The sequence below is a fragment of the Niallia sp. M35 genome (genome assembly GCF_050971705.1).
Lineage (GTDB): Bacteria > Bacillota > Bacilli > Bacillales > Cytobacillaceae > Niallia > Niallia circulans_A.
Genome location: NZ_JBPCEP010000011.1, coordinates 1 through 224665, shown reverse-complemented (window position 1 = coordinate 224665; position 224665 = coordinate 1). Strand labels below are relative to the sequence as shown.

Here is a 224665-nt window from a genome sequence, read left to right as displayed (position 1 = left end):
AGAATGGCTGATAAATCTGAAGTTTGGCTGATAAGTACTGAAGAATGGCTGATAAGTTATGAAGTTTGGCTGATAAGTGCTGAAGAATGGCTGACAAAGCCCCAAGAATGGCTGATATCCTAAAATCTCTTCGTTTAATTTTGCTCTTGTCTCAGTGTTTCTAGCCAATAATTCCAAATCTCCGCCAAAATTAGAAGGATTACCACAAAACGGCACTCAAATCGACTCCACATTCAATCACCACTGCAAATTCCCTTCCTTCATTTAACATTCTACTCGCACCACGCCCTCCAAACTAAAAAAAAGCTTTATCACTTGTCCTCAATAACAAGTAATAAAGCTATTTCCAAAAGCAAAGTTTCTAAATTAGTTCACTTCACTCTTCGCTGAAGTCCGACTCTTCTTTTGCCAAAACTCCTTCACTTTGATGATCGCATCCTCTGTGTTTTGCACATATAAATCGATAGTTTGCTCATCTTTATATTGTAAAGCCGTTCTTTCATAGAGCGGATCATAATAGTAGGTTAACAGCAATTCAACAGCTTCAGCATAATTTCTAGTCTGCAGAGCTTCTTCAATTTTAGCAGCCGCGGGTGTGTGGATGCGCCGCTTGATTAATTGGAATGCTTCTACACATTCATCATGATGATCGGCTGGAGAATAGTCAGCCAATATATGCTGAACTCGCTCCTCGATGGGCATATGAATAAATAGCTGAAGGCCAGCCTCCTTTTTTTTCAGAAGAAAGTTAGGCATCAGTACTTTGCCAATCCGCTTGCTTTCACCTTCCATTAAAAAATAGGGAGAAGCAGGCAGCTTTTCGATTTCACCGACAAGCAAGGAGTCGAAAGTCTTCTGATTATGGGGCTTGAGTCCAATTTGTCCGAAGATGGAGCCACGATGATTGGCCATTCCTTCCAAGTCCAATACAGGAAGTCCTTCTTGTTTTAAATGCTGTAAAATAACAGTTTTATTGGAACCGGTGTAGCCGTTTAAGACAATTGCTTCCTGAGCCATTTCCATTGTATCTAATTGGTGGATAACCCATTGACGGTACGTTCGGAAACCGCCTTGCAAGCGGTAGCTATGCACGCCCATTAAATCAATAACGGTTGCCGCTGTTTTACTGCGCATGCCGCCCCGCCAGCAAAAGACCACTACATCCCTTGATAATTCTTGGAAGGACTGGATGAAAGCAGGCAGTTTAGCAGACACGATTTCCAAGCCGCGAGCTTTTGCCGCTTCCACACTTACCTGCTTATAAAGAGTCCCAACTTCTGCTCTTTCCTCATCTGTAAAAAGAGGGATATTGATACTGCCAGGAATTGTATGCTCGTTAAATTCAGAAGGAGAGCGAACATCTACTAAAGAAAATTCCTTTTTCTCCCGTAATTCAAATAATCGTTCGATTGTTATATCTTGAAACAAGGTAGCTCCGCCTTTCTCTTACCCAACAAAAATATGGCCAGGGCTCTCTTCTGTGACTTCTCCAATGATCGCCGCTTCTACACCGGCATCAACTAATTCTTGCAGCAATGCATCTGCTTGTTCACCTTCCACCGAAATAAGCAATCCGCCAGACGTTACAGCATCACATAAAATCAACTGATCAAGCTCATCTAAGTCAGAAGCAAAAGTAACATCGCCTTCTAGGTGGGCAAAGTTATTTTTCGTACCGCCAGGAATTACTCCTTGTTCCGCTAATTCTTTTACGCGTGGAAGAACAGGAACTTGATCGCGCTTAATATGGATGGTTGTATTGCTTCCTTTCGCCATCTCTGAAGCATGTCCAAGTAATCCAAATCCAGTTACATCTGTACAAGCATGCACATTATAAGCCTCCATCACTTCAGCCGCCTTCTTATTCAGTGTAGCCATAACTTTTGTCACACGATCAATTTCTTCTGCTGATAAAAGACCTCTTTTAATAGAAGTGGTTAGAATACCGACACCGATTGGTTTTGTTAAAATTAGTTTGTCAGTAGGCTTAGCACCGGCATTTGTACGTACTTTATCTGGATGAATGGTTCCAGTGACAGCAAGACCAAATTTGGGTTCTTTATCATCAATGGAATGTCCGCCAACAAGGGTAGCTCCAGCCTCTTTCACTTTATCGCCAGCACCTCGCATAATATCAGCCAAAATTTCTTTTTCCAAAACAGAAATAGGGAAAGCCACAATGTTTAGGGCAGTTAACGGTTTTCCACCCATTGCATAAATATCACTTAAGGCATTTGCTGCAGCAATTTGTCCAAACGAGTAAGGATCATCCACAATTGGCGTAAAGAAGTCGACTGTTTGCACGATTGCTAATTCATCTGTCAGCTTGTAAACGCCAGCATCATCGCTTGTATCTAAGCCAACAAGAAGATTTGGATTTTTCTCTGCTGGTGGTAATGTACGAATAACTTCAGATAAGTCAGCAGGACCGATTTTGCAGCCGCAGCCCCCTTTGGAGGATAAAGATGTAAGTTTAACGGAATAAGACTGTGTCATATGACACCAACCTTCTTTCTAGTAAATTAAATATTTTTTATTAAGTATCCTTCTCTATTATAAAGCAATGGGCGGTTCATTGCATGCCTAGTAGATTGGATGGGAAAAAAAGAAGGTTGAATCATTTTTCGGGTACCTAAAATTTAAAATATGATATAATTTATACGCAATTAATCTAATATATCGAAGGTGAAAGTGATGAGTACGTTAGCAGAGGAGCAATCAAGCAAAAAAAGAACGTTTTGGTTCGCTTTTCTATTTGTTTTAGTCGCAGTAATCGGTCTCACATATGTGAAATGGTGGCCATATTATCATAAAGCCATCCTTTCTTTTCAAACAAATTCTATCGGAGATTCGATTTTACAGGATCAAATTTCCGGAACATTCACATGGAGTGCCGCAGTAGATTATACGGTCACTTACTTCCAATCTGTTTGGAAGGCAGCAATTTTAGGTATTCTACTTGGTTCCCTTGTGCAAGTGCTTCTGCCGACTGGCTGGCTATTAAAGGTGCTAGGAAAAACGAGCTTTGGCAGTACTGCAGCAGCAGGACTAGCATCCATACCAGGAATGATGTGTACTTGCTGTGCCGCGCCAGTCGCTGTGGGGCTTCGTAAAAAAAATGCTTCCGTCGGCGCAAGCTTGGCTTTTTGGATTGGGAATCCAACCATCAACCCAGCAACCTTAATTTTTATGACCTTTGTCCTTTCTTGGAAGTTTACATTATTACGTCTTATCGTTGGACTAGTTTTAACATTTGGCATTAGCTATTTTGCCAACCGCTTTGTTAAAAATCCAACTCCTGTCTCTGTGGATAAATTAATAGAAGATGCGGAAGTAGATAAGCGTCCATTTTTAAATAGATGGCTTACTTCTCTTGGAAGCATGGTTCTTTATGTGGTACCGGCCTATGTTCTGTCCGTATTAATTCTAGGGGCAGCGCGTTTTTGGCTCTTCCCGCAGCTAAGTGACAGCATGTCTAATAGTTTGCTTGCTATTCTGCTTTTTGCAGTTGCTGGGATGCTTTTTGTTATTCCAACAGCCGCAGAAATTCCAATTATTCAAACGTTAATGGCGATGGGTCTTGGAGCAGGACCAGCTGCAGCCCTGCTTATTACACTGCCAAGTATAAGCTTGCCATCTTTATTGATGGTAGCAAAATCCTTTCCAAGAAAAGTGCTCGTATTTGTATCCATATCGGTAGTCGTTTTAGGAATTATCAGTGGATTAATAGGAAAATTAATATTCTAGTATGTTAAGATCCGCGTGTGTCAATACACGGCGGATCTGTTCTTTTTTACAATGTTAGTGGAGGAACGGATGACTAGTTCTGGTTCATAAATAATCGGGTCTTTCAAGAAAAGCGTGTATTCTTTTCCTTCAATGGCTGCAATTATTCTTCTAGCTGCATCTCTTCCCATATGACTTTTCGGATGGGCGATAGTAGTTAAGGGAAGATTTGGTGAGTCAGCTAATGCAGTATCATCGAAGCCAACAAGGGAGATATCCTCTGGTACAGATAAATGCAATTTTTGTAAAACTTTTTGAACAATAACGGCAATATTATCATTGTAGCAGACGATAGCAGTAGGTATATTCTTTCTATTTGTAAGCGTATTCAAAATTTTCTCCTCCAAACCAGCATGTAATTCTTCTGTTGTAAAAGTAACGACAAGCTCTGGTGCAATCGGAAGCTTTTCATTTCGCAGCGCCTGCAAAAAGCCTTGCATGCGATGAACGCCTTGTAAATCATCTGATTGAAAGAGACCAAGAAGTTGTTCATGCCCAAGCTGGATTAAATGATTTGTTGCCATATATCCGCCTTTTACATCATCCATGATTAAATAGAAGGGAGAAAGCTGCGAATAATATTGATTGATCATTACATAGGGAATATGGCGTTCCTCCAGCTCCAGGTAATAATCTAGATTAGGATTGAAATGACTACTTTTCGTAGGTTCTAAAATAAGCCCATCCATATTCAAATCAAGGAGCTTGCGGATACATAATCGCTCCTTTGCATGATCATTTTCCGTACAAACTAATGTTAAAGTATAGCCTTTTTCTGTTAAATAAGTTTCCATTCCACGGATAATCGATGGAAAAATATAATCAGAAAGATAAGTGGTCATCACCCCAATGTTTTTCCCATTCGCTATTTTCTTACCTTTTCTACTAGCAAAAGGTTCCCCGCAAAAGGTGCCAACACCCTGCTCCCGATAGAGCCATCCCTCATCGACAAGCTCTCCAATCGCTAATCGAACCGTGTGCCTGCTTACATCAAACAGCTTCGAAAGCTCATACTCCGAATAAATCCGATCCCCCGGTTTCACCCGTCCATTGATTACCCAATCCTTTACCGATTCCATCACCATTACCTTTTTTGAATGTCGCCCCATTGTAAGTCCCCCTTTAAATGCAAATCTGTTACTTCTAACAAATGCAGCCAATTCCGCAGATATACATTTTTTATTGTTTTTGTGAAAAGTTTATTGGATTGGAGAGGATGAGGGGGAGCCCACAAGCAAAGTTGACAGAGTCGCAAGTAAAATGGAGAGAGTCGCAAGCAAAAGTAGCAAAACTGCAAACAAAGTTGAATAAACCGCAACAATACCATAAATGCTGCAACCTCATCCTCCATCAGCTCCAACAAAACACATAATCAGCAAGTATACAAAGAAAGTTACTCAATAAAATAGCCAATAACCGCACTTATAATCGAAAAAATACTTCAATAAAAGTTTTGGTTTTACATTAAAATAAATAAACATAGACATTTACAATTACAAGTATAAACATTATAATGAAAACGATAACAGTTCGGAGGTGTCCTTCATGAAAAAAGAGCAGGTAATCAATGAATATCGAGAATATAAAGGGTCTGGTCGAAAGCCCGCGGATTATGATGCGTATTGGGATAAAGCGATACAAGAGCTAGCAGAACAAAGCTTAGATTACGAGTTAGAAAGAGTAGAGATTCCTTCCAAAACGGCAGAGTTTTTCAACTTATATTTTACAGGTGTAAAAGGTGCAAGGATAAGATGCCAATATATCCGCCCGAAAAAAATAGAAGGAAAAGTGCCTGGGATGCTGATGTTTCATGGTTACCATGGCGATAGTGGGGACTTTGGTGATAAGCTTTCCTGGGTAACAGAGGGGTTCGCTGTTCTTGCGATGGATTGTCGCGGCCAAGGCGGAGAGTCAGAAGATAAGACAACGGCGAAAGGAACGACATTAAAAGGATTAATTATCCGCGGGGTCGAAGAAGGACCAGAGAGCCTTTATTATCGAAGCGTATTTTTAGATACTGCTCATGCAGCTAGAATTTTAATGAGCATGGAGGAAGTTGATGAAGAGGCTATTTCTGTTCAAGGTGCCTCACAAGGGGGAGCTTTATCATTAGTCTGTGCAGCACTGGAACCGAGAGTGAAAAAAGTAGTAGTGCAATATCCCTTCCTTAGTGATTATCGCAAAGTATTTGAGTTAGACATTAATTCATCTGCATATGAGGAATTGGTATATTGGTTTCGATTCCGCGACCCAATGCATGACAGAGAAGAGGAGTTTTTAGATACATTAGAATACATTGATTTACAGCATTTGGCACCGAGAATTAAAGCAGAAGTAAAGTGGGCAATTGCGTTAGAAGATGGAGTTTGTCCGCCAGCAACGCAATTTGCTGTGTATAATCAGATTTCTTCACCAAAAGAGATGATCTTCTTCCCAGAGTATGGGCATGAATATTTGCCGAAGCTCGGAGATAGAGTCAGGGGATTTTTGTTAAATCATGAGTAAAATGATTATACTCAAAGAAGAAACACTAGAATTTTATTTATCAAATGGATTAATAGGTTATTTATTTCGTGTCATTGGAAAAAACACCCCAGCTAGAGCATCTTTATTTTTGGTAAAAGCAAACCGACAGCTTGATAATTCTCAATACATACTAGAAAGAGAGATTCGTCCTTCTATTAATCAAATAGAGGGGAATCATCCTTTTACTTTAGAGCATATAAGAAAACAATAAGGGAGATTAGTATCATGAAAAAATTTCCGGAAAATTTTTGGTGGGGTGCAGCAACATCTGGGCCGCAGAGTGAAGGCCGTTTTAATAAACAGCATGCGAACGTTTTTGACTACTGGTATGAAACAGAGCCGGAAGTATTCCATAATCATGTAGGACCAGATACAGCATCTAATTTTTACAATAGTTATGTAGAAGATATTGCATTAATGAAAGAGATCAACTTAAACTCTGTTCGTACATCGATTCAGTGGACACGTTTAATTGATGATTTCGAAACAGCAAGCCTAAACGAAGATGGCGTACGGTTTTATAACAATGTAATTGATGAATTTATCAAGCAAGGGATTACACCTGTAATGAACCTGCATCATTTCGATTTGCCTGTCGAGCTGTATCATCAGTATGGCGGCTGGGAATCTAAGCATGTCGTTGATCTTTTTGCCAAGTTTGCTCGCCGCTGCTTTGAATTATTCGGCGATCGCGTGAAGCATTGGTTCACGTTTAATGAGCCAATGGTCATTGTCGATGGGCAATATTTATACCAATTCCATTATCCAAAAGTAGTAGATGGAAAAAAGGCAGTACAGGTGGCATATAACTTGAACCTAGCATCTGCAAAAGCCATTAAAGAATTCCGCGACTTAAAAATGAACGAAAAAGGCGCGAAAATAGGCACAATCTTAAACCTAACTCCGTCCTATCCAGCTAGCGATAAGCCAGAAGATGTGGAAGCAGGAAGAATTGCGGACCTCTGGCGCAATGAAATGTTCTTGCATACAGCCGTTTACGGAGAATTCCCGCCTGCATTAGTGGAACTTTTAACAAAGGATAAAGTAATTTGGGAAGCAACAGAAGAAGAGCTAGCGATTTTAAAAGAAAATACCATTGATACACTTGGGGTAAACTTCTATCATCCTTCGCGCGTAAAAGCACCAGATGTAGCACCAAACAGTGTCGGGGACTGGATGCCAGATCGCTATTACGATCATTACGCCATGCCTGGGCGTCGTATGAACTTGGATAAAGGATGGGAAATATTCCCAAAGGCGCTATACGATATTGCCATCAATATTCGTGATAACTATAAAAATATCGAATGGTTTGTATCAGAGAATGGCATGGGCGTTTCCCGTGAGGAACGTTTCTTAAATGAAGAAGGCGTAATCGAGGATGATTACCGCATTGAATTTATTCAAGAACATTTGGAATGGATTCATAAGGGAATCGAGGAGGGCTCTAATTGTTATGGTTATCATTTATGGACTCCAATCGATTGCTGGAGCTGGATGAATGCCTATCGCAACCGCTATGGATTTATTTCAAACAATATTCATACCCAAGTGAAAACTATTAAGAAATCGGGTTATTGGATTAAAGAAGTAAGTGCCAAGAATGGGATTGAATAATTAGGAAGAAGATCATCGCTTAATTTTTGCGGTGATCTTTTCTTAAAGCATATAATAAAAGTGAAAGCGTACACAAATGGAGGGTGTTCAAATGTCCTTATTAGTAATGGATATAGGCGGGTCTTCCGTCAAGTTTGCTGTCTGGGAAAAAGAAAAGCTAGTGGACAAAGGCTCTTTCATCACACCAAAAATGTGGGATGAGATGAAACAAGAAATGATGCAGTTAAAAGAAAAAATGGACGCAAAATACACTATTGAGGGCATTGCAATTAGTGCTCCAGGTGCGGTGAATCAAAGAAAAGGAGTGATTGAAGGGGCAAGTGCTGTTCCTTATATTCACCACTTTCCGGTTATATTCGAGTTAGAGGAACTATTTGGCTGTCCTGTTTCCATGGAAAATGATGCAAACTGTGCAGGTCTGGCGGAAGTATGGAAAGGTGCCGCTCGTGGAATGCAGAATGTTCTGTTCGTAGTTATTGGTTCGGGAATTGGCGGTGCAGTTATTGTGGATGGAAAAATTCGTCATGGGAAGCATCTATTTGGAGGCGAGTTTGGATACATGCTGCTAAAAGAGGATAAAACCTTTAGTGACCTAGGGACGGCTGTCAATATGGCGAAACGCTATTCCAAGAGAATGGGATTAGAAACTCCGTTAAGCGGCAAAGAAGTATTCGAACTCGCCGAACAAGGAGATAAGGCAGCAAAAGAAGAAGTAGAAACGTTCTATCACTATTTGGCAACAGGCATCTACAATCTGCAGTATAGCTTCGATCCGGAAAAAATCATAATTGGCGGCGGTGTCTCTGCTAAGGAAGGCTTACTAGACGAGTTGAACGTTCATCTTGCCAGAGTAGTAGAAAGCACAAAAATCGCTCCATTCATTCCCGACGTAGCTATATGCGATTTTCAAAATGATGCCAATTTAATTGGTGCTGTTTATAATTATGAGCTTGTTTTTGGAAAGTAGGCAATGGAAAGTGCGGAGTCGCAAGTAAGTGTGAGGAAGGCGCAAGCAAAGTGTGCGAAGTCGCAAGTAAGTATGCGGAAGGAGTAAGTAAAGTGTGGAGAGCCGCAAGGAAACTCGCAAGAACTGCAAATAAACGGACAAAACCCACAAGTAATCTAGTGAATCGCGCAAACAAACTTTCGTAGCTCTCAAACTAACTGACATAGTATCGCCGAAGTAGCCGCTGACCATTAAACAACGATTAAGATTCAATATATTGCTAGTCCACAATATTATTTTTTTTCAAAAAATAGTAGTTAAAATAATGAGAGAAGAGGGACGAATTATGTATATGGCAAATGATAATAGGTATGAAAAGATGATCTACAATCGTGTGGGGAAGAGTGGATTGAAATTATCGGCGCTATCACTGGGGCTGTGGCATAATTTTGGGGGTGTCGATTTATTTGAAAATAGTCGTGCTCTTGTAAGAAGAGCGTTTGATTTGGGGATTACGCATTTTGACTTGGCGAATAACTATGGGCCGCCTGCTGGTAGTGCGGAGGAGAATTTTGCAAGAATCTTAGAAAAGGATTTACAGCCGTATCGGGATGAACTAATCATTTCCACAAAAGCAGGATATGGGATGTGGGCTGGGCCGTATGGTGATGGTGGCTCGAAGAAATATTTAGTGGCTAGTCTTGATCAAAGCTTAAAGCGGATGGGGCTTGATTATGTGGATATTTATTATCACCATCGTCCAGATGAGGAAACGCCATTAGAGGAGACGGCCGAGGCTTTGGACTTATTGGTCCGTCAAGGTAAAGCGTTATATGTTGGTGTTTCCAACTATTCATCGGAGCAAACAAGAGAAATCGCGCGGATTTTTGAAGAGAAAAAAACGCCATTCATTATTCATCAGCCTTCTTACAGCATGTTTAATCGCTGGATCGAGGATGGATTGAAGGATGTTTTAGTGGAAAAACAGCTTGGAACGATTGCCTTCAGTCCACTTGCTCAAGGATTATTGACAGACCGCTATTTAAATGGAATTCCTGAGGATTCTCGTGCCAATCGGGAAACGGGACTATGGCTGCATAAAGAAAATGTGGATCAGACGATCGATAAAGTCAGAGCTTTAAACAATATTGCGAAAGAACGAGGGCAAACCCTTGCCGAAATGGCCGTGGCCTGGATTTTGCGTGATGGCATTGTCACAAGTGTACTGATTGGCGCAAGCAAGGTAAGCCAAATTGAAGACAATGTGAAGGCGCTGGATAATATTCGTTTTAGTGCGGAAGAGCTTGCTGCTATTGATAAGGTGCTAAAAGGATAAAGAGAAAACCACTGCTGGAGCAGTGGTTTTCTCTTTAATTAGCTAAGCGTTTGATCATTTCTAAACACATTCTTGCATTATGATAGGGACATTTCCAGGAATCGACGATATTTTCTTGTGTTTGATACTTTTCATCGCGGAGGGAAGAAATAACTTCGCCGTCTGCGTCAATGCGGGAGTACCATTCACCGCCCTCGCGCTTATCCTGGATAGTTGCTTGAATGTATTTCCATACATCCTCACTATACATTAAATAGTTTGGGATATCCGTTATTTCATAGGCGTTGTGGAAGCCAATTACTGCTTCAGCTTGTCCCCACCAGACTCTTGTTGCGTGAATGATGCCATTTGCCTTGTAATCCATAAGCGATCCATCTTCAGCAAGCCCTTCTCTAGCAACCTCCAGTGCCAGAAGTTTATTCATTTCTACTATATCTGGTCGATCGAGCTTCGTTACATTCAATGCTTCTGTTAAAAGCCAGCTCGTTTCCATATCGTGTCCAAACGAGAAAGTATCTTTTATACTATTCCAATTTTGATCAAAGGCAGCTTGGCAATAATGCTTTTGATGATCAAAAATATGTGTATGGAATAGTGTTAATAAATTATCGATTTTGCGTAATAGTCTTTCATCAGGCCAAATTTGGTAAAGATTCGTGTATGCTTCGATAATATGCAAATGGCTATTTGTTGTAAAGGCAGCATCTGCACCCTCATTTAATAGAACATTTTCCTTTTTAGTCCAGTCAGCATTAAATTCTTCCAAATAACCGTTTAATGCTTCAGAGTAGCAAACATCTTCGATAAGATAAAATAATTTTTGCGCTAAAGCTAATACTTCCACATCCTTAGACACCTTATAATACTCACTTAAGCCATAAAGCGCAAAGCTTTGGGCATAGACATGCTTTGATGAGATAACCGGCTTTCCTTTATAATCAACAAGCCAATAGATGCCGCCATTATCATGATCCCAAAGCTTGGTTTTCAAAAAGTCATAAGCATGATGGGCTGCTTCTAAATAAGCAGGGTCTTGTTTATATTGATACGCAGCGGAAAAGGTCCAAAGGTTTCTAGCGCCTAAAACGCCACCTTTATGGGATTCAGGATGAATTTTAAGATGGTAATCAACCACCCCGTAAAATCCGCCGTTCTCCTTATCCATTAGATTCAACCAAAATGGCAAAATACGATTCTCCAACTCTTCCATAAACTCTACTTTCTTCATGGTAACTCCTCCTCTTTTTTTATTCTTTACCCTTCAACAATATTGCGAATCCATTTTTTGTATAAGTTCTTTTTACCTCCAAGAGCTCGAATAAAATCAAGGGAGTTAGCAAGTGCATAAACAGAAAGCAATTATACGTCTATTGAGGCAGGTGGGAGTCCGACTAGACAAACACCGATTGTGTCTAGCCAGATTGTGCCGCCCCAGCCTTTAAATCAAAGCAGGAATTTTTAACAACGGTGAGTCAGCATTGTCGAAGAACTTTCCCTTTAAAAATGCAGCCTTTGTGGATGGAAATGCTGAAAAAATATGATCCTTATCTTTATTGCATTCATCTGTCTAAGATGGAGTATCAGGTTCTGTTAAATAAGAGATATTAAAAGGAATTTTTAAAGAATAAGAACCCCTTTTTTTCTTAGAATATGTCAACTAGTCTCCTTTTTCCTACTCTTAATAAAGAGTTTTTTTCTTTTTAATACCATACCTAGCAGATAATAAAGGGGTATTAACTCGACTATTAACCAAACTAGAACAAGATTAAAGGAGTAAAAATGTTCTTGATAAGTGGTTATATGTTTAACGTAATATAAAGCAATGACGTTCGATAAAGCTACAACAAAAAATGGTATAAAATTATTACCTTTATTTTTACTTAAGTAGAGAATACATTTATAAGCAGCAAATAAAAGGCATGAACTATGAATAAGCATACTACTTGTCCATACACCAATCAATAAAGGGTCAATCTTAGCTAATAAATTATTAGTGTCAATACTTCTAATCATTTCAAGGTAAGGTATTTGAAATGATTTGGCTAATTCAGGACCAAAATTAAGTAGCGTAAGGAGCCAGCCAAAAAAAACCATACAAGAAATTGTAATTTGCCCAATGAATAAATTTTTAAAAATGCCTTTCTTCATTTGAATTTCAGGTAATATAAAAAGAAAAACCACCCATTCTCCAACCCAAGATAAAACAGTTAAGCTATCTGTAAAAATTAACTTTGGATCATGGTAATGATAAAAAGCAGGAATCATGTCCAGGTTAATATCAAAAGTAAACAAATAAAACAAAAGAAACAAAGTAATAAAAATTAAGATGAACATGCCATCTGCTATATATATAATGGTAGATATCCCCAATCTAATTATAAACAGAATAGCAAGGGAAATGATTAATTGTAAAAACCAAAAAGGAGTTTCTCTAAGGTAGTTCACCCCAAAAAATAAAACAAAGCTTTGAATATCGTAGGACGCATAATAAATACACCATAAGAGCAGAAGGGTAATAAAGAAAAAATGAATCCATTTGCCAAAAACATGTTTTCCAAATTGTATCCACGGAGTATGTCTGCTATATTTATCAATAAAAACTAGGCACAAAATAATAATGATGCTAAGCAAAGACCCTAGTACAATACCTAACCAGCCTTGATAATTAGAACTACTTGTCAATGCAGAAATTAAAAAGACAGTGGCTTGTGAATTAAAGAATACAAATGTAAACCTAAATAATTGCCAATTAGTTTTTTTCATTTTTATCTCCTATTATGTTTCCTTTCCAGTGTCTATTATATTGAAGTTTGTTTTAATATTTATTGTTGTCTCAGCATAAACGTCTGACCAATTTTTTTGGAGTTTTTTCCAATTCTCTGGATCGTTCCAAACAATTAAAGAACCAAGGTGGAGAATATCTGCCTTTACTTCTTGTGATTTTCTTAATCCTTCCTTAAGATCTGTATGGATTTCTTTTTCTACTGCTCTAATGATATCTCGATGTAAACTTTTAACTTCTTTATCTTTCACATTTAAATAAATGAGACTAGCACTTCCATTCAAAGTAATTGTGAATTCCGGTCCATTTTCGGTTATTTTGAACGATTTTTCATTAGAAGTTTTATTAAATATAACGGTTGCATGCCCCTGACCTTCTATGTTCACTGTATAAAGGGGAGCAGTCACTTTTTTTTTCGCCCACGCTATTGCTCTGGATTCTTTCACGTTAACTATTCGAGTAAGTTTATTGTCTGTAAAGAGAGCTGAACCGCCAATTCCGCTCCAAGGAATTTTTTTCGAATCTTCTTCAACGGAAGGGACTTCTCCATAGCTTAAGTAAGGGATTACAAAAGCTGAATGATTGGCATTGGCCAAAAGGCACTCTTTGATATTTGTATTAACTAAATGTTCCTTTGTAACAAAAGCAGATAAGACATCTGTTGGAAATTGCTCATAAATTGGTGTTAATTGACTTACCTCCTTTGCAGTATTGGGAGCAACTAATATGCTGGAGCTAATTCTTATGTTGGCATTTCTTTGAATCCATTCTAAAAGTTCGTTTATACCATCTTCAGCATATTCTCTACCTAAAACGATAATTTTTGTTTCTGACAATAATAACTTTCTTGATAAATCCTTTTGAATGGTTTGAAGTGCTTCTGGTATGTTGCTTCCCGTCTTTGAAAGTAATGAGTAAGAGCTTCCTTCTGAGCTGCCAGGCGAATTAACGGTCATTACTCTATTGGGGAGAGGTGTAGAGATTGTTACCTCTACAGTATTAGGGTCTTTTCCATTATCAATAAATATTCCAGTAACAAATACCAGTTCATTTAATTCATGTTTAGACCAGCAACTCGTTAAGAATGGGATAGTAAGTAATAGGAGAAGGATAGTTCTTATTCTTTTCATTTGTCTTTTTCCTTCCATAGTGATCTTTTTCTTGCAAATGCATCTGTTTTCCTTTTGGATGAGCGATGTGGAAAGCGGAATAATCCATCTTTCCAATCAGCGAGTACAAGAGGAGCTATTGGCTGTAAATATGGGGTTCCAAATGATTTAAGGCTTACCATGTAGGCAAATAATAAAAAACCACCAATATAAACTCCGATTAATCCCATTATTCCTCCAAGCAATAGTAGCGGAAAACGAAGCAATCGAAAAATAAGATTTAGTTCTAAATGAGGAATTATATAGCTCGCAACTCCTGTTACAGAAACCACGATTACCATAGGGGCTGAAACAATTCCAGCCTGAACTGCTGCTTGCCCGATAACAATACCCCCGATAATCGATACGGTTTGTCCGATAGGTTTAGGTATCCTCATTCCTGCTTCTCTTAAAGCTTCAAATGTTATTTCCATAATAAAAGCTTCCGTTAAAGAGGTGAAGGGAATATTTTCCCTAGCGGCAGTAATAGTTACCAGTAAGTCAGATGGAATAACTTGTGGATGGAATGTTGTAAGTGCAACATAGATAGCTGGAAGAAAAATTGAAAGAATAGAAAAAAGAAATCGAATGATTCTGATCCAGCTTGCTGTAAAATAGTTTTGATAATAATCTTCAGCAGATTGTAATAAGGAAATGAGTGTAACAGGAGTAATAATGGAAGTTGGACTTCCATCCATCATTATTCCTATTCTACCTTCCAAGAGAGAAGCAGCTAAAATATCTGGTTTCTCTGTGTATTGTAGAATGGGGAAAGGGAAATTTTTAGTATTTAAGAATTCTACTAGATATGTCACACCAAATATACCATCAATTTTGATATGTTTAATTCTTTGCTCGATGTCCTCTAATACCTCTGGTTTATAAAGGCCTTCTACAAAAATGATATAAATCTTACTTTTGGTATATTTGCCCACTTGGTATTCTTTTACTTTTAAATCGGTATGTTTTATTCTGTGCCGAAGCAAGGATAGGTTTATTTGAATATCTTCAATAAAAGCTTCTTGTGGACCAATAATAACCATTTCATTTTGCGATTCAGTTACAGTTCTGGTACTATAGCGAACAATATTAAAAGCATACATAGTAGGATGATCATCGAAAATCAATATAACATTACCGCAAGTAATCAAGGAGGCAGCTTCATTAGCAGATTTTACTTGTTCGTATGGAATGTTAAATGCTTCTCCTTTGTTCAGTGAGATAACAAAATTAGACCAATTGCTAGTCTTTTCATTTACCAAATTCCGTGTAATATAATCTCGTAGCACATCATTGTCCACAATGGAAGGTATATAGGCGATAACACAAGAGTGGTTATAAATGTGGAAAGACTTATAAACGATATCTGAAATATCTTTGAATTGAATTTTGATTAAATTAATATAAGATTGAGTCAATACAATTACTCTCCTTAAATCCTATTTCAGTTTCTTATTATATAAAAGTTTAGAAATACTATTCATCAAACATAAAAAAGATAATATTTTTGACTAAATGTATAATTAGCATGAAATTAATAAATGATTGTAGGGATGAAAGCAAAGCAATTTCATAAAGAAGATGTAGATGAAGAGGATACAGGATGTTAGTTTTTATTTTTGTTAAATTTATATGAGACAGTAGAAGATAGGTTAACATCAAAAAAAGGAGCAAGAAATAATAGTGGGCTTCTTTTTTGATGCAAATTGAAAGTCACTTTAACTGAGGCACAATGTACTTTGTCAAAAAAATCGTCAACGGCAGGGCAAAAGATACCTCTAAAAATAAAACCCTGCAGTCGTGTACTGCGCCGCTCTGTTGATGAAAACAATAATCTTATATTCAATAGGTCTACCCTTTTAATATCTGTATATTAGTTATACAAGTAAATGGCAATATTAATAATAGGGAGAATGCATAAAGAAAGGGGAAGAGGATGCTATCCATGTTCCCCGTTAATTTATAAATGAAAGGTATTTTTTTTCAAACGAGCAATAATATACTCTCCTTGCAGAAGCATAAATAGAAAAAACAATGGGATGGCAAGAAAGACGAGTTTACGGTGCCATTGTAAGTTGCGATGAAGGAGAAATGCCGAAAACAAGTTAGTCAGCAGAAAATTAGTCATAAAAAAATCACCCTTTTTTCTCTTAGTGTGATAAGAAAGAGTGATTTTTATTCAGGAGTCAGCAGCTGCAATAGCTTAAAGTGCAGACCGAGATGTTGGGAACACAGGCATATCTAGCTTTTTCCCATATGTATTGGATTGTATAGCATTCATTCTATCTCATAAATAAGACTTCGTTGAATATTAGAGGAAAAAAATATATATTTGGAATAACATGACAAGAAAACCGCCTTTATTATTATATTTTTATCGTTTAAATCCTATAGTTAGGAATTTTCTTATTCTAATCAAAGACTCACTAGTCCAGTATTAAGAATCAAAGCTCTTTGAAAAATTTATTTGCTGCGTTGTAAAGGTATTTTGACAAAAGAAGTAATTACCACTCCAACCTTTATTCCGAGCTGGTATTATCTGTTCATTTCAACAGACTCGCTATAGCACAGGCTTTTTGTTTAACTTATTTTGTTTTCCCATTTATTCATTTTTTTATCTAGTAAGACATACAGCTCTTCTTCTTGATTAGAAAGCTTATAAAATAATGATAAGGCAACAAGGAGAGTATCAACACATTCTTCCTTAATGTCTTCTTTATTGAGCTGTTTATAGTCGCTTCCACTTGCATTTGAATAAGAAAGCACAGCCTGCGACACTTCCCCAGCTTCTTCTGATAACTTTAATGCCATTTGCTCCAGTGTCTTTGGCTCCAAGTTACTCAGCTTCCTTACTCTCTCTAAGTAGTTGTTCATGGTATTCTCTCCTTACACTTATTTAAATATAGGTTAGTTAAATCCATTGATAGCCTTCAATTTATTAAGATAGGATAGCGCTTTTCAATTAGCTACACTGCTGATTTATATAAAAGAGTGTGTTACATAACATTTAACATTATTGATAAATATCTTTTTGCGTATGGATAATGTCAAATAATTCTTTCAATATATTTTGATAAGATAAATCTGTGGAGGAAGATAGTGTCTGTAATTGACGAATAGCACCTTCACAAACACCCCATCTTGTATAAGAACTTTGAGTTTCTTCTAAAATAAAACTTATTAATTCTTTTTGCTCTTGTGATAATTCATCCCAACTTATACACTTGTCAAGTAATTTTCTTATTTCCCTAATAGCTGATTCTTGATCGTCGGCTGAATTAGCTGATTTATACGGAAATAAAACTTGATTCGTTTGTTTTGTAATCTCAATGTTATTTTCTAAACGTAAAATATTATAATCTAAAATATCAGAACTACTTATATTCAGCTTTATTTGATCGGAATATCTAAACTGATAACCTAAACTTCCAATAAAATGTGTGGATAAATCCATTGCACTTTTTTCGATCTCTTTTCCATAAACGTCTATTAAGCGTTTTGACAGCCAATTTAGTTCTTTATAATGTCTTTCTTGCATGTAACTTTGTAATTCTTCATCATTTTCGCCCAAAGAGATATTATACAATTCCGAGATTTTCTCCGTCCCATAAATGGAGTGCTTTACTCGAAGCTGGGAATGAAATAGCTGTTTATCATATGGACTTCCTTCCAGCAATAACGTATCTTGTTGTTCGTCAACTTTTTCGTCAACTTTTTGAATAATAGAAAGAATCAATTGTGATTTTGTAGAGAAGTAATTATAAAATGTACTTTTGGAAACTTTTGCTTGTTCCAAGATATCTTGGATTGCAGTATCATGATAGCCTTTTGTTCGAAATAATTGTTTAGCTGCTTCAATGATTTTTTCTTTTTTACTCATACAATTTTAACTCCTTAAAATATGATGGTTATCATTATAATACCAATCTACCATAAAAACAGACTCGAGTACAGAAAAATAAACTTTGGTTTATTTTTAAGAGAGGATGAAAAGATAAAAGCCCCTCATGTAATATCAATAAGGGCTTTTATCTTTTTCTATTTATTAAAAAAATTTAAGACGCGATTATTAATTTGTTCTGGCTTCTCCATCGACATCAAATGACCAACTCCTTTTATAATCTCTGTCATAATATGAGAAGAGGAGTTCTTGGCACGATTAAAAGCTTCCACTGGATCATACATTACTTCTTCTTCTCCAAGTAACAGAAGAATTTGAGTCTGAATTTGAGCTAATTCCTCGTCCTCAAATACATAGGGGAATGCTTGTTTCACCTGAGTTGCTTTTGGTGGAGAAGATACAGTGTCCTTCATTCCAGCTATTAATTGTTGTTTTATAAGAGGGTCAACAATATAACGGTTATTAAAAATCCAGTTTAAAAAGTTGTTAACTCCTGCTTCATTACTAACCAATCCGATAGCGTAAGAATAGAATTCAGGCTGAAAAGGAATATAAGTAGCAGCTGGGCTCATAATAACAGCTTTATTCACCTTATCAGGGAAAAAGGTCAAGAAATTAACCGTATGTAAAGCACCATAGGATAAACCTACAATATTTGTTTTAGCAATTTTCAAAGAGTCTAGCACTTCATTTAACCAAGAGGCATAGCTTAATCGATTAGAGAATGGTTTCTCTGCCATGCTTTTATTTGTATCACCTAAAATATCAATACAAATGACTCTATAATGCTTACTCCATTCTGCCACATTTGGATACCACATGGTCGAACTCATTTTAGCACCATGCAAAAGGAGTAGTGGGGGAGACAACTTATCTCCACTCTCAATTATATAGGTCTTTCCATAAGACGTTTCTACAAAATAAGAGGAAAATTGTGTTGGCCATAATGCTTTTAATACGTTATCGTAAGATTGAATGTATGTACTTTTTGGGTCGTCTGACTTTAAATGATTCATTTCAATTCCTCCACATAGTTGTTTTTACCAAAACTCACCAATCGTTTTAGTTAAGTTTTAAGAAATAAATTATGACTGATTTTAGATCACTGTTTGTTAAGAGTTCTTAAGTTACAAATAGATTAATAGATGGAACTTTTGTAAGTCGATTTAAATAATTCCCCAATATCTCTAAATTTCAAAGCCATATCGAATTTCCAGATATCCTTTCTCCTTTTAAAAGAGTACCCATAAGGCAGATGACTTAATAGAAGAGATACTGTTTATTCAGCTTTATTCGATGGAGACTTTATAAAAAAACATAGTATAAATGCGATGACGATTAGAATCAAGCCGGATATAAAGGCATTCTTAAGACCATTCAACAACGGAATAAAGGAAGAGTCTTCGTAATAGCTTGAATATTTGGTCACGGTAGCCGACATAACTCCCACCATGACTGCGGAGCCTAGTGAGGCAAACACTTGTCGAACAGTATTATTTATTGCAGAACCGTGACTTATCAAATCATTAGATAACGCATTTATTCCCGCAGTGGCTAACGGCATCATGACAAATCCCATACCTAGCATTCTAAATGAATAAAGACAAACAATCCACCAAGTAGCTGTATTGTTAGAGAGGTATAAGAATGGAAAAGTTGCTGCCGCTAGAATGAACATGCCCATTATTGATATTTTTTTAACGCCATACTTATCAAATAATTTCCCTGATATTGGAGAAATAATACCCAGTACAATCGCACCAGGAAGCAATATTAGCCCCGATTGAAGTGCTGAGAAGCTCTTTATAGTTTGTGTATAAATAGGTAAAAGAATTTCAAATCCAATCATTGTCATAAAAATAATAGAAACGATCATTGTAGACAATGTAAATGTTCTACTTTTAAAAACTTGTAACTCCAAAAAAGGTTGGGTGAGTTTAAATTGTCGATGGGAAAATAAGATTATGATTAGGAGACCAGCTATGCAAGAGAACCCTGTAATTTTATTTTGCCACCCTATATTACCTGCAACGCTAATCCCATATAGAAGGGAACCTAAACCTAAGCTACTAAGTATAATAGAAAGGATATCAATCTTCGGTTTATTTAAATTAATGACGTTTTTCAAATAGAAGCATGCCAGCAACATGTTAATCACAGCAATTGGGAGAATAATATAAAATAAGTATCGCCAATTAAAATAATCAACAATCCACCCAGATAAAGTAGGAGCAATAGCGGGAGCAAATGCAATAACAATTCCTACTAACCCCATAGCCTCTCCTCGTCGTTCAACCGGATATACTAAAAACATTAATGTCTGCATTAAAGGAATAATCAATCCTGAACCAACCGCCTGGATGATACGTCCTAATAACAGTATGTTATATGTAGGGCTGAGAGCACAAATTACTGTGCCTATTACAAAGCTTACCATTGCTGTCATATATAATGTTCTATTATTTATTGTATTTAACAAAAATGCTGAAGTGGGAATCATGATGCCACTGATCAACATAAATGCAGTAATGAGCCATTGTGCGTTAATAGCACTAATGTCTAAGTCAACCATTATCTTTGGCAAAGCTGTGACCAATAACGTTTGGTTTATGATAGTTAAAAAAGTACCAATCATTAAAACGATGACAAATCCGGCTCTACTAAATGGATTTCCATTAATGTCAATTGGATGTGTTCTAATATTTGTCATTCTTCTTATCCACCTTTTCTATAAAATTGTACTAAGGTATATTTTTTTGAACTCGAGTACAATATCATGATAAAAGTGAATAACAAGGATGTCAATAACTTTTTTGATCCGGCACCACTATTTGATGAGCAAAATTAGGACTGGATATGATTTTCAGTTGTCGTTTATTCATACTCTTTAATGATTCTTAAATAGCAACAAAGAATAACTTTCTTTTCTCGCCAATATAGATAGGATGAAAGAGATAGCTCATTGCAGAATTTTTTCCCGTTTTTCTTTCCAAGATAATAGTTTCACTACATGACGATATGCATTTACAGATGGAAAAGGTGCTGACCATTTATTTGCTTTTTTTCTATATAAAAAGAAAAAGGAGTGGGTCAGAATGACAATAGGCTTTGATTGTGCTACCAAATTAACAGAGAAAATGGCAAAAGACTTGTATGGAGCAGGATTTCGTTATGCCGCACGCTATTTAGGGGATAGCTGGAAGTCCTTTAATAAGAAAGAGGCTGAAGTGATTCAGAAGGCAGGAATAAAGCTAATTAGTATTTTTCAAAAAAGCGCTAATAAGATTTCCTATTTTACAGAAAAGCAAGGAACAGTAGATGGGAAGGACGCAGAAAAGTGGGCAAAGGCAGTTGGACAGCCGGCAGGAACCGCTATTTACTTTGCAGTTGATTGTGAGGTTACAGGAAAGCAAATGGCACAAATCCAAGCTTACTTTGCGGCTGTGAAAAAGGAACTAAAATCCTACAAAATAGGCGTATACGGTTCCTATGGAGTAATGCATGCCATGAAGGGGGAAGTTGATTACTTATGGCAGACCTATGCATGGTCACGGGGAGAAGTCGCTCCCTTTATTCATATGTATCAACATGAAAATAATATCATCCTAGAAGGCGTCAACATTGACCGGAATCAGATTATGCAAAGTCCTGGACACTGGGGAGCAGACAAAATGCAGGCGAATAAGTACACTGTTCAGCATGAAACAGGTGCCTTTCTAACAGCAGCAGATGCTAAAGCTGGCCAAAATAAAAAGGGAATCGTCAAGCCAGGAACATACTCGATTTTTAACAAATCCCAAGGAATGATAAATGTCACGAAAATAGCAGGAAAACCGGGATCATGGATTAACCCGCAGCAAGAAACAGTCCACATCGTCTCCAGTGGTGAAACGTTAACGAAAATTGCCAATATCTATGGAACAAGCCTTTCATCCATCCAAGCAAAAAATCCACAGATTAAAAATGTGGACCTTATTTACCCTGGGCAAGCGATAAAAATCTGAATTGACTAGACATATTTTGTGGAAAATGAAGGGTTTTCAAAGGCGAAGAGCGAATAAAAAGGTGAGGTGAAAAAATAGATGAAAAAGATAGAAAAAGAAGTTCGATGGGGAATTATTGGCTGTGGAGATGTGACAGAAGTAAAAAGTGGACCAGGCTTTCAACTAGCTGAAAACTCAAAGCTAGTGGCAGTTATGCGCCGCAATGGTGAATTGGCTAAGGATTATGCGGAGCGTCATCATGTTTCCAAATGGTATGACGATGGAGAAGCGCTAATAAATGATCCAGATGTCGATGCTATTTATGTCGCTACTCCACCAGCTTTTCATAAAGAATATGCACTTCTTGCCGCAAAAGCAGGGAAACCAGTGTATGTTGAAAAACCAATGGCAAGAAATTATCAAGAGTGCCTAGAGATGATTGAAGCATGTAAACAAGCAGATGTGCCTTTATATGTTGCCTATTATCGACGTGCACTTCCTCGTTTTCTAAAAATAAAAGAAATAGTCGACAGCGGTGTGCTTGGGGATATTCGCTTTGTGCGAACAATCCAATACCAGCCACCTTTAAAAGATGATCAAGCATGGAGAGTGCAGCCAGAACTTGCAGGCGGTGGACTATTCCTTGATTTAGCGAGCCATACATTGGATATTCTGGATTTTCTGCTTGGACCGATTAAGGAGGCAGAAGGATTCGCAACCAACCAAAATGGCAGCTACGAAGCAGAAGACATGGTGACCGGCAATTATCTATTTGAATCAGGTGTGCATGGAACAGGGACATGGTGTTTTGGCGCCTATGACCATATGGACGAAAACGAAATTGTCGGAAGCAAAGGGAAACTGACTTTTGCAACCTTTGGGAATGGTCCCATTACGTTAACAACCTCAGAAGGAACGGAAGAGTGGGTAATCGAAAATCCACGTCATATTCAGCAGCATATGATTCAATTGATGGTGGATGAGTTAACTGGAAAAGGCACTAGTCCAAGCACAGGCGTAAGTGGAGCAAGAACCAACTGGGTAATGGATCAGCTGATTAAAGGGTATTATGGGGAAAAGGCATCTCGTTGAGAGGTGCTTTTTTGTGTGGCAGCGCTGACTTTGTTTTGGCTGATATTTTCCAAGTTTGGCTGATTACCTCTGAGCTTTGGCTGATATTTTCCAAGTTTGGCTGATTCTCTCTGAGCTTTGGCTGATATTTTCCAAGTTTGGCTGATTACCTCTGAGCTTTGGCTGATATTTTCCAAGTTTGGCTGATTCTCTCTGTACTTTGGCTGATATTTTCCAAGTTTGGCTGATTACCTCTGAGCTTTGGCTGATATTTTCCAAGTTTGGCTGATAGCCTCTGTGTTTTGGCTGATATTTTCCAAGTTTGGCTGATTACCTCTGAGCTTTGGCTGATAAATCCCAAGTTTGGCTGATTCTCTCTGTACTTTGGCTGATATTTTCCAAGTTTGGCTGATTCTCTCTGTACTTTGGCTGATATTTTCCAAGTTTGGCTGATACCCTCTGTACTTTGGCTGATAAATCCCCAGTTTGGCTGATACCCTCTGTACTTTGGCTGATTCGCCCCTTACTTTGGCTGAAAAACCGGTTATTTTTGCTGATCATCTCCTTTATTTCAGCATATTAATGACAATATTGCTAAAAAATTAACTTTCTATCTTACGACACTCTTTCATAAACCAGTTTTCTTTTCAAAAAATAAAATCCCGAAGCACCATCTTCTGCTTCGGGATTTTTCCTATTTTTAACTTTATTTCGAACTTGCAGTAGCTCTTCGGATAAAAAACGATAGCACTAATGCAACACTCGCAATAATTGTAGCTACAATAAAAGCGTCATTAATTCCGCTGATTGTAGATGCTTGAGTTGCTTTTCCATAAATCGTAGAAATCGCTAGGGTTTGGCCTGCTCCAGTCGGAAGTCCTGTGAGACCAGCTAAGCCTTGACCAAGCTGAGCTAATTTCTCTGCAATATATGGGTTGGCAGACGAGATAATGTTGTTATAGTTATCTAAATGAAAAGCGGTACGATTAGTCATAACTGTGATTAAGAAGGCAGTACCAATACTTCCCGCAACCGTTCTTGCTGTATTGGAGACAGCAGTCCCATGGCTTGTTAAGCTTAATGGAAGCTGGTTCATTCCCTCTGTCATTACCGTCATCATAATAAACGACATCCCGAACATCCGGAAAATATAAAGCATCATGAGATGAGAATAAGATGTCTGCATCGTTAATTGAGTGAAGCCCCATGTGGTGAGAACCGTAATGACTAAACCGATGATCGCTAGTGGTCTTGCCCCGAAGCGGTCAAAAAGTTTACCGGAAATTGGTGACATGATTCCCATCACAATCGCACCTGGCAACATTAATAATCCTGAATCGAGGGCAGTGAAGCCACGGATATTCTGCAAATAGATTGGTAAAAGCAGCATTGCCGCAAACATTGCCATATTGACAATCATGCTTACTAATGTTGTTAAAGTAAAGATACTATATTTGAATACACGTAAGTCCACCATTGGCGCTTCTGTTGTCAGTTCTCTCCAGACGAAGAGGCATAAGAAGATTACTCCGATAACAAGAGAAAGAACAACTACTCTGCTATCCCAGCCGTTATTTCCTGCTTCACTGAAACCATAAAGTAAGGAGCCTAGGCCGACTGTACAAGTGATAAAGCCAATTGTATCAAAGACTGGATTGGATACTTTCGTTACATCCTTCATCCACAGAATAGCGATAATTAAATCGAGAATGCCAATTGGAATAACAAGCTCGAATAAAACTCTCCAAGAATAATGACCGATTAACCAGCCTGATAAAGTTGGCCCAATGGCTGGGGCGAAAATCATAACGACGCCCATAATTCCCATTGCTGTTCCGCGTTTTTCGGGTGGAAAAATAATTAAAAAGACGGTCATTAAAAGTGGCATTAGTAAACCGGCACCTGCTGCTTGGATGATACGCCCAATTAGGAGCATCGAAAATCCAACAGAGGTTGCACAGACAATGGATCCGATAGTAAACGCGGAGATTGCTGAAATCAGCAGTTTCCGTGTTCCTAGTTTATTGATTAAAAATGGGGTGATTGGGATAAACACTCCATTTGTCAGCATATATCCAGTGGACAGCCATTGGACAGTACTTGTTGATACATTTAAATCGTTCATGATATGTGGAATGGCCACATTTAGTAAAGTTTGGTTCAGAATAGCGACAAATGCACCTAGCATGAGGGCAATAATCACTTTCCCGCGGTGGATTTCTTCGCCCATTTCAAGTGGTTTATAAGGCGCTTTTGCTGTTTTTGATTCTTTGGCCACAGCTGCTGGCTCCTCTTCATCCGCTATTTCGTTAGATTCGACCGCATTAGCAAGGCGTTCCTCTTCATCGGATATTCCTTCATTTGTTTCCATTGCTTCTGCTACGCCATCTTCTTTCTTCGATGGCTCTTCTTGTTTCACCATCTCTGATTTTGTAAGGGATGACGCAGTGTCATTTTCCTTCTTGGCATCTTCCATAACGCGGTTTGGTTCTGCTACTGTCTTCTTTTTTCGTAAAAGAAGATTGATGATCAGCAGGAGGAGGATGCTTCCTATAATATAGCTTGTGATGTAAGTGGTCATATCCATCACCTACTTATGAATTCTTACGGAAACGTTCATACCTGGAATTAGCTTTAGTCCGCCGTAGTTATCGATAGAGATTGTTACCGGAACTACTTGTGTTTCTTTTGTATAGTTTCCTGAGCTGTTGTTGCTTGGCAGAAGGGAGAATGTTCCTGCTGTTGCAAGTCCCAAGCTGTCTACTTTCCCTGTTAAAACAGTCTCTGGGAAGGCATCTACATATAAATCAACTTCTTGGCCAACTTTTACTTTGTTAATATCTGTTTCATCGACATTTGCTGTAACCCATAGATTTTCTAAATCATAGCTTTTAGCAAGGGAAGTTCCTGCAGCAACAAATGTATTTGGAACAGCGCTAGATTGAACAATGGTACTATCTTCTGGAACGGTAATATCCATTTTATTTGTACCTGATTCTGTTACAACTTCTACAGTACCGATTTTTTGGTTTTTGTTAAAAGAAGTACCTGCTTCGCCTTTCCAATCCGTTAATTTCCCTGTTGCTGGTGATGCGATGCTGATTTGTTGTCCAGCAATTTGTGCATTATCTGTTTTGATATAGGAAACAGATTGATCGTAGAAGTAATAGCCGGCAAACCCTCCGCCAACTAACACAATCAATAGGATAATATTTAATAAAATCATGCGTTTACTATTCATGGTTGTTCCTCCTCAATTTCATTTAAAATGGTCAGTATTTTTTCATTTAGCTCAAGTAATTTGTTTATGTCTTCCTCTGGAAGCTGCATAACTTCTCTCACTTTGCCCGCTAGAATGGAAGTTCCGGCGAAATATTGCTGCATGACGTGCTGACCTTCTGCAGTTAGTTGGATGTTGACCGATCGACGATTGTTTTCAGGAATGGTTCGTTCAATTAATTGTCGTTGGGATAGTCGATCGATAACGCCACTAACGGTGCTTTTGGTTAAAGATAGTTTTGTTGCAAGTTCTCCAATGCCGATATTAGGGCAGAAATAAATTCTGTACAGTGTCTTTAGCTGCACGGCTGTTAAATCCAGTTTCTTCGCATCAAGGTGCACTAGGTGGTTATAGGCTTTATTAATGCGAGAATAGGAGCGGATTAATTCATTATTTAACGACCCGTTCATCTGAAATTTTTCTCCCTTTCTAATAGTTTTTATCAGAACTGTTCGTATGCGAACTATTGGATTTTCGCATATTTTTTTAAAGAAGTCAACGGATTTGGTGAGATCTTGTTAAGGAAATCACTAATTTATTAATCAGCTGTAAATGGTTTGTTTCCTTCTTCAAAAAGAGCGAGAAAGGCATCGACTACGTTTGGGTCAAACTGCTTTCCTTTATTCAGCCTAATTTCGTGGAGAATTTCCGCTAAAGGAAGTTCTTTTCGATAGACGCGTCCAGAAGACATCGCGTCGAACGTGTCTGCTACTGCGACGATACGAGCGAGCAAGGGGATTTCTTCTTCTTTTAATTGTCGTGGATATCCTTTTCCGTCAAAACGTTCGTGGTGATATAAGACAATATCTAATATTCCGTTGTTTTTATATTGCTTCACATGTTTAATGATTTCATACCCTTTTGTTGTATGTGTTTTTATTAATTCGTATTCTTCTTCTGTTAACTTTCCAGGCTTTGTTAATAAAGATTCTGGGATGCCAATTTTCCCAATATCGTGCAGAAGTCCGCCGATATGAATAACCTCACATAAATGATGGGGGAGCTTCATTTTTTTGGCGATTTTCATGGCGTATTTTGCGACGTTTTTCGAATGGTGCATCGTATAGGAATCTCGGGAGTCTAGTGCGTTTGAAAGTACTTTTGTTAAAGCTAAATTATCTTCCATCACTCTTTGCACACGGGACATAAAGGCAACGGATATGAATGTGATAAGAAGGTAGGTTAATAAATAGGTAATAAAAGTAAGCATAGACGAAGTATGTGGATCAGGAATGAAAAAAAATCTACAAACAACGACTAGAAACGTCAACATTACAATCTTCCAAAGAGAGCTATTGTAGAAGCCGAGTCCCAGAAAAATAGAGCATAATATATATAAAATAAAGTAATTATCATGGTTTTGCAGAATATAGCGATTTAAAATGACACTAATGATAAAGAGAATAAAGAATAAATAACGAAAATAAGCAGGATTATTCCAAATTCGATGATGCATATCGGACCTCCAGTGCTAATCTTAATCGAACAAACCTCTATTAATGGAAGCATTCCCTATTCTTCTAATTTAATAAGCTTTGCGAGGGAGAAATATTTTCTAAAAAAAAGCTCATACTACAAAAATGAAAATAATTCCTGAGGTGATCAGATGAATGACCAACAACGTTCCTTTTTTGATCGATTAGTTTCCATTCAAGAAAAATATACAAAAGAGGCGCAAGAGTATTGGAGTTTGTATTCAAACATAGATTCATGGCAATTTTGGGTGGTGCTGCTTATGTTAGTTGTTCCCCTGATCGTCTTATATTTTACCATTGACCGCAAGCGGATTTTCATCATTGGTTTCTTTGGATTCGCCGTGCATATGTTATTTTTCTATGCAGATGCAACTGGTATTCGTTTTGGGTTATGGGCCTATCCATATCAAATGCTTCCTTTCTTACCAAGCTTTTCGTTAGATGGGTCGATTATTCCAGTTGCGGTTATGCTAGTATTTCAATGGACATTAAAACACGGAAAGAACTTCTATCTATATGCCGTCATTTTAGCAGCCATTTTTGGTTTTGGCTTTAAACCATTGTTAACAAGCATTGGATTATTTGAACCATATAAATGGGTTAACTTTTTTCATATCTTCTTGATTTATTTGCTCCTATATATTGGTGGATATTTAGTAACAAAACTATTTATGAAATGGCAAGAAGACGAGTAATTTATCTGATTTCGGCAAGGATAAGAAAGAACATTTTAGTATAGATTGGAGTCTATTCCATGCTCGTTCTTATCCTTATTGTGCTTTTATTTAATACGCTAGCCTATAGCATACCAAAACGTTTAACTCCTATTGAAATGTTGACAACAACACTATTTGCGATGTTAATTCAGTTATTAACAGATATCTATCTTAGTTTGAAATATAATATCTATGGTTACTTCGAAAAAGGACCGGATTGGGAAAGCTTTATCTATATTCTGGGAATTTACCCTGCGGTCAATATTATTTTTCTCAATTGCTTTCCGTATAAAAAGAGGCTCAGGAATAAGATAGTTTATGTTTTTGTCTTGGTCGTCCTTGCCATGATCTTTGAAACGATATTTATTTGGAGCGGTACCTTCTATTTAAATGGTTGGAAGCAATCATATTCTATATTTACTTATCCAGTTCTTTATGTCACGCTCCTTCTCTTTCATCAATTTACGGTGAAATTATTGAAAAGAAGCAGGAGAGAAAGCGACCATTAAACTGCCTCCAATTTGGTATAATAAAGGAAATACTAAAATCTTAGGTGGTTTGACATGACAATTCTTCTATTTATCATCGCCGGTATAGCCGAAATTGGTGGAGGCTATCTTATTTGGCAATGGCTTCGCGAAGGAAAACCCTATTATTGGGGGAGTTTTGGCGGGATATCGCTCGTTTTATATGGTGTTATTGCAACCTTCCAATCTTTTATGTCCTTTGGTAGAGTATATGCTGCATATGGAGGAATTTTTATTATTCTCTCCGTATTATGGGGGTGGGGCATAGATAGAAAAACACCAGATATATATGACTGGATAGGGGCAGGAATTTGTTTAATAGGTGTAATGATAATGGTTTTTGCACCGCGTCATTAATTGCTCGTTTTGGGATACTTCCTTTCAAATGTGTAAAGTGATTCCTCTATAAATCCTCTTGAATAAATATCCCCTAGGAATAAGCATCTTTTACAGGGACAAAAGTAGGAATAGTTTCCATGTAACTAGAGTGGATAATCATTCGCAATTCAACAAGAGATAACATGAAAATAGGGTGATTGACATTAAAATAACGTTCCATGCCTTTTTAAATAATATGACATTAATAATTGCTTTTATGTTTTTGGCACTTCAGTTAAAAGAATATCTTGTCTTGCGATATAAAAATATTCTCAAGTATATGTGGGTTACTCCAATCGTTGTTAGTCTATTAAGTATTGCAGCCATGTGGGAACCACTAATTTATGGGGAGGTGCGATTGGATTTACGAGGTGTTCCGATTTTTTATATTTCTTATTTATTGGGATGGAAATGTGGATTAATCTCGACCATCCTACCGGCTTTATATCGTTATCAGCTTGGTGGAACCGTTGTAATGGAAGGAATATTTCAGGCAATCATCCTGCCCTTTATAATAGGCGCTTTTTTTAAAAATAAGAAGTCCCATAATCCACCATATTCCATTGTAAATATGAAGCATATGCTAAGCGCATTTTTCTGCTACCAGATCTTAAGGTTATTCCTTATTCTGCAGACAACTCATGTTTCGTTTATGACAGTAATTGTCCTGATAGTATTCGAGTTCATTGCCGTTCTCAGCATTTTTTTTATGCAAAATGGGGTAAGTAGAAAACAATTATTACGAAAAGAACTAGAATATTATTCAAGACATGATAGTATGACCGATTTATACAATCTTCGTTTTTTTCGGACCAATGTTGAAAAATTAATGCAGCATAATGTTCCCATTGTCATTGCCATGATGGATGTGGATTATTTTAAAAAATATAACGATACCCATGGGCATCCAGCTGGTGATGCTGTACTACGTACGATTGCACAGTTATTAAATGATACGATGAGACAAGAAGACGTGTTTGCTCGATATGGCGGCGAAGAATTTATAATGTGCTTTACCAAAATAACGAATATGCCAACAGCTGCAACTATTGCCGAGCGATTTCGGAAAAATGTGGAAGAGTATCGATTCTTTGGGGAAGAGACACAGCCTAATGGAAAAGTAACCGTTTCTGTTGGAATAGGTGGTCTTTCTGCGGGGAAATCACTAGACGAATTAATAAAAGAGAGTGACCAAATGCTATATAAGGCGAAGAAATTAGGAAGAAATGTAGTAGTCTGCAGTTCCTCCTAGGCGAGAGTCTGCCCTTCTTAATGAATCGATTTCCATAGAAAAAGACAATTCCGCTGTGATTGAAAAAGGTGGAATTGTCCTATTATAAAGTTTACTTCTGTGATTCACTTGCAAAGACAGTTTCCAACTCTTTCATTAATAATGCTGCGCCTTCTTTACTTAACACAAGCTTTCCATTCCCAACCGTGATATTATCGGGGGAGACTTCTCCTGTAATGGCACATTCTTCAAAAGCTTTATATTTTTGGAAGACAATTTTTTCCCCTTCGACAAAAATTTCTAAAGGATCTTTAATTTCAATTCCTAATGTTCTTCGCAATTCTCTTGGAATAACAATACGACCCAATTCATCCACTTTACGAACAATTCCTGTGCTTTTCATACTTTTCCCTCCCTATACAATTTTTAATATATATCCTATATTTTAACATACAGTCTCGGAAAATGAAGAAATATTTTGAAGTAAAGATAACTTGCTGAAAGCATATCACTAGAATTAGCTACTAGGTTTCCACTATACTTTTTTTGAAGAGGAAATCTTTTCTAATTCATAGAAGGAGGATATTAATCATGCATACAACTATTCCACAAATCACGCTTAATGACGGTCTTGTTATTCCAGCAATTGGTTTTGGTACTTATAATTTACGAGGAGCAACTGGGGTTCAGGCCATGACATCAGCAATAGACATGGGCTATCGGTTACTAGATTCTGCATTCAATTACGAAAATGAAGGCGCAGTTGGAGAAGCAGTTCGCCGTAGCACCGTAAGCAGACAACAGTTATTTATTACCTCCAAACTTCCAGGACGCCATCATCAATACGACAAAGCCATCTATACCATCCAAGAATCACTATACCGCACCAAATTAGATTATTACGATTTATTCCTAATTCACTGGCCAAACCCAAAAACAGACTTATATGTAGAGGCATGGCAAGCCTTAATTGATGCCCAAAAATGGGGACTCATCCGCTCCATCGGCGTATGTAACTTCCTGCCAGAGCATCTCGACCGCTTGAAAAAAGAAACCGGCGTACTGCCAAGCATTAATCAAGTAGAGCTCCACCCATTTTTCTCTCAAAAAGAACAACTGGCCTACGATAAAGCAAACGGTATTGTAACCGAATCATGGAGCCCGCTCGGCCGCGCCAATAACGTGTTAGAAAACGAAACAATTAAACAAATAGCAGAAGCCCATGGAAAAACAATATCCCAAGTCATCCTTAGATGGCACACCCAACTAGGAGCATTACCAATCCCAAAATCAAGCTCCCCTCAACGCCAACAAGAAAACTTAGAGATATTCGATTTTAAACTGAACGAAGACGAAATGAATAAAATTTCCAGCCTAACCCGTGCTGACGGGCGAATTGCCGATCAAGATCCAGCTGTTTATGAAGAGTTTTAAGATAGTTTGACTAATTGAGCGGGGTGGTTGGAGAAGTTTGATGTGAATGGACTGAAATATGGGGGAGAATTGGCTTGATTGGGGTGGATTTTGCTGAAGCAGGCGAGGAAATCAGCGGATATCAGTCGAAGTTGGGGTGGAATCAGCCAAAGTGCGGGGGATATCAGCCAAAGTAGAGTAGGAATCAGCCAAAGTGAGGTTGGAATCAGCCAAACTGGGAAAATATCAGCCAAAGTGAGGGTGGAATCAGCCAAACTAGGAAAATATCAGCCAACCCCAATCCCTCTCCCCACCAAAAAAAGGATTTTCAAGCAAACAAATAGAATAAATGAAATAGAGAAAGGAAGTGGTAAATTGTTTATAAACGAAATTGGTAAGAGCAATAGATTAAAAACTACGGAAATTCTAATCAAAAGATTAAAAGAAACGTATAAGCTTAGACCGAATGTAATGGAAGATTTAAGGAAATTGTTAGCAGGCTATCGGGGTGAGAAAGATATGAAGTATTACTTTCAATTTTTGCCAGACAAAGATTGCCTCATCATTCATAATCTTCGCCTCTACGATGGAAAAACATATTTCCAGATGGACTATCTCATCCTCACGCAAAAATTTGCTCTTATTGTCGAATGCAAAAACTATTATGGAGAAGTAGAGATTGACTCCAACTTTAATCAGATGATTCGCAAAGTAGATGAAAAGGTAGAAGGCTATTCGAATCCAATTTCCCAAGCAAAAAGGCACCAACGTCAATTGCAAAAGTACTTTCAACTGCATAATCTCCCGCCAATCCCCATCGAATTCATCATAATATTCAGCAGTTCATCTACTATATTAAAAGGAAGTCCAGCTATCAGAGATAAAGTCATTCACAGTCATAGTTTTTTAGAAAAATGGGACAATCTCTCTCAAAAATATAAAGTGACTGTGGTAGAAGGGAAGCTCCTCCGCAAAGTATCCAAAAATCTCTTGAAAAATAACACTCCTGAAAGTATCGATCTACTAAGAAAATATGGAATCCCACAAAGTGACCTCATCACAGGTGTACAATGCCCAGCATGCGAAAAATTTGCGATGATACGTCAAAAACGCAAATGGTTCTGTCCTCACTGCCACACATATGACAAAAATGCCCATCACCAAACAGTGAACGATTATTTTTTATTAATAAAAGCCACTATTACAAATAAAGAATTCCGGCAATTTGCCAACATATCCTCACGTGAAACAGCTGCTAAAATGCTAGTAAGAATGAATTTGCGAAGTATAGGAGAAAATAGAGGAAGAAAGTATCAAAACCCATAAGCAATCAGGATAAATATTCGAATGGATGATGAGTAGAGAATGAAAATGTACTCATTATCCATTAATTATTGGGCAAGGTGAGGGAGGAATCAGCCAACCTGAGAAAATATCAGGCAAAGTGGGAGAGGAATCAGCCAACCTGGGAAAATATCAGCCAAAGTAAGGGAGAAATCAGCCAAAACTAGAAAAATATCAGCCAAACATTGACACAGCATGGGAGTTAGCTAACTCATATTTTCATATATAAAGTAAAAAAGGCATGTAAAAAGCATGTCTTTTTCTTTTTCCAGTTTATCTGGTAAATATCTAAATGGAACTAATATGGTGCTTATCTATAATGAAGATAGAAGTTAAAACAAAATAAAAGATAAAGGGGGAATAAAAATGTTTGATAAAATGATGGGAAATATAGAGAAGGTTATGGGGCCAGTAGCAGATTGGGCATCGAGCAATCGTTATTTAAAGGCTATTATGACAGGTATTTTGGCTACGCTTACACTGACTATTGTTGGAGCCTTAGGAGTTATTATTGGGAAGCCGCCGATTCCTGAAGTAGTTTTTGATTCAGAGAGTATATTTGCTAAGATGCTTGTAGGTTGGGCGAATTGGGGGGACAATCATTTATGGATAAGAGGAATAAATGATATTTCTACTGGAATAATTGGCATCGCTTTCACAATGGGGTTGACATATAATTTAGCCAAACATTATAAGCTGAATGAGCTGGGTGCCCTAATTACTAGTCTGATGATTTATTTTTTCATTGTAGGAGAGCCAACTTCTATACTGATTAATGATGTTGCCACCTTACAAGTTAATATGAGTGCATTTGGCGCTACGGGTATATTTTCAGGGATTATTATTTCGATAATTGTTGTAGAAATCATTCGGTTATTTCATGTGAAAGATATAGGCATTAAATTTCCTGATTCTGTACCGATTTATGTGAAAACTTCATTTAATGCAATTTTACCAGGTATTGTCACGGTATTGGTTTTCATCCTTATTAACGGTATATTAACTGCTTTATATGGAGTGAAGCTTCCTGAATTAATTACTACTATCTTTAGTCCGCTTGTAAATAATTTTGATAATGTATTTTTAGTTGGTTTGTTCATGCTCATAATAAACTTATTTTGGTTTATGGGAATACATGGCGGAAGTATCATTATGCCCATTATATTACCGATAGAACTTCAAAATATCGTTGAGAATCTTAATAACTATTCAGCTGGGCTTCCTTATGACAAGGTATTTACTACACCGGTACACTTTGGATTTATTTTGATTGGAGGAGCAGGAATCTTTGCTCTAGCTTTCCTTAATCTTTTTAGTAAATCTAAAGGGTTGAAGCAAATAGGAAGAATTGGCTTTATTCCTTCTGTGTTTAATATTAGTGAACCAACGATGTTCGGAACACCAATACCTTTTAATACGAAATTGTTCATACCATTTGTTACTGTGCCGGTTATTAATACAATAATTACTTATGCAGCATTTGATTGGTTCCATTTTATTAATTATCCTATCTTAAATGTACCAGCCCAAACACCAGTTATCTTAATTGCGATGGCAGCTTCTGCATCTGTCAAAGCAGGATTGGTTGCCTTGATAATCATTCTTGTGGACATTGCTATATATTATCCATTTCATAAGAGTTTTGAGAAAGACATGATGAAAGAAGAACAAGAGGAAGAACAAATGACAGCAAGAAGTAATGATCAAGAAAGTGGCATAAGCGTCCAATAAGGAAGGAATGAAAGCGAAGATGGAAGAGACAAAAATGAATTTAGAACAACTGTGTATGGAAATTATCCTATATAGTGGAAATGCAAGAGCATACATTTTAGAATCAATGGATTATATAAAGCCTAAAAAGAAAGATAAAATAAACGAACTTATGTTGTTAGCGAAAGAAGAATTAAATCAAGCTCACAAGAAACAAACTACGTTATTAGCAGCTGAAGCTGGGGGGGATGGAGTTCAAATAAGTGTATTGTTAATCCATGCTCAAGATCATTTAATGACAACCATTACGATGCGAGACTTAATAGAAAAACTTACGGAGGTATTATAATGAATATTTTATTAGTATGTGCAGGCGGAATTTCAACAAGTATCCTAGAAAAAAGTATTAGAGATTCGTTTGGTCCGGAAAAAGCGGATTGGACAGTAGAAGCCCATCCAGTTGATCAACTAGAGAACTTAATTGACCGATTTGATGTCGTTTTATTAGGACCACAAATTCGTCATAAATTAAGAACGGTAAAGAAAGTAGCAGATGCAAATGGGAAGCCATGCGAAGTCATTGACAGCCGAGATTATGCGATGGCAAAAGGAAGCAAGGTGCTTAAAAGAATAGAAGAACTAATACAGTAATGTAAATAGGTGGGAATAATTTAGTTCCCACTTATTTTTATAAAAAACAAAAGTTTGAAATAGGAGGTGGATGACAAGAAAGATAATCTTTCTTGTTGCGGGTATGAAAAGGCCAAATATTGTAATGATAGTAGCAGATCAATGGCGAGCAGATTCCATTAGTTATACAGGTAATACTACAACGGTAACGCCCAATATTGATAGTTTAGTAGAAGATGGTGTAGGTTTTTCGAATGCATATTGTCAACTGCCTGTTTGTGTCCCAAGTCGAAGTTCCTTTCTTTCAGGTTGGTATCCACATACAAAAGGTTTTAGAACGATGCACCATTTAATGGGAGAAGAGGATCCGAATATATTAAAGACATTAAAAAAAGAAGGATATCACGTATATTGGGGCGGACGTAATGATTTTTTACGTGCCGATGTTGATGTTGCAGAATATTGTTCTACAAGGGATAATCAGTATGCAGAATTTTTCCGCAAAATGAGAGAAGCTCAACCAAAAAAGAAGGAGTCCAAAGACTTCGATTATTCTCATTTTAAGGGAGTAAAAGAAAGCCCTGCTAAGTTAGATTGGGAACAAATTAATAATGCCATCGAATTTCTTCAGGAAGAACGATATGAAGAAAATCCTTTCTGTGTTTATCTGGCCTTAAGTCTTCCTCATCCACCTTATCAAGTAGATCAGAAATGGTATGAGCAAATTAAGAAAGAAGATATACCAAATCCAATTCGCCTTACAGAAGAAGAGTGGAAACTAAAACCTAGCATTTTAAGGGGGATAAGAGAAAACCAGAAGCTATATAATTGGTCAGACGAACAATTAAGAGAAATGAAACACGTCTATTATGCGATGGGAACAGAACTTGATCACTATATTGGGGAGCTGATTGCGACATTAAAGGATAAAAAACTATACGATGATACTTTGTTTATTTTCTTTAGTGATCACGGTGATTATACGGGAGATTATGAAATAGCAGAGAAAAACCAGAATACCTTTGAAGATATGTTAACAAATGTGCCCCTCGTTATTAAGCCTGCTAAAGGTATGGAAGTGAAGCAAAGGGTAACTGCAGCTTTGACAGAGTTAATCGACATTCAGGCAACTATCTTAGATATTGCTGGTATTACACCTGATTATACTCATTTTGGAAAGTCTCTTAAACCTGTATTAGAAGGAAAAGAGGAGCATAGAGAGGTAGTTTTTTCTGAAGGTGGAAGATTAGAAGGGGAATCACATTGTATGGATGCAGGTCATGATCCAAGTAATGAATATTGGGCTAGAACGATAGAACAAACAAAAATGCCGCAGCATACGAAGGCTATGATGATTCGGGATCAATCTTATAAATATATCTACCGTTTGTATGAACAAGACGAGTTTTATGTATTAACAGAAGATCCATATGAAACATGCAACAAGATTAATGATGAAAAATATGCCCCTGTTATTCAAAGATTTAAAGAAAAAATGCTGAAACACTTCTTTGAAACGGGAGATGTCGTGCCACAGCGATATGATAAGCGTACGTAATTTTTATTGGATTTAAAAAAGGATGATAAACATGAATTTAATAGAGAAAGATATGAAATTACTGGAAGAATTTCTTAGAGAAGAGCAATATATACCTATTAAAAATTTAATGTTTGCATTTGGCGTAAGCGAAAAAACAATCAGAAATTCAATAGGTAGCATAAACGTCTTTTTAGAGAAATTTAATAGTAAGATAGTGGCCAAAAGAGGAGAAGGATATTATCTTCGTACGAGCAATAGAGAAGAAATATTAAAAAGTATCACCAGGGTTAGTGATACGCCCTTCTTTTCTTCTTCTGATCTATTAGAAAATGTATTCAAAAGACTGATTGAAGAGGTTAAGTATGTAAAACTAGAAGAATTATGTGATGAATATTATGTAAGCAGAAGCAAAATGAGCAGCATAATTTCTAAGTTGAAAAAGGAAATTCAAACATATGGATTAGTGTTAAAGAGTAAGCCACATTACGGATTTAAAATAAGTGGCACGGAGTTAGGGAAAAGGTTAGCTATTGCTAACATGCTTAGACCAAAAATATATTTAGATGGAACGCCAAAGTTATTTTTTATTGAAGATTTCATTGTGAAGGAATGGAAAATTAGAGATATTAATTGTTCAGATATAGTGCTTCAGAATATTATTTATCATATAAAAATTATGATTAGACGTGTTTTAGCAGGGCATCCTATTGATATTCCCACAGAAAATATGACGGAAGGTTCGTTAGAGCATGAAGTTTCTCAATCGATTATAGAAAAGGTAGAGAATGTATTTACAATGAAAATGTCTGATGCTGAAATAGTCTATGTATATTCTCATATTAGTGGTCAAATTTTTCAAAATGATAGCCAGGCTGGAATGCATATATCGGATGCAAGAATAAATATGATTATTGATAGTTTTTTAGAAAAGATAGAATCGATGTATGATATTTCTCTATGGAAGGATCAGAAGCTTCGGTCTGGCCTTCTTATTCATTTGCGTCCTTTGATAGGAAGGATTATGAAAGACATTCATTTGAGGAATCCCATTCTTCATGATATAAAAAAACAATTTGCCTTTGCTTTCAATCTAGCAGTATTGTTAGCGGAAAAGGTGAATTCCATTTTTAAGTGTCAGTTAACTGATGATGACATAGCTTATTTGACAATGCATATTGGTTTGGCTCTAGAAAGAGACTTTAAAAAATTTGATGATAAGAACTTCAATCGAATAGCTATTATATGTACAACTGGGCAAGGTACGGCTCAATTACTTAAATTTAAGATAGAGCAAACATTTCCAAAAGCTCATATGATTAAAAACTTCTCTTTATATCATCAAGAAGATGTTATAGCCTTTAATCCTGATATTATATTCTCCACTGTTCCTGTTGACATAAATAACATACCAATAGAAGTGATTAGTCCTTTTTTCACAGAAGAGGAGAAACGAAAATTGCTAGAAGAAAAGTCTAAGGTGAAAACAGAATATATACTAGATAAGTATTTTTCTAAGGATTTGTTTCAGAGTAATTTGGACTGTAATGACCAAAAAGAGGCAATTACTAAAATGTGTGATTTAATAGGGAAAACAGGAATAACGCCTCCAAATTTTGAAGAACTTTGTTTAATAAGAGAAAGTTTGGCTAGTACAGCTTTTGGAAATCAAATTGCCCTTGTTCACCCCATAGAACTTTGCTCAGAAGTAACGAAAATTGGCATAGGGATTCTAAAGAAACCGATTGATTGGTCAGGCTTACCTGTTAAAATAATTTTTACTATTGCACAAGCTAAAAGCAGTGAGGTTAGAGATTTGTTACTATTCATACAAGAATTAGTGCATAATAAAGAGCTGATGATTCAACTATGTGAAGTAAATTCATTTGATGAATGGAAAGAAACTATCATTTCTTATTCTGAAAACTTGTGAGCTACTAATTTATATAATAGCCTTTTCCTCACAAGTTTATTTATTAATTTGCACACTTTCATCCGTTTTGGATAAAAGTGTGTTATGATGTGAATGGAAGAACAGAAAACTCATTCGTACTATTTAATGTAGATTGAGGGAGATAAAATGAACGTAAAGAAGTCCTAGGGCCTAATGCCAGAAATTGTTGCTACAGAGGGTGCCTGAGGAATTGACTTAATGAGGCGCATAAACAAATGGTGAAGGATTATATTTGTTAAAACTATAAAACGTATTATCCATACACAATCGAGAAAATTGGAAAGTTAATAAATAGATAGTAAGCGAATACAAAAAATGATTGACAACGCTTTTATTCTATTATAAGATAAAGTCAATTAATATATCGAGGATTTGTTACTGTTCAATCAGGCAAGACCTAAGACAATTGGGAGGAATGTTTCTCTAGTTGTTTTAGGTCTTTTTTTGTCAAAATAAAGGAGTGTATGGAAATTGGTACTAGGTAAACTATTTGGAAACAATAAAGCAAAGCAAGAAAGATTAAAAGCACCAATCACAGGAAAGGTCATTCCAATAGAAGAAGTTCCGGATCCTGTTTTCGCTGAAAAAATGATGGGAGATGGGATCGCTTTTGTCCCAGCTGAAGGAAAAGTAGTTGCTCCGATCGAAGCAACAGTAAAACAAGTGTTTCCAACGAAACATGCTATAGGATTGGAAAGTAATAATGGTTTAGAAATTCTGATTCATATTGGGTTGGATACAGTTAATATGAAAGGAGAAGGGTTTATCGTTCATGTAAAAGAAGGCGATCAAGTATCTATTGGAGATATACTTGTTGAATTCGATTTAGAGAAAGTGGAAGAAAATGCGGCTAGCACTATAACCCCAATGGTTATATTGAATAGAGATAATGTGAAGAGTCTGGAAAAGAAATATAAGGAGCAAGGGAATGCTGGAATTGAGGAAGTTCTAATTGCCTCTTTATAATAAAACCCTTCATTTGAAAAAGGGGATGGGATAATGCTTAGGATTAATAAGATATTGAATAATAATGCAGTAGTTATTATAGAAGAGGGCACAGAAAAAATTGTGCTTGGTGCAGGTATTGCCTTTCAAAAAGGGAAGAATGATTTAATTCAAGAGAGTAAAATTGAAAAGATTTTTATCTTGAAAAATGAAACGAAACAATTTCAGGAATTGCTAGAGTCATTGCCAGAATCCTATATAACGATAGCAGAAGAAATTATTTCTTATGCGGAGGAATTTTTAGAAGTTGAGCTGAATAGTCATATTCATATTGCGCTAACAGATCATTTGGCATTTGCCATTGATCGGATGAAAAAAGGGATAGCCATTCGCAATAGATTATTAAGTGAAGTAAAGATTTTATATCCTAAGGAGTATGAAATTGGGGTATGGGCGATTAACCAAGTAGAGAAAAAACTTGGCATTCAACTTCCTATTGATGAGGCTGGATATATAGGCTTACATATCCATACGGGAACAATGAATTCGAATAATGTAGATGTCCCTTTAAAGCGAACGATGATCTTACAAGATTTATTGGATATTGTTGCAAGTCAGCTTAATATGGAAATTGATAAGGATTCCTTAACATACCATCGATTTTTAACGCATTTAGAATTTGTTATCAGTAGAATGGAAAAAAATGAGGCATTTCATGAGATGGATGACGAGATGCTCGATATTGTGAAGAGTAAATATAAGAGAGCATATGAATGCTCAGAAGTGCTAGCGGTGTTTTTAAATCAAGAATATCAATACGAAGTGCCAGAATCAGAAGTTGGGTTTTTAACCTTGCATATTCAAAGACTTTGGGACAAAAGCAATAAGTAGAATACAGGGGATTGTTACTGTTCAATCAGGCAAGACCTAAAAAGATAGAGAAATATTCTCTCTGTCTTTTTAGGTCTTGCCTTTTTCTATTGCTAGCAACAACAAGAGGAAAGATTGCACTAGTTTAACAGGTCTATTTACGGGAGGTTTCAAATGGATTTCCAACAGATATGCGCAAATATTATGAGACACCTTGGAGGCATTGAAAATATTAAGTATGCCGAGGCATGTGCAACTAAATTACGGTTAGGGCTAGTGAGGGAGGATCAGGTAAGGCTAGAGGAATTAAAGTCATTACAGGGAGTGTACGCAGCACTATTTCGGGAGGATGAACTGCATATACTTCTTGGAAAAGATAGCACTTATCAATTGTACCTTGAAATGAATAAACAACTAAAAAATCGAGAGTCACAACAGAACAGGGGCCAGTGTGAGAGGAGAGAAAAAAATATGTTTAACAAGCTTTTTGGTAAGTTTCAAATGTTTGGGAAAGCAATTATGCTTCCAATTGCTGTATTACCTGCCGCAGGACTTTTATTAGGAATTGGGGGTGCTTTTTCTAACCCTAATACAATTGCTCTTTATCCATTTTTAGATCATACGATTTTACAGGCGATTTTTACGATAATGAGTTCCGCGGGAAACATTATATTTGGAAATTTACCTTTAATTTTTGCTATTGGAATTGCGGTTGGCCTAGCAAAATCCGATAAAGGGGTTGCTGGACTTGCATCCGTTCTTTCCTACCTTGTAATGAATGCATCGCTAAATGCAATGTTACAAATTACCAATAAGTTAGCTACTGAAAACTTAGCTGGCGTTGGGCAGGGCATGACATTAGGAATTCAGACATTACAAACAGGTGTATTTGGCGGTATCATAGCTGGTTTAGTTACATACATGCTGCACAGCAGATTCAATAAAGTTCAACTGCCACAGTTTTTAGGATTTTTTAGTGGATCCCGTTTTATTCCTATCATTACTTCTGTTGTATCCATCTTCCTTGGAATAGCCATGTATATAGTATGGCCGCCAATTCAAGAAGGAATCGCTCAATTAGGTGGACTTGTAGATAAAACAGGATATTTTGGAACCTTCTTATTTGGGTTTGTTGTAAAGTTATTAGGGCCTTTGGGATTGCACCATATCTTTTATTTACCTTTTTGGCAAACCGGCCTTGGGGGGACGTTAGAGGTCGCGGGGAATGTTGTGCAAGGAGCGCAGAATATCTTCTTCGCTCAATTAGCAGATCCAAATGTTGAACAGTATTACATTGGAACAGCACGTTTTATGAGTGGGAAATACTTCCCAATGATGTTTGGATTAATTGGGGCAGCCTTAGCGATGTATCATACAGCGAAACCAGAGAATAAAAAGAAGATATTTGGTTTACTGGCAACAGGAGCATTGACTTCCTTTTTAACTGGTATTACAGAACCGTTGGAGTTTGCCTTTTTATTTGTAGCGCCAGTGTTATTTGTAGTACATGCAGCTTTTTGGGGACTATCTTATATGATAGCTCATATCTTCCATATTACAGTGGGAATGACCTTCTCTGCTGGATTAATTGACTTGACTTTGTTTGGAATTCTACAAGGAAACGATAAAACAAATTGGATTCTGATTCCCCTAATAGGGATAGTCTTCTTTGTTGTTTATTATGTAGTATTTAGATTTCTAATTGTGAAATTTAATTATAAAACACCTGGAAGAGAGGACGAGGAGTTGGCAGAAGATGCAGCTGCCGCAACAGATGGAAGTAGCAGAGCTGCAACCATTATTTCTGGATTAGGTGGAAAAGATAATTTATCCGAAGTTGATAATTGTGCAACTAGATTGCGCGTAACCGTCAAAGATTCTTCGAAAGTATCAGAAGCTGTATTAAAAGGTACAGGTGCTAAGGGAGTAATGTTACGTGGAAATGGAGTTCAAGTAATTTATGGACCACATGTATCTATTATCAAAACAGAGATTGAAGAAATAGTAGGAGAATAAAAGGAGTGAATATAAATGAATAAACCTAATATTGTTTTTATGATTTCGCATGATACAGGTAGACATTTAGGCTGTTATGGAAAAGCTGTTGAATCTCCTGAAATTGATCGATTAGCTGCAGAAGGGGTGCGCTTTGATCAATTCTTTTGTCCAGCACCTCAATGTAGTCCGAGTCGTGGTAGTATCTTAACAGGTTTGTATCCACATAATAATGGATTAATTGGTCTAGCGCATTATGAGTTTGGAATAGAGGAAAGCATCGATACAATGCCTACTAAATTTTCCGAGGCTGGCTATGAATCAGCTTTAATTGGATTTAGCCATGAGACAGTAGGACACACAGAAAGAGGCACTTGGACTTCTTCTTATAAGCTAGGATATGACCGCTATGAGAAAATTGAAGGATCAAGAGCGCCGCAAGTTGCAGATAGTGCAGTGAAATACCTGCGAGAAAAAAAGGAGGATGGTAAACCCTTCTTTGCAAATATTGGATTTTGGGAAACACATCGTACTTTTGATGAGTATGAACCATTTGCAGATGAAATTTCAGCAGTAGAAGTACCAGAATATTTACCAGACACGGAAGCCATTCGTAAGGAAATTGCGTTAATGAATGGTTCTGTAAAAGTGCTAGATGCTGCAATAAAAAGAATTATGGACACATTAGAAGAAACAGGTTTAATAGACAATACAATTGTTATTTATACAACAGATCACGGAATAGCGTTCCCAAGGGCAAAAGGAACGTTGAAAGAAGCAGGATTAGAAACAGCTTTAATTTTCTATAATCCAAAACTGTTTGGGAAAAATGTTGTTTCGACGGAATTACTTTGCAATATTGATATTATGCCCACATTATTAGACTTAGCGGGCTTACCGATTCCCGATGATTTAGATGGGAAAAGCTTTGCTCCATTATTATTAAAACAATCTAATGAGAAAATTCGTGAGGACTTCTTTTGTGAATTAACCTGGCATGATAATTACCATCCAATGCGCGGAGTGCGGACAGAGAAATATAAGTATGTGAAAAATTTTGAGGATGGTCCCAAAATTTATATGCCGATGGATATCCACAGCAGCCCATCAGGAGCTGAGGTTCGCAAAGAATATTATGTACCAAATGAGGCAGAAGAGTTGTATGACCTAGAAAAAGATCCATTAGAATATAAAAATCTTATCCATGATCCTGCATACTCTGAAGTAGCAAGGCAATTGCGCGAAAAAGTGGCAAATTGGATGAACGAAACAAAAGATCCTTTATTAAAAGGAGCTGTACCCGGCATTGCCTCAGCAAGATGGTCTGAAGAAGCTAAGATAGGTAGAGCATATACAAAAAGGCAAAAATAAAATAAAAAGAAGCTCCAATTAGTCTAATTATAGACTTTTATTGGAGCTTTTTTTGGAGTGAAGGGAATATTCGATGAAATGGATGAGAGGATATAAGAAAATACACTTTATTAGCGAAAGTTTGGGCGAAGGTCAGCCGAGTTATGGATATATTAGGAGAAGCGGGAAGAGGATCAGCTAAAGTTAGGGTGGAATCAGCGGAAAGCGTGGGTGGAATCAACCAACCTGGGAAAATATCAGTCAAACTGAGGGAGGAATCAGCCAAACCGAGAAAATATCAGCCAAAGTGGAGGAGGAATCAGCCAACCTAGGAAAATATCAGCCAAAGTAAGGGAGAAATCAGCCAACCTAGGAAAATATCAGCCAAAGTAAGGGAGAAATCAGCCAACCTAGGAAAATATCAGCCAAAGTGGAGGAGGAATCAGCCAACCTAGGAAAATATCAGCCAAACTGAGGGTGGAATCAGCCAACCTAGGAAAATATCAGCCAAAGTGGAGGAGGAATCAGCCAACCTGAGAAAATATCAGCCAAAGTAGAGGTAGAATCAGCCAAAACTAGGAAAATATCAGCCAAAGTGGAGGAGGAATCAGCCAACCTAGGAAAATATCAGCCAAAGTAAGGGAGAAATCAGCCAACCTAGGAAAATATCAGCCAAAGTGGAGGAGGAATCAGCCAACCTAGGAAAATATCAGCCAAAGTGGAGGAGGAATCAGCCAACCTGGGAAAATATCAGCCAAACTGAGGGTGGAATCAGCCAACCTGGGAAAATATCAGTCAAACTGAGGGAGGAATCAGCCAAACTGAGAAAATATCAGCCAACCCCCAACCCAAACCAACTCAATCCCACCCCACCAAAACTCATCCTGCCAACAAAGTCTTCATCAATCGCTTCTCTAGCACAATATCCGTCATATTCGGATTATGCTTCTCCAACTGAGCTCCTTCTTCGCAAAGCGCAGTTGCTTTTTGGCGATCGCCATTTACGTGCAACTCATATGCGGCGGCAATTCGTTTATTGCTCATCTGTTTGATTGCTAAGAAGCGTTTTACTTCTTTATTCTTATAAATAGATTGGACTTCTTCTTTGTCACCTTCCAGCACAGTTAACAAAAACAAGCGCTCTTTGGCAACCTCCACTCGGAAAAGGGAGATTAACTCGTCTTTCCTTGCCCACAGTAAGTCATTAATTCTCTTTGCTTCTTCAAAATCGAGGCGGTCCATTGCGCGCACTTGTTGCATGCACAGTCCCCACTGGGAAAAATAATCCTTCCCATCATCGCCATCGGGCAGTGCAAATAGTTCTTCTGGCAGCTCCTGATAAGAAATGCCATTGGAAGTTTGCGCATTAATATAGAATTGACTAAATAGCTGCCATTGCTTTTTTTCGTTGCTCCACGCCATTTTTAATGTCATCCCATCGTTAAAACCATAAGGAATAATATTTGTGACTCCAATAAAGAGGCCAAGGAGTACGAATAGAGTGACAGGGATAGGAAAAGCATTCCCGTATACAATCAAAGCAATGCCGCCAACCACTAAACTACTGAGAAAATTTATGATAACTCCGCCGCATAAATACAACTTAAAGGGATACTTGCCTTTCACATATTCGGGAGGAGCCATTAAACACTGGCCTAATGTGCCTGGCACATGCAGCTTTTTCCACTTTAAACCGTCTTTAGTGGCAACGACCATCCAGGAAAAAACGCGAAAGGAGACAAGGGAATAGCCAGTTAATTTTCCGAAAATAAGATGTCCACCTTCATGTAAAATAATATGTATAATATAAAATGCAAGGAAACAAACGACTCCAAGAAGAATATTCGTGATAGTCCATTCTTGCGATAAAAGAGTGAGCATAAGTGCTCCGCCAAATACTCCTCCAATCAAAGCCATTCCTAGTGTTGAAAAAAATTTCTTCATGCCATAACTCCAATCTTAAGAAATCTTGTTAAGTTAATTGTAACAAAGCCCTATACATTCATCTATCAAAAAAAGCAATTTATCCCAAATCGTCAAAATAGTATGAAACACATAGACATAGTAAAATAATAGAGAAGGTCTACATAGAAAAGGAGCGTGTACCATAATGAAGACAGAGCAACAATATTTTGAAGAAGGCACAACGATTCAAACATATATGGAAAACATGAGTACATTAAAAGAGGAAAGCCATGAAGTATATGAAAACTTCTCTTTGCCGCAAGATGGTTTTACCGAAGAATTAAAAAAGCATAAGTTACATTTCCTAACGATTACGGAAGATTGGTGTGGCGATGCGATGGTGATTAATCCTGTTCTTCGCAAAATAGTAGAAGCGGCGGATTTGCCAATGCATGTGGCATTGCGAGATGCAGATACAGATTTAATTGATCGCCATTTAACAAACGGCGGCAGAGCGATTCCTATGGTGCTTATTTTAAATGAACAAGGCGAGTTAATTGGCAAATGGGGACCGCGTGCACCAGAAGTCCAAGAAATAGTTAATGAAGGGCGTGCCAAGCTTCCTGCAAAAGAGGATCCAACATTTGCGGAAAAACAAAAAGATTTTTACGAAAGCCTACAGAAGAGATATCGCACCGAGCCAGCTATTTGGACATATGTATACAAAAGCTTTAAGAGCAGAGTCCAAGAGATTATTAAATAAACAGACAGCCCTTGAATTTGAGGGCTGTTTTTTAATTGGTAAAAGCTTTTGTTTGACATCGAACTCTAAAATCATTAATATAATCGCATACGATATATCGGATACGATGTATTTGGTGAGATTGATGTATGGCTGCAGGGGGAGGAATGGATTCATGATAAATATTTTTAAAAACTTTCAAAAAAAGGACTGGATGTTCATTTCATGTGCATTAGTCTTTATTATTTTACAAGTATGGCTTGATTTAAAGCTGCCAGATTATATGTCTGAAATTACAAGACTAGTGCAGACAGAGGGAAGTGAGTTAAGCGACGTTTTAGCTCAAGGCGGATTTATGATGCTTTGTGCGATCGGAAGTATGGTTGCTTCGATTATCACGGTTTTCTTTGCTGCGAAAGTGGCCGCAGGCTTTTCGAATCGTCTGCGCAAAAAGGTTTTTGATAAGACATTATCTTTTTCAATGGAAGAGCTGTCTGGTTTTTCAACAGCTAGCTTAATAACTCGTTCGACAAATGATATTATGCAAGTTCAAATGCTGATTATATTAAGCTTACAAATTGTTATTAAAGCACCGATCATTGCCGTGTGGGGAATTTTAAAAATTACCGGGAAAAGCTGGGAATGGACCGCTGCTACAGGCGTGGCAATTGCGGTGTTATTAGTGCTGATTGCTACGATTGTGCTAGTTGCTCTTCCAAAATTCAAAGTTATCCAGAAGTTAACGGATAATCTTAACATGGTAACAAGAGAGCATTTAAACGGAATCCGGGTTGTTCATGCATATAATGCAGCAAACTATCATGAGGAAAAATTTGAGAAAGCAAATAAGGAATTAACGGATACAAATTTATTCACTTCTCGAATCATGGCCCTGATGATGCCGACGATTTCCCTGATAATGTCGGGGATGACGCTTGCCATCTATTGGATTGGAGCAGTGTTAATCAATAATGCGGCAATGGCAGACCGCTTACCGATATTCTCAGACATGGTTGTCTTTTCTTCCTATGCGATGCAAATCATTATGGCGTTTATGATGGTTTCCATTACATTTGTTCTTCTTCCTCGTGCGGCAGTTTCGATTAAGAGAATAAACGAAGTCCTGAATACCGATGTGAAAATTAAGAGTGGTTCAAAAACAAATGGAGACAAAGTAGGAGAGATTGAATTTCGCGATGTGAGCTTTAAATACCCTGGAGCGAGTGATTATATTCTCCGAAATATTAGCTTTACTGCTTCTAAAGGGGAGACTGTTGCGATTATTGGTTCTACTGGGAGCGGAAAAAGTACTCTGTTGAACTTGATACCTCGCTTTATGGAAGCAACCGAGGGCGAAATTTTGGTAGATGGTCTAAATGTGAAGAATTATAAGCTAGAAGCATTACGAGACAAAATTGGATATGTATCGCAAAAAGCAGTTATGTTCAGTGGCTCTGTGTCTTCCAACATTACGTTTGGAGAGGAAGATAAGGATTCAGTGGAACAGATAAAAATCCAACGAGCAGTGGAAATTGCGCAAGGAAAAGACTTTATTGAAAAAATGGATCAGCAATATGAGGCGACGATTTCACAAGGTGGAACCAATCTTTCTGGTGGACAGAAACAAAGATTATCGATTGCACGTGCCATTTATAAAGATCCAGAAGTCTATTTATTTGATGATTCTTTTTCCGCGTTAGACTATAAAACAGATCGTGTCCTCCGTTCTAAACTGAAAGAAGAGATCCAAGATGCCACTAATATTATTGTGGCACAGCGAATTGGAACGATTAAGGATGCTGACCGCATTCTGGTATTAGATAAAGGCGAAGTAGTTGGAATGGGTACACATGACGAATTAATGGTAACTTGCGATGTTTACCAAGAAATTGCTTTATCACAATTATCAAAGGAGGAACTCGAAATTGGCTAAGAAAAACGAAGTAAAAGAAGAGAAAAATCCAACCCAAAATGAGGAGTTGGGGAACCAACCAGCAAAATCGATTCCTCCGCGTGCAAAAGGGATGAATTTTTCCAGTTTAAAGCAGCTGGTAATTTACTGTAAAGCTTACTTTCCGATTATCATCTTTGCTTTAATTCTGGCGATGACAGCGGCAATTTTTAGCATTATCGGTCCTGATCAGCTAAGCAAAATGACGGATTATATTACAGCAGGACTGATGGGAGACATTGATCTAGATGCTGTATATGATGTAGCGATTCTGTTGGTGTTCCTATACGGTTTAGGCTTTATTTTTAACTATGTGCAAGGCTATATTATGGCAACTGTCACCCAGAGAATTTCAAAACAATTAAGAAGAGACATTTCGGTAAAAATTAACCGTCTGCCTTTAAAGTATTTTGATAATACAACAACAGGTGATGTCCTTAGCCGGGTTACAAATGATGTCGATATGGTGGGACAGACGATGAACCAAAGTATTAGCAGCTTAATTACGGCTATTACTATGTTCGTCGGTTCCTTAATCATGATGTTCTACACCAACTGGATTATGGCAATTGCAGCTATTCTTTCCACCTTTATTGGTTTTGCGTTTATGTTCTTTATTATTTCGAAATCACAGAAATACTTCGCTCAACAGCAGCAAGAGCTTGGAAAATTAAATGGTCATATTGAAGAAATCTATTCTGGCCATAATGTCGTGAAAGCTTATAATGCAGAGCAGCAGGCGAAGGATGACTTTTTTGCTATCAATACACGATTATATGAAAGTGCGTGGAAATCGCAATTTATGTCAGGGCTGATGATGCCATTAATGATGTTTATTGGAAACTTTGGTTATGTGGTTGTATGTATTGTCGGGGCTGCTCTTGCTGTAAATGGCCATATTTCATTTGGTGTTATTGTTGCCTTTATGCTGTACATTCGCTTATTTACACAGCCGCTGCAACAAATTGCGCAAGCAGCGACAAATCTGCAATCCACAGCAGCAGCAAGTGGGCGTGTGTTTGAGTTCTTGTCCGAAGAAGAACTAGCAGTAGAAGAGGAGAAAACAGCAAAATTGGCAAATATCAAAGGTGATGTGGAATTTAAGCATGTCCGCTTTGGCTACAGTGAAGATAAAACAATCATTGAAGACTTTTCCGTACAAGTAGCCGCTGGCCAGAAGGTCGCAATCGTAGGACCGACTGGCGCTGGAAAAACAACATTAATTAATTTGCTGATGCGCTTTTATGAAATAAATGGCGGCGAGATCACAATTGACGGGATTCCAACCAACGAAATGACAAGAGAGGCCCTGCATGAGCTTTTCTGTATGGTGCTGCAAGATACTTGGATATTTGAAGGGTCTATTCGCGACAATATCGTCTATTCAAGAGAAGGAGTATCAGATGAAGAGGTAGAAGCTGCCTGCAAAGCAGTTGGCTTGCATCATTTTATCAAAACATTGCCAAACGGCTATGATACTATCTTGGATGACAAAACAAGTTTATCAGCAGGTCAAAAACAGCTTATCACCATCGCACGTGCCATGGTAAAAATGGCGCCATTACTTATCCTAGATGAAGCGACTAGCTCCGTGGATACCCGTACGGAATTACTGATTCAAACAGCAATGGATAAGCTGACAGAAGGAAAAACTTCCTTTGTGATCGCCCATAGACTTTCAACAATTAAAAATGCCGATTTAATACTTGTCATGAAAGACGGCGATATTATCGAAGCCGGAACACATAAAGAATTAATCGAGAAAAATGGATTTTATGCTGAGCTTTATAATAGCCAGTTTGAAGAAGCATCGTAATAAAAAGATTCTCATCGAAAAACTCGCTAGAATGTTGCGAGTTTTTCTTCCAGCTTCTTATAGAAAGGAGTTAAGAAATGTTAGATAGGCCGACATACATTTGGGAATCGATTGATTTTTTGAATCGATTTATTATGAAGAGCCGCCAAAGGTACGCAGAAGAGCATGGACTAACTGCTCCTCAAGCGCGTCTCATCCTAGAAGTTTTCCTTCATAAAAAAATAAGTGTGAAGGAGCTTACCCAAAATCTGCGTATCACACAAAGTACTGTTTCGGATATTGTAGAACGACTGACAGAAAAGGGCATTCTGATAAAGAAACCGAATCCGAATGACAAACGCTCCGTTCAGATTATGTTAACAGAAAGAATGGTAAAGAGAATTGAAGAAAAATCCCCAAAGCCCAATCAACAAATAATGGGATCCGTCTTAGATCATTTGCAGCCAAGCGAGCAAGCAAAAGTCGAAGAAGGAATGAGATTATTGGTAGCCGCTGTCGGTAAGAAACTAGAAGCAGACGGTATTGATGATTTAGAAGATTTCGAAGTATTATTTTTGCCAAAGGAAAAGAAATGCAAATAAAAAAGTCGGGTCTAGGACCTGACTTTTTTGCATGGAATGTATTTTTGCGACTTAAAAGCTTGTATCTATTGAAAAAGGAGGATGCTTCCTGTAACAGAGAGAAGTTCTCTGAGCTATTGGACGAAAGTTCTCCTAGCTAACAGAGAAAGGTTTTCAGCGCCCTTTATCGCCAGCATCCAATGTTTCCAGTAACAGAGAACAGCTCTCTAATCCCATTTCCCCAGGTATCCTTAGCAAAAGGTAACATAGGAAGTCTCTCCGTTCCCTTTTGTTACTGCTACTCATATATTCGGTAACAGAGCAGGCTAAGTGCCATAATCCCTTAAGCTAACAGCCCCAAAAAAGTTATCCAACATTATTTTTCCTGCTCTCATCCTCCGCAACCCGCACGCTAAATTCACTAATATATTCTTCTTTCTTATGGTAAAGCCCCACCGAGAATGTTTCGTAAATGTCGCTGGTCACGGTTAAGTTTTGTTCCTGGACATAGTGAAGGAGCTTTTGCAAGGTTTGAAAATACTCTGTAAATATGGAGGATTTTAATTTGATACATACATATGTCCCCTTCGGAATAACTGCTCGCTCTGCTTCATTGGAAAGGCTGGATAGCTGTTTTCGTAAAGGGACTGGTGTGTAAAGATAGCTATAAGTGATCTCTTCCACTTTTTCATATTGTTTGAATGGAATAATGGAGCCATAGCCATTGTTGCGAAACTCTTCCTTTGTTGCTTTCTTTAGGTTGCTATAGGAAGGATTAAGAATGTTCTGTGGTCCAATATTTTTAACGCTTGTTTGGATAATGGCCTGTTCTTCCTTTTCCATTAGGATGATTTCTCCAAACGGATATTCTTGTCTTTGCAATTCTTCGCGGAGCTCTCGAATGGACTGTTGCGTCTCCAGTAAAGAAGCAATTTTTTCAGATATTAGCTCTTCTTGTTTTTCCAAAAAAGCGACGAAATCCAAGTTATCTGTTTCTTGGATTTCTTTAATCTGCCCAAGAGGTGTGCCGATTGAAATAAGCAATTTAATAATATCAAGACGGTATAATTGAGTATCCCGATAATAACGATAATTCGTTTGGGGATCGACATAAGCAGGCTTAAATAAGCCGATTTTATCATAATGGCGAAGTGCTTTAATGGTAATATTCGCTACTTTTGCGACTTCTCCAATGGAGTAAAGTTTCTCTTCCATCTTAATCAACTCCATCCATTCTAAGATTTAGCTAATGATTTTTGTCTCCAAATAAGAGTCAAGGCGATACCGATCGCTAAAAAGACAGCTGCGAAATAGAAAGGATAATTTAAATCAATATCGAATAATATTCCTCCAATAATCGGGCCAAATACATTACCAATGCTTGTGAACATGGAATTCATCCCGCCAACAAAGCCTTGTTCGTCTCCCGCGATTCTAGAAAGATAGGTCGTCACGGCTGGTCGCATTAAATCAAAGCCAACAAAAACGATAATCGTAACAAGGAGAATGAGAGAGTACGAATGTACGATCGTTAAAAGCAAGACTAGTATAGTGGAAAAAAGCAGGCTGTATCGAATTAACAGAATTTCGCCCATCCACTTTGTCAATTTTTCAAATAAGGCTACTTGTGCAATAACCCCAACCGTTGCCCCACCTGTTATGATAATTGCAATATCCTTTGGCGTAAATCCAAATTTATGATCGACGAAAAGCGAGAATAGTGATTCAAAGGAAGATAATCCAAAGGATGAAATAAAGATAATGAGAAAAGAAATAAAATAGATAGGCACGAAAATTCGCTGCCAGCCCACCTTTTCTGCATTTGCTTGATTTTCCTCTGTACGTCGCTCAGGTTCCCTTAAGGCGAAAAAGGAGAGAATCGCAGCTGTAAAGCCTAAGATTCCGGCAAAATAAAAAGGCATACGCGTCCCAATTTCTGCTAAAAATCCGCCAATTCCTGGGCCAATGATAAATCCAGTGGAAATAGCAGCAGACATATAGCCAAGTGCTTTCGGTCTAGCTTCCATTGTAGTAATATCGGCAATAAAAGCCGTAACAGCAGGCATAATAAACGCCGCACTAATCCCGCCAAGCACACGTGAAAGAAAAAGAATACTGACCGTTTTCCCAAGTCCGAATAATAATTCAGACGCTCCGAAGATAAGTAGTCCAATGACAATCATGCGCTTTCTACCAAATTGATCGGCCCAGCGACCAGCTATAGGAGAAACAACAAGCTGGGCAATCGCAAAAGCTGCCACCATGTAACCAACAATCGCTCCAGAAAGATGAAGCTCATTCATAATCGTAGGAGTTACAGGAATAACCAGACCAATACCGAGAAAGGCAATGAATAAATTTATAAGTAAAATAGAAAGAGTAATATTCTGTCTAAGCATAATGTTCGTCTCCTTAAGAAGTATCTACAAACATTAAGTGTAAACTCTCCTCTAAGGGTAGAGTCAATGGGTTTGCTATTTTCTGTCAGATTAATAATAATTTTTACACTATTTACAAGGAATATCCAAATGCTTAATCTAAGATTAGGAGTATGAAAAATGGGGAGGGGAAAATATGAGACCAAATCTTACGAAAGATATCAGTATAGATAGTTTTAAAGATTTTTATTGGTTAAAAGAGGAATTACAATCTTTTTGCAGGGAAATTGGAATAAGTGTTTCAGGTTCAAAAATAGAGATTTCCGATAGAATTGAAACATTTCTTCGAACAGGAGAGATAAAGAAGCCGATTAGAAAGGTAAAGATAAATAGTAAGTCAGAGATACAGGCCGATTTAAGTCTTGATACAATCATTTCGGAAAATCATCGTTGTAGTCAAAATGTAAGAGCCTTCTTCAAGACAGTTATTCCTAATTTTCATTTTTCTACGTATATCCAAAATTATTTTAAAAACAACATTGGAAAAACATATCGGGATGCAGTAGACGCTTGGTATAAAGAAGAAGAACGAAAGAAGGACCCATCATACAAGAAAATAATCGCTCCTCAATTTGAATACAATCAATTTATTCGTGATTTTTTTGCCGACATTAATAATCAAGAGAAGAGTCGTGAGGAAGCAATTGAAGCTTGGAATAATATTAAAAAACTTCCTGGAAGCAATAAATATACGTCAAATAATTAGCCATGCACATCTTAACATTTATACAGTGGTGTGGTTTGATTTTAGACAGGCAGAAGACTATTTCCACGCCCTATTTCTGTTTTTCGATCGATCCAACCAGCATTTCAGTACTATGCCGCGATAACTACTATTTTAAGAGAAGAAATCTTTCTTTTCTCCACGTTTCTTAGCTTTCTATGGGCATTATCATACTTTTCATAGACCCACTACAAGGCATCGTTATTTTAAACGATGCCTTGTAGTGGAATAAAATCATAACTTTCTAATTATCCCCCATGGATAATATCGACAACATGCTAAGGTAGAATAGGTTTGTTCAGCATAGAATCTTAGTCCCCTCCTTATAAGCAAAAAGAGAACTCGGTCCAATAACCTCATCAAAGGGCACGAAATTCTCGCTGTTTCGATACTTTCCAGGAGACACGCCGATGATGGAGCGGAACACTTTGGTGAAATAGTTTCCATTGGAGTAACCGACTCGTAAGGCAATTTCTTCAATGGTTAAGTCCTGTTGTTTCATTAATTCAATGGCTTTATTTAACCGGATTCTTGTTAGGAAATTCATAGGGGTGATTTGCATAATGGACTGAAAAAGTCTGGAAAAATGATATTTGCTAAGTCCGGAGGCTTCGACAATATCATCTAAAATGATTGGATTTGCATAATTATGTTGAATGTAACGCACGGCATTGGATATCGATTCTGGTATGGTTTTATTGGAATGGCTTGTATGCATAAGATAGCGTTTAAGCTCCATGATGAATGTATAGGCAAGGGAAGAAGATTCAAAGGCATCTTTAATTTCTTCATGAACCGCTTTATCAAAAAGCTTAAAAATAAGCTGATTTGGATAGGCGTTATCGTCCAAACGAAGAATATTTCCATGCTCTTTCACTATTTCATGATAGCTTCTCCACACTTCTTCCCCATATAAAGTGATATGAATAAACTCCCACTCTTGACTATCCTTTGGAAGATAATAGGTATGATCACTAGGGATATTGACGAAAAAAGCGTATCCGGGCTTTAAGCGAACTTTCTGATCTTGGATGATGATTTCTCCTTCTCCTTGCAATGTATATTGAAAAATAATCTTCCCCTTCTCTGATCGTTTAAGCCCATCCCAATAATAGGAAGCACTATTCCTTTTCTCCCATCCTAACGTATAAATACCTGCTATTCGTTGTTGTTGCTTTTCAGGAAAACGAAAAAAGTAAGTGCGATAAGTAGTTAATGGATTATTTGACAGCAACATTTTACCACCCTTTCAAAATATCTTACCATTGTAAGTCTTTCTGTCGCATTTTAAGATGAGTATAACAAGGGAATGTTGTCTGAAAAGTGGATAATTTGTAAATTTTTTGTATAGCAAGATTTGTACTATTTCCCTTTAGCACTAACGAAATAAGGAGGAAGATATGTCGAAAATCACTTTTTTAGGAGCAGGGAGTACGATATTCGCCAAAAATCTACTAGGAGATTGTATGCAGGTAGAGGCATTGCAGGGATTTGAGTTTGCACTCTTTGATATTGATTTAGAGAGATTGAATGATTCATTTATGATGTTGCATCAATTAAAGGAAAATTTAGATGCAAATATAGCGATACATTTATACACAGATAGAAAAGAAGCTTTAAGAGGAGCTAAGTATGTTATTAATGCCATTCAAGTAGGGGGATATCGGCCAAGCACAGTTATTGATTTTGATATTCCGAAGAAATATGGACTGCGGCAAACGATTGGAGATACGGTTGGAATAGGAGGCATCTTTCGCAGCTTAAGAACCATACCAGTTATGTTTGATTTTGCAAAAGATATGGAGGAGGTGTGCCCTGACGCTTGGCTGTTGAACTATACGAATCCTATGGCTGTGTTAACAGGGGCGATGTTAAGGAACACCGCTATTAAAACCGTTGGATTGTGTCATAGTGTGCAGGTATGTGCCGATCGTTTATTAGATGCATTGGGAATGGCTAAGGAGAATGTCCAATGGAAGATTGCGGGGATAAATCATATGGCTTGGTTGCTTGAAATAACACAGCACGGCAAAGATTTATATCCAGAAATTAAAGAAAGGGCAAGGGAGAAGCAGAAGGTCCTTCATTCGGATAAGGTGCGTTTTGAATTGATGGAGAGATTTGGCTATTACGTTACGGAGTCATCGGAACATAACGCCGAATATCATCCATACTTTATAAAGAAGAATTATCCTGAACTAATAGACTATTACCATATCCCGCTAGATGAGTATTTACGCCGCTGTGAAAAACAAATAGAAGGATGGGAAAAACGAAAAGCGGAGTTAGTTGGAAATAAACATGTCACTCATAAACGCACCCATGAATATGGTTCCTATATCATCGAAGCAATGGAAACAGACAACTCTATTAAAATAGGCGGAAATGTGCTGAATACAGGTAGATTGATTAGTAACTTGCCAGAAAAGGCATGTGTAGAGGTTCCTTGTTTGGTGGATGCAAGCGGGATTATCCCGACCTATGTAGGAGATCTGCCAGAGCAATTAGCTGCACTAAATCGCACAAATATTAATACACAACTACTAACAATTGAAGCTGCCATCACGAAAAAGAAAGAGTATATCTACCAGGCAGCATTGTTAGATCCCCATACAGCTTCTGAACTGTCCATTGATGAAATCGTGCAATTATGTGATGAATTAATCGAAGCACATGGTGATTGGCTGCCTGCTTATTCTTAAAATAGCTATTTACATAATGCGCTTAATCAAGCTGAAAGATGGAAGGTAGGTGAGGGGTGTGGATAGCTCGTCCGCTATAGAAAAAGCAGCACAGATGAAGATAGAAAGGAAAAGTGAGAAAAAGAAAATAGTAAGGAAAATAAGAAAAAATTGGGATCTTTATTTATTGATAATCCCGATAATTGCATACTTTATTATTTTTAAATACATCCCAATGTATGGTTTGCAAATTGCGTTTAAGGATTTTATTGCAGTCGATGGTATTTTCAATAGTCCATGGGTTGGATTGGAACACTTTGAGCGTTTTTTTCAGAGTTTTTATTTTGAACGATTACTCTCGAACACGCTATTAATTGGTTTATATGAATTAGCGGTAGGATTTCCAATTCCGATTATTCTTGCCCTCATGATTAATGAAGTAAAGAATAAGTACTTTAAATCTTTTATCCAGACAATTACATACGCGCCCCATTTTTTGTCTGTCGTGGTAGTAGTAGGAATTCTTTATTTATTCTTATCTCCACAAACAGGCATTATCAACCAGCTAATCGTCATTTTAGGTGGAGAGCCGATTTACTTTATGGCAGAACCTGCATGGTTTAAAACAATCTTTGTATTTTCTGGAGTTTGGCAGAATATGGGGTGGAGTTCGATCATTTATTTGGCAGCTCTGTCAGCGATTGATCCACAATTACAAGAGGCAGCCAAAATAGATGGCGCAAGCAGATTGCAGCGGATATGGCATATCAATCTTCCGAGCATCAAGCCAACTATCATCATTATGTTGATTTTACAATGCGGGAGCATTCTTGGTGTAGGATTTGAAAAGGTCTTTTTAATGCAGAACTCTTTAAATATGAGTGCATCAGACGTAATCTCGACCCATATTTATCGGACAGGTATATTGGGAGCTGATTATAGCTACTCTACGGCAATTGGTTTATTTGAATCCTTTGTTAATTTGATTATTTTATTACTGGTGAATTATACGGCTCGGAAGGTAAACAAGGTCAGCTTATGGTAAGTACAGTGTTTGGGAGGGAAAATCCTTCATGTTAAAAAGAGAAAGTGTTCGAGACAAAGTGTTTGTGGTGGTAAATTATACCCTTTTAGCAATAATTGCCTGTCTAATGATTTATCCATTAATTTACGTGTTAAGTGCATCATTTAGTAATCCAGCACGTACGGTTTTAGGGGATATTTGGCTATTCCCGAAAGAGCTGACAGTAGATTTGTATGTGAAGGTATTTCAAAATGAAAAAATCTTAATCGGCTATCGAAATACTATTATCTACACAGTGTTTGGAACATTTATTAATTTATTGTTTTCCGTTATGATTGCTTACCCTTTATCACGGAAAGATTTTTACGGACGAAATATGATTACTGTTTTTATTATGATTACAATGTTTTTCAGCGGGGGCATGATTCCTACCTACTTATTAGTGAAGGATTTAGGAATGCTGGATACAATTTGGGCAATTGTTTTACCTGGCGCCGTTTCGGTTTATAACGTGATTATTATGAGGACATTTTTTCAAAGTATCCCAAATGAACTGCATGAGGCAGCATCCATTGATGGATGTGGAAATATATCCTTTCTGCTGAAGATTGTCATGCCGTTATCAATGCCCATTATCGCCGTAATGACATTGTTTTATGGAGTGGGGCACTGGAATGCCTACTTTGATTCCCTTATTTATTTAAATGATGAAAGCAAATTTCCATTGCAGCTTTATTTAAGACAAATGCTGATTCAAGAGGATATGTCTGGCATGTCGAGTGCAAGTGACAATGCCATTTCAGAGCATTTAATGCAAATTGAAGGACTTAAATACGCAGTAGTTATTGTAGCAAGTTTGCCTATGTTAGTGCTTTATCCATTTCTGCAAAAATATTTTGTAAAAGGTGTCATGATTGGTTCAATAAAGGGATAAATGAGGAGGAGAAAAAATGGTTAAGTTCAAAAGAAGGAAATTTATTACGGTGACAACAGCTTTAGTAATGAGTGCTTCCTTGCTAGCAGGGTGTCAAAAGAGCGCATCTTCTGATAAAAAGGAGAATAAAGTGACGACAGAGTCTGTTGACAATGTGAATAAAGAAGGATTTCCAATTGTCAAAGAACCGATCGATTTAACATTTTTCACAGGAAAATATGAACCGAATCTTGATGACTATGAAGAAACATTGGTGTTTAAAAAATATCAGGAAAAGTCTGGCGTGAATGTGACCTTTAATGAGGTGCCTTTTGCAACGCTAACAGAGAAGCGAAACCTTGCTCTTGCAAGTGGTGAGTATCCAGATGTCTTCTATTCTTCGCGGATTCCATCAGCAGATCTCTATAAATACGGCAAGCAAGGAATTTTTATGCCGCTAAATGACTTGATTGAAGAATATGCACCAAATATTAAGGCTGCCATGGACAAGCATCCAGATATAAAGAAAGGTTTAACGATGCCGGACGGAAATATTTATTCACTCCCTTCTTACTATAGCCCGGAATTTTTGCCGATGCTTATTGGTAAACCAATTTGGATAAAAGGAGAATGGTTAGAAAAATTAGGGATGGATGAGCCGAAAACGATTGATGAATTTTATCAGTATTTAAAGGCTGTAAAGGAAACAGATTTTAATGGAAATGGCAAAAAGGATGAGATTCCATTAAGTGCGACAAGTATTGCCCAAATTATGGACTCGATTAAAGGCTCTTGGGGTGTTGGCACAAGAGGATTAGGTCATAAATTTGTCGATGTGGATCCAGAAACAAATGAATTAAGATTTTTCCGCACAGACGACCGTTTTAAAGAAGTGCTCGAATTTATTCATAAATTGAATAAAGAAGGACTGATTGACGGAGAGATTTATACGATGGATGACAATAAATTGAATGCGAAAGGCTCGCAAGGAATTTTAGGAACAGCGATCGTTCCGAATCCAGAGACAGTCTTCACTAATCAGAAAGACTACATTGGTTTAGGCGGATTAAAGGGACCTCATGGTGATACATTATACAGTCATGTGAAATCACCTCTTGTACATGTTGGAGCATTTGCGATAACAGATAAAAATAAGAATCCGCAAGCGACTATTCGTTGGATTGATTATTTCTTCGGGGAAGAAGGGGCAACATTGCAATTTATGGGAGTAGAAGGAGAAACGTATGAAAAAAATGGCGATGGGAAACCTCAATTCACTGAAAAAATTACCAATAACCCAGATGGATTAACTTTTGACCAAGCTCTAACACCGTATGTTACCTGGATGGGAGGAAGTTATCCTGGGTATGTACAAGAAAAGTATTTTGGTGGATCAGAAGCTTTACCAAGCTCTGTAGCTGTTGGAGATAAAGTACAGCCAGATGCTCCAAAAGAAATCTGGAATGGTTTTAACTACACGGATGATGAGTTGAAATTCAAGCTAGCTACAGGAACTGATTTAGAAACATTTATCAATGAAACAGAAGCTGCATTCATTGCAGGAGATAAAGACTTTAGCGAATGGGATCAATATGTAGAGCAAGTAAAACAAATGGGGCAAGATCAATATTTAGAAGTAGAAAAAGCAGCTCATGACCGTTACCAAGCTAATTAAAATAGTTAAGCGCTGAAATAAGCTAGCCTAATAGGAATAGTTAGCTCAAGGATTTATCTTTAGCGACTATTCCTTAAGCTGTGGCATTTTCTGTAGATGTTAAGAGGAAAAGAAATCGGAATATGTGCTCAAAAAGGGAGAGGAAAAGATGGATGGACTTTTTGCTCGAGTGTACCATGGGAGTCAGATAGTCGCAAAATTAATGTATGTAAATGCGCTTTGGGTTGGCGGAATCATACTTGGAGGGGGGATATTCGGCTTATTCCCAGCCACTATCGCTTTGTTTTCGGTTGTGAGAAAATGGATTATGGGAGATAAAGACCTTCCAATTATAGCGACATTTTGGCGTTACTATAAATCGGATTTTAAAAGAGCCAATATATTAGGCTATGCCTTATCCCTAATAGGGTTTTTTCTCTATTTTGATTTGAGGTTTTTTCAGACAGAAATGAATCCAGGTTATGGAATTATTAGTCTGATATTTTTATCCTTACTGTTTTGGTTTTGTGTGGTCTTATTATATATTTTCCCTGTATATGTCCATTATGATTTTTCGCTAGTTCAATATGTCAAACACGCCATTATTCTTTCCTTTGCACGCCCTCTCCAAACGATGGCCATGCTAGTTGGAATTATCGCTGTCTATTTGTTGTTTCAATATATACCGGGGCTAGTGTTTTTTATAGGTGGAAGTTTACTAGCGTATATTTTAATGTTTTTAGCGTCTTTTTCGTTTGCGAGAGGCTGAATAACGAAAAAACGTCTGAAAAGGTAGCTTTTCTAGACGCTTTTTTTGGTGTGTCTATAAAAAGTAAAAGCAATTTAAGTTCTATGGCTGTCGATACTTTTGAAATCTAATTCCATTGTCACCTGTGTTGCTTAATTTTCTTCTTAAACTTATTACATCCTTATAAATTTTCATGCTTATGATGATCAAGGACGTACTCAATATACTTGATAAAATCGTGCTCGCAAATAACAGCCAGATGATTTTCTTGGCACTATTCCATAACATTGTGACACCCCCTAGTTAGAAGGTATTGTTTGTAAAATTAAGAGTGATTATGCTGTTTTTGGGCTTGATAAGTTCTTCCATTTATAAACCGAATAGAAAAACAGCTTTAAGTGCAAAATACACTTAAAGCTGTCCTCTAATACTTACTCCCCAGTCATCAATTTCTTCCCATCCTCTTTCTCCGGCAAGTAAATCTGCTGACTAGGCAAGGCAATTTCAATTCCATGTTTCTCTAGAATGCTAAGTATCTGTAAATTTGTATCTTCTTTCACCGCTAAGTATTCAGCCCAAATAGTTGTCTTCGTAAAAAAGTAGACAAAGACTCCTAATGAATAATCGCGGAAATCGGTAAATCGAACCATTATCGTATCAGGATGTACACCTGGATGTGCATGAAGCATAGCTTCAATTTCCTTTAATGCTGTTTTGAGCTTTTCATTTGGTGTACGATAGGAAATGGCTAGTTCATAATCAATTCGTCGTTTTGACATCTTCGACCAGTTTGTAATAGCTTCATTGGAAAGCTTCGAGTTTGGAACTGTCACGATTGTATCCGCAAATGTCCGAATTTGCGTACTTCGGAAGGAAATATCCTCAACAGTTCCTTCTACTGAAGGTGTCTGAATCCAATCTCCCTTTGCAAACGGCTTTTCGGTAATAATGACAACCCCGCCAAAGAAGTTAGCAACCGTGTCCTGTGCAGCTAAGGAGAAGGCAAGACCTGCAACTCCGAGACCAGCGACAAAGGCGCCAATTTGAATATGCCATGTATCTAGAATACTCACAGCCGTAAAGATAACGACAAGCATGCGGAAAACTCTTCCTAAGAATGGAATAAGCATACTATCAGCATCTAATTTTGTTCGCGAAATCATTCGTTCAAACGGATTCGATTGATCGGAAAAGTAATTAAAAATTCCCCAGCCAATTAAAGCGATTATAAACGATCTAAAAACTTGTTGAACAAAGTTAAAGGTTGTAATCGGGAATGGTAAGTAAGTTAAAGCCAAATAAGTTCCAAGTATGACCCAGAACCAGCGTAGGGGCCTTTCATATGCTAAGAAAATTTTTGAAACAATATCTACAGGTAATTTTTTTACCAATGCTAAGATTAATTTATAAATGTACTTAGTAAATAGCTTTCTAAAACCTAAGAAAACTAAAAAGATTAACAAAGCGATACCTAAATCAATCCAGTTAAACCGCTGAAAAGCAGTTATAAATCGCTCTGATTGTGACCACACTTGCAAATTACCCATTAAAAAATTCACCTCGCCCATCATTATAGCATAGGAATACCCGGACTCTTATCAATTCAATCAATGGTAAATAAACTGTAATATGAGAAAAGTATTTTTAACTCTTTTTCATGAAGAAATTGACTTAAAAAAATCTCTTTTATTATCTAGTTTTTTAACAAATATATATAACAGAATAATGTATGTACTTACATTAAAGTAAAAAAATTATAAATCACTAAAAATTACTATGGCAAATAGAAAGAAAAGATGTATAATGGACATAGGTTCTCTATAAAGAACGAATATTCAATGAGTGTAATTTTATAAAGCACGAATAATCTGGGAGGTATTCTATTTGGAAGGAATAAAGTCGGTTAAAGAGATTTTAGCTATTTTGAAAAAAAGAATGTTACTTATTATGATGGTATCCATTGGAGCTGGCATTGTAAGCGGCTTATATACTAATTATAAAATAACGCCACTCTATCAAAGCAGCTCACAGCTTTTGGTTAATAAGAATATTGAAAAAGTCGTTGATGTCAGTGAACTGGATGTAAGATCCAATATGGATTTAATCGATACATATATTGTTATTATCAGAAATCCAGTCATCTTAAATGATGTGGTTGAAAAGCTCCAATTACCAATAACGGCAGAGCAATTAAGTAGTCAAATCCAAGTTGCTAAACAAGATTCTACACAAGTTTTAAATGTAACAACTACAGACACTAATCCAGAACGAGCTGCAAAAATTACCAATACTACTATTACTACTTTTTTAGAAAAATTGCCATCCCTAATGAAGGTTAATAATGTGCAAATAATGAATGAAGCAATAGTAAATGAAAAGCCAATCAGCCCTAGTATAACTGTTAATATAGCAATTGCGGTTGCTTTAGGGGGGATTATGGGAGTGGGATTAGTCTTATTATTTGCCTTTTTGGATACGACCGTAAGATCAAAATCAGATTTAGAAAAATTAAATATAAAGGTAGTTGGAACGCTATCTGCTATTTCTGAAAAAGACAGAATCCCTCAATCACTTATGGAATCCTTAAAAGCAGAAAGGAGATCGTTAAATGTCACCACTACCGAAACGGAAATCTAAATTAGAAAGGGTAAGTAATCTATTATCCCACCTAAAACCCAAATCGCCAATCAGAGAACAATACCATGCAATACGTGCTAGCATTCAGTTAGCTATTAATGAAAATCAGATTAAAACCTTAGCAATTGTATCAGGAGAAGAATCAGAAGGAAAATCTACCTTTTCTGCTAATCTAGCAATTGCCTTTGCAGAGGTAGGAAAAAGAGTTCTTCTTGTAGACTCCAATTTTCGTCATCCAACATTACACACATCATTTGAAGAAAATAATGAAATTGGTTTAAGCACTATACTAGTAAACAGGGATAGGCTAGAAGAATGTGTAATAGAAACACCTATTGACCATCTTGACCTGTTAACGAGTGGACCTGTGCCTCCTAACCCATCAGAATTACTCGGTTCACCTGCAATGGAGGTGTTAGTAAGTAACGTATCCCACCAGTACGATATGGTTATATTTGATACGCCATCACTAGTATCTGTCGCTGATTCTTTATTACTATCGAATATATCAGACGGGGTATTAATGGTTGTGCGCAGCAATAAAAACAATATAGAAACCGTTGAATTTACACGGGATATGCTTTCGAATTCTAAAGCGATTTTTTTAGGTGCAGTGCTTAATGATGAGCGTGTGAGTAAAAGGCAGCGTAAAAAAGTGAGAATAAACTAGAGCTGAAAAGAAAACTGCTTAACTTAAGCGTTTTTTATAAATAAACTCCATTCGACAAAAAGTGCTATTTCCTTCTATTAGATACATTGTTATAATGACGATTAGTCAATCGTTCTTCAAAAAGAACGATTTGATTTTAATGTAAATAAAGTATTTTAAATTAAATCTTTTATGATCTTACAATATAGACCTTTATAAGGCTATATATTTTTGAAGATTCGTTCTTTATTAAGAATGTTATGGTTTTTTGGTGATGTCTCTTAACCAATATCAATAGAGGCACTCGGTCACGCTGTGGGTAGAATAAAGGCTCTACCTTAGCGCTAGTCTGCAAAAGTGTGATGTGAGGGGAGGTTAAATGCCTTATTTAAGAAATTTTAACGAAGGAAACAAGTTCGTTTTCTTCGTTAAGTTTTTTTAAAGAGAAATAAATATTATTATCATTGTTACTAGATAAATAATATTTATTGTAACTAGAACATATTAATTAGCAGTTAACAAGAAAGCTGGTGAAAGTAGTTGTCGTTAGGAGAAAAATCATTAGTAAGAGAATTAAATGTAAGGACAGAAGTAGTGCTGATCAAAGAGCAGAAAGCTTATCTTCTTTTCAAAAGGGTCTTCGACATTCTCTGTGCCATCATAGGGCTGCTTATACTTTCGGTATTATTTTTCATTATTGGATTATTAATAAAGCTCGAGGACAAACAGGGATCAGTCTTTTTTAAACAGACGAGAATTGGAAAAGACGGAAAACCCTTTGAGATGTATAAGTTCCGTTCTATGGTATCCAATGCAGAAGACCTTAAAGCCTCGTTAATGGATAAAAATGAGGCTACTGGTCCTGTATTTAAAATAAAGGACGATCCAAGAGTAACAAGAATCGGCAAATTTATCCGCAAGACTAGTATCGATGAACTTCCACAGTTAATAAATGTTTTAAAAGGAGAAATGAGTTTAGTAGGACCAAGGCCTTCCCTTCCCCAAGAAGTTGCTGCCTATTCATCATATGAAAGACAAAGATTAAAGGTAGTTCCAGGCATCACCTGCTATTGGCAAGTTGGTGGAAGAAGCAGTCTTAGTTTTAGTGAATGGGTAGAGCTTGATCTTAAATATATAAGAGAAAGAAACCTATTTATTGATTTTAAGTTAATCATTAAAACCTTTTTTGTCCTATTTGGATCAAAGGATGCGTTTTGAGTGGAGGGATGAAGAAATGGAAACGTCGGTAATTATCCCGACCTATAAGCGGACAAATGATTTAAAAAGATGTTTAGAGGGATTATGCAGACAACTTCATAAACCTGATGAAGTAATAGTGGTAGTTCGTGATACAGATAACCAAACTGCAAGCTTTCTAAAAGACTATCAATCTATTATTTCTATTAAACAAGCAATCGTAACTCGACCAGGTCAAGTTGCCGCATTAAACGAAGGGCTGCAGCAGGCTGCAGGAGAATTCATTTGTATATTAGATGATGATACAGTGCCGCATACTCACTGGCTTCAAAAGATAATCGATATATTTAAAAGTTCTGAGCAAATTGGCGGGGTCGGTGGGCGTGACTGGGTAGTTCACGGCAACCACAAAGAAGTGGAAAGGAAAGATCCTGTTGGAAAAGTACAATGGTTTGGTCGTGTCATTGGAAATCACCATCTAGGGTATGGAGAAGCTCGTGATGTAGATGTTTTAAAAGGAGCAAACATGAGCTTTCGCCGTAAGGCAATTGCTGGATTATCTTTTGATGAAAGATTATTAGGGCAGGGAGCACAAATACATAATGATATGGCATTTAGTTTAAGTGTAAGAAAGCGGGGATGGAGGCTGGTATATGACCCGGAAGCAGCAGTGGATCATTATCCAGCTCCGCGATTTGATCTCGATCAGAGAGGGGAATTTAATAAGGAAGCGTATTTACAAGGGGTATTTAATGAAACTTTGATCTTATCTGAATATATGTCAAATCCGATCCGAAAATTATTATACATAGGATGGTCTATAATGATTGGTACATCTGACAGACCGGGAATATTACAACTTATTCGACTTTTAAAGAAAAATCCAAAATCCAACTTCCAAAAATTCTCCGTAAATATTCATACTCGATTAGGAGTTCAAAAAAAATTAAAAACCATAGTAAGGAGTTAAGCTAGATGAAAAAGAAACTAGCGATTGTTGCCCATAACATAAACAATAGAGGTGGAATGGAAATTCATCTCTCAGAGATGATTAGGCGACTAAGTAATGAATATGAGATCACTGTTATTGCTTCTGAATTAAGTGGGGAATTTAGCGAAGTTAAATTCATAAAAATTCCAGTTCCACAGAGACCTGTTTTTCTAAAAAGTGTACTTTTTGCGGTTATAGCAAGTCTTGTTTTGTTTATTAAAAAATATGATTTAGTTCATACAACAGGTGCAATAGTTTTTAACCGAGTAGATATGTCTACTATTCATTTTTGCCATCGGGCATATAGAACTCTTGGACTAAATGATCGTCTCAAACATACAAAATCATTTGCTCATAAAATAAATTCTTGGCTACAAGGCAATTTTGCTTTATGGATGGAAGGGGTTTGTTATCAGCCAGACCGTATTCCGCATCTAGTAGTCGTTTCTGAACATGTTAAAAAAGAAGTTTTAAAGCATTTTCTTTATAAAGAAGATGATATAAGTATTATTTATAACGGGGTTGATGTTTCAGCTTTTAGACCAGCATCTATTGAAGAGAAAAAGCATTATAAGAAAAAATTAGGAATTCCTACAGAGGCTTTAGTATTCGTTTTTGTTGGTGGGGATTGGTCAAGGAAAGGTCTAAGAATTCTATTAGAGGCTTTTCAAGAATTATTATCGAGGAATGCAGAACTAAAGGCAAAAGTATTAGTAGTAGGAAAAGGGGACAAATCAGCAATATTGAAAGATTTTTCTAAGGAGGTAACCGATCATATTATTTTTCACGGCTTCAAAGAGAATCCAGCCGATTTATATAGATTGTCAGATATATATGTTCTCCCTAGCTTATATGAAACGTTTAGCATTGCATCATTGGAAGCAGGGGCATGTGGTTTACCAGTCATTATGACTTCTGTTGGTATTGCTAATATAATTGCCGAAGATAACATTACAGGGTATACCGTTGACAGAAATAAGGAATCGGTTTTAGAAGCAATGGAAAAATTAGCATTAAATCCAGAATTAAGAGACAAGATGTCATTCCAAGTTAGACAACGATCGCTAAATATCACTTGGGATGATACGTATAAGTTATTTCAAAAGCAATATGAGAATTTAATTGATGTGTCTTAAAAGTGAGGGCTGAATATTGACTACTTTTCTTTATAGAAGAAGATTAATGGAGTTAGGGATTCTATTCTTAGCTCTTCTTGTTGTTGGCAGACTTTCAATAAGTCCTGGAAATATAAGAGTACTTATATTTGCTAGTCTCTTTATCATTACATTAGCCATGTTAGCAATCGTTAGAGAACGTATCATTTTCTTTTTAATTGTCTACTTAGCTTTCATGGGCTTAATTCGAAGGGCGCTAATTCCTATTGCAAGCTGGAGCTCATTTGATCCTTTACTAATACTTGGACCAAGCATAACGATTATTTTAGCTCTTTCTTTATTTTGGGAATTGAAAAGTCAACAGAACCTAGGAGAAGAGAAGCCGGATAAATTAATGGTTGCTCTTTTTATTTTTGGTTGTGTACAAATGTTTAATCCATACTCTGGGAGTCCGATATCAGGTTTCGTAGCCGCGATATATATAATTGTTCCTTGGTTATGGTATTTCATTGCATTCTACAAAATTAAGCAAAAGGATATAGTCAGGATTTTAAATATTGTAGAAGTAATCGGTACACTGATTGCACTTTATGGCATCTACCAGACATTCTTTGGAATTCTTCCATTTGAACAAATGTGGGTGGATCTGACGGGGTATGCTGCTTTGTATCTAGCAGAAGATACAGTAAGAGCAATTGGCACATTTCCGAGTGCACAGGAATTTGTTTATTTTACAATGATTACTTTTATGATTGGATTTACAAAGTTGATATTAAAGAAAAACTGCCTGATTCATCTACCAGTAGTTCTTATAACTCTGCTATCCATCTTTTTTGCCAGTTCTAGAACAGTTATTTTTTTTATGGCTATAGCTTTAATAATGATTTTGATTGTATCTAAGAAAACGCTGCTTCAAAAAATAGTAACAGGATTAATATCAATTATGGTCCTATTCTCTATTTGGTCCCATTTACCTCGTTTAAATCCATCATGGTTTGGCGTTGCTGAACCAGCAGTACAACATATGATAGAAGGTTTGGTTGACCCGTTATCAGAAGAACAAACTGGTTTAGGTCACATTGAAAGGATTGTTGAAGGAATGAAAACAATCGCCACTAATCCCATTGGGCACGGCATTGCATCTGTAACAAAAGCTGCTGATAAATCAGGGGGAAAGGATGCTATGTCAACAGAAATGGACCTTTCTAATATGATAGTAGCATTAGGTATTGGAGGAGTTATATACATTTTAGTAGTTATTATGACAATGTATAAACTTATCAAACTAATAAGTAGGCAAAGGAAAATAGAATACATCATGGTATTAGGAATTTTGGCAGGGGGAATTGGAAATTGGGTAAATGGAGGATTCTATACAACCTCAATACTAACATGGCTGTTAGTAGGGTGGATTCATAAACAATATAGTAGTTATCGAGGTGAAGTTCATGCATATAGTAGTCATTAGTCATGCTTGTGTTACAGATATCAACCAGCAAATATATGCGGAAATGGAGAAAATGGGACATAAAGTTGATTTAATAGTACCTAGTAATTTTATTGCTCCAGGGCTTACTGATAAGCCAATTTCAGTTAAAAGATGGCCGGCATTTAGTGGAAGAATTCTACAAATCCCAATATATTTTAATAAAAGTATTCCACTCCATTTCTATAAAAAAAGTTTAAAACAATTTTTTCAAAGTAATAAGCCAGATGTTGTCTATGTTGCGGAAGAACCCTATTCAATTAGTTGTTTTCAAATTTTAAAAAGTGCTTTAAAATACACCAAAGCAATTGGATTTTATTCGGCACAAAATATAAAAAAAGACTATCCCTTCTTATTTCGAAAGATGGAAAGGTATGTTTATAAAAACTCCTCTCTTGCAGTAAGCATTAGTGAAGATGTTACATCAGTATTAAAAGAAAAAGGATTTAAAAATCAGATTTGCCAAGTTCCTCTAGGAGTAGATGAAGACCACTTTCATATTTCTGCAGATTTAAGAGAAGAGGCAAGAATGGAAGCGAATATACCATCTAATGCCTATGTAATAGGATTTGCTGGCCGTCTTGTAAAGGAAAAAGGTATTGATCTATTAATTAGAGCATATAGTTCCATTTATAAAAAAATAAGTAATATGTACTTGTTAATTGTAGGAAGAGGACCTTTAATAGATGAGTTGAAAAAATTAGCAATAGAAATGGGTGTGAAAGAAAGAGTCATTTTTATAAATAAGGCTGTTCATTCCGAAATGCCTAAATGGTTTAATGGGATGGATATTCATGTTCTGCCTTCTATTACAATGCCTAACTGGCGAGAGCAGTTTGGCAGGGTTTTAATTGAGGCCGCTGCATGCGGGGTACCTTCTATTGGAAGTTCTAGTGGAGAGATTCCTATTGTACTAGATAGCTTAGGGATGGAAAACGTATTTGAAGAAGGAAATATAGCACAACTTACTAAGGAGATATTAAAAGTAGCTCAGAAAACAAGTAATTCATTAGATATTAGAGAATTCTCTATAGCCAAATATGGAAATAAGGGGATTGCTGCTCGATTAGTGAGCGCTTTTGAAAAGGTTATGTAAAAATAAACTTAAAATCTAGTATAAAGGTAGTGTTAGTGATGACCAATAGATTATTTATATCTATAGACTTTCCACCAGAAAAGGGGGGAATTCAAAACTATGTATATGGGCTTGTTTCTCATCTTGATCCTATGAAAACAGTGGTTTTAACTTCTAATAGATTAGGAGAGGACGTCTATAAAGAATTCGATGGCAAACAGTCCTTTCCAACGTATCGAATCGGATTTTCTAACAAGGTGTCCATAGTCAAACAAGTAGTGCAGCTATTTGTTTTATTTTTCTCTATTTGGTCCATTAAAAGAAACCATCATATAAAGGAACTCCATTTCGGAAATATAATGCCGATTGGATTAGTTGGTCCGTTCGCTAGTAAATGGTTAAAGGTAAAATTTTATCCTTATATTCATGGACTTGATTTTCTTGAGTCTAAGACCAATCCATTAAAGTATAAGTTACTAAATTATAGTTTAAAACATGCCACGAAAATAATATGTAATAGCAATTATACGAAAAATGTGCTGATACAATCAGGTATCGATGAAAGTAAGTTAATGGTCATTCATCCAGGAATCCATGCCAATCTTCAATCTAAAAAGTTACATAAAGAAGCAGTAGTAACTAAGTACCAACTCCAGGATAAATTTGTTTTGTTAACAGTTGGTCGACTAGTAGAGCGTAAAGGCCATGATAAAGTACTAGAAGCATTAAAGGAGCTTGTGCAAGATAATCCGAATATTAGATATATTATTTGTGGCAAGGGGCCAGAACGTGAAAAGTTAGAAGCACAGATAAAGAAATTACAATTAGAGAAGTTTGTAATTTTTACAGGGGCCATAGATCAGAACGAATTGGAAGCATTATATGAGGCAGCGGATTTATTTATTATGTTGAATAGGGAATTGAAAGAGCAAGGAGATGTAGAAGGCTACGGGATCGTCTTTTTAGAAGCGGGCATGCATAAATTGCCAGTTATAGGAGGAAACAACGGAGGAGTGCCAGATGCAGTAGTGAATGGAACGACTGGCTACCTAGTAAATGCTACAGATATTCAAGAGGTAGTAAACACGATTCAGAGGTTACAGCAAGATAAGCGGCTAATAAAGGAAATAGGGATAAATGGATATAAGTGGGTTAATAGCAATTGTTTATGGTCGAGTAGAGTGAAGCTCTTAGACAACCTAGAGGGATAAAGGAAGGATGGCGAGATCATTGAAATCTGCACTGATTACTGGGATAACTGGTCAAGATGGAGCTTATTTAGCACAATTGCTATTAAATAAAGGATATAAAGTGTTTGGGTTACTGGCCAGAAGGAGTACAGATACATTATGGAGACTAGAGTATCTGCAAATTAAGGAAGAAGTGGTATTAGTTGACGGAGATATGACAGACCTGTCTTCTTTGATAAGAGCATTACAGTTAGCCAAACCTGATGAAGTATATAATTTAGCAGCGCAAAGCTTTGTTGGGACCTCTTGGGAACAGCCAGTATTAACAGGCAATATCACAGGTATAGGAACAGTGAATATTCTGGAGGCTATAAGGTTAACGAATCCAGGGATAAAATTCTATCAAGCATCAACAAGTGAAATGTTTGGATTAGTACAGGAGGAGATTCAAACAGAAAAAACACCATTTCACCCTAGGAGCCCTTATGGAGCGGCTAAGTTATACGCACACTGGATGACAATTAATTATCGAGAAAGCTATAAAATGCATACTTCTTGTGGCATTCTTTTCAATCATGAGTCGCCATTGAGGGGAATTGAATTTGTCAGCAGAAAAATCACAGATGCTGCGGCAAGAATAAAGATGGGGATACAAAAGGAATTGAGGCTGGGCAATATAGAAGCCAAAAGAGATTGGGGCTATGCAGCAGATTATGTAGAAGCAATGTGGCTAATGCTGCAACAAGAATCAGGAGATGATTACGTTATATCTTCTGGAAGAACAACAACTGTACGCAGACTTTGTGAAATCGCCTTTAGCTATCTTGATTTAAATTATCAAGACTATGTAGTGATAGATCCTCAATACTACCGTCCAGCAGAAGTAGATGTTCTCTTGGGAGATTCATCGAAAGCGAGAAGAAAGTTAAATTGGAGAGCGAAGACAGAGTTAGAGCAGATGGTAAAAGTAATGGTGGATGCGGATGTACAGAGAATAAGGAAAGAACTAAACAGCTATCCTTCTCTTTTTCCTAAATTAGCAAATTTATAGAAAATTAACTTTGAAGTAGTCAAGAACTGCTTCTTTTTTATGTATAAAAATGGCGAAAAGGAGGGGAGCCAGTGAAGCAAGTTGGAAAGATTAAAGTACTGTTCCTAGTACACACGGCAATAATTGGAGGGGGAGAAAGAAGTTTAATTGATATATTGACCTATATCAACAAAGAAAGATTCCAGCCCACATTAGTATGCTTTGAAGACGGTCCACTTGTGGAAAGAGTATCGGAAATTTCTGGTGTGGAGGTTGCTGTCATTCCATTTTCCGAGAAAGTATTGAAGTATAACAGAGATGAAAAAAGTACATTAAGGTTCTTGTCCATATTCTCTTTATTTGTCCCAATGGTTAGACTTTTTTCTTTCATGTATAAGAATGAGGCAAAGATTGTCTATTCTAACTCAATGAAAGCCCATTTTATTGGACTTGTTGTTGGGAAGCTGGCATTTAAAAAAGTTATTTGGCATGTAAGGGATATTATTGATGGTGGAATAAATAAGAAATTATTTGTTTTGCTGTCAAAGTTTGCGGACGAAATTATATGTATTTCAAAGTCTGTATCCAGTCAATTTGGAAAAACAGAGAAGACAAAAATTGTCTATAACGGAATCCTTCCATTAGAGGAGGTTAGAAGTCGTGAGGGAATTTAAAGTTGCTATTGTGGGTCAGATAGCTAGATGGAAAGGGCAAGACGTGTTCATTAAGGCAGCAAAGCTTTTGCACCCAAAGTACCCCGAGATCAAATTTTTGATAATTGGAGATGTATTGTTTGCGAAAGAAGAAGAACTTCAGTACAAGAATCATTTAATAGAATTAGCAAAGGATTGTAATTATATTCAGTTTCTAGGTCATAGAGAAAACGTTTTGGCATTACTGAAAGATATCGATATCCTAGTGCATGCTTCTACTAGAGCAGAGCCTTTTGGCAGGGTGATTATTGAAGGAATGGCTTCTAGAAAGCCAGTAATCGCAGCTGGGATAGGAGGACCGTTGGAGTTAATTGAGGATGATTTCACAGGTATCTTATATTCACCAGGAGATTACAATCAATTAGCCGAAAAAATAGCGTTGCTTTACAAAAATGAAGAAAAATATAATTATGTTGCGAGAAATGGCTATCACAAGTTCAAAGATAATTTTGATATTAGAAAAACAGTGTCATTAGTAGAAAAGTATATTAATTCTCACATTAGGCAGTAAACAATTATATAAATACATTTGAGGTGTGAAAATGAAAGTAGCTCTAATATCAAGTGCTGATTATGATCCAAATACCGGAGTTTCTGGTACTCGAATAGCTTTTAGAGATGCTCTTAGAGAGTTAGGCGTGCAGGCCGATACGTATTTCATGGATGATTTAAAAAGTTTTTCTGGGGGGCTAACGGATAAGGTTTTATTCCCGTGGAAAGTAGCTTGGAATAAGATGAAATGGAATGATTATGATGTGATAGACGTCGCTTCAGGGGATGGCTGGGTATTATCTTCTATGCGAAATCGTCCTACTACCGTTTTTAGTAGTCACGGATTAGAGCATTTAGCCCATCATGAGCTATTAAAAGAATCAAAGAATGGCCATGTGAATTTAAGTTGGAAATATCCTATATATTGGGGTGGGTTCAGACTTTGGGAAGTAGCTAAGTCTATAAAGATGTCTGATGTGTCTATATTCTTAAATGAAAATGATAAGAAATATGCAATCAACCATTTCAAAGTCAATCCTAAAAGCGTCTATATTGTTCCCAATGGTATACCAGATTACTTTATAGGGAGAGAATTTACTCGGAAAAGGGGTGACAGTAAGTCAATTAAAATAGTACAGATCGGGAGTTACATTCAAAGAAAAGGGATAAAATATACATCAGAAGTAATGAATGAACTACTTCAGAAGTATCCAAATATAGAACTAACTTTTCTGGGAACAGGGTGTAATAGGGAAACGGTCTATCAAGATTACATTCCTGAGGTAAGAAGTAGAGTAAAGGTAATGGAAAAATATAAACATAGCGAATTGCCGGAACTACTAGAACATTACCAAATTAATCTTTTTCCTTCTTTATCTGAAGGATTTGGAAAAACATTGATAGAGGCTATGGCTTGTGGTCTGGCGCCAATCACCTTTGAAACACCAGGTCCGTTAGATATTTTGACGAATATGCATGATGGACTTGTGGTGCCGAGGAGGAATAAAGAGTTATTGCGGAATGCTCTTGAAAAGTTAATTAACCAACCGGCATTATTATATGATTTACAAGTGAATGCTTATCATACTGCTCAAAAATATAGTTGGAATCAAGCGGCAAAGCAGAGATTAACAGTATATGAAAATGCAATTGAGGTTAGATGAATATAGGAATAAATGTGGAAAACTATCGTAATAATAGGAGCTATTAGATGAAAAAATTATTTTTATCTAGTTTATCTGTCAATCTATTTATAATGATTATCAATTTAATTACTGGTATATTAAGTGCACGTTATTTAGGAGCATATGGGAGAGGGGAATTGGCAATAGCAACTAGATGGCCGAATTTATTCATCTTGCTTTTTACGTTTGGGTTGCCTGGTGCACTTACTTTCTTAGGAAAGAAAAATAATAAGGAACAAAGCAGCTATTTAAGTGCGTATTTTATACTTAATGCTATTATAGGTCCTGTTGGTTTAATTATCGGCTTTATAGTTTTTCCAATGATAATCTCCAATCAACCAGCTTCTATTATAAATATGGCAAAAATATCATTACTAGCATTACCTTTCGCAATAATGTCACATGGTCTAATAGGAAGTCTACAAGGTATAAATAAGTTTAAGCATGTGATGGCGATTAAATTAATGACGCCATTTGGGATTGTTACAATAATTTTAGTTCTTATTTTTGCTGGTAAATACAATGTCTATAATTTCATTGTTATAACTACTTTATTAAATGTTCTTATTTGTATCATTTCCTTGTTAATGGTTTTAAAGTTTATCAAACCAACATTAAATAACACTTTAAATAAAACGAAAGAATTAACAAAGAGAGGTATTCAAATTTATGGCTATTCCATAACATCTAGTTTTGGTAATCAAATGGATCAGTTGGTGATTTCCTTAGTTCTAAGTCCGTTTATTTTAGGTTTATATACAGTAGCTGTAAGTATTAGAAATATGTTGATATCCCTAATTCATGGAGCAATAAGTGTCTATTTGATGCCTAAATTAATGGATTTAAAGGGTACCGAGAGATATATGAAGGTGGAAAGAATACATGGGACGCTATTTTACGGGACATTCTTTGTATCAATATTCTTAAGTAGTGTGTTGCCTTTAGTGATTCCTTTAATTTATGGGAAAGAGTTTGTAGATTCCATCATTATGGGGGTAATACTCTTAAGCAGTGTCCCTTTTTCGATAGGAAATGCGATATTAGTCAACTTTTTAACAGCTGAAGGTAAGTTTCATAGAATTACCTGCTCGGAGATTTTAGGTATTATAGTGGGGTTAATTGTTACAGTACTTTTATATAGATTTATGGGTGGAGAAGCGGCAGCGTTGGGAGTAGTGAGTAGTTCGATTGCAAAATGGATTGTAAATTTACATGCAAGCTGTAAGATAGGGGTAAACTATAGGTCATTATTCACCCTTTATATAGATTCATATAAATCACTTTTGCAAGTACTATTAAGTGTAATCTATATAAATAAAGTTCAGAAATATAAATCGACAATTAACAAAAATGTATGAGTAAAACTAATAAATTTCTAATAGTTTTTTAGTAGCAAGCATACTGAAGGAGGTCGAATCTTATGAAAACAGCCATCATCCACGACTGGTTAGTAGTCTACAGCGGGGCGGAAAAAGTGCTGGAGGAATTACTTAAACTCTTCCCAGATGCAGATCTATACAGTACGGTCGAACATCTAGAAGCCAAAGATCGACATTTTATTCAAAATAAACAGGTGAAAACAACCTTTATACAAAAGCTTCCTTTTTCGAAGAAGAAGTATCGAAATTATCTTCCTCTTATGCCGTTAGCAATCGAGCAATTGGATCTTTCTAAATACGATTTAATCATCTCCAGTTCTCATGCAGTTGCAAAGGGAGTGATAACAGGTCCGGATCAGCTCCATATTTCTTACGTATATTCACCAATACGCTATGCCTGGGATTTGCAGCATCAATATTTAAGGGAATCGGGTCTTGAAAAGGGAATAAAAAGCTGGATAACAAGGTTCATTCTGCACTATGTTCGAAACTGGGATTATCGAACAGCAAATGGTGTGGATTTTTTTATGTGCGTATCTGACTTTATTGGGCGGAGAATTTGGAAGACGTATCGGAGGGAAGCCAAGACAGTATATCCTCCAGTAGATGTATCTGCGTTCACGTTAAGAGATGAGAAAGAAGATTTTTATTTAACTGCCTCACGGATGGTACCGTACAAAAAGATAGATACCATTGTAGAATCTTTTTCTTTATTGCCAGACAAGAAACTAGTTGTCATAGGAGATGGTCCAGACTTTAAGAAAATTAAAGCAAAAGCTGGACCAAATGTTATGTTGATGGGGTACCAGCCTTTTGAAGTATTAAAGGACTTTATGCAGCGTGCGAAAGGCTTTATTTTTGCTGCGGAAGAGGATTTTGGCATTGCTCCATTAGAAGCACAAGCATGTGGAACACCTGTTATTGCATACGGGAAAGGCGGGTCTCGGGAGACAGTTAGAGGATACAATGAATCTACCAGTCCAACAGGGCTCTTTTTTTATGAACAAAATGTGGAAGCAATTGCGGCAGCTGTCCAAAAGTTTGAGCATATCCAGATAGATTCAATTAATTGCCGAAATCACTCCTTATATTTTTCGAATGAACGTTTTCAAAAAGAATTTAAAGCGTTTATTGATACCAAAATCAATGAATGGAGAATAGAAAAAGCTTTAGCAAGTGAAAAGGAGGGAACTTCTGAACACTGGCTGCATAAGAGAAAGAAGGCATGATAAAAAGGAGGCATTCCTATGAAAACAGCAATTATCCATGATTGGCTGGTAGTTTATAATGGGGCAGAAAAAGTACTAGAGGAGATACTCAAGATTTATCCAGATGCAGACCTTTACAGTACAGTCGATTACTTAGATGAGAAAGATCGGCATTTTATTCAACATAAGAAAGTGAACACGACTTTTATTCAAAAGCTTCCTTTTTCGAAAAGGAAGTACCGTGCGTATCTTCCCTTAATGCCATTAGCCATTGAACAATTAGATTTATCTAAATATGATCTCATTATCTCTAGCTCCTATGCTGTAGCAAAAGGGGTCATAACTGGACCAGATCAGCTGCATATTTCTTATGTTCATTCTCCTATTCGCTATGCTTGGGATCTTCAGCACCAATATTTAAAAGAAGCAGGGATGGATAAAGGAATAAAAGGATATTTAACTAGATTTCTACTGCACCAAATTCGTAATTGGGATTATCGAACAGCAAATGGTGTAGATTTTTTTATGTCTAATTCTGATTTTATCGGAAGAAGAATCTGGAAGGTTTATAAAAGAGAATCCCAAACAGTATATCCGCCCGTGGATATCTCTAAATTTAGCTTTTATCCAGACAAAGAGGATTTCTACCTTACTGCTTCCAGGATGGTTCCTTACAAGAAAATAGATACAATAGTTGAAGCATTTTCTCTGATGCCAGATAAGAAATTAATCGTAATTGGAGACGGTCCGGATTTTAAAAAAATTAAGGCGAAAGCAGGTTCAAATGTTCACTTGATGGGCTATCAATCCTTTCAAGTGTTAAAAGACCATATGCAGCGAGCAAAAGGTTTTATCTTTGCAGCGGAAGAAGACTTTGGCATAACCCCTCTAGAAGCACAGGCTTGTGGTACGCCAGTCATTGCTTATGGAAAAGGGGGGTCCTTAGAAACGGTCAAAGGATACAATGAATCGCTTCATCCAACGGGGTATTTCTTCTATGACCAAACTCCAGAAGCGATAAGAAGGGCTGTGGAGCAATTCGAACGATTACCATTCAATCCAGTCCATTGTCGAGAGCATGCTTTGAATTTCTCTCCGGAACGGTTTCGTACAGAATTCAAACAGTTTATAGAGGAAAAAATAGCGCACAAACAGCAAATTTGGGAAAAGGCAACGAAAATCAATGTAGTAAAATCTTATATCATTTCAGACGTTCACTGGACAAAGAAACAATCAATCAGTTAGGAGCGATGATGATGTTATTAAATGAGGAGTTAGTGAGAGATTGTTTTTATCAAGTTAATAAAGAAAATACATGTAAAGAATTAAATAGCCAAATGTATATATGGAATGAGCAAAATAATACGTATTACAAGATTGGAGAAATAGGGACTGTGATATGGGAATATTGCAAGTATCCGATAAGTGAGCAGCAAATCGTAGCAATGTTAATGGAGGACTATGAAGTTTCAAAAGAAGAATGTGAGCAGCAAGTAGAATATTTTTTAGCAGAATTATTAGCAGATAATTTACTAATAAAGGTAGATTTAAAAGCATGTTTAGAGTGATACGGAAAGTCAAGAAATTTATAGAAATGGATTTTAAACTAAAATGCCTAATGATGGAGGCATTTATTTTTTTGGCAAGAGGTAGGTTTTTGAAACTATTGCCATTCGCGAAAGTTGCTCCTAGTCTGGGCGAAGAATCGATGGAAACGGAAGTTCAGGTAAATGGCAATGAAAAGATGATAAAAGATGTATCTTTGGCGATTGAGATGATGAGCAAATATACATTTTGGGAAAGTGCTTGCCTTGTCCAAGCAATTGCAGCAACGAGAATGTTAAATAGAAGAAAGATTCCAACCACTTTATATCTAGGTATTGCTAGGGACCAAGCAGGCAAAATGGAGGCACATGCATGGGTTAGAAGTGGTTCTCATTATGTGACAGGTGCACGCGGTAAACAACGGTTCACCGTTGTGAATACATTTGCCGGTGGTATGAGTAAAAGAGGTGAAAAGAATGAAGGGATCAGAAGAAATTGATCTGCATAGCTGTGCTAATGAACTGCAGTTGTTATTAAGGCTATTGAATGAGGAAGAAGACTCCGTAAAACTGATAGAAGAATTTCATAAAAAGGTAGATTGGAAGGAGTTTCTTCAGTTAGTTTATTTTCATAAAGTGTATCCATCCATCTATTTAAGACTGTCTGGTACAGACTCTCCCTATTTGCCTAACAACGTAGTCAAACTAGTAGAGGGTTTATATAAAGACAATACAATCAAAATGCTCCAATTGATCAAAGAACTAGATAATATTTCAACTGCATTAACGAAGAATGAGATCCGCATGCTGACTTTAAAAGGACCAATTCTTTCCTATTATTTGTACGGAGACTTATCTTCTAGAACTTCCAACGATCTTGACATTCTGATTTCCTTTCAAGATTTAAAGTCGACGATAGAAATACTTCGAGCAAAAGGATATGAAATGGAGTATGAACCACCACGAAAATTAAAAGACTGGCAAAAAAGAAACCATCATCTTGAATTCCTTCATAAAGAGAAAAATTGCAAAGTGGAGGTGCATTGGAGACTTCATCCTGGTCCTAGTAAAGAGCCGAGCTTTGAAGACTTATGGAATAATCGCAAAACGGTGTCTATAGGGACAACAACATTCTACACATTAGAAGAGGAAACATTATTCTACTATCTTGTAACACATGGAGCGCGTCATGGCTGGTTTCGAATTCGGTGGCTAGAAGATATTGTGCAACTGTTGAGGAGAGAAGAAGATATTAATAGTTTTCCAATGGTCTTTATGGAAAATCAAGCCTGCCACCTCTATCAACAAGCGCTCTATTTAGTAGAAAACCTACAATTAAGCCCAAAAAGGTATCAGAGAAAGATAAAGAAGCAATCGAAGGGACTTGCACAAAAAGCTTTTCTATTCATGAGAGAAAGAATCAACTTTTTTCATCCTCCAGACAAGACATGGGATAAGGAAGGAAAAAAGTATCTATTTATGATGAAACCATTTAAGCAGAAGGCAGCTTACATTATTCGGAAATTCTATGCCAATTCATGGGATGCAGAAGTGCTTCCTTTACCAAAATCATTGCACTTTCTTTATCTTCCATTAAGACCGATTTTATGGCTGTGGCGAGTAATTTTAAAGCAAAAAGTTTCACTTAGGAGACTTTAGAAAATGAGAAATCTTATTGTTTTTTTTAAGAAACTGCAGGCAGTTACTGGAACGAAGATGTATCTTAATATTTTTCTTAGCATTCTAATAAGTGCCCTTGAAGGAATTAGCATTTATCTTTTAATACCAATGCTTTCTGTTATTGGATTGTTGAATATGCAGATAAACGATCTGTTTCCTATTACTTTAATAGTAGCAGCAATGGAAAAGCTGCCATTTCAACTAAATTTGACTACTGTCTTAATGATTTATCTTCTATTGATAGGTGGCCAGGCTCTGCTGCAACGGAGTCAAACGATTTTAAATACAGATATCCAGCAGAACTTTATTAAACAGCTGCGAATAGAGACATATGAATCACTTATCAAAGTGAAGTGGGAATATATGCTGAGAAAAAGAAAGTCGGATTTTAACTATATTCTCACAACAGAAATATCACGAGTCGGCGTGGGAACACATAGTATTATCCAATTAATCAGCATTGTATTTTTTACAATTGTTCAAATAATGCTGGCTTTTCTCTTATCACCATCCTTAACAAGCATTGTCTTAATTAGTGGTGGGCTACTTAGTGTTTTTATGAGGAAATTCGTGAGGAATTCTAAAACAATCGGCAAAGAAACAACAGAGTTAATGAACGATTACTTTGGAGGAATTACAGAACAGTTTAGTGGAATGAAAGATATGAAAAGCAATATGCTTGAGCCATCTTTCTTTGATTGGTTTCAGTCTAAGTCTCATTTAATACACCATAATGTGATGAATTTGGTTCGCTTAAATGCTAAGTCTGTATTCATTTATCGACTGATGGCTGGTTTCTTGATTGTCCTTTTTGTTTCTATTTCTTTTTCCTTTCTTAAACTGCCGCCAGAGAAGCTTATGGTAATTATTTTGATTTTTTCAAGATTATGGCCGCGATTTTCCTCCTTGCAAAGCAATGTAGAACAAATTGTTTCCATGTTTCCGGCATTAGATCATGTTCTGCGTGTTCAAGCGGAAAGTAACAAAAGCCAAGAATGGAGCACCTTTCGCACAAGGGAATGGGAGCCGTTTATTCTCGAACAAGCAATAGAATGTGACCATGTCTATTTCCGCTATCAAGCATCTCAGGAAGACTGGATACTAACAAACGTAAATATTCATTTTCCGCTTAAGAAAACAACCGCAATAGTTGGGCCGTCAGGAGCGGGAAAGACGACATTAGTCGATTTAGTAATGGGTTTGCTGCAGCCTGAAAAAGGCAGATTGCTTGTAAACGGAAAATCGTTGACAGAGGATGAGTTACTGTTATATCGGAATTCCATTAGTTATGTTGCTCAGGAGCCTTTTTTATTTCATAGCAGCATTCGAGAAAATTTATTAATGGTTGCACCAAAGGCGACAGAACTGGAATTATGGCAAGCTTTGTCATTTGCTGCTGCGGAGCACTTTGTTAAACAGATGCCGGAAGGATTGGATACGGTTATTGGAGATAGAGGAATAAGGCTTTCAGGCGGAGAGCGCCAGCGTCTTGTTTTGGCGAGGGCCATCTTGAGAAAACCAGCTATTCTCATACTAGATGAAGCAACAAGTGCATTAGATAGTGAAAATGAACAGAAGATTCAGCAGGCTATTGATCAATTAAAAGGGAAAATGACGATAATCGTAATCGCGCATCGTTTATCAACGATTCGAAATGCAGATAAGGTATTAGTCTTGGAATCTGGAAAGGTAATACAAGAAGGAGAATATAAGCAATTGGCGCAAACAAAGGGAGCGTTAAGAAAAATGCTTGTTTCCCAAGAATTAGCTGGAAATCAAACGTTGGCTTAATTTCAAAAAGGAGAGGATGAAATTGAAACTTGTTTTATTGTCTGGCGGCTCTGGCAAACGTCTATGGCCGTTGTCCAATGATGCCCGTTCAAAGCAGTTTCTGAAAGTGTTAACCGATGAAGAGGGCAATAAGGAATCGATGGTTCAAAGAGTATGGGGACAGCTAGAAAAAAATGATCTTGCTAAGGATTCGCTGATTGCAACAAGTAAATCACAAGTGGAAATGATTCAAATACAAGTGGGAACACAAGTGCCGATTGTGGTGGAACCAACAAGAAGGGATACATTTCCAGCAATTGCTCTAGCTGCTGTCTATTTATATTCTGTTAAAGGCTGCAGTCCTCAAGAAGTAATAGCAATACTTCCTGTTGACCCTTTTGTAGAAAATCACTTTTTTTCTAAGGTAAAGGAGCTTGAGAAAACGCTGAAAGAAAGTAATGCAGAGCTCGCTTTAATAGGAGTGCAGCCAACCTATCCTTCTGAAAAATATGGATATATCGTTCCTTATGAAGAAGAAAAGAGGAACTATATGCGAGTATCCGCCTTCAAGGAAAAGCCGAGACGAGAAGAGGCAGAAAGACTAATAGAAAGTGGCGGATTATGGAACAGTGGGGTGTTTGCTTTCCGAATCGAATATCTGCTTAATATCTTGTTGGAAAGAGGCTACCCTATTCAATATGAACAACTAGTAAGTCAATATCACCTATTACCCCAGAATAGCTTTGACTACGAGGTGGCAGAGAAGGCAGAGCAAGTAATTGCTTTATCTTATACGGGCTATTGGAAAGACCTTGGAACCTGGAATACGTTAACAGAGGAAATGCAAAATCCGATTAGTGGAAAGGGCTTTGTTAGTAAAGGGATCACCAATTCTCATATTGTAAATGAGTTGGATATTCCTATTACATTAATTGGTTTAGATGATGTGGTGGTGGCGGCAAGTCCGGATGGTATTTTAGTAACAAATAAAGAGGATAGTCTGCAAGTGAAGGAAATATTAAAAGACCTAATAGAAAGACCTATGTTTGAAGAGAGAAGATGGGGATGGTATAAAGTGCTGGAACATACGAAATATCTCGAAGGAAATGAAGTTTTAACTAAAAGAATATGTGTAGAAACAGGGAAGAATCTGAGCTATCAAGTTCATTACAAACGAAGTGAGGTATGGACAGTTGTTAAAGGAGAAGGTGTGCTAGTATTGGATGATCAACTTCAGCATATTCGGTCAGGAGATGTTATTCATATTCCTCTAGGAACAAAGCATGCTTTAAGAGCAACAAGTACAATGGAAATTATTGAAGTGCAGACTGGCAGTGAGCTAGTTGAAGAGGATATTTATCGATTCTCTTTAGAATGGAAACAAATAATGAATGGAATAACCTTTAAAAATATAGCAATAAATTTATAAACAGGTATTGCTAGGAAGTCTTTAGTATGATATGTTCTTAATAAAGAATAAGTTAGGGGAACAATACTTAATATTCGTATTTTTTTAACTGTTTCGTTCTTTATTAAGAATAAATGAGGGTGAAGTACAATAAATGAGTGGTATAGCTGGAATCTTATATGAAAATCAAGCGAACATAGCAACGGATCATGCTGGGAAAATAATGAATGGGTTTCAAGGATTCCCTTCCGATGATATTCAAGTATATAGCAGGATGAATATTTTTCTTGGCTGTCATGCACGGTGGATTACACCAGAATCAATGGGAGAGAGAAATCCTTATTACGATAAAACGAGCGGGGTGGTAATTACCTCTGATTCTATTATCGATAACCGAATGGAATTATTTCAATCCCTGCAGGTTGATCGTTCCTTGCAGCAAACTATTTCTGATACGCAGTTAATCCTTCTTGCTTATCTTAAATGGGGGGAAGAAACCCCGAAATATCTGATTGGAGATTTTGCCTTTTTTCTTTGGGATGAAAGGCAGCAAAAGCTATTTGGTGCAAGAGACTTTTCGGGAAGCAGAACTTTATATTATGTGTATAAGGATAGGCAGTTTTACTTTTCAACGATAATAGAATCGTTATTGAAATTACCAAATGTCAAGCAGCGGTTAAATGAGGAATGGCTAGCTGAATATTTAGCTATTGCTGGGGTAGTAGATACGGTTGATTCTTCCATTACACCTTTTGTTGGGATTGAGCAAGTGCCGCCATCACATAGCATCACAATTGAAAAAGGGCGGAAAAAAGTAAAGAGATATAGTCAGATAAGCTCGGAAGTAAAACCAATACATTTACCTAGTGATAATGACTATGTAGAAGCATTTCAGGAGATTTATCAATCAGCTGTCCAAGCAAGGCTTAGAACCCATAAAAAGGTGGGGTCTCAGTTAAGTGGTGGATTGGATTCAGGGTCGGTTGTCAGCTTAGCAGCCAAACATCTTCCAGAGGATGCTGGCTTACATACTTTTAGCTATATACCACCTAAAGATTTTATTCCATTTGGTCCGAAGAATTTAGTAGCCAATGAATCATCCTTTGTACATAAAACAGTTAATTATATTGGCCGTTTGCAGGATCATTATCTGGATTTCGAAGGGAAGGATTCCTACAAACAGATAGACGAATTTTTAGAAATAATGGAAATGCCCTATAAGTTTTTTGAAAATTCCTTTTGGATTAAGGGGATTTTTGAAGAGGCGCAAAAACGGGACATTGGCATTCTTCTGAATGGAAATCGCGGAAACCTGTCTATATCTTGGGGAGGGGTGCAGGATTATTTTCCTCTTCTGCTAAAACAATGTAGATTGCTTAAGCTCTATAAAGAAGTGGAAGCATATAGCAAAAACATTGCAAGACCGCGGAAAAGGATTGCTGCGATGGTGCTTAGAGAAACTTTTCCTTTTTTAAATCAGCAAAGGAAGAAATATACAACGGGAGGGCCGCCGCCGCTGATTAATCCAGAGTTTGCAGCGAAAACAAGAATATATACGAAATTAGCAGAAGCAGGAATGGATGCAACAGGATGGTTTTCTGAATTAAACGCATTTGAGCAAAGGAGAAGACATTTTGATGACTTATTTCACTGGAATGCTTCCAATACATTTATGACCAAACTTTCGCTGAAATATGGATTAATCAGTCGAGACCCGACAAATGATATACGAGTTATTCGTTTTTGTTTGTCTATTCCAGAAGATCAGTATGTACAGAAGGGAATGGATCGTGCCCTGATAAGAAGAAGTATGGAGGGGTATTTGCCTGATGAAATACGACTGAATCAGCAAATAAGAGGGGCTCAAGGGACGGATTGGCTTTATCGAGTGATTCCCCATTGGAAGAGTCTATTGCAGGAGGCTGGGAAGGTTTCAAAAGATCCAGTGATTCTTTCTTATATCAATTATAATTGCTTGAAAAGGGGACTGGATAAGTTAGGAAAAGGAGCAATTTCTGAATACGCAGTGGATCCTGATGTCCGAGCATTGTTCAGAAGCATTATCGTGTATCGGTTTCTAAAGAAGCTAAAATTGGCAGGATGAGTAGGAAGATACTAGATCTTTCAACTTGAAGGGAGGTGATAAGATGAATAAGCTTGAATGGAAAGAGCCGAACTTAGAAGTTTTAGATGTTAAAGAAACGATGGCAGGACCATTTAATAACAATAAGTTAGATGCAACGTATGAAACGGGAACGCCATTCCCTGATCTTGGCTGGAGCTAATGCTCAATTCCACTTTTAGGACATAATAGTTATATTTTTTCAATCTGCCTCCATCCTTCGCTGCTAAGAAGGTTGAGGCTTTTCTTTTTGATAGGATAAGGAAGAAGGTGTAGGAGGGACATATGATAACAAAAAGTGCATTTCGTTATTATGCTTTTGGATGCCATGTGTACAGCGAATTCATGCTGCCGGAGTTATGTAAAGAAGAAAAGGTAGAAGCCATTCCAGAACTAGTGATTAAAGAAAAAGACCTGCGGGAATATTGGAATGCTAAAGCAAAAGCAAATAACTATTTTGTCATAGAGAGGGATATGGTTCTCTTCCATGTTCCAAATATCGCGATATTCTTAATCGAAAAAGGAGAAAGCATTTCTATCACGTTGTTGTCGGCAAATAAAATGGATGAAATGCGCCTCTATTTATTAGGTACATGTATGGGTATTCTGCTCATGCAAAAACGAATTCTTCCTCTTCATGGCAGTGGAATTGTGATAGAGGGAAAAGTATATGCCATTGTAGGGGACTGTGGCGCGGGCAAGTCCACATTAGCAAGAGCATTTTTACAAAAAGGCTATAAATTGATAAGTGACGACATTATTCCAGTCCAATTAAATAAAGGCGGAAACCCAATTGTTATCCCTACCTATCCCTATCAAAAGTTATGGCTTGAGAGTTTGCATGAGTTTGAAATGACTAATCGTTCTTTCAAACCGATTGCTTATCGAGAAGAGAAATTTAGTGTGCCGATAGAACAGCAGTTTGAAACAAGCTGTCTCCCGCTGGCAGGCATCTTTGAGCTCACAAAAAAGGATGGAGAGAAGATTGAAATAAAAGAAAAACGGAATCTTGAACAGCTACAAATATTGTATAAGCATACTTTTCGGAACAGCTTTCTCCAACCATTAGGTTTATTGGAATGGCACTTAATAACCACATCTAAATTCTTAGAAAATACCTTTATTTATAAAATCGAACGGCCGAAATCTCGCTTTACGGTAAATGAACTGGTAGAGCTTATTTTAACAAAGCAAAAGGGAGAAGAAGACAAATGAGGAAAACACAAACGCAAATAGATAAACAGACGATCGTTGTGCAAACTCTAGGACATATTGTGAGTGATATGAATGGAGAAAAAGTAATGTTAAGCATTGCGAATAGCAAATACTATAATTTAGGCCATATTGGAGGCGATATTTGGGAATTAATAAAGGAGCCAATCTCGATTGACAGAGTGGTAGCTACCTTAATGGAAAAGTATGACGTAACACAACGAAAATGCGAGCAGCATGTTTGTTCCTTCTTGGAAACATTAAAAGAGGAAGGTTTGATTACTACAATAAAGAGTACCTAAAGGAAAAGAGGAGAATGAATGATTGGCGAAAGAATTCGATATTTACGTCAGCGAAAAGGTTATTCGTTATCTAGGTTGGCAAAAGAGGCAGAGGTATCCAAAACATACTTAAGCAACATCGACAGAGGCTTACAAAATAATCCCTCTCTACACTTCTTAGAAAAAGTAGCAGCTAAACTAGGAACAAGCGTGGAATACTTAATTAGTGATGATTTTGAAAAGGATATGCTTAATAATAATGCAAGCAGTAAAGGAACGATCAAATAGACGTAAGAGCCATCAAAAGATACATAGTTAAACTTTGCTAAAGGGAAAGTAATCCCCTTTCTGCCTACTTTCCCTGCAATCCCTCCTAAAAGATTTTAATCCTCCCATCGTTCTTCATTTTCATTCATTATGTTATTCATACAATTACAGCAGACAGACATCCTTTAAGGTTGAGTAAATTAATATATATAATAGAAGAAACTAGGTAGCGCTTACAGGAAAGAGATAGGAGTAAAGTAATATTTACAAATATTCAGAAAATGTGATAACATGCTATCCATGTGCGTTACACAGAACTATTTTCTTGAAAAAAAAAGCGAGAAATTCTCGCTTAATGAAAAGATTTATTCGGATATAAGTTTTTTAGACAGATAGCTGCTCCAAACTTTAAAGCCTTGTTCATTTGCTTGTGATCTATCACCTAACTCAACGTAATAATCTTTAAGTTTTAAATCATTGCTCTCAGGCCATGCTTCCCAATGATTCCAATAGGGAATTTCCTTCGATTCAGCAAATTTCTTCAAATCGCTTACTTGCATAGGATAGAGGCCTGCATTATACAGGGGATGTGCTGGCATTAAAACAAATGTTACATCTGGCAGGACATCTTTTGTTTCATTAATCACTTGGTTGACATTCAATAAGGTTGTAGAAATATCAACTACTCCGTTATCATTCAACAAAAAAGGCTCCCAGATAATCATATCTGGCTTCTGTTCGATAATAGACTCATATTCATTATTATTTACATAATCGGATGAAGTTTCTTCATATGTAATGCTATCAATTGTTACATATTTATCATATTTACTAGCTAATGCTTCTTGCAATGGTGTAATTAACCCAAGCTCTTGATCACCAATTTCATCAGAACCAACCAATAATATATGAAAGGGTTGTTTCTCTGTAAGTTTCTCTTCCAGTACTTTCTGTGCACTTTCTGGCCATGACTTTGCAAAGCTCATATAGTAATCAAGACTAAAGTACTGGTCTTTATTCTCTTTATTTTCTACTTTACTATCTGCTTCTTTAGTAGGATGGATGTTAGATAGAGGACGGTCCTCCCGAATATTCCAATGGATATTCCCAATAACAAGAATAGCCACGAGAATAATAGAAAGGATGGATAAAATAATAGCTTTCATTGAAACCTCCTAAAATTTAAGTATAGTCTTTTAGTAATCTACCAAATTAGTACATTAGATAGGAAACTTCTCCCTTTTTAAAAAAATATATATCAAAAATGTAAATTAATTGATATAGTAAAACACGTAAAAACTTTTCATTTAAAATTATGACAAGAAATGACAATATATGCAACGTTATATGATATAATATTTTTGGTTTTTATATTTTTCTAGGAGGAAGTCATGGAAGAAACTATTAGTCTAAAAGAATTATTTGATACGTTAAAGAAAAGAGTATCACTTATTGTCTCCATTACATTAGTAGCAATGATAGTAAGTGCTGTTGTAAGTTATTTTATTATTACGCCTGAGTATAAATCTTCAACTCAAATTCTTGTAAACCAAGCAAAAGATGACACAACCGCTGCATTAAATACAGGTGAAGTACAGGCGAACGTACAATTAATTAGCACCTATAGTGTTATTTTAAAAAGTGCGGCTATCTTAAATATTGTAAAAGATGAATTGAATTTAGATATGAGTGTATCAACATTAAACAGTAAAATTGCGGTGGAAAGTGCACAGGGTTCACAGGTTATGACTGTATCGGTTACAGACGTTGACCCATCTGTTGCCTTACAAATTGCAAATAAAACAGCAGAAGTATTCGAAAAAGAAATTAAGAATATTATGAGTATCGATAATGTCACTGTGTTGCCATTAGCAGAGGACCAAGAGAACCAGTCTCCAGTTAGTCCTAACCCAACTTTAAATATTGCCATTGCTGCAGTAGTAGGACTATTGATAGGTATTGGATTGGCATTCTTACTTGAATACTTGGATAACACAGTAAAAACAGAACAAGATATTGAAAAATTATTAGAGTTACCAGTATTAGGAGCTATTACAAAAATTGATGAAAGTTTTGAAGCAAAACAAAGAGGTGCTCAAAAAGGAAGAAGTAGGGGGGATTTACTTGGCAGCAAGTAAGAGAGCAAAAAAAGGCGGACTAGGCTTAAATAATAGAAGGAAGCTAATCGCAAAGTATGATCCAAAATCGCCTATTTCTGAACAGTATAGAAATATTCGGACCAATATCCTTTATTCAAGTATAGATGAAGAAATTCGGTCTATTTTAGTCACGTCTTCTGGACCAGGGGAAGGGAAATCAACCACAACTGCTAACTTAGCAATTGTATTTGCTCAACAAGGCAAAACAGTGTTACTAGTGGATGCTGATTTACGTAAACCGACTGTCCACTATACGTTTAATTTAAATAATACAACTGGATTGACATCTATATTAACGAACCAAATGGAGTTAATGGAAACTGTCCACCAGTATGATGAGAAGAATTTATATGTCCTTCCAAGTGGTCCAATACCGCCGAATCCTTCAGAACTTTTAGGATCCAAAGCGATGAATCTCTTTTTAGAAAAAGCATTAGAAGAATTTGACATTGTATTATTTGATACTCCACCAGTATTGGCTGTGACAGATGCCCAAGTCCTAGCAAATCTATGTCAAGGCAGCATACTAGTAGTTAGCAGTGGAAAGACAGATAAAGAAGCTGTCGTAAAGACAAAAGAGCAGCTTGCTGCCTCTACGGGAAAAATATTAGGGGTTGTATTAAATAATAAAAAGAATGACAAAAATAGTAATTACTATTATTACGGCACAAATTAACATTTATTAAGATAGAATTGAAAAGATCCAAGCTTATTTGCTATTTACAGAAAAAATAACCAATGTTACTATTTGAAATTGTTATGAAAAATAGAAAAATAATAAGTGATTAAAAGTAGAGAGGTGTAGCGCAATGATTGATATACATTGTCATATATTACCGAATATTGATGATGGAGCACAGACATTAGAGAATAGTTTAGAGATGGCAAAGACTGCTGTTAATGAAGGTATTGCAACAATTATTGCTACACCTCATCATAAGAATAACCAATATATTAATGAGAAGTCATCCATCCTTGAAAAGGTTAGTGACTTAAATGCTGTTTTAAAGCAAGAAAATATTCCTCTTAATATACTTCCTGGACAAGAAGTTCGAATATATGGAGAAGTGTTAGAAGATTATACTAAGGGTGAAATTCTAACATTGAACCATACAAAATATCTTTTTATTGAGTTTCCTTCTTCCTCTGTACCACGATATGCAGAAAGATTATTATATGAATTGCAAACAGAGGGGATTATTCCGATAATTGTACACCCCGAAAGAAATAAAGAATTGCAAGAAAAACCAGATCTTCTTTATAAGTTTGTAAAAAACGGAGCACTGACTCAAGTGACGGCATCAAGCTTGGTAGGTTACTTCGGAAAAAATGTGAAAAAGTTTTCGGAGCAGTTGATTGAATATAACTTAACCCATTTTGTTGCATCAGATGCTCATAATATTCATAACCGCACTTTTAAAATGGCCGAGTCTTTAGAGATGATTAAAGAAAATTTTGGGATGGATTATATCTATCTTTTTAAAGAAAATGCTGAGTTACTAATTAAAGATAAAAATATAATAAAAGAAATTCCAGAGCGTATCCAAAGAAAGAAGTTTTTAGGGATTTTTTAATTCAATAATTTACTAGATAACTAATAATAGAAGCTATAATAAATTATTTTAATTTTATTATTAGTTATCTATAGACTACATAAAAAATAATTAAGGGATAGGTGGTATAGTGATGTCTGAATTTTATAAGGATCAATCTCTGTATTTAGAAAGGAAAAAAAATATATCTGTAAATACAGCTCGGAGCTACCTTGTAATGAAAAGATCAATAGACATCATTGGTTCATTTTGTGGATTAGTTGTTCTAAGTATCCTTTTTATTATTATTGGTCTTTTAATTAAATTAGAAGATCCAAAAGGGAAAGTTTTCTTTAAACAATTAAGAGTCGGAAAAGACGGAAGAGAGTTTTATATGTATAAGTTTCGCTCGATGGCTTCCGATGCTGAAGAGCGATTGAAAGAATTATTAGCTCTAAATGAGGTTTCTGGTGCAATGTTTAAAATGAAGGATGATCCACGAGTAACTAAAGTGGGGAAGTTTATCCGAAAAACTAGTTTAGATGAATTACCGCAGCTAATTAATGTGCTTAAGGGTGAAATGAGTTTAGTAGGTCCGAGACCACCTCTTCCAAGGGAGGTTGCAGAATATTCAGGTTATGATAAGCAAAGATTATTAGTGACGCCTGGCTGTACAGGACTTTGGCAGGTAAGCGGTCGAAGTAATGTCGGATTTGAAGAAATGGTTGAATTGGATTTGCGGTATATAAAAGAAAGATCTATATTATTTGATACCAAAATAATATTAAAAACAGTTTTAGTATTATTTGGTTCGAAAAATGCATACTAAAATATGAAAGCGAGCTATCAAAGAATGAAAAAAATCACAGTTATGAATGCTTACACCTGGTTTAATAAAGGTGATGCAGGAATATTACTAGGAACACTTAATGAGATTAATAGGGTTTTTAGTAAGGAAAATATAGAAATTAATATATTATCATTTACTCCAGAAGTAGATAATAGTCATTATGGAAAAGTTGAAAATGTAAAAAGAGTGTATAGTAATATTTTAAATCCATATCCTTTTAATAAAACAAAAAAAGGGAAATTTATAGCTATAACTAAATTAGCATATAATGCGATTTTGAATACTATTCTATTTTTTATATTTAGAGGATTAGCTTTTAAGAAAATGAAGCAATTAAGTATTTTAAAAGAATCAGATATTATTATCGTATGCGGTGGAGGATTTTTAGGGGGTAAAAAATTTAATAGTTTAATGCATTTATACCAAATTTTTATAGCTACTTTTTTAGAGAGACCTGTAGTAATTTGGGGAACATCGATTGAACCACCTAGTAATAGTGTTTTAAAAAAAATTACAGAAAGAATTCTAAAAAGAACAACTCATATATTACCAAGAGAAGAAGTAACCTACAATTATGTGCAAACGTTTATGAATAAAGATCAGTTTAGCTTTACACCTGATTTAGCTTTTATGGTTCCTAAGGAAAATTCTGAGGAAGTAGAATATATATGGGATAATTTAATACCCAGAAATAAAAAAATTATTGGATTAACGGTTAGAGATTGGCATTTTCCAAGAAGTGAAGATAAAGAGAAGGCATTGGAAAATTATAAAAAAACTATTGTGGAAACAATAACAACTATTTCACAAGAATTAAACTCAGTATTTGTATTCATACCACAAGTTATTTTTCAAGGCGATGATGATCGTATTATTGCTAAAGAAATAAAAAGCAAATTAGAGAAGCAAGAGTCGTTAATAATATTGGAAAATGATATTTCACCGAATGAAATTAAAGAACTAATTAGTAGATTTGATATGTTCTTAGGCACACGTATGCATTCAAATATATTCGCTTTAGGGGCAGAAGTACCTACGGTTGCTATTGCATACGAACATAAAACTAATGGAATAATGGGAGTTCTAGAGTTAGATGATTATGTAATTGATATTGAGGATGTTACCCCGGAGAAATTAAATAATTTAGTTAATAAATGTTATAAACAAAATAAAGAATTGAGAAATAAAATAGCAATCAAAATTCCTGAAGTTCAAAATAGAATAAAAGAGAAATCTGCCTTTATAAGAACTATAGCGAATTAAAATATAATTATCTGGAGATTAAAAATGAAAATTTGTATGATTACTGAATGTTTTGCTGGTGGGGTATTAACGTATTTGCGGAATATATGTAATTATATGGATGAAAATGGGCAAGAAGTAATTATAATATACTCTCGCAAGAAAGAAACCCCTGAAAACTTAAAAGGCCTATTTAATAAGAACGTTAAATTAATAGAAATTCCGTTCAATAGAAAGTCTCCTATAGCATATATAAACCTGTATAAAAGTTATAAAGAACTGCTAGAGAAAATTAACCCTGAAGTAGTTCATTTTCATTCGAGTTTTTCAGGGTATATTGGAAGGATTCTCTTGAAGTTAAATAAAAATTTTATAAAAAAGAGTTATTATACGCCCCATGGTTATGCATTTTTAAAGTTAAATAGTAATAAAGCTTTTAGAAAATTTTTCTTCTATATGGAAAAGTTTGTTACTTTAATTAACCCTAGAACAATAATTGTACCAATTTCTGATTCGGAAGAAAATGCTGCAAAAAAGATCACAAAAGAAAAAAATATAAAAAAGGTACTTACAGGGATTGATACAAATCAACTGGATAGTATTATTAGTGATTTGAATAGGTATAACAATAAAGCTATTCATATAGTTTCAACTGGAAGATTAAGTGATCAAAAAAATCCTTTGATGTTTATTGAAATAGCGAAAAAATGTAAAAGTCTTAATCTGAATGTTAAATTTACATGGATTGGTGGTGGAGAACTAGAAGGAGTAGTTAGAGAAAAAATTAAAGAGTATGGTTTAATGGATTATGTTAATATTACAGGATGGTTGGAACATCAAGAGGCTATTAAATATATGTATCAATATGGTGATATATATTTACAAACATCTTTATGGGAAGGTCTACCATTAACAGTGCTTGAGGCAATGTATTTAAAGCTATGTGTATTTGTAAATAACGCCCCTGGGAATGTTGACCCAATAGAAAATAATATTAATGGTTGTATACTAAACGAAGTAAATGAATTTGTATATAAGATAAGTGAAATTATCAAGGATGAAAATATGCTAAATGAATTTGGAGAAAAAGCAAACGAAACAACAAAGTTAAAATTTGATATTTTGTTAAATACACAGAAATTATTAGATGTATATTAATATAACATTTTACAACTTATGAATAGTTAATTGAACAGTTGTATGGAGATATGCATTTATAAAAGGAGTAAAGTATGAAAGTTGTTTTTGCTCATGATAGTAGGTTTATAAAAAATAGTGATGGAAAAATATACTCTTCTGGCAGTCTTGGTAATAAAGTATGGAATAGATACTTAAATGTTTTTGATGAAATAGCCGTCGTGTCGAGAATGGAAAATATTGAGAATAGTAATTTGGAGATTAAAAACTTAAATTTATCAAGCAATGAAAAAGTAAGTTTTTATCCAATACCTAATATAAGCAGTCCAAAAGGATTAATTTTTAATAAAAAATTGGCTGAAAAATTAATAACAAAACAAATAGAAAAAGCAGATGGATTAATAGCAAGATTACCTAGTGAAATAGGTAATCTTGCTATTAAAGTAGCAAAAAAAATAAAAAAACCATATTTAGTAGAGGTTGTTGCATGCCCTTGGGATAATTTGTGGAATTATGGTAATATTCAAGGGAAAGTTTATGCCCCTTATGCAACATATCAAATGAAAAAGAATGTGATAGATGCTCCCTTTTCATTATATGTTACAAAGGAGAATCTCCAAAAAAAGTATCCTAATAATGGACGAAATATTGGGTGCTCTGATGTAGAAATTTCGATGATAGAAAAATCAGTGATTGAAAAGCGAGTTAAGAATATAAAAAATGGAAGAAATATAATGAAAATTGGTTTGATAGGGACTCTTAATAATAAGATCAAAGGTATTGATGTTGCCATTAAGGCGATAGACGAAGTGGTGAAATATACCGATGTGGAGTTTCATATTTTAGGTGGTGGAGATAATTCACAATGGGTTAATTATGCAAAAAAGTTTAATTTGGAATCAAAAGTATTTTTTGATGGTAAACTTCCATCTGGAGATCCGATTAATAACTGGCTAGATGATATTGATATCTACATACAACCAAGCTATCAGGAAGGACTTCCACGAGCACTGATAGAGGCTATGAGCAGAGGTTGTCCTTGTCTAGCTTCTAATGTTGGAGGGATACCGGAATTATTAGATGAGAGATATCTCCATAATCCTGGTGACTATAATAAGTTAAGTAAACAAATTTTAAAATTGTGTAATGATAAGGATGCAATGGAATTATGCTCTAAACAAAGTTTTACAACTTCTAAAGAGTATTATAGTGATAATTTAAATAAAAAAAGAAACGATTTTTATCAAGAATTTTTTGAATTTATTAGTATGAAGGCAAAATAGCTTAGGGTAAGGGGGGAAATAGATGAATAGTGAGGGTAAGGAAAAAAAAATTAGTATAGTTATTCCGACGTTTAATAGATCAGACTTATTGGTTAAGGCGATTAAGAGTGTACAGGCACAGGGGTATGAGAATATAGAAATAGTGGTAGTTGACGATTGTTCTACTGATGATACAAGAAAAGTAGTTGAAAAGTTAAATGATAAGAGGATTAAATATATAAAGCATAAAGAAAATATGGGAGGCGCTGTTGCTAGGAATACGGGAATTCAAAATTCTTCAGGAGAATATATTGCTTTTTTGGATTCGGATGATACCTGGTTAAGTAATAAGCTTAAAAAACAAATAGAGGTATTTAGTGAAAATCCAGAAGTTGGTTTGGTTTACACTGGGTTTCAATTAAGGGACATGGATAATAATTTAATTAAAGATAAAGTCCCAAAATGCAAAGGTTGGCTTCTTCCATCTCTTTTAAAGTCTAATTGTGTTGGCACTACATCTACCATAATGGTTAAAAGAAGTGCTATTCAAAATGTAAATGGTTTTGATCCCAATCTACCAAGCTGTCAAGATTGGGATTTGTACATTAGATTATCTCAGCATATAAAATTTGATTATGTTGAAGAATCATTAGTTGTTTTTTTTCAACATAAGGGAAACCGAATTACCACAAATAATAAGTCAGCTTTAAATGGTTATATTACTATTTATAAAAACTATGTAGACTTGGCAATTAGAGAAAACGTTTATCATGAATTTTCACTAAATATTTCAAAGATTATCTTAAGTTTAGGTATAAAAATGGAGAACAAGGATAATATTAAATTCTCAAGAAATATAATTAAACAAGAAATTAAAATTAATGGGTTTTCAATTGCAAGTTTGTATGTTTTGTGTATGACTTATATAAATGTAAAACTATTGTTTCTAGCATATAACTGGCTTAAATGAAAAAAATAAATAATAACAATATTATTATGAGGAGTTATTATGAGTTTATACTCAATAAAAAAAATAAATAGAATAATACTGGTTTTATTAATAAGTATAATTATTGCTTGTTTTTCTACGTTTAGCTGGCTCATTTTTAATGATAACGTTAAGTCATGGGGTTTAATATTATTTATAATATTTTTAATTGGTTACATTATTTTTTGTTTGGTTTTAGATAGCTTTGCAGTTTTTCTAGTTGTAAGTATAATGTCTCTTATGATTGGAACCAAAATTCATGTTAATCCTATAAATGACTACTTTAGTGGAGTGGGAGCAAGTAGTTTATTTATTAGTGTAGTTCATATAGTATTTTTTTTGGGATTAATTTCGTTTGTTATTAAGGCATTAAAGAATGAAAAGATAATAAATGATTTAACCAACTTTAATAGCAAATTTTATTTAGTATTTATTTTTATAATATATTCATTTTTAATCGCTTTAACAGCAAATTTTAAAGATGCTAGTTTTGCACAATTTAGTCATTATTTGTCATTGTTTGGAGTATATTCACTTTGGATAATAATGTTTAGGAATTTTAGTAAGAAAAAATTATTATCAATTATTATATATAGTTTAAGTACAGTAGTAATAATTGAGTTTATATTATTAGCATTACAATTAATAGAAGGAAGCCCGCTTGGTTTGTCTTTACTAGGCGAAGGAAGAATAGGCCAAAGGATAGGAGTTCCATTTGCTTCAGTGACAGGTACATTTGGGCATCCAGGCCCTTTATCAATGTTTTTTTTGGCTGTATCTCTTATATTCTTTCCGTTTGTATTGCAAAAAAAATATAAGATTCTTTTATTTTCTTTTATTTTAGCCTGTTTAGGAATAGTATTTACATTTTCAAGAACTAGTATAATTATTTTTTGTTTGCTAATAATGGTAGAATTATTTTTTCTACAGAAATTTGCAGGAAAAAAAATCCTTTCAAAGTCTAAAATAATTATTTTAATAATAGTGTTCTTCCTTGGAATCTCTGTTATGAGTCCATTTATTATTTCTCGATTTGATAGTTTGCAAAATTCTAATGATGATCAATTTGGAAATAGATACTATCATAATTTATTTGCCTTTGAATATATCAAAGAAAGACCAATGTTAGGATATGGGTTAAACAATTGGATTTATTCAGTTTCAAAAGAAAACTTTATTGCTAGTGAATATAATGATCCCTTCTTTTTCAAAAATCCAGTTCATAACATTTATTTACTAGTGTGGTTTGAAGGTGGGATAGTATATCTTCTCATTTTTTTAAGTTTGTTCTTAGTTCATATTAAATTTTTATTTAGAAGGTTCAAACAAAATTCAGATCCATTTATTTTAGGAATAGGCATAAGCATAGTTTCATTTATGTTATATGGTTTTTTAGGAAAAGCGTTGCATTCTTATAGTCAATTACTGTATTTGTTATTCTTTCTTTTTGCTGTAATTAATCATTTTCAGACAATAAATGATAAAAATGACCGTTGATGTAAATTAGTAAATTATGAAGGACAGGTGTGAAATAATCAATGAGAGTATGGATGTATCCAAAAAAAAACTTAACTAATAAGTATAATGAATTATTTTCAGAATCATTAGAGGCAAATAATATAGAGGTTAAGAATTTCATTTGGAAATTTAGCGTTAATGGTTTTAGAAATATTTTTTTGATGAAGAAGGGGGATATATTCCATTTTCATTGGCTTCATACACTTTATAATAATAGTAATCTAATAATTTTTTTCTTCAAGATATGTTACTCTTATTTATTTATTTGTTTGTTGAAATTAAAAGGTGTAAAAATTGTTTGGACTATGCATAATTTATATCCGCATGAATATATAAATAAGACCATTGAAAATAGATTTAGAAAATGGGTAGTTAAAAATTGTAATTTAATATTTGCTTTAGGAGATTCATATAAACATGAGATAATTAGTAACTTTGAAGTTCCTGAAGAAAAAATAAAAATTATTAAACACGGTCATTATAAAGATAAGTATGGAAAGGGGAAAGAGAATCTAAAGAAAAAGTATGGTATAAGAAAAGATGAATGTCTTTTTTTATTTATTGGACAAATTAGACCATATAAGGGTATTGAAAATTTAATTGACTCATTTTCACATAAATCAATTCAAAATTCGAAGCTCATTATAGCTGGAAATCCTACCAATGAAATGAAAGGAAAATTGGAGAAAATAGATAAGGAAAACATACTTAAGATTTTAAAATTTATACCTGATGAGGAAATGGTTGATTTAATTAATTCTTGTGACTTCGTTATTTTACCATATCAAAATGTTACAATGTCGGGAACTGCAATTTTGGCACTGACATATAATAAGCCAATAATTATATCTAGCAGCCCTTTAATAAGGGAATATTTAGATGAATCAGTCGCAATATTTTATGATAATGAAAATCCCGAAAACTTATATCAAGCAATTAATCAAGCAGAAATAAGTAAAAGTAAATTTAAGTATGAGAATTTTGAAAAGCTAAAAGGGAAACTAGATTGGAATAATATAGCAAAAAAAGCTATAAAGTCATATAAAGAGATTAAATAAAGAATTAATATATAATTATGTAATTGTTAGTAAGTAAATAACTACAGAATGAATATAGTAAGAGATGATAAAAGGAGATATCTAGGAGGTAAATGATGGGAGTAGCACTTTGGGGGTATTATGGCTTTAATTATGGAGACGATATAATGATGGAGACAATTCTAAATCATTTACTTAATCGCAATATTACCGTTGAGTTAGTAGATCATCTAAATAGTGGATTGGAGGAGAAATATGGGGATAGATCAGAAAAACTTAAAGTTATCCCTTATTATAAATATACTAGATTGCAGAAGTTCAAGGCTTTAAAAAAACTATCGAAAGAGTCAATAAATATATGGGGTGGGGGGACTGTATTTACTGATGTGGATGGAATAGGCAATCATCGGATTTTTTCCATAATAAAACTATTAGGTGGAAGAATTGGTTATATAGGGATTGGAATTGGACAACTTACAATTAAAGATAGAATTAGAAAAACTAAACATCTCCTTAAGGTTAGTGATTTTACTGTATTTAGAGATGAAAATTCTCTAAAAAAGGCAAATGAATTAGTTAAGAGAGCAGACTATTTATTAGCAGAAGATATGGCTTATTTGTACTTTTCAAAGTTAGATTATACTAACTTAACTTTTAATAAAGAGAAGGAGAAGTATGTATTAGTAACATGGAGAAATTTGAAAAATTACATGGGAAAAGAAAAAGAAAATGAACTAATGAATATCATAGTGGAAGGTATAAAAAATTTAAAGAAATATGGTATGGAACAAGTAATATTAGCAGCATTGGATACAAGACATGATAATGAAAGTTGTGAAATATTACAAAGGAAACTTAATGAAGAAAATATAAAAGTTTTTATTGAACAAGACTCAAGTATAAATAATATCACAGCCTTAATAAAAAATTGTGCATTTCATTTTTCAGGGAGGCTACATGGAAGTGTTGCTTCTGAACTGATGAATATACCAACGATTAGTTTATCATACAGTCCAAAGATGGCATATTTTTATGAATCAATTAATTCAATAAATTATTTTGATGTTTATGATGAAACATTTAATTTAATTCAATTAAATAAATTAATAGATAAAAATAAAAATAATGAAGAAAATAAATCTCATAAAATGGGAGAAGTATTTAACCAAAAATTTCAAGAGGCCACTTTAAATTTAAACTATCTTGATGAATACTTAGATAAAATTAAATAAAGAAAATAAACTACTCTAAATTTAATAGTTCATAAATTAAATCTCCAAGACTTAGATCTAAAGCGGTGCGTGGAGTATTTAAAATTATTATTAAAATGATTATGTAGTAAGTGGTCCCCATTCACCTGTATATGCAGATAGACGTACAAGGAGAACTATATGACAAAAAATAATCTATTTAAAAATACTCTAATCTATGGTATAGCAACATTTACATCCAAATTAATTAACTTTTTATTATTACCAATTATAACATTTTATGTAGCAGCAAGTGAATTTGGACGCTTTGATTATTATAATTCTTTTGTAGCTGTTTTAGTACCATTGATTTCACTTCAGATTTCAGATGCAGCATTTAGATTTTTATTAGAAGAAAATGATTTGAAAAGTAAAAAAGAAATTGTTACTAATTCAATTTTTGGAGTAACGCTAAACATCTTGCTTGCTTATATTTTTTGTTTTTTAACACTATATATAATAGATGGCTTCAATAAAGAGGTATTTCTATGGATAATTCTGGTGACAGCAAATATTATATTTGTACATTTACAAAATCTTTCACGCGGATTTTCTCAAAATAAAGAATTTGCTTTGTCAGGTGTAATTAATTCGATATCTTTGGGCTTACTAAATATATTGTTTCTAATTATATTTAAAATGGAGTACATAGGACTGGTAACTTCGAATATAGTAGCATTAGTTATTAGTATTATATATTTATATTTAAAATGTGAAATTAATAAATATCTATCAATAAAATTATTTAATTTTAACATATATAAAAAAATGTTATTATATTCCATCCCATTAATCCCTAATTTTATATCATGGTGGATAATTAACTTATCTGATAGAATACTAATTAATTTTTACCTTGGAACTGAAGCAAATGGAGTTTATGCCGTTGCATATAGATTTACTAATATGTTAATGTTTGCGATAACTGTATTTAATAAAGCGTGGCAAGAATCAGCAATACTTACCTTTAACAAAAAAGATACCAATACGTATTATACATCAATATTTAATAAGTATTATGTTTTTTTGTTTTCTTCTGTATTGATATTAATCCCTTTTTTTGGGATGTTATTCAATTTTATTGATAAATCTTATGCAAAATCGTTATACCTAATTCCTATTTTACTTTATGCTGTAGTATTTTCTGCTTTTTCTTCTTTTTTTGGTACTGCATTTCAAAGTAGTAAAAATACCAGAGAAGCGGTTTCTAGTTCCATACTTGCAGGTATCCTGAATATAATCTTTAATATAATATTAATACCTTATATAGGATTAATAGGAGCTAGCATAAGTACATTAATATCCTTTATTTTTATGTGTATATATAGAATTCTTCAAACTCAAAAATACTTTACTATTAGTTATAACTACTTAAAAATTGTAATGATATTTATAATTAGTATAGTATTAAATGTAATATTTTATAATGCTGAAAATAATATATTTGTATATTTATTTATGCTTATATTTGGAGTAATCACTTTTGTACTTTTTAATAAGTCATTTTTAAATGGTGTGATAGGTAATCTAATGCGGAAAAATAAAAAAATATATAAAAGTAGAAATTAAAAGAAAACAAAATAGAATTCATAAAAATTTTTAAGTATGTAGATGAATTTTATTTATAAGGGATGGAGGAATGGTTTTGAAGCTAGTTTTATTATCTGGTGGTTCTGGTAAGAGATTATGGCCGTTATCAAATGAGGGACGTTCAAAACAATTTTTAAAACTTTTAGAAGATGAAAATTATAAAAAGGTATCAATGGTTCAGAAAGTTTATAATCAATTAAAATCAGTAGGTCTAGAAAAGTCGTCAATTATTGCAACCAGTGCATCCCAAGTTGATATGATAAGAAATCAACTTGGAAGTAGAGTGCCAATTGTTGTGGAACCTGAGAGGCGAGATACATTTCCTGCAATAGCATTGGCTTCTTCCTACCTTTACACAGAAGGAGCTGTAGGACTAAATGACATAGTAGCTGTTTTACCGGTAGACCCTTTTGTTGATGATGCCTTTTTCTATAAAGTAGAACAACTAAAATCAGTAATAGAGGAAACTGATGCTGAGTTGGCATTAATTGGTGTAAAGCCAACCTTCCCTTCAACTAAATATGGTTATATAGTTCCAAAGTCTGGAGAACGAAACGATAGTTATTTGAAAGTAGACCATTTTAAAGAGAAACCTTCAGAAAAACAGGCTAGAGACTTAATTGAAAAAGGAGCACTTTGGAATTGCGGTGTATTCGCATTTAAATTATCCTTTATTCTTGATAAAGTTGAAGAAATGAACCTACCGACTAATTATAATGATTTAAAGTTACATTACAATCAATTTAATAAAAATAGCTTCGACTACGAGGTAGTAGAGAAGGCTAAAAAGATTGTAACTTTACCGTACGATGGGGACTGGAAGGATTTAGGTACTTGGAATACTTTAACTGAAGAAATGTCTAATAACAAAATGGGCATTGGTACAATTAGTGAGGATAGTGAAAATGTTCATATGATTAATGAGCTAGAAATCCCGGTTGTTGTTTTAGGAGGGAAAGATTTAATAGTTGCAGCCTCTCCAGACGGTATTCTTGTCAGTGATAAAGAGAGTAGCCCAAAGCTTAAAGATTTAATAGTTGACTTTGATCAAAGACCAATGTATGAAGAAAGAGTATGGGGATGGTATAAAGTTCTGGATTTTACCAAATATAAAGAAAATAAAGAAGTGCTAACTAAGAAAATTTGTATATTTGCAGGCAAAAATCTTAGTTATCATTATCATGAAAATCGTACAGAGGTATGGAATATTTTAAAAGGTAAGGGTGAAATTGTACTTAATAATGAGATTAGAATGGTTAGTGCTGGAGATGTGATAGAAATTTCTCCTTACGTTTTTCACTCAATAAAAGCAGTTGACGATTTGGAAATTATAGAAGTTCAAAGAGGATTAAACATTGTAGAGGAAGATATTAAAAATCCTTTATCATCTTGGGGAAAAATAATGAAAAAAATTAAAATCGATGTACATTGATGTAATGTTCAGAAATTTATTTCTAAATAAAGAACATCTTATATAATTTTTATTAATAATAATCTTGCTAAAACTATTTAAAAATTAATGAGTCGAATAGAAGCTATTATTAATAGAATTTTTCACTATTATATAATCAATAAGGGGGAAGCTAAATCAAATGAAGATTACTGTAGCAGGAACAGGATATGTTGGTCTTTCAAATGCTATTCTATTAGCTCAACATAATGAAGTGATTGCACTTGACATTATTCAAGAAAAAGTAGATATGATTAATAGTAAAAAGTCACCAATTATTGATAATGAAATTGAGGAATACTTAGCTAAGAAGGATTTAAATTTAGTAGCAACAACTGATAATTATGCAGCATTTAAAGAGGCCGAATATGTAATCATATCAACACCTACTAATTACGATCCAGAAAAAAACTATTTTAATACAAGAACAGTAGAAGCGGTAATTGCAAATGTTCTATCTATTAATCCAGAAGCGATAATGGTGATTAAATCAACCGTTCCAGTAGGGTACACTGAGAAGATTAAAGAAAAGTTTGAAACAGATAATATTATCTTCTCACCTGAATTTTTAAGAGAAGGTAAAGCGTTATATGACAATTTATATCCATCCCGCATTGTATTGGGAGAACAATCAGAAAGAGCAAAAGTATTTGCTGATCTGTTAGTCCAAGGTGCTAGTAAAGAGAACATAGATGTTTTATTCACAAATTCAACAGAAGCAGAAGCTATTAAACTATTTGCTAATACATATTTAGCGATGAGAGTAGCATTCTTTAACGAACTTGATTCTTATGCTGAAGTAAGAGGATTAGATGCAAAACAAATTATTGATGGAGTAGGTTTAGATCCAAGAATCGGAACCCATTATAATAACCCTTCCTTTGGTTATGGGGGTTACTGTCTACCAAAAGATACAAAGCAGCTACTAGCTAACTATGCAGATGTTCCTAATAATATTATGACAGCAATTGTTGATGCCAATAGAACAAGAAAAGATCATATTGCAGAAATGATTATCAAAAAGAATCCAAAAGTTGTTGGTATTTATCGCTTAACAATGAAAATGGATTCAGACAACTTTAGACAATCAGCTATACAAGGTGTCATGAAACGTATTAAAGCAAAAGGTATTGAAGTTGTTGTTTATGAACCAGCATTGCATGAAGAGACTTTCTACAATTCTAGAGTGATTAATGACTTTAATCAATTTAAAGAAATCACTGATGTAATTGTTGCTAATAGATTATCTAGTGATTTAGCTGATGTAGAAGAGAAAGTTTACACTAGAGATTTATTTAGTAGAGATTGATTATAATAACAAATGCATATTTCTTTAAATGAAACATTTTTGAAATAATTATTTATTAGAATGTAGTAGAAACTTTTTAATTATACTATAGAATATAGATTTTTAGGCATCATAAAATAATTAACAATTATTGATTGTGAATTTTGGAATAAATGACATAAAATCCCTAATTCATCACAGGTTTTCATTTATAAATGTATTCATTTCAATAATTAAAAATACACTAATTATACTATTTAATTTTACCTTCAAGATTCCAAAGTTGCTATTATTTTTTTTGAAATTATTTTTATGAAATATATTTTAGTATATAAAAGGTATAATCGTGCATTTCCTTGATTTAACAAGTAATTTTGCTATTATGGTTAAAGTCTTTAATAACGGAGCACTTGTTTAACAATTCTCAAAAATAGACTATCGAATATTAAAAAATTTCCGGTTTTCCCTTTATTACCTCTTCTAATAATAACTTTTTGTTAATCTTAATAATACTTATGAAAGCTATACAAAAAGTATTTTTCTGCTTTCTTGGACTTTTAGGAATAGTATATCTATCCCTTATTCCACCACAATTTAAGGAGGATGTGAAATGAAAGAAAAAAAGGGATGGATTTTCAAAATATTTTGTATAGGTTTATCACTCTTTTTTCTAAACTTTATTAATACTGAAAAACAAAGAGAGGAAAAAAAGGAAATTTTTGGAATGCAGGAACCTACTGCACAAGAGATAATAAATAAATTAAAAAGTTCTTCTCCGAATAAACAGCATCCCCGTCTTATGGCAAATAATGAAGATTTTGAACGTATAAAAGAAAATCTAGATACTGATCATTATTTAAAACTATGGTATCAGGAACTTACAGAAGATGCGACTATATTACTTAATAAACCTGTAATGGCTTATAAAAAAAAAGATGGTATTCGGCTTCAGCCTATTAGTAAGAATATTTTAGAGAGAACTATTACTCTTTCTTTAATGTATAAGTTAAGTGAAGAATCCAAGTATGCAGAACGAGCTTGGAGAGAATTGGCAGCTGTTTCCAATAAGCAGGTATTTATAGATTGGAATCCATCACATTTCTTGGATACTGCTTCTATAACTGCAGCAGTAGCCATTGGATATGATTGGCTTTATGATTATCTTACTCCTAATCAAAAACATATTCTACGTGCTGCAATAATTAATAATGCATTTACTCCAGCTCAAATGGTTTTTAATAATGAAGTTAATCAAGAAAAAATATCTACCTTTTGGAAAGATGATAGTAATAATTGGAATACTGTTTGTAACAGTGGACTTATACTGGCAGCATTATCTATAGGAGATGAATCTCCCAAACTTGAAAAAATATCAGGTGAAGTATTATTTAATAGTTTAAATTCAATTAAAAATTCTATGAATAATTATTCTTTAGGGAGTGGAGGAAAGGAAGGCCCAAGTTATTGGCACTATGCAACAATGTACTTAGTGTACTTCCTTTCTTCTATGGATGCTGCTCTTGGGACTGATTATGGTTATTCGGAGTTTAAGGGACTTACTGAAACGGGATACTATCCTATTTTTATATCTGGTAAAACAGCTGTTTTTAATGTAGGAGACTCCGGTGAATATAACTTTAGTAATATACCGCAACTATTATGGTTTTCTAATAAATATAATAAACCTGAGCTTGCCACTTTTGCGTTAGATAAGTATAGTCCAATGAATATTCTTTGGTATAGAAAAGGAAATAAGAATACTGTTGATGACCTTCCTTTAGATAAATATTTTAAAGAAGAGCAAACTGGTATAGTAACTATGCGTTCTTCTTGGGTAGATCCTGATGGTTATTTTGTAGGAATACATTTTGGGGATAATAAAGCTAAACATAGTGATTTAGATATAGGTACTTTTGTATTAGATGTTTTAGGAGAAAGATGGGCTATTGATCTAGGTCCTGATGATTATAATTTACCAGGGTATTTTGAATTAAATACTAATCGATGGCATTATTATCGGAAACGCGCTGAAGGGCAAAACACGTTAGTTATTAATCCAAGTAATAAACCAGATCAAAAACTGGATGCTAAAGGTGAAATTGTAGATTTTAATTCTACAAATAAAACTAGTACTTTAACAATAAATATGACTAACGCATATAATAATGCAAAAAAAATAGAAAGAACCTTATCTTTTCTTAATAATCGTAGTTCAATAAACTTAGAAGATAATATTAAAATGAACAGAAAATCTGAAATATATTGGTTTATGCATACCAGAGCAAGTATTAGATTAAGTTCAAATAAAAAAAATGCTATATTAGTACAAAATGGTAAAATACTATACATGAAAATTACCTTACCTTCGCAAGCCGAATTTTCAGTAATGGAGGCAAAGTCATTGTCAACATCTCCTCTTGTAGAAAAACAAAATGAAAATGATAAGATAAAAAAATTAACTATACACTTAAAAAATGTAAAAGAGACTAAAATTTCTGTTCAGTTTTCAGTTGTACCTATATTTTAAAATTCCAAATTGTTTATGAAGATATATCTTAATAATAATAGGCAAAAGAAAAGTGGAGGGCCTTGAATAATGAAAATTCATATATCCTGCACATTCTTTAATCTTTAGGTACAAATTTAAAAGGAATTGTCACATAATATCGAGTTATTCTGTTTTACTGGTGAGAAGTAATTTGGTAGAGGTTATAAAAGAGTATAGTTTGAAATAACAGAAAAACCAGCTTTTTTTTGGGGGAATATCTTTCTTTACCGCCCTTGTATAAATTGATGGCTATGGATTCTAAACGTGTATTTCATCAGTCGTTAATGTTTATTTTGAGGGGAGTATTGTAGCGGTTTCGGCATTGTTTTTTTTAAATAAAATAATAAAGAGTCATTAGAACTTGAACAACGTTTGTTCCCATGGCTCTTTTTTATTACACGATCTTTTTTAATCCCTCACAAAAATCATCCTCTGTATCCCAACCTATTAAAACACAGGCAACTTCTCTAAATAAACGATATCATCTCTTTCGGCAGCATCTCCTTCAGCAAGAATGGCAGCTTTGGAAACAATGATTCCTCCTGCTTTGGTAACCAGTTCCTCGAGTACTCGTATCGACTCTCCGGTGCTAATGACATCATCAATTATGGCAATGCGTTTTCCTTTAATCTTGGCGGCGTCTTTTCCATCTAAACAGAGTAATTGTTCTTTTTGTGTGGTAATGGACACGACTTGATTAATTAGTGGTTCGTCCATGTAGGGTTTTACACTTTTTCGAGCAACGATATATTCTGGCATGTTTAGTTGTTTCGATAATTCATGGACGAGGGGAATTCCTTTTGCCTCGGCTGTTACTAAATAATCGATGTCTTTCAATTGCTCTGCTAAGAGGGAAGCGGCTGCAACGACGATTTCTGTATCGCCTAAAATAACAAAGCTTGCAATCTTTAAATCATTTGAAATAGGGATAATCGGTAACTCTCTTTTTACTCCGGCAACAGTAAGTGAATAAGTCTCCATCATAAATTCTCCTTTTTCTTAAACTCCAAAGAGTCCTAGTAAAAATTCCATCACAACGCCAGCTAATAATCCTAAAAATGGATCGGCAATGGCTGTTACGATGATAGTAATGGCTCCAACAATAGGGGAACTAGCTTCTGTACCAGTTAGTGCAGCTGTTGCATTGCCTGGTAATGTCACAATCGCCCCTAAGACGAAAAGGAAACCGGCAATGGATGAACTAGGTACATATTTTCCAATCTTCGGCAAAAGTTTGAAGAACAGGATCGCTGCCATGATGGCCATTGTTAGAACTCCTGCCCATACTGCATGGGGAGCAGAGGCAGTAGCGGAAATAATGATTTCCACAGGTCCTCCACCAAATAGAGAAGAGACCATATCTGCTAAACTACTAATAATCGTTAGCGTGTCAATATTTACATTTGCTCCGGCGATTTCTCCATTGATTTTTCCAAAGGCAATATTAGCACCAATATTCAAACAAACAAGAGCGAGTGCCCCGCGAATAACAGAAGGGTTGAGAATAAACTTTTGGAGCTTAAATTTATCTTCTGTTAGCATATTTGTTACAGTGGCAGATTCTTTTTTAGTGAAATGATAGACAATGCTAGAAAGCAGCACAGAAACAGTGATGGTATATACTAAGTCTTTTGAAATAATATAGGTTAATAAGGCACTAGCGAATGAAGTGACCCCAATCAATCGATCGTTTTTTGCCATATCCCAGGCAACCTTTGCAAGCATAAAACCAACACCAGCCATCATCCCATTTGTAATAACAGGACCAATCCAGGCAACGATTTGTTCCATCAATCCAAAAACACCTATAATAACTAATAAAAAGGCACCAAAAAAGATGGAAGAGAGCCGTTCGCACATATTTTTCCCCATTGTTCCTGCAACTGTTATGGTTTCCGCCTGAAAGGAAATAACGGCAACATTGCTTGTTAAGCTATTCCCAGCAGCACCTACAAGAAAGGCAAGTGCGGTTGGCACGGACGCAAAGCCAAAAGATAGAGCCAGTAACCCTTGGGGCAATCCATTTAATACAACACTTAATGCTGCTAGTATGTCTTTTAGTATATCTTCCATTTTCCTTCTCCTTTACTATTTCCCGCAATGTCCTATAGAAAAAAACCGTTCAGCAAAGTAGAACGGTTTCTAGAAAAAGAAATTTTCCGTCCATAGTAGAGTGATTTAAGGCCACTCTGTAGAGACTCCCAGACCATATTACCGGGATTATACGGGTTATTTTACGTACAATATTAACATTGTAACTTAAAAAGTTCGTATTTTAAATAAAAATTTTGAAAAAATAGAAGATAAGGACTTCTTTTAGCAGTAGAATTTGCAGAAGGATAGAATAAAGTAGTTTTGGCGATTTTTTTCTTACACTCCGTGAAAATAAAAATAGAATGTTAACCTTAAAACTTTATGGTTAACATCCTACTTTCTAGTTATGACACTTTCTTATCTGTACTTTGTTTCAATTCCATTTTCTTATTTTCTTTTCTCATTTGTTTAAAGTACCAGCCGAATAACAGGATATAAGCGATAAGCGCTAGCACGGAGAATCCTATTAATTTGATATCCCAAGTATCGACAGCTTTCCCAAATAGAATAGCTAGCATTTTTTCAATTGGATCAGAGTCCACGGAAGAGAACAGGGCGTCAGCATCCAGTCCATTAGGGAAATTCCCCATAGCTTTAGAGGTTTCCGTCACGAATTTAGCAATAAAAGTTGCTCCCCATAAGAATAAAGGAATTAAAATGGTTCCAATAATGGTCATGCGTACAACTCTTCCCTTTGTCACGATTAGAAGGGCTGGGGCTAATACAGTAAGCAGAATTCCTCCTAATGGAAGGACTGTATTGCCGGGAAGAAAGATAGCGACTAGCAGCAAGATTGGTGCTAAAATATTCGCTACTGCCCATAGTTCTGCGCGTGTCGCTAAGATTGGCCAGTCGATTCCTATCAATAATTTCCGGCCTTTAAAACGCTTACTCATTTTCGATGTAATACCTTCGGATAAAGGACCAATAGCTGGGCCGAACCAGCTGCCAACTAATGCAAATAGTTCAAGGGCAACAGCACCAGTAAAGGCTAAGGTGAAAATTTCTGCGACTGACAATTGTCCAAGAATACCGATGAATATCCCTAAGTAGGCACCAATTGCGAAATTACTGCCCCAGAAACCAATTTTTTTATTTAATGCTTCTGCATTAAAGTCAAATTTATCAATAAATGGTAAGCATATATCAATAAACTTGTTTAACACCATAACAAGTGGTGCGATTAGTAAGGATGGATGAGCGGTTGTTGTAATGTTGTTTTGGTCATAGCCTAAAAGCTCATTGATTGTAGGCTTCATTACATCTGCATTGATAAGCATTAATGCGTAAATAAAAGCTACGAATAATGTTGTTAAAATTAGATTATCATTAGAATAATACATAGTAAGAAGACCAATGACAGAGAGATTCCAAATATTAAATAAATCTACGTTTAAGGTTGTTGTTTTCTTAGCAATCAACATGAATACGTTTACTAAAAGGCATATAAAAGCGAAATAGAGTGTGTAAACAGATCCCCATGTGATCACAGCGAGTGGAGCCCATCCTAAATCCGTAACAGATAAGGCAACTCCCGTAGATTCTACAAAACTATTTAGCGCTGGTGAAAAAGCAGTAGTAAGCAAAGAAATAATTGCTCCCATACCTGTTAAGGCAATGGCCATTCTTAGGCCGCCTTCAATTGCTTTCGAGATAGAAACGCCAACGATTAAAGAAAGAATCGTAATGATGATAAACATCATGGCAGATCCTCCTAAATTAATAAAGCCATTAAAAGCATCATTTAATTTCTCAAGAAACATTTGGCTTACCTTCCTTTTATGAAATTTACGTAATCGGTTCCGTAAACGGTTACTCAAAATATAACAGAATTTTTTTAAAGGTACAACTATTAATTTAAATTAGTTTTTTCAAGTAAAATCATTTTTGGAAGAATAATAGGGAAAGGTAAGTAACCGGTTTCGTTTATAGGAGAGCCTTTTCGCTGGATTGATAAAAAGCGGTAAGTTTTTAAAATATATAATTTCAGTTGACATTATTTTTTTTGAATGATTAAATGAAAATAAGTAATCGGTTACGTAAATGAGGGATTAAGATGATAACAATCAAAGATGTTGCGAAAGAAGCAGGTGTTTCTGTTGCTACTGTATCAAGAGTTCTTAATAATAAAGGTGGCGCGAAGCCTGAAACAATTACGCATGTAGAAAATGTCATAAAGAAATTAAATTATAAACCAAATAAAATAGCCAAAAGTCTTTCGGAAGGAAGCTCCAATTTAATTGCGCTTCTTGTACCAACATTGAATAATCCCTTTTTTCCTGAGTTGGTTAGGGAAATTGAAAAGGTTGCAAATGAAAACGGTTATAATGTGTATTTATGTAATAGTGATGATGATCGCATGAAAGTGGAATATTATCTAGAATCCATGATTGACCACTATGTTAGTGGAGCCATTATAAATTCCCTTCATGTAGATGCAAGTGACTTAGCAGAATTAGAAAAACGCGGAATCAGAACAATTACAATTGACCGTGCAAATTTTGAACATCCATACTCTGCCATAACTGTTGATCACACTTTAGGTGCACAGCTGGCTGTTACTCATCTTATTCGAGATGAAAAATGTAATAATATTGTGTTTATCTCCGGACCTAAAAATGAGAAAAGTGCGATTGATCGTTTAACTGGATTCACGCTTGCTTTAAACGAGGCGAGGCATCCTGTTAAAACGCATATATGTTATGGGGATTTTGGAACCGCAAGTGGATATGAAAATACAAAGGCTCTCATTGAAAAGGGCCGTTCATTTGATAGCATTTTTTGTGCAAATGATGCAATGGCTATTGGCGCCATGCGTGCATGCCATGAGTTTGGCATTAAAGTACCAAGTGAAGTGAAGATTGTAGGCTATGATAATATTAGTCTTGCTTCCTATATGTATCCAACTCTTTCCTCTGTAGATCAGTGTAAAGAGGATATTGGCAGATTAGCGGTCAATGAATTAATCCAATTAATAAAAAATCCGAAGAATAAGCAGAAGCAATATCAATTGGAGCCAAAGTTAGTTATAAGAAATTCGTCAACAATTAATGGAGGAAGTATTAATGAATAAAATCGGACCATCTTTGATGTGTGCAGACTTAGGAAATTTAGAACAAAATATAAAAGAGTTAGATAAAGCTGGTGTTGATTTTTATCATATTGACATTATGGATGGGAAATTTGTTCCCAATTTCACATTAGGACCAGACTTTGTGAAAACGGTTCGCAGACTTACAACAACACCATTAGATATTCATTTAATGGTAGAAGAGCCGGAAAGACATATCGACTTATTTGCAGAGTGTGGAGCAGACATGATTTCTGTACATCAAGAATCAACCAATGCTCTACATAGTGTATTAATGAAAATTAAAGAGAAAGGAATAAAAGCAGGAGTAGCGATAAATCCGGGAACTTCGCTTGAATTCCTTGATCAAGTATATGACTTAATCGATTATGTCGTAGTGATGACTGTAAATCCAGGATTTGCCGGCCAAAAATTTATTCCTTCTATGTATGAAAAGATCGCGAAAATAAATGGGAAGATAAAGCAGTATAATCGGGAAATTGAGATCCAAGTAGACGGCAATATTGGAGAGAGTACCATTCCAACATGCCAAGAAAATGGTGCGTCGATGTATGTATTAGGAACAAGTGCTGTATTTAATAGTAATCATTCATTGGAAGAAAATGTTCGATTAACAAGAGAAATATTTAATTAAAACCAACTGGAGGAAGGCTAAAATGAATTATGATATCGTAGTTGTCGGCAGTATTAATATGGATATAATTGTAGAAGCACCGAAGTATCCAGCATATGGGGATACGATGTTTTGTGATTCGATTAAGATGCTGCCAGGGGGAAAGGGAGCAAACCAAGCTGTCTCTGTAGCGAAGCTTGGTAAAAAAACTTGTTTAGTTGGATCCGTTGGAAAAGATAGTGCAGGAAATCAATTGATTGAGAATTTACAGGCCAAAAATGTGGATACTAGTTATATTGTGAAAAGTGAAGAATCAGGCACTGGTACTTTTGTTGCGATTGTTGACAGTTCAGGTGAAAACACAATGGTTGGAACAAAGGGAGCAAATGATTCTCTATCAAAAGAAGATATCGAGAAGATATTTGCCCAAATAGATGCGAAAATTCTGCTCGTCCAATTGGAAACTAGCAAGGAATCTATCATCGCTGCGATGCAGGCTGCTAAAGAACGTGGAATGTATGTAATCCTAGATCCAGCACCTGCAGATGGAATCTTTGAGGAAGCCTTTCAATATGCTGACTTAGTAACACCAAACAAACAAGAAACAAAACGCATCACTGGAATTGATGTAATAAATAAAGAAACAGCACTAGAAGCAGCGAAAAAACTAAATGAAAAAGGCATTCCTGATGTCATTGTCAAAATGGGCGAACATGGAAGCTTAGTATACAAAAATGGAGAAGCAACAGTAGTAGATGCTATTAAAGTGAAAGCAGTGGATACAGTAGGAGCAGGCGACTGCTTTGCAGGTGCTCTTGCTAGTGCCTATTTAGATACGAATGATTTAGTAAAAGCGGCTAATTTCGCAAGCGTTGCAGCAGGAATAAAAGTATCGCGGAGCGGCGGCCAAGAAGCAATCCCAACTTTGAATGAAGTGGAAGGGTATTTGGTGAAGTAAGGATTTGGTTATATTAAAAAACTTGATAAAATCCTCATCCATAGTGGTGGGGATTTTTTAGTATGGTGTCAGGCACCACAAAAAGACAACCGGTCTTTTTTGTCCATAGGAGATAGACAGTTAGGTTAACAGAAGCAATTTATTTATCATTCTTTTTAAAAGCAGGATTTTTTCTGAAGGTGATTCCGCTTAATGCAATCGTTTGCGTTGTTTTTGCAATCGATTACTAAAATTATGAATATTTTTCTTGTAAAATGGTAGATATATTACTATAATCATAGATATGATTTAATGCAAACGTTTTAATTGGAAATAGGAGGGAACACAATGAAAAAGATGTTGTCATTTGAATTTTGGCAAAAATTCGGGAAAGCATTGATGGTAGTGGTAGCTGTTATGCCGGCAGCTGGAATTATGATTAGTTTAGGTAAGCTGATTGCCATGATCGATGCTTCTGTTTTTATCACAATTGGAAGCGTTGTAGAGAATATTGGTTGGGGGATTATTGGGAATTTACATATTTTATTTGCTTTAGCAATTGGTGGTTCGTGGGCAAAGGAAAAAGCAGGCGGGGCCTTTGCTGCGGGGATTGCCTTCTTATTAATTAATAGAATTACAGGCTCTATCTTTGGGGTCACAAATGAAATGCTATCTGAAGATGGCGCATTTACGCATACTTTATTTGGAACGAAGATTTTAGTAGAAGGATATTTTACAAGTGTATTGGAAGCGCCTGCACTTAATATGGGTGTTTTCGTGGGGATTATCTCCGGCTTTATCGGAGCAATTGTCTATAATAAATATTACAATTTCAGAAAGCTGCCAGATGCACTGGCCTTCTTTAATGGAAAACGATTTGTACCGTTTGTGGTTATCCTTTGGTCTGTTATCGTTTCCTTGATCCTTGCGGTGATTTGGCCAACGATTCAAACAGGAATTAACCATTTTGGACTGTGGATTGCGACTTCAAGTGAAAGCGCTCCAATCCTAGCGCCTTTTATCTATGGTACAGCTGAACGTCTACTTATTCCATTTGGTCTACACCATATGTTAACGATTCCAATTAACTATACCTCACTAGGTGGAACATATACGATCATGTCTGGTGTGATGGCTGGTAAGGAAGTATTTGGACAAGATCCACTTTGGCTAGCATGGGCAAGTGATTTAGTGAATCTACAAAATGCGGGTGATACTGCGGCATATAATCAACTGCTATCTTCTGTTACTCCAGCCCGTTTTAAAGTAGGGCAGATGATTGGTGCGACAGCAATTTTGATGGGTGTCGCTGTTGCAATCTACCGAAATGTAGATATGGATAAAAAGAAAAAATATAAATCAATGATTTTTTCCGCAGCCATCGCTGTCTTTTTAACAGGGGTTACAGAGCCTTTAGAATTTATGTTTATGTTTGCTGCTCCAGTACTTTACGTTGTGTATGCTATCTTACAAGGATTAGCTTTTGCTTCTGCGGATATTGTTCATTTACGTCTCCATTCCTTTGGAAACTTAGAATTGATCACACGTTTGCCGATTGCTTTTAAAGCAGGCTTGGGAGGCGACGTCCTAAACTTTGTAATTGTATGTATTGTCTTCTTTATAGTGAGCTATTTTATTGCGAATTTCATGATTAAGAAATTTAATTTTTCAACACCAGGTCGTAATGGTAACTATGAAAGTGATGCAGATTCTAACACCACAGAAGCTGGAAACGCTGGTCCTACTAACAGCCAAGTCTTAGAAATTGTCGACTTATTAGGCGGAAAAGCTAATATTACCGATGTAGATGCCTGTATGACAAGGCTGCGTGTCTCCGTAAAAGAGCTAGATAAAGTGGGCGATGAATCGTCATGGAAAGCAGCTGGCGCAATGGGCTTAATTAAGAAGGATGGCGGTGTTCAAGCTATCTATGGTCCAAAGGCTGACATTCTGAAATCGGATATTAATGACTATTTGGAGCAAAGTGAATGAAATTATTAACTTTAAATACCCATAGCTGGATAGAAGAAAGACCTTTAGAAAAACTGAAAGCGATCAAGGAGCAATTGCTGGCTGATTCCTATGATGTTATTTCCTTACAGGAAGTAAATCAATCGATGGATGCAGAGGAAGCGGAGGTGGATTCTTTTTTCATTGCCCCCAATCAAGATACAGTGATTAAAAAAGATAACTTTGCGTTTCTTCTCCAGCAGGAGCTGAAGAAAGAAGGACTCGAATTTTATTGGAGCTGGGTTCCTAGTCATATAGGTTACGACCAATATGATGAAGGAATCGCCATTCTTACTCGATTTAAAGTAACAAATGCAAGAGGGATATTGCTGTCCTGCAAAGATGATTATACAGACTATCATACAAGAAAAGCCCTGGAAGTTCGTTTTCAAGCAAATAAAAAAAACTATTTAGTGTACGGATTGCACCTCTCTTGGTGGCAGGATGAAACCGGAAGCTATCCTTTCTTATATGAATGGAGCAAGCTTGTCGAAGCATGGGAAGTGGAAGCACGGGCAGGTGGATCTATCTTGTTGATGGGCGATTTTAATAACCCTGCCCATATCGAAGAGGAAGGGTATAGTGTTGTTTCCAAGCACCCTTATATAAAGGACGCTTTTCTAGATGCCACGGTCAAAAATGGCAGCCATACTGTGGAGAAGAGAATTGATGGCTGGGAGAATAATAGTGATCTTCTGCGGATTGATTATATCTTTGTTTCTTCTAATCTCTCTGTTTATTCATATGAAACGGTTTTTGATGGAAGAACAACGCCGGTTGTATCTGATCATTTTGGGGTGAAGGTAGAGATAGGGTGACAGGCACCATAAAAAGACACTGTTTCTCTACAAAGGACACTTCGTATTAGCTTTTTTATTTAGTAGAAGCACCCTAATCAAACGTTTGATTAGGGTGCTTTATGCTATCTGATTGATTGTAGACTAATAGAATTCTCAAGAACGGGAGTGAACTTTCTCTCCTTGAACCCAAACTTCCGAGATATTATCTGGGCGTACGAGATAGAGGATCTTTTGGAAAATATCATCTAAATCTTCTGCTTCAGAGAAAATCGGTAATTTTGCAGTTGGTGCTTTTGTATCGATGATTTGTACATCCCATGTGTAGTTTTCTTGTAAACGTCCGATTGGCAGACTTAAGCTTTCACCACCGCCGGCAGTTGCTAAATAAAAGGCTTCATGAATAGAAATTCGGGAATCTGGAACGCCTCTTTCCTCTGCGGGAAGAGTTGGATTTACGCCATCTTCTAGCATTCTCGAGGAAACAACGGCCTGCTTCGCATTATCATAAAGACTTGGAGTGGCACCAGCGGAAATATCTGTACCTAGTCCGATATCAATTCCCATTGATTGAAATCGTTTTATGGGCAGTACGCTATTGGCGAAGTAAGCATTCGATAGCGGACAATGGCTGATGGCTGTGCCAGTTTCCGCAAATAACGCGGCATCGTTGTCATCTAAGAAGTTACAATGAGCCATAACCGATTTGTTGCCTAATAATCCAAAATCATGGAGAGCAAACGCATCATGCTTACCTAAGCGTTCTTTTACATAACCATGGGCCCAGTCACTTTCACTGCAATGGGACTGAATATGGGTATCATATTTCGCCGCCAACTTCCCAAGACCCTTAAGGGCTTCATCAGAGCAGCTTGGAATAAAGCGAGGTGTAACAACAGGATAAACACCTTGTTTCGTCTCTTTAGCTAACTCTTTCACAGCTAAAATAAATGACTCTGTATCAGCTAGAGCTGTTTTTGTATCAGCATCTCGGTAATAGGATGGATTTTGTTCTGGATCATCCATGACGACCTTACCTACTAAACCTCGTTGACCCTTTTCTGCACAGATTTTTGCTAATAACAAACTCGCCTCTTTGTGGACAGTTGCGAAATAAAGAACGGTTGTTGTTCCATTTGCGAGCAAGGTGCTTACTAAGTCTTCATATACTGTTGTGGCAAAGGATAAATCTGCATACTTCGCTTCTAATGGAAATGTATAGGTATGCAGCCAATCGTATAGTGGAATATCTAAAGCTGTACCCGACTGTGCCCATTGTGGTGCATGAACATGCAAGTCTACAAAACCAGGCAAGAAATATTGCCCCTCTGCTAAACGGTGGAAGTTAGCTTGGCCCTCATAAGTCTCCAACAAGGTGGAATATTCGGACTGTTCCGGTCCGACCATTTTTTTTATCATTCCATTGGTATCGATAAAGAATAAATAGTCTTTCAATATAGTTACTTTTTTGGGAGACTCACTAGAAAAAGCAGTTCCTTGAAAAATATGCGTATAATTGCTCATAAACACCTTCCTAATGTTCGTGTTTTGTGTTAATATAGTCATTGTAGCAAGTTGATAATTACTAGTAAATAAAAAAATTTATTGTGTATTTTAAAAAATGAAGTGAATGTTGATGGTGAGCTTGAAAGTTGCAAAAGGTTTCAGGTCGCTATAATATTCAAAAATAAATAGTGTATTTTCATATAATCGTAGGGATATGGCCTACAAGTTTCTACCTGTTTACCGTAAATAAACTGACTATGAAAAGCAGAGATAAAATGGACATAACGCCCCTTTATAGGGAGATGTCTATTCTTGTCATACTTTGATTATAAAGGGCTCGAAGTGCATGCTTTTCTTTTGTTAAGGAAGGTATGTACTTCGAGCTTTTTCTGTTCGGTGAATTTACTTATTAACGAAGAAACAAAGATTATAGGAAGTATCATCAATAGGGGGTACTGGAATGGAGAAGATGGCAAAGGATTTGGAAGCAAAGGGGAAGATACAGGAAGGAAAAGAAGAAATTACTGTCGGCAAATCGATCTTTCTAGGAGTTCAGCAAATATTAGCGATGGATTTGTTTATCCCACCGATTATCTTGGCAGGTTTATTATCCTTTTCTGTACAGGATAGTTCATTGCTGATCCAAATGACTTTTATCGCATGTGGAATTGCAACGATTATTCAAGCAGGCTTTGCAATGAAGCTTCCTGTTATGCAAGGACCTTCCTTTGTACCATTAAGTGCACTTGCAGCAATTGGAACGACATCAGGAATTGGAGCGATGATAGGCAGCTTAATACCTGGTGCGTTAATTATTGCCTTACTTGGTTATCCGCTTAAACTCTATAGTAAAGTGGTTAGAAAAGTCATCCCGCCGATTGTTGCTGGGACCGTTATTGTGGTTGTAGGGATTTCTTTAATGCCGAGTGCGATTAATTCTATTTATACAGCAGAGGGTAGTTTTGGCGAAAATATCTTGGTTGCGACCGTTACAGCGGCTGTATTGATTTTCTGTATGTACGTAGGGGAAAAGGCTAAATCTAAATGGAAATATATAAAGGTAGTATCGGTTATCTTAGCGTTAGGATTAGGCTCGCTTGTTGCTTCTTTCTTCGGTTTAGTTAGTTTTGCCTCATTAGAAAATGCAAGCTGGTTTCAAATGCCAAGTCTATTTGCATTTGGAGCGCCACAATTCAATGTTCATGCCATTCTTGTTATGATTGTAGTTTATTTAATTGTCACTATTGAAACGACGGGAACATGGTTTACTGTAAGCAATGTAACGGGCGAAGAGCTGAATGATAAGCGTTTAAATGGCGGCGCATTTGGAGAAGGGTTAGGCTGTTTTGTCGGTTCTTTCTTTGGCGGAACACCAGTAACGGGCTATTCCTCTAATGCTGGTATTATTGCGATTACAGGAGTAAAGAGTCGTAAGCCAATTATTATGGGTGGAATTATGTTAGTTATTCTAGGAATGATGCCAAAGCTGACGAGTTTGATTGCTTGCATCCCTAGTGTGGTGATTAATAGTGTATTTGCGATTTTATGCGTAATCATTATGATGAATGGATTTAAAGTCGTGAAAGGATTGGAATTTACGGAGAGAAATATGATTGTTATTGGAGTTCCAATTATGCTTGCTTTATTTGCTGTGTTAATGCCGGCAAATGTGTTAAATGGCCTGCCTGAAATTGTAACTTACTTTGTATCATCAGGGACAGCTATAGGAGCCATTGCTGCATTAATCCTTAATCTAGTTCTGCCGCAAAAACAAGGAGAGCGTGTAAATACAAACAAGCCAACGGTAAATGTTAACTAAAAATAGGAACAGGAGAGGCGCGATTATGCAACAAGATAGACTATGGAATGAATGGCATCCAGTATGTAAAGCAGAGGAATTGCTGGATGATCCGAAACAAGTATTTGTGCTTGGGGAAAGAGTAGCCATTTTTCGAAATGAGAAAGGCGTTCATGCCTTTAAAGATTTGTGTATTCATAGAGGAGCGGCGCTTTCACTTGGTAAGGTGAAAAACGGGAATTTAGTTTGTGCATACCATGCTTGGGAATACGATTGTGCAGGAGCATGTGTCAAGATACCGGCATTGCCAAATGGACGAGCTATTCCAAGAAAAGCGAAAGCAACTGTTTATCATTGTGAGGAATATCTTGGACTTATTTGGGTGAATCTGGGGGACGATCCAGCACCGCTTATTTCTTATCCTGAATATAGTACAGAAGGATATCGAACAGCAATATGTGGTCCTTATGAGGTAAAAGCAAATGCACCGCGAATCATTGAAAACTTCCTTGATGTTTCTCATCTTATGTTTGTTCATGAAGGCTTGCTTGGGGATGAGGACCATGCGGAAGTGGTCGATTATAAAGTGGATTTTATTGATAACCGTTTTATTACAAGCAAAATTCCTGTCTACCAGCCCAATCCAGATGGACGCTCAAAAGGTGGATATGCCAATTATGTGTATGAAATTCTAAATCCAACAACTGCTCGTTTCACGAAAACAACAGATGGATCAGAAGACGCGTTGACGATTTTGCTTGTCGTCAATCAAGAAGATAACGAACAGTCGAAAGCCTTTATGCTGCTAACAAGAAACTATGATTTAGATAAACCAGATGAACCATTTATCGAATTCCAGGATAAAATCTTTTATCAAGATTTAGATATTGTTCAAAGCCAAAAGCCGGAATTATTGCCATTGGATCTACAGGCGGAATTGCATCTTAAGTCAGACGCCCTGACGATCAGCTACCGTCGATGGCTGCAGGAACTTGGGGTGGAGAATGGAACAACTCCTGGTGACAGGCACCATAAAAAGACAAAAAGCTAATTCTGTCTCTCTCTGAAGGACAAAGGGGAAGAGGGATCATTTTTTGATTTCTTTTCCTATTTTTTTGTCGGAAAATGCAGGGATTTTGTCTGGGAGGTAGAATGTTATATTTTAAGCTGCCTCTCTTTATCTTATTTCTAGGATACAGTTATAAGTCCCTTTGCTAATCTCCCTCGATTTTATCCTTCATAATATGCAAGCAAATTTCATAATAAAGGAGGTTGTTCGTTGCCTAGAAAAAAGCGTGTTTGGTATCCTGGTGCTAGTTATCATATTACAAGTCGAGGTATTCGCCGTACTTCTTTATTTTTGGACGAGGAAGATCGTAAAAAGTATCTTCGATTGTTGACAGAAGTAATGGAGGAAAAGCCATTTATTCTGCAAACCTATTGTTTGATGACAAATCACATCCATCTTCAAATAAAAACCCTTCAACATTCCCCAAGTGACATTATAAGAACTCTTCATTTTAATTACGCGATATATTTCAATAAAAAATATGATTTTACAGGGCATGTGTTTGAAAGTCGTTATGGATCTGAGTTGATCACTTCTGCTCAATATGAATTAGAGGTCAATCGGTACATTCATCTAAATCCAATTCGAGCTGGTATCGTAGAACGCTTGGAAGAGTACCCTTGGAGCAGTTATTTTGACTATATAGAGACCAAGGAGGAAAGTATGGTAAATTCAGAACGGATTTTTGCTTATTTTCCCGACCCCAAACTTGAGCAATATCTTCAATTTTTACATGCGAGAGGAAAAGAATCTGATCAATATCCAATTTAAGGTTTGCGATATTAGCTTTAGGATAGTTGAATAAGACCTTATTTGAAGAGTTTTTTCTTCTTTCTTTACTGTACTGATAAAACTATCAATTAAAAATGTCTGTTCACTTGGATAAGCTTTATAGCCTATATTAAAGAACAAAAAAATAATAAGCCTCATGCTTTTTTTATACCCAAACCTCCAAATAGTTGTATTTCTCCTCAAAAACAATACACTACAACAAAATTCTTATATCTTATTTTACCTTTTCGATGGCTATTATATCCGTTGTGGAAGTCAATATGATTTGATGCTCTCCATTGCTATAATAAGTCGAGACTCCCGCTTGTTCTCCTTTTTTCCAGCCATTTGATTTTATGGCTTTTACATATCCAAAGGGAATCCCGTGTTCTTCTGATGCATTTGACCATTTATATGTTTTTGAAGTTTCAGTTTCTCTTATCATTTCAGCATTTCTAGGAACTGGGAAGTCATAAAAATCTTTTGAAGGTGGATATGGAAAATAGATAAAGAAATAATAGCATCCTCCTATTAACAAAATAGTTAAAGCAAATGTTAGAAATAATTTTTTCTTCAAAATACTTCCCCTCTCTAAAGTACTTATATTTAAAAATCTAATAGATGTATTTATCCATAATGTTAATGTAAAAACGATTATTTATCTATGTTAGTTGGAGGAAATTTTCTTGCTTACTCAGTGTCCATTCCTCCTATTATTTTTGTTAAAATACTAGATAAAAATGGAGGTTTTTACAGTGGAGAATTCCGGAAATTTTACAATAATTGTACCTAACGAGTTTAATTTTTTATTATATCTTTATAATTGGATTGATAAAAAGGAATTTCCTCATTTTGAAGTTAGGGTTGAAAATTTAGATATTAATGAAATTAAAAAAAATATTATTGAGCAATGGAACTTATATTTTGAACAATTACTTAATAATGGTGAGTATATTCAATATATAGAAGTGGAAAATTCACTTGCGGAAGAAGTCTTAGTAGGTTTAGATTCAAAACAAAAAGAAAATATTGTTAATCAGTATAATTCATGGTGGTATCATCAATCTTCCATTGGATATTATCAAATAATTGAAAAAGCTATTTCCTATCATAAAAAAATCAACCTGATAAGGTCTATTTTAAATATTGAAACTTATCCTTATTTATTAATAACTTATGACTCAATTCCTAAAGAATTTAGCGTAAATAATAGTGATTTTTATTTTATTTCTCAAAATAGTATATTAACTCTCTAAAAAACATAATATAAAAGTCGAGTGAGATTAACATTAAGCTCAATGAATATAACATTTGTGCACTTTATTAACACGAAGTGAACATTTAATTTAGCGTATAAATATAGCTCTTGTTATATGATGAAAAAAGGTAACATTGAGACTTGCTTCTAATGCTCTTGGACAGAGCTCAATCATTACGTGAATGAAGGATTATTTTATAGTTTTTTGAACATATTAAAATGAAACGTGGGGATAATATTTATAACCACTTTATGTATTGCAAAAGTGATACAATTATGATCCTTCTACCTAGACTGGCATTCATGGACGTTGACGAGTAAATTTCTTCTTGTATGAAAAAGAATGAAGTGGAAATAGGTATTTTTTCGACAAAAGTTGAAGGCAGAAAACAGTCTTCATCAGGAGGCTGTTTTTTATAAAATTTTCATTCGACAATGAAGCAACTTAAATTTACCTTGTTCTCCTAATAAAGGGTAAAGAGTAAGCTGGAGGTAAAACCTAAAAACAAAGGTGCTAGATTGTTTCCACTAAAGATACATGGCTTCATTGTTTTTTTTTCTATAATGATAAAGCGGTACCATCTACGCGGCTACTAAAGTCCCATCCTTTTTCATAAACTTTTGTCTAAATCAATTCCTTGACAAGTATTTTTAGCAGGAGTATATTTGGTTACGAATTATAACTAGGGTAGAAAAAGTTATTAAAAAAAGAATAAGAATGACCTATAGATTAATGGAGAGAAGGGGGAAGAAGAAGTATTAGTTAACTATAGGAAGGAACGAGGCTTAATAAAACCTCGTAAGGAAAAGAAGTGTCGGAAATTATCTTGAATTAAAGATATCTTAATTTGAGAATTTCTGTTAACTTAAAAAAGAAAGAAGGAGCAAGACATGGCAATAGGTACAATTAGTAAACAAGATGTTATTCAAACAAATTTAAAAGGAAAACAGCTTTTATTAAATCCTTTTCTTAATAAAGGCGTAGCTTTTTCGAAAGAAGAACGTCAAGAGCTTGGTTTAAATGGTTTATTACCAACTCAAATTCTAACATTAGAAGAACAAGCAAAACGTATTTACGAACAATTTTCTGCCCAAACAAGTGATTTACGTAAAAACGGTCTTTTATATGATTTGTATAATCGAAACGTTGTTCTATTTTATAAAGTACTTCAGGATAACCTGAACGAAATGCTGCCCATTATTTACACTCCAACTGTTGGCGAAGTGATTCAAAAGTACTCTCATGAATATCATATTCCTGGTGGATTATACTTATCTATCGATAATATGGAGAACATGGAAGAAGCTTTTAACAATTTAAATATTCCTAGTGATGGAATTGATTTAATTGTAGTAACCGATTCAGAAAGTATTCTTGGTATTGGAGATCAAGGTGTCGGTGGTATTAATATTGCAATCGGTAAACTAGCTGTTTATACGGCAGCAGCTGGCATAGATCCTAGTAGAGTGCTTCCAATTGTGTTGGATGTGGGAACGAACAACGAAGCTTTAATTCAAGATCCATTATATCTTGGTAACAAGTTTAGTCGTGTTCGCGGCAAAAGCTATGATCAGTTTATTGAACGATTTGTGGAAAATGCATTGAAAACTTTTCCAGATGTTCTCCTTCATTGGGAAGACCTTGGTAATGTAAATGCTCGTGCAATCATGGAAAAATACAGTGATAAAATTCTTACTTTCAATGATGATATCCAAGGAACAGGTGCTGTTACTTTGGCGGCAATTATGTCTGCTTTAAAAGTTACGAAAGAGTCTCTTTCTGATCAGCGAGTTGTTATCTTTGGACCAGGTGCTGCTGGCATTGGGAACGCAGATCAAATGGTAGAAACAATGGTATTAGAGGGAGTTTCAAGAGAAGATGCGTATAATCGCTTTTGGCCAATTGACTTCCGTGGGTTATTAACAGACGAAACAGCAGATGTTGTAGCATTCCAACAACCATATGTTCGTTCTGCAAAAGAAGTAGCAGATTGGGAAAGAAACGAGGAAAATATTATTCCGCTTCTAGAAGTTATTAGAAAAGTAAAGCCGACTATTCTTATTGGTACTTCTGGACAAGCAGGTGCCTTCTCTGAAGAGGTGGTAAAAGAGATGGCCAAGCATGTAGAGCGTCCGATTATCATGCCAATGTCTAATCCAACTCCATTAGCAGAAGCTACACCAGAAGACATTATTAAATGGACAGATGGGAAAGCACTAATTGCTACTGGTAGTCCATTTAAAGACGTGGAATATAACGGTGTCACATATGAAATTGGTCAATCCAATAATGCATTTGTATTTCCAGGACTAGGGTTGGGAGCAATTATTGCAAAAGCTGCTATTATTTCAAAAGGAATGTTTGCGGCCTCCGCAAATGCAGTAGCATCATTAGCTGATAGCAGCTCGCTTGGGGCATCAATTCTCCCTTCCATTGATAAATTACAAGAGGTATCTAAGGCCGTAGCTATAGCAGTAGCGGAAGCTGCAATCAAAGAAGGAATTGCGCAAGCGAAAATAGAGGATATAGAACAAGCGCTTAATGACTATATGTGGAAGCCAGAATATAAAACAATAACATTAAAATAAGACAAGTAAATAAATAGAATCGTCTTGCAATCACTGTAAGACGATTCAAACAGCTTAGAAACGAACAAAGGGAAAGTGAAGTGAACTACCATGTCTCTTGGGCATATATTTTTAGTATTAATCCCCATCTTTTTTACCATTATTTTAGGATATTTAGGTGGCTATTTAAACATTTTTAATGCTGATTCTTCTAAAGGTCTCAATACATTAGTAACAAAATTTGCATTACCAGCGCATTTATTTATTGGAATTACAACCACATCGAAGCAAACACTAATCGATCAATGGCCGTTTTTCTTAAATATGTTTATTGGTATTATTGGTTTTTATGTCATATTACTACTTATTTCGAAGTTTGTTTTTAAATATGATGTTACAAAAGCTTCGATGTTCTCGTTAAATTCTACGCAGCCGGCATTTGCCTTTATGGGGATTTCTGTGCTTGGTAGTTTATTCGGACAACAAGAAGTTGCTATTCCTATTGCGATTACAGGAATTGTGGTTAATGCCATTTTAGATCCTTTAGCAACAATTGTGGGGAATATTGGCGAAAGCAATAAAGGGAAAGCAAAGGATGAGAAGGGAAGCACAATAGGTATTATTTTACATGGATTAAGTGAACCACTTGCATGTATTCCATTACTAGCAGTTGTATTGACACTATGTGGTTTCCACTCACCAGAAATAATACAAAGTGCGCTTGATCAGATTGGCTCTGTAACATCTGGCGTTGCTTTATTTGCGGTAGGGGTAACCGTAGGTATTCGCAAAATCAATTTCCAAGGAGTTGCTTTTGGTATTTCGCTATTAAAAGTGATAGTGCTGCCATTATTTATGATATTGGTTGCTCATCTAGTAGGATTAAACCACGCCGATACTGTAAAAGCTATTTTATTAGTAGCATTTCCAGGATCAGCCGTTGCAGCGATGATTTCAACTAGATTCGATTCGCTAACAACGGAAACTGCATCTTCTTTCGTGATTAGCACTATATTATCATTAATTACATTACCAATCTTTATAACCTGGTTAATTTAATTTAATAAATTTAATAAATGAAAAAGAAGCAGAAGGGGGACTTTTCTGCTTCTTTTTTTAATGGTGACAGGTACCATAAAAAGACAACATCCCACATCTGTCTTTCTCAGAAGGACAAGGGAAATGAATCCTTTTAGGGAAAAACGACAGCTTCTTTCTCTAACCAAAATGCTAAGATAATATTAATCAGAATAAGGGAGGGGACTCATCATCATGTTTTTCCTAAAAGATGATGGATTTGAATATAGTAAGACACAGCTAAAAACAGAAGTAATCGATATACATAATTTAGAAGACGGCTTTACTCAATTACAATTAAGATTTACATTTGACTTTAACTCTGGAGCATTTTCTCATGAGGTAACTTGGTCTAACTATGATATAGAATCTAGTAGTGTCCAAATTGGAAAATCCCCCCCTTTCTGGAGACATCACAGCCATTGAACCCGACATTTCATTTAGCTATCAAAAGATGGAGGAAAATCTTTATACATTTTATATTCACTTGGAATGATTCATTCAAACATGGGAACAGACTCTGGGATTAGCCTTAGATTAATAGTTCATAGACAGTCTTTGGTAAAGTGGACAAGGCAGATAACCAAACTATTACAGTATTCATAATAATCCTTCCTCCCTCATCCCCATTCCAGATGAGGATATTTTTGCATGACTCATACTATGTTATAATATCTGAAAATAAAAAATATTGTCATATTTTCTGACAATATGATAGATTTCCAAAAAAGTTAATAGTATTATACGTTTATGCTACTTCATTTTGAAACATCGTTCCGTTCAGTGAAACAATGCGGTTAGAAGGACATATAAAGATTATTTTAGGAGAGGAGCAGGTTTTGATAGAGAGATGACAGAATAGAAGGGATCATATTTAAGTTAAGGGGAGGAGTTATTCAGTGAATATAAAAGCATATGAAAATTCAGAGGTACCGGAAAAGAAGATAACGGGTTATCAATGGAAAACGCTATGGTCTTCAACGGTTGGATATGCCATGGATGGGCTAGATATGATGATTTTGGCTTATACGCTGCCGCTCATTATTGCTTTTTTTGGCATTAATCAAGCGCAGGCGGGAAGCCTTTCTACCATTACATTGCTTGGAGCTGTAATTGGTGGAATTGTATTTGGAGTAATGGCGGATAAATTTGGGCGAGTACGGGTGTTTACTTGGACTATTTTAATATTTTCTGTTTTTACAGGTTTATGTGCTTTAGCTCCTAATTTAGAAACATTTGCGATCTTCCGCTTTTTAGCTGGTTTAGGGCTTGGGGGCGAATTTGGAATTGGGATGACGCTTGTCAGTGAGACTTGGCCGAAGAAATATCGCTCTCGTGCTACATCTGTTGTAGCGGTCGGATTTCAGTTAGGGATTGTTCTTGCAACTTTAACGGTATTGTTTATTGCACCGAAATTCGGGTGGCATGGTGTATTCCTTGCAGGGGTAGTACCAGCGATTTTTGCGTTTTGGTCCCGCAAAAATTTAAAGGAACCAGAGATTTGGACAAAACTTAAAGAAGAAAATAAAAATAAGATTGCCATTGGACAATTATTTGCTTCAAAGGAAACAACGAAGATAACGATTGGCTTAATTATCGCCACAAGTGTTCAAAACTTTGGCTTTTATGGCATTATGACGTGGATGCCGACGATGCTTGCTTCGGAACTAGGTTACAATTTTAATAAAACAACTTTATGGACGGTAACAACGATTGTCGGGATGATATTAGGGATTTTAATCTTTGGTTATTTGGCAGACAAAATTGGACGAAGACCATCTTATATCACTTTCCTGATTGCGGCGGCAATTATTGTTTGGGTCTATTTCCAAGTAACATCGACAGCAGCTTTATTGCTTCTTGGCGGCGTATTAGGATTCTTTGTAAATGGGATGATGGGTGGATATGGAGCCCTGCTAGCAGAGCATTATAATACAGAAGTCCGTTCCACTGCAGAAAACATTATTTTTAATGTAGGGAGAGCAATCGCGGGATTTGCGCCATTTATTATTGGTTATATTTCTCTTAATCATTCTTTAAGCTATGCACTTAGCTTATTGTCCGGTGTTTACATTTTATCTGCATTAGCATTTATCTTTTTAATTCCAGAATCAAAGGATAAAGAGATTGTTTAAGAATTAAGGTTACAATCTATATTTTAAGAGAGAAGGATGTTTTGATGGCACCTTCTCTTATTTTAAAAAAATGGATCATTGTTCCGCTCGGAGAAACTTATTTTAAAAGGGGAGACATGGCTTGGAATGGTTAAATCGTTTTACAGATGTAATGGACTGCCTCTCCTCTAATGCCAATATAGGGATGGGTGTCAGTGAACTTGCGAGAGAGACGGATTTAAGTAAGGGTACGATTCATCGAATGCTTACAAGTATGTGTGAACATCAGCTTGTTGTCCAAGATAAAACGACTAAACAATATTATCTAGGACCGAAAACGATGCTGTGGGGCAGTCAGTTTTTAAGGTTGCAGGATCCGATTAAACTACTGGGCAGATATGGGGAAAAATTATCTATTGAGACTAATCTCTATACCTTCATTTGTCGTTATCATGGAGGCGATGTCTATTGTGTCTACACCCATCAGCCATCAGATCTGCGCAATAAATATTTTGTTCATGTGGGACAGCGGATGCCAATTCATAGTGCCGCGGCGGCAAAAGTAATTTTGGCGTATCAAGAGGAAGCGATAGTTGAGAGAATGGTGCATGAGACACCCTTTGAAGCTACCACCCCCTATACGAAAACAAATCCTTTCGACATAAAAAAAGAATTAAAAGAAATCTATCATTCCCAACTAGCATTTTGCATTGAAGAATTGGAAATGGGGGTATCTGCTATTTCCGCGCCAATATTTTATGATGATAAAAAAACGAATGTCAGCATCAGCATTGTTGGCGAAAGTGACTATATCGCGATGCAGCAAGCAACATTAGTGAAACAAATAAACGAAGTGGCCAAAGAGGCAAGTGAACATATGAAATCTATGCATCTATTAAGTTCTATTCGCTTATAAAGAGAAGGGCGGAGCTCCATGGCCCATAATCAAGGAGATAGAAAGATGGATCGAAAAAGAAGATATGAAGAACTGTTGAATAATATGAATCAATATAATTCGGGAACGAAAGGAATCACCAGAGTGGCCTTTACAAATGAGGAGCAGGCATGCAGTCATGCTTTTATGCGTTTGTGCAAAAATGAGGGTCTAGAAATTAGAATGGATTATTGCGGCAATATTATTGCGAGAAGAGAAGGAAAGCACAAAGATCTTCCGCCAGTTGTTATAGGATCCCATCTAGATACCGTTTACCAAGGCGGTAAATACGATGGCGTAGTAGGAGTTACAGCAGGTTTAGAAGTGATAAAACGCCTCAATGAACAAAATCTGGAAACGGAACATCCGATTGAAATTATTTCTTTCGCCTGTGAAGAATCGTCTCGATTCGGAGTATCAACGGTTGGCAGCAAGGCGATGGCAGGAACACTGCAAAAGGAGAAGTATCAACATCTGAAGGATAAGGATGGAATTACCTTTGAAAAAGCTCTTTCCCTTTGTGCCTTGCGATTTGATCAATTGGATTTGGCAAGCAGAGCGACAGAACGTTTTCAAGCATTTTTTGAATTACATATTGAGCAAGGTCCGATTCTGATGAATACCAATAAGAAAATTGGGATTGTAACAGGGATTGCCGCACCCGTCCGCTTCATTATTGAAGTAAAAGGCGCTGCTTCTCATTCTGGGACAACACCGATGAATATGCGCAAGGATGCATTGCTTGGGGCAAGTGAACTAGCGCTCGCTTTAGAAGAAGCAGCGAAAGAAGAACAGCATAACGGGACAGTCGCCACAATCGGGGTGCTTTCCATTCCAATGGGGGCGATGAATGTGGTGCCAGGTACAGTCGAAATGAAAGTCGATATTCGCTCCACTTCGACTGCCTCTAGAAATAAAGTACTCACCGCTCTTTTAAAAAAAATGGAGGATGTTCAGGAAAGACGAGGTTTAACGATAACTTCACAGGAGATTAGCAAGGAAGAGCCTGTTCAGTTATCAAAAGAGCTTACTCTTCAAATAGAAAAAATTTGTCTGGAAAAAAAGCTTCCTTATCAATGGATGCAAAGTGGCGCTGGGCATGATGCCATGAATATGACTTCCTTCGGTCCGGTTGGGTTAATCTTTATTCCGTCCTTAAACGGAATTAGTCATCATCCAGATGAACATACCGATTTAGACGATATTTTAATCGGTATTGATGTGTTAGAGGCAGCTGTATTACAGCAGGCAATAGCAGTGTATTAATTAAAGAAAGGAGAGAAAAAGGATGGCAGTGAAAGCAGAAATAATATTTAACAAGCAAGTAAGCAAGCGATATTTTCATTTAAAAGTAAAAGTTCCCAATCAGCAGCTATTCCCAGTTCAAGCGGGTCAATTTTTTCATATCAAATGCTGTGAAGGACCTAAGCCCTTGTTACGCAGACCACTTAGTATTTTTCGCATCAATGAAGCAGAAAGCACATTGGAGTTTCTTTATTTAGTAAAAGGGGTTGGGACGAAGGCTTTAGCGGAGCGAAAGTCGGAAGAGACGCTGGATATACTTGGTCCATTAGGGAAGGGATTCAGTATAGCGGAAGGAAGTGAAAATATTCTTATTGTTGCTAGAGGTGTAGGAATTGCCACCCTTTCCGCTCTTGCTTTCAAGCTGAAAAGTAAGAATGTTTCGTGTTTTGCGATTGTCAGTGCTAGAACAAAAGAAGATTATTTAGTGGAAGCGGAGTTAAAGGCAGCTGGTGTGGAGGCTGTGTTTGTAAATGATGAAGCTGGAACGAGTGATCCTAGTTGTGTAAAACTTTTAGCAGAAACATGGATAAGTGAAAAAAAGATAGATAGTATCTATACATGTGGATCAAGAAGACTATCTAAATTAATGAAGGAATTAGCATATGAACATCGGCTTTTTGCGGAAATCGCCTTGGAAGAAAATATGGGATGCGGGATTGGTTCTTGCTATGGATGTGTCTGTCAGATTGAAGAAGAGGAACGCATCCGACCGGTCCGGATTTGTATGGAAGGACCAGTCTTTCCATTAGAAAAGGTGGTATTTGCATGAGTGGCTTGGAAGTAACATTAGGCAATCTTCATTTGAAAAATCCGGTTATGCCAGCGTCTGGAACATTTGCGGAACAAATGACTAATTATATTGATATTAATCAGATTGGGGCCATTATTCCCAAAAGCATTACCAAAAATCGGCGAACAGGCAACTCTACCCCTCGTATTTGTGAAACAAAGGCTGGTGGCATGATTAATTCGATTGGGATTCAAAGTGAGGGATTAACGTATTTTAAAGAAAAGACAATCCCCTTTTATGCAGCTTTTTCGACTCCTCTTATCCCTAGTGTGTCAGCAGACAGCATCGAGGAATTTGTGGAGGTTAGCGCAGAGCTTGGTGCTATGGACGAGGTGGATGCCATTGAATTAAATATTTCCTGTCCCAATTTGAAAAATAATGGGATGGCGTTTGGCATGGATCCATCCATCTCGCATGAATTAGTAAGCAAGGTACGAAAGACGACAAATAAGCCGCTCATTCCGAAGTTATCTCCTAATGTAACAAGTATTGTGGAGATTGCCAAAGCTTGTGAAGCAGCCGGCGCTGATATTTTAACAGTTTCCAACACATTTTTGGCTATGTCTATTGATGTTCATACTAGAAAACCGAAGATCAGCAATGTAATGGGCGGCTATTCCGGCCCAGCTATTTTGCCCCTCGTTGTCCGAATGGTTTACCAAGTGTATCAGGCAACTTCCCTTCCGATTATAGGATGCGGAGGCGTCATGAATGGAGAGGATGCCATCGAATTAATGCTCGCCGGTGCGTCCGCTGTACAAATTGGCACAGCTTCCTTTGTCGATCCAGAAGCAATGATAACGATCCGCGACGAAATGGAAGCCTATATGCAGGCACATGGAATAAAGGATATACAAGAGATTATTGGTGGAGTGGTGGTTCGGTAGTCGGATGTAGGGGTGTTTGGCTGATAAGCAAGACGTTTTGGCTGATACTTCTCAAGGTTTGGCTGATAAGCAAGGCGTTTTGGCTGATACCTCCCAAGGTTTGGCTGATATCTTCGCCGCATTGGTTGATCAATCGATTTTTTCATATAAAAAAGGAGTGGAGAGTATGTTGTGGGATCATGTTATTAAAAACGGCTATTTATATACCGGAAATGGATTTGAAAAAGGGCATCTCTATATTAAAGATGGAAAGATTGCGGCCATCACTCAGGATGAATTAGCGGGAGAAGTGCTAGAGGTAACAGATGGAGAAGGGTTATATGTGTGTCCGGGCTTTATGGATACCCATATACATTCAAGGGATCCAGGTCCAACGTATAAAGAAGATTTTTATTATAGCACCCAAGCTGCAGCGGCAGGTGGGATTACGACTGTGTTTGAAATGCCGAACACTAATCCTCCTATTAATAATGTCGAAAATTTTGAGAAACAAAAGAAAAATCTCACGGCTAAAGCACATGTGGATTTCGCTATATGGGGAATTTGCTTAGGGGATGCTAACCGAGAGGATATCGTTCCACTGCATCAGGCTGGGGTGATTGGCTTTAAGTTTTTCTGGGGCTATGCCATTAATAAAGAGACTTATCAGTTGATGTATAACTATAAGGATGGGGACGAAGGTGTCATTCCGCCGCTTTCAGATGGAGAGGTCTATAGTATTTTCCGAGAAGTTCAAAAAACGGGACAAATTCTTGCTATTCATGCGGAAAATAATCAAATAATCCAACGGTTGACAGAGGAAGTAGAAGCTTCTGGGAAAAGAGATTATGAGGCACTTCTGCAAGGACGCCCGAATTTAGCCGAGGAAATGACCATTCAATCTGGGATTGCATTGGCGAAAAATCTTGGCACTCGACTGCATATTCTTCATGTCAGTACAGGAGAAGGGGTAAAGCTAATAAGACAAGCGCAAACAGATGGCTATACAAATATTACATCAGAAACATGTCCGCATTATCTCTTTTTATCCAATGAGGATTATGAAAGAGTTGGTCCGCAGATGAAGGTATATCCGCCTATTAAATATAAAAAGGATCAGGAAGAGCTGTGGAGAGGGATTCAAGATGGTACCGTAACGGTTGTCTGCTCTGACCATGCTCCTCATACCGAAGAAGAAAAGGATGGCAGCTTATGGGATATCCCTGCTGGAATGTGTGGGGTTGAAACATTGGCGCCACTACTATTAAACGCAGTAAGTGAAGAGAAGATTTCTTTAGTCGATGCCTGCAAACTTCTTTCTGAAAATCCAGCAAAGCAATATGGAATCTACCCGCAAAAAGGGTCGTTACAAGTAGGAACCGATGCAGATATTACCATAGTAGATATGAAGAAAAAACATACCATTAAAAGAGAAGAGCTCCACAGCAAAAGCAAGGTAACAGCATACAACCAAACACCTATTACAGGAATGCCAGTCGCCACCATTGTCCGCGGAACAAAAGTAATGGAAAATGGGCAAATCATCAGCCAACCAATCGGAAGAATTGTGGTGCCAGGAGAGAATGAGAGGGACGGTTCTCCTTTCGAGCTTAAGAGCATAGGCGATTTGTGATTACTACTATTGAAGTTTTGTAGATAAAAAGACAGTATTGAAAAACAGGAGGAGAGCGGGATAAATGAATAAAAAAGAAAAGCTAGATTCTTTTATAAAACTATACGACCTAATCAACTTTTACTACGAAAACCGCGACCGCCCAGCAGATAGAGAATTCGACTTCTTTGAAGAAGTAAAAGTCAATTGTGAAACACTAGAGATTGATTACGATTCATTTATCAAGGAACTTCGATTGCAACGGTTGTGAGGGGAATCAGAGGGAAGGCTCTAGATTCCCTTTTTCTAAGGAAAGATATTACAAGACTTATAGTAATAGAAGTACCAATCCAGTTTTTCCTTAATAATCAACATTACTTATAAAGCTTCACTGTATCCTCCAAAAAATGTAAGTATTCAGCAATAAAAGCTTTAGGCTTTATAATTTTCACCTTATTACCGAATCCCGCTAAAAACTGGTAGGCAAATGGATTCATAGGCAATTCAATAGTGGCAAGATAACTTTCTGAATTCCCCTTGTTAACAGCGTTCTTGCCATATCTCCCGATAAATTGATCTCTGACTGCAATTAAAAAGCCGTTTATTATCAGCTGCATAGGCGCAGGTGTAGGCGGGGCAATTATTTCGGTCTTGAATGCAAAATCATATTCTCCAGGTCCGCTGGGAATTTTCAAAATTCCTACATTGATTAACCCAGAAAATGGTATAGATACAGCCTTCTGGGGGGAGTGCCAGCGTTCGTGCAACCAGGGGCACGGTAGATTGTAGACATTGCTCAAGTACCTCTTGCTCTCCATGAGGTGCTAGTTAGCCTCCATTATTTTTTGCATCTGGCGATACAGAGTCATTCTAAAGATACCAGCTTTCTCTGCAGCATCCCTGCGACTTATCCCTTGATTCATAAGATATAAGGAATAATTAATATGTGGTGGTGATTAGGTATACCTGTAAGTGGGGAACTACAAACAAGTTCAGAAAAGTTTAGAAGTTGTACTTTTTAATATTGAAGAGACTTTAAATCTGATTGAGAATAATGACTATAAAGATATATCGGAAGCTGGTTTCGATCTTTTCAGAAAGGATTCAAAAGACTTCAAGCTTTGGGATTTTTGGCTTGCTGTAATGAGAGGTAAAAGTAATAAGAGAGAGTGCTCAAAAGTTAGACTTTTGAGCACTCTCTTCATTTTCTTGGTTTATTTTAATAGCGTAATAAAGAAACACAAATTATGGATTACTTACCATTTTACATAATTTGAAAATATCTCATCATTAAATTGATCAGCCCCATCTACATTTGAACTCTTAAATACTGGAGGGGTAAAACCAGCTTCTATTAAAAGCTGTAGAGATTCAACGATGAGAGCTTGAGCAAGGAAGCATCCAACGGCATCTGAAGTAGCTCCAGAATAAATGTCGGAGTTTGAGATCCGGAAACCAGCATCACCGATAACAGCGCCATTATCGAGTACTACATCAGCAAGTTCATAAAGTTTTTTTCCGCTCTGGTGTCTTGAAGTTACACTTTGAGAATGTTTCATGCTCGTCATAGCAATGACCTTTGCTCCCTTTTTCCTTGCCTCTATAGCCATTTCAACGGGTACAGTATTTCTTCCTGAGTTTGATACAATCATAATTACATCTTTGTCTGATACTTCATGTAAATTTAAGTACGACTTCGCAAGTCCTTCGATTCTTTCAAGATAGGTGCTTTTATTTGGGCGTTCATGCAACATTAACTCTGGAGGTAAAATAGCTGTGACTAAGGCAAGTCCACCTGCACGATTATAAATCTCTTCGGCAATCATATGAGAGTGCCCAGAACCGAATACATAAAATCTTCCACCCGACTTAACAGCTTGTGAGATGAGGTTAGCACCTTCTATAATGGCTTCTTCTTGTGTTTCTTGAACTTCCATTAAAATATTGTTAAAGAATTTACTATAATCCGCAAATAATGATCCCATTGTTCTTCCTCCATTAAAAGTTTTTATTTTTGAATTTATTACTATGATAGCTTTTAAGCTTTACCATCCATAACGATGAGTGTCCCATCCTTTTTCAATTAGAGTTTGTTGGGCATACAATAACGTCTTAGATGGTATATCTTTCTCCACTGCAACACCTGATCCGATAACGCAATTACTGCCTACTTTAGTTCCCGGCATATATAGACTCAAAATACCGGTCCGAGTAAAGTCGCCAAAATAAACAGCATTTCCAAATTTCTCAGGAATTTCTCTTCTACCATTCACCTTTTGAGTTTGAGGCAGATCATCGAAACGAGTAATACCTACTGTGACTCCAGCAGCGATATCTGTTGACTCACCTATGATTCCGAACACTTCACCAAAATGTATAAAACTGACGTTATCAAAGGTAATACCGCTAAATTCTGCACAATGTCCAATGCGATTTTTACTCCCAATGACGCTATCAGGACCTATCCTGCAAAAGTTTTCTATGCGACAATGAGAACCTATTACTACGTTTCCTTCTATAGTTACACCATTTTCAATTTTTGTATGATCTCCAATAATCGCATTTCCTTTTATCGTTACATATTTTCCTATTTCCACATGTTCTCCAAGCTTTATACATCCTTGAATATCAGCTGTCGGATGGATATTACAAGTCTCAGGAATATCATTATGTTGAAGTTTATTTGTCATAACCGATAGCGCCAGCTGATTAGCTTGCATTAGGTGCCAAGGCTTATCTATATCAATTACTCCATCTGTGACAGGATAGGATGAAACCGTATATCCTTCTTCTACTAACCATTGTAGACTTTGCTCAAATTCCATCTCGTGTTGTGGCATAACTCCTGTCGGTACATTTTTCATGAAACCTGGGTTATGGTGCAACATTCTCTTCAGCGCTTTTGTACTTAGAGCAAAGACGCCTATGAGTCGCTCTTGTACATAATGAGGACGAGGGTGACCATAAATATTCTGAACGCTGTTTCCGGTCCCTTTGGAAATTCCAAACCAATCAGGTGCAAATTCATTTGTTATAGGTTTAGATAAAATGAGTGTATCTACAGTATTAAGTTCTTTTTTATAGGCATCAACAAAACTAGTTAATCTCTCTAGAGTAATAAAGATATCTCCATACATGATCAACAAATGTTCGTCGTTAACGAGGGACACTACTTTTTCTAAACTATCTGCAGTCCCCTCAGTTACCGAGAGTTCAATAGTTTCAACTCCTTCAAAATCGCAAACAAGAGATTTAATTCTGCGTCCTAGATAACTAGTCACAATAATAATCCGGTCAAAAGACAAGCTCTTAAGATGGTTTACGAGATGAACGATATTTCCTTGGTTAGCTACTGGTAATGCTGCCTTAGGCCAATAATCATTATATGGCCACATTTTTTTTCCTTTACCTGCAGCCAATATAATAGCTGTTTTCACATCAATCACTCCGTATGTTTATTTAGTCAAAATTTAATTAAACCCTAAAAAGTAATGCATTACGTCCTTTAATTTTTTTAAATCTAATGAATCATATCCATCCATAAAGATTTACACCATAATTCGAATTTATACCTCCTTTATAAATTGATATATACCAATTCTCTTTAATTATTATAAAAATATGGTTATAATGTCAATAGAATAATCTTAAAAAAAAGGAATGTGAAACATGAACAATAAAAAAACCCCTTTATATAAACAACTGAAAAAGGAAATTATACAAAAAATTGAAAGAGGGGAGTTGAAACCGGGTGATGTGTTACCACCTGAAAGAGAACTTGCAGAATTATTCGAAATGAGTCGCATGACGGTGAGGCAAGCTATTTCAGAATTGGTCAATGAATATATTCTCATAAGACGACACGGCAGCGGGACATATGTAGCTGAATCTAAAATTCCACAAGGCAGGCGTTTAAAGAGCTTCAGTGAAGACATGAGCGCGCGAGGACTGTTGCCCGGATCCAAGGTTCTAGAGAAAACAATAATTGTAGAACCTCCTGCAAACATGATTGCTGATTTAAAATCTGAGGGAAAGATTCTTATGCTGAAGCGTTTAAGATTGGCAGATTTGTATCCTTTAGCAATTGAAACAATAATACTGCCGATTGAAAAGTTTAATAATCTTGAAAGTAGAAACTTCGAGAACGAATCGCTATATCGAATCTTAGAGGATGAATACAGTATAAAGATTACAAAGGCTCAACAAAAAATCGAGGTAAGAATGCCTACTCCTCAGGAGTCAGAATTACTTGAAATAAACTATTCTGTACCCGTCTTTCATTTTAAACAGATAACCTTTGATCAAAATAACGAAATTTTCGAGGTTGCTCATTCAGTATATAGGGGAGACAGATATGAAATAAATACTGAAATTTATAGCTAGACTATGACTACGAATCCAAAATAAGGGATTCGTATTTTTTTAAAAATTAAATTGACAAAAATATCGGGCAAATATAAAATTTATATAAATTGGTTAATACCAATTTAAAATTGGTATTAACATCAAAAGATTTGTGCTCTTGTTATGTATTGTCGATCTATGGCTCCATTTTTCCGTTTCCGGCCTGGCCATATAATTTGGTATTGATACTAGTTTTGGTCTATATCTTAGTTGGTTTTATTTTAGGATTAGTCCTAAAAAGAAAAACGCAAAACCTTGTACAGGATGTTAGCAAAATTATTAGTTCAGATGGTTCAGAAAAAATGTAGAAAAGGTGATAAAATGAGTGGTTTGTATGGATTAGTGGATATTGGAGGAACTAAAACTCTAATTGGAATAGCCACTAATGAAAAAATTATTGGCACACGTCAGTTGATGTCTAAAACTATAGAATCACCACAAATGCTGATAGATATTCTTATGAAAGAATTCGATTCATTAATAGCTGAAACGGACCATAAATATGGAAGGTTAATCTCGGTCGGTATAAGTGTTCCAGGGCCGTTAAATCGACAAAATGGAGTTATTCATTTCACGGGAAATTTAAAGTGGTCCAATTTTAAGATTGTGGAAGAACTAAGAAAAAGGCTCAATGATATTCCAATAATCATAGATGATGATGCTAACGCTGCTGGTATTGCAGAAGCGATTTATGGAGCAGGAAGAGGCTATAAGAATCAAATATATTTGACAGTCAGTACAGGTATTGGAGGTGCAATCATTATAGATGAAAAACTATATTATGGAAAACAAGATCTTGCGGGCGAAATCGGTCATATGACGGTATCACCAGACGGACCACCATGCTCCTGTGGGAATTTTGGTTGTCTAGAAGCTTTGGCTTCTGGAACATCTATTGCAAAAAAAGGGGAGCAATTATTGATTCAAGAGCAATCTCAAGTACTATTAGAACTTGCTGGTAAGAATTCGGTTACTGCTGAAATGGTTTTTGAGGCCGTTAGGTTGGGAGATCAAGCCTGTTTTTCTATCATCCAACAAACTTGCCGATATTTAGGGATTGGTTTGGCAAATATAATACAGATTTTCAACCCTGACGCGATAATTTTAGGAGGCGGAATTATGAATAATCAGTCAAAACTATTAATTCCATTAATAGAAAGTGAAATGAATCAACGCTTGTTCAAAATTCACAGGGGTCATATGGATCTTAAATTGGCTGCACTTAGCGGACAGAGCGGTTTATGGGGAGCATGGCATTTAGCCAAAAATTTCCCTTCTAGTGCGGAGAGAAACTCATCATGCCATATTTAATAGTAAATGCTGATGACTTTGGTCTTTCAAAAGGAGTAAATTACGGAATTATTGATGCACATGTAAGTGGAATTGTTACATCAACAACGCTTATGGTGAACATGCCGGCAGCGAAACATGCCTCGAGCCTAGCAAAAAAATATCCTTCTTTGGGTGTTGGAGTTCACCTCAACCTAACGGCAGGTAAACCTATTCATCAAAATGTTCCATCACTAGTCAATCAAAAGGGATATTTCCATAGCAAGAAAGAAGTTTTAAACAAGGCAAATGTAATGGAGATAGAAAAAGAACTTAGGGCGCAAATTAACGATTTTTACACTCTTGGATTGAATCCTACTCACATAGATACTCATCATAATTTACACGGTACAGAGCCAGTTTCTTCGATTGTAAAAGTTTTGGCTGAAGAGTACCGGCTGCCAATACGTCAATTAAATAAGGAAGATCCAGCGATAAACACTCTAGAGTTTTGTTCTAAATTCCATGATGATAATGCTTCTTATGAAACTTTATTGGATATTTTTGAGCGTGCAAGTGTGACCCCTTTAGAAATGATGTGTCATCCTGGTTTTGTTGATCAACAACTTTTAAATCACAGTTCTTATAACATACAAAGAATAAAGGAATTAGATATATTAACTGATCCCTTAACAATAACTGCCATTCAAAAAGCTAGGATCCAGTTAAAATCTTACAAGGAGCTCAGATGGTAATAATACTGTCTATATGCAGTACTTTTCAATTTTTACAATTATATGTTTTAAACCGAGTGGGGAGGATACGATATTGATCTCTTTTGGATTAATTTTAGTTAGCCATGGTGGACTTTCAAAAGGTCTTTTATCTTCGGTAGAAATGATTATGGGACCTCGAAGTGCAAAAAATGCTGAAACTAAAATTGATAAAAAATACTTAGAAGTATTTTCTGGAGATTGCAATTATTTCAGGTTTCATGGAATTACGAACGAATGCAAGCGTTAGTATTTGCATTTACTATGAAACCGGTCATAGAAATGCTCTATAGGAGCTGCCTTTGCTAAAGATGAAAGCCAATTCTTGCTCTTATTCTATTTAGCGTAGTTAATATTCCACTTAAATCGTACGGTATTAAAATAGGATATGAAAAGGGCGTAAACTTTTTAGTTGAAACTGAAAAGTCAGGAATTGTTCAAAGATATATTGCAATGGCAACGATGTTAGGGATTGTAGTTATTGGTGGTTTAATCCCGCAACTTGTACAATTAGCCACTCCTTACGTACTAAAAGTGGGAGGTGCAGAAATAAAGTTCCAGGAAATCTTTGATTGGATTTTATCTAGCTTTACTTCCCCTAGCTATTAAAGTTATTAGTTTCCTATTAATTAAGAAAGGTTTTAGTGCAATCAAAATTTTAATGGGAATGATTATTTTTTGTGTATTGGGTAAATAGATTGGTATTTTATAATGGATAAGGTGATCAAATGAATATTTATTGTGGATCAGCTAAAGTTGATATCACACCTACTGAAAGTAAGCTTTTAGCAGGTTATATGGCTACAAGACAATCTAAGGGAATTCATGATCCAATTTATGCACGAATTGTTGCAATCAGATCTCAACAGACTTTTATAATTCTAGTTAGCTTAGATTTGATTTGTATAGATCAAAACTATACAGTCGAACTTCGCAAAAAAATTTCAGACCAAACAAATGTTTCAAAAGAATGTATCTTTCTTCACGCTACGCATACTCATTCTGGTCCAGGGGGGACTATTCAGGAAACATCTCCCATCTGGAGAGCATTTCCTGATTTATGGATGCCATACGATAGAATACTGGTAAATGAACAACATAAAAAAATTGTTGAGGCTGTTAAACTAGCATTGGAAAATTTAGAAGAATGTAAAGTTAGTATTTGTGAGGGGGAAGCCAGCGGCATTGCTGCTAATAGGATATCATCTGAAATAGAATATTCCTCCATTTTAAAAGTAATAGAATTTGAATATTGCAGTACGAACAAAAAGGTTATAGTGTATCACTTTGCATGCCATCCAACGATAATGAATAGAGACAACCTTCTAATTAGTGCTGATTTCCCTGGAGTAACTAGCTCTAATTTAGAAAATGAAAATAATGTAGAAATTGCATTATTTATAAATGGTCCGTCAGGTGATATTAGTACCCGTTTTACAAGAAAAGAGGCAAGTTTTTATGAAGTAAGAAGGGTAGGAACAATATTATCAGTAGCGGTACTGGAATTATTAACTCACAAAAAACAAATCAAGGTTGATACCATAACTTCTAAAATAGAGAAAGTAGAATTGGGCCTTCGCAACATAGAAGATTCTGCGCAACTGCAGCATAAATTGCACGAACTTAAACAAAAACATAAAATCCAAAGAGTAACAGCTGGAAACAACTGTGCCTATTTAAGAAAGATAGAATCAGAGATTGAAGGTGTTTCTGCATTAATCAAGAAATCAGGAGCGTTAGAAAATTCGTTAACCATTTCTACCGAAATACAAGTATTAAAGTTGGGTGAGATCTTATTTGTATCAATACCTGGAGAAATATTTAATGAAACTGGAACAGAAATAACTAATAACTACAATGGAGTACCAGTATTCATAGCTGGTAACACTAACGACTATATAGGATATATAGTACCAGAAGGCTACTATGCGAGTGACAGCTATGAGGCATATATGACGTTATTAGAAAAAGGATCCTCAGAAAAAATAAGAGACACAATACTCTATATGATGGACCAAGTGTAGGTGAGTATTTTACTCCATTAATGGCGCGATTGTTTAACAACACAAACAGAAAATGACCAAATTTTTTATAAAAAGCGTCCATGAAATATATTAAGAGTAAAAAAACAGGCTCTGTCCTCCGTTGGCAATATCCCTTCAACTGTGCGGGCTGTATCTCCAGTAAAGGTATTGTTACGACTCTTTTCAAAACAAAGCATGCCATTGGAAGTACATCTGACAATGGGGCAGAAATCTTAATTCATATTGGAATGGATACAGTCCAGCTAGAAGGTAAATACTTCATAGCACATGTAAAACAAGGAGGTAAAGTGAGTGCTGGTGACTTGTTATTAGAATTTGATAGGGAAAAAATTAGAGAAGAAGGATACAATCTGATTACTCCTGTTATTATTACAAACAGTGCTGATGTTAAACAAATCGATACGACAAGGGAAAGGACAGTAAGTGAAAAGTGAGTTGTCGCGTTCTGTTACAGACGGAGAAAATAAATTAATTCTTCTTCCAAGTTCACTCATCGATAATCGACTACTTTGGTTTAATTCATCGATTATTTTCTTATCAATTAAATCTATTTTCATTTTTAATAAAAAACCTCCATTTTCATTAATTTTATAAAGTGTTTAGAAGGAAAATATACCATTTTTAATGGGAATCTTTTATATTCTCCAGTAAAATTAATTCTACAAGGAGGTAGTAAGGATGGCAAGAATTAATGAATCAAAAAACGGTGAAACACCTTTTCAAAGACTCTTAGGATATAATGTAGATGTCTTAAATGGATGGAATCAATTAGGAGATGTGTTGGAAAAAGATTTGAATCTATCATCCCATCTAAAAGAACAAGTAAGAAGAACCTTAGCACAAAGCAATGGGTGTGAATATTGCAAGGCAAAGGGAAAACCTGAACCCCACCTGTTCGATGAAAAAACGTCGATTGCAGTAGGGTTTGCAGAAGCCTTTTTGAAGCAAAAAGGGGATATTTCAGATGCCCAATTTAATATATTGAAAGAGTATCTTTCAGAAGCGGAAATCAGTGAGCTTATTGCATTTATCACCTTTACTACCGCTTCCCAATATTTTGGCGCAATAATGAAATTAGAGCCTGTGACAATATAACAGATTCAGAGGGACGGTTCTGCCGCTTCCCTTTTGTCAATTAATGGCGAGGAAATTGGAGATAAATAGATATAAAGATAGAGAAACATACCGCCTAATGAGATTTTGTTATAAGCAATTAAGGCATTATCAATAGGAATGAAGCAAGCGCAAGTGAGGACAAGGAAAAAGGACCATTTTTATGGTTCTTTTTTTCTTTGTAAGTCAATTGGATCTTTATAATATATTTATACTTAACCTATTAAATTTACGTAAAAAGTGTATTTCGTTCATCCTAAAAAATCTCCATCCAATAATTCATTTTTTAGTATGTGATTAAGGGACGTGTTTTAACGAAATAACTTTACCGGAGATTATTTCCCTAATGTAGCTGTTGAATTTCATTTTATTGAAATGATCGATTAGAATTTCTGCTTCAATATAACTTCTTAGTGACTTACATCCACCAAAAAGAACATTTTTAAAGGGGTGGAAAAATAAGTTTCCAGTATCTAGATTCTTATCCTCTATAAGCATAGTTTCAAATATTATCAACATTGTTTCTTCCGCTCTTAATGGGATAATAGAGAGTTCCTACAATATCCATTCGGCATTATTTTCTATAACAAAGTTAAAGCATTAGTTATAGTTACTTTTGTTATTAATTGTATGAGTTTTTCTCGCCTGTTCTATGTTCTCTCTTATACCTGAAACACCCAGAAAACGAATCCCTCCAGATCAACCAATAAATCAATCAATCTTCTATTTTATGTTCTGGCTCTCCAATTTGGCTTATTCAATAATTCCAAACGATCCAATTTTTAAGTTAGAAGGTGTCCTCTTGAAAGTAATAAGGATTTTTTTTGTTAATTTTTATCGAATGTAGCATTTGCGGCAGGCACGGACCTGCAGTATGTGTAAATTGGAAAGCAGAGACAGCATATTTTATGGATCGTATAGATTTTTGTGATAGAATTGTGACTGCTAAGATACGGTCATAAGCATTAAGGAAATGAATTGAAAAATCAGATGGCATCTATTTCATTTATCAAAACCATCTAAAAATAAAAGAACTTAGGGGGGGAACAAATTTGAAAAAGGGAGTAGTTATCCTATTAGCTATTGTTGTTTTTGCCATGATATTAATATATGGTTTTATGCATATGACAGGGCAAACGGAGCATAAAAGGATAGAATCAAAAATAAAACAAGGGCAGGGAACTGGAAACCAATCCATTTATGTTTCTCCAACAGGAAATGATCGAAATGATGGAAGTAAGGAACATCCCTTTCAAACATTAAAAAAGGCGACAGATAAAGCGGTAGCAGGAACAACTGTTTATATACGTGAGGGTATTTACAAAGAACCGCTCACGGTTAAACATAGTGGAAAAAAAGAACTTCCGATTGTCTTTCAAGCCTATGACCAAGAGGAAGTAATAATTAGCGGTGTGGAGATGGAAGAAAAAGAAGAGGAGACATCTCTCATAACGATTCAGAATAAAAATTATGTTTCTATTAAAGGATTAATAATGGAAGACTTATCTACTAGTCTTGCTGATGAAACAGTCATGGGAATATATATAGCAGGGTCAAGCAGTCATATTGTGATAGAGAACAATGTAGTAAGAAAAATCAGCACCATGAACGAGGATGGGAATGCACATGGAATAGCAGTTTATGGAACAGAGGGAATTAAGAATATTGTCATTCGCAATAATGTGGTCCAAGATTTAAAGCTTGGAGCAAGTGAAGCACTTGTCTTAAATGGTAATATAGACGGATTTATCATTGAAGGGAATACAGTTCGTAATAATGATAATATTGGCATTGATCTAATTGGATACGAAGGCACGGGAAAAAAGGATGACTTCACCCGTAATGGAATGATCAGAAATAATATAGTATATAATAATTCTTCATTTGGTAATCCCGCTTATGGAGATGATTATAGTGCAGCGGGGATATATGTAGATGGCGGCAAAAATATAAAAGTGAAATCTAATACGATTTATCTTAATGACCTTGGGATTGAGGCAACATCTGAGCATCGAAAGAAGTATGCAGATAATATTGAGATTACCCACAACATAGTTTATGAAAATGTTTATACCGGTATATCTATTGGGGGATATGACGAAGAGCGTGGCGGTACTACCAACACTATTATTGCAAAAAATATTCTCTATCAAAATGATACAAAGGGGTTAGAGGGGGGACAGCTGCTTTTGCAATATGATACGAAAAAGAATACCATCCAACAAAATATTATGACAAGTAGTTCTTCACAGTTATTTATCGTTAATGAATTTCAAAAAAATGTAGATAATCGACTAGTGAAAAATATTTATCATAAAGGAGAGAACAAACAGGGAAGATGGATCTGGAAAGAAGAAGAATATACAGATTTTATAGATTTTAAAGAAGCCTCCAACAGTGATAAGCAATCCATGTATATTGATCCAAAATATAAGAATCCCTTAAAGCATGACTTTGACTTGAAACCAAATTCCCCTGTTTACGATATTTTGAGTGAATGAGTAAGAAAGCAATTAATATTAACCGATGCAATCCATGAGCAGGGGATCCTGCAAATGCCTTTGATGTAGACTTTATTCCGCTAAATACAGGGAAACGTGCAGTAGCCGATTTCATAATGAAACAGTTTAAGATTTCCGTGGCAAACACATTTGCGTTCGGGGATAGCGGGAATGATATCGAGATGCTTAAAGCTGTTGAACATGGCTATTTATTGAATAATGCCACCGAAGAAGCAAAACAATTGCATAATAGGATAACCCCAGAACCTTATGCCAAAGGGATTAAAAATGTTTGTATGCTACACTTTTAAAGGGAAATTACAGTTTTTTAAATCCAGCTGCCAATACGGTATCTGGATTTTTTTCTGGAAAGGGAAAGCTCGTTTAATTTAATTCTTGATTGGATATTCCCTTCCTGCATATTTTGCGCTTTGATTCTTGTTGACACTCCATTTCTTTGTTCCTTATTATAGAAATAATAACGAAAAAATAGCAGAAATTAGAAAGGTGGTGCAAATTTGAAAGTAATTAAAGTTTTCAATAACAATATTATTAGTGTCATCAATAATCAGAACAAAGAATTAATGATAATGGGAAGAGGAATTGGTTTTCAAGTAAAACCTGGAGATTTGGTCAATAAGAAAAAAATTGAAAAAATCTATACGCTAGACAGCAAAGAAGTGTCGGAAAAATTTAAAACCCTGCTTCGTGAAGTTCCGATTGAAGTAATGGAAGTATGTGAAGAGATCATCCTATATGCGAAAACGGTATATCATAAGAAATTAAATGATATTATTTATGTTGCTTTGACCGACCATATTAATTTTGCGATCCAACGAAAAAAGGATGGCTATGAAATTAAAAATGCTCTCATGTGGGAAACGAAGAAATTATATAAAGATGAGTTTGCTATTGGGGTGGAGGCTATTAAGATGATAAAGGAAAGGCTTGGGATTGAGCTTCCTGAGGATGAAGCTGGTTTTATAGCTCTTCATATTCTGAACGCAGAGTTGAATGATGATATCACCAATATTATGTCTATTACCAAAGTCATTCAGGAACTTTTAACGATTGTAAAATATCATTTTAAGATAGACTTTGATGAGGAGTCGTTAAATTATTTTCGTTTTATCACGCACCTAAAGTTTTTTGCCCAACGAATGCTCACTCGCACTTATATGGATAATGATGATGATGATGATTTATTTAATATCGTAAAAGAAAAACATCCCAAAGCCTTTTCCTGTTCGGTAAAAATTAATGATTATCTTAAAAAAAAGTATCATTATGCACCAACCAATGAAGAACTGCTTTACTTAACGATTCATATTGAAAGAGTGTGTCAGCGTTAAATTGTTCAAAATTTACATTTATCAAAAAAGAAAGGGTTTACATTTTAGTGGATTTATATTATATTGAAGGCAACAGCAAAATATCTGACCGTAATAGGGTTGTTACTGGTAAAGCAGGCAAAACCTAAGTCACTTATAATATGAGGCTCATGTCTTATATTGTAAGAGATTTAGGTTTTTTTGTTTTTCATGATTCGACACGATCTGAAAATTTTGCTAAATAATACATGTTGGAGGTGTCACCATCATGAAATATGAACAACTAGCAAAAGACATAATACAAAATGTCGGCGGGAAAGAGAATGTAAAGAGCGTAACCCATTGTATTACACGTTTACGTTTTAAGTTGAAAGATGAAAGTAAGGCAAACACAGAGGTATTAAAAGACATGGATGAAATTGTAACCGTTATCAAAAGCGGTGGACAATACCAAGTGGTAATTGGAAATCATGTGCCAGATGTCTACAAAGATGTTGTGGCAGCAGGCGGATTTTCATCATCAGCCCCAGTAGATTCAGAGGATGAAAACCAAGAAAAACAAAGCTTGTTCAATCGCTTTATTGATATTATCTCAAATATTTTCTCCCCAGTTTTAGGTTTGCTAGCTGCAACAGGTATTATCAAAGGTTTTAATGCATTATTCGTGGCATTTGGCTGGATCAGTAATGTACCAGTAAATGCTCAGACAGGGGCAGTGGAGTCTACCTATGGAATCTATGCCTTATTAAATGCGATAGGCGATGGTTTCTTCGTATTTTTGCCAATCTTCTTAGGTTATACGGCAATGAAAAAGTTTGGCGGAACACCTATGTTAGGGATGGCTATCGCTACAGCTTTGGTACACCCAACTCTTGTGGATATCAAAGCGCTTGATCCAATTATGACAGTTTTTCAAGGAACACTATTTGAATCACCAATTCAAATCGAATTTTTAGGAATTCCCGTTGTTCTAATGACTTATACATCTAGTGTTATTCCGATTATCTTAGCAACATATTTTGCGGCAAAAGTAGAAAAATGGTTAGCAAAGGTCATGCCAGCGGTGGTAAAAAGCTTTTTTGTTCCACTATTCACCTTGTTATTGATTGTCCCACTAACATTCTTAATTATTGGACCTGTATCAACATGGGCATCAAATCTTCTTGGTCAAGGAACTTTATGGATTTATGAAACTGTTCCAGCTATTGCAGGTTTGGTCATGGGTGGTTTTTGGCAAGTATTTGTTATCTTTGGTCTTCACTGGGGATTTGCTCCAATCGGTTACAATAACTACCCCGTATTAGGCTATGATAATTTCTTGATAATGGCATTTGCAGCATCGTTCGCGCAAATTGGTGCCGTCTTAGCTGTTATGCTTCTTACTAAAAATAAAAAGGTAAAATCATTAAGTGTTCCAGCCTTTATTTCTGGTATCTTTGGTGTAACAGAACCAGCAATTTATGGGGTGACACTACCACTTAAAAAGCCGTTTATTATCAGTTGCATAGGCGCAGGTATAGGTGGGGCAATCATTGCGGTCATGAATGCAAAATCATATTCTCCAGGTCCACTAGGAATTTTCAAAATTCCTACATTGATCAACCCGGAAAATGGTGTGGATTCATCCTTTTGGGGTGCGATGATTGCGATTGGTGTTGCATTTGTATTATCATTCGTTCTTACATTATTGTTTGGTGGTATTAATAAACAAGTAAAAGAAGTGGTTAGTGAAGGGAAAGAATTAATGAAAGGAGTAAGAAATGAAGAAATAGTTAGCCCGATTTCTGGTGAACTAATCTCTCTGAAAGAAATTCCTGATCAAGTTTTTGCTTCCGAATCAATGGGGAAAGGCGTTGGCATTATCCCTTCAGCAGGGCGGGCTGTATCTCCAGTAAACGGTATTGTTACGACTCTTTTCAAAACAAAGCATGCCATCGGAATTACATCTGACAATGGAGCAGAAATCTTAATTCATATTGGAATGGATACAGTCCAGCTGGAGGGTAAATACTTCACAGCACATGTAAAGCAAGGAGATAAAGTGAGTGCTGGTGACTTGTTATTAGAATTTGATATGGAAAAAATGAGAGAAGAAGGATACAATCTGATTACTCCTGTTATTATTACAAACAGTGCAGATTATAAACAAATCGATACGATAAAGGAAAGGACAGTAAGTGAAAAGCAAGTTGTCATTACGGCTGTTTAATCAATATTGTCCAGAATAAAAAATTAAGCGTTTTCTAAGTTGGTGCAACTGACATTAGCTAGATGGTAGTAGCGATTTTGTTAGAAGCGTTTCCTAAAGCTAATGTTTATAACGGAAGAAATTTAACTATTGATTAGAAATACTAATAAATAAGAAGAGGGAAGGTCACCATATGAGGGGAACCTTCCTTTTTCTAATCGTGCAGGAATAGTGGACAAATACTGTGTGGACAAATACTGTATAGAGATAATAAAGACGTTTAATTTTGAAATAAAAAACAAGAACCTTACTACGATTTACTGTAGTAAGGATTTTTTCAAGTTGATTAATTTTGTATCAATATAAATATTCTTATCTTCGAATTTGATAATAAAGTTGTTTGATTCTTATTCAACTAACGCCCCCTATAGCTTAAGTGTATTTATTCACAAACTTTATTTTTGTCTCGCTTATTCAACACGAAATACAGCGATTTCTTAATTGAACAATCGCTGTCCGAACCAGGTATTAATTTAAATAATTCCATACTTTTTTAATGCATAGTATATTCCATCTTCACTTGATGGTTTGGTAACAAAATCTGCAACATTTTTCAATTTTTCATTTCCATTCCCCATTGCTATACCTAAGCCAACTAATTCCAACATATCAATATCATTTTCGCCGTCTCCAAATGCAATAGCTTCCGATTTATCTATACCAAAGAAATCTAATGTTCTAATTATAGCTAAAGACTTGGAAACATCCTCCTGTAAAACATTTAACACATAAGGATGCCATCTTTTGAAAGTTAGATGAGGAAACTTTAGTCTATACTTCTCAACAACTTCATCATTTGTATACAAACACAATAAAAATACTTCTTCTTTATGAATTGAGTCATAGAATTCAGGATATTCATTCAGAGACAAGGTTTCCCTCAGTGCAGTTGAGATTTCCTTCTCTTTTACACCATTCATCCTGAATTTTTCTGTATAGAATGACAAACCATTATTCTCTAATTTGGCAAATTCCATAACTTCTTGGATAATATTTTTATCAATTGTTACTTTATGTATAACTTCTTGAATGTGCTTTACGTATCCCCCATTTGCTGTAATAAATGTTTCTATACCTAATTCCTGTAATTCCTTACACATAGATAAAGGTCTTCCTGTTGCCACCACTACTTTTAGCCCTCTACTTTTCAAAGTTTTAATAGCTTCAATTGTGGATATAGGAATACTGCCATCTTTGTGATTTGTAATAGTCCCATCAACATCGAAAAAAACAATTTTATAACTCATAAATTTCTCCCTTACTACAGTTCCAATAAAAGTAAAATCCCTTTCTAATATTGGACATCTGAACAAATAATCCTTCTTTAGCTAAACTGCCCCGTTTCTTCCATAAGCAAGGAATGCTTCCATAGTTCCTGAAGATGCAAAGCATTACTATAACCCCATTTTATTTAACTCGAAACTTAATCTCTAAAAAATACCTTTTAATTTCGGGAATACTTAAGTGGGATGAGTTCACTAATTGCAGTTTTAATTAACTCGCCGTTTATTTCTAGAAGGACAAAACATTCTGGTGCATAGTCAGAAATCAACTCCCTACACATACCACAAGGACTTACTACCTTTATACGTCTATCTACTTCATCAGAATAGGGATGTCTGACTGCAACGATTGTATCAAAATCCTTTTGTCCATTTGATATAGCACTACCGATTGCAATAGCTTCCGCACAAACCGTCACTCGTCCAATATACGCTTCAATGTGTACTGCCGAAATAATCTCCCCTGTTTTCGTACGAATGGCAGCTCCCACATGATGTTTATCGTCTTCATAAAGCATTGTTATCTTCTTTCTTGCTACTTCTACTAATTCTATATCTTCTTTAGTTGTGTTAAATATTTTCATATGGACTCCTCTTACATTAGTTGAATTTATGCATTTAGTTATTCATTTATTATTCAGAATTTTAATGTCCATGTTACAATGTCTTGTTGCACTATGCTGCCCCATTAGTACCATAAGAAAAGCCGCAGGGTATTGGCAGTTGAACATGAATATAAGCAGATAAAGTTGAAAATAATCACCTTCTCCATGAGTGTATATTTATTTGGACTCTATAAAATTGCTCTATAAACTTCATCGAAAACTTTAATATTTTTTTACAATTAATGCTAATATAGAACTATTCTATATTTTATTTACAAACGAGGAGGTTTACATTGAATGTTTCACATTGAATTACACAACGCACTGTGGCTTTTTGTTATAGTTTTTATGCTTCATGATTTTGAAGAGATAATAACTGTTGAAAACTGGTCTCTGAAAACAAATCATTTAGTTAAAAATACAAATAATAAGATAAAACTATTAATTTGGAAGTTTTGGAATATTAATTCGAATTCATTTGCTAAAAGAGATGTATTCATTTTTCTAGTAGCTTCAAGTGTTGTCTTTTTAAAAGTTCAATTTATTTATAGTAATTGGATAGGAGTATTATTTATATCTTTTTTAAGTTTCGTTCTCTTACATAATCTTGTACATATCATACAAACAATCATTTTAAAGGTATATACTCCTGGTCTTTATACAGCAGTTTTACTTGTTACCCCTTATACCCTCTATCTCTTAAACAGGTTAACTTAGGTCCTGCAAATTAATTGTTCGGTAGGTTAATTACTTAACCTACCGTATTACCATCTAACCTTACTAATCATTTTAGCATAACATATTAGTATTCTTATTCAACTAACCTGCCCCTTTAGTTTAATAACTTCAACAAAAAAAGCATTAATCCTTCTTGGACTAATGCTACCGGTTAGCTAACCATTAAGAGCGCTTCGCCACAGAAATTGTAAGAAAATTAGGTTCTTACATGGTAGTGGAATAACATTGTTTATACCTACATTCCTATGGTGCAAAAGGAAAAATAAAATCTAACAAAGGGAATAAAGACCAGATAAGAAGTAAAATGTTAACTATTAACCCAATAAACTTGGTTATCCCCTTATAATTAACCTTTTGCAACCAATAACATAGGACATATATCAATATAATGGCATATGGTAGATTGTTGCTTCCAGATACAAGTGTTATTATCATTGAAGATAAAATAATTATTCCTGCAATTATATTAAATAGATGTAACGTTTTACTCATTTTCTTCCCTCCTTAATCCAATCTAACATATATTTCCACATTTAGTAAACTCGTTATCAATTAACCTGCTCCGTTAGTTCAAGAAGAACTGACAAGATTACGATGAATGCTCTTCATTTTTAAATAACTTTATTGTTTATTAAATAACTTTAATATTTTTTAAAGAACATTATTATTCGTGAACAAATACTTTAATAAAAAGTATTTTAAGGGGCACTCAGTTAAACAAAATCTAATTAAAATCAGTCCATCCCCATTCTTAAATTCGTATCCACCTTTGAAAAAATAAAATGCGTTACAGTGTGAGCAAAAGGATTTACATCTTCAATAAATTGTTCTGCTTTGGCAAATGTATCGAATTGCATTTTTAGCATATAGCAGGCATTTCCAGCAATTCTGTAACAAAACTCTACATTTGGCTGCTCCTCAATATACCTTTTAAAAGAATTATAATCACCATTTTTGACTGTTGCTTCAATAATACATTGAATAGGAAGTCCAAGTTTACTGTAATCCACTTCTAAAGTATACCTTTTGATTATTCCAAATGACTCCATTTGCCTTACGCGTTCTGTTACAGACGGAGAAGATAAATTAATTCTTCTTCCAAGTTCACTCATCGATAATCGACTATTTTGGTTTAATTCATCGATTATTTTCTTATCAATTGAATCTATTTTCATTTTTAATAAAAAACCTCCATATTTGTTAAGATTGTAAAGTGTATCTATAAAAAATGTGTCATTTTTAATGGGAACCTTTCATAATCTCCAGTAAAATTAATTCTACAAGGAGGTAGTAAGGATGGCAAGAATTAATGAATCAAAAAACGGTGAAACACCTTTTCAAAGACTCTTAGGATATAATCTAGATGTCTTAAATGGATGGAATCAATTAGGAGATGTGTTAGAAAAAGATTTGAATCTATCATCCTATCTAAAAGAACAAGTAAGAAGAACCTTAGCACAAAGCAATGGGTGTGAATATTGCAAGGCAAAGGGAAAACCTGAACCTCACTTGTTCGATGAAAAAACGTCGATTGCAGTAGGGTTTGCAGAAGCCTTTTTGAAGCAAAAAAGGGATATTTCAGATGCCCAATTCAATATAGTGAAAGAGTATCTTTCAGAAGCGGAAATCAGTGAGCTTATTGCGTTTATCACCTTTACTACCGCCTCTCAATATTTTGGCGCAATAATGAAATTAGAGCCTAAGACAACTTAATAAATTCAGAGGGACGGTTCGGCCGTTTAATGAATGGCAAGAAGATTGGAGATAAATAGAAATAAAGATAGAGAAACATACCGCAAAAGGGGATTTTTATTATAAGCAATTAAGGTATTACCAAGCTCTAAGTAATAGATTGGTAAAAATTTGTTTACAGTTATGTCTGGCAGCCGATAACAAGAAGAGGTGGTGAAAAAAATGGATATTGCTGCATTATCAATAGGAATGAAGCAAGCAAGCTTATCGCAAAATGTCGGCATAGCTTTAACAAAAAAGGCAATGGATACCGCTGAACAGAATAATGATCAATTACTAAAAATGCTAGAAGCCCCCCATCCCACACTAGGGAAATCAATTGATCTTTCGGTTTGATATTGGTATCCACGCCAAGCAGGTGAGGGCAAGGAAAAGGAACCATTTTCATGGTTCTTTTTTCTTTGTAGGTCAATTGTATCTTTATTATATATATCTATCTTTTTTCTTTTTTGGAAAAATTTATGAAAATTACTTAAATAAAAAAATGGATAATTGATAAAAAAGGGTTCCACGTCTTGGTTTAAGTAAATTTATAAAAACAAGGAACAATAGTATAACGCAAGAAGCTTTTAGTGAGTTAATCCAACTCTCTGAAGCTTCTTTTTTCTGAAACAAACTATTTTATTGGTGGGGTGTTATAGATTTAAAATTGCTTTCAAAGGATTTATTTTAGCGATTATTTTTTTGTTAGCGATTCCACAAAACATATTGACACTGCAAATAAGGGGTGATATTATGTATCGGAATTAATCACATATATGATTTTACATCACATATGTGATGTAAAAGAAGGAGAGGATTGGATGTCAGTTAAATCTGCCGAAAGGGTTCTGCGAATTTTTGAACTACTTGCCCATTATCCGGATGGGTTATCAATTAAAGAAATTAGTGAGAAACTTTCATTCCCGCAAAGTAGTACATCTAATCTCGTGGCAACGCTTTTGGAACAGAATTATCTAAGTATAGATGTATTGAAGCGATTTAAATTAGGAGCAAAATTAGTTCACATTGGTACGCTTGCTATGGAAAATATGGATATATCTATCCAAGCTAAGCCATATTTGCAAAAATTAATGGAAAATGTTCAAGAGACTGTATTTATGGCAACGCTTGCTGAAAATGAATTAGTTTATGTCCAAAAAATAAACAGCAATCGCTCCATCCGTACAACTGCCCAAACTGGCTATCGTAAACCATTGTATAGCACGGGGTTGGGGAAGACCTTTTTAGCTAATATGTCAGAAGAAGAGAGAAAGCGGATTTTAGACCAGATTGAACTTGTTCCGATTACAGAGAAAACGGTGACAGACAGAGCGGAATTAGAAAAAGAGCTTTATCAGTATTCGATGATTGGATATACGATTGATGATGAAGAAGGAGAAGATGGATTGTATTGTGTAGCGGCACCTGTATTTGGACCAGGACGCAAGCTGGAAGCAGCAATAAGTGTAGCAGGCCCAAGGGAAAGAATGCTTAAACAAAAAGAAGAAGTAGTAGAAAGAGTTCTTTGGACAGCGAAGAAAATATCGGAAAGCATGGGGTATATTTTATCCCACACTTAACGGACAGTAAGACTCAACCTTAAGGTTATGAGACTTCGGGGGGGATTTGTTGCAATCGACTATTCATAAAGTTCCGAATGTTCAATTAACTTTCAGTGGGATGTAGCCCCAAACTGATGGAAGTTTCACTTTATAAGAAACGAGGCGAAGAGATGGATGTTATTAGCATCGGTGAGACGATGGTTTTATTTACACCTAACACACTCGGTAAAATCCGTTATGCAAATCAGTATACTTCAAGGATTGCCGGTGCTGAGACCAATACCTTGATTGGTTTAGCAAAACTAGGCCATCAGGCTGGCTGGATTAGCCGGCTTGGCCGAGATGAATTTGGCGAGATGATTTTAAATACAGTTCGAGGAGAAGGAGTAGACGTTAGCAAGGTAGTTATCGATGAAAAAGCACCAACAGGAATTCTCTTTAAAGAAATCTTGAATCAGGATGCTGTCAATATTTATTACTATCGCAAAGACTCAGCTGCAAGCAGGTTAGCGCCAGCTGATTTAGATAGAAACTATATAGCAAATGCGAAATACTTGTATCTTTCTGGAATTACTCCTGCCCTTAGTCTATCTTGCAGAAAAGCTGTGTTTGAGTCAATTAATATTGCAAAAGACAACGGGTTAAAAATAGTCTTTGATCCCAATATACGCAAAAAACTTTGGGATGATGAGGAAGCAAGAGAAGTCATTCTGGAGATAGGGGCGAAATCTGATATTGTCTTACCAGGTATAAGTGAATGCGAATTTTTATTTGGCACGAGGGAATATGAGAAAGCCATTCGATCCTTTCACGAGATGGGTGTGGAAACAGTAATTATTAAACTTGGAGAGAAGGGTGCCTATTACTCTACTACTGATAGCAAAGGATATATTGATAGTTATCCAGTAAAAACAGTAATTGATCCAGTAGGTGCAGGAGATGGATTTGCTGCAGGCGTCCTGTCTGGGTTGCTTGATAAATTAACTATCAGTGAAGCAGTAAAAAGAGGCTGTGCCATCGGGGCCATGGTTTGTTCTACTAATGGAGATATAGAGGGACTTCCTAGCAAAAGGGAATTAAATCAATTTTTTCAATCCGACTTAGTCGATGAAGTGAATAGATAATAGAAGGGAAGCGGTAATAAGATGAGTACACTTCAGAAAATTTTCGATCATAAATTAATTGCCATCATACGAGGGGCCGACCCTGAGGATACATTGAAAATTGTTAAGTCCTTATATGAAGGAGGAATAAGAGTAGTCGAAATTACGATGAATTCGCCGAAAGCGCTAACAGCCATTGAAAGGGCAGCCGACGAATTTGGAGACAGAATGGCGGTAGGCGCTGGTACGGTGTTAGATGCAGAGTCTGCGCGAAGTGCTCTGTTAGCTGGTGCTCAATTTATTTTATCCCCGACTTATAAAGAGGAAACCATCCGGATGACCAAAAGATATGGTGCAGTTAGCATTCCTGCTGCTTTCACTCCAACTGAAATTTTGGAAGCTTACGAGTCTGGAGGGGATATTATAAAAGTATTTCCAGCCACTGCTGTAGGTCCGAAGTTTATCAAGGATATTCATGGGCCATTGCCGCAAATACCATTGTTACCAACTGGCGGAGTGGATTTAACAAATGTGAAGGAATACTTAGAAGCCGGGGCTGCAGGATTGGGTATTGGTAGTTCGTTAGTAGACACAAGAAAGGAAATAACGGAACAATACTTACAAGAATTAACTGAAAAATCAAATAAATTTACGTTGTTAGCACAAAATTATTCATTATAAGGAGTGTTTTTTCTATGAAAATAACAGGCTATGAATTATTCACCGTACAACCACGTTGGTTATTCTTGAAAATCGAAACAGATGAAGGAATTGTTGGATGGGGAGAACCAGTAATTGAAGGGAAAGCGGCTACAGTCAAAGGGGCTGTAGAAGAATTAATGACGCATCTAATTGGGAAAGATCCATTAAGAATTGAAGATCACTGGAATGTCATGTATAGAGGAGGCTTTTATAGAGGCGGTCCGATTCTTATGAGTGCTATCGCTGGAATTGATCAAGCACTTTGGGATATAAAAGGAAAATACTATGATGCCCCAGTCTATCAATTATTAGGCGGAGCATGCCGTGATTCTATCAAGGTTTATTCATGGATTGGCGGAGATCGCCCGAGTGATACAGCAAGAGCGGCAAAAGAGTGTGTCGATAAAGGATTCCAAGCGATAAAGATGAATGCATCGGAAGAAATGCAATACATAGATTCCTATGAAAAGGTGAATAAAGTACTGGAAAACGTGGCAGCTATTCGTGCAGCTGTTGGCAAAAATATCGGGATTGGAATTGACTTTCATGGGCGTGTGCATAAACCAATGGCAAAAGTGCTAGCTAAAGCATTAGAAGAATTTAATCCAATGTTTATTGAAGAACCAGTATTACCAGAAAATAATGAAGCATTAAGAGAAATTGCGTTATTAACGGCTATCCCTATCGCAACAGGTGAACGTATGTTTTCGAGATGGGATTTCAAATCCTTATTAAGGGATGGATATGTTGATATTATCCAGCCAGATTTATCCCATGCGGGTGGAATCACGGAATGCAAAAAAATTATCAGTATGGCTGAAGCTTATGATGTAGCAGCTGCACCACACTGTCCATTAGGACCGATTGCATTAGCAGCTTGTTTACAAGTAGATGCAACAGCACATAATGCCGTCATTCAAGAACAGAGTCTAGGTATTCATTATAACCAAGGCAGTGATTTACTTGATTATTTAAAGGATCCAACAGTCTTTTCCTATGAAGATGGTTATGTGAAAATTCCGCAAGGACCTGGACTTGGAATTGAGGTTGATGAGGATGTTGTTCGTGAAATGGCGAAAACAGGTCATCAATGGCAAAATCCAGTATGGCGTCATCGTGATGGAAGCGTGGCAGAGTGGTAAGGATGCTGGTTGTACGGCAGGGAGAAACTCCCTGCCGTAGAAAGAAAAGGATCGATAGTGAAAAGGACGATAGGAGGACTAAGATATGAAGAACAAAGCAACAAAGGTTCGCTATAGTGTTGTGTTTATGTTATTTATAACGGTTATTATTAACTATATGGATCGAAGTAACATTTCGATTGCAGCTCCCTTTATTACAGAAGAGCTAGGATTAAGTTCCGTGACAATGGGTCTTATTTTTTCAGCTTTTGGTTGGACGTATTGCTTGCTTCAAATTCCAGGTGGCTGGGTGTTGGATAAACTGGGGAACCGTAATACTCATGCAATTGGGATTGCAGGATTCTCCCTCATGACTTTACTTCAAGGTTTTGCAAACGGTTTCCTAGGATTATTTATATTACGAGTAGGTTTAGGCGTTTTTGAAGCACCAGCCTTCCCAACTAATAGTAAGGTTGCAGCTAGCTGGTTTCCGGAAAATGAACGTGCAAGAGCCATTTCCATTTACACTTCAGGTCAATTTATTGGACTAGCATTCCTAACACCAACCCTTATTTTTTTCCAGCAAACGTTTGGATGGAGAGGCCTGTTTATTGTTACTGGTATTATTGGACTTGTGTGGGCCGTTCTTTGGTTCATTCTTTATCGCGATCCAAGCAAAAGTAAAAAAGTGAACAAGGCCGAACTTGATTACATTCAAGCTGGAGACGGCTTTGTTGATGCAGCTGCTGATAAAGCGGACAAACCGAAAATCGGAAAGAAAGATTTCGCAACCGTCTTAACAAGCAGAAAGCTTTGGGGAATTTATATTGGTCAATTTGCAGTTAGCTCTACCCTATGGTTTTTCTTAACTTGGTTCCCTACCTATTTAGTCGAGTATCGTGGCTTATCCTTTATTAAGACTGGATTTTTAGCATCCTTGCCCTTTATTGCCGCATTCATCGGGGTCCTTTCCGCAGGTTTCCTTTCCGACTTCCTTGTGAAAAAAGGAGTGTCTAGTAATAAAGCGAGAAAAACACCAATAATCGCAGGTTTAATCTTATCTACCTCCATTATCGGAGCCAATTACGTGGATAGTCCAACCTTAATTGTATTGTTCATGTCTATTGCCTTTTTTGGTAACGGTTTCGCCTCGATCACATGGGTATTCGTTTCTCTATTAGCACCAAAACGACTAATCGGCATTGCCGGCGGCGTCTTTAATTTTATTGGGGGAACAGCCTCCATTATTATTCCAATAGTCATTGGCTTCTTAGTAAAAGGAGGTAGCTTTGCGCCAGCCCTTACATTCATTGCCTGCATCGCATTAGTAGGCGCCTTATCTTATATATTCTTAGTAGGAAAAGTCGAACGCGTACCTGAACGAACAGACAATGACAAAATAATTAACATCTCTTAAGGAGCAGGGGGATAGTTCCCCTGCTTCCTTTTTTAATTCTTCTATTATTGCTTATTGCTATTTTTTCCTAGTCCTCTATCCTCGCAACTTTACCTTTTGCGCCAACTGATGATAAATTTCTAAAACAGAAGGAAGATATCGAATGAAAAGCATCTCCTTCATCTATAAATTATCCCAATATTCAAATTTGTTCAAAGTATACAAAATATTATGAAAATATCCACAAAACTGCTAATGTTTATTTGCAAAGTAACCACTAATATAAATATTATGTTTATGTTAGTAAATATAACATCAGCTGTGATGGCGTGGCATAAAAAGTTAATTTTTGGATAAGTGTAAGGGGAAATTGTAGTTTTCTTAAAGGGGATGGGAAAAAATGTTACATAGAAGATATAGCGGTCATGCATTTGAAAAAAGGTTTTTACCTAGATTGACATCCAAAGAAATCAAGGAATTAGATAAGGAAAATGCACTTGTTATTTTGCCGATCGGTGCAGTAGAACAGCATGGACCACATTTGCCTGTTTATACAGATACATTAATAGGCGAAGGACTATTAGTGGAAGCATTAAATTTAATCCCAGATGAGGATGTTTGGGTTTTACCTTCCTTACCATATGGAAAGAGTACAGAGCATTTAGGGATGTCAGGAACGATAACATTATCGGCAGATACTTTACAGGCTGTCATTCGTGATATTGCGAAAAGTATACGAGAAAGCGGATTTAAAAAATTACTTCTGTTCAATACGCATGGAGGGAATCATGATCTTCTAAATATGATGGCAAGAGAAGTACGGATTGAAACAGGGATGAATGTCTTTCGACTAAACCCTGATTATTCGGTCATACATTCCCTTATTTCTGATAAGGAACAAAAGTATGGGATTCATGGAGGCGAGGTCGAGACGTCCATGGTGTTAGCGTTAAAAGAAGCATGGGTGGACATGGAACTTAGTCCAACAGAGTTTGTCCACTTACCTGAAGATACACAGCATTTATATTTGAAAGGAAACAGTTACTTTGCGTGGGTGATGAAGGATATATCGGAAACAGGAATTGCGGGAGATGCTGCTAGTGCGACCATTGAAAAAGGGGAACAGATTCTTCAATTAGTTAGTGAAAGCTTTGCCGGTGCTATTAAGGAAATGATTCGTTTCGATCTTCGTACAGTCAAAAGCACAATATAATTCGAAAACTCAGGAGGAGGTTCTGTATGCAAAATACCAATGTGATGGAAGGAAAAAAACTGCATCCTTTAAATGAAACGATTGTTCATCTCCAAAATGTTAATAAGGTTTATCCAAATGGGAAAACAGCCGTTCAAAATGTCAGTCTCGATATTGAACAAGGAGAGTTTGTATCCTTTGTAGGTCCATCGGGCTGTGGAAAATCAACGATCTTTAAAATGATTTCAGGATTGATTGAGCATACAGATGGAGAACTGACGATTCTAGGGAAGAGCCCTCATCAAGCTCAAAAGCAGAGCACAGATGTATCCTTCGTTTTTCAAGATGCTACTTTATTGCCTTGGAGAAATGTAATGGATAATATTTTACTTCCACTCGAATTCCAACAGATTCCAAAAAAGCGAAAAGAGGAAATGGCAGAAAAAGTATTGGAATTAGTAGGATTAAAGGATTTCCGCAAAGCTTTGCCAAGGGAATTATCTGGCGGCATGAAAATGAGGGTATCAATTGCCAGGGCGCTTGTGGCGAAACCGAAATTACTATTAATGGATGAACCCTTTGGCGCTTTAGATGAAATTACGAGACAAAACTTGCAAACAGAGTTGTTAAAAATATGGGGAAAGGAAAAAATGACCGTTCTATTCATTACCCATAATGTATTTGAGGCTGTGTATTTATCAACGAAAATTGCCGTAATGACCCCTAGTCCAGGAAAAATTGAAAATACAGTCGAAGTGGACTTACCCTTTCCGAGAAATGCTGAATTAAGAACTTCCCATCATTTTAGTGATATAGCAGCAAAGGTTTCTCATTATTTACAATTTTAATAGGTGGTGATTTTTATGTGGTTAGATAAATTAATAGAGTTAGTGGGAGAAGAGAAGGTCATTGTAAGTGATAACTTAAGAGAACGATTGTCTAAGGATTATTACTGGTATTCGCCCGTACTATTCGAAGAATTAAAGGATAAAGTAGCTGATTGTGTAGTAAAACCGACATCGATAGAAGAGATACGAGGGTTGGTAACTTTTGCAGTCGAAAATAAAGTACCTGTAACGATTAGAGGAGCTGGAACAGGTAACTATGGGCAGGCCATTCCCTTAAAAGGCGGGATTGTGCTCGATTTAACGAAAATGGATAAATTACTAGAATTAAAAGACGATACTGTCAAAGTACAGGCGGGAATGCGTCTTGGCGCATTAGAAAAAAACTTACGAAAACAAGGAAAAGAACTAAGGATTTATCCAAGCACTTTTATGACTGCGACAGTAGGCGGTTTCTTATGCGGAGGTTCAGGTGGAATTGGTTCCATTCGGTGGGGCAATTTATGGGATGGCAATATTCTAAGTGTGACGGTGATGACTTTTGAAGGCGAGCCGAGAGTCTTTGAGGTAGTAGGAGAGGAAATAGAGGACTATATACATAATTACGGGACAACCGGGATTGTGTTAGAAGCTATTTTACCAGTGGAGGAGAAGCAAGAGTGGACCCAGCACATCATTTCCTTCCCGACCTTTAAAGAGGCGGTGAAATTTGGGGATGAGTTAGCCCATAAGGAAGAGATAATAAAACGTCTCGTATCTGTGTGTGAATGGCCGATTCCTTCTCACTTTCATTCGCTAAAAGATGTTCTTCATGAGGGGAAATCTATTACGATGCTAGAAATAGAGGAGTCCTGTTTGGATGCGTTACAAAGCTTAGTAGATAAATATAAAGGAAGCACGGATTTAATGATACCTGCTAACAACTATCATAAAGGTTTAAAGGTATCTGATTTTACATGGAATCATGCAACACTTTGGGCTCATAAGCATGGTGAGAATATGACATACCTTCAAGCCAGATTTAAAGTGGATCGTATTTTTGAACAGATGGATACATTGAGGGCGGAATTTGGAGAGGAGATTCAATTTCACTTTGAGTATATCAAGATAAAAGGAAAAATTACTCCTGCCTCCTTACCAGTCATACTCTATCAGTCAAAAGAAAGATTATATGAAATTATTGATTTCTGCCGAACGATAGAAGTGGAAATTAATGATCCACATACGTACTTACTTGGATTTGGCGGTTATAATCTGAAAATGGAAAAGATCTTAATGAAGAAACGAGAAAATGATCCTTTCGATTTACTAAATCCAGGTAAGATTCCGGTGAAACAAGAATCAGAGATTATTTAAAAGGAGGGATATTATGGAACAAGCATCACAAAAGGTTACCGAAGTGCAGATAATAGGAATAAAAACGGATAAAAAATGGACGAAAGCGTTTAGCGTTTGGATTCCCCCTTTGATTGTATTTGTATTGTTTATGCTCCTTTGGCAATACGGTACCGTGCTATTTCAAATACCACCCTATCTATTGCCGAAACCAACAGATATTCTTCAAGCTTCACTAGAGAACTGGGAGAACTTGCGAAATGCAGTGACTAAAACGATTACTGCTTCTATCATTGGATTTATTTTTAGTGTGATTGGGGGAGTCATTGCAGCAATATTAATGGCTAGTTCGAAAATGCTGGAAAGAAGCTTGTACCCTTACGCCATTCTTCTCCAGACGATTCCGATTGTCGCGATTGCCCCGATTATTGTTATCTGGTTCGGATCTGGAACAAATGCGATTGTCATTATTGCCTTTACGATTGGATTTTTTCCAATGCTGTCTAATACCTTAGTGGGTTTAAATGCAACAGATCGAGGAATGATTAATCTACTAACCTTGTACCAAGCGTCTAAATGGAAAATTATGTGGAAGGTCCGCATTCCTTTTGCCCTCCCTTATATTATGGCTGGGCTGAAAATCTCCTGTACCCTTGCTGTGGTTGGTGCAATTGTCGGAGAGTATATTGCGGGTATTGGCGGTGGAGACGGTGGGTTAGGCTATGCGATTACCGTTGCCTCTAGTCGCATGGAAACAGCCTACTTATTTGCCTGTGGAATTTCTGCGAGTATTTTAGGGATTGCCTTTTTCCTGTTGGTCAATCTATTGTCAAAATGGGTTTTAGGATCCTGGCATGAATCAGAAATGAAACGAGACAATTAATAGGTATGTGATTTTTTACTAGATAATCGTAAAGGGGGAAATTAGTGAATGAGGAAAATAAAATCATCCAAAAAAATTGGTGTGTTCATCACTGCCATGTCTATGTTGCTGCTTACGGCCTGTGGAGATGCGAAGGAATCAGGCGGAAGCTCTAAGGATGGAGAATTAATGAAAGCTAAATTAGTTACAAATTGGTTTGCTCAGCCGGAGCATGGTGGGAACTATGCCGCCTTAAAACAGGATTTCTATAAAGAAGAAGGACTTGATATGACGATTGAGCCAGGCGGTCCGCAAATTTCGTCTACACAAATAGTCGCTTCTGGCAAAGCCCAATTTGGTTATACGCAAGCAGAGGATGTTCTAATCGCCAGAGATAAAGGAATACCTTTAGTAGCAATTGGCGCAATTTTTCAAAAAAGTCCTCAAGTATTAATAGGGCATGAAGGTGCATTAAAGGATTTCAAAGATTTAGATGGTAAAACAGTATACACAGCACCAGGCAGTGGCTATTGGGAGTATATTAAGAAGGCGAATGACTTAGAAGTGAAGGATATGGCTTATACCGGATCATTGGCAACATTTATTGATGACCCTAATGCCGTCACACAAGGGTATGTTACTTCGGAGCCTTATGTTTTAGAGCAGGATGGAGTAAAAACAGACTACTTATTCATTCATGACTCTGGGTTTGAAACATATGCCAATGTTATTTTCACGACAGAAGATGTAATTAAAGATAATCCTGAATTGGTTCAATCCTTTATGAAGGCGACGACAAAAGGCTGGGAATATTACCGCGACCATTCAGACGAGATTAATCCCTTCTTAAAGGAGAAAAATCCTGATTTATCCATGGAATTAATGGATTATGGAGCGAAAGCGGAAGAAGAATTGATTTTTGGCGGGGATGCAAAAGAGCGTGGATTTGGTTATATGTCTGATGAGCGCTGGACAATGCTCCAAGATGAGCTGCTGGATCTGGGCATTATTAAAAAGAAAGAAGATGTTTCAAAAATATTTACGAATAAATATTTAGGTGAATAAGATGAAGGATATTCAATTGATCAATGTTTCTTTGCCATTGCTGAATATAGAAAAGCTTTATACCATTGTGATTCAAAACGGCATGTATACAAAAGTAGAACCACAAACCCAAAAGCGGAATGGGAATTTTTCCGTATTTAAAGACATTTGGAGCAGTAAGGAAGATCATCAACCAATAATAGATATGGGGGGGAGAATTCTTCTTCCCTCTTTTATTGATATCCATACCCATCTTGATAAAGCATTCTCTTTAGAAACGGTGCCGAATAAGTCGGGCACGCTAATCGAGGCAATTAGAAATTATAGCGGAAAAGCGGCGTCTTTTTCCAAAGAAGAAATAAAACAGCGAGTGATGAAAGGCGCGCTTCAAGCACTTTTGCATGGCACCACACATATACGTACACATGTTAACTTTGAATGGAATATATCGAATGAGTTGGCATTAAGCCATCTGCAAGCAGTACTGGAAGCAAGAGATTTATTAAAGTCGTATGTGTCTATACAAGTTGTTCCGATGTTCTCAGACCTATCGGTGAAGTCGGAAAGAGAACGAGATGTATTGAAAGAAGCGATTTCCTATGGGATAGATGGCATTGGCGGAGCACCACATTTGTCACCGAACGCAACAAAAGATATCGATCAGCTGTTTGAACTAGCCGCTAAATATGATAAGTTCGTTGATCTGCATGTGGATGAACAGGATAATCCGGAAGTTTGTACAATTGAAAGAATTATTGATAATACGAAGAAATGGGATTTTCAAGGAAGAGTAACGACGGGGCATTTATGCTCTCTGTCTGCTATGACAGAGGAAAAGTCCGATCGCATTATAGAAGAAATGGCTCTTCAACATATCTACGCTGTCACTTTGCCTGGTGCCAATATGTATTTGCAAGGCAGAGGAGATAAGGGAATCGTTCGAAGAGGAATAACGAGAGTGCGTGAAATGCTACAGAAAAAGGTCGGATTAGCGACAGCCTCCGATAATGTGAGTGATCCCTTTCATCCTTTTGGTCGATTTGATTTATTGCAAATAGGATTGCTCACTGCCTATACAGCACATTTGGCGAGTGAAGAGGAGTTGATAGCTGTTTTAAATATGATAACTCAAACTCCGGCTGCTATTTTTGGGAAAAAGGCCCATGGAATGAAAGAAGGAGGGATAGCTGAGTTTGTGTTATTCGATGCTACAAATATATATGATCTTTTTGCGAATCTATCTCCCGCGCGGTATGTATACAAAAATGGTGATTGGATTAGTAGCTCCCAATTCGAGCATCGATTCGGCGAAGGCGGTTTAAGTAGATTAGTAGAGCTGGGATAAACAGATGAATGGAGTGAGAAGATGATGCTTGATTTAGTTTTAAAAAATGCTCAGCTTCCTTTTAAGGAAAATCCTACTAATATAGGTATAAAGGATGGAAAAATCCACTCCATTTCATCAAGCAATTTAATGGGGAAAGAGGAAATGGATTTAGAAGGAAATGTGTTACTGCCTCCTTTTGTGGAGATGCACACGCATTTAGATACGGTGCTGACAGCAGGGGAACCTCGGTTTAATCAATCTGGTACATTGGGAGAAGCAATTGATATTTGGTCTGTCAGAAAGCAGTTGCTGACTAAAGAAGATGTGAAAAATAGAGCATTCAAAGCTCTTAAAATGTTGATGGAATATGGCGTGCTATATGTGAGAGCAGCAGTGGATATTTCCGATTCTGACTTAACAGCTTTGCATGCCATCATGGAATTAAGAGAAGAGCTGAAGTCATTCCTTTCTCTTCAAATAATCGCTTTCCCGCAAAATGGAATTATTTCTTGTCCGGAAAATCAAGAGCGGTTAGAAAAAGCAATATTACTAGGAGCTGATGCAGTTAGTGCAGTTCCGCATTTGGAAAATACGAGAGAGGAAGGAATTCAATCATTGGAATTCACTTTTTCTCTAGCCAAAAAATATGAAAAAGAAATTCATATTTTTTGTGATGAAGTCGATGATGAACATTCTCGTTTCCTTGAAGTTGTCGCAAGCCTGACAATGCAGGGGAAAATGGAGGGAAAGGTAACCGCTAGCCACGCTAATGCCTTGCTTTATTATTCAGATACCTATGCCAACAAAGTCATGTCATTAGTGAAAAAGGCTCAAGTTACAATTGTCTGCTGCCCATTAGTTAACACTACGATGCAAGGGAGAACAGATGCTCATCCAAAGGGGAGAGGTATTACACGTTTGAAAGAGTTAGCGAAATATGGCGTAAATGTATGCATTGCCCATGATGATATCCAAACTCCCTTTTACCCATTCGGAAATGGCAATATCCTTCAAGCAGCTCACATGGCTCTTCATTTAGCACATATGACTGGAAGAGAGGAGCTGAAGCAAATAGTGAACATGATTACGATTAATGGAGCACGAGCTTACTCTATAAAGGATAAGTATGGGATTGAAGTAGGAAAAGAAGCGAATTTTGCCTGCTTTTCAGTAAAAGATGTATATGAGATTTTCTTTAAGCAACCAAAATGCAGGTATTTATTTAGGAAAGGAGCGTTAGTGGTAGAGACGGTGCCGGAGAGAACTAGCTGGAAATGAAAAGATTAGGAGAGGAAGCTTGAGCTAGAAATGGAGGGAAGGGGGATAAGAATGGCTAAATATGTAATGGTTGATAAGGATACATGTATTGCGTGCGGAGCATGTGGAGCAGCGGCCCCAGAGATTTTTGATTACGATGAGGAAGGATTATCAGAGGTGATGATAGATCATAATACAGGAACAGTAGCGTTAGCAGATGAATTATATGATGATTTATTAGATGCACTTGATGGGTGTCCGACTGGGTCTATTTTGGTAGAGAATTGTCCGTTTGGTGAGGAGAGTTGATGTTTGTTAATGTGTTTATATTTTTTGAGTGTAGAGCTTCTGTTATGAGAAACTGAATTAAGGCATCCCTGTCTAAATTTAGATGGGGATTAAATTTTGTTTGTAAAGCCCAGTTATTAGTGAATAGGGTTGTTTTAAATTTATTAATAAGGTATAAATATAGATAACTACATAGAATTTCTAAGTATAGAAAAGAAGAGGACTGATACAATGACAAAAACAAAATGGCTCTTAGCTTTACTAGCTGCAATGGATATAACACTACTCATCATGCACTATACAGGCTATTATTTTATCTTTCTGCTGCCAACTGGGTATATCCTCCCATTCTGTCTTAACATTCTGATTTTAGTTATAATGGGATTTCGTTCCACTCGTAGACGTTTCTTTTGGGGGATTATTATTTTAATGTTAAGTATTCCTATTTTACTTTTATACGCGCTAATGAATTCCCTTTTGGAAAACAATTATACGACCATTGATTCCCCTTATAACAGGCAGTCGTTAGTGATTGAACATCGGAACTTTACCCTTGGTGAAACCACTTATTATTATGAATTCTACAAAACAAAATTCGGACTAATTGGCAAGCATCTGGAGGGTCAATCCATTAAAGTAATGGTTCGTTCTTCTGACATGGGAGATGAGGGAGATGAAAGTGCCATTGGGTGGAAAAACGCCCAATGGATTACAAAAGATATGGTTCGTTTTCCAACTTTAGAGGGAGAAAAGGATGTTTATTTAAATCCCACTTCTATCCGTAATAATCCTCTCCAAAATAAGAAGGAAGAAAACCAATCCTTTTCGTCAGAAATGAAGGAAAAGATTGAAACCTTTATGAAAATGGCTGAGAAGAAAGAGGATGGACAAGCGATAGAGATTAATGGTAATCGCTTAGAGGTTCGTTATGATAAATCAGCGAATGAAAGCTGGATAGAAGTTGAAAACGACAAGGAGTCAGGAGCGATCCCAAGACAGCAGTGTTCTCGGATAGTGAGGAATGAAGAGAACGGCTATTATATGCTGGAGGAATGTACACATAGTTGGGAATATCGGTTGTATCCATTGGAGAATGGGGAAGAGCGTATATACAGATAAATATTTGTTTTCGGATCATGCTGATTAACGAGTACGATTTTGCACAAAAGCTGTTGATTATAATCGGTCTTTCCAGATAAATCGTTAAGAGGTAGAATCAAGCTAAGCAATTGCCCTTTATCTTTTTGCACATTTCTTAAGTGCGAGGAGGAATATGACATGTCATTAGATAAACGCAGTACTGCGATATTAATGCAACTCATCCATGCAGACTCGTATATGTCTGTGGAAGAATTAACAGAGAAATTAAATGTTTCCCGCCGAACCATCTATTATGATATAGAGAAAATAAATGACTGGCTCGAAAGCCTTGGAATCGACAAGGTGAAAAAAGTGCGGAGTGCGGGATTTATACTTGCAGATCAAGTGAAAAAGCTTATTCCAATCAATATAAAGAGAGTACAAGCCTGGCATTATGAATATTCACAAGATGAACGCAAGGCATGGATTGCTATTTATATCTTAATGGGTGGAAAACGATATTTTTTGGAAGACCTAATGGAAAAAACTAGAGTTAGTAGAACGACTACTATTGAAGATATTAAATCTTTAAAAGCTGACATTCGCTCTTTTCATCTTCATTTGGATTTTGAGCGGAAGCAAGGATACACCATATCAGGGGATGAAACGGAAGTTCGGAGAGCAATTGGCTATTATTTATCGATTGCCATCCCCGTCCAAAACCACCATTCATTAGTAGCTGCTCTACAAATTCAACTTAGCGATGCCAAAAACAGTGAGCAACTTTTAACATTGCTAAAACAGGTTTATCATTTACTGTTCCAAAGCGAAAAAGAATTAAATATTAAGTTTACCGATAATATGCTTTACAGCTTAAGTTTGCGATTTATGTTATTTAGCATGAGAATAGCGCAAGAACAATATATAAAAATGGATGAAGTGGAAAAGGAAGTATTACGGAACACGAAAGCATTTTTGGTTGCAAAACAAATTTGCAGGGAACTCCAACGTATATTCCAAACAACCTTTCCTGAAGATGAGCAGATTTACTTAACCACTTACTTATTAGGGGCACGAGTTAATTATTCGGAAGAAGATTTAAATGATAATATCCTTTCAGAAGAATTAATGAAGGTTGCCAAAATAATGACGAATCAATTTCAAATCCTTGCCTGTACCTTATTCGATGATCAGGAAACACTGGTGAAAAATCTTGTTCTTCATTTAAAACCTGCTTTTTATCGAGTCAAATATGGACTTGATGTCGAAAAAAATATTGTTGACTCTGTTAAATCCCAATTTGAAGAGGTGTACTTCCTCACACAAAAAGTAATTGAGCCCTTCGAAAAGTTAATTGGGAAGCAGCTACCAGAAAATGAAATCGCTTATATTTCTTTTCACTTTGGAGGCTGCTTACGGAGAGCTGGGACAACATTAATTTCTAGAAAGAAAGCATTAGTCGTGTGTGCAAATGGGATTGGCACCTCTCAAATATTAAAACAGCAATTAGAAGGGTTATTCTCAACAATCGATATTACTGATTCTGTTTCCGTTAGAGATTATGAGGAGAAGAACTATCATGTTGATCTTATCTTTTCCACAACAGCGATTCAGAAAAAGGACACTCCAGTTTTTATCGTCAGTTCTATTCTATCGGATGCCGAAAAGGAAAGCTTATTAAAAAAGGTAAACGCTATCTTTAATAGCACGCAAAAGCAGCATCTTGCGACAAATAGAATTATCGATGTGGTGGAGCGATATGCAACGATACATCAAAAAGACGAGTTAATGAAGGAATTAAGACAATATTTAAATAGTCCAGAAATGACGATAACCGAAGCCTATAAACCAAACTTACTTGATGTTTTAAAAGAAGAGCATATCCAGACAACTTTAAATGTTCCAAATTGGAAATCAGCTATTAAATTAGCGGCTCGCTCCCTGATAGAAGGCGAATATATTACGGAAGCATACCGAGATGCGATGATTTCAAAAATTGAAGAGTATGGACCTTATATTGTTATTTCACCAAAGGTAGCGATTCCTCATGCTAAACCAGAAGATGGCGTCAAAAAACTAGGCATCAGTTTATTGAAACTGGAAGAAGCTGTTTCTTTTTCAAATGATGAAAAGCATGATGTTTCCTTAATCATTACATTGGCTCCTTTGGATCAAGAATCACATCTCAGGGCTTTATCCCAATTAACAGGATTATTTTCCAAAAAAGACACAGTGAACAGATTAATCAAACTTCAAACAGCACAGGATATCTATCAATATATGAAACAATCCTTAATTGATCAGCAATTGGTTAACTAACATGGAGGTGTGATACATGAAATTTTTGGAGAAATCTCTAATTGCTTTAGATGTAGAAGCTGGATCACCGGAAGAGGCTATTATTAGCACGGGGAAGCTTCTAATGAATAGTAAACTTGTTGAAGAAACTTATATACATGCTATGGTGCGTTCATTTCAAACAAATGGTCCTTATTTTGTTCTTGCGCCAAATATAGCGCTACCTCACGCAAGACCAGAAGATGGTGTGAAAGAGGCATGTGTATCATTTGTCAGACTAAAGACACCAGTTAAATTTGGTCATTCTTTTAACGATCCAGTGAGGTTAGTATTCGCTTTAGGTGCTTCCTCTAGTACTGAGCATGTTACCGTGCTGCAAAAATTAACGGCACTTCTATCAGATCAAGAAAATGTAGAAAAACTGCTGAATGCACAAAGCTATGAAGAGATTAAACCATTAATAGGAGGACAAATCTAATGAAAATTTTATGCGTATGTGGATTAGGACAAGGAACAAGCTTGATTTTACGAATAAATGTAGAAAATGTGCTGCGCCAAATGGGGATAGACGCAGATGTAGAGAATACAGACGTTTCCAGTGCTTCTGCCGAGCGTCCTGACTTTATCATTACAAGTAATGAACTATCCCAGTCATTAGCAGGACATTCCTCTAAAATCATTATCGTTAATAATTACTTTGATACAACTGAAATTAAAGCAGCTCTTGAAGCAAATATCGTTTAATAAATCCTAAATAATAGAGGAGGAACAAACAATGGAGGTCATTCAATGGCTAGCATCTAACTTCTTCGGAATCCCAGCAATTTTATTAGGCTTTATTGTGTTGCTTGGTTTGATCTTACAGAAAAAGAATACAAGCCAGATCATCAGTGGCACATTTAAAGCAATGATTGGTTTCTTAATCATTAATGCCGGTGCAGGTGTTATTACTGGTTCCCTTGGAGTATTTGAACCGATGTGGAGTGAAGTATTTGGGATTGAAGGAGCAGAATTTAGTTCCTTTATGGGGCAAGAAGCCTTCAATGCGAAATACGGCTCAGCAGTTACATTAGCGATGTTTATCGGATTTGTCATTAACGTGTTATTAGCAAGATTTACTCGCTTTAAATATATTTACTTAACAGGGCATATGATGTTCTGGACAACCATGATATTTGCTGGTGTCCTTATTGATACAACAACAAATATTCCATTCGCAGCTTTAGTTCTTATATTATCCGTATTTATGGGAATTTATTGGACCTTCCAGCCAGCTATTGTCCAGCCGTATATGCGGAAAATTACTGGACATGACCAAATAGCGCTGGGACACACTTCCGCGCTCGTTGCATTACTAGCATCTTGGTTTGGAAAGTGGTTTGGCAATAAAGAAAATGATGCGGAAAAAATCAAATTGCCAAAAGGTCTTGAATTTCTTAGAGACTCCAATGTTATTACTGCCCTGACAATGAGTATTCTCTTCGTAATAGGTGCTGTTATTCTGTCTCTAAAAGATACACCTGCTGCAGATGCTTTAGTTGCTCAAGCTGGCGATCAGAATTTTATCATGTATGCCATTATTCAATCCTTTACCTTTGCAGCTGGTATTGCTGTTGTCCTTTTCGGGGTGAAAATGTTTATTGGTGAGATTGTTCCTGCCTTCAACGGAATCGCTACGAAACTAGTTCCTGGTGCAAGACCTGCATTAGATGCACCTATCGTATTCACTTATGCTCCAAATGCCGTTATTCTTGGATTCCTTGGCGCATTTGCTGGCGGTATCATCTGGCTAATTATTTTAGGGCAAACAGTAGGATATGTGTTTGTGCCAACAATGATTGTACTATTCTTTCATGGAGCAACTGCTGGTGTTTTTGGGAATGCAACTGGCGGCGTCCGCGGCGCTCTAATGGGTGGCTTCATAACAGCAACCGTTGTCGCATGGGGACAATACTTAATGGTGAAAACGCTGATTGCTTCGACGATTCCAGACACCGCCATGTGGGCTGCGGATTCTGATATGTTCATCTTAGGACCATTATTCAGATTGATCGGGATGCTCTTTAATTAAATAACAATTATATAATCCGACATTGATTCATATGTCGGTTTTTCACTTAATCGATCAGGAGGTAAATGAAATGAGCTTTATTCGGACGTTAAGAGGAGATATTCAGCCTAAAGAGTTAGGGTTTACTTATTCACATGAACATATTGTTTGCCGTCCAGCTTATTGGGCTGAAAGAGATGCAGATGATTTACTGTTAGATGATAAAGAAAAATCGAAAAAGGATGTGGCTGATTTCAAACGCCACGGTGGCCAAGCAATTGTCGATGCTACAGCCGTTGATTATGGTCGCGATGTGCAGGCGGTAAAGGAAATTGCAGATGAGCTGGATCTCCACATTATCGGTACAGCTGGTTTCAACAAGAGCTTTCTTTGGGATGGAAAGATTAAAGAGGAGCTCAAACCGCTTATTGGAAATTACGATACTTATGCAGAATGGATTGATCAAACAAGTATAAATAAACTAACGGATTTTGTCATTAGAGAAGTAGAAGAAGGACTGGAAGGCACGCCCTTTAAAGCAGGACAAGTGAAATTCGGGACAGGCTATAACCGAATTACTCCCTTAGAAGAGAAGACTTTACGTGCAGTAGCAAGGGCACATCATGAAACAAAAGCTCCAATCCATTCCCATACTGAAGTTGGCACGATGGCATTAGAGCAAATCGAACTATTAAAATCAGAAAATGTCAATCTGGAATTCTTAAGTCTAGGACATATGGATCGTAATCCAGATCCATCTTATCATGAAAAAATAGCGAAAACAGGAGCGCTTTTAAGCTTTGACGGGATAGCGAAAATCAAATATGCACCAGAGTCGCTAAGAATTGAGTGCATTCTACATTTAGTAGAAAAGGGCTATGAAAATCAAATCCTCATTTCTGGTGATACAGCTCGTAAAAGCTATTATAAGCATTATGATTACGGCTTAGGTCTCGAATACATTATTGCCAAGTGGGTTCCTAGATTCATCGAGGAAGCAAATCAAAAAGGCTTTAATGGGGAGCAGCTGGTTCATAAATTCTTTGTAGAAAATCCAGCGAGATGCTTTACATTTAAAAAATAATGAGCGAGGTGTAAGCATGCAATTCCAATACGAAAACTCATTCGAAGTGAAAGAAAAAATAATCGATAAAAAGGTCGCTATCTTACCAATTGGAGCCGTAGAGGCTCACGGCCCGCATTTACCATTAGGTACAGATAATCTTTTAGCGGAACGGTTAAGTGCAAAGCTCGCCGAACAAGTTAATGGATTTGTTTTACCGACGTTACCTTATGGACAGGTTTGGAGTTTAAAGAACTTCCCTGGCAGCATCAATGTATCGAATGAATCTTTAATTAGTATGCTATTCGATATCGGAGAAAGTTTATACCGTCAGGGCTTCCAAATTTTCGCCATGGTTAATGGCCATCTAGGAAATGCTTTTGCTATGAAAGAAGCAGCACGAAAGCTTTATGAAATTTACCCAGAGTTAATCGTACTCTATCTATTTTATCCTGGTACAAGCAAAGTTATTGCGGAAGTTAGAGAAACGCCAGCAAGCCATGGCACATACTTTCATGCAGATGAAATAGAAACATCCTACATGTTATATCTAGCTCCAGAGTTTGTTGCGATGGAGAAAGCATTGAATGATATGCCAGCCATTCCAATGATTGCCGATGTGACACCAACGCCTTGGGAGGAATTTACCGAAACAGCCGTTTTAAGTGATGCAACCTTAGCCCGTTCAGATAAAGGGGAAAAAATAATCAAAGTTGCTCTTCAAAACATGGTACAAATTATTGAAAAAATGAAAGAGGGCCGCTAACATGTTAAAAGAAAAGCTTTTTGATTTTGTTTTATTCAATTTTCTAGCAAAGGACAAAGAAAATGTACAGGACATCATGGAAGCTGGGAAAGGTTTTGTTGTTCCAGGAATCGTAGCGTCCGATTTTTCCAATAGGCAAGAAGGAGCGAGTAAGGTTAAAGAACTGAAGGAAGTAGTTGACATTGTCTCAATCGGCCTTGGCGGTGGCGGGGATCCTATGTATGCAAAACGAGTTCTCGACATAGCTGCTATTTCTAATCCGGGACATATTAATCAGCCATTTGAAAGTGCGGTTTATGCAAAAGGATTTCTAGAAGGAAATGGAGCCTCTCCCCAGCTTGTTAATGCATTAGTAAAACCAAGTGGAACCGTTGGAACAGTGAAATTAGCTTCTGGTATGGAAGTAAAGGTAGAGGAATTCGTAGAAATTGCGCTTGCTTTAGGCGTGGAGTCCATTAAATTTATGCCTCTATCAGGGGAAGTTCATTTAGAGGAGCTTGTCTATTTAACAAAAGTTGCTGCACAAAAAGGAATTCGCGGCATTGAACCTGCAGGCGGTATAAGTGCGTTCAATATAAAGACAATCATTGATGCAGTCAAGAAAATAGAAATCGAATTTTTTATGCCGCATATATTTGGTTCCACAATTGATCAAGCAACAGGGAAAACCATTCCGACGGAAGTTGCACAAATATTAAATAAACTGGGGGCTTAACTCATGCTAACGAACTATTTTGAAAAAGTAGGCAATCTACTACAGTTGGTTTTAGAAAAGGAAAAAGTACATTTACAACTGGCGGCAGAAAAAGTCGCAGACAGCATTGAAAATGATGGCATTATTCAATTATTTGGATGCGGACATTCCCATATCCTAACAGAAGAGGTTTTTTACCGCGCTGGTGGATTGGTACCCCTAAAACCAATTTTATTCGAACCACTAATGCTTCACGAAGGGGCAATGCGTTCTTCCCAGTTGGAGCGCAAAAATGATTATGCTCAAAACTTTATAGAGGAATATGAGATTAAGCCAAATGATATCGTTTTTGTGTTATCTACATCTGGACGAAATCCTGTCCCTGTTGATGTAGCACAATATGCGAAAGAAAAAGGCGCGTTTGTCATTGGGATAACTTCATTAGAATATTCCCAAAGCCAGCCTTCTCGTCATAAAAGTGGTAACCATCTTTTTAATTCAGTCGATTTAGTGATAAACAATCATTCGGCAAAAGGAGATGCTATCTTAAGCTACGATAAGGTGAAGGTGCCGTTTGCCCCAACTTCTACTGTTATTGGTGCGACTATCCTAAATAGTATCTTTGCAGAAGCAATTAAAATCATGGCAGATCATGATTTTGAACCACCAGTTTTCTTAAGTGGAAATATAGAAGGCTCGGACGATCATAATGAAGCATTAGTAAAAAAATACGAAAAAAGAATCCCGTTGTTAACCTTAAATGTAGAGTAAGGTACGGGCTTGAAACCACTGAAAATTCCTCTTTTTTGAATTTTGCCTTCAAAAGAAAAGCTGAAATATCTAGATGTACTAATTAATAAAAAAGAATAAACTTATAGGTATTTTTAAGGATAGATTAAGGAGGATAGTATAGATGCTATCCTCCTTAAATTATCAGATAAACCACAGCTTGCTGATAGGTGAGTTAACGATCCATTCCCCTTAGATATAAATTTTAAAATGTTGAATTATAACAGTTAAAAAAAGAAATATATAATGAGTTTTTTAATATTATGGTAATAAATGAGATTTATATGGTAAAATAGTCTGAAGTAACCGTATTGAGGCAAGTTTAAAAAGTACAATAAGGCTTTTTAAAAGGTCTTGCTCAATATGTAAAGTAAATATTCTCATGGATTTTCTCGTCATTATAATATGAGGAAACAAATAAAATAATTGATGGAATGATAAAGCTGTTTGTTTCCTTTAATTTGCTCTTCGGAGTAGTAATATTTTGTCTATTTTATGAATTCTTATAAGGAACTTCCCTCCATAATCAAAAAATAACTATAATGAAGTGAGAAAGACCTGAAGAATTTAGGTGGTTACTTTAACTACAACTGTATGGTATGAATATAGACAAGCTGTATCAGATTTAAGACTTCTGATTGATCCCTTTTTCTGTAAGAGATTATTTCTTTGAAAATAATAAATAAGTGGCTTTTCATTGTTATTGCTCAAAATTCACCTTTTGTTATTACAGTGTTTGCCAAGTTGTTACATATTTTTTACAAGCAGAAAGATTTCTGACTGTCTTGAAGAATTAAGTGTAATATAAAAAAGGAGAGATTATAAATTTATCGCTTCTATTTCCAATGTTTTTATCTACTCAAGGATGGTGAAAACTGGAAATACGAGAAAACACTGACAAATTGCTAATCCAAAACAAGATGGAACACTCGTATATTTATTAGAAAAAGGTAAAAGCACTACTAATATAGAAGGAAATTATCAAAAGAATTATTTGATATATAAATTGGTTTAATTAGATGCGAAAGCAAGGGGATTGGAAACAACATATCATAAGTTATGTTGTCTAGTTCGTTTCATACCAAGTTCTTAATTTAAGCACCATTTCAATTTTTGTAATGTTGCTAATTTTAAATTACTATAGTGAAAAAATATATCAAAATTTGAAATGAAATGGGTTTATTAAACATAGCAAAAGGGTAAATTACAATGTTAAAAAATAAACAGATTGAGATGTATAATAAATGGTTACCTTATAATTATAAAGTAATAATTATTTTGTTACGGTAGTATAGATTTCTAATATAACTCTCCTGATGCTATTCAATATTTTATATAAAACCGAACCATTGTGCTAGAAAATGAAGCTAAATTTAGTAATTCACAGTTGGGGTGCACTAATAATTAGTTAATATAACTTATTATTAAGCTTAATAATGTTCTACAAATAATACTAAGAAATAAAAAGAAGATTATATTGATATTAATTAAAGGAGTAATTATGGGTATCACAAAACGCAGAAAGCAGTTTTTAGAGGAAATTGTAAAAATTTATCAAGATACTCTTTTGCCGGTACATTATGAGACAATAGCAAATTCAATCGGGGTAAGTAAATGGACTGCATACGATGTTATGAAAGTATTAGAGAAAGATGGTTATTTAGAAAGAACGTATGTTAAAAATGAAAGTGATACAGGTCGTTCGATTGTAGTTTTTATTCCTACAAAAGAAGTTATTGATTTATATGTTAATGCTCAGAATCAATCCTCTTTAAAAGAAGAAAATTTAGATAATAAAGAAAGCATAAACATAAATATGGCATCAATGGAAAAGTATGTTGATAAAAAGATTTTGAATCGTATTGCAAATAAATTTGGAAATAGAAAGCTGACAACAGATACAAAGTTCTGTTGTTATTATTTAAGTAAACTAATTTATTTTCTAAACAAAGGCGGAGAAGAAACGAAAGGTATTACTGATTTTTCGATTTCTGCATCTAATAATCCGTATGTACAGATCTCCATTTTCGTTGGTTTATCTCTTGCTATTATTATGCCTGCTGAGAATAAAAGAAGTGATTTATCAACGAATGAATTGAGTTCTCAATTCTTTGAGTGTTTGGATAGACTAGAAGCGGATGAATTAAAGATGTTAGTTTTTTTCTTATCAGAGATTTAATTTAATTATAAATAGAAGTATAAATCAAATGGAATGCTTGGAGTATCTTATCGTTCATTTGATTTATACTGTTAAAAATATAAGGGAAGTTCTATTGCAACATGCAATCTTAATAGCACTATTTTTTCACTACTTTAAAAAATGAAAAAAATTTTCTCGAACTTTATTGGCAGTTTATTGGGTAGCGGTTAATATTATAGTATGTAATATACTATTTCAGACTTATTTAGGACTATAAGGAAAATCAGATTGAAGAATCCATGTTATTTAAATAGTTTTTTGGTTTTTTGGGTTTTTAGGGAGGGTATATGAAGAATTAGATAACGAGACTTTATCACCAAGTGCTTAATCTTCATTTAAGAAGAAGTGTTCATCGGGATTATTAAAAGAAAATATAGAGAATAAAATAAGGGAAATAATTGAGTTTTTTGTGCTGAGTTTGGAGGGTAGTATGAAGAATTTAGATAGTGAAACTTTATTAGGAGTGTATCATAAGGCAATAGAACTTAATCTAAATAAGGCTTACATAGATATAATAAAAAGAGAATTAATTAAGAGAAAAGTAATAGTCGATAAATCTGATAATAATAGAAATAGTGAAGGATTGTATTTTTTTAAATAGTTATTTGGTCTTTTTGGTATTTTTTAATATATTTTAATAACTGGTTTAAAATTTTTTGGGATAAAGAAGAATATATTTTGTTCTGTGCTTTTTCGAGAAATTATTGCTAGGTTCAAAAATTGAACTACGCTTGTTTTGCTTTCTTATCCAATAGATAGGAAAAAAATTAACGCCTTAAGCTACGATAAGGTGAAAGCATCATTTGCCCCAATTTCTACTGTTATTTTAAATAATAATTTGGCAGAAGCAATTGAAATCATGACAGATCATGACTTTGCCCACCAATTTTCCAGTACGAATATGTAAGGCTCTCGCAAACATAATGAGGCATTAGTAAAAAAGTTAAAAAAGAGTCCCGTTATTCACCTATAAGTGGAAGAGTAGTAAGAAACGGGCGGCATATTATACATATAAAAATAGATGTAAAAAGAAATTCTCTAAGTTCTTTCTTTTAATAATTTCTTTACCGGAAATAGGGCTTCTCTCTACTTAATGAGAGAAGCCCTATTTCAGCATAGGCAATAAAGATAACCTCAAAATAAATGAAAGCTTCTTTCTTCAATTAGCGATAAGAAACTAAAAAGGGTTAATAAAATTAGTAGAACAATCAGAAAATTTTTAGAAAGATATTGAAATGTCAGAAAACTTATGTGATAATACAAATAATTAGTCCAGTAACAAAACTAATTAAAGGGAATAAGACATAATAGAAATTTTTAAGGATTTACAAACTAGTATTGGAGATAGGATAAAGCATTATGAAAAACAAAGTTGCAGCACATCATGACTTGATAAAAAAAATTAATCGGTCATTGATATTGGAAGAAATTAAAACAGAAAAGTTAATTAGCAGAGCTCAAATTGCAAAAAAATTATCATTAAGTAAGTCAACAGTTTCATCAATTGTGGAAGAATTGTTAGAAAAAAAATTAGTAATAGAGATGGGAGAACAAAGTCCTGTTAAGGGTGGTGGGAGACCTGCATTGATGCTAGGATATAACACGGATTCAGCTTATGGTATTGGATTAGATATTGATAGAGTAAGAATTTTAATCATTATTACCAATTTAGTTGGAAAGATAATCTTTAAAAAAAAGGTGAAATTAACAAATCAAGTAGAAGAAATTATCGGTATTGTCAAAGAGAGCATAAAAGAATCTGCTATACCCGAGGAAAAAATTCTAGGTATGGGCATAGGGGTACCTGGTAGAGCTAATTCAGAAATAGTATTTCGAGCAAAAGCTTTAAATTGGACTAATCTTAACCTTCATGAAATTTTCAAACCGCATTTTCCTTTTCCCACATTTATTAACAATGATGTCAATTGTGCAGGTTTAGGTGAAATGTGGCTGGATCCTTCAGGGATAAAAAATCTTTTATTTATTGAAATTGGGCAGAGTATTGGAAGCGCAGTCATTAACGAAGGGAATCTAGTATATGGTCATGATTACCAAGCTGGTGAGATTGCCTATCAAATAAGCCGGAGTGATTTTGAAAATGGCAAGTTTAACCTGATGGGAAAACCAGGTGTATTTGAATCAAAAATATCAGGAATTGCATTGGCAGAGTCAGGTTATTCCCCAGAAGTTTTGTTTCAAAAGTATTCTCATGGAGAGCAACAAGTAATTTCTATCGTAGATAGTTTTGTTATTGAACTATCTGTTTTTATTGCTAATGCTACAAATCTAATAAATCCTGAAAGAGTTATTATTGGTGGAGATGTTTCCGAATCGATGGATATCGTAATCAATCAAATAAGCGAATTAGTTACAAACCTTACTCCAATAAAAACAGAAATAAGTCTGGCTAGGCTTGGAGGGGATGCTGGGGCACTTGGTGCGATAGCATTTATGTTTAAACAGATAGAAAATCAGTAATACAAAAAGCACCTTATGGAGGGATTAATAGTGAGAATCATTATTGCAACACATGGTGAGTTAGCTAAGTCATTAATCGAGACTGCTGAATTAATTATAGGTACAAACCACCAAATGAGTTGTTTTTGTATGACAAAATCAAAATCTGGAGAAGTAGGAAAGCAGGAATTAACAGAGTTAATTTTTAGCGATACTTTAACAGATCTTGTTATTTTTACAGATGTGTACGGGGGAAGTGTTAATAATATTTGTTCTGAAATATTATTGAGTTTACCAGAAAATGAAACATTTCATTTAGTTTCGGGTGTGAATCTTCCTATGATTTTAACTACCATTATGACTTCTTATAACGAAGATTCAGTTGAAGCGATTTTAACTGAATCTATTAAAGAAGGAAGACATGGGATTAAATACATCAATGAATTAGTAAAAGGAGTGGTGTGAAAATGATTTCTTTATTCAGAATTGATGATCGTCTCCTCCATGGGCAAGTTGCTTTTGGCTGGTCACCTTCTGTTGGTGCTAATGTTATTCTTGTGGTAAATGACGAAGCGAAAAATGACAAAGTAAAAGCAATGGCACTCGATTTGGCTAAACCTAATAATGTGAAATTATATATTAGGGGAGTTGCAGAATCTGGAGAAATAATTAGTAAATTTGCTGAAGCGAAGAAAAGTAATGTATTAGTTCTGGTAAGAAATACGGATGATGCGTTAGAAGTTGCTAAGAACTCCCAAGGTGCCATAAGTGAGATCAATGTAGGGGGGCTAAGATACGAAGAAGGGAAGAAAAAGTTGACTGATTTAGTTGCAGTCAGCGAAAAAGATATTAACAACCTGAAACAAATAGAGCAACTAGGTATAAATTTGGATTTCAGAATATTGCCAAGAGATAAAAAACAATTATTCAGCGATTTACTAAAATAAAAAAATATTTCATCAAGATCTACGAACAATGGTCGTCATCATATCTAAGAAAATGGTAGTAAGAATAAGGGGAGGCGAGATTTTTGTTATATGAGGCAATATTATTGGGGTTAATAGCCGGTATAGGAATATTAGATAGCAGATTATTCGGAGTCTTGATGTTAGAACGCCCTTTAGTATTGGGTGCATTGGTTGGATTAGTTCTTGGTGATTTTAAGACAGGGATTATTATTGGCGCCCAACTAGAATTAATCTGGATGGGGATCGCTGGCATCGGTTCATCTACACCACCCGATGTTGTGACAGGAGGAGTCTTAGGTACTGCTTTTGCGATCATTTCTGGAAAGGGGCCGGAAGTTGCTTTGGCACTTGCAGTTCCTATTGCCGTTTTAGCTCAATCACTAGGTGTACTTGTAAGGGTAATTAATACTTATTTTGTACATAAAGCAGATCATTACGCCCAAAAAGCTGATTTTAAAAAAGTTACCCTCATGATGTGGATACCTATCTCTTTATTTTTCCTAAGTGTGTTTGTTCCAACCTTTTTAGCAATTTTATTGGGGGCAGATAAAGTTTCTTATCTAATTAATTCAGTTCCAAAGGTGATTTTAGAAGGAATGACTATTGCCGGAAACCTGCTGCCAGCCATTGGGTTTGCTCTCTTGATGGATATGCTGTTTTCTAAAAAAATGGCCGTATTTTTCTTTATCGGTTTCTTATCGGCATCATATCTAGAACTTGATGTTATGGCAATAGCGTTAATGGGTGTATGTTTAGCAATCCTATTAAACTTTTTCATTAATAATAACGATGCTGGAAAGAAGAAGGACGAAAGTAATAATTTAACGGAGGGAGAGATTAACTTTGAGTGAGGGGAAGAAGCTCAGTAAAAAAGACTTGCAAAGCGTTTTTTGGCGGTCATTTGCTCTGCAGGGTGCCTTTAACTATGAGAGAATGCAGAATCTCGGCTTTTGTTATACGATGATCCCAGTAATCAAAAGATTATATGAAAAGGAAGAAGAACAGGCACAGGCTTTAAAAAGACATTTGGAAATTTTTAATACAACACCAGTTGTTTCTCCAACTATTGCTGGAATTAGTGCAGCGATGGAGGAACAAAATGCAAATAATAAAGATTTTGACACTAGTTCGATTAATGCTGTAAAAACCGCACTTATGGGACCGTTAGCTGGTATTGGAGATTCATTATTTTGGGGAACATTGAGGATAATTGCTGCTGGTATTGGTATATCCTTTGCAGAGCATGGCAATTTGATTGGACCTATCCTGTTTTTACTGCTTTATAATGTTCCCAATATATTAGTAAGGGTTTTTGGATTAAAGTTTGGTTATTCTGTTGGTGTGAATTCATTGGAAAGAATCCAAAAAGAAGGTCTGATGGACAAAATTATGGCAATGGCTACTACAGTTGGATTACTTGTAGTGGGAGCAATGGTAGCAACTATGTTAAAAATCACCACACCATTGAAATTTAGCGTAAATGGTGCAGAAGTAGTAATTCAAGACATATTGAATCAAATTTTGCCTAATCTTTTGCCAATATTAGTAACATTTGTTGTCTTTTGGATGATTAGAAAAAAAGTAAGCATATCTAAGATGACAATTGCGACTGTTTTTATTGGAATAATTATACATTGGATTGGAATATTATAAAAGGAGAGATTATTAATGAATATTACAGATTATTTAAAAGAAACCCCAGCAAAAATGAAGGAAATAATTGCACTATCAAGTGAGTTGTTTTCTACTGTTAAAAAAGAGGAGATTAATAGAATTATTATTACAGGATCAGGAACTAGTTATCATTCAGGAGCGCAAGTTCAACAAAAAATGCGTGAGTTAACTGGATTATCTGTAGAAGCTTATTATCCTTTTCAAATTACAGAGGAATTATTAACAAAGGACACAAAAAATACTCTCTTTATTGGAATTTCGCAAGGGGGAAGTAGTTATTCTACCTTTAATTCTATGAAATTAGCAAAAGAGTCAGGATGTATTATAGCATCCATGACGGGAACGGATAATGCACTAATTGATGAAATTGCTGATTATGTACTGACTGTTCAATGTGGGGAAGAGAAATCAGGTGCAAAAACAAAAGGATTTTATTGTACAAAATTAAATTTGCTTCTTTTAGCTCTTTATATTGGAGAAGAAAATGGGAAATTGAGTAGTGAGGAAACGAAGCAAGTGATAGAAATATTAAATAAAACGAGCGATGCCTTTATAGATATTTACTATTCTGCGGAAGAATGGGTGCAAAAGAATAGTGAAAAACTAAAAAATGCAAAAGAAATAAGAATTGTTGGTACCGATGAATTATATGGGGATACTTTAGAAAGTGCTTTGAAATTATTAGAGACGATGCGTGTTCCTGTAACGGGTTATGAATTTGAAGAATTTATTCATGGAATCTACAACGCAATTAATGAAGACTCTACAATTATATTCTTGCATACCGGAGAAGAGCCGAGAGTAAATAAATTAATTAGCGTCTTATCAGACTGGACAGATAATATCTATATTATTGGCAGTAAGGTAGAGGGATTTGAGGATAAGAATTTAGTAATAGAAAATGGAGATAATTATTTGTATCATTCATTTGTGTATCCAATAGCAGTGCAGTTAATATGTGCGATAGTCCCTGCTTTAAAAGGAATTAATCCAAGTATACCAAAAGATCCGAAATTCCATATGAAATTAGAAAGCAAAAAATTGAGTGGGAAAATATAAGGTTTAGCAATAGCTGATCAATAAAAGTCTATCTTTCTAACCTAAAGGAAGATAGGCTTTTTTGAATTTAAAGATGTCCTATCTAGTTTAAGGAGTGATTCTGTACTTTTAGTTTTCGCTCCTTATTTTTGGATATAAATAGAGAAAATAGAAAATATGATGGCAGGGAGTGAGAGCCTTGATTCGAAGAACAGTAGAAGAGAGGTTAAAGGGGGGCCTTTATGATTATTGGTTTACACCATGCTCAGATAACAATTCCAAAAGGTACGGAGGAAGAGGGGAAACAATTTTACTGTGAATTCTTGGTGTACCTGAAAAAGAAAAACCTTAATCATTGAAGGGGCGGGGAGGATTTTGGATTAAAGTAGGGGATAGAGATGTACATATAGAAACTGAAGATGACTTTGATAGATTAAAAACAAAAGCCCATTTAGCCTATCAAGTAGAGGATATTGCCTACTGGAAAAACTACTTAAAAAAAATAGTATACAGATAATTGAAGGAGTCCCAATACCAGGTTTTGTGCGTTTTGAATTTAGGGACCCATTTGGAAATAGAGTAGAATTAATTGAGTGTCTTTCATAAGAAAACATTTACCTATTAGGTAGCTGCTTTCTTATGTCACAATCAGAGCAGAATCCCAGTAATAAGTGAAAAAACAAGCTGCTTATGGAAGAACCAGGGCAGGGAAGTGGAATAAAAAGTCAATTATAGGTTATCTGCATAAATCAGTTGAATCTATTGTTCTTTTAGAATCTAGTAATACAAAACAAGAAAGTAATAATATAAGCGGGAATAAAATAATGAATTCTGTTCTCAATAGAGTGCAAGATGCTATCAAGAATGGTTCCACCATTACGTACCTATCCAGTTCCGTTGATAGAGTTTTCAGATCAATGGAACGTCAAGCCTTACATATGGAAATATTCGTCAAAAGCATCAAGAAAGAAACGAGAAGATGAAGCATGTAAATTAAACATGTGCCATTTGAATTAGTTAGAAATGTAGGTAAGGGGGGCAAACGCCAAATGGTACTTGCACCAACTCTTTTAGGGCTGGTACATACTATAGTGTATAAAGGCGGGAATATTTGAATAGATATAGATTATAGGTTCTTTACTCATCACCTCGGAGTGGAATCGTAGCAAGCCTAACAGCCTGTAATGAAAAAGAATTTTTTGGAAGGAGCGTGAGAGAGATGAAGTACATAAGAGCAGATCGGACATGTTTTGATCCGCGTTTGGATATGAGCCGAATTTTTGTGGAAGGCTGGTTTCAATGGTTGAAACAACTGACTAAAGATAAGGAAAAGCTGGTTAGGGCGTTTGCCCATTGTTTTGTCTTGGAGAATTATTATGTGGCGGTAGCCGATAGCGAGGTTGCGTCTTTTGTTGCTGTCACGGATCGAAAGTCGCCGTTTATGGTCTTGGATAAGAAAATCTTGAGGCGGGAAATGGGTCTGTTGCGTGGCACCATTGCTTATGGGGTTGTTAATAAGTATTTAGCGAATCCTGTCTATCCGTTTTCCTTGGAGTCTGGTACCGGTTCCTTTGATATTGTGGGGACGGCTCCTAAGTTTCGGGGCCAGGGAATTGGCCGGGACCTGATGCTGGAGGCAATTAAGGATCGAGATTATGGCAAGTATGTCATTGAGACTTATGACACAAATCACAGTGCGATTCGCCTGTATGAGAAAGTTGGTTTCCGGGAATTCAAGCGGTTGCCGGAGAAAAATAAACGAGCAGGGTTTGATTATGCTGTTTATTTAGGGTTAGAAGTTGATTAAATCAATCAGTTTGATACCAAAAAATATATTCCATTGTTGTAGATGGAGAAGGCTGGGTTCGTAGTGATATGAATAAAAAATAAATATAAAAGCTAACGATATAATTTTTTGGGAAATAGATGAAAGACACGAAACAGCAACTGCCGCTGGACTGACTGCAATTGTAATTGAGTCTGAGGAATCACCCCCTTCTAATTTAATGCCAATTATAGAACATAAATAAAAAATTTGTTGAACTAATCTTTACTTCAATACCAGGAGCTAATCAGCAGCCCTTTTTCTAACGAACGAAGCAGATTAGTGGTGCGAAATGTTCCTAATTAAATGGAGGATGGTTACATTACTCCGGTAAAGGTTAGGCAGTTCCTTTCGGAACTGAAGGGTTATATCGAAGAATCAAATGACGAGGTAACGCTCGGAAGGGTTCTCTCTTAGTCGAATAGCACTTGATTTAGTAAGAATGATAGTGTTATAAGCTCGGTGAAAAGGCGTGAGAAATTACCGTAACAGTTCGGCTGACGAAAACTTACTCGATGGAGTGGTGTAATTCATGGTGCTTGAGTTGAATGAATATGGTGAGAATGCGAAGAAACCTAAAAGAAAAAGGTTAAGCTGACAAACTTCTGAATGTACGGGTCTATACCTGCAATACATAGAAATGTGTATATCATCAAATTGTGAGGTTAGCTGTGGGTGAGTAAGACTCACTAATATGAAAATCCATGATACTAGTTACTGTATAACTTATCTTCATATCATTGAAAGTGGTGGCACAGTACCTATGAAGTGTCTAATTCACACGGAGGGATAGCCACTAGACTAATAAAGATTTATTCAACCAAGTAAGGCAGTTCTTTATCGATTAATAAGGTTCTCGTGAGACTAAAAGAGGTTTAACTCCGAAAGGAGTACCGACTTATTGAAACGGAAGAAACTGAGACACAGTGAATATTATAGTATGCAAGATTGTTTTGACACACTATACGCTCAAAGTGTCGGTGGTCATCACTTCTATGACTTAACAGAATTAATGAGTTCTCCAGATAATATACGACTTGCCTATCGAAACATTAAGAGAAACACAGGTAGCAAAACTGCTGGAACTGACAAATTAACGATTAATAATATTCAGCATTTAGCAGTAGAAGATGTAATAGCAACAGTCCAATCCATGTTTAAATGGTACGAACCGCAAACGGTAAGAAGAGTTTACATACCAAAAGGAAATGGGAAAACTAGACCTTTGGGAATTCCAACGATTTGGGATAGAATCTTTCAGCAGTGCATTTTACAAATTTTAGAGCCAATTTGCGAAGCAAAATTCCATAAACACAGTTATGGGTTCAGACCAAACCGCAGCACTCATCATGCCAAAGCCAGACTTGAGTTCCTAATTAACCAGTCTGGGCTACATCATTGTGTTGATGTAGATATTAAAGGCTTCTTTGATAATGTTAATCATAGTAAGCTTTTAAAACAAATGTGGTCAATAGGCATAAGAGATAAATCGCTTCTTTCTATAATATCTAGGCTACTTAAAGCAGAAATTGATGGAGAAGGTGTTCGTACAAAAGGTACCCCGCAGGGGGGGGATTCTGTCACCTTTACTATCCAACATTGTGTTAAACGAATTAGATTGGTGGGTTAGTGACCAATGGGAAACGTTTAAAAGCAGATATACCTACGCCACTAATGGTAGTAAATATCAGCCACTGAAGAAAACAGCTTTAAAAGAGTGTTTTATCATCCGGTATGCGGATGATTTTAAGGTAATGTGCAGAACTAGGTCACAGGCAATAAAAATGAATTACGCATTGAAGGATTTCTTGAGAAAAAGACTTCGGTTGGAAACAAGTGAGGAAAAATCGAAGGTTATTAATCTAAAGAAAAACTCTTCCGAGTTTCTAGGCTTTACACTTAAAGCGGTAAGGAAAGGGAAAACTAGGTTTGGCTATGTAGCAAGGTCTAATATGTCTAAAAAGGCTAAAGTAAATGCCTTTCTAAAGATAAAGGAAGCTATAAAAGTAATTAAGAGAAAGCCTTGCATTCAGACAGTTTGGAACTTTAATACTGTCGTCATGGGTATCCAAAATTATTACTCAGTCGCTACAAACATTTCTATCAATCTAAATGAGTTAAACGCTCATCTGCGCAGAACGTTATATAATCAGTTAAGGAACATTAGAACCGAGGCAAGTTTCCATGAGATGACTAAAACCTTACAGAAAAGATACAAGGGGTATAAGACAAAACTGTATAAGATACAAAAAATGGTGTTTGTCCCCATCCATGCACAACGGTGGAAAAAGACACTTGGATTCTCGCAAGTGATATGTAACTTTACTGCCGAAGGTAGAGAGAAAATTCACAATAGCCTAAAGGCTATTGATAAAAATATGCTTTCTTACATCATGAGAAATTACATTTCAAGTAGATCCATTGAATATAACGACAATCGAATCAGTAAGTTTATTGCCCAATATGGTAAATGTGCAATTTTAGGTGAAGGGTTAGGTATTCATGAATGGCATTGTCATCACATAAACCCCTATCATCTTTCAAAAGATGATAGTTATTCAAACTTAGTTGTTATTCATAAAACAATTCATCAATTGATACACCTAAAAGATAAAGCGAAAATAGAAGCTCTTTTACAATCTCTAAAGCTTACAAGTAAGCAAAAAGAAAAAGTAAATAAACTACGATTAAGATGTCAAAATGAAATAATCTAACTTTGGAAAACAGCACTCGTCTGCTTATTACATAGAAAGAATAGATTGGATTAGTTGGAACGCCGTATGATTCGAAAGTTTCACGTACGGTGTGAACAGGGGGAAAAGGGAGCGATAACTTCAAACTCTTACCTATCTGTATAAAGAACAATAAAAAAAGAACAAAAATGAGTGAATCATTTGTGTTCTAGGGAATTATTTTAAACGGTCACCTTTTTTACTCTTTACGGAGTTTATTCAGAACGTCAGTTTGTTCTGAATAAACTCCCATCACTAAAACTTCTGAATTAAAATCTGCAATCTTCAGTCGAATGTTGCCAAGGTAATACTTCTTAACATTTTTCTGTTTGTTGTTGGGATAAAGAATATTTTTGTTCTTTTTGGCTATCTTTAATAACTACTAGAGATTTATTTTACGCTGAAAAAGCATCTTTTCTTTACTCTGGTTCAGAGTATTGAGATTCCTTGTTAAACTAAACTCCCACAATAAACAAACACTTATCTCTTGAATACGCAGTTATTCTCAATATTGCTACGTTACTTGTTTAGTCGAATGGATTTGGTTAGAAAGAAAAGATTCCTAGGGTTAGTAATACAATGTGTCTCTGTACACCAATCAAAAAAGCAAGAGACGGAATTCGTCCATATTTGGGTAAATTCCGTCTTTCTATGTTTGGGAAATTATCATATAAGGTAATCTCTAGATCCTTCTTTATCCTTCTAAATGCTACCTCACTTTGCCTCTTCTATCGTTTCTTTCCCATCAGTAGCAACGCTCTCCTCCGTCCGCTACCGGTTATAAAAATCAACTATCTTCTTCGCCATTTGGTAAATTTCCTGTTTCAGCGGGGAAGGGGAGATGACTCTGATTTGATCGCCAAAGCCTAGAATATAGGCAATTGCTTCTTGTTCTGTATCACTGCGCAGGCTTACAGGGAACCATCCCTCTGAAGTTGGTGTTCCTATTCTTTCGATTTGCACAAAACGGGTGGTGAATTTCATTCTATGAATAATCGATGGCGATGCTTCCACTTCTACCTTAAACTCAGGAAGAGAGCTAATAAAAGTTTGTGTGGATTCCAGCCAATATTTCTCCAAATTGAAGTCCAGTGGTCTAGTAAAAGCTTCCTCTGTCATCACTAGGGACAGGAGTCTGGATGCTCGATAATTTCGTATCTTTTCGTCTGAGGAGGCAATTAAGTACCAAGTATTTCCTTTAGCTACTAATCCTAAAGGATTGACCATCCGAAAAATTACATTTCCATCTGCTCGCTCATATTGAATATGCAGTACTTTTTCTTTCCAAATTGCTTCTTGTATTATCTTAAAGGAAACAGTTTTTTTCGCTGGTTGTTTCCATGCGGTTGTATCTATATGAATTCGGTTCCAGACATCGAGGGAACGTTGTCGAAAAGCGTTCGGGAGTGCGGCAACCATTTTCTGGCGGGCATCATGCCATTCTTTTGCTAATCCGAGATCGGATAACAATTGAACAGAAGGAGAAATAAGCAAAGATAACATTTCATCATACTTTAATCCAGTTAAGTTCGTACGATACTGGTCAAGCAATGTCCATCCGCCCATTTTCCCTCTTTCTGCTACAATGGGTATTCCTGCTGTACTTAAAGCATCCATATCCCGATGGATTGTTCTTTCTGTAACTTCTAATTCCTTCGCTAATTCTTTTGTTGTCATTTTCCCTCTATTTTGTAACAGGAGCAAAATGGATATCAACCGATCAGCCCGCATACAACCACCCCTAAAATTTTATATATGACAAAAGGTGTCATTATTAAATATTATACTATAACCATCGAACATTTTAGGAGGAATGTATATGAAAAAACAGCGGAATATCGTATTATTTACGGCAACAAGTCTGGATGGTTATATTGCTGCAAAAGATGAATCATTAGAATGGTTATTTAAAGTAGAAGGCGAAGGAGATAATGGGTTTTCTGCATTCTACGAAACGATAGATACTATTCTAATGGGAAGAAAAACATATGATTGGATTATCAATCATACTAATGATTTTTCTTATAAAAATAAGGAATGCTATGTTTTTTCGAGACAGGAACACAAGGATACAGACGAGGTGACATTTATAAAGGATGACATCATCGAGTTTGCAAATAAATTAAAAAAACAAGAGGGAAAGAATATATGGATGGTTGGCGGGGGAGAACTATTACATTCTTTTCTTAAAGAGAAGTTAATAGATGAGTTCATTCTTACCATCGCCCCTGCAATAATTGGAGAAGGAATTCCTTTATTTAAAGAAGCTGATTATCAATTGGAATTGATCTTAAAAGGAACGAAATGTTATAACCAGTTTGTTGAGGTTCATTATGAAAGGAGAAGGTAAGAGATTGGGCTAAAAAAAGTTGAAATATCTAAAACCCGGTCCTTTTACTGCGCCCCGTTGTTAGATACATCTAACAACGGGAGGCGCAGTTTTTTTTTGTCCAAATAGGATAGGAATGTAAGCAAAAGGAATCTTTTCTCACGTGTACTTTTCGTAAATCTCCATATAAATGCCATTATTAATTTATACTACTTATAGTAGTATAAAAGGTAAATATATATTTTATAGAATAATTAGCTCTTATATGTAGGGAAATAAGAGAGGGGGAGTTTAGGTGCAAAAAACTATTTTACTTGTGGAAGATGATCTTGCGATTAGTGATATGGTAAAAAGATATTTACATAATGAAGGATTTAAGGTGGAATGTGTTTTTGATGGGAAGACGGCAGGACAAATGTTTAAGGAAAAGCGTTATGATTTGATTTTATTAGATATCATGTTACCAGAATTGAGTGGAATGGATGTTCTTCAAAGTATCAGAACAACTAGTTATATTCCTGTTATCATCATGTCAGCGAAAGACACAGAGATTGATAAAGCTTTAGGATTAGGGTTTGGCGCAGATGATTATATTACAAAACCATTTTCCATGATTGAACTAGCTGCAAGAGTAAAAGCAGCGATTAGAAGATCGACACAGTACGCTGACAAAAGTCGTGAAGAATCTAAGCCATCAAGGATGAAAGTCTATGAATTGGAATTAGATAAAGAAAATCATCGGGTATGGAAGAATGGTTTGGAAATTAATTTGACAGCGACAGAATGGAAGATTCTGCTTTTGTTTTTTAGCAACCAAAGGAAAGTGTTTACTAAGGAACAAATTTATCGTTCTGTTTGGAGCGATGATTATTTTGGTGATGATAATGTTATTAATGTCCATATGAGACGATTGCGCGAAAAAATTGAGGATAATCCCTCTGATCCTATTTATATCAAAACAATATGGGGGATTGGTTATAAGTTAGGGGAGTTTGAATGATTATCTGGATCAGTATTATTTTGGTTCTTCTTATTTTTAACGTGTTTCAACATCGACAAAGGAAAAATCGGGATCAACATATAGCATATATATCAAACAAACTGAAAAAAATTCTTCACATGCAAACAAATGAAAGAATTCTCGTTGTCTCAAATGATCAACAATTAAGAGATCTCCTTATAAGCATCAATCAAGTATTAGATGACCGTCACGAAAAGTCCCGAGAATTTATCAAAATGGAACATTCTATGAAGCGTATGCTTGCAAATATTTCCCATGACTTAAAAACGCCTCTTACTGTGATAGCCGGTTATATTGAAATGTTTCAGAAAGATTTTCCCATTACAGAAACAGAAAGAGTGCAATTATTAAGTCAGGTGCATGACAAAACAATGGAGCTTATTCAATTAATGAATACATTCTTTGATCTAGCAAAGCTAGAGTCTGGTGATAAAGAAATTCCCCTTGAAATAGTAAATTTATCTGAACTATGCAGGAAAAATATCTTAACATTCCATGATTGGATAAGAGCCAAAGGGCTAGAGGTAATGATTGATATACCTGATGAGTCTGTCTTTGCATTGGGAAATGAGGAAGCTGTAAATCGTGTTTTACATAACCTCCTTTCGAATGCGATCCGTTATGGTCTCGATGGGAAGGTAATTGGATTAAGCCTGCATTTTGATGAACAGCATGTATATATAGAAGTGTTTGATCGCGGGAAGGGAATCGACGAAGCTGACCAAGCGAATATCTTTGAGCGCCTATTTACACTTGACGATTCGAGGAATAAAGCATTTCAAGGCAGTGGTTTAGGGCTAACTATTACCAAAAGGCTTGTCGAAGAGATGAACGGAGAAATTTCTGTGCATTCTATTCCATATGAAAAAACTTCATTTTACATTACCTTTAGGCGAATGAATGGGTAAGGGAAACTTAAGGTTTTTGTAAGATTTAAGACAGAAAAAAGCAAGGGATAGGAGCTAAAATGAATACAGATAGTAAATGAGGAGGATTTAGATGGACTATGCTGTACGAACAAAAGATTTAACCAAAACAATACAAGGACGTGAAGTCGTATCCCAGGTTTCCCTTCATATTAAACAAGGAGAAGTATATGGATTTCTTGGTCCTAATGGTGCTGGGAAATCAACGATTATGAAGATGCTGACCAATATGATTAAGCCTACACAAGGAAGTATTACAATCTTCGGAAAGCCCCTTCTTCCGAATTCCTTTGATTACCTGACGAGAATTGGCAGCATGATTGAGTATCCAATTTTTTATGAAAAAATGACTGCTTTAGAAAATCTAGAATTACATTGTGAGTACATGGGTTATCATAACAAAAAAGCAATTAAGGAAGCATTAGAGTGGGTCGGTCTTGAAAATGTGGAAGCGATGAAACCAAAAGACTTTTCCTTGGGGATGAGGCAGCGTTTATGTGTTGCCAGAGCAATTATCACCAAGCCGGAATTATTAATTTTAGATGAGCCGATTAATGGGCTAGATCCAGCTGGGATTAAGTCAATGAGAAGATTGTTTAACATCCTTAATAAAGAATATGGAATGACCATTTTGGTTTCTAGTCATATAATCGGTGAAATTGAACAAATTGCAGACACGATTGGTGTAATAAAAAACGGTAAACTTATCGAAGAAGCAACGATGGATTCTATAAAAGCGAAAAATACAGATTATCTGGAGTTAGTAACAAATAATCAGCGCAAAGCAGCTTTTGTTTTACACAATAAATTGAATATGAATAATTTGAAAGTGATCGATGATGATGTTATTCGAATTTATGATACAGCCATTCTTCCATCACAAATAACGAAAACGTTGATAGTAGAGGATATTGATGTGGAGTCTATGACAAAGAAACAAACCTCATTAGAAGAATATTTTATAAAGAAAGTTGGATTGGAAAAAATCAATCATTAATTAACTTTTAATGATAATAGGAGGATATATTTTGTTTCATTTAATCAAGCTGGAGCTTAGAAAACATAAATTAGGTTGGTTTATTAAAGGAGCTATTATTGCTAATATCGTTATTCTTGGGTTATTATGCATGATTACTTTCGAGCAAATAATGGAAGGAGAGGAATCCTTTCAAAGCTTTGCGGATTATTCCATGGTAGCTGGAACAATGGTTCGTGGCGTATTTGTTGTTTTTGCTTCTGTACTAATTTCGAAGGTAATCATAGATGAGTTCAAAAATCGAACTGCGCTTGTTTTGTTTTCTTACCCAATAGATCGGAAAAAAATAATGAGCGCAAAGATTGTCTTGATTTTTATCATGACATTCGTGACATTGATTATTTCTAATCTGTTTGTTGTATTGAGTTTTCTCGGGCTAAATCAAGTATTGCATCTAACAGTTGAAATGAATATAACGATCAATCAATTTCTTTCCGAGCTATTAAATATTTTGATGTTTAATGTGGCAACTGCCGGTGCATCGCTTGTGCCTCTCTATTTTGGGATGAGAAATTATTCAACCCCTGCAACAATTGGCTCCTCTCTGTTGATTGTCATGATCATGTGTTCCTCGATCGGGACGGACTTTTCCTTGGCTAATATTATTTATATCCCTATCGCTTTAACAATTGTTGCTATTGGCATTGTTAACATGACTATACGCAAGATGGATTCAATTGATTTACAGTAATTATTTCAGTCGCCAAGAAAACCAATGAAAAAAGGGAAGCAGAGGAGATGCTGCTTCCTTATTTTATTTGTGAATATCCTTGTTGTCGTAATGCTTCAAATACTAGTATTGCTGCTGTGTTGGAAAGGTTCAGGGACCGGATGTGTTCGGTCATTGGAATTCGTAGAAAATGGTCCTTATGTGTTTCTAGTAAGTCTTTTGGCAAACCCGTTGTTTCTTTTCCAAATATGAAATAATAGTCCTTTGATTGATCAGTGAAATCGTAGGCTGTATATGTTTTTTCTGCGAATGTCTCAATATAGTAAAATTCACCTTGATTTTTCACAAAAAAATCGTCTAATGAATCGTAATAGGTAATGTTTACGTTCTCCCAGAAATCTAGACCTGCTTGTTTGATCATCTTTTCATCGGTTGAAAAACCAAGTGGTCGAATTAAATGCAGAGCTGTATTTGTTCCTGCACAAGTACGCGCAATATTGGCAGTATTAGCCGGAATTTCTGGCTGATACAAAACAACGTGTATGGCCATGAATGTCACCTCTATCTATATTTTCCCCTTCGAATTATAGCATATTTTGGGCTAGCAGCAGACTTATTTAAAAGATATCAGTCTCTTAAAATATTGCTATTTATCAAATAATCCTCACTCTAACTTCAAGTTAGACGTCAATTCTAATTATTACTTGTGTTTTTGGTATTTTAACTTATTTTTTCTTCAATCGAAAGTCACTCAATTTTTCCATAAAGTAAAGGTACCTAGGAATAAAAAGGAAAGGCGCTTTTCTGGAAGGAAACGAATGTGGAAGGGAAGAATTACGAGCAATTAGTGGAGGAGTTTACACCGATGATCCACCATATGATAAAAAAGTTGCTGATTTATAAAGATAAGCAAGAGTTTTTTCAAATTGGTTTAATAAGCATTTGGGAAACGATGAGTCATTTTAAAGAGGAAAAGGGTAAATACAGCAATTATTTATATCGACATATGCAAGGAAGATTTCTTGATGAATTGAAGCGGCGGACAAGAGAGGCAGAAAGAAATGATTACCCAAGTGAGGAGTTCTGGGCGCTGATGGAAAGTCCTATTCTATACAGAGAAGAAGAGGACTACATAAAAGATCTTTGCAAGGAACTGTCTGAAAGAGAAACAACTTGGGTTATTGCCACCTTTGTTCATCAGATGACTGTAGAAGAAATAGCACAGAAAGAACGAGTTTCGCCTTCTGCTGTAAAGTGGTGGCGGAAGGGAGCGAAGGAGAAGTTGAAGCGGATATTGGAATTCTAAAAAGAGCGAGAACTACCAACTATGAGAATCCTTTATAAGATGGACCATCCTCTTTCCATGAATAAACTGTCCAAGAATTCATATAGTCCAAATCTTGCTGAAGCTATATAATGGATTGTATATGACCGTAGAAATTAGGGAGAGAGCTATGAATTTAGAACCATATATAAATGCAAGTCCTGATATTATTATTATAAAGGATAAAGAGGGTCGCTGGATGGAAGCGAATCGTAAAACATTGAAACTTTTTAATATAGAGGAATACCGAGGGAAAACAAACGAGGAATTAGGAGAGTTATATCCCCATTTTGCTGAATATGTGCCTACCATTGTAAAAAGTGATCTTCAAGCGTGGAAGTCAGGAAAACAGATAGAAGTAAAAGAGTCCATTTTCTTCTATAATCGAGAGCGTATATATGAGGTAATTAAGGTACCGATATTTGATTCAGCTGGAAATCGTCAAAATCTAATCGTATTTGGACGAGACATTACAAAATTGGAAAAAAGTGAACAAACGTATAAATCTCTATTTCTACATGATCCAGATGGAGTCTATACTTTGGACAAAGAAGGCAATATCTTAGATGTTAATAAAGTTGCAGAAGAAATCAGCGGGTATACAAAGGAGGAATTAACGAGATTAAATTTCCGTGATTTGATCGTACCTGAACAACTTCCGAAAGTGCTGCAGCGTTTTGACAAGGTCTGTTGTGGAATGACTCAAGGGATTGAGTCGCAAGTTATTCGAAAAGATGGGGAAATTCGGGATATCAAATTGACCACGATTCCATTGAAGTTAAATGATCAGGTTATCGGTATACATGGAATCGCCCAAGATATAACAGAAAAGAAAAGCATGGAGGAACTGCAAAAGAAACAAAAGGCTATTTTATCGAGAATTGCCGTGGGTGAACCATTAGAACAAATAATTGAATATATTACTGAAAGCGTAGAAGAACTTTTAAAAGGAATTTGTTCGATTATGTATTATGAAGAAGAGCAGAATTGGCTGCGTTTTGGCTATGGTCCAAAGCTGGATTCTACATTCATCGAAAAGATTGATAAGTTTCCTGTAAGAGAGAATTTTGCCTCCTGTGGCCATTCAGCATACACGAAGGAATTAAAAATTACAGCGGATATAGAAACAGATCCATCTTGGTCAAATTGGAAGGGAATTGCACTCGCGAATGGATTGCGTTCCTGCTGGTCATTGCCCATTATCTCATCTAAAGACTCCTTATTAGGAACATTTGCTATTTATTATAAGGAACCGGTAGAACCAAAGGATTCTGACATTGAAATGTTGAAAGATTTTAGTCATTTGACAGGAATTGCATTGGAGCGCCATTTCCATGAAGAAAAAATTAAATATCTCGCAAATTATGATAGTTTAACAAATCTGCCGAATTTGCGGTATTTAAAGGAGATCTTCTTGCAGCGCTTACAAGAAACGAACCACCTTGCAGTTATGTTTTTAGATTTAGATAACTTAAAACCACATAACGATACTTTTGGTCATTCTTCAGGAGATAGGTTAATACAAGAAGTAGGGAAACGAATTCAAGACACCATTGGAGAAAATAATGTGGTGGCACGAATGGGCGGGGATGAATTTGTTATATTAATTAGTAAGTATACGAGCAAATCCAGCTTACGTGCATTAGCTGCTAAAATTCTCCAAGCAATTGAAGAACCGATCATTATAGATGGTCAAGAATTTTCCACCCATGGAAGCATCGGCATAAGTCTTAGTGGAGAACATGGCCAAACATTTGAGGAACTGATGAAAAACGCTGATATTGCTATGTATAGTATGAAGAAAGTGGGTGGCAATGCCTTTAATTTGTATGATCCTAAAATGAATGAAAATGCTGTCAGTGCTTTTCAGTTAAAGAGCAATCTAAAAAAAGCACTGAAAGAAAACGAGTTTGTTCTTTATTACCAACCTAAAGTGAATATAGAAACAGGTAATTTTATTGGAGTGGAAGCATTAATTAGGTGGATTTCCCCAGAGAAAGGGATAATCAGTCCTGCTGCCTTTATTTCCCTTGCGGAGGAAAGTGACTTTATTTTACTGCTTGGTGAGTGGATACTAGATAAAGCATGTGCTCAAATAAAAGAATGGGAAAAGTTAAATATAAAAATCCCCATCGCCATCAATGTATCGATTAAACAGCTCTTAAAACAAGATTTCGCTGCACTAGTGAGCAAAAAACTGATGGAATATAAGATTTCTTCTGAATACCTAGAAATAGAAATAACAGAAAGTGTGTTATCTAACCATGATTCTCTTGTTCGAGATACGGTTTCTACATTGCGGAGCATGGGCATAAAAGTCTCTATTGATGACTTTGGAACGGGATATGCTTCCTTTATGTACTTAAAACAGTTTCAAGCAGATACGATTAAAATTGATAAGTCATTTATTAGTCATCTTCCTGCTAGTCAGGAAGATGCAGCCATTGTTTCAGCGATTATCATCCTTGCATCGGAATTAGGTATGAATGTGATTGCAGAAGGAGTAGAAACCCAAGAGCAGTCTGACTTCCTAAAAAGCAAAGGATGCACTAACCTACAAGGCTACTTATATAGCAAACCCCTTCCACCAAGCGAAATACTTTCATTTTTAACGGAAGCAGAGGGACGGTTCTTGTGAGGTCAATGACCTTCCATCGAACCGTCTTTTTTCTGTTTTTACAGTTAGTTCCTAAAAATTAACAAAATGTTAACAAATTCCTACCTATAGGAAGTTTTACTGGTTATTCATTTCCTTCATAATAGTTCTAAAGGAGGTGATAAAGTTGAAAACAAGAGGGGAAAAAAGTTGTATTGATTATAAATTACTTAAAGAGAGGAGGTTACAGAAAAAGCTCACTCAGTTTGAGCTTGCGGATGAAACAGGCTTACACTATGCCCACCTTGGACAAATCGAAAGAGGGCAAAAGGAACCGAAAGTAAGTACCTTATATAAGATTTGTGAAGTACTTGATTTACAGCTGGATGCAGTACTTATTAAAGAGACAATGGAGGAACTAGATTAAAAAGTGTGTGAAAAAGAAGGAGTGTAAAGGATGAAGAAAGAGTGTATTTTAAATAAATATATTGCCAATGAACGGACGATGACCATCATGCCCATGGAAGCAATCGAATGTGACGCAGTGGTAAAAGAAGTAGATCGGACTGTGTATGTCAAAGAAACTCCCTTTGACATAATCAAGGAGAATCTATTAATTGGAGGTTCTGATTTTGATGGAAGACGTCGTTCCATTACATATAAATTAGGAATGCAGAAAAGACTGCCTATGCCAATTACCCCCCCAAGAAATATATATGCATTTCCCACCCATGCTCCTAGGCAATTTCACTGTCAATGGATCTTCACCGAGCATATCGATCACATACACCCAGTAAAACACAATGAAAAATTTAAAAGCGCTATCATTTTTAAAAATGGAGAAAAAATCTTTACGGAAGTATCTCCCTATATCCTAGAGACACAGATTATCAAATCATGGAGGATAAGAAAATCAATGGAAGATAGAAAGGATATCCGACAATAGGCTCTTATAATGAATAGCGGGTTGAAAGGAATAGGTTCCTATGAGGTCCCATTACTTATATGGAACAGTTTATCGCTATTTCCAAAGGATTAGAAAATGTTAAAAACCTAGCAGGAGAGGATATAAGAGAATCGGAGGGATGGTTCTACTGTTACCATGTTATAGGCACAAGATAGGACTAGAACCATTCCCCATTGGGTAACGAATGCCTGTACAAGAACCGTCGACCGTTACCGACTTTCAAAATCGCGTTTCATTCGAGCAATCATTAATAATTCGGCTGCATCTCGCTCATTTAAATTATTAAATATGGAAACTAGTTCTTTTGCTTCTTCTGTTAATGTTTCGTCGGGGGCGAGTTCATTAATGGATTCTCGTTCTTTTATGATACTAGTGCTGATGGATGGTTTGTCATCCTGGATTACTATATTTCCGCTTTTTAAGGATGAATCTCCTAAAAATTCCTCTCCAGCAAGCAACCAATCAGCAGAAACCTCAAATTCCTTCGCAATAGTATAGATGGCTTTAGCTCCAGGTAATGATTTCTTTTTCTCACTTTCCCAGTCTCCGACATTTCCCGAAGAGACCCCAATTCTTTTTCCGAAAGCAGCTTGTGATAATCCATGTTTTTCTCTTAATAATTTGATACGTTCCCCAATATGCTCAATCTTTTTCACTAATATTAAACTCCTTTCACACGAAAAAACGTATTTATACGAAAATTCGACTATTTTTGGTTGACTCGCTCGAAAAAACGTGTATAATTTGAATTAACAAATGATATTTGCCCACCGGTGTTCTAGCTAGTAAATGTCACTTTGTGAAAAAAATAGTAGTAAGTTTCCGGTAGTTACTAAGTTTTTAGAATGGACCAGAAAGTTGTAAGAGCTTTCTGACATATAAATAAGTTGCATTTATTTGGTACATCATTTTCTAGGATGCTCGATGAGCGTAGCAAATTAGTGAAGGGATAGCTATGCCCATTTATCTATTAACCTAGCAATTGTACACGAAAAAAAGTAGATTCATGCTTAAAATAATCTGCATGAAAGAATAAACAATAATGGCAATACTTTTTCAAAGTCACAAGCATTTGCAAAGAATAAGCTGTTTGTAAACAAGGAGTGGTTTGATGCAAATTGGAATGATTGGTTTAGGAAAAATGGGATATAACCTTGCGTTAAACTTAGCAAACAATCATCATTCTGTCTATGGTTTTGACAAATCTAGTGATGCTAGAAATAGAGCGAATGAAAATGGGATACATATTGTGGAAAGTATAGATCAAATGCTTATAAATATGCAATCTCCAAGAGTGGTATGGGTGATGGTACCAGCAGGAAAACCAAGTGAAATCGTGATAGAAAAGCTGCTCGGAAAAATGAAAGCGGATGATATTGTCATTGATGGTGGAAATGCAAATTATAAAGACTCCATCCGCCGTGCTGCAGTAGCTGAGGAAAAGGGCATTCACTTCTTAGATGTAGGTACATCAGGAGGAATTTTAGGTGCCAATCAGGGAGCCTGTTTAATGATCGGAGGCAGACAGGAGATTTTTGAACGAATAGAACCAATATTTAAAAGTGTTTCTACTCAAGATGGTTACTTATATGCAGGAGAATCTGGCAGCGGTCATTTCTTAAAAATGGTTCATAACGGAATTGAATATGGCTTTATGCAAGCAATTGGTGAGGGATTTCAAGTGTTGAATCAAAGTCAGTATGATTTTGATTTAGCTAAAGTCGCTGCTGTCTGGAATAATGGTTCTGTCATTCGGAGCTGGCTTATGGAATTAATGGAATCCTCCTTCCAAAAAGATGCTAGACTCGAAAATATTCGTGGAATGGTAGCATCATCAGGTGAGGCGAAGTGGACAGTTGAAACAGCATTAGATTTAGAAGTTCCTGTTCCCATTATTGCTTTGTCCCTAATGATGAGAAACCGATCTTTGGAAGAGGATAGTTTTTCTGCGAAAGTGGTCGCTGCTCTCCGTAATGAATTTGGCGGCCACCGTGTGATTAGGAAGTAATTTTATATTTTATATAATTATTTCATATTTTTCTGCGGAAGGAGGCTAGTGTTGTAGTAGTTTGTGCAATTATGAACATTTTTAAAATATAAGGGAGTGATAAGACAAATGGCAACACTATCCATTGGTCAAGCACTAATAATCGCCATTTGGGTTGCAATCGTTATGTCCCGAGGGATAGGCTATGCAACTTTAACATTGCGCTTTAGCCCGTTAATGACAGGGTTAGTTGTGGGAATTGTAACAGGACATATAACAGAAGCAATGATTATTACAGCGGCAATTCAATTAGTTTATATGGGCGCAGTTGCGCCAGGAGGTGCATTGCCAAGTGAGCCTGCTATCGCGGCAGCTATTGCTGTAACAGTAGCTGTATTAGGGGATTTTACACCGGAAAAAGCAGTGGCTATCGCAGTTCCAGTTGGAATACTTGGTAGTTACGCTTATCAATTCCGCTTCTTTTTGAATACGTTTGCATTGCGAGTGTTAGATAAATATGCAGCAGATGTAAATGACAGAGGAATATTTACATCTGTCATCATTATCCCGATTGTCATAAGTTTCATTCTTTATGTTCCATTAGTGTTTATTGCTCTTTACTATGGAGCTCCGGTTGTTGCTGATTTTGTTAATTCAATTAGCGATGGTCCAATTATCCACGTGCTTGAAGTAGTTGGCGGCGGTCTTGCTGCTCTGGGTATTGCCGTTATTATGCATGTTATCGGTAAAAAGGAACTGCTTTTATTCTTTTTTCTAGCATACTTCATGAGTGTTGCATTAAAAGACTTACAGATTAATACGGTAACGTATGCGATTTTCGGTGCTATTCTTGCTGGTCTGTATGTATTATTCACGAGAGGGAAGGAAGCAGCTTAAGAACTTAAAAAGGTGGGTTGATTGATGAGCGCAGAAGAAAAGAAACAAAGTCCAGAGAATTACCCTGAGCCAATCACAAAAAAAGATTTGCTTAAGGCTTGGGCAAGATGGTGGTGGGCAAATGAAATCCCGCATACCTTTGATAGAATGGTGGCTCCTTCCTTTTTATTTGGAATGACGCCAATTCTGAAAAAATTATATAAAGATAAAAAAGATTTAAGCGAGGCGTACCAAAGGCACTTATTATTTTTTAACACGCAAGCCATTTGGGGCGGAGGTACATTGACTGGTATTACAGCATCCCTTGAGGAGTCACGCGCGAAAGCACTTGCTGAAGGAAAAGAGGAAGAAGCGCCGAGTCCAGACATGATCAACAATACAAAAGTAGGATTGATGGGTGCTCTAGCAGGGATTGGAGATGCTATTGACTCCGGTACTGTCCAATATATTTTTATAGCAATCGCCTTGCCATGGGCGATGGCAGGCAGTCCTCTTGGAGCATTATTTCCGTTCCTTGGTTTCACGCTCGTAACATTTCTTTATGGCTATTATTTTGTCAGAATGGGCTACGGGTTGGGACGTAATGCGGCCAAAGAAATTTTAGCAGGCAGCCGTATTAAAACGATGATTGATGCATTATCTGTTCTTGGATTGTTTATGATGGGCATCTTGGCAGGGTCCTATGTAAAAGTAAGCAGCTCACTATCCTTTACTCTATCAGAAAAACAATTTGTACTGCAGGATACTTTAGACTCGATTTTACCAGGGTTATTACCTTTATTAACCGTATTAGGTGTTTACTTATACTTTGATAAAAAAGGTTTTAATATCACCAAAGGATTATTATGGCTAACTGGTACATTAATTGTACTCGGTGCAATCAAAGTTTTATAAATCTATTATTTTTGAGAAGTGATTATTAGGTAAGGAAAAAATTGATTAGATTATCCCAAAGTAAAGGAGCAGGTGTATGGAAAATCGAGCAATTTTGGTGATTACACATGGGGAATTCGGCATCGAGCTCATTAAAAGTGCAGAAATGATTATGGGACCTCAGCGAAATTTACGAGCTTTAGCACTGCGCCCAGGTGAATCAGTAGATGATTTGCGAGAGGATGCAAGTAAAATAGTGCAAGAGAATGAGAAAAACGGCTTGGAAACCATTTTACTTGTAGATTTATTGGGCGGTAGCCCTTCTAATGTATCTTTATCGTTATTAAGCAAGTATGACTTACACATATTAACGGGAATCAATATGCCGATGTTAATTGAATTATTAACTTTCTACCAAACAGAAGAAGATGCCAATAATTTAATACAAACAGTGCAGGGAACAGGTACAAGTGGAATTCATCATTTGAATCGGAATTTCTTAAAGAAATAAATATTTAATGTGAAAAGGGAGGCCAGCATGGGGAAAATCAATTTAGTAAGAGTAGATGATCGCTTAATTCATGGACAAGTAATGACAAAATGGTCAAAAGGTTTGGGGACTAATGCCCTTTATGTTATTGACAACGAAACAGCATCTGATGAATTTATGAAAGATATTTATATAAATACTAACTCTTCTTCTGGATTGAAGATTCAGGTATACAGCAATCAAGAAGTAGTTGAAAAATGGAATAGCGATCAGTTTGGAAAAGATAATGTTGTCCTACTTTTTAAATATATTGCTAGTGTGAAAGAAGTTGTGGAACAGGGGTTACCTGTTACTAGGCTCAATATAGGAGGCGTTTCAAAAAAGGGAGAGGCACAATTTGTTATCCCCACCGTTGCGTTAACAGAAACAGATGTTGATAATTTAAAGTCTTTAGATGCCAAAGGAATCGAAATATTTTTCCAAACGGTTCCAGACAGCAAAAAAGTTTCATTAACAGATGGATTAAAAACGATTAAAAAATAGATATGAAGGAATGAAAGTACCTTTTTCTAAAGGTGATTTCATTCCTTCCCCATATGTTCAGTAAGGCACAATTTAAGCGGAAAGGAACAAAGCAATGGCAAACAAAATTGCAATTGTAAATTCAAGTAGTTTTGGAGAAAGATTCCCTGATCAAATAGAACGTCTTGCAAGCATTGGAGAGATAAAAAGATTTACCTTCCCTGTAAATATTTCGGGAAAAGAGCTCGCAGAAAAATTGCAGGGGTTTACGATCATTATATCCAGCGTTACTCCTTTTTTTACAAGGGAGTTCTTTGAACAAAAGGACGAAACACTGATTATTTCCCGTCATGGGATAGGGTATAACAACATTGATATAGAAGCTGCAACAGAAAAAGGGACGATTGTGACCATTGTATCTGCATTAGTAGAAAGGGATGCTGTGGCGGAAAATGCAGTTACTAACCTTTTAGCAGTAGTGAGAAAAACATATCCAGCAGCAACAGCAGCAAGAGAAGGCCGTTGGGCAGATCGAGCTCAATTTGTTGGACATCAAATCAATGGGAAAACAGTTGGTGTAATTGGATTAGGGAATATAGGAAGTAGAGTTGGCGAGATTTTCAAGGATGGCTTTAATGCTAGATTATTAGCATATGATCCCTATCAAACAAAAGAGGAACTGGAACAAAAAGGTGCGGAAAGTGTTTCTTTAGAAGAATTATTAAAACAGTCCGATATTATTTCATTAAATGCATTTGTTAATGAGGGAAGCTACCATCTTCTGTCTGATCACGAATTTTCTTTAATGAAAGAAGGGGTGTATATCATTAATACGGCACGTGGTGAATTGTGGGCGCAGGATGCTGTATTGCGGGCATTGGAGAGCGGCAAAATTGCAGGGCTCGCAACAGATGTTTTAGAAGGGGAACCAGTGGATAAAACCCATCCATTTTTCCAATATGAAAATGTTCTGGTGACCCCGCACACTTCCGCCTATACAATGGAATGCTTAAGAGGAATGGGAGAAAAAGTAGTGTCAGATATAGAAAGAACGCTTAAAAAAGAGAGACCGGACAATGTGGTCAATGTGGAGTTGTTCCAAGGCTGATTTGTCCCAGGCGTTTTATTGAATGAAAGGAGAATTAGTTTGGGAATTCCATCATTAGTTATTTTTGATATGGATGGCTTAATGTTTGATACGGAAAAGTTAGCCTATCGAGCGTGGCAAATGGCAGCTGCCCATTATGGCTTTTCTTTTGAAAGGACACTATTTGAACAGTTGATCGGCATAACGAATCAAGATATTATTCGAAAAATGGCTGATTATTATGGTCCAGATCAACCTGTGCAAGAGTGGCGAGCATACATGCGTTTAAAAAAGCATGAATTAGAATATTTGTTTATTAGAGAACCTCATTTTAAAAAAGCAGGATTGGACGAATTACTTTCCTTTTTAAAGTCTCAGGGCATAAAGATAGCTGTAGCTTCATCAAGTGCGAGAGAAGTAATTCTTCGATTTCTAACTGTATCAGACACACTTGCTTTCATTGATTTATATGTTTCAGGAGAGGAAGTACCAAATGGAAAGCCAAGCCCTGATATTTTCCTTGAAGTCTGTACTCGATTAAAGGTGAATCCGAAAGAGGCTCTTGTATTGGAAGATTCCCCCGCAGGTATTCAAGCGGCCTATCTTTCTGGCATTCCAGCATTTTTTATCCCTGATTTTGTGAAGGAAACAGATATAATTCGTAAGCTCAAGCCAAAAATTTTTCGGGATTTAGCGGAAGTTGAACAATATTTACGATTCGTATAATACCTAAAATTAGGAAACGAGAAAAGGAGGGAGACAAATGCCGAAAGCACTCATTACTCCCAGATCTTTTGGAAAACACAGTGAAGAGGCTAGCCGAATATTAACTGCTCATGGCTTTGAAGTGGTTACTAACCCATATGGCAGAATCATGACGGAAGAAGAAATGAAAAAAGAAATAGTGGATGTAGATGCAGTTATTGTTGGCGTGGATCCATTGAATGCTGATGTCCTAGCAGAGGCGAAACGGTTAAAGGTTATTTCAAAATATGGCGTTGGAACAGATAATATTGACATCGACTATTGCAAAGCCAACAATATCCCAGTAACGATTACTCGAAATGCAAACGCCGACTCTGTCGCGGATTTTACTTTCGCTCTAATGTTAGCGATTGCGAGAAGAATAGTAGAAATCGATCAATCATGCCGTGTAATGGATTGGAGCAAAAAAACAAGTATTGGTATATATGGAAAAACACTTGGTGTGATTGGGACCGGTGCAATTGGAAAGGGCGTTATTAAGAGAGCCCATGGCTTTGACATGGATATTCTAGCTTACGATGTTTGCCCAGATAATGAGTTTGCTAAAGAATACAAGGTGACTTATGTGGATTTGGAACACCTTGTGAAAGAAAGTGACTTTATAACTCTTCATCTACCAGCAACTCCAGAAACAAACAATTTATTTAGTGAGAAAGAATTCAGCATGATGAAGGAAACGGCTGTATTGGTCAACACAGCTCGCGGAGAACTGATTGATGAAGATGCCCTTTATAATGTTCTGCGGAATAAGAAAATTTGGGGAGCAGGAATAGATGTTTTCAAAAAGGAACCACCAGAAAAGAAGGAACTGCTGGAGCTGGATAATATGATTATCGGATCACATGCTGCTGCCTCTAGTGTGGATGCAGTCAATAAAATGAGCTTAATGGCAGTTGAAAATATCCTTGCTAATTTTAAATAAAAGGAAAAAGGTGATCTTTTATGGATAAAATAGAAGTTTTAGCAAAAATGAAAGAGGAAAAGATTGTAGCAGTAATTCGAGCACAAAATATAGAACAAGGGCTGCATGTAAGTGAAGCAATTCGGCAAGGCGGCATTAATTTTTTAGAGTTAACCATGACAATTCCTGGTGCATTGGATGTGATCAAAAAACTTGCTGATAAATATGCAGGAGAGGATGTAATCGTTGGTGCTGGAACAGTATTAGATCCGGAAACAGCAAGACTTGCTATTTTGGCAGGGGCAAAATTTATAGTAGGACCAAATCTGTCCCCGGAAGTCATTACGATGTGCCACCGCTACCGAGTCGCCGTTATGCCTGGCGTGATGTCACCAACCGAAGCACTAACAGCAATAGAACTGGGCGCAGATGTTATCAAAGTATTCCCGGGTGGAGCCTTTGGACCAAGTATTGTGAAAGATTTTAAAGGACCTCTTCCACAAGGAAACTTTATGCCAAGCGGCGGCGTTACCGTTGAAAACGCAGCTGAATGGATCAAAAATGGCGCCTACGCTATAGGAACAGGCTCCAGCTTAACAAAAGGAGCCGCTACAGGCGATTACGAAGCAGTAAGCCGCGAAGCAGAAAAGTTTGTAGCGATTGTGAAGTAGAGAAGCAGATGGACGGTTTCTTGTGCGGGCAATATCTTCCATAAAAAACCGTCCTCTGCCATTTATAAAATCTTTGGTATTCGTACCTGTACCGTTGTCCCTTTTCCTAGCTTGCTAGTATAAGATAAACCATAGGCTTCCCCATAAGCCAACTTAATTCGATGATGAACATTCTGTACGCCATATCCTGCAGTTTTAGTAGTTAGAATGGTTTCTAGTATTTCTGGTTCCATGCCAATGCCGTTATCCGAAATAGTAAATAGGAGATCATTATCTGCCTGTTTTCCAATAATCGTTACTATTCCTCTCTCTCTATCTTCTTTATGATCTATTCCGTGATTAATAGCATTTTCTACTAATGGTTGCAGTAATAGGTTAATCATCGTATGTCCAAGAATTTGGTCGTCCACAATGATTGAAAGATCAAAGGAATTACTGTGCATCATCTGCTGTATTTTCATATAAGAAATTGTATTCTCTATTTCGTCTTTAACTGTAATCATATTTTTCCCTTTGTTTAAGGTAGTACGATAAAATGTAGAAAGGAGTTGTGCCATCTCGCTAATGTCTTCTTGCCCCACAAGGATAGCCTTACTATTAATCAGAGAAAGACTATTATAAAAAAAGTGTGGATTGATTTGTGCCTGTAATGCTTTCATTTCATATTCTTGCTGAGCAATTTTACTTTTATAAACTTCATTAATCATCTCTTGTAGGTTGTGAACCATGTCTCCAAACTGTCCAATTACATCACCAATTTCATCTTGAGAGGAATGGGTCACAGTCACAGTTAAGTCTCCTTTTTCAATTTGCTTCATATTTGCTGCAAGCAACTCCAATGGCCGAACAACAACCTTTGAAAGAAAAAAAATAGAAAGATAAAGCGTAAAGATACATAAGATAATAACGATAATTACCCACGTCATAATAGGTGAAGTAGATTGAGATACGATATCAAATGGTCGAAATAAATAAGCTGTCCACTCGTTTGATTGAAATTTAGCACTTTTGAATACATATTCATTTTTCAGTGATCCATTATTGATTTTGTTTAATAACTCGTCTACAGAGAGTGTATAAGATTGTTTATTTTTATTAAAGTTTTGATGATTGTAAACAGGTTGCTTTTTCTCATCCAGAATAATGAGTCCATAGGAATTCTCAAATAGGTTGGATAATGGATTAAAGAAAGATTGATAATGGATATCCATGTAGACAATATTTATATTATTTCCATTATAATCAAATATTTTACTAGCCATTTCAAAAGAGTTTTTATCAGAAGAAACGAGTAAATGGGCGGAAGCATTTTTGATAACTTCCGGAAACCATTCTAATTTTTCTACATCTGTTAGAGGTCGAAGAAAGGTCCCATGTGGGAATAATGTATTGTTATTGCTATAAACTGTTATCCGATTGATATCGGTTTGTGAATTCTTTACATTGAAGATAAGTGGCTTGAGATGATCTCGATACATCGTATACATATCAAAGTTATTGTCATAATTAGCGGTTAACCCACTTTTTATATTTTCATTCCAAACAATTTGATTCATGGCATCATTATAGGAATTAATTTTATAATCGAGACTTAGAATAGCCTGATGTAAGGTTTCTTCTAAAACTTCCTTTTCTCGATTGATTAAGAGTTTTTGAATTTGAAAATAGCAATAGCTTCCTAATGCAGTAACAGGCAACAAACTGGATAGAAGGCAGATTACCAATATTTTTCTACGATATTTTAAATCTTTAAACCATTGGGATAGTTTATTCATTAATTCGTCTTCTCTTTCGTATTTCCATTTGATTGTCTGAATTTTTCAGGGCTTAAACCAAAACTTTCGCGGAAACTGCGGACAAAATAGGAAATATTCTGATATCCTACTTGCTTGCAAATATCATTGATTTTCATATTTGTATGAATTAGTAAGTTCTTGGCCGCATCCATTCGAACCTGTTTTATATATTTGTTGATCCCAGAACCGGTTTCTTGAATAAATACATCACTTAAATAACGCGGTGATAAGTATACTTTATCAGCAAGAATATTCAGGCTTAAGTCTTCAGCATAATGTTCATGGATATATTGCATTACGATATGAATGACATGTTTAGGTGACTTTTCCTTTTTCTCTAGGAAGGATAAGACACTCCTTTTTACTTCTTCTATTATTTGTTCTATTTCTGAAAAATGAGTGCATTTATAAATAGCTGATATTTTTTTATTTAATATCGTTTCTTTGTACTCCGGTAATGCATTACATAAAATCTGAAGCAGTCGTGAAAATAAATAACGTACATAAATATGCGATATTTGTTTTTTGCTTTGATATTTTTGAAAAAGGGCATCTAGGCTAAGTCGAAAGCTAAATGTATCTACATATTGAATGGCATTCTGTATCGATAGCAGCAAATTTTCATCCTGCTCTAAATATTCCTCTTGTTCAAACTTTCCACATTCAATCGGATAAAGATAGTTATCTTTATAGAAAAATCGATCTTCTAAATAATATTCGATTTGTTTAAATCGTTCAGGAATTTTCTCTGGGGCTTCTACTTCTTCACTAATAGAAAAATAACCATGTATCCCAAGAGCAGAGTGAATCTGCTGATGAATATTCTTGGCTATTAATCTTATTTCTGTATGCTCTATCGGCTTCTTTATTAGAAGTAATAATTGATAGGGATTTAGATGAAGATAGTCAAAAGACAATCCTTCCATACATTGCTTGATTTGTGCGAAAAGTAGGGAAGTCTCTTCTTTGAGCAATTTATCAAAGAAAGGTTCTTCAAATTGCATCAGTATCATTCGGCTGTATGCATATAAATAATCCATATCTATGAAAGGGTATTCATTTTTTAATGCATCTATGGAGGTGCCATTCAATAATCGATACAATAGATGGTTTTTAAGGAAAGCAATATTCGATTTTTCTTTCTTCAGCTCCTGATTTCGTTGTTCCATGTTTTTGATAACAGATGCTATCGTTTGTTTTAATTCATTTGGATTAACTGGTTTTAATATATAGTCAACGGCTTGCAGCGACAAAGCATTTTTGACAAAATCGAAATCGTCATGGCCGCTAAAAAAGATAAGTTGGATATTGGGATTTATAGATTTGGCCACTTTAGCTAAATCTATGCCATTGACAAAAGGCATTTTCACATCTGTAAATAAGATATCAATTGATTCTTTCTCTAATAAGTGGATGGCATCTTTTCCATTAGCTGCTTCTACTATATCGAGTTGAAATTGAAATTTATCAAGAAGAAACCGAATAACGCTACGTTCGTCTTTTTCATCATCTGCTATTAATATACGATACATCGTAATACCTCCTGACTAAAATTCTAGTTGATTATAACATATTGTCTTTTTTTTTAATGGTCAACAGAAAAATTTCCGGAAAAAAGTACATGAAAACGGTTTATTTAATATATTCATCTCTTTGTTAATCCAGTAAACTTTAACTATATTTTGGTAACATGTAAGATTTCTTAAAAAACTTGTTTTTAACTTATATAAAAAGAGGGAGGACATTTTATGAAATACAAAACATTTTGTAAGCGTGCGGCATTTGGATTGATGGCAACTTCATTAACACTATCACTAGCTGCATGTATGGATAATTCTTCATCCGGTGAGAGTATGACAGAAGATGGGAAAACTATTATTAAGATGGGGCGAGTAACCGCAGCTAATTCTAAATTGCCTGAAGGAGACACCTATGAAAACAATGCGTACACAAGATTAGTAGAAAAGAAACTAAATGCTAAAATAGTGGATCAATTCGAAGCAGAAGGTGAGGACTACAATCGTCAAGTAGCACTTGCAATTGCATCAGGTGAGTTACCAGACATGATGCGTGTAGATAGTCGTGAAGAGCTAAAAGAGCTAGTGGAAAATGACCTAATTGCTGACTTGACAGAAGTATATGATAAAAATGCAAGCGATTTCATAAAAGAAGTTTATGGTACGTATGATAACAAAACGTTAGAAGCTGCTACATTTGATGGAAAATTGATGGCTATTCCAGGTACAATTGGCGATTCTGCACCAAATATAGTGTGGATTAGGAAAGATTGGATGGAAAAGTTAGAGATTAAATTAGATGCAGATGAAGATAGACAAATTACTTTAGATGAGTTAGAAAGCACAGCAAAGGCATTTGTTGATAATGATCCAGGTGATACAGGAAAGCCAGTGGGTATACCATTTGCTTCTTGGTTAAATGCAGGTGATTACGGTGGAAGCGGCATGAATATGACTAGCATTGCCGGAGTGTTCAATGCTCATCCTCGAATGTGGTTAGAAGATAATAAAGGAAATATTGTCAATGGTTCTACAACTGAAGAGACGAAACAAGCATTAGGGGTAATGGCAGATTGGTTTAAAAAAGGTATCATAGATCCTCAGTTCGGAACAAGAACATGGGATGATATTATGGCGCTTGTTACTAATGGTCAAACTGGGATAGTTACGGGACCATGGCATATACCAGATTGGGGATTATCAACAGTAAGGGGAATGGATAAGAATGCTGAGTTTGCCGCATATGGAATAGAAGGAGAAAACGGAAAAGTAAATGTATTTCATAGTAACCCAACAGGTCAATTTATTGTTGTCCGAAAGGATTATGAGCATCCAGAATTAGCAATAAAAATTTTAAACTTATTCTATGATGAAATTGTAAATGCGGATGACTTACAGAAAGATTATCCAGAAATCTATAAATATGGCGAGTTAGCAGTGGACGGTTCCACAAGGCCATTTAATATCGAAGTATATAAATCCACAAATATTATAGATGAATATAAATATATTCAAGAAGCAGTGGAAGGGAAAATTTCCATAGATGATATTCCTACTGCTGGTTTAAAAATTGATACGAAAAGTATAATGGCATATCAGAAGGAACCAGAAGGAGCAGGGACTTCCGAGTGGGCAAAATATCATTCTAGAATGCTCGGAATGAGTTTGATTGATAAATTCACAAAAGAGGAGCAATTCAATTGGACTACTCCAGTATTTTTCGGTAACACCCCAACCATGGAGAAAAAGGGTGCTAATCTTTTGAAACTAGAAGAAGAAGATTTTATTAAAATTGTAACAGGTAATAAACCATTAGATTATTTTGATACATTTGTAGCTAATTGGAAGAAACAAGGAGGAGATGAAATAGCTGCTGAGATAAAAGAAGAGTTAGCTGATAAATAATATAAATTTAAAGCTGTTCTAATCATGGAATCCCTTTGTCAGGAAGGAAAGATATTATTAGAACAGCTGAATGGTAGGGAGGAATAATATGTTTCAGCAGCCGCATTTAAAAATAGAAAATGGTAAAAATTCATTACCTAGCGCTAAAAGGAAAAAATCAAAAAGAATAGTAACGAAAGAAGAGCTGTTTTATCATTCGATGTTGCTTCCTGGGATGATTTTTTTGATTATCTTTACGTTTGTCCCAATGTTTGGGGTAATCATGGCATTCCAGAATTATGTACCCGCAAAAGGAATAATGGCTTCAGAATTTGTTGGCTTCGAACATTTCAAGTATATGTTCTCTTTACCTGATATTGGGAAACTATTCAGAAATACAATTGTTATCGCTATTGGAAAAATCGTTTTAGGATCTCTGTTGGCTATTGTTTTTGCCATTTTATTAAATGAAGTCAGATTGAAACTGCTGAAGAAATCTATTCAAACAATTGTTTACTTACCACACTTTCTTTCATGGGTGGTACTAGCATCTGTGGTTGTTAATATGTTCAGCTTAGATGGAACAATCAATCAGCTTCTAGCCTTCTTTGGCATGGATAAGCAGAATTTCCTTGGAAGTAATAAACTATTTCAACCATTGCTGATAGGGACAGACGTATGGAAAGAGTTTGGTTTTAATTCGATTGTTTATTTAGCCGCATTAACTGCTATTGATCCTGGGCTTCATGAGGCAGCAAGCATAGATGGAGCGAATTGGTGGAAACGCATATGGAACATTACCCTTCCAGGTATGCTGCCAATTATCCTGTTGTTGGCCGTATTAAGTTTGCCTAACGTTTTAAATGCTGGATTTGACCAAGTGTATAATCTCTATTCCCCAATGGTATATGAATCAGGTGATATATTGGATACTTATGTCTACCGAGTGGGATTAATAGGGCGAGAATATAGCTTTGGTACTGCAGTAGGTTTATTTAAATCGGTAATTGGAATTATCCTGATTCTATCAGCAAATAATGCAGCAAAAAAATATACGGATCGCAAATTATTCTAGGAGGGGAGAACATATGATAGAAAATAAGAGCTTTTCTGCAAAATGTGGCAGATTAACTATTTATGCAATCGTTATTTTCCTTGCCCTTACTTGTTTGCTTCCACTGTGGAATATTGTAGCGATATCATTTAGCGGAGGCGATGCAGTAGCTAGTAATAAGGTTGGTCTAACACCAATTAATACGACCTTAGAGGCATATAAAATGATTATGGATGATAGTCAATTTTGGCGTTCCTTTGGTATTTCCATTCAGAGGGTAATTTTGTCCTTGGTTATTAACATGGTATTAATTGTTACAATGGCATATCCTCTTTCAAAAACCAAAAGAGAGTTTAGAGGTAGAGGAATCTATATGAATCTGCTTATTTTTGCCATGCTGTTTAATGGTGGAATGATTCCAACCTATTTGGTTGTGAAAAACCTTGATATGTTGAATACGATTTGGGCACTAGTTCTTCCAGGAGCTGTTCAGGTTTTCAGCATTATTCTTGTAATGAACTTTTTTATCGGCGTTCCCAAATCACTAGAGGAAGCAGCAATTATGGATGGTGCCAACCCATTGCAGGTACTGATTAAAGTATATATACCGATATCGATGCCTGCTTTGGCGACAGTTGCTTTATTTAGTATCGTCGGAAACTGGAACGACTTTTTCTCAGGATTGATTTATATGACAAAAGTAACTAATTATCCATTAATGACATATATCCAGTCATTGACAATCAGTATTGAGGAAATGCTAAAAGCTGGAGCAACTTCAAGTGACCTAGCAAATGCAGGAGAAGTATCTAATAAGAATCTTAATGCAGCAAAAATTGTTGTTTCATGTGTTCCATTGCTATTAATCTACCCAATCCTCCAAAAATACTTTATCACTGGTATTGTAGTAGGTTCAGTGAAAGAATAGCCTTATTGATTTGATTAAAAGAAAAAAGTAATGAGGTTATCGGTTTCATTAATTCTTGTAGTTTTAATGAAACCGATAACCTCTAATCTTTGGAAGGGAAGGATTTACAGTGAACAATATTTTTGAATGGAACGGACCCGTTTATCGATTTCTAGAAAAAATAGTTAATTTATTACTATTAAATGCTCTATTTCTTCTTTCTTGTTTGCCTATTGTCACAATAGGATCTGCACTAACAGCTATGTATTCGATAACAATAAAAATGGCTAAAAATGAAGATGTATCAATCGTTAAAGCGTATGTCGCTGCCTTTCACAAAAACTTTAAACAGAGTACGATCATCTGGTTGATTTTATTAGCAGCCGGCATTATTTTGTATATGGATTACTATTACCTAAATCAATATAAAGGAAACTTGGTCTTTCTTGTTAAGGTAAGTCTAGGACTTTTTTCTTTTGCTTATATAATATTGTTTAGCTTTATATTTCCTTATGTTGCAAGATTTAAAAATTCAGTAAAGGATTCAATCATTAACACTTGGAAAATAGCGCTAGTTCACCCTTTTAAGACAATTTCCGTCCTAATGGTTACTGGGATTCCTATTATAGCTTTGGGAATATCGGTCTATTCCCTTTTCTTTCTTTTATACTTTAGTCTATTTATTGGTTTTTCCTTTTTTGCTTATATTAATACTCTTATCATTCTCCATATTTATGAAGGATATGAGAGGTGAAGAGGGAATAGTCCCTCTTTTTCGCCGCCCTTGTCGTTACTTGTCAAATGCCGTCAAACATGTCAAAAACCCTCGAAATATTTCGTCTTTTATTAGTTGTATCTCTATTTCCACAGTGTTAATATTAATTATGAAAACGTTTTCTTCATGTTGATGCATTACCATAAAAAGTTTGTTGACGCGATTCTCTATCTTTCAAGAGTATCTATTTAGGTATTCTTCTAAACAAAATGTAGTGAAAAAGGGAATATATTGATATTGAATTTTATAAAGTTTGAAAGTAGCTCTTAAAAATAGTATTTACATCTTTTTTGAATAGTAAATGATCAAATAACTCGTCAATTGAAAGTTTATTGAAAATTTTCAGAAAAATTATTGACAGTTTTTATTTTCGATATTATTATAACGTTATATAACGTTACATAAATAACTTGGTATGTAACTTATATATATTTTAGTGAAAATTTTTAAAAGAATCGTTCAATGCTAAGAAAAATATTAATTAAAGGAGAGAGATTTAATGGGGAAATTAGTTGAGAAATTGTCATTAGTAGGATTATCTAGTTTGTTAGCCCTTTCCTTAACAGCATGTGGTTCGGCAAAAGAGACTTCCTCTAAAGCAGGGTTAGAGGGGCTTCGTGAAAAAGGAAAAATTGTAGTAGGTACAATGGCTGCGACTCCACCTTATGAATATCATCTAGTTGAAAATGGGGAAGACAAAATTGTTGGATCAGATATTAAGCTATTAGAAGAAGTAGCAAAAGACTTGAAGGTAGATTATGAAATTAAGGACATGGACTTTGATGGATTATTAGTAGCCATGCAGAGTGGAAAAGTTGATATGATTATTTCAGCAATGAGTCCTACAGAAGAACGAGAAAAAAATGCTGACTTTTCCAATGTTTATTATAAAGGACGAAATGTTATGATGGTTCGAAAAAGCAACTTGAATAAATATACAACTCCTGAAAGCTTAGCTGATAAAAAAATAGGCGCTATAAAAACATCTGTACAACAGAGTATTTTGGAATCAGAATTACCGAATGCAACCTTGAAGTTACTCGGAAAATCTACAGAACTTTCCTTAGATTTGGCGAACAATAAGGTTGATGCAGTATTAGTAGATATTCCTACTGCTACCCTACTTGCTAAGGGGAATCCGGATATTGTAGCAAGTGAAGTTTATTATGAAGACCCTTCAGCTGGTGCTGCGATTGCTTTACCTAAAGGCACAGATAAGGAAATAATGGATGTAATTAATGCTACGATTGATCGAGTAAAACCAGACTATGAACAATGGTTAAAAGAAGCGATGGATGGTGTGGAATTAGAAGAATAAGAGATAAGAAAGAGAGAATAGAAATATTTAGTCACAAAACATCTTCTAGAAATGAAAAATACCCTAAATATTGTAGGTGATAATGTTGAGTTTTTCTTTTTTAGAGCAGTACTATCCATATTTCCTAACAGGTATATATATTACTATTCTACTTGCTGTCATTGCTGTAGTTTTAGGAACTATTTTAGGAATTGCTTTAACCCTATTACGTAGGTCAAGATTTAAGGTAGTAAAAATTATTGGTGATATATATGTGGAATTTATTAGAGGTACCCCTCTCCTTGCTCAAATATATATCATCTATATTGGAATTCCGTTGATATTTAAGGGATGGGATATACCGGATTTGATGGTTGGAGCAATTGCGTTATCTCTTAATGCGGCTGCTTACATTTCAGAAACGATTCGATCAGGAATTGAAGCAGTCAGTAAAGGACAAATGGAAGCAGCAAGAAGTTTAGGTATGAATCAAAGGCAGGCGATGTTTGATATCGTCCTTCCTCAAGCATTTAAAAATATTCTTCCTGCACTTGGGAACCAATTTATTGGCAGTATAAAAGATTCATCCATTGTATCCATAATAGGCGTAGCTGAACTTATGTATAAGACAACTATTGTTAGAGGAAATACAGCACTGGGGTTGGAGCCAATTTTAGTAGCCTCTTTAGGATATTTGATCATGACTTTTACATTAACGCAACTCCTAGGAGTGGTTGAAAGGAGATTGAAAGCAAGTGATCGACGTTAAAGGACTGCATAAAAGTTACGGAAATCATGAAGTGTTAAAGGGGATTGACGTAAAAATCCATAAAGGAGAAGTGGTTGTTGTAATTGGTCCTTCTGGTTCAGGAAAAAGCACTTTTTTGAGGTGTTTGAATTTGTTAGAACTACCGACAAGTGGAAGCATAAAGGTGGAAGAGCAGGAGATAACAGCTCGAAAGGTTAATATTGATAAAGTAAGAGAGAGAATGGGAATGGTTTTTCAGCAATTTAATCTTTTTCCCCATAAAACAGTTGCCCAAAATATTTGTCATGCTCCCATAAAAGTAAAAGGGATGAAGCAAACCGAAGCCCAAAATTTGGCCAAGGACTTATTAAAAAAAGTAGGACTGTTAGAAAAATATGATGCATATCCTTCCTCCCTGTCTGGTGGTCAGCAACAACGAATAGCTATTGCCAGAGCATTAGCCATGAAGCCGGAAGTAATGCTATTTGATGAACCCACATCTGCATTAGATCCAGAAATGGTTGGAGAGGTATTAGCAGTTATGAAGAATCTAGCTCAAGAAGGAATGACAATGGTAGTGGTAACACATGAGATGGGTTTTGCCAAAGAGGTTGGAGATCGTATTCTATTTATGGATCAAGGTTATATCATGGAAGAAAACAATCCAAAACAATTTTTCGGAAACCCAACTCATCCTCGAACAATTGATTTTTTATCGAAAGTATTGTAAGTATCTTAAAATCTATCAAGTTATATGAAAGGTGTGAGAGGAATGGCTTTAATTACTAGAGAACAAATAGCAGGAATGAATATTCATTATATGCGCTATTCTTTAGATTATTTTTTACAAGCACAAGTAAAAGCTGGGATTCAATCCATAGAGTTTTGGACTGGTGTACCTCACTATTATTTAGATCCTACGACTTATTCAGATTGTAAAGCCTTGAAAAAAAAGATTGATTCCTATCATTTAGAAATGAAAGTATTTACTCCTGAAAACTGTATGTATCAATTTCAGTTTGCCTCTCTGAAACCAGAGGTTTTCGAAAAAAGCTTACACTACTTTACTAATGGTATAAAGGCTGCTGCTGAACTAGGTTGTAAAATAATGCAATGTAATTCTGGATGGGGATATCTAGATGAAGATCGAGAAGAGGCATGGAAGCGTTCTAGGGAAATGCTTTCGAAACTGGCTGATACTGCAAAGTTGGAGGGAGTTACACTTGCGTTGGAAAGTTTACGCCCAGAAGAATCTAATCTAGTTACAACATTACAAGATACTAAAAGAATGATAGAGGAAATTAATCATGCCAATGTAAAAGTTCTAGTAGATACTACTGCTATGGGGGTGGCAGGGGAAACCTTACAAGAGTGGTTTGATGTATTCGGTAGTAAGATTATTCATACTCATTTTGTGGACGGAAACCCATATGGTCATTTAGTTTGGGGTGATGGTAAGCATGACTTAGAACAGTTTCTTATTACACTTAAACAAAACGGATACGAGGGATACTTAGGGCAAGAAATCACAGATTCAAAATACTTTATGGATCCCGCAGCCCATGATTGTCGAAATATGAAAGAATTTGAGAAATATATGTAGAATTTATAAGATTTGCAAGTAATAGTCAGAATAGTATTGACAATAACATAAAGACAAATAAGTATAACGTTATATAACGTTATACTAATGAGGCTAATTAAGTGAGGTGACATGACATCATGAAGGTAATCGGATTGGGAGATAATGTCGTAGATAAATATGAACACATTCAGACTATGTATCCTGGAGGAAATGCACTTAATTTTGCAGTATTTGCAAAAAAATTAGGTGCAGAAGCGGCTTTTTTAGGAGCATTCGGTTCAGATTTAGAGAGCCAACATGTACAAGAAAGTATTACCGAAATTGGGATAGATATCAGCCACTGCAAATTATACAAAGGAGAAAATGGTTGTGCTCGAGTGACACTAAAAGATGGGGATCGAGTATTTTTAGGAAGTAATCGATGTGGGGTTTTAAGACAATTTGGTTTGAACTTAACGGAAGAGGATTATTCCTATTTAACATCTTTTGATCTAGTACATACGGGTTTGTATGGCTTTGCGGAAACGGAATTGCCAAAGATTAAACAGTTAGGAATACCAATTGGATTTGATTTTTCTTCTGATTTCACAATGGAGCAAGTAAGACGAATAAGCAAAGTAATCGATTATGCTTATTTTTCCTGTAGTCATATGAAACTAGATGACATTTTAAATTTATGCCTGAATGTTACTCATATAGGCTGCCAATTGGTATTGTGTACTTTAGGAGAAAAAGGGGCCATTTTATTTGATGGAAACAAATTTTATATGCAAGAGTCCTTCTTTGTGAAACCCAAAGATACGATGGGAGCAGGCGATTCCTTTATTACTTGTTTTATCTATCACTATGGAAAAGAAATTAAAGATGGAAAAACAGATACAGAGTCCATTATTAAAGAAAGTCTCAAAAAAGCAGCAGCATTTTCATCTGAACAATGTCTAGTTGAGGGGTCATTTGGATTTGGCAAGAAATATACATAATGATTGATTTTAAGGTGGTGGTAGATAGGTAAATACTTCTTACATTTTTGAAATAAAAATCTATTAACTTAAAATATTGGAGGTAATCAAGATGGAACTTAATCAAATTATTGGATCAATTAAGGAAAGACAACCGAACATTAAAAGTGTGTTTTTTGTTGGATGTGGAGCATCTAAAGCAGAATTGTATCCTGCAAAGTATTTTCTAGAAGCTAATGCCAAAACTCTGCGTGTAAGTTTATATACAGCAAATGAATTTAATTATGCAACCCCAATTTCTGTTGACGATACAAGTATTGTTATTACTTGCTCACTAGGTGGAGCCACTCCTGAATCAGTAGAAGCAACAACAAAAGCAAAAGAATTAGGCGCACATGTTATTGCAGTAACACATGTGGAGGGATCTGCTTTAACAAAAGATGCAGGTTACATAGTATATCATGGATTTGAGGCTAATTATGCTGCTAAAATGGAGAAAATGACAAAAGTATTAGGATTAGCTACAGAAATACTTCATCAATATGAGGGTTATGAGAATTATGACAAAATGATAGATGGTTTCGGAAAAATTTATGAACTTATCGAAAAGGCTGCTTCCACAGTTTTACCAGATGCCAAAGCTTTTGCGGAAGCTTATAAAGATGATGAAGTAATTTACGTCATGAGTAGTGGAGCAACACATGAAGTGGCTTATTCCTTTTCTATCTGCTTGTTAATGGAAATGCAGTGGATTAATTCGGGGACATTTCATGATGGAGAATTTTTCCACGGTCCCTTTGAAGTGGTAGAAAAAGATGTTCCGTTCCTATTGTTGATGAATGATGGAAGAACCAGACCTATGGATGCAAGAGCGCTTGAATTTTTGCAGCGCTTTGATGCTAAAACAACTGTGGTAGATGCAAAAGACTTTGGGCTTGGTTCAGTTATAGCTTCTGAAGTAGTAGATTATTTTAATCCAATGTTAATTTCCGGTGTCTTGCGGGTATATGCAGAACAATTATCCTATGTCCGTAATCATCCATTAACTAAAAGAAGATATATGTGGAAATTAGAGTATTAATGGCAAAGATATTTTGAACATCAAAAAGACTGTCTCAAAATCGTGTGACCATGATTTTGAAATAGTCTTTTTTCTTTTAAATGGAGGAATGGAATAGGCTAATAAGAAAAGAATTGTTTAAAATTAAAATAATAGTAAGATATAATAAAGAAAAGAAAGGTGAAAAGGAGGTAATAAAATTTGCTTAATAGTAACAGCTCTACTCCTTTATACATACAGCTTAAGCAAGCGATTGCAGATGATATAAATGATGGAATATATACGCATGGTGAAAAATTGCCAACTGAACCGGAACTTTGTGAAAAATATAAAGTAAGTAGAATTACTGTTCGAAAGGCGGTATTGGATTTAGTAAATGAAGGTTATTTAATTAAGAAACAAGGAAAGGGTACATTTGTTAATCATGTTAAGATAAAACGTGAATTAGTTGCTGTTAATGGTTATTCTGAATATATGAATTCCACTGGTAAAATGCCCAATCCTAAAATAATTTCTTATGAAGTAAAAGAAGTGAACAAAGAAATAGCAGAGAAATTAAAAATTGATACGAATAGTCCTGTTCTCGAGTTAAAGCGACTACTCCATTTAGATAATGAACCATTATTGCATGAAACTTCCACCTATTCCTTAGAGCTTTTTCCGGAATTAGACCGATACGTGGAAGAAAATAAATCTATGCATAAAATCCTAAACGAAATTTATGGAAGGATTCCTGCATTTAATAATAAGATATTAAATGTTATATTAGCTAATAGTGAATTGGCAGGTTATTTACAGTGCAATATTAGTGATCCTCTTTATCAATTGGAAAAAGTAGCATACAATAAAGATAAAGACCCCTTATATCACTCTCTCCTTTACTATAATGTAAATAAAGTAAGCTTTACCATAACAAGTGAATTCGAATCAACCGATTAGAGAATCTGTAGGGCGAATTATTCTAAAGACATTTTTCTTTAGCAAGTTTACAAAATGTATATATATGCATAG

At 35.8% G+C, this 224665-nt stretch carries 213 protein-coding genes, 4 pseudogenes and 2 riboswitches; of the genes and pseudogenes, 172 read left to right on the top strand and 45 right to left on the bottom strand.

Annotated features, from left to right (window positions below; genetic code table 11):
- The 3 genes from NiCM35_RS17085 to selD form a co-directional block, all read right to left on the bottom strand.
- Positions 1–216 (bottom strand): hypothetical protein (locus tag NiCM35_RS17085; RefSeq protein ID WP_433780241.1); only part of this gene is annotated, 216 nt, incomplete at its 3' end.
- 150 nt (positions 217–366) lie between these two features.
- On the bottom strand, positions 367–1428 hold the full coding sequence (mnmH, locus tag NiCM35_RS17080; protein ID WP_095329640.1) for a tRNA 2-selenouridine(34) synthase MnmH: 1062 nt from the start codon (positions 1426–1428) through the stop codon (positions 367–369).
- An 18-nt stretch (positions 1429–1446) separates the two neighbouring features.
- Positions 1447–2496, bottom strand: coding sequence for a selenide, water dikinase SelD (gene selD / locus NiCM35_RS17075; protein ID WP_095329641.1), 1050 nt, complete (start codon positions 2494–2496; stop codon positions 1447–1449).
- 198 nt (positions 2497–2694) lie between these two features.
- On the opposite strand from selD, the gene NiCM35_RS17070 reads away from it, so the two are divergent.
- A complete protein-coding gene (locus NiCM35_RS17070; protein ID WP_095329642.1) occupies positions 2695–3747 on the top strand; it encodes a permease in 1053 nt (350 codons plus the stop codon).
- A 20-nt stretch (positions 3748–3767) separates the two neighbouring features.
- Here the strand turns inward: NiCM35_RS17070 and NiCM35_RS17065 are convergent, their stop codons facing one another.
- Positions 3768–4895, bottom strand: coding sequence for a GntR family transcriptional regulator (locus tag NiCM35_RS17065; protein WP_095329643.1), 1128 nt, complete (start codon positions 4893–4895; stop codon positions 3768–3770).
- A gap of 107 nt (positions 4896–5002) precedes the next feature.
- Between NiCM35_RS17065 and NiCM35_RS17060 the strand changes: the two genes are divergently transcribed.
- The 6 genes from NiCM35_RS17060 (at position 5003) to mgrA (ending at position 10211) form a co-directional block, all read left to right on the top strand.
- Complete coding sequence (locus NiCM35_RS17060; protein WP_433780239.1) at positions 5003–5158, top strand: hypothetical protein; 156 nt, start codon at positions 5003–5005, stop codon at positions 5156–5158.
- Positions 5159–5331: 173 nt separating this feature from the next.
- Positions 5332–6291: an acetylxylan esterase gene (locus NiCM35_RS17055; RefSeq protein WP_433780237.1), complete on the top strand. Its 960-nt coding sequence runs from the start codon at positions 5332–5334 to the stop codon at positions 6289–6291.
- On the top strand, positions 6284–6523 hold the full coding sequence (locus NiCM35_RS17050; RefSeq protein ID WP_123260319.1) for a hypothetical protein: 240 nt from the start codon (positions 6284–6286) through the stop codon (positions 6521–6523). The genes NiCM35_RS17055 and NiCM35_RS17050 overlap by 8 nt, the downstream gene beginning before the upstream one ends.
- A 14-nt stretch (positions 6524–6537) precedes the next feature.
- Positions 6538–7929 (top strand): glycoside hydrolase family 1 protein, encoded by a 1392-nt coding sequence (locus tag NiCM35_RS17045; RefSeq protein WP_123260320.1) that lies wholly within the window; start codon positions 6538–6540, stop codon positions 7927–7929.
- A gap of 91 nt (positions 7930–8020) precedes the next feature.
- Positions 8021–8896, top strand: a complete 876-nt coding sequence (locus tag NiCM35_RS17040) for an ROK family protein (protein WP_095329646.1) — start codon at positions 8021–8023, stop codon at positions 8894–8896.
- 322 nt (positions 8897–9218) lie between these two features.
- The gene (mgrA, locus tag NiCM35_RS17035; protein ID WP_433780249.1) at positions 9219–10211 is read left to right on the top strand and encodes an L-glyceraldehyde 3-phosphate reductase; all 993 of its coding nucleotides are present in this window, start codon (positions 9219–9221) and stop codon (positions 10209–10211) included.
- 34 nt (positions 10212–10245) lie between these two features.
- Here the strand turns inward: mgrA and NiCM35_RS17030 are convergent, their stop codons facing one another.
- The 8 genes from NiCM35_RS17030 to NiCM35_RS16995 all read right to left on the bottom strand — a co-directional run bounded on the left by NiCM35_RS17030 (position 10246) and on the right by NiCM35_RS16995 (position 20752).
- Positions 10246–11439 (bottom strand): AGE family epimerase/isomerase, encoded by a 1194-nt coding sequence (locus NiCM35_RS17030; RefSeq protein WP_433780235.1) that lies wholly within the window; start codon positions 11437–11439, stop codon positions 10246–10248.
- Positions 11440–11864: 425 nt separating this feature from the next.
- A complete protein-coding gene (locus NiCM35_RS17025) occupies positions 11865–12974 on the bottom strand; it encodes a GerAB/ArcD/ProY family transporter (RefSeq protein WP_433780233.1) in 1110 nt (369 codons plus the stop codon).
- Positions 12975–12986: 12 nt separating this feature from the next.
- Positions 12987–14123, bottom strand: a complete 1137-nt coding sequence (locus tag NiCM35_RS17020; RefSeq protein WP_433780231.1) for a Ger(x)C family spore germination protein — start codon at positions 14121–14123, stop codon at positions 12987–12989.
- Positions 14120–15559 (bottom strand): spore germination protein, encoded by a 1440-nt coding sequence (locus NiCM35_RS17015; RefSeq protein WP_433780229.1) that lies wholly within the window; start codon positions 15557–15559, stop codon positions 14120–14122. The genes NiCM35_RS17020 and NiCM35_RS17015 overlap by 4 nt, the downstream gene beginning before the upstream one ends.
- Positions 15560–16721: 1162 nt before the next feature.
- Positions 16722–17015 carry a MazG-like family protein gene (locus NiCM35_RS17010; protein ID WP_433780227.1) on the bottom strand — a complete coding sequence of 98 codons (294 nt, stop codon included), beginning with the start codon at positions 17013–17015 and terminating at the stop codon, positions 16722–16724.
- Positions 17016–17154: 139 nt separating this feature from the next.
- Complete coding sequence (locus NiCM35_RS17005) at positions 17155–18021, bottom strand: TetR/AcrR family transcriptional regulator (RefSeq protein ID WP_095332544.1); 867 nt, start codon at positions 18019–18021, stop codon at positions 17155–17157.
- Between the two features lie 158 nt (positions 18022–18179).
- Positions 18180–19058: an alpha/beta fold hydrolase gene (locus NiCM35_RS17000; protein ID WP_433780225.1), complete on the bottom strand. Its 879-nt coding sequence runs from the start codon at positions 19056–19058 to the stop codon at positions 18180–18182.
- 263 nt (positions 19059–19321) lie between these two features.
- A complete protein-coding gene (locus tag NiCM35_RS16995; RefSeq protein ID WP_123258469.1) occupies positions 19322–20752 on the bottom strand; it encodes an MDR family MFS transporter in 1431 nt (476 codons plus the stop codon).
- A 385-nt stretch (positions 20753–21137) separates the two neighbouring features.
- Here NiCM35_RS16995 and NiCM35_RS16990 point away from each other — a divergent pair, with 385 nt between their 5' ends.
- Entirely contained in the window at positions 21138–22046 is a 909-nt protein-coding gene (locus NiCM35_RS16990) for a glycoside hydrolase domain-containing protein (RefSeq protein ID WP_433780223.1), read from the top strand.
- Between the two features lie 78 nt (positions 22047–22124).
- Positions 22125–23117 carry a Gfo/Idh/MocA family protein gene (locus NiCM35_RS16985; RefSeq protein WP_095332552.1) on the top strand — a complete coding sequence of 331 codons (993 nt, stop codon included), beginning with the start codon at positions 22125–22127 and terminating at the stop codon, positions 23115–23117.
- A 63-nt stretch (positions 23118–23180) separates the two neighbouring features.
- On the opposite strand, the gene NiCM35_RS16980 is transcribed toward NiCM35_RS16985, so the two are convergent.
- The 6 genes from NiCM35_RS16980 to NiCM35_RS16955 all read right to left on the bottom strand — a co-directional run bounded on the left by NiCM35_RS16980 (position 23181) and on the right by NiCM35_RS16955 (position 27832).
- The gene (locus NiCM35_RS16980; protein WP_433780221.1) at positions 23181–23375 is read right to left on the bottom strand and encodes a hypothetical protein; all 195 of its coding nucleotides are present in this window, start codon (positions 23373–23375) and stop codon (positions 23181–23183) included.
- A 51-nt stretch (positions 23376–23426) separates the two neighbouring features.
- Positions 23427–23657 (bottom strand): hypothetical protein, encoded by a 231-nt coding sequence (locus NiCM35_RS16975; protein ID WP_433780219.1) that lies wholly within the window; start codon positions 23655–23657, stop codon positions 23427–23429.
- 145 nt (positions 23658–23802) lie between these two features.
- Positions 23803–25677, bottom strand: a complete 1875-nt coding sequence (locus tag NiCM35_RS16970; protein WP_123258465.1) for a DHA2 family efflux MFS transporter permease subunit — start codon at positions 25675–25677, stop codon at positions 23803–23805.
- Between the two features lie 9 nt (positions 25678–25686).
- The gene (locus tag NiCM35_RS16965; protein WP_163186374.1) at positions 25687–26337 is read right to left on the bottom strand and encodes an HlyD family secretion protein; all 651 of its coding nucleotides are present in this window, start codon (positions 26335–26337) and stop codon (positions 25687–25689) included.
- Positions 26334–26786: a MarR family winged helix-turn-helix transcriptional regulator gene (locus NiCM35_RS16960; protein WP_047942612.1), complete on the bottom strand. Its 453-nt coding sequence runs from the start codon at positions 26784–26786 to the stop codon at positions 26334–26336. Before NiCM35_RS16960 ends, NiCM35_RS16965 begins: the two co-directional genes overlap by 4 nt.
- 128 nt (positions 26787–26914) lie before the next feature.
- Entirely contained in the window at positions 26915–27832 is a 918-nt protein-coding gene (locus NiCM35_RS16955; protein WP_433780218.1) for an HD-GYP domain-containing protein, read from the bottom strand.
- Between the two features lie 150 nt (positions 27833–27982).
- On the opposite strand from NiCM35_RS16955, the gene NiCM35_RS16950 reads away from it, so the two are divergent.
- The 4 genes from NiCM35_RS16950 (at position 27983) to NiCM35_RS16935 (ending at position 30724) form a co-directional block, all read left to right on the top strand.
- The gene (locus NiCM35_RS16950; protein WP_171510139.1) at positions 27983–28546 is read left to right on the top strand and encodes a CBO0543 family protein; all 564 of its coding nucleotides are present in this window, start codon (positions 27983–27985) and stop codon (positions 28544–28546) included.
- A gap of 59 nt (positions 28547–28605) precedes the next feature.
- Positions 28606–29076: a CBO0543 family protein gene (locus tag NiCM35_RS16945; RefSeq protein WP_095332562.1), complete on the top strand. Its 471-nt coding sequence runs from the start codon at positions 28606–28608 to the stop codon at positions 29074–29076.
- A gap of 54 nt (positions 29077–29130) precedes the next feature.
- The gene (locus NiCM35_RS16940; protein ID WP_371474138.1) at positions 29131–29451 is read left to right on the top strand and encodes a YnfA family protein; all 321 of its coding nucleotides are present in this window, start codon (positions 29131–29133) and stop codon (positions 29449–29451) included.
- Between the two features lie 175 nt (positions 29452–29626).
- A complete protein-coding gene (locus NiCM35_RS16935; RefSeq protein ID WP_371474136.1) occupies positions 29627–30724 on the top strand; it encodes a GGDEF domain-containing protein in 1098 nt (365 codons plus the stop codon).
- Between the two features lie 91 nt (positions 30725–30815).
- Here the strand turns inward: NiCM35_RS16935 and NiCM35_RS16930 are convergent, their stop codons facing one another.
- Complete coding sequence (locus NiCM35_RS16930; RefSeq protein ID WP_047942606.1) at positions 30816–31106, bottom strand: AbrB/MazE/SpoVT family DNA-binding domain-containing protein; 291 nt, start codon at positions 31104–31106, stop codon at positions 30816–30818.
- Positions 31107–31294: 188 nt separating this feature from the next.
- On the opposite strand from NiCM35_RS16930, the gene NiCM35_RS16925 reads away from it, so the two are divergent.
- The 12 genes from NiCM35_RS16925 to NiCM35_RS16870 all read left to right on the top strand — a co-directional run bounded on the left by NiCM35_RS16925 (position 31295) and on the right by NiCM35_RS16870 (position 44783).
- On the top strand, positions 31295–32137 hold the full coding sequence (locus tag NiCM35_RS16925) for an aldo/keto reductase (protein WP_095332566.1): 843 nt from the start codon (positions 31295–31297) through the stop codon (positions 32135–32137).
- A gap of 78 nt (positions 32138–32215) precedes the next feature.
- Positions 32216–33442, top strand: a complete 1227-nt coding sequence (locus NiCM35_RS16920) for a nuclease-related domain-containing protein (protein ID WP_235850325.1) — start codon at positions 32216–32218, stop codon at positions 33440–33442.
- A gap of 384 nt (positions 33443–33826) precedes the next feature.
- Positions 33827–35191 carry a PTS sugar transporter subunit IIC gene (locus NiCM35_RS16915; protein WP_433780214.1) on the top strand — a complete coding sequence of 455 codons (1365 nt, stop codon included), beginning with the start codon at positions 33827–33829 and terminating at the stop codon, positions 35189–35191.
- A 34-nt stretch (positions 35192–35225) separates the two neighbouring features.
- Positions 35226–35519: a PTS sugar transporter subunit IIA gene (locus NiCM35_RS16910; protein ID WP_249877593.1), complete on the top strand. Its 294-nt coding sequence runs from the start codon at positions 35226–35228 to the stop codon at positions 35517–35519.
- Positions 35519–35821 (top strand): PTS sugar transporter subunit IIB, encoded by a 303-nt coding sequence (locus NiCM35_RS16905; RefSeq protein ID WP_095332574.1) that lies wholly within the window; start codon positions 35519–35521, stop codon positions 35819–35821. Before NiCM35_RS16910 ends, NiCM35_RS16905 begins: the two co-directional genes overlap by 1 nt.
- 70 nt (positions 35822–35891) lie before the next feature.
- Positions 35892–37358 (top strand): sulfatase family protein, encoded by a 1467-nt coding sequence (locus tag NiCM35_RS16900; protein ID WP_235850328.1) that lies wholly within the window; start codon positions 35892–35894, stop codon positions 37356–37358.
- Between the two features lie 31 nt (positions 37359–37389).
- Positions 37390–39270: a BglG family transcription antiterminator gene (locus tag NiCM35_RS16895; RefSeq protein ID WP_164463727.1), complete on the top strand. Its 1881-nt coding sequence runs from the start codon at positions 37390–37392 to the stop codon at positions 39268–39270.
- Between the two features lie 492 nt (positions 39271–39762).
- Positions 39763–40257: a PTS sugar transporter subunit IIA gene (locus NiCM35_RS16890; protein ID WP_095332578.1), complete on the top strand. Its 495-nt coding sequence runs from the start codon at positions 39763–39765 to the stop codon at positions 40255–40257.
- A 33-nt stretch (positions 40258–40290) separates the two neighbouring features.
- Positions 40291–41127 (top strand): PRD domain-containing protein, encoded by an 837-nt coding sequence (locus NiCM35_RS16885; RefSeq protein ID WP_095332580.1) that lies wholly within the window; start codon positions 40291–40293, stop codon positions 41125–41127.
- A 153-nt stretch (positions 41128–41280) separates the two neighbouring features.
- Entirely contained in the window at positions 41281–43122 is a 1842-nt protein-coding gene (locus tag NiCM35_RS16880) for a PTS transporter subunit EIIC (RefSeq protein ID WP_341123370.1), read from the top strand.
- A gap of 15 nt (positions 43123–43137) precedes the next feature.
- The gene (locus NiCM35_RS16875; RefSeq protein ID WP_433780209.1) at positions 43138–44472 is read left to right on the top strand and encodes a sulfatase family protein; all 1335 of its coding nucleotides are present in this window, start codon (positions 43138–43140) and stop codon (positions 44470–44472) included.
- Positions 44473–44615: 143 nt separating this feature from the next.
- A complete protein-coding gene (locus tag NiCM35_RS16870) occupies positions 44616–44783 on the top strand; it encodes a hypothetical protein (protein WP_433780207.1) in 168 nt (55 codons plus the stop codon).
- A 547-nt stretch (positions 44784–45330) separates the two neighbouring features.
- Here NiCM35_RS16870 and NiCM35_RS16865 read toward each other — a convergent pair.
- Complete coding sequence (locus NiCM35_RS16865) at positions 45331–46395, bottom strand: zinc metalloprotease (protein WP_123258458.1); 1065 nt, start codon at positions 46393–46395, stop codon at positions 45331–45333.
- 166 nt (positions 46396–46561) lie between these two features.
- Here NiCM35_RS16865 and NiCM35_RS16860 point away from each other — a divergent pair, with 166 nt between their 5' ends.
- The 4 genes from NiCM35_RS16860 (at position 46562) to NiCM35_RS16845 (ending at position 51446) form a co-directional block, all read left to right on the top strand.
- Positions 46562–47119: a thioredoxin family protein gene (locus tag NiCM35_RS16860; RefSeq protein WP_123258457.1), complete on the top strand. Its 558-nt coding sequence runs from the start codon at positions 46562–46564 to the stop codon at positions 47117–47119.
- Between the two features lie 154 nt (positions 47120–47273).
- Positions 47274–49031 (top strand): ABC transporter ATP-binding protein, encoded by a 1758-nt coding sequence (locus tag NiCM35_RS16855; RefSeq protein WP_123258456.1) that lies wholly within the window; start codon positions 47274–47276, stop codon positions 49029–49031.
- A complete protein-coding gene (locus tag NiCM35_RS16850; RefSeq protein WP_420845917.1) occupies positions 49024–50865 on the top strand; it encodes an ABC transporter ATP-binding protein in 1842 nt (613 codons plus the stop codon). The genes NiCM35_RS16855 and NiCM35_RS16850 overlap by 8 nt, the downstream gene beginning before the upstream one ends.
- A gap of 77 nt (positions 50866–50942) precedes the next feature.
- Positions 50943–51446, top strand: a complete 504-nt coding sequence (locus NiCM35_RS16845) for a MarR family winged helix-turn-helix transcriptional regulator (protein WP_095332595.1) — start codon at positions 50943–50945, stop codon at positions 51444–51446.
- 345 nt (positions 51447–51791) lie between these two features.
- Here the strand turns inward: NiCM35_RS16845 and NiCM35_RS16840 are convergent, their stop codons facing one another.
- Entirely contained in the window at positions 51792–52640 is an 849-nt protein-coding gene (locus NiCM35_RS16840) for a MerR family transcriptional regulator (RefSeq protein ID WP_164463726.1), read from the bottom strand.
- 20 nt (positions 52641–52660) lie between these two features.
- Complete coding sequence (locus tag NiCM35_RS16835; RefSeq protein WP_095332598.1) at positions 52661–53824, bottom strand: MFS transporter; 1164 nt, start codon at positions 53822–53824, stop codon at positions 52661–52663.
- A gap of 175 nt (positions 53825–53999) precedes the next feature.
- On the opposite strand from NiCM35_RS16835, the gene NiCM35_RS16830 reads away from it, so the two are divergent.
- On the top strand, positions 54000–54569 hold the full coding sequence (locus NiCM35_RS16830; protein ID WP_163186353.1) for a DUF6434 domain-containing protein: 570 nt from the start codon (positions 54000–54002) through the stop codon (positions 54567–54569).
- A gap of 316 nt (positions 54570–54885) precedes the next feature.
- Here the strand turns inward: NiCM35_RS16830 and NiCM35_RS16825 are convergent, their stop codons facing one another.
- Positions 54886–55824, bottom strand: a complete 939-nt coding sequence (locus NiCM35_RS16825) for an AraC family transcriptional regulator (RefSeq protein WP_123260340.1) — start codon at positions 55822–55824, stop codon at positions 54886–54888.
- Between the two features lie 163 nt (positions 55825–55987).
- Here NiCM35_RS16825 and NiCM35_RS16820 point away from each other — a divergent pair, with 163 nt between their 5' ends.
- The 5 genes from NiCM35_RS16820 to NiCM35_RS16800 all read left to right on the top strand — a co-directional run bounded on the left by NiCM35_RS16820 (position 55988) and on the right by NiCM35_RS16800 (position 61628).
- Complete coding sequence (locus tag NiCM35_RS16820) at positions 55988–57289, top strand: alpha-glucosidase/alpha-galactosidase (RefSeq protein ID WP_433780202.1); 1302 nt, start codon at positions 55988–55990, stop codon at positions 57287–57289.
- A 94-nt stretch (positions 57290–57383) separates the two neighbouring features.
- Positions 57384–58313, top strand: coding sequence for an ABC transporter permease (locus tag NiCM35_RS16815; protein ID WP_095332695.1), 930 nt, complete (start codon positions 57384–57386; stop codon positions 58311–58313).
- 28 nt (positions 58314–58341) lie between these two features.
- Positions 58342–59226, top strand: coding sequence for a carbohydrate ABC transporter permease (locus NiCM35_RS16810; protein WP_123258448.1), 885 nt, complete (start codon positions 58342–58344; stop codon positions 59224–59226).
- A gap of 16 nt (positions 59227–59242) precedes the next feature.
- Complete coding sequence (locus tag NiCM35_RS16805; RefSeq protein ID WP_095332608.1) at positions 59243–60880, top strand: extracellular solute-binding protein; 1638 nt, start codon at positions 59243–59245, stop codon at positions 60878–60880.
- Between the two features lie 148 nt (positions 60881–61028).
- Positions 61029–61628, top strand: coding sequence for a YesL family protein (locus NiCM35_RS16800; protein ID WP_095332610.1), 600 nt, complete (start codon positions 61029–61031; stop codon positions 61626–61628).
- A gap of 81 nt (positions 61629–61709) precedes the next feature.
- On the opposite strand, the gene NiCM35_RS16795 is transcribed toward NiCM35_RS16800, so the two are convergent.
- Both NiCM35_RS16795 and NiCM35_RS16790 read right to left on the bottom strand, forming a co-directional pair.
- Positions 61710–61895, bottom strand: a complete 186-nt coding sequence (locus NiCM35_RS16795) for a hypothetical protein (RefSeq protein ID WP_095332612.1) — start codon at positions 61893–61895, stop codon at positions 61710–61712.
- Positions 61896–62038: 143 nt separating this feature from the next.
- Positions 62039–63154: a mechanosensitive ion channel family protein gene (locus NiCM35_RS16790; RefSeq protein ID WP_433780199.1), complete on the bottom strand. Its 1116-nt coding sequence runs from the start codon at positions 63152–63154 to the stop codon at positions 62039–62041.
- Positions 63155–63491: 337 nt separating this feature from the next.
- On the opposite strand from NiCM35_RS16790, the gene NiCM35_RS16785 reads away from it, so the two are divergent.
- The 25 genes from NiCM35_RS16785 to NiCM35_RS16665 all read left to right on the top strand — a co-directional run bounded on the left by NiCM35_RS16785 (position 63492) and on the right by NiCM35_RS16665 (position 88258).
- Complete coding sequence (locus NiCM35_RS16785) at positions 63492–64244, top strand: YveK family protein (RefSeq protein WP_095332616.1); 753 nt, start codon at positions 63492–63494, stop codon at positions 64242–64244.
- Positions 64216–64914 carry a CpsD/CapB family tyrosine-protein kinase gene (locus NiCM35_RS16780; protein ID WP_123258445.1) on the top strand — a complete coding sequence of 233 codons (699 nt, stop codon included), beginning with the start codon at positions 64216–64218 and terminating at the stop codon, positions 64912–64914. The genes NiCM35_RS16785 and NiCM35_RS16780 overlap by 29 nt, the downstream gene beginning before the upstream one ends.
- Positions 64915–65487: 573 nt before the next feature.
- On the top strand, positions 65488–66111 hold the full coding sequence (locus NiCM35_RS16775) for a sugar transferase (protein WP_235850330.1): 624 nt from the start codon (positions 65488–65490) through the stop codon (positions 66109–66111).
- A 16-nt stretch (positions 66112–66127) separates the two neighbouring features.
- Positions 66128–67060 carry a glycosyltransferase family 2 protein gene (locus NiCM35_RS16770; protein WP_123258444.1) on the top strand — a complete coding sequence of 311 codons (933 nt, stop codon included), beginning with the start codon at positions 66128–66130 and terminating at the stop codon, positions 67058–67060.
- A 5-nt stretch (positions 67061–67065) separates the two neighbouring features.
- Entirely contained in the window at positions 67066–68217 is a 1152-nt protein-coding gene (locus NiCM35_RS16765) for a glycosyltransferase family 4 protein (RefSeq protein WP_095332624.1), read from the top strand.
- A gap of 16 nt (positions 68218–68233) precedes the next feature.
- Positions 68234–69664, top strand: a complete 1431-nt coding sequence (locus NiCM35_RS16760; RefSeq protein ID WP_433780197.1) for a hypothetical protein — start codon at positions 68234–68236, stop codon at positions 69662–69664.
- Positions 69645–70778, top strand: coding sequence for a glycosyltransferase (locus NiCM35_RS16755; protein ID WP_123258443.1), 1134 nt, complete (start codon positions 69645–69647; stop codon positions 70776–70778). Before NiCM35_RS16760 ends, NiCM35_RS16755 begins: the two co-directional genes overlap by 20 nt.
- 38 nt (positions 70779–70816) lie before the next feature.
- Positions 70817–71968: a glycosyltransferase family 4 protein gene (locus NiCM35_RS16750; protein WP_123258442.1), complete on the top strand. Its 1152-nt coding sequence runs from the start codon at positions 70817–70819 to the stop codon at positions 71966–71968.
- A 19-nt stretch (positions 71969–71987) separates the two neighbouring features.
- Positions 71988–72998 carry a GDP-mannose 4,6-dehydratase gene (gene gmd, locus NiCM35_RS16745; protein WP_144547089.1) on the top strand — a complete coding sequence of 337 codons (1011 nt, stop codon included), beginning with the start codon at positions 71988–71990 and terminating at the stop codon, positions 72996–72998.
- Between the two features lie 71 nt (positions 72999–73069).
- Entirely contained in the window at positions 73070–73651 is a 582-nt protein-coding gene (locus NiCM35_RS16740; RefSeq protein ID WP_095332634.1) for a glycosyltransferase, read from the top strand.
- Positions 73638–74201, top strand: coding sequence for a glycosyltransferase family 4 protein (locus NiCM35_RS16735; RefSeq protein WP_095332636.1), 564 nt, complete (start codon positions 73638–73640; stop codon positions 74199–74201). Before NiCM35_RS16740 ends, NiCM35_RS16735 begins: the two co-directional genes overlap by 14 nt.
- Positions 74202–74232: 31 nt before the next feature.
- Positions 74233–75345 (top strand): glycosyltransferase family 4 protein, encoded by a 1113-nt coding sequence (locus NiCM35_RS16730; RefSeq protein ID WP_095332638.1) that lies wholly within the window; start codon positions 74233–74235, stop codon positions 75343–75345.
- A gap of 47 nt (positions 75346–75392) precedes the next feature.
- Positions 75393–76724 carry an oligosaccharide flippase family protein gene (locus NiCM35_RS16725; protein ID WP_433780194.1) on the top strand — a complete coding sequence of 444 codons (1332 nt, stop codon included), beginning with the start codon at positions 75393–75395 and terminating at the stop codon, positions 76722–76724.
- A 62-nt stretch (positions 76725–76786) separates the two neighbouring features.
- Positions 76787–77974, top strand: a complete 1188-nt coding sequence (locus NiCM35_RS16720; RefSeq protein ID WP_123260353.1) for a glycosyltransferase family 4 protein — start codon at positions 76787–76789, stop codon at positions 77972–77974.
- An 18-nt stretch (positions 77975–77992) separates the two neighbouring features.
- Complete coding sequence (locus NiCM35_RS16715) at positions 77993–79198, top strand: glycosyltransferase family 4 protein (protein ID WP_095332644.1); 1206 nt, start codon at positions 77993–77995, stop codon at positions 79196–79198.
- Positions 79199–79203: 5 nt separating this feature from the next.
- Complete coding sequence (locus tag NiCM35_RS16710; protein ID WP_123258434.1) at positions 79204–79521, top strand: PqqD family peptide modification chaperone; 318 nt, start codon at positions 79204–79206, stop codon at positions 79519–79521.
- The gene (locus tag NiCM35_RS16705; protein ID WP_433780193.1) at positions 79509–79997 is read left to right on the top strand and encodes a lasso peptide biosynthesis B2 protein; all 489 of its coding nucleotides are present in this window, start codon (positions 79509–79511) and stop codon (positions 79995–79997) included. The genes NiCM35_RS16710 and NiCM35_RS16705 overlap by 13 nt, the downstream gene beginning before the upstream one ends.
- Positions 79975–81156, top strand: coding sequence for a nucleotidyltransferase domain-containing protein (locus NiCM35_RS16700; RefSeq protein ID WP_433780191.1), 1182 nt, complete (start codon positions 79975–79977; stop codon positions 81154–81156). The genes NiCM35_RS16705 and NiCM35_RS16700 overlap by 23 nt, the downstream gene beginning before the upstream one ends.
- A gap of 3 nt (positions 81157–81159) precedes the next feature.
- Complete coding sequence (locus tag NiCM35_RS16695) at positions 81160–82968, top strand: ABC transporter ATP-binding protein (RefSeq protein WP_371000702.1); 1809 nt, start codon at positions 81160–81162, stop codon at positions 82966–82968.
- 22 nt (positions 82969–82990) lie between these two features.
- Complete coding sequence (locus NiCM35_RS16690) at positions 82991–84376, top strand: sugar phosphate nucleotidyltransferase (RefSeq protein ID WP_371000701.1); 1386 nt, start codon at positions 82991–82993, stop codon at positions 84374–84376.
- Between the two features lie 133 nt (positions 84377–84509).
- A complete protein-coding gene (locus tag NiCM35_RS16685; RefSeq protein WP_433780189.1) occupies positions 84510–86459 on the top strand; it encodes an asparagine synthase-related protein in 1950 nt (649 codons plus the stop codon).
- A 43-nt stretch (positions 86460–86502) separates the two neighbouring features.
- Positions 86503–86640, top strand: a complete 138-nt coding sequence (locus NiCM35_RS16680; RefSeq protein ID WP_123258429.1) for a paeninodin family lasso peptide — start codon at positions 86503–86505, stop codon at positions 86638–86640.
- A 122-nt stretch (positions 86641–86762) separates the two neighbouring features.
- Positions 86763–87692 (top strand): phosphoenolpyruvate carboxykinase (ATP), encoded by a 930-nt coding sequence (locus tag NiCM35_RS16675; RefSeq protein WP_433780187.1) that lies wholly within the window; start codon positions 86763–86765, stop codon positions 87690–87692.
- Complete coding sequence (locus NiCM35_RS16670; protein WP_433780185.1) at positions 87689–87991, top strand: lasso peptide biosynthesis PqqD family chaperone; 303 nt, start codon at positions 87689–87691, stop codon at positions 87989–87991. The genes NiCM35_RS16675 and NiCM35_RS16670 overlap by 4 nt, the downstream gene beginning before the upstream one ends.
- A gap of 18 nt (positions 87992–88009) precedes the next feature.
- A complete protein-coding gene (locus NiCM35_RS16665) occupies positions 88010–88258 on the top strand; it encodes a helix-turn-helix domain-containing protein (protein WP_095332661.1) in 249 nt (82 codons plus the stop codon).
- A gap of 344 nt (positions 88259–88602) precedes the next feature.
- Here the strand turns inward: NiCM35_RS16665 and NiCM35_RS16660 are convergent, their stop codons facing one another.
- Positions 88603–89403 (bottom strand): hypothetical protein, encoded by an 801-nt coding sequence (locus tag NiCM35_RS16660; protein ID WP_433780183.1) that lies wholly within the window; start codon positions 89401–89403, stop codon positions 88603–88605.
- Positions 89404–89628: 225 nt separating this feature from the next.
- Between NiCM35_RS16660 and NiCM35_RS16655 the strand changes: the two genes are divergently transcribed.
- The 15 genes from NiCM35_RS16655 (at position 89629) to NiCM35_RS16585 (ending at position 108067) form a co-directional block, all read left to right on the top strand.
- Positions 89629–90375, top strand: a complete 747-nt coding sequence (locus NiCM35_RS16655; RefSeq protein ID WP_433780182.1) for a YveK family protein — start codon at positions 89629–89631, stop codon at positions 90373–90375.
- Complete coding sequence (locus NiCM35_RS16650; RefSeq protein WP_433780180.1) at positions 90362–91072, top strand: CpsD/CapB family tyrosine-protein kinase; 711 nt, start codon at positions 90362–90364, stop codon at positions 91070–91072. Before NiCM35_RS16655 ends, NiCM35_RS16650 begins: the two co-directional genes overlap by 14 nt.
- Before the next feature lie 133 nt (positions 91073–91205).
- On the top strand, positions 91206–91970 hold the full coding sequence (locus tag NiCM35_RS16645; protein WP_433780178.1) for a tyrosine-protein phosphatase: 765 nt from the start codon (positions 91206–91208) through the stop codon (positions 91968–91970).
- Positions 91971–92082: 112 nt separating this feature from the next.
- Positions 92083–92757 carry a sugar transferase gene (locus tag NiCM35_RS16640; RefSeq protein ID WP_433780176.1) on the top strand — a complete coding sequence of 225 codons (675 nt, stop codon included), beginning with the start codon at positions 92083–92085 and terminating at the stop codon, positions 92755–92757.
- A 24-nt stretch (positions 92758–92781) separates the two neighbouring features.
- On the top strand, positions 92782–94041 hold the full coding sequence (locus NiCM35_RS16635) for a polysaccharide pyruvyl transferase family protein (RefSeq protein WP_433780174.1): 1260 nt from the start codon (positions 92782–92784) through the stop codon (positions 94039–94041).
- Positions 94042–94065: 24 nt separating this feature from the next.
- A complete protein-coding gene (locus tag NiCM35_RS16630) occupies positions 94066–95178 on the top strand; it encodes a glycosyltransferase (RefSeq protein ID WP_433780172.1) in 1113 nt (370 codons plus the stop codon).
- Between the two features lie 74 nt (positions 95179–95252).
- On the top strand, positions 95253–96440 hold the full coding sequence (locus tag NiCM35_RS16625; protein ID WP_433780171.1) for a glycosyltransferase: 1188 nt from the start codon (positions 95253–95255) through the stop codon (positions 96438–96440).
- Between the two features lie 22 nt (positions 96441–96462).
- Positions 96463–97389, top strand: a complete 927-nt coding sequence (locus NiCM35_RS16620; RefSeq protein WP_433780170.1) for a glycosyltransferase family 2 protein — start codon at positions 96463–96465, stop codon at positions 97387–97389.
- A 39-nt stretch (positions 97390–97428) separates the two neighbouring features.
- Positions 97429–98904, top strand: a complete 1476-nt coding sequence (locus NiCM35_RS16615) for an O-antigen ligase family protein (protein ID WP_433780168.1) — start codon at positions 97429–97431, stop codon at positions 98902–98904.
- A 41-nt stretch (positions 98905–98945) separates the two neighbouring features.
- The gene (locus NiCM35_RS16610) at positions 98946–99983 is read left to right on the top strand and encodes a glycosyltransferase (protein WP_433780167.1); all 1038 of its coding nucleotides are present in this window, start codon (positions 98946–98948) and stop codon (positions 99981–99983) included.
- Between the two features lie 95 nt (positions 99984–100078).
- The gene (locus NiCM35_RS16605) at positions 100079–101194 is read left to right on the top strand and encodes a polysaccharide pyruvyl transferase family protein (RefSeq protein ID WP_433780165.1); all 1116 of its coding nucleotides are present in this window, start codon (positions 100079–100081) and stop codon (positions 101192–101194) included.
- A gap of 159 nt (positions 101195–101353) precedes the next feature.
- Entirely contained in the window at positions 101354–102781 is a 1428-nt protein-coding gene (locus NiCM35_RS16600) for an oligosaccharide flippase family protein (RefSeq protein ID WP_433780163.1), read from the top strand.
- Positions 102782–102857: 76 nt separating this feature from the next.
- Positions 102858–104234: a sugar phosphate nucleotidyltransferase gene (locus NiCM35_RS16595; protein ID WP_433780162.1), complete on the top strand. Its 1377-nt coding sequence runs from the start codon at positions 102858–102860 to the stop codon at positions 104232–104234.
- Positions 104235–104394: 160 nt separating this feature from the next.
- A complete protein-coding gene (locus NiCM35_RS16590) occupies positions 104395–105561 on the top strand; it encodes a nucleotide sugar dehydrogenase (protein WP_433780160.1) in 1167 nt (388 codons plus the stop codon).
- A gap of 589 nt (positions 105562–106150) precedes the next feature.
- Entirely contained in the window at positions 106151–108067 is a 1917-nt protein-coding gene (locus tag NiCM35_RS16585) for a heparinase II/III domain-containing protein (protein WP_433780158.1), read from the top strand.
- Between the two features lie 468 nt (positions 108068–108535).
- Here the strand turns inward: NiCM35_RS16585 and NiCM35_RS16580 are convergent, their stop codons facing one another.
- The 3 genes from NiCM35_RS16580 to NiCM35_RS16570 form a co-directional block, all read right to left on the bottom strand.
- Positions 108536–109069 carry a phosphoribosyltransferase family protein gene (locus NiCM35_RS16580; RefSeq protein ID WP_328282984.1) on the bottom strand — a complete coding sequence of 178 codons (534 nt, stop codon included), beginning with the start codon at positions 109067–109069 and terminating at the stop codon, positions 108536–108538.
- Positions 109070–109087: 18 nt separating this feature from the next.
- A complete protein-coding gene (locus NiCM35_RS16575; RefSeq protein ID WP_433780157.1) occupies positions 109088–110161 on the bottom strand; it encodes an NCS2 family permease in 1074 nt (357 codons plus the stop codon).
- 73 nt (positions 110162–110234) lie between these two features.
- Positions 110235–110336, bottom strand: a riboswitch (purine riboswitch).
- Positions 110337–110526: 190 nt separating this feature from the next.
- Positions 110527–111945 carry a PTS transporter subunit IIC gene (locus NiCM35_RS16570; RefSeq protein WP_433780155.1) on the bottom strand — a complete coding sequence of 473 codons (1419 nt, stop codon included), beginning with the start codon at positions 111943–111945 and terminating at the stop codon, positions 110527–110529.
- A 293-nt stretch (positions 111946–112238) separates the two neighbouring features.
- On the opposite strand from NiCM35_RS16570, the gene NiCM35_RS16565 reads away from it, so the two are divergent.
- The 5 genes from NiCM35_RS16565 to NiCM35_RS16545 all read left to right on the top strand — a co-directional run bounded on the left by NiCM35_RS16565 (position 112239) and on the right by NiCM35_RS16545 (position 117651).
- Positions 112239–113255, top strand: a complete 1017-nt coding sequence (locus NiCM35_RS16565; RefSeq protein WP_095332715.1) for a LacI family DNA-binding transcriptional regulator — start codon at positions 112239–112241, stop codon at positions 113253–113255.
- Complete coding sequence (gene rpe / locus NiCM35_RS16560; protein WP_433780153.1) at positions 113248–113907, top strand: ribulose-phosphate 3-epimerase; 660 nt, start codon at positions 113248–113250, stop codon at positions 113905–113907. The genes NiCM35_RS16565 and rpe overlap by 8 nt, the downstream gene beginning before the upstream one ends.
- A 22-nt stretch (positions 113908–113929) precedes the next feature.
- Positions 113930–114844, top strand: a complete 915-nt coding sequence (gene rbsK, locus NiCM35_RS16555) for a ribokinase (RefSeq protein ID WP_123260385.1) — start codon at positions 113930–113932, stop codon at positions 114842–114844.
- A 327-nt stretch (positions 114845–115171) separates the two neighbouring features.
- Positions 115172–116815 (top strand): PTS transporter subunit IIBC, encoded by a 1644-nt coding sequence (locus NiCM35_RS16550; RefSeq protein ID WP_047941949.1) that lies wholly within the window; start codon positions 115172–115174, stop codon positions 116813–116815.
- Positions 116812–117651, top strand: a complete 840-nt coding sequence (locus tag NiCM35_RS16545) for an endonuclease/exonuclease/phosphatase family protein (RefSeq protein ID WP_341123336.1) — start codon at positions 116812–116814, stop codon at positions 117649–117651. The genes NiCM35_RS16550 and NiCM35_RS16545 overlap by 4 nt, the downstream gene beginning before the upstream one ends.
- 135 nt (positions 117652–117786) lie before the next feature.
- Here NiCM35_RS16545 and guaD read toward each other — a convergent pair whose 3' ends face one another.
- A complete protein-coding gene (gene guaD, locus NiCM35_RS16540) occupies positions 117787–119154 on the bottom strand; it encodes a guanine deaminase (protein ID WP_095332723.1) in 1368 nt (455 codons plus the stop codon).
- Between the two features lie 158 nt (positions 119155–119312).
- Positions 119313–119414, top strand: a riboswitch (purine riboswitch).
- Between the two features lie 182 nt (positions 119415–119596).
- On the opposite strand from guaD, the gene NiCM35_RS16535 reads away from it, so the two are divergent.
- From NiCM35_RS16535 to NiCM35_RS16525, 3 genes are all read left to right on the top strand, one after another.
- The gene (locus NiCM35_RS16535) at positions 119597–120955 is read left to right on the top strand and encodes a solute carrier family 23 protein (protein WP_249928235.1); all 1359 of its coding nucleotides are present in this window, start codon (positions 119597–119599) and stop codon (positions 120953–120955) included.
- 25 nt (positions 120956–120980) lie between these two features.
- Entirely contained in the window at positions 120981–121985 is a 1005-nt protein-coding gene (locus tag NiCM35_RS16530) for an aromatic ring-hydroxylating dioxygenase subunit alpha (protein ID WP_095332725.1), read from the top strand.
- 228 nt (positions 121986–122213) lie between these two features.
- Complete coding sequence (locus tag NiCM35_RS16525) at positions 122214–122774, top strand: transposase (RefSeq protein ID WP_433780149.1); 561 nt, start codon at positions 122214–122216, stop codon at positions 122772–122774.
- 235 nt (positions 122775–123009) lie between these two features.
- On the opposite strand, the gene NiCM35_RS16520 is transcribed toward NiCM35_RS16525, so the two are convergent.
- Positions 123010–123351 (bottom strand): hypothetical protein, encoded by a 342-nt coding sequence (locus tag NiCM35_RS16520; protein WP_433780148.1) that lies wholly within the window; start codon positions 123349–123351, stop codon positions 123010–123012.
- Between the two features lie 178 nt (positions 123352–123529).
- Here NiCM35_RS16520 and NiCM35_RS16515 point away from each other — a divergent pair, with 178 nt between their 5' ends.
- The 11 genes from NiCM35_RS16515 to NiCM35_RS16465 all read left to right on the top strand — a co-directional run bounded on the left by NiCM35_RS16515 (position 123530) and on the right by NiCM35_RS16465 (position 135569).
- Positions 123530–124030 carry a hypothetical protein gene (locus tag NiCM35_RS16515; RefSeq protein ID WP_095332731.1) on the top strand — a complete coding sequence of 167 codons (501 nt, stop codon included), beginning with the start codon at positions 123530–123532 and terminating at the stop codon, positions 124028–124030.
- An 893-nt stretch (positions 124031–124923) separates the two neighbouring features.
- The gene (locus NiCM35_RS16510) at positions 124924–126621 is read left to right on the top strand and encodes an NAD-dependent malic enzyme (RefSeq protein WP_433780147.1); all 1698 of its coding nucleotides are present in this window, start codon (positions 124924–124926) and stop codon (positions 126619–126621) included.
- Positions 126622–126711: 90 nt separating this feature from the next.
- The gene (locus tag NiCM35_RS16505; protein ID WP_095332735.1) at positions 126712–127659 is read left to right on the top strand and encodes an AEC family transporter; all 948 of its coding nucleotides are present in this window, start codon (positions 126712–126714) and stop codon (positions 127657–127659) included.
- 213 nt (positions 127660–127872) lie between these two features.
- Positions 127873–128103 carry a hypothetical protein gene (locus NiCM35_RS16500; RefSeq protein ID WP_433780145.1) on the top strand — a complete coding sequence of 77 codons (231 nt, stop codon included), beginning with the start codon at positions 127873–127875 and terminating at the stop codon, positions 128101–128103.
- 473 nt (positions 128104–128576) lie between these two features.
- Positions 128577–129812, top strand: coding sequence for an MFS transporter (locus tag NiCM35_RS16495; RefSeq protein ID WP_123258405.1), 1236 nt, complete (start codon positions 128577–128579; stop codon positions 129810–129812).
- A 121-nt stretch (positions 129813–129933) separates the two neighbouring features.
- Positions 129934–130707: an IclR family transcriptional regulator gene (locus NiCM35_RS16490; RefSeq protein WP_433780143.1), complete on the top strand. Its 774-nt coding sequence runs from the start codon at positions 129934–129936 to the stop codon at positions 130705–130707.
- An 18-nt stretch (positions 130708–130725) separates the two neighbouring features.
- Complete coding sequence (locus tag NiCM35_RS16485; RefSeq protein WP_433780141.1) at positions 130726–131991, top strand: Zn-dependent hydrolase; 1266 nt, start codon at positions 130726–130728, stop codon at positions 131989–131991.
- Positions 131992–132013: 22 nt separating this feature from the next.
- The gene (locus NiCM35_RS16480) at positions 132014–132799 is read left to right on the top strand and encodes a dihydroorotate dehydrogenase electron transfer subunit (RefSeq protein WP_433780139.1); all 786 of its coding nucleotides are present in this window, start codon (positions 132014–132016) and stop codon (positions 132797–132799) included.
- Entirely contained in the window at positions 132796–133707 is a 912-nt protein-coding gene (locus tag NiCM35_RS16475; protein WP_123260397.1) for a dihydroorotate dehydrogenase, read from the top strand. Before NiCM35_RS16480 ends, NiCM35_RS16475 begins: the two co-directional genes overlap by 4 nt.
- A gap of 16 nt (positions 133708–133723) precedes the next feature.
- A complete protein-coding gene (locus tag NiCM35_RS16470; protein ID WP_433780137.1) occupies positions 133724–135319 on the top strand; it encodes a dihydroorotase in 1596 nt (531 codons plus the stop codon).
- Positions 135320–135383: 64 nt separating this feature from the next.
- Entirely contained in the window at positions 135384–135569 is a 186-nt protein-coding gene (locus NiCM35_RS16465) for a hypothetical protein (RefSeq protein WP_095332753.1), read from the top strand.
- A 103-nt stretch (positions 135570–135672) separates the two neighbouring features.
- Here NiCM35_RS16465 and NiCM35_RS16460 read toward each other — a convergent pair whose 3' ends face one another.
- The 4 genes and pseudogenes from NiCM35_RS16460 to NiCM35_RS16445 form a co-directional block, all read right to left on the bottom strand.
- Entirely contained in the window at positions 135673–135993 is a 321-nt protein-coding gene (locus tag NiCM35_RS16460) for a hypothetical protein (RefSeq protein ID WP_433780135.1), read from the bottom strand.
- Between the two features lie 129 nt (positions 135994–136122).
- Positions 136123–136242 (bottom strand): annotated as a pseudogene (locus NiCM35_RS16455) (recombinase family protein); the annotation flags it as partial.
- Between the two features lie 312 nt (positions 136243–136554).
- The gene (locus tag NiCM35_RS16450; RefSeq protein WP_433780134.1) at positions 136555–137283 is read right to left on the bottom strand and encodes an SIS domain-containing protein; all 729 of its coding nucleotides are present in this window, start codon (positions 137281–137283) and stop codon (positions 136555–136557) included.
- Between the two features lie 60 nt (positions 137284–137343).
- A complete protein-coding gene (locus NiCM35_RS16445) occupies positions 137344–138735 on the bottom strand; it encodes a nucleotidyltransferase family protein (protein ID WP_303983680.1) in 1392 nt (463 codons plus the stop codon).
- Between the two features lie 232 nt (positions 138736–138967).
- Here NiCM35_RS16445 and NiCM35_RS16440 point away from each other — a divergent pair, with 232 nt between their 5' ends.
- From NiCM35_RS16440 to NiCM35_RS16405, 8 genes are all read left to right on the top strand, one after another.
- Positions 138968–139681 carry a GntR family transcriptional regulator gene (locus NiCM35_RS16440; protein ID WP_123258392.1) on the top strand — a complete coding sequence of 238 codons (714 nt, stop codon included), beginning with the start codon at positions 138968–138970 and terminating at the stop codon, positions 139679–139681.
- 342 nt (positions 139682–140023) lie between these two features.
- Positions 140024–141013 carry an ROK family protein gene (locus NiCM35_RS16435; protein ID WP_433780131.1) on the top strand — a complete coding sequence of 330 codons (990 nt, stop codon included), beginning with the start codon at positions 140024–140026 and terminating at the stop codon, positions 141011–141013.
- Complete coding sequence (chbG, locus tag NiCM35_RS16430; protein ID WP_341123325.1) at positions 141001–141726, top strand: chitin disaccharide deacetylase; 726 nt, start codon at positions 141001–141003, stop codon at positions 141724–141726. Before NiCM35_RS16435 ends, chbG begins: the two co-directional genes overlap by 13 nt.
- A gap of 73 nt (positions 141727–141799) precedes the next feature.
- Positions 141800–141994, top strand: a complete 195-nt coding sequence (locus tag NiCM35_RS16425; protein ID WP_433780251.1) for a hypothetical protein — start codon at positions 141800–141802, stop codon at positions 141992–141994.
- The gene (locus NiCM35_RS16420) at positions 141946–142053 is read left to right on the top strand and encodes a PTS system mannose/fructose/sorbose family transporter subunit IID (protein ID WP_433780129.1); all 108 of its coding nucleotides are present in this window, start codon (positions 141946–141948) and stop codon (positions 142051–142053) included. Before NiCM35_RS16425 ends, NiCM35_RS16420 begins: the two co-directional genes overlap by 49 nt.
- 12 nt (positions 142054–142065) lie before the next feature.
- Complete coding sequence (locus NiCM35_RS16415) at positions 142066–142353, top strand: PTS system mannose/fructose/sorbose family transporter subunit IID (protein ID WP_433780245.1); 288 nt, start codon at positions 142066–142068, stop codon at positions 142351–142353.
- Positions 142354–142472: 119 nt separating this feature from the next.
- Entirely contained in the window at positions 142473–143768 is a 1296-nt protein-coding gene (locus tag NiCM35_RS16410) for a neutral/alkaline non-lysosomal ceramidase N-terminal domain-containing protein (protein ID WP_433780127.1), read from the top strand.
- Positions 143769–143848: 80 nt separating this feature from the next.
- Positions 143849–144223, top strand: coding sequence for a PTS sugar transporter subunit IIA (locus NiCM35_RS16405; protein ID WP_123260408.1), 375 nt, complete (start codon positions 143849–143851; stop codon positions 144221–144223).
- A 6-nt stretch (positions 144224–144229) separates the two neighbouring features.
- Here NiCM35_RS16405 and NiCM35_RS16400 read toward each other — a convergent pair.
- Positions 144230–144346: pseudogene (locus NiCM35_RS16400) on the bottom strand (AsnC family transcriptional regulator); the annotation flags it as partial.
- Between the two features lie 121 nt (positions 144347–144467).
- On the opposite strand from NiCM35_RS16400, the gene NiCM35_RS16395 reads away from it, so the two are divergent.
- The 5 genes from NiCM35_RS16395 (at position 144468) to NiCM35_RS16375 (ending at position 150943) form a co-directional block, all read left to right on the top strand.
- Complete coding sequence (locus NiCM35_RS16395; RefSeq protein ID WP_123258386.1) at positions 144468–144884, top strand: carboxymuconolactone decarboxylase family protein; 417 nt, start codon at positions 144468–144470, stop codon at positions 144882–144884.
- A 1070-nt stretch (positions 144885–145954) separates the two neighbouring features.
- Positions 145955–147403 carry a right-handed parallel beta-helix repeat-containing protein gene (locus tag NiCM35_RS16390; protein ID WP_433780124.1) on the top strand — a complete coding sequence of 483 codons (1449 nt, stop codon included), beginning with the start codon at positions 145955–145957 and terminating at the stop codon, positions 147401–147403.
- Between the two features lie 74 nt (positions 147404–147477).
- Positions 147478–147714 carry an HAD hydrolase family protein gene (locus NiCM35_RS16385; protein WP_433780243.1) on the top strand — a complete coding sequence of 79 codons (237 nt, stop codon included), beginning with the start codon at positions 147478–147480 and terminating at the stop codon, positions 147712–147714.
- A 207-nt stretch (positions 147715–147921) separates the two neighbouring features.
- The gene (gene licT, locus NiCM35_RS16380; protein WP_433780123.1) at positions 147922–148755 is read left to right on the top strand and encodes a BglG family transcription antiterminator LicT; all 834 of its coding nucleotides are present in this window, start codon (positions 147922–147924) and stop codon (positions 148753–148755) included.
- 247 nt (positions 148756–149002) lie between these two features.
- Positions 149003–150943: a beta-glucoside-specific PTS transporter subunit IIABC gene (locus NiCM35_RS16375; protein ID WP_433780121.1), complete on the top strand. Its 1941-nt coding sequence runs from the start codon at positions 149003–149005 to the stop codon at positions 150941–150943.
- Between the two features lie 512 nt (positions 150944–151455).
- Here NiCM35_RS16375 and NiCM35_RS16370 read toward each other — a convergent pair.
- Positions 151456–152229, bottom strand: coding sequence for a Cof-type HAD-IIB family hydrolase (locus tag NiCM35_RS16370; protein WP_433780120.1), 774 nt, complete (start codon positions 152227–152229; stop codon positions 151456–151458).
- Positions 152230–152426: 197 nt separating this feature from the next.
- Entirely contained in the window at positions 152427–152849 is a 423-nt protein-coding gene (locus NiCM35_RS16365) for a cytidine deaminase (protein ID WP_433780118.1), read from the bottom strand.
- A gap of 318 nt (positions 152850–153167) precedes the next feature.
- Between NiCM35_RS16365 and NiCM35_RS16360 the strand changes: the two genes are divergently transcribed.
- Positions 153168–153587, top strand: coding sequence for an HXXEE domain-containing protein (locus tag NiCM35_RS16360; protein ID WP_433780117.1), 420 nt, complete (start codon positions 153168–153170; stop codon positions 153585–153587).
- A 264-nt stretch (positions 153588–153851) separates the two neighbouring features.
- On the opposite strand, the gene NiCM35_RS16355 is transcribed toward NiCM35_RS16360, so the two are convergent.
- Positions 153852–154100 (bottom strand): hypothetical protein, encoded by a 249-nt coding sequence (locus NiCM35_RS16355; protein ID WP_123260425.1) that lies wholly within the window; start codon positions 154098–154100, stop codon positions 153852–153854.
- A gap of 242 nt (positions 154101–154342) precedes the next feature.
- A complete protein-coding gene (locus tag NiCM35_RS16350; protein ID WP_433780114.1) occupies positions 154343–154783 on the bottom strand; it encodes an Lrp/AsnC family transcriptional regulator in 441 nt (146 codons plus the stop codon).
- Between the two features lie 121 nt (positions 154784–154904).
- Here NiCM35_RS16350 and NiCM35_RS16345 point away from each other — a divergent pair, with 121 nt between their 5' ends.
- The 35 genes and pseudogenes from NiCM35_RS16345 to NiCM35_RS16175 all read left to right on the top strand — a co-directional run bounded on the left by NiCM35_RS16345 (position 154905) and on the right by NiCM35_RS16175 (position 190992).
- Positions 154905–155321, top strand: a complete 417-nt coding sequence (locus tag NiCM35_RS16345) for a carboxymuconolactone decarboxylase family protein (RefSeq protein ID WP_123258377.1) — start codon at positions 154905–154907, stop codon at positions 155319–155321.
- Positions 155322–155522: 201 nt separating this feature from the next.
- A complete protein-coding gene (locus NiCM35_RS16340) occupies positions 155523–155696 on the top strand; it encodes a YjfB family protein (RefSeq protein WP_082138312.1) in 174 nt (57 codons plus the stop codon).
- Positions 155697–156163: 467 nt separating this feature from the next.
- The gene (locus NiCM35_RS16335) at positions 156164–156922 is read left to right on the top strand and encodes an IclR family transcriptional regulator (protein WP_123260429.1); all 759 of its coding nucleotides are present in this window, start codon (positions 156164–156166) and stop codon (positions 156920–156922) included.
- A 152-nt stretch (positions 156923–157074) separates the two neighbouring features.
- The gene (locus NiCM35_RS16330; RefSeq protein WP_123259166.1) at positions 157075–158028 is read left to right on the top strand and encodes a sugar kinase; all 954 of its coding nucleotides are present in this window, start codon (positions 157075–157077) and stop codon (positions 158026–158028) included.
- A gap of 21 nt (positions 158029–158049) precedes the next feature.
- On the top strand, positions 158050–158688 hold the full coding sequence (locus NiCM35_RS16325; protein ID WP_433780111.1) for a bifunctional 4-hydroxy-2-oxoglutarate aldolase/2-dehydro-3-deoxy-phosphogluconate aldolase: 639 nt from the start codon (positions 158050–158052) through the stop codon (positions 158686–158688).
- Between the two features lie 14 nt (positions 158689–158702).
- Entirely contained in the window at positions 158703–159851 is a 1149-nt protein-coding gene (gene dgoD / locus NiCM35_RS16320) for a galactonate dehydratase (protein WP_123258374.1), read from the top strand.
- Between the two features lie 85 nt (positions 159852–159936).
- On the top strand, positions 159937–161247 hold the full coding sequence (locus NiCM35_RS16315) for an MFS transporter (protein WP_433780109.1): 1311 nt from the start codon (positions 159937–159939) through the stop codon (positions 161245–161247).
- Positions 161248–161626: 379 nt separating this feature from the next.
- Positions 161627–162439, top strand: a complete 813-nt coding sequence (locus NiCM35_RS16310; protein WP_123258372.1) for a creatininase family protein — start codon at positions 161627–161629, stop codon at positions 162437–162439.
- Positions 162440–162465: 26 nt separating this feature from the next.
- Positions 162466–163266 carry an ABC transporter ATP-binding protein gene (locus NiCM35_RS16305; RefSeq protein ID WP_123258371.1) on the top strand — a complete coding sequence of 267 codons (801 nt, stop codon included), beginning with the start codon at positions 162466–162468 and terminating at the stop codon, positions 163264–163266.
- A gap of 15 nt (positions 163267–163281) precedes the next feature.
- Positions 163282–164619, top strand: coding sequence for an FAD-binding oxidoreductase (locus tag NiCM35_RS16300; RefSeq protein WP_171510058.1), 1338 nt, complete (start codon positions 163282–163284; stop codon positions 164617–164619).
- Positions 164620–164632: 13 nt separating this feature from the next.
- Positions 164633–165481 carry an ABC transporter permease gene (locus NiCM35_RS16295; protein ID WP_123258369.1) on the top strand — a complete coding sequence of 283 codons (849 nt, stop codon included), beginning with the start codon at positions 164633–164635 and terminating at the stop codon, positions 165479–165481.
- 48 nt (positions 165482–165529) lie between these two features.
- Positions 165530–166525: an ABC transporter substrate-binding protein gene (locus NiCM35_RS16290; RefSeq protein WP_303983664.1), complete on the top strand. Its 996-nt coding sequence runs from the start codon at positions 165530–165532 to the stop codon at positions 166523–166525.
- Between the two features lies 1 nt (position 166526).
- Positions 166527–167849, top strand: a complete 1323-nt coding sequence (locus tag NiCM35_RS16285) for an amidohydrolase family protein (protein ID WP_433780105.1) — start codon at positions 166527–166529, stop codon at positions 167847–167849.
- Between the two features lie 21 nt (positions 167850–167870).
- Positions 167871–169109: an amidohydrolase family protein gene (locus tag NiCM35_RS16280; protein WP_433780103.1), complete on the top strand. Its 1239-nt coding sequence runs from the start codon at positions 167871–167873 to the stop codon at positions 169107–169109.
- Positions 169110–169160: 51 nt separating this feature from the next.
- Entirely contained in the window at positions 169161–169397 is a 237-nt protein-coding gene (locus NiCM35_RS16275; RefSeq protein WP_433780101.1) for a 4Fe-4S domain-containing protein, read from the top strand.
- A 210-nt stretch (positions 169398–169607) separates the two neighbouring features.
- The gene (locus NiCM35_RS16270; RefSeq protein ID WP_433780100.1) at positions 169608–170495 is read left to right on the top strand and encodes a hypothetical protein; all 888 of its coding nucleotides are present in this window, start codon (positions 169608–169610) and stop codon (positions 170493–170495) included.
- Positions 170496–170654: 159 nt separating this feature from the next.
- A complete protein-coding gene (locus NiCM35_RS16265; protein WP_171510056.1) occupies positions 170655–172775 on the top strand; it encodes a BglG family transcription antiterminator in 2121 nt (706 codons plus the stop codon).
- A 16-nt stretch (positions 172776–172791) separates the two neighbouring features.
- Positions 172792–173232 carry a PTS sugar transporter subunit IIA gene (locus NiCM35_RS16260; protein WP_095329663.1) on the top strand — a complete coding sequence of 147 codons (441 nt, stop codon included), beginning with the start codon at positions 172792–172794 and terminating at the stop codon, positions 173230–173232.
- Positions 173232–173498, top strand: coding sequence for a PTS sugar transporter subunit IIB (locus NiCM35_RS16255; RefSeq protein ID WP_095329664.1), 267 nt, complete (start codon positions 173232–173234; stop codon positions 173496–173498). The genes NiCM35_RS16260 and NiCM35_RS16255 overlap by 1 nt, the downstream gene beginning before the upstream one ends.
- Before the next feature lie 31 nt (positions 173499–173529).
- Positions 173530–174825, top strand: a complete 1296-nt coding sequence (ulaA, locus tag NiCM35_RS16250; RefSeq protein WP_095329665.1) for a PTS ascorbate transporter subunit IIC — start codon at positions 173530–173532, stop codon at positions 174823–174825.
- Between the two features lie 70 nt (positions 174826–174895).
- The gene (locus NiCM35_RS16245; protein WP_095329666.1) at positions 174896–175888 is read left to right on the top strand and encodes a phosphotriesterase family protein; all 993 of its coding nucleotides are present in this window, start codon (positions 174896–174898) and stop codon (positions 175886–175888) included.
- A gap of 16 nt (positions 175889–175904) precedes the next feature.
- Positions 175905–176633 (top strand): creatininase family protein, encoded by a 729-nt coding sequence (locus tag NiCM35_RS16240; RefSeq protein ID WP_095329667.1) that lies wholly within the window; start codon positions 175905–175907, stop codon positions 176631–176633.
- A 1-nt stretch (position 176634) separates the two neighbouring features.
- A complete protein-coding gene (locus tag NiCM35_RS16235) occupies positions 176635–177348 on the top strand; it encodes a KDGP aldolase (protein WP_123258364.1) in 714 nt (237 codons plus the stop codon).
- Between the two features lie 3 nt (positions 177349–177351).
- Positions 177352–178098 (top strand): SIS domain-containing protein, encoded by a 747-nt coding sequence (locus tag NiCM35_RS16230; RefSeq protein WP_433780097.1) that lies wholly within the window; start codon positions 177352–177354, stop codon positions 178096–178098.
- Between the two features lie 1519 nt (positions 178099–179617).
- On the top strand, positions 179618–180295 hold the full coding sequence (locus NiCM35_RS16225; protein WP_123258362.1) for a LexA family transcriptional regulator: 678 nt from the start codon (positions 179618–179620) through the stop codon (positions 180293–180295).
- 451 nt (positions 180296–180746) lie between these two features.
- Positions 180747–180917, top strand: coding sequence for a sporulation histidine kinase inhibitor Sda (sda, locus tag NiCM35_RS16220; RefSeq protein ID WP_123258361.1), 171 nt, complete (start codon positions 180747–180749; stop codon positions 180915–180917).
- Positions 180918–181675: 758 nt separating this feature from the next.
- Positions 181676–182794: an ROK family transcriptional regulator gene (locus NiCM35_RS16215; RefSeq protein WP_095329671.1), complete on the top strand. Its 1119-nt coding sequence runs from the start codon at positions 181676–181678 to the stop codon at positions 182792–182794.
- Between the two features lie 30 nt (positions 182795–182824).
- Complete coding sequence (locus NiCM35_RS16210; protein WP_163185294.1) at positions 182825–183238, top strand: PTS sugar transporter subunit IIA; 414 nt, start codon at positions 182825–182827, stop codon at positions 183236–183238.
- 2 nt (positions 183239–183240) lie between these two features.
- Positions 183241–183720: a PTS sugar transporter subunit IIB gene (locus tag NiCM35_RS16205; RefSeq protein ID WP_095329673.1), complete on the top strand. Its 480-nt coding sequence runs from the start codon at positions 183241–183243 to the stop codon at positions 183718–183720.
- Between the two features lie 83 nt (positions 183721–183803).
- Positions 183804–184592 (top strand): PTS mannose/fructose/sorbose/N-acetylgalactosamine transporter subunit IIC, encoded by a 789-nt coding sequence (locus NiCM35_RS16200; RefSeq protein WP_095329674.1) that lies wholly within the window; start codon positions 183804–183806, stop codon positions 184590–184592.
- On the top strand, positions 184585–185394 hold the full coding sequence (locus tag NiCM35_RS16195; RefSeq protein ID WP_095329675.1) for a PTS system mannose/fructose/sorbose family transporter subunit IID: 810 nt from the start codon (positions 184585–184587) through the stop codon (positions 185392–185394). The genes NiCM35_RS16200 and NiCM35_RS16195 overlap by 8 nt, the downstream gene beginning before the upstream one ends.
- 15 nt (positions 185395–185409) lie before the next feature.
- Positions 185410–186474 carry an SIS domain-containing protein gene (locus NiCM35_RS16190; RefSeq protein ID WP_433780094.1) on the top strand — a complete coding sequence of 355 codons (1065 nt, stop codon included), beginning with the start codon at positions 185410–185412 and terminating at the stop codon, positions 186472–186474.
- A 221-nt stretch (positions 186475–186695) separates the two neighbouring features.
- A pseudogene (locus NiCM35_RS16185) lies at positions 186696–187059 on the top strand (VOC family protein).
- A gap of 613 nt (positions 187060–187672) precedes the next feature.
- Positions 187673–188260: a GNAT family N-acetyltransferase gene (locus NiCM35_RS16180; protein WP_433780093.1), complete on the top strand. Its 588-nt coding sequence runs from the start codon at positions 187673–187675 to the stop codon at positions 188258–188260.
- A 1243-nt stretch (positions 188261–189503) separates the two neighbouring features.
- Positions 189504–190992 (top strand): annotated as a pseudogene (locus tag NiCM35_RS16175) (reverse transcriptase domain-containing protein).
- Between the two features lie 789 nt (positions 190993–191781).
- Here NiCM35_RS16175 and NiCM35_RS16170 read toward each other — a convergent pair.
- Positions 191782–192741, bottom strand: a complete 960-nt coding sequence (locus tag NiCM35_RS16170; protein WP_433780091.1) for a helix-turn-helix transcriptional regulator — start codon at positions 192739–192741, stop codon at positions 191782–191784.
- Between the two features lie 88 nt (positions 192742–192829).
- On the opposite strand from NiCM35_RS16170, the gene NiCM35_RS16165 reads away from it, so the two are divergent.
- The 5 genes from NiCM35_RS16165 (at position 192830) to NiCM35_RS16145 (ending at position 197013) form a co-directional block, all read left to right on the top strand.
- The gene (locus NiCM35_RS16165) at positions 192830–193360 is read left to right on the top strand and encodes a dihydrofolate reductase family protein (RefSeq protein ID WP_095329678.1); all 531 of its coding nucleotides are present in this window, start codon (positions 192830–192832) and stop codon (positions 193358–193360) included.
- A 322-nt stretch (positions 193361–193682) separates the two neighbouring features.
- Positions 193683–194339, top strand: coding sequence for a response regulator transcription factor (locus NiCM35_RS16160; protein WP_217279684.1), 657 nt, complete (start codon positions 193683–193685; stop codon positions 194337–194339).
- The gene (locus tag NiCM35_RS16155; RefSeq protein ID WP_249877686.1) at positions 194336–195268 is read left to right on the top strand and encodes a sensor histidine kinase; all 933 of its coding nucleotides are present in this window, start codon (positions 194336–194338) and stop codon (positions 195266–195268) included. Before NiCM35_RS16160 ends, NiCM35_RS16155 begins: the two co-directional genes overlap by 4 nt.
- A gap of 91 nt (positions 195269–195359) precedes the next feature.
- Positions 195360–196283 (top strand): ABC transporter ATP-binding protein, encoded by a 924-nt coding sequence (locus tag NiCM35_RS16150; RefSeq protein ID WP_123260454.1) that lies wholly within the window; start codon positions 195360–195362, stop codon positions 196281–196283.
- 31 nt (positions 196284–196314) lie between these two features.
- Positions 196315–197013: an ABC transporter permease gene (locus tag NiCM35_RS16145; protein WP_163185299.1), complete on the top strand. Its 699-nt coding sequence runs from the start codon at positions 196315–196317 to the stop codon at positions 197011–197013.
- A gap of 58 nt (positions 197014–197071) precedes the next feature.
- Here the strand turns inward: NiCM35_RS16145 and trmL are convergent, their stop codons facing one another.
- On the bottom strand, positions 197072–197542 hold the full coding sequence (trmL, locus tag NiCM35_RS16140) for a tRNA (uridine(34)/cytosine(34)/5-carboxymethylaminomethyluridine(34)-2'-O)-methyltransferase TrmL (protein WP_047942050.1): 471 nt from the start codon (positions 197540–197542) through the stop codon (positions 197072–197074).
- Between the two features lie 270 nt (positions 197543–197812).
- Between trmL and NiCM35_RS16135 the strand changes: the two genes are divergently transcribed.
- The 4 genes from NiCM35_RS16135 to NiCM35_RS16120 all read left to right on the top strand — a co-directional run bounded on the left by NiCM35_RS16135 (position 197813) and on the right by NiCM35_RS16120 (position 201858).
- Positions 197813–198298 (top strand): sigma-70 family RNA polymerase sigma factor, encoded by a 486-nt coding sequence (locus NiCM35_RS16135; protein ID WP_249877688.1) that lies wholly within the window; start codon positions 197813–197815, stop codon positions 198296–198298.
- 148 nt (positions 198299–198446) lie between these two features.
- Positions 198447–200954, top strand: coding sequence for a bifunctional diguanylate cyclase/phosphodiesterase (locus NiCM35_RS16130; RefSeq protein WP_433780088.1), 2508 nt, complete (start codon positions 198447–198449; stop codon positions 200952–200954).
- A 145-nt stretch (positions 200955–201099) separates the two neighbouring features.
- Positions 201100–201339: a helix-turn-helix domain-containing protein gene (locus tag NiCM35_RS16125; protein ID WP_061799259.1), complete on the top strand. Its 240-nt coding sequence runs from the start codon at positions 201100–201102 to the stop codon at positions 201337–201339.
- 30 nt (positions 201340–201369) lie between these two features.
- Positions 201370–201858, top strand: a complete 489-nt coding sequence (locus NiCM35_RS16120) for a competence protein ComK (protein WP_433780085.1) — start codon at positions 201370–201372, stop codon at positions 201856–201858.
- A gap of 230 nt (positions 201859–202088) precedes the next feature.
- Here NiCM35_RS16120 and NiCM35_RS16115 read toward each other — a convergent pair whose 3' ends face one another.
- Complete coding sequence (locus NiCM35_RS16115; protein ID WP_163185314.1) at positions 202089–202535, bottom strand: helix-turn-helix domain-containing protein; 447 nt, start codon at positions 202533–202535, stop codon at positions 202089–202091.
- A gap of 455 nt (positions 202536–202990) precedes the next feature.
- On the opposite strand from NiCM35_RS16115, the gene gnd reads away from it, so the two are divergent.
- The 9 genes from gnd (at position 202991) to NiCM35_RS16070 (ending at position 210072) form a co-directional block, all read left to right on the top strand.
- Positions 202991–203887, top strand: coding sequence for a phosphogluconate dehydrogenase (NAD(+)-dependent, decarboxylating) (gene gnd, locus NiCM35_RS16110; RefSeq protein ID WP_095329688.1), 897 nt, complete (start codon positions 202991–202993; stop codon positions 203885–203887).
- Between the two features lie 108 nt (positions 203888–203995).
- Positions 203996–204763 (top strand): PTS sugar transporter subunit IIC, encoded by a 768-nt coding sequence (locus NiCM35_RS16105; protein ID WP_047942054.1) that lies wholly within the window; start codon positions 203996–203998, stop codon positions 204761–204763.
- Between the two features lie 24 nt (positions 204764–204787).
- Entirely contained in the window at positions 204788–205657 is an 870-nt protein-coding gene (locus NiCM35_RS16100) for a PTS system mannose/fructose/sorbose family transporter subunit IID (RefSeq protein WP_433780082.1), read from the top strand.
- 76 nt (positions 205658–205733) lie between these two features.
- Positions 205734–206147 carry a PTS sugar transporter subunit IIA gene (locus tag NiCM35_RS16095; protein ID WP_095329689.1) on the top strand — a complete coding sequence of 138 codons (414 nt, stop codon included), beginning with the start codon at positions 205734–205736 and terminating at the stop codon, positions 206145–206147.
- A gap of 27 nt (positions 206148–206174) precedes the next feature.
- The gene (locus NiCM35_RS16090; protein ID WP_123260461.1) at positions 206175–206669 is read left to right on the top strand and encodes a PTS sugar transporter subunit IIB; all 495 of its coding nucleotides are present in this window, start codon (positions 206175–206177) and stop codon (positions 206667–206669) included.
- A 94-nt stretch (positions 206670–206763) separates the two neighbouring features.
- Positions 206764–207756 (top strand): D-isomer specific 2-hydroxyacid dehydrogenase family protein, encoded by a 993-nt coding sequence (locus tag NiCM35_RS16085; RefSeq protein WP_433780080.1) that lies wholly within the window; start codon positions 206764–206766, stop codon positions 207754–207756.
- Between the two features lie 39 nt (positions 207757–207795).
- Entirely contained in the window at positions 207796–208461 is a 666-nt protein-coding gene (locus NiCM35_RS16080) for an HAD family hydrolase (RefSeq protein WP_433780079.1), read from the top strand.
- 37 nt (positions 208462–208498) lie between these two features.
- Positions 208499–209422, top strand: coding sequence for a phosphoglycerate dehydrogenase (locus NiCM35_RS16075; protein ID WP_433780078.1), 924 nt, complete (start codon positions 208499–208501; stop codon positions 209420–209422).
- A gap of 20 nt (positions 209423–209442) precedes the next feature.
- Positions 209443–210072 carry a bifunctional 2-keto-4-hydroxyglutarate aldolase/2-keto-3-deoxy-6-phosphogluconate aldolase gene (locus NiCM35_RS16070; RefSeq protein WP_433780076.1) on the top strand — a complete coding sequence of 210 codons (630 nt, stop codon included), beginning with the start codon at positions 209443–209445 and terminating at the stop codon, positions 210070–210072.
- A gap of 62 nt (positions 210073–210134) precedes the next feature.
- Here the strand turns inward: NiCM35_RS16070 and NiCM35_RS16065 are convergent, their stop codons facing one another.
- Both NiCM35_RS16065 and NiCM35_RS16060 read right to left on the bottom strand, forming a co-directional pair.
- Positions 210135–211847, bottom strand: a complete 1713-nt coding sequence (locus NiCM35_RS16065; protein WP_433780074.1) for a sensor histidine kinase — start codon at positions 211845–211847, stop codon at positions 210135–210137.
- Positions 211847–213400, bottom strand: coding sequence for a response regulator transcription factor (locus NiCM35_RS16060; RefSeq protein ID WP_433780072.1), 1554 nt, complete (start codon positions 213398–213400; stop codon positions 211847–211849). Before NiCM35_RS16060 ends, NiCM35_RS16065 begins: the two co-directional genes overlap by 1 nt.
- Positions 213401–213616: 216 nt before the next feature.
- Between NiCM35_RS16060 and NiCM35_RS16055 the strand changes: the two genes are divergently transcribed.
- The 11 genes from NiCM35_RS16055 (at position 213617) to NiCM35_RS16005 (ending at position 224593) form a co-directional block, all read left to right on the top strand.
- Positions 213617–215290, top strand: a complete 1674-nt coding sequence (locus tag NiCM35_RS16055) for a type 2 periplasmic-binding domain-containing protein (protein ID WP_433780070.1) — start codon at positions 213617–213619, stop codon at positions 215288–215290.
- 199 nt (positions 215291–215489) lie between these two features.
- Entirely contained in the window at positions 215490–216344 is an 855-nt protein-coding gene (locus NiCM35_RS16050) for an ABC transporter permease (RefSeq protein ID WP_095329723.1), read from the top strand.
- A gap of 13 nt (positions 216345–216357) precedes the next feature.
- Entirely contained in the window at positions 216358–217251 is an 894-nt protein-coding gene (locus tag NiCM35_RS16045; protein WP_047942069.1) for a carbohydrate ABC transporter permease, read from the top strand.
- A gap of 109 nt (positions 217252–217360) precedes the next feature.
- Complete coding sequence (locus NiCM35_RS16040) at positions 217361–217984, top strand: YesL family protein (RefSeq protein WP_249877705.1); 624 nt, start codon at positions 217361–217363, stop codon at positions 217982–217984.
- Positions 217985–218504: 520 nt separating this feature from the next.
- Positions 218505–219323, top strand: coding sequence for a transporter substrate-binding domain-containing protein (locus tag NiCM35_RS16035; RefSeq protein WP_095329699.1), 819 nt, complete (start codon positions 218505–218507; stop codon positions 219321–219323).
- A gap of 82 nt (positions 219324–219405) precedes the next feature.
- Positions 219406–220071: an amino acid ABC transporter permease gene (locus NiCM35_RS16030; protein ID WP_235850246.1), complete on the top strand. Its 666-nt coding sequence runs from the start codon at positions 219406–219408 to the stop codon at positions 220069–220071.
- Complete coding sequence (locus NiCM35_RS16025; protein ID WP_095329701.1) at positions 220058–220780, top strand: amino acid ABC transporter ATP-binding protein; 723 nt, start codon at positions 220058–220060, stop codon at positions 220778–220780. The genes NiCM35_RS16030 and NiCM35_RS16025 overlap by 14 nt, the downstream gene beginning before the upstream one ends.
- 42 nt (positions 220781–220822) lie before the next feature.
- Entirely contained in the window at positions 220823–221653 is an 831-nt protein-coding gene (locus NiCM35_RS16020; protein ID WP_433780068.1) for a sugar phosphate isomerase/epimerase family protein, read from the top strand.
- A gap of 119 nt (positions 221654–221772) precedes the next feature.
- On the top strand, positions 221773–222615 hold the full coding sequence (locus NiCM35_RS16015; RefSeq protein ID WP_095329703.1) for a PfkB family carbohydrate kinase: 843 nt from the start codon (positions 221773–221775) through the stop codon (positions 222613–222615).
- 91 nt (positions 222616–222706) lie between these two features.
- Positions 222707–223675 carry an SIS domain-containing protein gene (locus NiCM35_RS16010; protein ID WP_095329704.1) on the top strand — a complete coding sequence of 323 codons (969 nt, stop codon included), beginning with the start codon at positions 222707–222709 and terminating at the stop codon, positions 223673–223675.
- A gap of 180 nt (positions 223676–223855) precedes the next feature.
- Positions 223856–224593 (top strand): GntR family transcriptional regulator, encoded by a 738-nt coding sequence (locus NiCM35_RS16005; protein WP_095329705.1) that lies wholly within the window; start codon positions 223856–223858, stop codon positions 224591–224593.
- Positions 224594–224665: the final 72 nt, after the last annotated feature.

Excerpts from the sequence above, each read along its gene's own strand:
- NiCM35_RS16580 (WP_328282984.1), bottom strand. The coding sequence starts at position 109,069 with ATGGAGACTTATTCACTTACTGTTGCCGGAGTAAAAAGAGAGTTACCG.
- NiCM35_RS16900 (WP_235850328.1), top strand. The coding sequence starts at position 35,892 with ATGACAAGAAAGATAATCTTTCTTGTTGCGGGTATGAAAAGGCCAAAT.
- NiCM35_RS16475 (WP_123260397.1), top strand. The coding sequence starts at position 132,796 with ATGAGTGGCTTGGAAGTAACATTAGGCAATCTTCATTTGAAAAATCCG.
- NiCM35_RS16685 (WP_433780189.1), top strand. The coding sequence starts at position 84,510 with ATGAGTGGTATAGCTGGAATCTTATATGAAAATCAAGCGAACATAGCA.
- NiCM35_RS16895 (WP_164463727.1), top strand. The coding sequence starts at position 37,390 with ATGAATTTAATAGAGAAAGATATGAAATTACTGGAAGAATTTCTTAGA.
- NiCM35_RS16325 (WP_433780111.1), top strand. The coding sequence starts at position 158,050 with ATGAGTACACTTCAGAAAATTTTCGATCATAAATTAATTGCCATCATA.
- NiCM35_RS16915 (WP_433780214.1), top strand. The coding sequence starts at position 33,827 with ATGTTTGATAAAATGATGGGAAATATAGAGAAGGTTATGGGGCCAGTA.
- NiCM35_RS16120 (WP_433780085.1), top strand. The coding sequence starts at position 201,370 with ATGAAGAAAGAGTGTATTTTAAATAAATATATTGCCAATGAACGGACG.
- NiCM35_RS16800 (WP_095332610.1), top strand. The coding sequence starts at position 61,029 with ATGGATGGACTTTTTGCTCGAGTGTACCATGGGAGTCAGATAGTCGCA.
- NiCM35_RS16755 (WP_123258443.1), top strand. The coding sequence starts at position 69,645 with ATGCATATAGTAGTCATTAGTCATGCTTGTGTTACAGATATCAACCAG.
- NiCM35_RS16395 (WP_123258386.1), top strand. The coding sequence starts at position 144,468 with ATGGCAAGAATTAATGAATCAAAAAACGGTGAAACACCTTTTCAAAGA.
- NiCM35_RS16450 (WP_433780134.1), bottom strand. The coding sequence starts at position 137,283 with ATGGGATCATTATTTGCGGATTATAGTAAATTCTTTAACAATATTTTA.
- NiCM35_RS16725 (WP_433780194.1), top strand. The coding sequence starts at position 75,393 with ATGAAAAAATTATTTTTATCTAGTTTATCTGTCAATCTATTTATAATG.
- NiCM35_RS16300 (WP_171510058.1), top strand. The coding sequence starts at position 163,282 with ATGTGGTTAGATAAATTAATAGAGTTAGTGGGAGAAGAGAAGGTCATT.
- NiCM35_RS16355 (WP_123260425.1), bottom strand. The coding sequence starts at position 154,100 with ATGAGTAAAACGTTACATCTATTTAATATAATTGCAGGAATAATTATT.
- NiCM35_RS17050 (WP_123260319.1), top strand. The coding sequence starts at position 6,284 with ATGAGTAAAATGATTATACTCAAAGAAGAAACACTAGAATTTTATTTA.
- selD (WP_095329641.1), bottom strand. The coding sequence starts at position 2,496 with ATGACACAGTCTTATTCCGTTAAACTTACATCTTTATCCTCCAAAGGG.
- NiCM35_RS16975 (WP_433780219.1), bottom strand. The coding sequence starts at position 23,657 with ATGATCAGCAAAAATAACCGGTTTTTCAGCCAAAGTAAGGGGCGAATC.
- NiCM35_RS16275 (WP_433780101.1), top strand. The coding sequence starts at position 169,161 with ATGGCTAAATATGTAATGGTTGATAAGGATACATGTATTGCGTGCGGA.
- NiCM35_RS16335 (WP_123260429.1), top strand. The coding sequence starts at position 156,164 with ATGTCAGTTAAATCTGCCGAAAGGGTTCTGCGAATTTTTGAACTACTT.
- NiCM35_RS16370 (WP_433780120.1), bottom strand. The coding sequence starts at position 152,229 with ATGAGTTATAAAATTGTTTTTTTCGATGTTGATGGGACTATTACAAAT.
- NiCM35_RS16625 (WP_433780171.1), top strand. The coding sequence starts at position 95,253 with ATGAAAGTTGTTTTTGCTCATGATAGTAGGTTTATAAAAAATAGTGAT.
- NiCM35_RS16290 (WP_303983664.1), top strand. The coding sequence starts at position 165,530 with ATGAGGAAAATAAAATCATCCAAAAAAATTGGTGTGTTCATCACTGCC.
- NiCM35_RS16810 (WP_123258448.1), top strand. The coding sequence starts at position 58,342 with ATGTTAAAAAGAGAAAGTGTTCGAGACAAAGTGTTTGTGGTGGTAAAT.
- NiCM35_RS16330 (WP_123259166.1), top strand. The coding sequence starts at position 157,075 with ATGGATGTTATTAGCATCGGTGAGACGATGGTTTTATTTACACCTAAC.
- NiCM35_RS16235 (WP_123258364.1), top strand. The coding sequence starts at position 176,635 with ATGTTAAAAGAAAAGCTTTTTGATTTTGTTTTATTCAATTTTCTAGCA.
- NiCM35_RS17065 (WP_095329643.1), bottom strand. The coding sequence starts at position 4,895 with ATGGGGCGACATTCAAAAAAGGTAATGGTGATGGAATCGGTAAAGGAT.
- NiCM35_RS16035 (WP_095329699.1), top strand. The coding sequence starts at position 218,505 with ATGGGGAAATTAGTTGAGAAATTGTCATTAGTAGGATTATCTAGTTTG.
- NiCM35_RS16505 (WP_095332735.1), top strand. The coding sequence starts at position 126,712 with ATGTCTCTTGGGCATATATTTTTAGTATTAATCCCCATCTTTTTTACC.
- NiCM35_RS16645 (WP_433780178.1), top strand. The coding sequence starts at position 91,206 with ATGATTGATATACATTGTCATATATTACCGAATATTGATGATGGAGCA.
- NiCM35_RS17055 (WP_433780237.1), top strand. The coding sequence starts at position 5,332 with ATGAAAAAAGAGCAGGTAATCAATGAATATCGAGAATATAAAGGGTCT.
- NiCM35_RS16640 (WP_433780176.1), top strand. The coding sequence starts at position 92,083 with ATGTCTGAATTTTATAAGGATCAATCTCTGTATTTAGAAAGGAAAAAA.
- NiCM35_RS17010 (WP_433780227.1), bottom strand. The coding sequence starts at position 17,015 with ATGAACAACTACTTAGAGAGAGTAAGGAAGCTGAGTAACTTGGAGCCA.
- NiCM35_RS16510 (WP_433780147.1), top strand. The coding sequence starts at position 124,924 with ATGGCAATAGGTACAATTAGTAAACAAGATGTTATTCAAACAAATTTA.
- NiCM35_RS16060 (WP_433780072.1), bottom strand. The coding sequence starts at position 213,400 with ATGTATCGTATATTAATAGCAGATGATGAAAAAGACGAACGTAGCGTT.
- NiCM35_RS16190 (WP_433780094.1), top strand. The coding sequence starts at position 185,410 with ATGAATATTACAGATTATTTAAAAGAAACCCCAGCAAAAATGAAGGAA.
- NiCM35_RS16085 (WP_433780080.1), top strand. The coding sequence starts at position 206,764 with ATGGCAAACAAAATTGCAATTGTAAATTCAAGTAGTTTTGGAGAAAGA.
- NiCM35_RS16215 (WP_095329671.1), top strand. The coding sequence starts at position 181,676 with ATGAAAAACAAAGTTGCAGCACATCATGACTTGATAAAAAAAATTAAT.
- NiCM35_RS16825 (WP_123260340.1), bottom strand. The coding sequence starts at position 55,824 with ATGTTGCTGTCAAATAATCCATTAACTACTTATCGCACTTACTTTTTT.
- dgoD (WP_123258374.1), top strand. The coding sequence starts at position 158,703 with ATGAAAATAACAGGCTATGAATTATTCACCGTACAACCACGTTGGTTA.
- NiCM35_RS16295 (WP_123258369.1), top strand. The coding sequence starts at position 164,633 with ATGGAACAAGCATCACAAAAGGTTACCGAAGTGCAGATAATAGGAATA.
- NiCM35_RS16695 (WP_371000702.1), top strand. The coding sequence starts at position 81,160 with ATGAGAAATCTTATTGTTTTTTTTAAGAAACTGCAGGCAGTTACTGGA.
- NiCM35_RS16270 (WP_433780100.1), top strand. The coding sequence starts at position 169,608 with ATGACAAAAACAAAATGGCTCTTAGCTTTACTAGCTGCAATGGATATA.
- NiCM35_RS16965 (WP_163186374.1), bottom strand. The coding sequence starts at position 26,337 with ATGAATAGTAAACGCATGATTTTATTAAATATTATCCTATTGATTGTG.
- NiCM35_RS16465 (WP_095332753.1), top strand. The coding sequence starts at position 135,384 with ATGAATAAAAAAGAAAAGCTAGATTCTTTTATAAAACTATACGACCTA.
- NiCM35_RS16365 (WP_433780118.1), bottom strand. The coding sequence starts at position 152,849 with ATGAAAATATTTAACACAACTAAAGAAGATATAGAATTAGTAGAAGTA.
- NiCM35_RS16550 (WP_047941949.1), top strand. The coding sequence starts at position 115,172 with ATGAAAAAGATGTTGTCATTTGAATTTTGGCAAAAATTCGGGAAAGCA.
- NiCM35_RS17040 (WP_095329646.1), top strand. The coding sequence starts at position 8,021 with ATGTCCTTATTAGTAATGGATATAGGCGGGTCTTCCGTCAAGTTTGCT.
- NiCM35_RS16435 (WP_433780131.1), top strand. The coding sequence starts at position 140,024 with ATGAGTGGTTTGTATGGATTAGTGGATATTGGAGGAACTAAAACTCTA.
- NiCM35_RS16990 (WP_433780223.1), top strand. The coding sequence starts at position 21,138 with ATGACAATAGGCTTTGATTGTGCTACCAAATTAACAGAGAAAATGGCA.
- NiCM35_RS16150 (WP_123260454.1), top strand. The coding sequence starts at position 195,360 with ATGGACTATGCTGTACGAACAAAAGATTTAACCAAAACAATACAAGGA.
- NiCM35_RS16710 (WP_123258434.1), top strand. The coding sequence starts at position 79,204 with ATGATGATGTTATTAAATGAGGAGTTAGTGAGAGATTGTTTTTATCAA.
- NiCM35_RS16605 (WP_433780165.1), top strand. The coding sequence starts at position 100,079 with ATGGGAGTAGCACTTTGGGGGTATTATGGCTTTAATTATGGAGACGAT.
- NiCM35_RS16180 (WP_433780093.1), top strand. The coding sequence starts at position 187,673 with ATGAAGTACATAAGAGCAGATCGGACATGTTTTGATCCGCGTTTGGAT.
- NiCM35_RS16240 (WP_095329667.1), top strand. The coding sequence starts at position 175,905 with ATGCAATTCCAATACGAAAACTCATTCGAAGTGAAAGAAAAAATAATC.
- ulaA (WP_095329665.1), top strand. The coding sequence starts at position 173,530 with ATGGAGGTCATTCAATGGCTAGCATCTAACTTCTTCGGAATCCCAGCA.
- NiCM35_RS16940 (WP_371474138.1), top strand. The coding sequence starts at position 29,131 with ATGACAATTCTTCTATTTATCATCGCCGGTATAGCCGAAATTGGTGGA.
- NiCM35_RS16260 (WP_095329663.1), top strand. The coding sequence starts at position 172,792 with ATGAAATTTTTGGAGAAATCTCTAATTGCTTTAGATGTAGAAGCTGGA.
- NiCM35_RS16075 (WP_433780078.1), top strand. The coding sequence starts at position 208,499 with ATGCCGAAAGCACTCATTACTCCCAGATCTTTTGGAAAACACAGTGAA.
- NiCM35_RS16960 (WP_047942612.1), bottom strand. The coding sequence starts at position 26,786 with ATGAACGGGTCGTTAAATAATGAATTAATCCGCTCCTATTCTCGCATT.
- NiCM35_RS16065 (WP_433780074.1), bottom strand. The coding sequence starts at position 211,847 with ATGAATAAACTATCCCAATGGTTTAAAGATTTAAAATATCGTAGAAAA.
- NiCM35_RS17025 (WP_433780233.1), bottom strand. The coding sequence starts at position 12,974 with ATGAAAAAAACTAATTGGCAATTATTTAGGTTTACATTTGTATTCTTT.
- NiCM35_RS16340 (WP_082138312.1), top strand. The coding sequence starts at position 155,523 with ATGGATATTGCTGCATTATCAATAGGAATGAAGCAAGCAAGCTTATCG.
- NiCM35_RS16720 (WP_123260353.1), top strand. The coding sequence starts at position 76,787 with ATGAAAACAGCCATCATCCACGACTGGTTAGTAGTCTACAGCGGGGCG.
- NiCM35_RS16750 (WP_123258442.1), top strand. The coding sequence starts at position 70,817 with ATGACCAATAGATTATTTATATCTATAGACTTTCCACCAGAAAAGGGG.
- NiCM35_RS16765 (WP_095332624.1), top strand. The coding sequence starts at position 67,066 with ATGAAAAAGAAACTAGCGATTGTTGCCCATAACATAAACAATAGAGGT.
- NiCM35_RS16860 (WP_123258457.1), top strand. The coding sequence starts at position 46,562 with ATGAAGACAGAGCAACAATATTTTGAAGAAGGCACAACGATTCAAACA.
- NiCM35_RS16815 (WP_095332695.1), top strand. The coding sequence starts at position 57,384 with ATGAAGATAGAAAGGAAAAGTGAGAAAAAGAAAATAGTAAGGAAAATA.
- sda (WP_123258361.1), top strand. The coding sequence starts at position 180,747 with ATGAAGAATTTAGATAGTGAAACTTTATTAGGAGTGTATCATAAGGCA.
- NiCM35_RS17070 (WP_095329642.1), top strand. The coding sequence starts at position 2,695 with ATGAGTACGTTAGCAGAGGAGCAATCAAGCAAAAAAAGAACGTTTTGG.
- NiCM35_RS16985 (WP_095332552.1), top strand. The coding sequence starts at position 22,125 with ATGAAAAAGATAGAAAAAGAAGTTCGATGGGGAATTATTGGCTGTGGA.
- NiCM35_RS16865 (WP_123258458.1), bottom strand. The coding sequence starts at position 46,395 with ATGAAGAAATTTTTTTCAACACTAGGAATGGCTTTGATTGGAGGAGTA.
- NiCM35_RS16410 (WP_433780127.1), top strand. The coding sequence starts at position 142,473 with ATGAATATTTATTGTGGATCAGCTAAAGTTGATATCACACCTACTGAA.
- NiCM35_RS17020 (WP_433780231.1), bottom strand. The coding sequence starts at position 14,123 with ATGAAAAGAATAAGAACTATCCTTCTCCTATTACTTACTATCCCATTC.
- NiCM35_RS16530 (WP_095332725.1), top strand. The coding sequence starts at position 120,981 with ATGCAACAAGATAGACTATGGAATGAATGGCATCCAGTATGTAAAGCA.
- NiCM35_RS16545 (WP_341123336.1), top strand. The coding sequence starts at position 116,812 with ATGAAATTATTAACTTTAAATACCCATAGCTGGATAGAAGAAAGACCT.
- NiCM35_RS16875 (WP_433780209.1), top strand. The coding sequence starts at position 43,138 with ATGAATAAACCTAATATTGTTTTTATGATTTCGCATGATACAGGTAGA.
- NiCM35_RS16405 (WP_123260408.1), top strand. The coding sequence starts at position 143,849 with ATGAAATATATTAAGAGTAAAAAAACAGGCTCTGTCCTCCGTTGGCAA.
- NiCM35_RS16100 (WP_433780082.1), top strand. The coding sequence starts at position 204,788 with ATGAGCGCAGAAGAAAAGAAACAAAGTCCAGAGAATTACCCTGAGCCA.
- NiCM35_RS16805 (WP_095332608.1), top strand. The coding sequence starts at position 59,243 with ATGGTTAAGTTCAAAAGAAGGAAATTTATTACGGTGACAACAGCTTTA.
- NiCM35_RS16130 (WP_433780088.1), top strand. The coding sequence starts at position 198,447 with ATGAATTTAGAACCATATATAAATGCAAGTCCTGATATTATTATTATA.
- NiCM35_RS16500 (WP_433780145.1), top strand. The coding sequence starts at position 127,873 with ATGTTTTTCCTAAAAGATGATGGATTTGAATATAGTAAGACACAGCTA.
- NiCM35_RS16070 (WP_433780076.1), top strand. The coding sequence starts at position 209,443 with ATGGATAAAATAGAAGTTTTAGCAAAAATGAAAGAGGAAAAGATTGTA.
- NiCM35_RS16925 (WP_095332566.1), top strand. The coding sequence starts at position 31,295 with ATGCATACAACTATTCCACAAATCACGCTTAATGACGGTCTTGTTATT.
- NiCM35_RS16670 (WP_433780185.1), top strand. The coding sequence starts at position 87,689 with ATGAGGAAAACACAAACGCAAATAGATAAACAGACGATCGTTGTGCAA.
- gnd (WP_095329688.1), top strand. The coding sequence starts at position 202,991 with ATGCAAATTGGAATGATTGGTTTAGGAAAAATGGGATATAACCTTGCG.
- NiCM35_RS16845 (WP_095332595.1), top strand. The coding sequence starts at position 50,943 with ATGTTAGATAGGCCGACATACATTTGGGAATCGATTGATTTTTTGAAT.
- NiCM35_RS16790 (WP_433780199.1), bottom strand. The coding sequence starts at position 63,154 with ATGGGTAATTTGCAAGTGTGGTCACAATCAGAGCGATTTATAACTGCT.
- NiCM35_RS16160 (WP_217279684.1), top strand. The coding sequence starts at position 193,683 with ATGGTAAAAAGATATTTACATAATGAAGGATTTAAGGTGGAATGTGTT.
- NiCM35_RS16305 (WP_123258371.1), top strand. The coding sequence starts at position 162,466 with ATGCAAAATACCAATGTGATGGAAGGAAAAAAACTGCATCCTTTAAAT.
- NiCM35_RS16590 (WP_433780160.1), top strand. The coding sequence starts at position 104,395 with ATGAAGATTACTGTAGCAGGAACAGGATATGTTGGTCTTTCAAATGCT.
- NiCM35_RS16245 (WP_095329666.1), top strand. The coding sequence starts at position 174,896 with ATGAGCTTTATTCGGACGTTAAGAGGAGATATTCAGCCTAAAGAGTTA.
- NiCM35_RS16660 (WP_433780183.1), bottom strand. The coding sequence starts at position 89,403 with ATGAAAGCTATTATTTTATCCATCCTTTCTATTATTCTCGTGGCTATT.
- NiCM35_RS16770 (WP_123258444.1), top strand. The coding sequence starts at position 66,128 with ATGGAAACGTCGGTAATTATCCCGACCTATAAGCGGACAAATGATTTA.
- NiCM35_RS16230 (WP_433780097.1), top strand. The coding sequence starts at position 177,352 with ATGCTAACGAACTATTTTGAAAAAGTAGGCAATCTACTACAGTTGGTT.
- NiCM35_RS16950 (WP_171510139.1), top strand. The coding sequence starts at position 27,983 with ATGAATGACCAACAACGTTCCTTTTTTGATCGATTAGTTTCCATTCAA.
- NiCM35_RS16835 (WP_095332598.1), bottom strand. The coding sequence starts at position 53,824 with ATGCTTAGACAGAATATTACTCTTTCTATTTTACTTATAAATTTATTC.
- NiCM35_RS16090 (WP_123260461.1), top strand. The coding sequence starts at position 206,175 with ATGGGGAAAATCAATTTAGTAAGAGTAGATGATCGCTTAATTCATGGA.
- NiCM35_RS16885 (WP_095332580.1), top strand. The coding sequence starts at position 40,291 with ATGCTTAGGATTAATAAGATATTGAATAATAATGCAGTAGTTATTATA.
- NiCM35_RS16570 (WP_433780155.1), bottom strand. The coding sequence starts at position 111,945 with ATGTTTCTTGAGAAATTAAATGATGCTTTTAATGGCTTTATTAATTTA.
- NiCM35_RS16680 (WP_123258429.1), top strand. The coding sequence starts at position 86,503 with ATGAATAAGCTTGAATGGAAAGAGCCGAACTTAGAAGTTTTAGATGTT.
- NiCM35_RS16675 (WP_433780187.1), top strand. The coding sequence starts at position 86,763 with ATGATAACAAAAAGTGCATTTCGTTATTATGCTTTTGGATGCCATGTG.
- NiCM35_RS16730 (WP_095332638.1), top strand. The coding sequence starts at position 74,233 with ATGAAAGTAGCTCTAATATCAAGTGCTGATTATGATCCAAATACCGGA.
- rpe (WP_433780153.1), top strand. The coding sequence starts at position 113,248 with ATGAATAAAATCGGACCATCTTTGATGTGTGCAGACTTAGGAAATTTA.
- NiCM35_RS16575 (WP_433780157.1), bottom strand. The coding sequence starts at position 110,161 with ATGGAAGATATACTAAAAGACATACTAGCAGCATTAAGTGTTGTATTA.
- NiCM35_RS16780 (WP_123258445.1), top strand. The coding sequence starts at position 64,216 with ATGTCACCACTACCGAAACGGAAATCTAAATTAGAAAGGGTAAGTAAT.
- NiCM35_RS16600 (WP_433780163.1), top strand. The coding sequence starts at position 101,354 with ATGACAAAAAATAATCTATTTAAAAATACTCTAATCTATGGTATAGCA.
- NiCM35_RS16870 (WP_433780207.1), top strand. The coding sequence starts at position 44,616 with ATGGATATATTAGGAGAAGCGGGAAGAGGATCAGCTAAAGTTAGGGTG.
- NiCM35_RS16830 (WP_163186353.1), top strand. The coding sequence starts at position 54,000 with ATGAGACCAAATCTTACGAAAGATATCAGTATAGATAGTTTTAAAGAT.
- NiCM35_RS16375 (WP_433780121.1), top strand. The coding sequence starts at position 149,003 with ATGAAATATGAACAACTAGCAAAAGACATAATACAAAATGTCGGCGGG.
- NiCM35_RS16485 (WP_433780141.1), top strand. The coding sequence starts at position 130,726 with ATGGCCCATAATCAAGGAGATAGAAAGATGGATCGAAAAAGAAGATAT.
- NiCM35_RS16535 (WP_249928235.1), top strand. The coding sequence starts at position 119,597 with ATGGAGAAGATGGCAAAGGATTTGGAAGCAAAGGGGAAGATACAGGAA.
- NiCM35_RS16620 (WP_433780170.1), top strand. The coding sequence starts at position 96,463 with ATGAATAGTGAGGGTAAGGAAAAAAAAATTAGTATAGTTATTCCGACG.
- NiCM35_RS17000 (WP_433780225.1), bottom strand. The coding sequence starts at position 19,058 with ATGAATCATTTAAAGTCAGACGACCCAAAAAGTACATACATTCAATCT.
- NiCM35_RS16855 (WP_123258456.1), top strand. The coding sequence starts at position 47,274 with ATGATAAATATTTTTAAAAACTTTCAAAAAAAGGACTGGATGTTCATT.
- NiCM35_RS16910 (WP_249877593.1), top strand. The coding sequence starts at position 35,226 with ATGAATTTAGAACAACTGTGTATGGAAATTATCCTATATAGTGGAAAT.
- NiCM35_RS16255 (WP_095329664.1), top strand. The coding sequence starts at position 173,232 with ATGAAAATTTTATGCGTATGTGGATTAGGACAAGGAACAAGCTTGATT.
- NiCM35_RS16880 (WP_341123370.1), top strand. The coding sequence starts at position 41,281 with ATGGATTTCCAACAGATATGCGCAAATATTATGAGACACCTTGGAGGC.
- NiCM35_RS17030 (WP_433780235.1), bottom strand. The coding sequence starts at position 11,439 with ATGAAGAAAGTAGAGTTTATGGAAGAGTTGGAGAATCGTATTTTGCCA.
- NiCM35_RS16030 (WP_235850246.1), top strand. The coding sequence starts at position 219,406 with ATGTTGAGTTTTTCTTTTTTAGAGCAGTACTATCCATATTTCCTAACA.
- NiCM35_RS16795 (WP_095332612.1), bottom strand. The coding sequence starts at position 61,895 with ATGTTATGGAATAGTGCCAAGAAAATCATCTGGCTGTTATTTGCGAGC.
- NiCM35_RS16105 (WP_047942054.1), top strand. The coding sequence starts at position 203,996 with ATGGCAACACTATCCATTGGTCAAGCACTAATAATCGCCATTTGGGTT.
- NiCM35_RS16585 (WP_433780158.1), top strand. The coding sequence starts at position 106,151 with ATGAAAGAAAAAAAGGGATGGATTTTCAAAATATTTTGTATAGGTTTA.
- NiCM35_RS16265 (WP_171510056.1), top strand. The coding sequence starts at position 170,655 with ATGTCATTAGATAAACGCAGTACTGCGATATTAATGCAACTCATCCAT.
- NiCM35_RS16170 (WP_433780091.1), bottom strand. The coding sequence starts at position 192,741 with ATGCGGGCTGATCGGTTGATATCCATTTTGCTCCTGTTACAAAATAGA.
- NiCM35_RS16930 (WP_047942606.1), bottom strand. The coding sequence starts at position 31,106 with ATGAAAAGCACAGGAATTGTTCGTAAAGTGGATGAATTGGGTCGTATT.
- NiCM35_RS16705 (WP_433780193.1), top strand. The coding sequence starts at position 79,509 with ATGTTTAGAGTGATACGGAAAGTCAAGAAATTTATAGAAATGGATTTT.
- NiCM35_RS16360 (WP_433780117.1), top strand. The coding sequence starts at position 153,168 with ATGTTTCACATTGAATTACACAACGCACTGTGGCTTTTTGTTATAGTT.
- NiCM35_RS16315 (WP_433780109.1), top strand. The coding sequence starts at position 159,937 with ATGAAGAACAAAGCAACAAAGGTTCGCTATAGTGTTGTGTTTATGTTA.
- NiCM35_RS17060 (WP_433780239.1), top strand. The coding sequence starts at position 5,003 with ATGAGGGGGAGCCCACAAGCAAAGTTGACAGAGTCGCAAGTAAAATGG.
- NiCM35_RS16665 (WP_095332661.1), top strand. The coding sequence starts at position 88,010 with ATGATTGGCGAAAGAATTCGATATTTACGTCAGCGAAAAGGTTATTCG.
- NiCM35_RS16970 (WP_123258465.1), bottom strand. The coding sequence starts at position 25,677 with ATGACCACTTACATCACAAGCTATATTATAGGAAGCATCCTCCTCCTG.
- NiCM35_RS16955 (WP_433780218.1), bottom strand. The coding sequence starts at position 27,832 with ATGCATCATCGAATTTGGAATAATCCTGCTTATTTTCGTTATTTATTC.
- NiCM35_RS16095 (WP_095329689.1), top strand. The coding sequence starts at position 205,734 with ATGGAAAATCGAGCAATTTTGGTGATTACACATGGGGAATTCGGCATC.
- NiCM35_RS16285 (WP_433780105.1), top strand. The coding sequence starts at position 166,527 with ATGAAGGATATTCAATTGATCAATGTTTCTTTGCCATTGCTGAATATA.
- NiCM35_RS16440 (WP_123258392.1), top strand. The coding sequence starts at position 138,968 with ATGAACAATAAAAAAACCCCTTTATATAAACAACTGAAAAAGGAAATT.
- trmL (WP_047942050.1), bottom strand. The coding sequence starts at position 197,542 with ATGGCCATACACGTTGTTTTGTATCAGCCAGAAATTCCGGCTAATACT.
- NiCM35_RS16565 (WP_095332715.1), top strand. The coding sequence starts at position 112,239 with ATGATAACAATCAAAGATGTTGCGAAAGAAGCAGGTGTTTCTGTTGCT.
- NiCM35_RS16310 (WP_123258372.1), top strand. The coding sequence starts at position 161,627 with ATGTTACATAGAAGATATAGCGGTCATGCATTTGAAAAAAGGTTTTTA.
- chbG (WP_341123325.1), top strand. The coding sequence starts at position 141,001 with ATGCCATATTTAATAGTAAATGCTGATGACTTTGGTCTTTCAAAAGGA.
- rbsK (WP_123260385.1), top strand. The coding sequence starts at position 113,930 with ATGAATTATGATATCGTAGTTGTCGGCAGTATTAATATGGATATAATT.
- NiCM35_RS16615 (WP_433780168.1), top strand. The coding sequence starts at position 97,429 with ATGAGTTTATACTCAATAAAAAAAATAAATAGAATAATACTGGTTTTA.
- NiCM35_RS16630 (WP_433780172.1), top strand. The coding sequence starts at position 94,066 with ATGAAAATTTGTATGATTACTGAATGTTTTGCTGGTGGGGTATTAACG.
- NiCM35_RS16345 (WP_123258377.1), top strand. The coding sequence starts at position 154,905 with ATGGCAAGAATTAATGAATCAAAAAACGGTGAAACACCTTTTCAAAGA.
- NiCM35_RS17045 (WP_123260320.1), top strand. The coding sequence starts at position 6,538 with ATGAAAAAATTTCCGGAAAATTTTTGGTGGGGTGCAGCAACATCTGGG.
- NiCM35_RS16480 (WP_433780139.1), top strand. The coding sequence starts at position 132,014 with ATGGCAGTGAAAGCAGAAATAATATTTAACAAGCAAGTAAGCAAGCGA.
- NiCM35_RS16205 (WP_095329673.1), top strand. The coding sequence starts at position 183,241 with ATGATTTCTTTATTCAGAATTGATGATCGTCTCCTCCATGGGCAAGTT.
- NiCM35_RS16945 (WP_095332562.1), top strand. The coding sequence starts at position 28,606 with ATGCTCGTTCTTATCCTTATTGTGCTTTTATTTAATACGCTAGCCTAT.
- NiCM35_RS16840 (WP_164463726.1), bottom strand. The coding sequence starts at position 52,640 with ATGGAAGAGAAACTTTACTCCATTGGAGAAGTCGCAAAAGTAGCGAAT.
- NiCM35_RS16635 (WP_433780174.1), top strand. The coding sequence starts at position 92,782 with ATGAAAAAAATCACAGTTATGAATGCTTACACCTGGTTTAATAAAGGT.
- NiCM35_RS16700 (WP_433780191.1), top strand. The coding sequence starts at position 79,975 with ATGAAGGGATCAGAAGAAATTGATCTGCATAGCTGTGCTAATGAACTG.
- guaD (WP_095332723.1), bottom strand. The coding sequence starts at position 119,154 with ATGAGCAATTATACGCATATTTTTCAAGGAACTGCTTTTTCTAGTGAG.
- NiCM35_RS16050 (WP_095329723.1), top strand. The coding sequence starts at position 215,490 with ATGTTGCTTCCTGGGATGATTTTTTTGATTATCTTTACGTTTGTCCCA.
- NiCM35_RS16280 (WP_433780103.1), top strand. The coding sequence starts at position 167,871 with ATGATGCTTGATTTAGTTTTAAAAAATGCTCAGCTTCCTTTTAAGGAA.
- NiCM35_RS16155 (WP_249877686.1), top strand. The coding sequence starts at position 194,336 with ATGATTATCTGGATCAGTATTATTTTGGTTCTTCTTATTTTTAACGTG.
- NiCM35_RS16820 (WP_433780202.1), top strand. The coding sequence starts at position 55,988 with ATGTCGAAAATCACTTTTTTAGGAGCAGGGAGTACGATATTCGCCAAA.
- NiCM35_RS16905 (WP_095332574.1), top strand. The coding sequence starts at position 35,519 with ATGAATATTTTATTAGTATGTGCAGGCGGAATTTCAACAAGTATCCTA.
- NiCM35_RS16610 (WP_433780167.1), top strand. The coding sequence starts at position 98,946 with ATGAGAGTATGGATGTATCCAAAAAAAAACTTAACTAATAAGTATAAT.
- NiCM35_RS16020 (WP_433780068.1), top strand. The coding sequence starts at position 220,823 with ATGGCTTTAATTACTAGAGAACAAATAGCAGGAATGAATATTCATTAT.
- NiCM35_RS16995 (WP_123258469.1), bottom strand. The coding sequence starts at position 20,752 with ATGACAAATATTAGAACACATCCAATTGACATTAATGGAAATCCATTT.
- NiCM35_RS16165 (WP_095329678.1), top strand. The coding sequence starts at position 192,830 with ATGAAAAAACAGCGGAATATCGTATTATTTACGGCAACAAGTCTGGAT.
- NiCM35_RS16010 (WP_095329704.1), top strand. The coding sequence starts at position 222,707 with ATGGAACTTAATCAAATTATTGGATCAATTAAGGAAAGACAACCGAAC.
- NiCM35_RS16045 (WP_047942069.1), top strand. The coding sequence starts at position 216,358 with ATGATAGAAAATAAGAGCTTTTCTGCAAAATGTGGCAGATTAACTATT.
- NiCM35_RS16015 (WP_095329703.1), top strand. The coding sequence starts at position 221,773 with ATGAAGGTAATCGGATTGGGAGATAATGTCGTAGATAAATATGAACAC.
- NiCM35_RS16225 (WP_123258362.1), top strand. The coding sequence starts at position 179,618 with ATGGGTATCACAAAACGCAGAAAGCAGTTTTTAGAGGAAATTGTAAAA.
- NiCM35_RS16350 (WP_433780114.1), bottom strand. The coding sequence starts at position 154,783 with ATGAAAATAGATTCAATTGATAAGAAAATAATCGATGAATTAAACCAA.
- NiCM35_RS17005 (WP_095332544.1), bottom strand. The coding sequence starts at position 18,021 with ATGAGTAAAAAAGAAAAAATCATTGAAGCAGCTAAACAATTATTTCGA.
- NiCM35_RS16715 (WP_095332644.1), top strand. The coding sequence starts at position 77,993 with ATGAAAACAGCAATTATCCATGATTGGCTGGTAGTTTATAATGGGGCA.
- NiCM35_RS16655 (WP_433780182.1), top strand. The coding sequence starts at position 89,629 with ATGGAAGAAACTATTAGTCTAAAAGAATTATTTGATACGTTAAAGAAA.
- NiCM35_RS16055 (WP_433780070.1), top strand. The coding sequence starts at position 213,617 with ATGAAATACAAAACATTTTGTAAGCGTGCGGCATTTGGATTGATGGCA.